Origin of the sequence: Chryseobacterium lathyri (assembly GCF_030812195.1) — a bacterium.
Lineage (GTDB): Bacteria > Bacteroidota > Bacteroidia > Flavobacteriales > Weeksellaceae > Chryseobacterium > Chryseobacterium lathyri_A.
In genome coordinates this window covers 2,018,499-2,236,889 of the sequence record NZ_JAUSSF010000001.1, presented here as the reverse complement: position 1 = coordinate 2,236,889, position 218,391 = coordinate 2,018,499, and the positions used below count along the sequence as shown (strand labels likewise).

196 protein-coding genes, 12 tRNA genes and 4 pseudogenes (1 of these 212 cut by a window edge) are annotated in these 218,391 nt (G+C 36.7%); 105 read left to right on the top strand and 107 right to left on the bottom strand.

Features of this window, described 5'->3' with window-relative positions; genetic code table 11:
• Window positions 1-309 precede the first annotated feature (309 nt).
• On the bottom strand, window positions 310-1,938 hold the full coding sequence (locus J2T03_RS10155) for an acyl-CoA carboxylase subunit beta (RefSeq protein ID WP_307211055.1): 1,629 nt from the start codon (window positions 1,936-1,938) through the stop codon (window positions 310-312).
• A 393-nt stretch (window positions 1,939-2,331) separates the two neighbouring features.
• Between J2T03_RS10155 and J2T03_RS10150 the strand changes: the two genes are divergently transcribed.
• Genes J2T03_RS10150 through J2T03_RS10140 form a run of 3 tightly spaced genes read left to right on the top strand, consistent with a single transcriptional unit; the run spans window position 2,332 to window position 5,083 of the window.
• On the top strand, window positions 2,332-3,210 hold the full coding sequence (locus J2T03_RS10150; RefSeq protein WP_307211054.1) for a DMT family transporter: 879 nt from the start codon (window positions 2,332-2,334) through the stop codon (window positions 3,208-3,210).
• A 13-nt stretch (window positions 3,211-3,223) separates the two neighbouring features.
• Window positions 3,224-4,306: a putative type IX sorting system protein PorV2 gene (locus tag J2T03_RS10145; protein WP_307211052.1), complete on the top strand. Its 1,083-nt coding sequence runs from the start codon at window positions 3,224-3,226 to the stop codon at window positions 4,304-4,306.
• A gap of 21 nt (window positions 4,307-4,327) precedes the next feature.
• A complete protein-coding gene (locus tag J2T03_RS10140; RefSeq protein ID WP_307211051.1) occupies window positions 4,328-5,083 on the top strand; it encodes a hypothetical protein in 756 nt (251 codons plus the stop codon).
• 66 nt (window positions 5,084-5,149) lie between these two features.
• Here J2T03_RS10140 and J2T03_RS10135 read toward each other — a convergent pair whose 3' ends face one another.
• From J2T03_RS10135 to J2T03_RS10125, 3 genes are all read right to left on the bottom strand, one after another.
• Complete coding sequence (locus tag J2T03_RS10135) at window positions 5,150-5,935, bottom strand: T9SS type A sorting domain-containing protein (RefSeq protein ID WP_307211049.1); 786 nt, start codon at window positions 5,933-5,935, stop codon at window positions 5,150-5,152.
• Window positions 5,936-6,057: 122 nt separating this feature from the next.
• On the bottom strand, window positions 6,058-7,857 hold the full coding sequence (gene uvrC, locus J2T03_RS10130) for an excinuclease ABC subunit UvrC (protein WP_307211046.1): 1,800 nt from the start codon (window positions 7,855-7,857) through the stop codon (window positions 6,058-6,060).
• 90 nt (window positions 7,858-7,947) lie between these two features.
• Window positions 7,948-8,709 (bottom strand): hypothetical protein, encoded by a 762-nt coding sequence (locus J2T03_RS10125; RefSeq protein WP_307211044.1) that lies wholly within the window; start codon window positions 8,707-8,709, stop codon window positions 7,948-7,950.
• Window positions 8,710-8,847: 138 nt separating this feature from the next.
• On the opposite strand from J2T03_RS10125, the gene hutH reads away from it, so the two are divergent.
• From hutH to J2T03_RS10110, 3 genes are all read left to right on the top strand, one after another.
• Window positions 8,848-10,335 (top strand): histidine ammonia-lyase, encoded by a 1,488-nt coding sequence (gene hutH / locus J2T03_RS10120; RefSeq protein ID WP_307211042.1) that lies wholly within the window; start codon window positions 8,848-8,850, stop codon window positions 10,333-10,335.
• 484 nt (window positions 10,336-10,819) lie between these two features.
• Complete coding sequence (locus J2T03_RS10115; RefSeq protein ID WP_307211040.1) at window positions 10,820-11,266, top strand: GNAT family N-acetyltransferase; 447 nt, start codon at window positions 10,820-10,822, stop codon at window positions 11,264-11,266.
• A gap of 117 nt (window positions 11,267-11,383) precedes the next feature.
• On the top strand, window positions 11,384-12,877 hold the full coding sequence (locus J2T03_RS10110; protein ID WP_307211038.1) for a S8 family peptidase: 1,494 nt from the start codon (window positions 11,384-11,386) through the stop codon (window positions 12,875-12,877).
• Between the two features lie 186 nt (window positions 12,878-13,063).
• On the opposite strand, the gene ygiD is transcribed toward J2T03_RS10110, so the two are convergent.
• The gene (ygiD, locus tag J2T03_RS10105; protein WP_307211037.1) at window positions 13,064-13,891 is read right to left on the bottom strand and encodes a 4,5-DOPA dioxygenase extradiol; all 828 of its coding nucleotides are present in this window, start codon (window positions 13,889-13,891) and stop codon (window positions 13,064-13,066) included.
• A 110-nt stretch (window positions 13,892-14,001) separates the two neighbouring features.
• On the bottom strand, window positions 14,002-14,514 hold the full coding sequence (locus tag J2T03_RS10100; RefSeq protein WP_307211035.1) for a YceI family protein: 513 nt from the start codon (window positions 14,512-14,514) through the stop codon (window positions 14,002-14,004).
• 277 nt (window positions 14,515-14,791) lie between these two features.
• Here J2T03_RS10100 and J2T03_RS10095 point away from each other — a divergent pair, with 277 nt between their 5' ends.
• A complete protein-coding gene (locus J2T03_RS10095; protein ID WP_307211033.1) occupies window positions 14,792-16,933 on the top strand; it encodes a S9 family peptidase in 2,142 nt (713 codons plus the stop codon).
• 72 nt (window positions 16,934-17,005) lie between these two features.
• On the opposite strand, the gene J2T03_RS10090 is transcribed toward J2T03_RS10095, so the two are convergent.
• On the bottom strand, window positions 17,006-17,461 hold the full coding sequence (locus J2T03_RS10090) for a hypothetical protein (protein WP_307211031.1): 456 nt from the start codon (window positions 17,459-17,461) through the stop codon (window positions 17,006-17,008).
• Window positions 17,458-17,796 (bottom strand): hypothetical protein, encoded by a 339-nt coding sequence (locus tag J2T03_RS10085; RefSeq protein ID WP_307211030.1) that lies wholly within the window; start codon window positions 17,794-17,796, stop codon window positions 17,458-17,460. Before J2T03_RS10085 ends, J2T03_RS10090 begins: the two co-directional genes overlap by 4 nt.
• Window positions 17,797-17,902: 106 nt before the next feature.
• Here J2T03_RS10085 and J2T03_RS10080 point away from each other — a divergent pair, with 106 nt between their 5' ends.
• The 3 genes from J2T03_RS10080 to J2T03_RS10070 all read left to right on the top strand — a co-directional run bounded on the left by J2T03_RS10080 (window position 17,903) and on the right by J2T03_RS10070 (window position 20,012).
• The gene (locus J2T03_RS10080) at window positions 17,903-18,928 is read left to right on the top strand and encodes an LLM class flavin-dependent oxidoreductase (RefSeq protein WP_307211028.1); all 1,026 of its coding nucleotides are present in this window, start codon (window positions 17,903-17,905) and stop codon (window positions 18,926-18,928) included.
• A gap of 217 nt (window positions 18,929-19,145) precedes the next feature.
• The gene (locus J2T03_RS10075; protein ID WP_306846504.1) at window positions 19,146-19,397 is read left to right on the top strand and encodes a VF530 family protein; all 252 of its coding nucleotides are present in this window, start codon (window positions 19,146-19,148) and stop codon (window positions 19,395-19,397) included.
• Window positions 19,398-19,511: 114 nt separating this feature from the next.
• Complete coding sequence (locus J2T03_RS10070; RefSeq protein ID WP_306846506.1) at window positions 19,512-20,012, top strand: FKBP-type peptidyl-prolyl cis-trans isomerase; 501 nt, start codon at window positions 19,512-19,514, stop codon at window positions 20,010-20,012.
• Window positions 20,013-20,053: 41 nt separating this feature from the next.
• Here J2T03_RS10070 and J2T03_RS10065 read toward each other — a convergent pair whose 3' ends face one another.
• Together J2T03_RS10065 and J2T03_RS10060 are read right to left on the bottom strand one after the other, a co-directional pair.
• Window positions 20,054-20,431, bottom strand: coding sequence for a YchJ family protein (locus tag J2T03_RS10065; protein ID WP_306846509.1), 378 nt, complete (start codon window positions 20,429-20,431; stop codon window positions 20,054-20,056).
• 201 nt (window positions 20,432-20,632) lie between these two features.
• On the bottom strand, window positions 20,633-22,774 hold the full coding sequence (locus J2T03_RS10060; protein WP_307211027.1) for a M3 family metallopeptidase: 2,142 nt from the start codon (window positions 22,772-22,774) through the stop codon (window positions 20,633-20,635).
• 59 nt (window positions 22,775-22,833) lie between these two features.
• Here J2T03_RS10060 and J2T03_RS10055 point away from each other — a divergent pair, with 59 nt between their 5' ends.
• A complete protein-coding gene (locus J2T03_RS10055) occupies window positions 22,834-23,667 on the top strand; it encodes a head GIN domain-containing protein (RefSeq protein ID WP_307211025.1) in 834 nt (277 codons plus the stop codon).
• A gap of 1 nt (window position 23,668) precedes the next feature.
• Here the strand turns inward: J2T03_RS10055 and J2T03_RS10050 are convergent, their stop codons facing one another.
• From J2T03_RS10050 to J2T03_RS10030, 5 genes are all read right to left on the bottom strand, one after another.
• Entirely contained in the window at window positions 23,669-25,549 is a 1,881-nt protein-coding gene (locus J2T03_RS10050; RefSeq protein ID WP_307211024.1) for a monovalent cation:proton antiporter-2 (CPA2) family protein, read from the bottom strand.
• A gap of 3 nt (window positions 25,550-25,552) precedes the next feature.
• Entirely contained in the window at window positions 25,553-26,074 is a 522-nt protein-coding gene (locus tag J2T03_RS10045) for an NAD(P)H-dependent oxidoreductase (protein ID WP_306846517.1), read from the bottom strand.
• Between the two features lie 191 nt (window positions 26,075-26,265).
• Window positions 26,266-27,078 (bottom strand): TPM domain-containing protein, encoded by an 813-nt coding sequence (locus J2T03_RS10040; protein ID WP_307211022.1) that lies wholly within the window; start codon window positions 27,076-27,078, stop codon window positions 26,266-26,268.
• Complete coding sequence (locus J2T03_RS10035) at window positions 27,059-27,487, bottom strand: TPM domain-containing protein (RefSeq protein WP_307211020.1); 429 nt, start codon at window positions 27,485-27,487, stop codon at window positions 27,059-27,061. The genes J2T03_RS10040 and J2T03_RS10035 overlap by 20 nt, the downstream gene beginning before the upstream one ends.
• The gene (locus tag J2T03_RS10030; RefSeq protein WP_034703627.1) at window positions 27,487-28,092 is read right to left on the bottom strand and encodes a LemA family protein; all 606 of its coding nucleotides are present in this window, start codon (window positions 28,090-28,092) and stop codon (window positions 27,487-27,489) included. Before J2T03_RS10030 ends, J2T03_RS10035 begins: the two co-directional genes overlap by 1 nt.
• 73 nt (window positions 28,093-28,165) lie before the next feature.
• Here J2T03_RS10030 and J2T03_RS10025 point away from each other — a divergent pair, with 73 nt between their 5' ends.
• Both J2T03_RS10025 and J2T03_RS10020 read left to right on the top strand, forming a co-directional pair.
• Window positions 28,166-28,660, top strand: coding sequence for a dihydrofolate reductase (locus J2T03_RS10025; RefSeq protein ID WP_306846524.1), 495 nt, complete (start codon window positions 28,166-28,168; stop codon window positions 28,658-28,660).
• 75 nt (window positions 28,661-28,735) lie between these two features.
• The gene (locus J2T03_RS10020; RefSeq protein ID WP_307211019.1) at window positions 28,736-29,305 is read left to right on the top strand and encodes a DUF2892 domain-containing protein; all 570 of its coding nucleotides are present in this window, start codon (window positions 28,736-28,738) and stop codon (window positions 29,303-29,305) included.
• A 71-nt stretch (window positions 29,306-29,376) separates the two neighbouring features.
• Here the strand turns inward: J2T03_RS10020 and J2T03_RS10015 are convergent, their stop codons facing one another.
• The 3 genes from J2T03_RS10015 to J2T03_RS10005 form a co-directional block, all read right to left on the bottom strand.
• Complete coding sequence (locus J2T03_RS10015; RefSeq protein ID WP_306846528.1) at window positions 29,377-30,009, bottom strand: trimeric intracellular cation channel family protein; 633 nt, start codon at window positions 30,007-30,009, stop codon at window positions 29,377-29,379.
• 264 nt (window positions 30,010-30,273) lie between these two features.
• Window positions 30,274-30,738, bottom strand: a complete 465-nt coding sequence (gene coaD / locus J2T03_RS10010; RefSeq protein ID WP_111959999.1) for a pantetheine-phosphate adenylyltransferase — start codon at window positions 30,736-30,738, stop codon at window positions 30,274-30,276.
• 137 nt (window positions 30,739-30,875) lie between these two features.
• Window positions 30,876-31,859, bottom strand: a complete 984-nt coding sequence (locus J2T03_RS10005) for a D-alanine--D-alanine ligase (RefSeq protein ID WP_307211017.1) — start codon at window positions 31,857-31,859, stop codon at window positions 30,876-30,878.
• A 154-nt stretch (window positions 31,860-32,013) separates the two neighbouring features.
• Here J2T03_RS10005 and J2T03_RS10000 point away from each other — a divergent pair, with 154 nt between their 5' ends.
• The 5 genes from J2T03_RS10000 (at window position 32,014) to murI (ending at window position 37,506) form a co-directional block, all read left to right on the top strand.
• Window positions 32,014-33,102 carry a PASTA domain-containing protein gene (locus tag J2T03_RS10000; RefSeq protein WP_307211015.1) on the top strand — a complete coding sequence of 363 codons (1,089 nt, stop codon included), beginning with the start codon at window positions 32,014-32,016 and terminating at the stop codon, window positions 33,100-33,102.
• 73 nt (window positions 33,103-33,175) lie between these two features.
• Window positions 33,176-34,249: an RluA family pseudouridine synthase gene (locus tag J2T03_RS09995; RefSeq protein ID WP_306846534.1), complete on the top strand. Its 1,074-nt coding sequence runs from the start codon at window positions 33,176-33,178 to the stop codon at window positions 34,247-34,249.
• Between the two features lie 51 nt (window positions 34,250-34,300).
• Window positions 34,301-35,251 (top strand): PorP/SprF family type IX secretion system membrane protein, encoded by a 951-nt coding sequence (locus J2T03_RS09990; RefSeq protein WP_307211013.1) that lies wholly within the window; start codon window positions 34,301-34,303, stop codon window positions 35,249-35,251.
• Between the two features lie 51 nt (window positions 35,252-35,302).
• The gene (gene hemW / locus J2T03_RS09985; RefSeq protein WP_307211011.1) at window positions 35,303-36,427 is read left to right on the top strand and encodes a radical SAM family heme chaperone HemW; all 1,125 of its coding nucleotides are present in this window, start codon (window positions 35,303-35,305) and stop codon (window positions 36,425-36,427) included.
• A 248-nt stretch (window positions 36,428-36,675) separates the two neighbouring features.
• Window positions 36,676-37,506 carry a glutamate racemase gene (murI, locus tag J2T03_RS09980; protein WP_306846539.1) on the top strand — a complete coding sequence of 277 codons (831 nt, stop codon included), beginning with the start codon at window positions 36,676-36,678 and terminating at the stop codon, window positions 37,504-37,506.
• Between the two features lie 52 nt (window positions 37,507-37,558).
• Here murI and J2T03_RS09975 read toward each other — a convergent pair whose 3' ends face one another.
• Complete coding sequence (locus tag J2T03_RS09975; RefSeq protein ID WP_306846541.1) at window positions 37,559-38,158, bottom strand: nitroreductase family protein; 600 nt, start codon at window positions 38,156-38,158, stop codon at window positions 37,559-37,561.
• 85 nt (window positions 38,159-38,243) lie between these two features.
• On the opposite strand from J2T03_RS09975, the gene J2T03_RS09970 reads away from it, so the two are divergent.
• On the top strand, window positions 38,244-38,594 hold the full coding sequence (locus tag J2T03_RS09970) for a winged helix-turn-helix transcriptional regulator (protein WP_306846542.1): 351 nt from the start codon (window positions 38,244-38,246) through the stop codon (window positions 38,592-38,594).
• Here J2T03_RS09970 and J2T03_RS09965 read toward each other — a convergent pair.
• The 4 genes from J2T03_RS09965 to J2T03_RS09950 all read right to left on the bottom strand — a co-directional run bounded on the left by J2T03_RS09965 (window position 38,591) and on the right by J2T03_RS09950 (window position 41,007).
• Window positions 38,591-39,163, bottom strand: coding sequence for an RsmD family RNA methyltransferase (locus J2T03_RS09965; protein WP_307211009.1), 573 nt, complete (start codon window positions 39,161-39,163; stop codon window positions 38,591-38,593). The two genes, J2T03_RS09970 and J2T03_RS09965, sit on opposite strands and share 4 nt — an antisense overlap.
• 84 nt (window positions 39,164-39,247) lie before the next feature.
• Window positions 39,248-39,964, bottom strand: coding sequence for a DUF3822 family protein (locus tag J2T03_RS09960; RefSeq protein ID WP_307211006.1), 717 nt, complete (start codon window positions 39,962-39,964; stop codon window positions 39,248-39,250).
• An 18-nt stretch (window positions 39,965-39,982) separates the two neighbouring features.
• Window positions 39,983-40,477, bottom strand: a complete 495-nt coding sequence (locus J2T03_RS09955; protein WP_306846633.1) for a Smr/MutS family protein — start codon at window positions 40,475-40,477, stop codon at window positions 39,983-39,985.
• A 32-nt stretch (window positions 40,478-40,509) separates the two neighbouring features.
• Window positions 40,510-41,007 carry a metallophosphoesterase family protein gene (locus J2T03_RS09950; protein WP_306846547.1) on the bottom strand — a complete coding sequence of 166 codons (498 nt, stop codon included), beginning with the start codon at window positions 41,005-41,007 and terminating at the stop codon, window positions 40,510-40,512.
• A 136-nt stretch (window positions 41,008-41,143) separates the two neighbouring features.
• Between J2T03_RS09950 and J2T03_RS09945 the strand changes: the two genes are divergently transcribed.
• On the top strand, window positions 41,144-42,688 hold the full coding sequence (locus J2T03_RS09945; RefSeq protein ID WP_307211004.1) for a serine hydrolase: 1,545 nt from the start codon (window positions 41,144-41,146) through the stop codon (window positions 42,686-42,688).
• A 180-nt stretch (window positions 42,689-42,868) separates the two neighbouring features.
• Here J2T03_RS09945 and J2T03_RS09940 read toward each other — a convergent pair whose 3' ends face one another.
• Window positions 42,869-43,345, bottom strand: coding sequence for a SixA phosphatase family protein (locus tag J2T03_RS09940; protein WP_307211002.1), 477 nt, complete (start codon window positions 43,343-43,345; stop codon window positions 42,869-42,871).
• A gap of 115 nt (window positions 43,346-43,460) precedes the next feature.
• On the opposite strand from J2T03_RS09940, the gene ruvX reads away from it, so the two are divergent.
• The 6 genes from ruvX to J2T03_RS09910 all read left to right on the top strand — a co-directional run bounded on the left by ruvX (window position 43,461) and on the right by J2T03_RS09910 (window position 47,947).
• Window positions 43,461-43,877: a Holliday junction resolvase RuvX gene (gene ruvX, locus J2T03_RS09935; protein ID WP_307211001.1), complete on the top strand. Its 417-nt coding sequence runs from the start codon at window positions 43,461-43,463 to the stop codon at window positions 43,875-43,877.
• Window positions 43,874-44,446 (top strand): peptide deformylase, encoded by a 573-nt coding sequence (gene def / locus J2T03_RS09930; protein WP_306846554.1) that lies wholly within the window; start codon window positions 43,874-43,876, stop codon window positions 44,444-44,446. Before ruvX ends, def begins: the two co-directional genes overlap by 4 nt.
• A 79-nt stretch (window positions 44,447-44,525) precedes the next feature.
• On the top strand, window positions 44,526-45,083 hold the full coding sequence (locus tag J2T03_RS09925; protein ID WP_306846556.1) for a DUF5606 family protein: 558 nt from the start codon (window positions 44,526-44,528) through the stop codon (window positions 45,081-45,083).
• A 125-nt stretch (window positions 45,084-45,208) separates the two neighbouring features.
• Window positions 45,209-45,976 carry a nucleoside triphosphate pyrophosphohydrolase gene (gene mazG, locus J2T03_RS09920; protein WP_307210999.1) on the top strand — a complete coding sequence of 256 codons (768 nt, stop codon included), beginning with the start codon at window positions 45,209-45,211 and terminating at the stop codon, window positions 45,974-45,976.
• A 1-nt stretch (window position 45,977) separates the two neighbouring features.
• Window positions 45,978-47,060: an FUSC family protein gene (locus J2T03_RS09915; protein ID WP_307210998.1), complete on the top strand. Its 1,083-nt coding sequence runs from the start codon at window positions 45,978-45,980 to the stop codon at window positions 47,058-47,060.
• 2 nt (window positions 47,061-47,062) lie between these two features.
• Window positions 47,063-47,947 carry a hypothetical protein gene (locus tag J2T03_RS09910; RefSeq protein WP_307210997.1) on the top strand — a complete coding sequence of 295 codons (885 nt, stop codon included), beginning with the start codon at window positions 47,063-47,065 and terminating at the stop codon, window positions 47,945-47,947.
• Between the two features lie 160 nt (window positions 47,948-48,107).
• On the opposite strand, the gene J2T03_RS09905 is transcribed toward J2T03_RS09910, so the two are convergent.
• Window positions 48,108-51,821 (bottom strand): metallophosphoesterase, encoded by a 3,714-nt coding sequence (locus J2T03_RS09905; RefSeq protein ID WP_307210996.1) that lies wholly within the window; start codon window positions 51,819-51,821, stop codon window positions 48,108-48,110.
• A 26-nt stretch (window positions 51,822-51,847) separates the two neighbouring features.
• Here J2T03_RS09905 and J2T03_RS09900 point away from each other — a divergent pair, with 26 nt between their 5' ends.
• Both J2T03_RS09900 and J2T03_RS09895 read left to right on the top strand, forming a co-directional pair.
• Window positions 51,848-53,020, top strand: a complete 1,173-nt coding sequence (locus J2T03_RS09900) for a Pycsar system effector family protein (RefSeq protein WP_307210995.1) — start codon at window positions 51,848-51,850, stop codon at window positions 53,018-53,020.
• Between the two features lie 13 nt (window positions 53,021-53,033).
• A complete protein-coding gene (locus tag J2T03_RS09895; RefSeq protein ID WP_307210994.1) occupies window positions 53,034-53,957 on the top strand; it encodes a bestrophin family protein in 924 nt (307 codons plus the stop codon).
• Here the strand turns inward: J2T03_RS09895 and J2T03_RS09890 are convergent.
• The 19 genes from J2T03_RS09890 to J2T03_RS09800 form a co-directional block, all read right to left on the bottom strand.
• On the bottom strand, window positions 53,942-56,260 hold the full coding sequence (locus tag J2T03_RS09890; RefSeq protein ID WP_307210993.1) for a GAF domain-containing protein: 2,319 nt from the start codon (window positions 56,258-56,260) through the stop codon (window positions 53,942-53,944). The two genes, J2T03_RS09895 and J2T03_RS09890, sit on opposite strands and share 16 nt — an antisense overlap.
• Before the next feature lie 403 nt (window positions 56,261-56,663).
• Complete coding sequence (locus tag J2T03_RS09885; protein ID WP_307210992.1) at window positions 56,664-59,135, bottom strand: TonB-dependent receptor plug domain-containing protein; 2,472 nt, start codon at window positions 59,133-59,135, stop codon at window positions 56,664-56,666.
• A 279-nt stretch (window positions 59,136-59,414) separates the two neighbouring features.
• Window positions 59,415-60,800 carry an NADH-quinone oxidoreductase subunit N gene (locus J2T03_RS09880; RefSeq protein WP_306846574.1) on the bottom strand — a complete coding sequence of 462 codons (1,386 nt, stop codon included), beginning with the start codon at window positions 60,798-60,800 and terminating at the stop codon, window positions 59,415-59,417.
• A 131-nt stretch (window positions 60,801-60,931) separates the two neighbouring features.
• Entirely contained in the window at window positions 60,932-62,425 is a 1,494-nt protein-coding gene (locus tag J2T03_RS09875; RefSeq protein WP_306846576.1) for a complex I subunit 4 family protein, read from the bottom strand.
• On the bottom strand, window positions 62,425-64,338 hold the full coding sequence (nuoL, locus tag J2T03_RS09870) for an NADH-quinone oxidoreductase subunit L (protein WP_306846577.1): 1,914 nt from the start codon (window positions 64,336-64,338) through the stop codon (window positions 62,425-62,427). The genes J2T03_RS09875 and nuoL overlap by 1 nt, the downstream gene beginning before the upstream one ends.
• Window positions 64,339-64,341: 3 nt before the next feature.
• Entirely contained in the window at window positions 64,342-64,671 is a 330-nt protein-coding gene (nuoK, locus tag J2T03_RS09865; RefSeq protein ID WP_099765818.1) for an NADH-quinone oxidoreductase subunit NuoK, read from the bottom strand.
• 4 nt (window positions 64,672-64,675) lie between these two features.
• Window positions 64,676-65,173, bottom strand: a complete 498-nt coding sequence (locus J2T03_RS09860) for an NADH-quinone oxidoreductase subunit J family protein (RefSeq protein WP_034703568.1) — start codon at window positions 65,171-65,173, stop codon at window positions 64,676-64,678.
• On the bottom strand, window positions 65,173-65,730 hold the full coding sequence (locus J2T03_RS09855; RefSeq protein ID WP_116012812.1) for a NuoI/complex I 23 kDa subunit family protein: 558 nt from the start codon (window positions 65,728-65,730) through the stop codon (window positions 65,173-65,175). The genes J2T03_RS09860 and J2T03_RS09855 overlap by 1 nt, the downstream gene beginning before the upstream one ends.
• A 112-nt stretch (window positions 65,731-65,842) precedes the next feature.
• Entirely contained in the window at window positions 65,843-66,907 is a 1,065-nt protein-coding gene (gene nuoH / locus J2T03_RS09850) for an NADH-quinone oxidoreductase subunit NuoH (RefSeq protein WP_306846581.1), read from the bottom strand.
• 91 nt (window positions 66,908-66,998) lie between these two features.
• On the bottom strand, window positions 66,999-67,997 hold the full coding sequence (locus J2T03_RS09845; RefSeq protein ID WP_169235198.1) for a 2Fe-2S iron-sulfur cluster-binding protein: 999 nt from the start codon (window positions 67,995-67,997) through the stop codon (window positions 66,999-67,001).
• A gap of 43 nt (window positions 67,998-68,040) precedes the next feature.
• Window positions 68,041-68,934 (bottom strand): hypothetical protein, encoded by an 894-nt coding sequence (locus tag J2T03_RS09840; protein WP_307210991.1) that lies wholly within the window; start codon window positions 68,932-68,934, stop codon window positions 68,041-68,043.
• An 11-nt stretch (window positions 68,935-68,945) separates the two neighbouring features.
• Window positions 68,946-70,304 carry an NADH-quinone oxidoreductase subunit NuoF gene (nuoF, locus tag J2T03_RS09835; RefSeq protein ID WP_307210989.1) on the bottom strand — a complete coding sequence of 453 codons (1,359 nt, stop codon included), beginning with the start codon at window positions 70,302-70,304 and terminating at the stop codon, window positions 68,946-68,948.
• Between the two features lie 12 nt (window positions 70,305-70,316).
• Entirely contained in the window at window positions 70,317-70,826 is a 510-nt protein-coding gene (locus tag J2T03_RS09830) for an NADH-quinone oxidoreductase subunit NuoE family protein (RefSeq protein ID WP_260540349.1), read from the bottom strand.
• A 104-nt stretch (window positions 70,827-70,930) separates the two neighbouring features.
• Window positions 70,931-72,154 (bottom strand): NADH-quinone oxidoreductase subunit D, encoded by a 1,224-nt coding sequence (locus J2T03_RS09825; RefSeq protein WP_306846590.1) that lies wholly within the window; start codon window positions 72,152-72,154, stop codon window positions 70,931-70,933.
• Between the two features lie 74 nt (window positions 72,155-72,228).
• On the bottom strand, window positions 72,229-72,723 hold the full coding sequence (locus tag J2T03_RS09820; RefSeq protein ID WP_306846592.1) for an NADH-quinone oxidoreductase subunit C: 495 nt from the start codon (window positions 72,721-72,723) through the stop codon (window positions 72,229-72,231).
• A gap of 6 nt (window positions 72,724-72,729) precedes the next feature.
• Window positions 72,730-73,290 (bottom strand): NADH-quinone oxidoreductase subunit B, encoded by a 561-nt coding sequence (locus J2T03_RS09815; RefSeq protein WP_047397471.1) that lies wholly within the window; start codon window positions 73,288-73,290, stop codon window positions 72,730-72,732.
• A gap of 99 nt (window positions 73,291-73,389) precedes the next feature.
• Window positions 73,390-73,761 (bottom strand): NADH-quinone oxidoreductase subunit A, encoded by a 372-nt coding sequence (locus J2T03_RS09810; protein WP_089754018.1) that lies wholly within the window; start codon window positions 73,759-73,761, stop codon window positions 73,390-73,392.
• Window positions 73,762-73,882: 121 nt separating this feature from the next.
• A complete protein-coding gene (locus J2T03_RS09805) occupies window positions 73,883-74,059 on the bottom strand; it encodes a hypothetical protein (RefSeq protein ID WP_306846607.1) in 177 nt (58 codons plus the stop codon).
• Between the two features lie 107 nt (window positions 74,060-74,166).
• Window positions 74,167-75,297, bottom strand: a complete 1,131-nt coding sequence (locus tag J2T03_RS09800; RefSeq protein ID WP_306846609.1) for a GTP cyclohydrolase — start codon at window positions 75,295-75,297, stop codon at window positions 74,167-74,169.
• A gap of 106 nt (window positions 75,298-75,403) precedes the next feature.
• On the opposite strand from J2T03_RS09800, the gene J2T03_RS09795 reads away from it, so the two are divergent.
• Window positions 75,404-76,114: a zinc metallopeptidase gene (locus J2T03_RS09795; RefSeq protein WP_307210986.1), complete on the top strand. Its 711-nt coding sequence runs from the start codon at window positions 75,404-75,406 to the stop codon at window positions 76,112-76,114.
• Here J2T03_RS09795 and J2T03_RS09790 read toward each other — a convergent pair.
• The 9 genes from J2T03_RS09790 to rbfA all read right to left on the bottom strand — a co-directional run bounded on the left by J2T03_RS09790 (window position 76,111) and on the right by rbfA (window position 84,812).
• Complete coding sequence (locus J2T03_RS09790) at window positions 76,111-76,716, bottom strand: IMPACT family protein (protein WP_307210984.1); 606 nt, start codon at window positions 76,714-76,716, stop codon at window positions 76,111-76,113. The two genes, J2T03_RS09795 and J2T03_RS09790, sit on opposite strands and share 4 nt — an antisense overlap.
• 145 nt (window positions 76,717-76,861) lie before the next feature.
• On the bottom strand, window positions 76,862-77,104 hold the full coding sequence (locus J2T03_RS20555; protein ID WP_444861416.1) for a bacteriocin-like protein: 243 nt from the start codon (window positions 77,102-77,104) through the stop codon (window positions 76,862-76,864).
• A 180-nt stretch (window positions 77,105-77,284) separates the two neighbouring features.
• Complete coding sequence (locus J2T03_RS09785) at window positions 77,285-77,461, bottom strand: bacteriocin-like protein (protein ID WP_306846613.1); 177 nt, start codon at window positions 77,459-77,461, stop codon at window positions 77,285-77,287.
• Between the two features lie 157 nt (window positions 77,462-77,618).
• A complete protein-coding gene (gene ribD, locus J2T03_RS09780; RefSeq protein ID WP_307210982.1) occupies window positions 77,619-78,647 on the bottom strand; it encodes a bifunctional diaminohydroxyphosphoribosylaminopyrimidine deaminase/5-amino-6-(5-phosphoribosylamino)uracil reductase RibD in 1,029 nt (342 codons plus the stop codon).
• Between the two features lie 62 nt (window positions 78,648-78,709).
• A complete protein-coding gene (locus J2T03_RS09775) occupies window positions 78,710-80,515 on the bottom strand; it encodes a DUF349 domain-containing protein (RefSeq protein WP_306846617.1) in 1,806 nt (601 codons plus the stop codon).
• Window positions 80,516-80,590: 75 nt separating this feature from the next.
• Complete coding sequence (locus J2T03_RS09770) at window positions 80,591-81,328, bottom strand: shikimate dehydrogenase family protein (RefSeq protein ID WP_307210980.1); 738 nt, start codon at window positions 81,326-81,328, stop codon at window positions 80,591-80,593.
• A gap of 61 nt (window positions 81,329-81,389) precedes the next feature.
• Window positions 81,390-83,174: an endonuclease gene (locus tag J2T03_RS09765; RefSeq protein ID WP_307210979.1), complete on the bottom strand. Its 1,785-nt coding sequence runs from the start codon at window positions 83,172-83,174 to the stop codon at window positions 81,390-81,392.
• Between the two features lie 69 nt (window positions 83,175-83,243).
• Complete coding sequence (locus J2T03_RS09760) at window positions 83,244-84,449, bottom strand: ABC transporter permease (protein WP_306846623.1); 1,206 nt, start codon at window positions 84,447-84,449, stop codon at window positions 83,244-83,246.
• Between the two features lie 3 nt (window positions 84,450-84,452).
• Window positions 84,453-84,812 carry a 30S ribosome-binding factor RbfA gene (rbfA, locus tag J2T03_RS09755; RefSeq protein ID WP_116012826.1) on the bottom strand — a complete coding sequence of 120 codons (360 nt, stop codon included), beginning with the start codon at window positions 84,810-84,812 and terminating at the stop codon, window positions 84,453-84,455.
• A gap of 94 nt (window positions 84,813-84,906) precedes the next feature.
• Between rbfA and mce the strand changes: the two genes are divergently transcribed.
• The 8 genes from mce (at window position 84,907) to J2T03_RS09715 (ending at window position 90,955) form a co-directional block, all read left to right on the top strand.
• Window positions 84,907-85,305: a methylmalonyl-CoA epimerase gene (mce, locus tag J2T03_RS09750; protein ID WP_306846625.1), complete on the top strand. Its 399-nt coding sequence runs from the start codon at window positions 84,907-84,909 to the stop codon at window positions 85,303-85,305.
• A 62-nt stretch (window positions 85,306-85,367) separates the two neighbouring features.
• Window positions 85,368-85,441 (top strand) — tRNA-Ile (locus J2T03_RS09745).
• Window positions 85,442-85,529: 88 nt separating this feature from the next.
• Window positions 85,530-86,399, top strand: a complete 870-nt coding sequence (locus J2T03_RS09740; RefSeq protein ID WP_307210978.1) for a hypothetical protein — start codon at window positions 85,530-85,532, stop codon at window positions 86,397-86,399.
• A gap of 142 nt (window positions 86,400-86,541) precedes the next feature.
• Complete coding sequence (locus J2T03_RS09735; RefSeq protein WP_307210976.1) at window positions 86,542-86,829, top strand: helix-turn-helix domain-containing protein; 288 nt, start codon at window positions 86,542-86,544, stop codon at window positions 86,827-86,829.
• Complete coding sequence (locus J2T03_RS09730) at window positions 86,822-87,229, top strand: hypothetical protein (protein WP_307210975.1); 408 nt, start codon at window positions 86,822-86,824, stop codon at window positions 87,227-87,229. The genes J2T03_RS09735 and J2T03_RS09730 overlap by 8 nt, the downstream gene beginning before the upstream one ends.
• A 4-nt stretch (window positions 87,230-87,233) precedes the next feature.
• A complete protein-coding gene (locus J2T03_RS09725; RefSeq protein ID WP_307210973.1) occupies window positions 87,234-88,550 on the top strand; it encodes a DUF3987 domain-containing protein in 1,317 nt (438 codons plus the stop codon).
• Between the two features lie 109 nt (window positions 88,551-88,659).
• A complete protein-coding gene (locus J2T03_RS09720) occupies window positions 88,660-89,868 on the top strand; it encodes a site-specific integrase (RefSeq protein ID WP_307210972.1) in 1,209 nt (402 codons plus the stop codon).
• A gap of 118 nt (window positions 89,869-89,986) precedes the next feature.
• A complete protein-coding gene (locus J2T03_RS09715; RefSeq protein ID WP_307210970.1) occupies window positions 89,987-90,955 on the top strand; it encodes an AAA family ATPase in 969 nt (322 codons plus the stop codon).
• Window positions 90,956-91,512: 557 nt separating this feature from the next.
• Here J2T03_RS09715 and J2T03_RS09710 read toward each other — a convergent pair.
• Genes J2T03_RS09710 through J2T03_RS09680 form a run of 7 tightly spaced genes read right to left on the bottom strand, consistent with a single transcriptional unit; the run spans window position 91,513 to window position 101,356 of the window.
• Window positions 91,513-93,834, bottom strand: coding sequence for an AIPR family protein (locus J2T03_RS09710; RefSeq protein WP_373426906.1), 2,322 nt, complete (start codon window positions 93,832-93,834; stop codon window positions 91,513-91,515).
• A 24-nt stretch (window positions 93,835-93,858) separates the two neighbouring features.
• On the bottom strand, window positions 93,859-94,857 hold the full coding sequence (locus tag J2T03_RS09705) for a PD-(D/E)XK motif protein (RefSeq protein WP_307210966.1): 999 nt from the start codon (window positions 94,855-94,857) through the stop codon (window positions 93,859-93,861).
• Window positions 94,844-97,684 carry a Z1 domain-containing protein gene (locus J2T03_RS09700; protein ID WP_307210964.1) on the bottom strand — a complete coding sequence of 947 codons (2,841 nt, stop codon included), beginning with the start codon at window positions 97,682-97,684 and terminating at the stop codon, window positions 94,844-94,846. Before J2T03_RS09700 ends, J2T03_RS09705 begins: the two co-directional genes overlap by 14 nt.
• A gap of 4 nt (window positions 97,685-97,688) precedes the next feature.
• Window positions 97,689-99,167, bottom strand: a complete 1,479-nt coding sequence (locus tag J2T03_RS09695) for an ATP-binding protein (RefSeq protein WP_307210962.1) — start codon at window positions 99,165-99,167, stop codon at window positions 97,689-97,691.
• The gene (locus J2T03_RS09690) at window positions 99,167-99,673 is read right to left on the bottom strand and encodes a hypothetical protein (RefSeq protein WP_307210960.1); all 507 of its coding nucleotides are present in this window, start codon (window positions 99,671-99,673) and stop codon (window positions 99,167-99,169) included. Before J2T03_RS09690 ends, J2T03_RS09695 begins: the two co-directional genes overlap by 1 nt.
• Window positions 99,670-100,926, bottom strand: coding sequence for a DNA cytosine methyltransferase (locus tag J2T03_RS09685; protein WP_307210959.1), 1,257 nt, complete (start codon window positions 100,924-100,926; stop codon window positions 99,670-99,672). The genes J2T03_RS09690 and J2T03_RS09685 overlap by 4 nt, the downstream gene beginning before the upstream one ends.
• A gap of 13 nt (window positions 100,927-100,939) precedes the next feature.
• Entirely contained in the window at window positions 100,940-101,356 is a 417-nt protein-coding gene (locus J2T03_RS09680) for a very short patch repair endonuclease (RefSeq protein ID WP_307210958.1), read from the bottom strand.
• A 613-nt stretch (window positions 101,357-101,969) separates the two neighbouring features.
• On the opposite strand from J2T03_RS09680, the gene J2T03_RS09675 reads away from it, so the two are divergent.
• Together J2T03_RS09675 and J2T03_RS09670 are read left to right on the top strand one after the other, a co-directional pair.
• Window positions 101,970-102,368: a hypothetical protein gene (locus J2T03_RS09675; RefSeq protein ID WP_307210957.1), complete on the top strand. Its 399-nt coding sequence runs from the start codon at window positions 101,970-101,972 to the stop codon at window positions 102,366-102,368.
• Window positions 102,369-102,533: 165 nt separating this feature from the next.
• Window positions 102,534-102,974, top strand: a complete 441-nt coding sequence (locus J2T03_RS09670) for a JAB domain-containing protein (protein ID WP_307210955.1) — start codon at window positions 102,534-102,536, stop codon at window positions 102,972-102,974.
• Window positions 102,975-103,081: 107 nt separating this feature from the next.
• Here the strand turns inward: J2T03_RS09670 and J2T03_RS09665 are convergent, their stop codons facing one another.
• Window positions 103,082-103,303 carry a helix-turn-helix domain-containing protein gene (locus J2T03_RS09665; RefSeq protein WP_307210953.1) on the bottom strand — a complete coding sequence of 74 codons (222 nt, stop codon included), beginning with the start codon at window positions 103,301-103,303 and terminating at the stop codon, window positions 103,082-103,084.
• A 97-nt stretch (window positions 103,304-103,400) separates the two neighbouring features.
• Between J2T03_RS09665 and J2T03_RS09660 the strand changes: the two genes are divergently transcribed.
• Window positions 103,401-103,805, top strand: coding sequence for a hypothetical protein (locus J2T03_RS09660; RefSeq protein ID WP_307210951.1), 405 nt, complete (start codon window positions 103,401-103,403; stop codon window positions 103,803-103,805).
• A gap of 639 nt (window positions 103,806-104,444) precedes the next feature.
• On the opposite strand, the gene J2T03_RS09655 is transcribed toward J2T03_RS09660, so the two are convergent.
• From J2T03_RS09655 to J2T03_RS09560, 20 genes and pseudogenes are all read right to left on the bottom strand, one after another.
• Window positions 104,445-105,122: an IS1 family transposase gene (locus J2T03_RS09655; protein ID WP_307210949.1), complete on the bottom strand. Its 678-nt coding sequence runs from the start codon at window positions 105,120-105,122 to the stop codon at window positions 104,445-104,447.
• A gap of 165 nt (window positions 105,123-105,287) precedes the next feature.
• The gene (locus J2T03_RS09650) at window positions 105,288-105,635 is read right to left on the bottom strand and encodes a hypothetical protein (protein WP_307210947.1); all 348 of its coding nucleotides are present in this window, start codon (window positions 105,633-105,635) and stop codon (window positions 105,288-105,290) included.
• An 844-nt stretch (window positions 105,636-106,479) separates the two neighbouring features.
• A pseudogene (locus J2T03_RS09645) lies at window positions 106,480-106,871 on the bottom strand (RHS repeat-associated core domain-containing protein); the annotation flags it as partial.
• 240 nt (window positions 106,872-107,111) lie between these two features.
• The gene (locus tag J2T03_RS09640) at window positions 107,112-107,558 is read right to left on the bottom strand and encodes a hypothetical protein (protein WP_307210945.1); all 447 of its coding nucleotides are present in this window, start codon (window positions 107,556-107,558) and stop codon (window positions 107,112-107,114) included.
• A complete protein-coding gene (locus J2T03_RS09635) occupies window positions 107,555-108,412 on the bottom strand; it encodes a hypothetical protein (RefSeq protein WP_307210943.1) in 858 nt (285 codons plus the stop codon). Before J2T03_RS09635 ends, J2T03_RS09640 begins: the two co-directional genes overlap by 4 nt.
• A 43-nt stretch (window positions 108,413-108,455) precedes the next feature.
• Window positions 108,456-108,725 (bottom strand): annotated as a pseudogene (locus tag J2T03_RS09630) (RHS repeat-associated core domain-containing protein); the annotation flags it as partial.
• A gap of 125 nt (window positions 108,726-108,850) precedes the next feature.
• Window positions 108,851-109,183 carry a hypothetical protein gene (locus J2T03_RS09625; RefSeq protein WP_307210937.1) on the bottom strand — a complete coding sequence of 111 codons (333 nt, stop codon included), beginning with the start codon at window positions 109,181-109,183 and terminating at the stop codon, window positions 108,851-108,853.
• Between the two features lie 887 nt (window positions 109,184-110,070).
• Window positions 110,071-110,343, bottom strand: a pseudogene (locus J2T03_RS20550) (RHS repeat-associated core domain-containing protein); the annotation flags it as partial.
• A 151-nt stretch (window positions 110,344-110,494) separates the two neighbouring features.
• Entirely contained in the window at window positions 110,495-111,010 is a 516-nt protein-coding gene (locus J2T03_RS09615) for a hypothetical protein (RefSeq protein WP_307210935.1), read from the bottom strand.
• A 7-nt stretch (window positions 111,011-111,017) separates the two neighbouring features.
• Window positions 111,018-111,461: a hypothetical protein gene (locus J2T03_RS09610; protein WP_307210933.1), complete on the bottom strand. Its 444-nt coding sequence runs from the start codon at window positions 111,459-111,461 to the stop codon at window positions 111,018-111,020.
• A gap of 312 nt (window positions 111,462-111,773) precedes the next feature.
• Window positions 111,774-112,164 (bottom strand): annotated as a pseudogene (locus tag J2T03_RS09605) (RHS repeat-associated core domain-containing protein); the annotation flags it as partial.
• A 702-nt stretch (window positions 112,165-112,866) separates the two neighbouring features.
• On the bottom strand, window positions 112,867-113,397 hold the full coding sequence (locus J2T03_RS09600; protein WP_307210931.1) for an STM3941 family protein: 531 nt from the start codon (window positions 113,395-113,397) through the stop codon (window positions 112,867-112,869).
• Window positions 113,398-113,937, bottom strand: coding sequence for a hypothetical protein (locus J2T03_RS09595; protein WP_307210930.1), 540 nt, complete (start codon window positions 113,935-113,937; stop codon window positions 113,398-113,400).
• Between the two features lie 38 nt (window positions 113,938-113,975).
• Entirely contained in the window at window positions 113,976-115,172 is a 1,197-nt protein-coding gene (locus tag J2T03_RS20495; RefSeq protein WP_373426897.1) for an RHS repeat protein, read from the bottom strand.
• Between the two features lie 427 nt (window positions 115,173-115,599).
• Window positions 115,600-116,130, bottom strand: coding sequence for an STM3941 family protein (locus J2T03_RS09585; RefSeq protein WP_307210929.1), 531 nt, complete (start codon window positions 116,128-116,130; stop codon window positions 115,600-115,602).
• A gap of 10 nt (window positions 116,131-116,140) precedes the next feature.
• Complete coding sequence (locus tag J2T03_RS09580; RefSeq protein WP_307210928.1) at window positions 116,141-117,850, bottom strand: RHS repeat-associated core domain-containing protein; 1,710 nt, start codon at window positions 117,848-117,850, stop codon at window positions 116,141-116,143.
• A gap of 576 nt (window positions 117,851-118,426) precedes the next feature.
• The gene (locus J2T03_RS09575) at window positions 118,427-118,888 is read right to left on the bottom strand and encodes a hypothetical protein (protein ID WP_307210927.1); all 462 of its coding nucleotides are present in this window, start codon (window positions 118,886-118,888) and stop codon (window positions 118,427-118,429) included.
• 6 nt (window positions 118,889-118,894) lie between these two features.
• On the bottom strand, window positions 118,895-122,410 hold the full coding sequence (locus J2T03_RS09570; protein WP_307210925.1) for a DUF6443 domain-containing protein: 3,516 nt from the start codon (window positions 122,408-122,410) through the stop codon (window positions 118,895-118,897).
• Between the two features lie 10 nt (window positions 122,411-122,420).
• A complete protein-coding gene (locus J2T03_RS09565; protein ID WP_307210923.1) occupies window positions 122,421-125,255 on the bottom strand; it encodes a hypothetical protein in 2,835 nt (944 codons plus the stop codon).
• Between the two features lie 6 nt (window positions 125,256-125,261).
• Entirely contained in the window at window positions 125,262-126,812 is a 1,551-nt protein-coding gene (locus J2T03_RS09560; RefSeq protein ID WP_307210921.1) for a T9SS type A sorting domain-containing protein, read from the bottom strand.
• Between the two features lie 365 nt (window positions 126,813-127,177).
• On the opposite strand from J2T03_RS09560, the gene J2T03_RS09555 reads away from it, so the two are divergent.
• A complete protein-coding gene (locus tag J2T03_RS09555) occupies window positions 127,178-127,432 on the top strand; it encodes a helix-turn-helix domain-containing protein (RefSeq protein WP_307210919.1) in 255 nt (84 codons plus the stop codon).
• 420 nt (window positions 127,433-127,852) lie between these two features.
• On the opposite strand, the gene J2T03_RS09550 is transcribed toward J2T03_RS09555, so the two are convergent.
• From J2T03_RS09550 to J2T03_RS09540, 3 genes are all read right to left on the bottom strand, one after another.
• The gene (locus J2T03_RS09550) at window positions 127,853-128,341 is read right to left on the bottom strand and encodes a hypothetical protein (RefSeq protein ID WP_307210917.1); all 489 of its coding nucleotides are present in this window, start codon (window positions 128,339-128,341) and stop codon (window positions 127,853-127,855) included.
• Window positions 128,342-128,964: 623 nt separating this feature from the next.
• Entirely contained in the window at window positions 128,965-129,288 is a 324-nt protein-coding gene (locus tag J2T03_RS09545) for a nuclear transport factor 2 family protein (protein WP_307210915.1), read from the bottom strand.
• Window positions 129,289-129,307: 19 nt separating this feature from the next.
• Window positions 129,308-130,099 (bottom strand): SDR family oxidoreductase, encoded by a 792-nt coding sequence (locus J2T03_RS09540; RefSeq protein ID WP_307210913.1) that lies wholly within the window; start codon window positions 130,097-130,099, stop codon window positions 129,308-129,310.
• 128 nt (window positions 130,100-130,227) lie between these two features.
• Between J2T03_RS09540 and J2T03_RS09535 the strand changes: the two genes are divergently transcribed.
• From J2T03_RS09535 to J2T03_RS09515, 5 genes are all read left to right on the top strand, one after another.
• Window positions 130,228-130,608, top strand: a complete 381-nt coding sequence (locus J2T03_RS09535; RefSeq protein WP_307210911.1) for a winged helix-turn-helix transcriptional regulator — start codon at window positions 130,228-130,230, stop codon at window positions 130,606-130,608.
• A 107-nt stretch (window positions 130,609-130,715) separates the two neighbouring features.
• Window positions 130,716-131,480, top strand: a complete 765-nt coding sequence (locus tag J2T03_RS09530) for a hypothetical protein (RefSeq protein WP_307210909.1) — start codon at window positions 130,716-130,718, stop codon at window positions 131,478-131,480.
• 298 nt (window positions 131,481-131,778) lie between these two features.
• On the top strand, window positions 131,779-132,705 hold the full coding sequence (locus J2T03_RS09525; RefSeq protein WP_307210907.1) for a hypothetical protein: 927 nt from the start codon (window positions 131,779-131,781) through the stop codon (window positions 132,703-132,705).
• A gap of 111 nt (window positions 132,706-132,816) precedes the next feature.
• On the top strand, window positions 132,817-133,170 hold the full coding sequence (locus J2T03_RS09520) for a hypothetical protein (protein WP_307210905.1): 354 nt from the start codon (window positions 132,817-132,819) through the stop codon (window positions 133,168-133,170).
• A gap of 68 nt (window positions 133,171-133,238) precedes the next feature.
• Complete coding sequence (locus J2T03_RS09515; RefSeq protein ID WP_307210904.1) at window positions 133,239-133,709, top strand: hypothetical protein; 471 nt, start codon at window positions 133,239-133,241, stop codon at window positions 133,707-133,709.
• A gap of 521 nt (window positions 133,710-134,230) precedes the next feature.
• Here the strand turns inward: J2T03_RS09515 and J2T03_RS09510 are convergent.
• Complete coding sequence (locus J2T03_RS09510; protein ID WP_306846127.1) at window positions 134,231-135,808, bottom strand: Na+/H+ antiporter; 1,578 nt, start codon at window positions 135,806-135,808, stop codon at window positions 134,231-134,233.
• A 226-nt stretch (window positions 135,809-136,034) separates the two neighbouring features.
• Here J2T03_RS09510 and map point away from each other — a divergent pair, with 226 nt between their 5' ends.
• The gene (map, locus tag J2T03_RS09505) at window positions 136,035-136,799 is read left to right on the top strand and encodes a type I methionyl aminopeptidase (RefSeq protein ID WP_307210901.1); all 765 of its coding nucleotides are present in this window, start codon (window positions 136,035-136,037) and stop codon (window positions 136,797-136,799) included.
• 81 nt (window positions 136,800-136,880) lie between these two features.
• On the opposite strand, the gene J2T03_RS09500 is transcribed toward map, so the two are convergent.
• Window positions 136,881-139,022, bottom strand: coding sequence for an outer membrane beta-barrel protein (locus J2T03_RS09500; RefSeq protein WP_306846129.1), 2,142 nt, complete (start codon window positions 139,020-139,022; stop codon window positions 136,881-136,883).
• A gap of 312 nt (window positions 139,023-139,334) precedes the next feature.
• On the opposite strand from J2T03_RS09500, the gene J2T03_RS09495 reads away from it, so the two are divergent.
• The 3 genes from J2T03_RS09495 (at window position 139,335) to J2T03_RS09485 (ending at window position 142,009) form a co-directional block, all read left to right on the top strand.
• A complete protein-coding gene (locus J2T03_RS09495) occupies window positions 139,335-140,381 on the top strand; it encodes an MBL fold metallo-hydrolase (protein WP_307210900.1) in 1,047 nt (348 codons plus the stop codon).
• Between the two features lie 57 nt (window positions 140,382-140,438).
• Window positions 140,439-141,089 carry a hypothetical protein gene (locus tag J2T03_RS09490; RefSeq protein WP_307210898.1) on the top strand — a complete coding sequence of 217 codons (651 nt, stop codon included), beginning with the start codon at window positions 140,439-140,441 and terminating at the stop codon, window positions 141,087-141,089.
• Window positions 141,090-141,223: 134 nt separating this feature from the next.
• Complete coding sequence (locus J2T03_RS09485) at window positions 141,224-142,009, top strand: TatD family hydrolase (RefSeq protein WP_307210895.1); 786 nt, start codon at window positions 141,224-141,226, stop codon at window positions 142,007-142,009.
• 71 nt (window positions 142,010-142,080) lie between these two features.
• On the opposite strand, the gene deoD is transcribed toward J2T03_RS09485, so the two are convergent.
• Window positions 142,081-142,791 carry a purine-nucleoside phosphorylase gene (deoD, locus tag J2T03_RS09480; protein WP_307210893.1) on the bottom strand — a complete coding sequence of 237 codons (711 nt, stop codon included), beginning with the start codon at window positions 142,789-142,791 and terminating at the stop codon, window positions 142,081-142,083.
• A 308-nt stretch (window positions 142,792-143,099) separates the two neighbouring features.
• Between deoD and J2T03_RS09475 the strand changes: the two genes are divergently transcribed.
• From J2T03_RS09475 to J2T03_RS09365, 23 genes are all read left to right on the top strand, one after another.
• Window positions 143,100-143,489 (top strand): VOC family protein, encoded by a 390-nt coding sequence (locus tag J2T03_RS09475; RefSeq protein ID WP_307210892.1) that lies wholly within the window; start codon window positions 143,100-143,102, stop codon window positions 143,487-143,489.
• Between the two features lie 197 nt (window positions 143,490-143,686).
• Window positions 143,687-144,334 carry a hypothetical protein gene (locus J2T03_RS09470; protein ID WP_307210890.1) on the top strand — a complete coding sequence of 216 codons (648 nt, stop codon included), beginning with the start codon at window positions 143,687-143,689 and terminating at the stop codon, window positions 144,332-144,334.
• A complete protein-coding gene (locus tag J2T03_RS09465) occupies window positions 144,334-145,467 on the top strand; it encodes an AAA family ATPase (protein ID WP_307210888.1) in 1,134 nt (377 codons plus the stop codon). The genes J2T03_RS09470 and J2T03_RS09465 overlap by 1 nt, the downstream gene beginning before the upstream one ends.
• Window positions 145,440-146,183: a hypothetical protein gene (locus J2T03_RS09460; RefSeq protein ID WP_307210886.1), complete on the top strand. Its 744-nt coding sequence runs from the start codon at window positions 145,440-145,442 to the stop codon at window positions 146,181-146,183. Before J2T03_RS09465 ends, J2T03_RS09460 begins: the two co-directional genes overlap by 28 nt.
• Window positions 146,174-148,558 carry a hypothetical protein gene (locus tag J2T03_RS09455; RefSeq protein ID WP_307210884.1) on the top strand — a complete coding sequence of 795 codons (2,385 nt, stop codon included), beginning with the start codon at window positions 146,174-146,176 and terminating at the stop codon, window positions 148,556-148,558. Before J2T03_RS09460 ends, J2T03_RS09455 begins: the two co-directional genes overlap by 10 nt.
• A complete protein-coding gene (locus tag J2T03_RS09450; RefSeq protein WP_307210883.1) occupies window positions 148,548-150,254 on the top strand; it encodes an APC family permease in 1,707 nt (568 codons plus the stop codon). The genes J2T03_RS09455 and J2T03_RS09450 overlap by 11 nt, the downstream gene beginning before the upstream one ends.
• Window positions 150,247-151,266: a hypothetical protein gene (locus tag J2T03_RS09445; protein ID WP_307210881.1), complete on the top strand. Its 1,020-nt coding sequence runs from the start codon at window positions 150,247-150,249 to the stop codon at window positions 151,264-151,266. The genes J2T03_RS09450 and J2T03_RS09445 overlap by 8 nt, the downstream gene beginning before the upstream one ends.
• Window positions 151,267-152,121: 855 nt before the next feature.
• A tRNA-His gene (locus J2T03_RS09440) sits at window positions 152,122-152,195 on the top strand.
• Window positions 152,196-152,282: 87 nt separating this feature from the next.
• Window positions 152,283-152,356 (top strand) — tRNA-Lys (locus tag J2T03_RS09435).
• Window positions 152,357-152,361: 5 nt separating this feature from the next.
• Window positions 152,362-152,435, top strand: a tRNA-Arg gene (locus tag J2T03_RS09430).
• A gap of 5 nt (window positions 152,436-152,440) precedes the next feature.
• Window positions 152,441-152,512 (top strand) — tRNA-Asp (locus J2T03_RS09425).
• Window positions 152,513-152,579: 67 nt separating this feature from the next.
• Window positions 152,580-152,651: transfer RNA gene (locus J2T03_RS09420), tRNA-Pro, on the top strand.
• Window positions 152,652-152,733: 82 nt separating this feature from the next.
• Window positions 152,734-152,805 (top strand) — tRNA-Asn (locus J2T03_RS09415).
• Between the two features lie 184 nt (window positions 152,806-152,989).
• Window positions 152,990-153,071: transfer RNA gene (locus J2T03_RS09410), tRNA-Cys, on the top strand.
• A 154-nt stretch (window positions 153,072-153,225) separates the two neighbouring features.
• Window positions 153,226-153,309: transfer RNA gene (locus J2T03_RS09405), tRNA-Tyr, on the top strand.
• Window positions 153,310-153,394: 85 nt separating this feature from the next.
• Window positions 153,395-153,466, top strand: a tRNA-Glu gene (locus J2T03_RS09400).
• Between the two features lie 276 nt (window positions 153,467-153,742).
• Window positions 153,743-153,816 (top strand) — tRNA-Leu (locus J2T03_RS09395).
• 160 nt (window positions 153,817-153,976) lie between these two features.
• Window positions 153,977-154,049: transfer RNA gene (locus tag J2T03_RS09390), tRNA-Phe, on the top strand.
• Window positions 154,050-154,197: 148 nt separating this feature from the next.
• Window positions 154,198-154,683, top strand: coding sequence for a ribonuclease H-like YkuK family protein (locus tag J2T03_RS09385; RefSeq protein WP_307210879.1), 486 nt, complete (start codon window positions 154,198-154,200; stop codon window positions 154,681-154,683).
• A 16-nt stretch (window positions 154,684-154,699) separates the two neighbouring features.
• On the top strand, window positions 154,700-155,512 hold the full coding sequence (locus tag J2T03_RS09380) for an ATP-grasp domain-containing protein (RefSeq protein ID WP_307210877.1): 813 nt from the start codon (window positions 154,700-154,702) through the stop codon (window positions 155,510-155,512).
• A 46-nt stretch (window positions 155,513-155,558) separates the two neighbouring features.
• A complete protein-coding gene (locus J2T03_RS09375) occupies window positions 155,559-155,837 on the top strand; it encodes a cyclic-phosphate processing receiver domain-containing protein (protein ID WP_307210875.1) in 279 nt (92 codons plus the stop codon).
• Between the two features lie 536 nt (window positions 155,838-156,373).
• Window positions 156,374-159,070, top strand: a complete 2,697-nt coding sequence (locus J2T03_RS09370) for a DUF6493 family protein (RefSeq protein WP_307210873.1) — start codon at window positions 156,374-156,376, stop codon at window positions 159,068-159,070.
• 3 nt (window positions 159,071-159,073) lie between these two features.
• The gene (locus tag J2T03_RS09365; RefSeq protein ID WP_307210871.1) at window positions 159,074-160,417 is read left to right on the top strand and encodes an SWIM zinc finger family protein; all 1,344 of its coding nucleotides are present in this window, start codon (window positions 159,074-159,076) and stop codon (window positions 160,415-160,417) included.
• 39 nt (window positions 160,418-160,456) lie between these two features.
• Here J2T03_RS09365 and J2T03_RS09360 read toward each other — a convergent pair whose 3' ends face one another.
• The 3 genes from J2T03_RS09360 to J2T03_RS09350 form a co-directional block, all read right to left on the bottom strand.
• Complete coding sequence (locus J2T03_RS09360; protein ID WP_307210869.1) at window positions 160,457-160,903, bottom strand: VOC family protein; 447 nt, start codon at window positions 160,901-160,903, stop codon at window positions 160,457-160,459.
• A 234-nt stretch (window positions 160,904-161,137) separates the two neighbouring features.
• A complete protein-coding gene (locus J2T03_RS09355) occupies window positions 161,138-161,485 on the bottom strand; it encodes a helix-turn-helix domain-containing protein (RefSeq protein ID WP_306846146.1) in 348 nt (115 codons plus the stop codon).
• A gap of 12 nt (window positions 161,486-161,497) precedes the next feature.
• Complete coding sequence (locus J2T03_RS09350; protein ID WP_306846147.1) at window positions 161,498-161,929, bottom strand: transposase; 432 nt, start codon at window positions 161,927-161,929, stop codon at window positions 161,498-161,500.
• 554 nt (window positions 161,930-162,483) lie between these two features.
• Between J2T03_RS09350 and J2T03_RS09345 the strand changes: the two genes are divergently transcribed.
• Window positions 162,484-164,022, top strand: a complete 1,539-nt coding sequence (locus tag J2T03_RS09345) for a SulP family inorganic anion transporter (protein WP_307210867.1) — start codon at window positions 162,484-162,486, stop codon at window positions 164,020-164,022.
• Between the two features lie 238 nt (window positions 164,023-164,260).
• On the opposite strand, the gene fusA is transcribed toward J2T03_RS09345, so the two are convergent.
• On the bottom strand, window positions 164,261-166,327 hold the full coding sequence (fusA, locus tag J2T03_RS09340) for an elongation factor G (protein ID WP_307210866.1): 2,067 nt from the start codon (window positions 166,325-166,327) through the stop codon (window positions 164,261-164,263).
• A 506-nt stretch (window positions 166,328-166,833) separates the two neighbouring features.
• On the opposite strand from fusA, the gene J2T03_RS09335 reads away from it, so the two are divergent.
• From J2T03_RS09335 to J2T03_RS09295, 9 genes are all read left to right on the top strand, one after another.
• Window positions 166,834-167,502, top strand: a complete 669-nt coding sequence (locus tag J2T03_RS09335; protein ID WP_307210864.1) for an HAD family hydrolase — start codon at window positions 166,834-166,836, stop codon at window positions 167,500-167,502.
• 6 nt (window positions 167,503-167,508) lie between these two features.
• Window positions 167,509-168,333, top strand: coding sequence for a phosphoribosyltransferase family protein (locus J2T03_RS09330; RefSeq protein ID WP_307210862.1), 825 nt, complete (start codon window positions 167,509-167,511; stop codon window positions 168,331-168,333).
• The gene (locus J2T03_RS09325; protein ID WP_073331796.1) at window positions 168,323-168,880 is read left to right on the top strand and encodes a TerD family protein; all 558 of its coding nucleotides are present in this window, start codon (window positions 168,323-168,325) and stop codon (window positions 168,878-168,880) included. The genes J2T03_RS09330 and J2T03_RS09325 overlap by 11 nt, the downstream gene beginning before the upstream one ends.
• Window positions 168,881-168,882: 2 nt before the next feature.
• Window positions 168,883-170,052, top strand: coding sequence for a toxic anion resistance protein (locus tag J2T03_RS09320; protein ID WP_307210860.1), 1,170 nt, complete (start codon window positions 168,883-168,885; stop codon window positions 170,050-170,052).
• A 40-nt stretch (window positions 170,053-170,092) separates the two neighbouring features.
• A complete protein-coding gene (locus tag J2T03_RS09315; protein ID WP_306846153.1) occupies window positions 170,093-171,016 on the top strand; it encodes a hypothetical protein in 924 nt (307 codons plus the stop codon).
• A gap of 62 nt (window positions 171,017-171,078) precedes the next feature.
• The gene (locus tag J2T03_RS09310) at window positions 171,079-171,687 is read left to right on the top strand and encodes a TerD family protein (RefSeq protein ID WP_276734628.1); all 609 of its coding nucleotides are present in this window, start codon (window positions 171,079-171,081) and stop codon (window positions 171,685-171,687) included.
• A 174-nt stretch (window positions 171,688-171,861) separates the two neighbouring features.
• Complete coding sequence (locus J2T03_RS09305; protein ID WP_307210858.1) at window positions 171,862-172,905, top strand: TerC/Alx family metal homeostasis membrane protein; 1,044 nt, start codon at window positions 171,862-171,864, stop codon at window positions 172,903-172,905.
• 271 nt (window positions 172,906-173,176) lie between these two features.
• Entirely contained in the window at window positions 173,177-173,704 is a 528-nt protein-coding gene (locus tag J2T03_RS09300) for a TetR/AcrR family transcriptional regulator (protein WP_307210856.1), read from the top strand.
• 3 nt (window positions 173,705-173,707) lie between these two features.
• Window positions 173,708-174,121 (top strand): nuclear transport factor 2 family protein, encoded by a 414-nt coding sequence (locus tag J2T03_RS09295; RefSeq protein WP_306846156.1) that lies wholly within the window; start codon window positions 173,708-173,710, stop codon window positions 174,119-174,121.
• Window positions 174,122-174,189: 68 nt separating this feature from the next.
• On the opposite strand, the gene J2T03_RS09290 is transcribed toward J2T03_RS09295, so the two are convergent.
• Window positions 174,190-175,194, bottom strand: a complete 1,005-nt coding sequence (locus tag J2T03_RS09290; protein WP_307210854.1) for a catalase — start codon at window positions 175,192-175,194, stop codon at window positions 174,190-174,192.
• A gap of 248 nt (window positions 175,195-175,442) precedes the next feature.
• Here J2T03_RS09290 and J2T03_RS09285 point away from each other — a divergent pair, with 248 nt between their 5' ends.
• From J2T03_RS09285 to J2T03_RS09265, 5 genes are all read left to right on the top strand, one after another.
• Entirely contained in the window at window positions 175,443-175,877 is a 435-nt protein-coding gene (locus J2T03_RS09285) for an FKBP-type peptidyl-prolyl cis-trans isomerase (RefSeq protein ID WP_306846158.1), read from the top strand.
• 136 nt (window positions 175,878-176,013) lie between these two features.
• Entirely contained in the window at window positions 176,014-176,964 is a 951-nt protein-coding gene (locus tag J2T03_RS09280; RefSeq protein WP_306846159.1) for a hypothetical protein, read from the top strand.
• Window positions 176,965-177,030: 66 nt separating this feature from the next.
• Entirely contained in the window at window positions 177,031-177,441 is a 411-nt protein-coding gene (locus J2T03_RS09275; RefSeq protein WP_306846160.1) for an Rrf2 family transcriptional regulator, read from the top strand.
• 60 nt (window positions 177,442-177,501) lie between these two features.
• The gene (locus J2T03_RS09270; RefSeq protein ID WP_306846161.1) at window positions 177,502-178,155 is read left to right on the top strand and encodes an NAD(P)-dependent oxidoreductase; all 654 of its coding nucleotides are present in this window, start codon (window positions 177,502-177,504) and stop codon (window positions 178,153-178,155) included.
• Window positions 178,156-178,175: 20 nt separating this feature from the next.
• Window positions 178,176-179,351 (top strand): MBL fold metallo-hydrolase, encoded by a 1,176-nt coding sequence (locus J2T03_RS09265; RefSeq protein WP_307210852.1) that lies wholly within the window; start codon window positions 178,176-178,178, stop codon window positions 179,349-179,351.
• Window positions 179,352-179,487: 136 nt separating this feature from the next.
• Here J2T03_RS09265 and J2T03_RS09260 read toward each other — a convergent pair whose 3' ends face one another.
• Complete coding sequence (locus J2T03_RS09260) at window positions 179,488-180,516, bottom strand: M23 family metallopeptidase (protein WP_307210851.1); 1,029 nt, start codon at window positions 180,514-180,516, stop codon at window positions 179,488-179,490.
• Window positions 180,517-180,743: 227 nt separating this feature from the next.
• Between J2T03_RS09260 and J2T03_RS09255 the strand changes: the two genes are divergently transcribed.
• The gene (locus J2T03_RS09255) at window positions 180,744-181,784 is read left to right on the top strand and encodes an NAD(P)H-dependent glycerol-3-phosphate dehydrogenase (RefSeq protein WP_306846164.1); all 1,041 of its coding nucleotides are present in this window, start codon (window positions 180,744-180,746) and stop codon (window positions 181,782-181,784) included.
• A 72-nt stretch (window positions 181,785-181,856) separates the two neighbouring features.
• Here the strand turns inward: J2T03_RS09255 and J2T03_RS09250 are convergent, their stop codons facing one another.
• Window positions 181,857-183,254, bottom strand: a complete 1,398-nt coding sequence (locus J2T03_RS09250; protein WP_307210850.1) for an aminopeptidase P family protein — start codon at window positions 183,252-183,254, stop codon at window positions 181,857-181,859.
• A gap of 354 nt (window positions 183,255-183,608) precedes the next feature.
• On the opposite strand from J2T03_RS09250, the gene mqo reads away from it, so the two are divergent.
• The 3 genes from mqo (at window position 183,609) to J2T03_RS09235 (ending at window position 186,613) form a co-directional block, all read left to right on the top strand.
• Entirely contained in the window at window positions 183,609-185,114 is a 1,506-nt protein-coding gene (gene mqo, locus J2T03_RS09245; protein WP_307210849.1) for a malate dehydrogenase (quinone), read from the top strand.
• Window positions 185,115-185,328: 214 nt separating this feature from the next.
• The gene (locus J2T03_RS09240; protein ID WP_307210848.1) at window positions 185,329-185,733 is read left to right on the top strand and encodes a hypothetical protein; all 405 of its coding nucleotides are present in this window, start codon (window positions 185,329-185,331) and stop codon (window positions 185,731-185,733) included.
• A gap of 13 nt (window positions 185,734-185,746) precedes the next feature.
• On the top strand, window positions 185,747-186,613 hold the full coding sequence (locus tag J2T03_RS09235) for an AadS family aminoglycoside 6-adenylyltransferase (protein WP_307210847.1): 867 nt from the start codon (window positions 185,747-185,749) through the stop codon (window positions 186,611-186,613).
• A 2-nt stretch (window positions 186,614-186,615) separates the two neighbouring features.
• Here J2T03_RS09235 and J2T03_RS09230 read toward each other — a convergent pair whose 3' ends face one another.
• The gene (locus J2T03_RS09230; protein WP_307210845.1) at window positions 186,616-188,199 is read right to left on the bottom strand and encodes a GMC family oxidoreductase N-terminal domain-containing protein; all 1,584 of its coding nucleotides are present in this window, start codon (window positions 188,197-188,199) and stop codon (window positions 186,616-186,618) included.
• Window positions 188,200-188,334: 135 nt separating this feature from the next.
• On the opposite strand from J2T03_RS09230, the gene J2T03_RS09225 reads away from it, so the two are divergent.
• From J2T03_RS09225 to J2T03_RS09210, 4 genes are all read left to right on the top strand, one after another.
• Window positions 188,335-188,952 carry a DUF1684 domain-containing protein gene (locus J2T03_RS09225; protein ID WP_306846170.1) on the top strand — a complete coding sequence of 206 codons (618 nt, stop codon included), beginning with the start codon at window positions 188,335-188,337 and terminating at the stop codon, window positions 188,950-188,952.
• 3 nt (window positions 188,953-188,955) lie between these two features.
• Entirely contained in the window at window positions 188,956-189,429 is a 474-nt protein-coding gene (locus tag J2T03_RS09220) for a GNAT family N-acetyltransferase (protein ID WP_306846171.1), read from the top strand.
• A 73-nt stretch (window positions 189,430-189,502) separates the two neighbouring features.
• Complete coding sequence (locus J2T03_RS09215) at window positions 189,503-190,312, top strand: glucose 1-dehydrogenase (protein WP_306846172.1); 810 nt, start codon at window positions 189,503-189,505, stop codon at window positions 190,310-190,312.
• Between the two features lie 153 nt (window positions 190,313-190,465).
• The gene (locus J2T03_RS09210; RefSeq protein WP_307210843.1) at window positions 190,466-193,123 is read left to right on the top strand and encodes an MGH1-like glycoside hydrolase domain-containing protein; all 2,658 of its coding nucleotides are present in this window, start codon (window positions 190,466-190,468) and stop codon (window positions 193,121-193,123) included.
• 114 nt (window positions 193,124-193,237) lie between these two features.
• Here the strand turns inward: J2T03_RS09210 and recO are convergent, their stop codons facing one another.
• Genes recO through J2T03_RS09190 form a run of 4 tightly spaced genes read right to left on the bottom strand, consistent with a single transcriptional unit; the run spans window position 193,238 to window position 197,892 of the window.
• Window positions 193,238-193,924, bottom strand: a complete 687-nt coding sequence (recO, locus tag J2T03_RS09205; RefSeq protein ID WP_307210841.1) for a DNA repair protein RecO — start codon at window positions 193,922-193,924, stop codon at window positions 193,238-193,240.
• Complete coding sequence (gene porZ / locus J2T03_RS09200) at window positions 193,924-196,182, bottom strand: type IX secretion system anionic LPS delivery protein PorZ (RefSeq protein ID WP_306846175.1); 2,259 nt, start codon at window positions 196,180-196,182, stop codon at window positions 193,924-193,926. The genes recO and porZ overlap by 1 nt, the downstream gene beginning before the upstream one ends.
• A 1-nt stretch (window position 196,183) precedes the next feature.
• Entirely contained in the window at window positions 196,184-197,134 is a 951-nt protein-coding gene (locus J2T03_RS09195; protein WP_307210839.1) for a bifunctional metallophosphatase/5'-nucleotidase, read from the bottom strand.
• Window positions 197,134-197,892, bottom strand: coding sequence for a 5'-nucleotidase C-terminal domain-containing protein (locus tag J2T03_RS09190; protein ID WP_306846177.1), 759 nt, complete (start codon window positions 197,890-197,892; stop codon window positions 197,134-197,136). Before J2T03_RS09190 ends, J2T03_RS09195 begins: the two co-directional genes overlap by 1 nt.
• Window positions 197,893-197,998: 106 nt before the next feature.
• Here J2T03_RS09190 and dapA point away from each other — a divergent pair, with 106 nt between their 5' ends.
• The 4 genes from dapA (at window position 197,999) to J2T03_RS09170 (ending at window position 200,837) form a co-directional block, all read left to right on the top strand.
• The gene (gene dapA / locus J2T03_RS09185; RefSeq protein ID WP_307210837.1) at window positions 197,999-198,871 is read left to right on the top strand and encodes a 4-hydroxy-tetrahydrodipicolinate synthase; all 873 of its coding nucleotides are present in this window, start codon (window positions 197,999-198,001) and stop codon (window positions 198,869-198,871) included.
• Window positions 198,872-199,020: 149 nt separating this feature from the next.
• Window positions 199,021-199,524 carry a GNAT family N-acetyltransferase gene (locus tag J2T03_RS09180; RefSeq protein WP_307210835.1) on the top strand — a complete coding sequence of 168 codons (504 nt, stop codon included), beginning with the start codon at window positions 199,021-199,023 and terminating at the stop codon, window positions 199,522-199,524.
• Between the two features lie 292 nt (window positions 199,525-199,816).
• Complete coding sequence (locus J2T03_RS09175) at window positions 199,817-200,398, top strand: helix-turn-helix domain-containing protein (protein WP_306846180.1); 582 nt, start codon at window positions 199,817-199,819, stop codon at window positions 200,396-200,398.
• Window positions 200,391-200,837 (top strand): response regulator, encoded by a 447-nt coding sequence (locus tag J2T03_RS09170; protein ID WP_307210833.1) that lies wholly within the window; start codon window positions 200,391-200,393, stop codon window positions 200,835-200,837. Before J2T03_RS09175 ends, J2T03_RS09170 begins: the two co-directional genes overlap by 8 nt.
• A gap of 598 nt (window positions 200,838-201,435) precedes the next feature.
• On the opposite strand, the gene recG is transcribed toward J2T03_RS09170, so the two are convergent.
• From recG to J2T03_RS09135, 7 genes are all read right to left on the bottom strand, one after another.
• The gene (gene recG, locus J2T03_RS09165) at window positions 201,436-203,520 is read right to left on the bottom strand and encodes an ATP-dependent DNA helicase RecG (protein WP_307210832.1); all 2,085 of its coding nucleotides are present in this window, start codon (window positions 203,518-203,520) and stop codon (window positions 201,436-201,438) included.
• Between the two features lie 118 nt (window positions 203,521-203,638).
• Window positions 203,639-204,172 carry a thioredoxin family protein gene (locus tag J2T03_RS09160; protein ID WP_307210830.1) on the bottom strand — a complete coding sequence of 178 codons (534 nt, stop codon included), beginning with the start codon at window positions 204,170-204,172 and terminating at the stop codon, window positions 203,639-203,641.
• 41 nt (window positions 204,173-204,213) lie between these two features.
• A complete protein-coding gene (locus J2T03_RS09155; RefSeq protein ID WP_307210829.1) occupies window positions 204,214-205,725 on the bottom strand; it encodes a peptide MFS transporter in 1,512 nt (503 codons plus the stop codon).
• Window positions 205,722-206,102: a DUF1016 N-terminal domain-containing protein gene (locus J2T03_RS09150; RefSeq protein WP_307210828.1), complete on the bottom strand. Its 381-nt coding sequence runs from the start codon at window positions 206,100-206,102 to the stop codon at window positions 205,722-205,724. The genes J2T03_RS09155 and J2T03_RS09150 overlap by 4 nt, the downstream gene beginning before the upstream one ends.
• 57 nt (window positions 206,103-206,159) lie before the next feature.
• Window positions 206,160-207,914 (bottom strand): peptide MFS transporter, encoded by a 1,755-nt coding sequence (locus J2T03_RS09145; protein ID WP_306846186.1) that lies wholly within the window; start codon window positions 207,912-207,914, stop codon window positions 206,160-206,162.
• Window positions 207,915-208,046: 132 nt separating this feature from the next.
• On the bottom strand, window positions 208,047-209,702 hold the full coding sequence (locus J2T03_RS09140) for a peptide MFS transporter (RefSeq protein ID WP_306846187.1): 1,656 nt from the start codon (window positions 209,700-209,702) through the stop codon (window positions 208,047-208,049).
• Window positions 209,703-209,844: 142 nt separating this feature from the next.
• Window positions 209,845-211,974: a S9 family peptidase gene (locus tag J2T03_RS09135; RefSeq protein WP_307210827.1), complete on the bottom strand. Its 2,130-nt coding sequence runs from the start codon at window positions 211,972-211,974 to the stop codon at window positions 209,845-209,847.
• A 120-nt stretch (window positions 211,975-212,094) separates the two neighbouring features.
• Here J2T03_RS09135 and J2T03_RS09130 point away from each other — a divergent pair, with 120 nt between their 5' ends.
• Window positions 212,095-212,568 (top strand): hypothetical protein, encoded by a 474-nt coding sequence (locus J2T03_RS09130; protein ID WP_306846189.1) that lies wholly within the window; start codon window positions 212,095-212,097, stop codon window positions 212,566-212,568.
• Window positions 212,569-212,579: 11 nt separating this feature from the next.
• Window positions 212,580-212,765 carry a DUF6496 domain-containing protein gene (locus tag J2T03_RS09125; RefSeq protein ID WP_080778153.1) on the top strand — a complete coding sequence of 62 codons (186 nt, stop codon included), beginning with the start codon at window positions 212,580-212,582 and terminating at the stop codon, window positions 212,763-212,765.
• 70 nt (window positions 212,766-212,835) lie between these two features.
• Here the strand turns inward: J2T03_RS09125 and glgP are convergent, their stop codons facing one another.
• The gene (gene glgP / locus J2T03_RS09120) at window positions 212,836-214,491 is read right to left on the bottom strand and encodes an alpha-glucan family phosphorylase (protein WP_307210826.1); all 1,656 of its coding nucleotides are present in this window, start codon (window positions 214,489-214,491) and stop codon (window positions 212,836-212,838) included.
• Between the two features lie 203 nt (window positions 214,492-214,694).
• Between glgP and J2T03_RS09115 the strand changes: the two genes are divergently transcribed.
• From J2T03_RS09115 to J2T03_RS09105, 3 genes are all read left to right on the top strand, one after another.
• Window positions 214,695-215,492 carry a hypothetical protein gene (locus J2T03_RS09115; protein ID WP_306846191.1) on the top strand — a complete coding sequence of 266 codons (798 nt, stop codon included), beginning with the start codon at window positions 214,695-214,697 and terminating at the stop codon, window positions 215,490-215,492.
• A 169-nt stretch (window positions 215,493-215,661) separates the two neighbouring features.
• Window positions 215,662-217,770 carry a T9SS type B sorting domain-containing protein gene (locus J2T03_RS09110; RefSeq protein WP_307210825.1) on the top strand — a complete coding sequence of 703 codons (2,109 nt, stop codon included), beginning with the start codon at window positions 215,662-215,664 and terminating at the stop codon, window positions 217,768-217,770.
• A 92-nt stretch (window positions 217,771-217,862) separates the two neighbouring features.
• On the top strand, window positions 217,863-218,391 hold the 5' portion of the coding sequence (locus J2T03_RS09105) for a DUF1572 family protein (protein WP_307210824.1). 59 nt of this gene lie beyond the right edge of the window; the window shows 529 of its 588 coding nt (coding positions 1-529); the start codon lies at window positions 217,863-217,865; the stop codon falls past the right edge of the window.

Below are 218,391 nucleotides of genomic sequence, written 5' to 3'. Positions count from 1 at the left end.
TGGTACTGCGAAAGCGGGAGAGTAGGCCGCCGCCAGTTTTTATTAAAAGTCTCATACAGTTATTGTATGAGACTTTTTTTGTTATATACCCCATCCATACATATACTTATATCCCATACATATACCATACCCCAAGGGACACAATCAGCAATATTGATAAGCTATGGGAATAGGGCGAGACACGACAGGAAAATGATCATTCATCACTCAAGCATTCATAATTTATAGCTTATAATTCTTAATTATCTTGAGGCTAAACAAAAAAAATCGTCTCTAGTGGACGATTTATTATTGATTATGGAAGATCAATTAAACCTGAATAACTCCCATATTAAATTTCTCTGTAATAGGAGAGTGATTAGCTGCTTCAATACCCATAGAAATCCATTTTCTTGTATCTGTAGGACTGATAATAGCATCCGTCCAAAGCCTAGCAGCAGCATAAGTAGCTTCTGTCTGCTTTTGGTATCTTTTAGTAATAGTATTCAGAATTTCATTATGTTCTTCTTCAGAGATTTGCTTGCCTTGCTTTTTTAAAGTTGATTCCTGAATTTGCACCAAAACTTTTGCTGCCTGCGATCCACCCATTACAGCAAGATCTGCCCAAGGCCATGCTACAATTAATCTGGGATCGTAAGCTTTACCACACATTGCATAATTTCCTGCCCCATAAGAATTTCCTGTAATAATTGTAAATTTTGGAACCACTGAATTAGAAACGGCATTCACCATTTTAGCGCCATCTTTAATGATCCCTCCATGTTCAGATTTTGAACCCACCATAAATCCTGTAACATCCTGAAGGAAAATTAAAGGAATCTTTCTTTGGTTACAATTGGCAATAAATCTAGTTGATTTATCGGCAGAATCCGAATAAATAACACCACCAAACTGCATTTCACCTTTACCGCTTTTTACAAGCTTTCTCTGGTTAGCAACAATTCCTACAGACCATCCATCAATTCTGGCTGTGGCACAAATGATACTTTTTCCATAGTCTGGCTTATATTCATCATATTCAGAATTATCAACCAAACATTTAATGATCTCGTATGTATCATACTGTTCGGTTCTTGAAACAGGAACAATTCCAAAAATATTATCAGGATTTTCTTTTGGAGGAAAACTTTCTATTCTGTCGAATCCTGCTTTTTCATTAGTTCCAATAGATTTCATGATCGTTTTGATCCTGTCTAAAGCATCTTTATCATCTTTAGCCTTATAATCTGTAACTCCCGAAATTGAACAGTGTGTAGTAGCTCCTCCCAGGGTTTCATTATCAATGCTTTCCCCGATAGCAGCCTTAACAAGATAACTTCCGGCAAGGAAAATAGAGCCGGTTTTATCAACAATCATTGCTTCATCGCTCATAATAGGAAGATAGGCTCCTCCAGCTACGCAGCTGCCCATAACGGCTGAGATCTGAATAATTCCCATAGAGCTCATTTTAGCATTATTTCTAAAAATTCGTCCGAAATGTTCTTTATCAGGGAAAATCTCATCCTGCATAGGAAGGTAAACACCTGCAGAGTCTACCAGATAAATGATAGGAATTTTATTTTCCATAGCAATCTCCTGTGCTCTGAGATTCTTTTTTCCGGTGATAGGAAACCAGGCACCGGCTTTTACTGAAGCATCATTAGCAACAACAAGACATTGTCTGCCGGAAACATATCCCATTACTATGACAACTCCTCCGGAAGGACATCCGCCATGCTCTTCATACATTTCATAACCAGCAAATGCACCGATCTCTATGGAGTTTGAACCTTTGTCGAGAAGATATTCAATTCTTTCTCTTGCTGTCATTTTTCCCTCATCACGAAGCTTTTGTAGCCTTTTTTCACCGCCACCTTTTTTTATTTCAGCGAGTAATTGATTGATACCAGATAATTTTAATCTATTTTGATCTTCCCGTTTGTTAAATTCAAGGTCCATAAAATTTCAATTTTTTACGGCTAAAGATACTATTTTTATAATGAATAGCGTTTGTAGTAAAACAAGTGTTTAATATATTGGTTCTCAGAAAATTGTGAAATTTTTAACAAAAAAATATTTTTAAATTACTGATAATTTTTCTAACTTTACTTCAGAGTAAAAGGAATAATATTCCTTGTTAATTACTCTAAGTTCCTAGTTTATTTTTTTAATAGTTTATTATTTGAAGGCCCTGAACGTTGAACAAATTTTCAGGGTTTTTTTATGTCATATTATTAAAAGACGAACCCGTTTTACGCTTTTTACTTTTTTATTGACTAAATTTATCTTTTTATCAATAATTCTAAATGCTATTTGTAAATTTGCCTGTTAAAAATTTACAGAAGTTAGAATATGCAAAAATTAGCACTTTTCAGGCTGCATTTAATTGTTTTTTTATGGGGGTTTACCGCAATTTTAGGAAAACTGATTCATGCCAACGCACAGATCCTTGTATTTTATAGAATGCTGTTTGCTGCTGTATTTTTATTTGCATTTATCAGGATTTACAAAAAAGAGAGTATTAAAATATCAAAAAAAATATTTTTTCAGCTTGCCGGAATAGGCTGTGCCATGGCACTTCACTGGTATTGTTTTTTTTATTCCATTAAAGTATCCAATGTTTCCATAGCATTAAGCTGCCTGTCTCTTTCTACCTTATTTGCTTCCATATTGGAGCCTGTTATTTTTAAAAGAAAAATTGATATATCGGAAGTTGTGATGGGAGTAGTGATCGTTGCCTGTATATTATTAATTTTTAAAACCGAATTTCATTTTAAGGAAGGTATCATCTATGGGATTCTCTGCGCAGTATTCGGAACTATCTTCTCTGTTTTTAACGGTAAAATGTTTGGAAAAACCAGTTCAGGAAATATTATATTCTATGAAATTTTTTGTGGGTGGTTTGTTCTGGCAATATTTTATATGTTTACAGGACAGATTTTTCAAATGAATGAAATAAACTACAGAGATCTGGCGTTAATATGCTTACTGGCAAGTGTTTTTACAGCTTTTCCGATGCTGGAATCGGTGAAGCTTATGAAGTATATTTCGCCTTTTACTCTAATTTTAACAGTTAATTTAGAACCTGTCTACGGAATTATACTAGCTTTTTTTATCTTTGGAGAATCAGAAGAAATGAGCCATATATTTTATGTAGCTTCAGGCGTTATGATATTGGCTATTATTGTAAATGGATTAATAAAAGCCAGAAAACAAAAAAACTTTAACTAAGCATCAAATTTATATGATGAAGAAATATTTTTTACTTGTATTTTCACTGCTGTTTGGGCTGTCTCAATCTCAGATTATAAGAAAATATTCCAATGAATTTTTAAATATCGGGGCCGGAGCAAGAGGACTGGCGATGGGTGGAGCTGTAATTTCCAACCAGGACGATGTATATTCTCCCATGTGGAACCCGGCAGGTTTAATGGCTATTGAACGGGACTGGCAAGGCGCAGCAATGCACGCAGAATATTTTGAATCTATTGCAAAGTATGATTATCTGGCGTACGCAAAAGTCCTGGAAGAAGGAGTATTTGGAGTTTCTATAGTAAGATTAGGAGTAGATAATATCCTGAACACGACACAAATGATCGATGCTGAAGGTAATATTGACTATGATAAAATCACAAAATTTTCCCAGTCTGATTATGCTGCTATTCTTTCCTATGCCTTCAATCCAGCAGGCAATCCTAAACTGGATGTAGGGGTAAATGCTAAAATTGTTTATAGAAATGTAGGGAAATTTGCAAGCGGCTACGGTTTTGGTTTTGATATAGGAGCCATTTATAAGGCTGATAATGGATGGAAATTTGGAGGGATGCTACGTGATGCAACCACTACGGTGAACTTCTGGAGCATCAATCAGGGTGAGCTCTCAACTGTAGTAAATGGTGAAGAGTTCAACCCGGCACCAAAAGATAAAATGGAACTTACCATGCCTAAGCTGAATGTAGGAGCGAGTAAAATATTCAATATCAACAGCAGCGTTTATGTATTGCCTGAAGCTGGGATTAATGTTGACTTTGCTAAAACTGCAGCTTTGATATCTACAGATTTTGCAAGTATAACACCTTATGCGGGTGCTGAACTTGGGTATCAGAAAATGATCTTTGTAAGACTTGGGATTAACAGATTCCAGTCTATTACAGATATTGAAGATTTGAAAAGAAAAGTTTCCTTCCAGCCGAGTGCCGGTCTTGGTATAAGATACAGAGGGCTTACACTGGATTATGCGATCACCAATTCAGGGATCGGAGGATCTAACTTCTATTCTAATTTTTTCTCCCTTAAATTAGATATGGGAGCATTCAGAAATGACTAACTTTGAATTAATTTAAAAGCAATGAAAAAGATTTCGGTACTTACATTTATGTTGGCAGTAACTGCTGTTTTCGGGCAAAAGGTTTCTGATTATAAATATATTTCTATTCCTCAGAACTTTAAAGATTTCGAAAAAGAATCATATGGTCTTGATGATTCCTTAGCCAAGGCTTTAAAATCAAAAGGATACGTAGTTGTCCGGGAAGGTAAAGATCAGTGGCCTTCGGGAATTGAGAAGAACTCTTGCAGCTTTGCTGTGGGCAATGTGCTTAATAAAAGCAGTTTTCTAAGAAATAAACTAGAGCTTGAGTTTAAAGACTGTAATGGGAATGTGGTGTTTTCATCAAAAGGAAGTTCGAACATTAAAGAATATAAAGAAGGCTATCAGGATGCTCTTAAGCAGTCTCTGGTTTCACTTCCAGCTTCAAATCCGGTGGCAAATCTTCAGGCTATGAAAACTGAGAGTTCAAATACAGGGCCTGTTAAAAATAATGATGAACCTTCATCTGCGCCTGTTACAGAAAATACATCCGGTAAATATACCAACGGTAGGCTTAACCTTCAGAAAATACAGGTGGATACAAATCAATTTATCCTGACAGACAATGGAAGTTCTGTACCATTTGCAGTTTTTAAAACTTCTTCCAAAAAAGATGTTTTTAGGGTAAAACTTTCAGATGGAACTTATACTATCGGATATTACGAGAATGGAAATATTGTGATTGATATGCCACAATCTAATGGAGAATATTCTAAGGAAATATTTCTGCAAAAATAAATATTGATTAAATTGAATAACAAAAAGTCCTCAATACGAGGACTTTTTGCTATATATGAAGAAATTTTATTTCTTGATAAACTTTAAAGTTTGATTTTCTTTTTTACCGTTAATCTTTGCTGTATACGTTCCGGGAACCAGTTCGGATAATGGAATTGATGTATTGCTTTTTTGTGATGAAACAGTTTTTACTAATTTTCCGTTCGCATCATAAATTTCTATAGATTCAATTGTGTTTTTACCTTCTATATTTAAAACATCAGAAACAGGATTAGGATATACTTTAGCAGAAGCTTTTGTAACTTCAGAAGTGGACAAAGCACTTACAATATTAGCGGTATAATCTGTCCAGGTTCCGTATGCATAAGTTCCACATGGCGATTGTGCTGGAGTTCCGTCACCTGAATTTGCCAGACGGTTCCAAATTCTCATTCTGTACGCTCCGGCTGTCACGGAATTAGGAATTGTAAATGTTCCGGTGTAAACTTGTGTTGAGTTGGCGATATAGCCTGGTAAAAATAAAGCTTCTCCTGCATCATCAAAATCACCGTCTTTATTGAAGTCAATAGCCATTCCGCAGGATATCCATCCCGTTGTTGTTATGTTAATGTCATAATTGACACCAGTCGTCAGATTCATGCTTACTGAAGTTCTGTCTCTTCCGCTGGTGCAGGTTCCTGCTGCAAAAGTATTGTTGAAACTAGCCTGCGGAATGGCAACTTGGGTAATTCTCCAGCTGGAGCATCCACTAGGATATGACGGATTGCAATAGGTCTGTGAGTAAAAAAGATTAGCAAATGCAGACACGAAGAATAGGGCAAAGAATTTTGCGAAAATGTAGTTATTTTTCATATGGTTAGGGTTTATAACACTAAAATATGAAAAAAACATTAAAAATAAAAATTTATAATAGATTAAATAAGTATAAGGCAGTTAATTTGAATATTAATAATTAAAACTACAAATAAATAGTTCTAATTGTTAGTGTTATTAAAGAAATCATGAACAATTTTCGCCTTACTTTTCCCTAAAATCTCTTCCAGTGTTTCCAAACTCGATTCTTTGATCCTTTTAACAGATTTTAATTTAGATAAAAGCAATTCAATCGTTTTCCCTCCGACACCCGGAATTTCTTCCAGTTCAGACTTAATGGTAGAATTTTTTCTTCTGGTTCTGTGATGCTTTACCCCAAAACGGTGAGCTTCGTCCCTTACCCGTTGCAAAATCTTTAATGTTTCCGATTTTTTATCAAGATATAAAGGAATAGAATCTTCAGGAAAGAAAATCTCTTCGAGCCTTTTTGCAATCCCTACAATCGTGATTTTGCCATAAAGACCCAATAATTTTAAACTCTTCACAGCAGACGAAAGCTGACCTTTTCCTCCATCTATAAGAATCAGTTGGGGCAGGTTTTCACCTTCATCCAGCATTCTTTTATACCGGCGATAAATTACCTCTTCCATTGTAGCGAAATCATTGGCGCCTTCCACTGTTTTCGGGTGGAAAATTCTGTAGTCGGCTTTGCTTGGTTTTCCGTCTTTAAAAACGACACATGCAGAAACAGGGTTCGTTCCCTGGATATTCGAGTTATCAAAACCTTCAATATGTCTTGGCTCCACGGGCATTCGAAGCAGTTTCTGCATTTCGGACATGATTCTGTTTGTATGTCTTTCCGGATCTACAATCTGTACCTGCTTTAATTTTTCTAAACGATATTCCTTCGCATTTTTCTCGGAAAGTTCCACAATCCTTTTTTTATCACCGACTTTCGGAACGATCAGTTTTACATTCGGGATTTCTACAGAAAGATGAAATGGTAATAATACTTCTTTAGAATCAGAACTAAATTTCTGCCGGATCTCAATCAAAGCTTCTTCCATGATATCTTCATCCGTTTCTTCAAGGATCTTTTTGATCTCCGTGGTGAAACTCTGAATGATATTTCCGTTTCTTATCTTGAAAAAATTCACATAAGCTGCCGCTTCATCACTGGTCATTCCAAAAACATCTACATCATCGATATTTGGATTTACGACTGTATTTTTAGCCTGATAATCTTCCAGGATATCCAGTCTTTCCTTAATGATCTGAGCTTCTTCAAACTTAAGATTGGAAGCCATTTTCATCATCTGATTCACCAGATACTCTTTTGCTTTCCGGAAATCACCTTTGATAATTCCGCGGATGGCATCGATTTTTTCATCATAATCCTCCTTACTTTCCAGATCCTCGCAAGGCCCCTCGCAGTTTTTAATATGGTATTCCAGGCATACTTTGTATTTTCCCTCCGCAATTTTAGCAGGCGAAAGATTAAGATTACAGGTCCTTAGCTTATAAATATGTTTGATGGTATCCAGCAAAATCTTTGCAGGGCGAACTTTAGCATAAGGTCCATAATATTCTGATCCGTCTTTGATTACATTTCTGGTGAGGAATATCCTTGGAAAACTTTCATTTTTGATACAGATCCATGGATACGTTTTATCATCCTTTAAGAGTACATTATAAAAAGGACGGTGTTCCTTGATCAGATTGTTTTCAAGCAAAAGCGCATCGTATTCGCTGTTAACGATGGTTGTTTCAAGACGTACAATCTTTCCTACCATTATTTTGATACGGTATCCCGGAAGATTTTTGTTGAAGTAGGAGAGAACCCTTTTCTTTAAATTTTTGGCCTTTCCTACATACAGCAATTGGTCGTTTTTATCATAATAACGATAAACGCCTGGTTCTGATGGTAAAGTTTTGAGCTGTAATTCTAAAGAAGGATTCATATAACAAAATTACGGAATCCATCCGGGATTTAAAAGAACAAAAAAACTGCAAAATTTTTCTGCAGTTTTAGTGATATGATTTAAAATATTCTATCCGTTATTCATCGAAGTGTATTCATTTACCAGGAAGCTGAAATAATCCCATTCAACTGAATTTTTAGGATATTTTTTCATGAATTCTGAATTGTCGCCAAACAGGAATTCATAATTACCTTCAAAGTCATCTTTGTGAAGCCACATTACCTTATCGCCTTTCTTTACATAATAAGATTTAATAACGCCGCCGCCAAGCTGAGGAGAACCCATCATAGAAAAACCGGCAGTTTCTTTAGCTCTGGGATCGTGATATACAGAAATAATATCACTGAAGTCAGGATTGATCAGCTGCATCAGGAATTCTTTGTCATCTTTTTTATTTTTCAGGGAAACGGTTTGATTTACAAAATGTATTCTTCCACCAGCTGTATTCTTGGTAAGCTTTTTGGTGCCGAAGTTTCTGATGTTGCTCATATATTTCCCGACTTTTGCAATTTTTTCTGCATTGCTGGGATATACATACATTTCATTAATCTGTTCGGCATTAAATACTTCATTTTTTTTAGTGATGCTGTCTTTCAAAGCAACTTCATAGATTTGTCCTTTTTTAGTTTCAATCTTACCGCAGAAACCTTTATGGGTTGTTCCGTCTTTTAAAATAATAGTTGATGTCTTTTTGGGAGAAGGTGAATTAAAACCCTCGTTGAAAAGATATGTTTCCATTTTTTTTATCTCTTCTTTGGAATATTTTACCTTCTGGGCAAAAGTTGCAGTGCCTGCAAGACACAGGGTAAGCAGTAAAATTTTAAGTTTCATAAGTTATTGTTAATTGTTCTATTATTTTGTTGGTAAAAATACTAAATAAAATCACTTATTATTACAAAAATACAATACTGTCAAATTTAGCTTTTACAATAATCGCTAAATGCGTAATTTTAAGGAAATTTTTTAGAAATGATATACGGTGTAGATGTTTTTACTTTCCATGATGTTCTGGAAATCTGTAAAAAGCCAGGTAAAGCTAAACTTAACAAAGCAGCTAAAGAACAGATCCTGAAATCTCAGAAAAATGTTCAGAAAATAGTAGAGTCCGATAGATGCGTGTATGGGATCAACACGGGTTTCGGACCGCTTTGCGATACTAAGATATCGGCTGACGAAACAGCTCAGCTGCAGTATAACCTTATCATTTCTCATGCAGTAGGTGTAGGAAAGCCTATCGACAAGGAATTTTCCAAAATCATGATCATTGCGAAAGTGCATGCATTGTCCAAAGGATTTTCAGGAGTCTCTCTGGAAGTGATTGAAAGATTGATCCTGATGCTTGAAAAAGATATCATTCCTGTGGTGCCGGAACAGGGATCTGTAGGGGCTTCAGGAGATTTAGCTCCTCTTGCGCATCTTGTACTTCCGTTACTCGGATTGGGACAGGTTTGGGAAGGTGATCAGATTTTCGAAACTATGGAAGTTTTGGACAGGCACGGCCTTGAGCCGTTGGCTTTAGGTCCGAAAGAAGGGTTGGGACTGATTAACGGAACCCAGTTTATTCTGGCTCACGCTATTAAAGGATTAGAAAAATTCGAATACTTATTAAACTTAGCGGATATGACTGCTGCAATGAGTATTGAGGCCTATAGAGGCTCTGAAAGCCCGTTCAAAAAGGAACTTCACGACATCAGACCTTTTGAAGGCAGCAAAAAAGTAGCAGCCAGAATGGTTAAATTTTTAAAAGGTTCAGAAAATATGAAAGCCCATGAGGACTGTGAAAGAGTTCAGGACCCTTATTCCATGAGATGTGTTCCTCAGGTACACGGTGCCAGCAGAAATGCTTTTGAACATCTTAAACTAATGGCTGAAACAGAGTTGAATTCGGTAACGGATAACCCAATTGTGCTAAGTGCTGAAGAATCTATTTCCGGAGGAAACTTCCACGGGCAATTGATGGCTCTTCCTCTTGATTATGCAACACTTGCAGCAGCTGAATTAGGAAATATTTCAGACAGAAGAAGCTATTTATTATTAGAAGGAAAATACGGATTACCGAGATTACTAACGGAAAGCTCAGGACTGAATTCAGGATTTATGATTCCTCAGTATACTTCAGCGGCTTTGGTCACGGAAAATAAAACATTGTGTTTCCCGGCATCGGCAGACTCTATTCCGACAAGCTTAGGGCAGGAAGACCACGTTTCTATGGGAAGTATTTCCGGTAGAAAATTCAATCAGGTTTTAGGAAATCTGGTTAATATTTTATCTGTGGAATTAATGTTTGCAGCGCAGGGATTAGAATTCAGAAGACCTGCCAAATGTTCGAAGATCATTGAGGAAAACTATGCGATTATCCGTTATAAAGTTAAAAAACTGGAAGATGACAGACTGATAGGAAAAGATATGCTGGCAATTGCAGAGCTGATCAATAACAGAGAATTTAAAGTAGATTAATTCAATTAAGAAATATAAAGCTTCCAGAAATGGGAGCTTTTTTTGTTCCATAAAGTGCATATAATTTTTCCATATACCAATTTTGAAGTAAAATACTGCAGGAAATAGATTTTTGGTATTGGCGAGGATAATGAAGTCTACGCGGGAATATTATCTATGCTGAACTGAAAATAGTAAGGGTGCACATGGAAGAATCCATATTGATGGACGGTTTTTCCAACTGGGTTGACCCGGACAAATGACGCCCGTTTATAATGAGCTCTCAACAGTTTTATGGACTTGGTATGAAACTTTATGAATCTACATTGGCACAGGTTCCTGAAGAACTTTATCGTACTGCTGAATTTGATTCTATCCAGCACAATAAATAACAGAGGAGATATTTTAATAATATAATCATTTATTAAATTTGCTTGTCTGTAAAAGTTTAAAAAACAACAGAAACAATAATTTCAAAATATTTATTTAATTCAAAAACAAAAAGATGAATACCAAAAGAACCGATTCATCCAATAGAGATTTCCAGAGTTTAGTTAAGCTCCTCGATGCTGATCTTGCTGTACGGGATGGAGAAGATCATGAATTTTATCATCAGTTCAATTCAATTGACATGCTTAAAAATTGTGTGGTAGCTTACTCTGATGATACGGCGGTGGCCTGTGGTGCTTTCAAGCCTTTTTCTGAAGATACCGTGGAAATAAAAAGGATGTATACGGATATAGAAAAGAGAGGAAAAGGTTTTGCTTCCAAAATATTGAATGAATTGGAAACCTGGGCCAAAGAAGAAGGATATAAAAAATGTGTTTTGGAAACAGGAATCAAACAGCCTGAGGCTATTGCATTGTATGAAAAATGTGGCTACATAAGAATTCCCAATTATGGGCAATATATTGGTATTGACAATAGTGTATGTTTCGAAAAAAGAGTATAAGGTTTTCGAAATGTAAGGCATAAGATTCATATTCACATAATACTAAATTCATTTTTTCTAAGCTTTTAAATCACATCAAAGTGTTATATTGTGGTTCCAAACCATACAATTAAAACTATGAAAAAAAGAGTATTTTACCTCTTAGCATTATTTTTTGTTTTGAATTCATGTACCAGAGATGAACTACAGAACGAAAATCCTGTAATTGAAGCTGTTCAGAAAGATCCTTTGACGGGAAAGCAGATCAATGCAGAAATTAACAGCACGATCAAAAACACCGGATCTTTCAACTGGAAAAATGCTTCAGACCATCTGCTTTGGAGTGCAATTTTCAGAGGAAACAGAATGGTATCCATCGGATTTGGGGTTTCAAAGGATGATTTTGACAGAAGTCTCTCTCCTGAAAACAAAACAATGGAAGCCGAAATTTTAGGCCTGATCCAGCAATATGAAGGGATTGAACAGACAAGGTTTCTGATTTCTTCAGACCAGTATCTTAATCAATTAGATGTCATTATTGAAAAGGAAGAAACCATTAAGGTATTGAGAAAAATGAAAACCATCCGCTATGTAGAGCCGGGAGACTATCATTATTTTGAGATAGAAAAAAGCCTTAGTCCCAATGCAAAGTCCAGCGGTTCTTCATCAGGATGCGGATTTGAATCCACCGTTTTAAATACTGCAGATTATACCACTACCGCTCCCAATGCCAAGGTGCCATGGGCATTTACGAAGCATAATATTCCAAATGCATGGAGCTACAGCACCGGAGCAGGAGTCACCATAGGGCTTATTGATACCGGAGTTTCACCTGAGCAGACATTGCTGGGAAGCAGTTTCAATACCGGAGCGTCATCAGGAAGAACAATCAGCAAATTTGGATCATATGTCAACGGATCCACTACAGATGGCCCAGCTGATCAATGTGGACACGGAACAAAAATGGCTTCTGTAATGGCAGCCCCGAAAAATAATGCAGGACTTCCTGTAGGAGTTGCCTACAATGCCAATCTGATTACCTACCGTGCGGCTTCCAATGTTGTTTTGGAAACTTCCAGTGAGCAGAACGGTGTAAAAACAGCATTTACTGATCTGGCCAATAATACCAGTGTAAAGATTATTTCCATGTCGATGGGACATATTTTCTCAGTAGGGAAAATTGAGGATGGGGTGAAATACGCATATTCTAAAGGAAAGCTGATCTTTTGTGCAGGAGGCACTTCTACCAGTTTTACCAATTTTGTTGGCGTTATTTTCCCGGCAAGTATGTCTGAAACACAGGCTGTAACCGGAGTAAAAGAAGGAACGTCCAACCAGAAATGTGATGTCTGCCATTCCGGAAGCCAGATCGATTTTACCTTCCAGATGGAAAGAGCCAATGGAAATACAGTTCCTGTTTTAAGTTATTATAACAATCAGGCGGATTATGTAGGCGGTTCATCCGTGGCTACGGCAGCTACAGCTGGAATTGCTGCTCTTGTTTGGGCTAAAAATCCTTCGTGGACAAGAGACCAGGTACTCAATAAAATGAGACAGTCTGCTACCTATTATCCTACAGTGAATTCAAGCTACGGCTATGGAAACATCAATGTTCTGGCAGCTGTACAATAAATTATATTAAGTAAAAATACCAGGGAATATCATTGTCTTCCAGCTGATCATCAAGTGGAATTATATTTCAATTCTTTGAAAGATACCTTCGTTGATGAGCTGTACGGATAGGTGATATTCCCTTCTTTTAAACCCAATAAGTGGGTAGAAGAAGTTCTTAGTAATGAAATAATAGATAAATACAGATTATCCTATCCTTACACTGGTCATACTCAGAGATCCGCCGATCAGTTCGTCATTAAATAAGGACAGACTTTCAGATTGATCTTTTAAACCTAGTGTGTAGATCAACGGAAGATAATGATCCGGCGTAGGAACTGCATATTGCAGAAATGTTCCCTGCTTCTGATAATCTATGATATTCTGAAAATTTCCATCAAGAAGCCAGCTATTTGTCTTTTCTCTGGCTTCCACAGCCCAATCCCATCCTGCGCCAACAGTATCAATATTTTTCCAGTCGATCAGGCGGAGATTATGCACAATATTTCCGCTTCCGATAATGAGGATTCCTTTTTCACGGAGTTCATTCAGCCTTTTAGCAAGATCAAAATGATACTGCGCAGGTTTTGTATAGTCTATGCTCAGCTGGATCACGGGAATATCAGCTTCCGGATACATATGTTTAATGACCGACCATGCACCATGGTCAAGTCCCCAGTTATGATCTTCATCCACCAAAACAGGAGCCAGAAGTTCAGCTGCTTCTCTCGCCAGTTCCGGATTTCCCGGGGCAGGATACTGTACATCAAACAAAGCTTTCGGAAAACCTCCGAAATCGTGGATTGTTCTCGGCATATCCATTGCAGTGACAAAAGTTCCCTTCGTATACCAGTGTGCAGAAATACAGAGGATGGCATTAGGTTTAGGAATCTCATGCGCTGCTTTTCTAAATCCTTGTACAAACTGGTTTTCTTCAATAGCATTCATCGGTGAGCCATGCCCGAGAAATAAAACGGGCATTCTTTGGGTATTTCCAAAATTGTTGCTGATATTCTGCAGATCGTTAAGGTTCATAATAAGGAGGTAATTAGAAAAAAGGTCCAAGGCTTTTAGAAAATCCTTGAACCTTTTGTATACTTTAATGGGTACATATTTGGAGAGAATGTTCCAAACTCGATTTTGTATTATGCCTGTTTTACAAACTGTAATTCCCCGGCAATTTTTACTTCGTCACTTACCATTACGCCTCCAGCTTCAAGAGCTGCATTCCAGTTCAGTCTGAAATCTTTTCTGTTGATCTTTCCTTCAAAGGAAAAACCTGCTTTCGTATTTCCCCAAGGATCCACATTGATCCCTCCGAAGTCCACATCTAAAGTAATAGGTTTTGTAATACCGTTTACTGTAAGATTTCCGGTTACTTTATCATTTAAAGCCTGAGATTCAAATGTAATGGAAGGATATTCTTCTGCGTTGAAAAACTCTCCGGATTTTAAATGATTGTCTCTGTCTGTGTTATTGGTAAATACAGAATCAGTCTGGATAGTAGCTGTAGTTTTAGCATTTGCAAAGCTATCGTCTTCAGCTTCAATTTCTGCGTTGAAAGTTCTGAAGCTTCCTTTCACATTAGAAATCATCATGTGTTTTACTTTGAAAGTAATTTCACTATGTGTTGGGTCTAGGTTCCATTTTGTTGCCATTGTATTGTATTTTTTGTTTGTTATTGATACTGCAAATGTAGGGCGGAGATCATATACAAATCATTGACTTAGGTTAAGAAATGAAATAACTCCAATTTTATGTGAGTCATCAATTGCTTTGCAAGTGAATAGTGAATTATGACGGACTATAAAATTTACTATTGACCTTCACTATTTGCCCTATTAAGTTAATAAATCCTGTTTTATGAATGTTTTATTTAACATTTATTAACGGATGATTTTTATTTCTTATTTTTGATGGATTCAATTTTATACAATGAAATTACATAGATTTTCTTTATTGATGCTAGTTTTGGGTAGTTCTGTAATCGCACAGACCCAAAAATTTACAATGGCGGAGGCAGTAAATGGATTGAGAACAAATCTTGCCGTGAAAAATATATCCCAATTCTCATGGACCTCAGACGGTAAATCATATATTCAGGCTGTAAAAGGCGGTTATCTGATTACTGATATTAAGACCAATAAGCAGGATACTTTAGTGTCTCTGACCCAACTGAACAGATCATTTTCAGATACTAAACTAAAAGCAGTCCCTCAAATCAAATTTATCGGAAGTTCAAGTGGTTATTTCAGTGCGAACGATAAAATGTTCTGGATCGAAAAATCAGGAAACGACTGGAGAGTAAAAACGACTGCTATAGTTGATGAAAATGCGTCCAATATGAAAATGTTCGGAGATAACCAGACTTTTGCCTTTACGGTAAAGAATAATCTATATGTCAGCAAAAACGGAAAAACAATTGCTGTAACCAATGATTCTGATGAAAATATCATCAACGGAGGTGCAGCAGTTCACAGAAACGAATTCGGAATTGATACGGGAATTTTTCCTGCCCCTAATTCTGATGCTGTAGCATTTTACAGAATGGATCAGACGATGGTAGCCGATTATCCTGTTATTGACTGGTCAGTAACGCCGGCTGTAAATCACAACATCAAGTATCCGATGGCAGGACAAAAGTCCCACGAAGTTACTTTAGGGGTCTATAATATTAAAAATCAGTCAACCACTTTCCTGAAAATTGAAGGCGAAAAAGATCAGTATCTGACAGCCGTTACCTGGAGCCCGGATTCAAAATATATCTTTGTAGGCGTTCTTAACCGTGAACAGAATCATTTAAAGATGAACCAGTACGATGCTGCTACAGGAAACCTGGTAAAAACCTTATTTGAAGAAACCAGCGATAAATATGTAGAGCCTCAGCATCCACTTACTTTCTTCCCGAACTCCAATACAGATTTCATCTGGCAAAGCCAGAGAACAGGATATAATCACCTGTTCCACTACAGTCTTGAAAAAGGACTTGTTGCCCAGATCACCAAAGGAGACTGGCTGGTAACTGACATTCTGGGCTTTAATGAAAAGAAAAAGGAGATCTACTTCACATCTACTAAAGAAACACCGCTTGAAAAGCATTTATATAAGATCAACTGGACAAACTTTAAAATACAGCGAATGGATGATGCATCCGGTGTACATACAGGAATCCTGAGCAGTGACGGAACTTATCTTTATGATACCTACAGTAATGCCGGTACACCAAGGTCTGTGAATATCATCAATACCAATACTGCTAAATCCATCAACATTCTTACGGCAGAAAATACACTGAAAAATTATCAGAGACCTGAAATTAAAAATGTAGAATTAAAAGCTGACGACGGAACACCTCTTTACGGAAAGATTATTCTTCCTACAGATTTTGACGCCAATAAAAAATATCCGGTGATTGTTTATCTGTACAACGGGCCGCATCTTCAGCTGGTGACCAATACGTTTCCGGCATCAGGAAATCTCTGGTATGAATACATGGCTCAAAACGGATACATCATTTTCACTATGGATGGGAGAGGTTCTGCCAACCGTGGAATGAAATTTGAGCAGGCTGTTTTCAGAAACCTGGGAACAACGGAAATGAATGACCAGATGAAAGGAGTGGACTATTTAAAATCTCTTCCTTATGTAGACTCCCAAAGAATGGGGATCCACGGATGGAGCTTTGGTGGATTTATGACGACAAGCTTCATGCTTCGCCAACCTGATGTCTTCAAAGTGGGCGTTGCCGGAGGACCGGTAATCGATTGGAGAATGTATGAGATAATGTATGGGGAAAGATATATGGACACACCGCAGGAAAATCCTCAGGGATATGCCACTGCCAATCTTTTGGATAAAGTGCAGAACTTAAAAGGGAAATTACTGATGATCCACGGGGCTCAGGACGATGTGGTGGTATGGCAGCATTCCATTAAATTTATAAAGTCTGCGGTAGATAGTGGCGTTCAGCTTGATTACTTTGCTTATCCGGGACATCCGCATAATGTGATCGGGAAAGACAGGGTTCACCTGATGCAGAAAGTGACAGACTACTTTGATCAGTATCTTAAGAAATAATAGTGAAAAATCCAGCCGAAGGCTGGATTTTTTGTTTTAAGATTGATTTTTTTTATCTGGAGATTGAACTGATTATTCATAAAATTCTTTAATGATATGCTTGTTGTTGATTCTCTTCAGTTCTTTTAATATATAATATCTATGCAGGAAACCTGTAAGCACAACGATCTTTTTACCGGGATAGGTTTCTGCAGTCTTGTAAATGTTTTTAGCCATGGTCTGGTTTCTGAGATCCCAGAATCCAGACATTAATTTAAAACCGTCTTTGTAGCTGATCTTTTCTCCGTTAGGCTTTACGACAAACCTTCTCGTAAATTCAGGTCTTACTTCAGTGATCTTTAAAAGCTCAGAATACTGGGCATTTTGTCTTTTTTCTGAGATTTGGTCTGTTGTGGCATTATTAAAATTTTCAGGTGATAATTCTGCAATCTTCATCAGTTCTTTTGTGAGATTGGTAAAATTTTCATAGATCTTCACTTCAGAAGGTGCTAATTTTTTTGCTTTATAAAGACTGTCGATTAACTTCACCGATAAATTATCAGTAGGAACCATTCCTCTGTCCTTCCTGTACTGATTTCTGCCTTCAAAATTAATGTATTAGGATATTTTTTCAGGTAAGAATTGCTTGCCTTGATCTCGTTTTCAGTAATCCTAATACCGTTTTCGTAGTCTTTCATTCCTTGGCCATCTACTTCATGAAGGATGATATCCGGTTTTACTTTATCAAGGATATCGAAAAGTATTTTAGGATGATAATTGGATACACTGTCATGGATATTGCCGATGACGTAGATTTCGCTTTTGCCTTGTGAAAAACAAAATCCGGTTAAGAAAAGTAAGAAAGCTGTTAAGGTATGTTTCATTTTATAATTATAGAAATAACCAAATATAGGTAAAATCTGTTCTTAACAAACATCAATGTTTTTGATCTTATTCATCCGTAATTTTGTTTATCTAAAATCTAAAAATATGGAATTAGGAATAGGAATGTTTGGTGATCTGGCTTTTGATCCGGCTACCGGAAAATATAGAAATGCAGGAGTGAAGATCCGTGAAATACTGGATCAGATAAAATTGATGGATGAGGTGGGCATTGATGTTTTTGCGATGGGAGAGCATCACCGTCCGGATTATGCGGTTTCGTCTCCGGAAATGGTGCTGGCTGCAGCGGCAAGTATCACCCAAAATATAAAGCTGGCAAGTGGTGTTACGGTTTTAAGTTCTTCAGAACCGGTAAAAGTTTATGAAGATTTTTCAACATTAGATTTAATATCAGACGGAAGAGCTGAAATATTCGTAGGACGGGGAAGCTTTATTGAATCTTTTCCGCTGTATGGCTATTCACTGAATGATTACGAAGAGCTTTTTGATGAAAAGCTGGAATTGCTGTTAAAGATCAATTCAGAGGAAAATGTAACCTGGTCAGGAAAACTCCGTGCGCCGATGCAGAACCAAACTGTTTATCCGAGAGCAAAAAATGGCGGAAAGCTGTCGATCTGGAGAGCAGTAGGCGGAACTCCACAATCTGTTTTAAGTGCAGCAAAACTGGGTATGCCTTTGGTGGTAGCTATCATCGGAGGAATGCCAATACAGTTTAAGAATCTGGTGGAATTTTACAAGCAGGAATATCAAAAAGCAGGACATGATATATCCAAAATGCAGATTGCAATTCATTCGCATACCTTTGTAAGTCATGATCAGGCTGTTGTAGACGGGTATTTCAACAACTATAAATCTCAGATGGACAGAGTAGGGGCAACCAGAGGCTGGGCTCCTTACACAAAAATGCAGTATGACGGAGGAAGAGCAAAAGATGGTGCTTTATTCATCGGAAGTCCGGCTGAAGTTGCCGATAAAATTGCTTACATGAAAGAAATTTTTGGAATCACAAGATTCATTGGACATATGGATATTGGTGATCCTGCTCACGATATCATGATGAAATCCATTGAGTTGTTTGGGGAAAAAGTAAAACCGGTTATTCAGAATCTATAAATTATAAAAAAGACCTCCGCTGATTGTTTGGCGGAGGCTTTATTTACAACTGACAAGGATTATTCATTGAAAATCTTTTTTTGTTATTAAGAGAATAAGACAGGAATATTTGAATAATTTCAATTGAATTTCACTGTTTTCCAATCAACAGCTTCCGGGATGTAAGGTGGGATTTCCATATCAGCTTATAATATTCTACTTTTACAAAAAAATAACAATGCAGGAACCTTCCAAAGATCCGCTACATGGAAAAAGACTTGATGCCATTCTTGAAGAACTGGTAGAATTTTACGGAGGCTTCGAGAAACTTGGCGAGCAGATCAATATCAAATGCTTTACAGATAATCCGAGCATCAATTCTTCCCTGAAATTTTTAAGAAAAACAGATTGGGCCAGAACGAAAGTAGAAAGCTTGTACCTCTTTGTATTGAGACAGAAAAAACGGGATGAAACAAAGAAAGGGAAGTGAGAAAAAATGCTGTTTGAGATTTTTGTTTTAACATCTTTTTCACAATCAATCATTTCAGAAATAGTATATTTGTGCCGTTAATCGTGAAAAACATCACGAAAAAAAAGATATAATATGACAATTGAAAACAACCATGTTGTAGCAGTAAGCTACGTACTTCACACGATAGAAGAAGATGGAAGTAAGATTCTTGTAGAAGAAACAACAGCAGAAAACCCACTTACATTTTTATATGGTGTAGGAATGATGATTCCAAAGTTTGAGCAAAATATCCTGGGTTTGAAAGCCGGTGATAAAGCTGCTTTCATTATTCAGGCAGAAGAAGCTTACGGAGAAAAAGATCCGAATTCGATCGTGCAGTTGCCAATCGACATGTTCCAGGAATCTGGAACTCCGCCTTTGGGAGCTATTTTGCCTTTATCTGATGGTCAGGGAAATAATTTTCAGGCATTTGTATTAGAGGTAACACCTGAAGCAGTAGTGGCAGACCTTAACCATCCAATGGCTGGGAAAGTGCTAGATTTCCAGGTAGAAATTATAAATACGCGTCCTGCGACAGAAGAAGAACTGGCACATGGCCACGCTCATGGCGCTGACGGAACAGAAGCTCACTAAACTATAATAAATGTCCGGATTTTTTTCGGACATTTTATTTCTTATTCTAAAAATTCTCCACTCACATAAAACCAACGGTTTTGAATCATTTTGAATTTTGATAATTCATGATGGATTTGCTTGTGACCGTCTTCATCAGTATAAAAGGCTTTAAATTCAACTTTGCTGACAGAAGGTTTACCTATAATTTCCAGTTTTGTCCATTCGTTAATTTCTCCCCATTCCTGCAGATCTTCTATGTTGTGCAATTTTCTTTTTGCCGGATATGTAGTTTCCATCAGGTATTTTCCATTTGGAATGGCAAATGCAGAAAATCTGGAACGCATCAATGCTTCTGCAGTAGGAGCATGTTTTTCTCCACTGTGGTAAGGCTGGCAACATTCTTCGTATGATTTTCCTGAACAGCAGGGACAATCCATATTTTAATTTTTTTGAATCACAAAAATAAAGATTTTAACGATAAAAACGGCTTCAGCCCGTGATTATAACGAACGTATCAAAACATATTTTTATTCAATAGAAATGGGTTTTAACTCATTTAATAAAGTCTACAATTATTCCACGGCTTCAGCCAAAACCTATAAAAAAGAAGCACCCAATCGGATGCTTCTCTATATAATTTATTTAATAAAACCTCTGTTTCTTAATAAAGGCTTGATATCCGGATCATGACCTGTGAAATCTCTGAATGCCTGATTAAGATCTACAGAATTACCTACAGAAAGAATATATTTTCTGAAACGGTCACCGTTTTCTCTTGTCAGGCCTCCGTTGTTTTTAATCCATTCCCATGCATCATTATCGAGGGTTTCAGACCACAGGTAAGCATAATATCCTGCCGAATATCCTCCGCCCCAGATATGGGCAAAATAAGGAGTATGATATCTAGGTGGTACGGTAGCTAAAGTGAATCCGTGGCTGGCTAATGATTGTTTTTCAAAATCAAGAACCGGGATTAGCTGACTTTCATTGGTTACAGTATGCCAGTCCATATCCAGAGCTGCTGCAGAAACAAGTTCTGTCGTCATATATCCCTGGTTGAAAGTAGCTGCTTTTTTTATTTTTTCAACTAAATCCTGAGGAATCGGCTGCTTTGTTTCATAGTGGATCGCATAATTTTTTAGAACAACAGGATCTAAAGCCCAATGCTCATTGATCTGTGAAGGGAATTCCACAAAATCTCTCGGAACACTTGTTCCTGAAAGCGACGGGTATTTCTGGCTTGCAAACATACCGTGAATCGAATGCCCAAACTCGTGGAACATTGTAGAAACATCATCATAACTAATCAGTGATGCCTTTCCAGGAGCCGGCTTCTGATAATTATAACAGTTTACGATGACAGGTTTTGTTCCTAGAAGATAAGACTGTTCAACAAAATTACTCATCCATGCACCCCCGTTTTTAGAATCCCTGGTATAGAAATCAAGATAATAGATTGCGATAGATTTTCCGTCGTGGTCAAAAACCTCATACGTTACCACATCCGGATGATAAACCGGAAGATCAGTTCTTTTTTTGAACGTAAGTCCGTAAAACTTTTCAGCAGCATAGAAAACTCCTTTTTCCAGAACCGTAGTCACTTCAAAATAAGGCTTGATCTGGTTTTCATCAAGGTCATATTTGGCTTTTCTTACCTGCTCAGCATAGAAATTCCAGTCCCATGGCTCCACTTTGAAACCGTCTTTCTGCTGATCAATCAGATCCTGAATATCTTTTGCTTCACGTTTTGCCGTTTCTACTGCAGGAGTGGCAATCTGGTTCATAAGCTTGGTAGCTGCCTCGGGTGTTTTAGCCATCTGGTCCTGAAGTTTCCATTCAGCGAAGCTTTTCTTACCTAAGATCTGAGCTTTTTTAAGCCTCAGTTTAGCCAGTTTTTCAATAGTCTCACGGGTGTCGTTTCCATTGCCTTTTTCAGCTCTTAGCCATGATGCTTTGAACAGTTTTTCTCTTGTGGCTCTGTTTCTCAGATTCTGAAGAAGAGGCTGCTGAGTTGTATTCTGAAGGGCAAGAAGATATTTTCCCGGTTGTCCGGCAGTTTTAGCATCAGTTGCTGCCGCTTCAATCTCGTCGGCAGAAAGCCCTTCAAGTTCTTTGGCATCAGAGAAAAATACACCTCCCTGCTTTCTTGCTTCCAATAGTTTATTGGCATATTGGGTAGAAAGAGAAGCCAGTTCCTGATTAATCTGTTTTAGTTTTTCTTTATCAGCAGAAGAAAGATTTGCTCCTGCAATTTCAAAATTCTGTTTGTAAAACTGTACAAGTCTTTTTCCCTCTGCATCTAAACCGTCTTCTTTAATCGACTTGATTCTTTTATATAAATTTTCATTCAGGTACATTTTATCGGAATGGGCTGCAAAAATTGGAGCATATTCCTCATCCAAAGCCTGAAGGGTAGGGTTTGTATTGGCGCTTGTAAGGTTGGAAAATACTATAGTGGCTCTTTTTAATACTTCGCCACTTTTTTCCAGGGCTACAATAGTGTTTTCAAAAGTAGGGGCTTCCGGATTATTGGCAATTTTTAGAATCTCAGCATCATGCTGTTGAAGTCCAAAATCGAAAGCAGGTTTGAAATGTTCATTTTTAATTTTATCGAATTCCGGAGCTTCATACTGAAGCTTGCTTTTCTTCATAAAAGGATTTGAAGATAAAGATGGATCGGTAACAGGAATCTCCTGTTGAGTATCGGTTTTCTTCATTGTAGTACAAGATTGGTTAAGTGCCAGCGCAGAAATTAACAATACCGATGAAATATTTTTCATAAATTAGTTGTTATTAAAGTATAAAGATATTAAAAACTTAATTTATAAAAGCAGTAAACATGAAATCGACAAGTCTTTTTATATTGTCAGCCTTCGCGCTGATAACCTCATGCAATGAAAAACATGATAGAAGAAATAATGAAAATAGTGACCGTAATAATGATAACGGCTGGGTAGACAAAGTGATCGACAAAGATAGTGGTCCGGTCAAAGAGAAAGTATTTAACGGAGATTTTGACGAAATAGAAGTTTCCCAGGCTATTGATGCTGAGGTAATCAAATCTGACGCAGAGAAAGTGGTTATTTCTGCGCCGGAAAATATCCTCAATGAAATTCTTGTAGAGAACAGTGGCGGAAAACTTCATATCCATTATAAGCGTGGCATCAGAGTTATGAACAGCCATAATGTAAAGGCTAAGATCTATACCAAAGATTTTTCTAAGCTCGTTGCCAATTCTGCAGCAAGTGTTACCATAAAAGATAAATTCACACAGGAAAAAATGGATGTTGAAATATCCAGTGCAGCAAGCGTTTCCGGAGATCTGGAAGCTAATGATTTGGATATTTCGGCAGACAGCAGCAGCAGTTTCAGCGGAAAAGTATGGGCGGTAGACCTTGATGTTGATGCTTCATCAACAGCAAGCATTGATATTTCAGGAAAAAGCAAAAATGCAGATATTACTTCTTCATCAGGCAGCAGTATTTCAGGAAAAGAAGTTGTTGCCGATCATGTGAAAGCTGAAGCCTCCAGCGGTGCAAGCGTTGAGATCAGCGCTGTTTCATCACTGCATGCGGAAGCTTCTTCAGGTGGAAGTGTAAATGTTTCTAAAAGAGGTGAACTTAAAAATGTTACCAAGGAGGAAAGTAGTGGCGGAAGCGTCAATATTCAATAAATCAATTAGGAGTTTCCTCGTCTTCATCTACTGACGAGGAACCTTCCCAATTCCTGTTATCAAAGTTAAGATTGTCATAAGCCAGTAATTCCTCCTCACGCTGAAGGATTTCTTTTGTGGTGAACAATAAGATCTCGTCATCATCCTTTGCCTTGGCCAGCCTTCTGATAGAAGCTTTGTCTATAGCCATAAACCGTTGGCCGAGACGCCTTGCCGCATATTTTCTCATGCCGGTTTCATGAAGGACATCCACAGCCATATCTACAGCGGTTCCTAATGTTTCCCGGTAAATATTTTCAATACCATTGTTGAGATAATTATAGGCGTCAATCCTGTTTTTTGCCCTTACAAAAATCCGTACTTTCGGATAATGTTCCCGAACCAGATCTGCAATGAATTTATTATCATCAGGATCATCAAGACAGAGAACCAGGATTTCTGCATCTTCAATTCCTGCAGCTCTTAATATAGGAATTCTTGTTGCATCCCCGTAATAAACCTTAAAACCATAGCTTCTCAACAGCTTTACACGGTCGGAATCCCTGTCCAGAACCGTTGCCGAAATTTTATTGGCTTTTAACAGACGTCCTACCGTACTTCCGAAATGCCCGAAACCAACGATGATAATCTTCTTCTGGGTTATATTGTTGTCCAGAATGTTAAAATCATTTTCTTCATCAGGAATCTCTTTAATGAATTTGGGAGTAATGAACCGGTCGTTAATGATCAGTAGGATAGGAGTGATACACATCGTGATTGCAGTAACAGCCATCATTTGTGCATTGAGTTCTGGACTTAACAGATAAAGATCTGAAGCATAATTGATCAGGACAAAAGCAAATTCTCCTACCTGGGAAAGAGCAAATGCATAAAATAAACTCTGCGGAGTATCAATTTTAAAAAACTTTCCGATGGCGTACAACACCACAAGTTTTACAGCCAATACAGCAAAAACAGTAGAAAAAATAAACAGTGGATCCTGTTGAATAATATTAAAATTGATCGTAGAACCTACGCTTACAAAAAATACAGCTAAAAGCAATCCTTTAAACGGATTAATCTGTGCTTCCAGCTCATGCCGGAATTCACTGTTGGCAAGCATTACTCCGGCCAGGAAAGCTCCCAGAGCCGGCGAAAGCCCTATTGCGACCATAAGCTCTGAAACTCCAATAACTAGAAACAATGACGAGGCAGTAAGCAGTTCCGTCATTCCCGATTTTGAAACATACCGTAAGAAAGGAACAAATACATATCTTCCCAAAAGAATTAAGATAGCAACTCCTAAAATCACGGTTCCGGCCTGCAGCCATTCCGGGAGTTTCTGGATCAGAATCTGTATTTCATTATCATGGTGGCTGGCTTTATAATTGGCGATAATCGGGAGAATAGCCAGAATAGGGATCACGGCAATATCCTGAAACAGAAGGGTAGAGAAAGAAGCTTCTCCAGCCATAGTTTTAAAATTATTTTTTTCCTGAAGTGTTTGCAGCACAATTGCGGTAGAAGAAAGGGCAAAACACATCGCAATGGCAATAGCTTTATCTATCCTCCATCCGGCACTGATGAAAACCAGAAAAAGAAGGGAGATGGAAAGCAGCATTTGAGTAAGGCCAAGTCCCATGATCTTCTTCCGCATTTCCCAGAATTTGCGGGGTTCCAGTTCCAGCCCGACTAAGAAAAGAAGCATAATCACTCCAAACTCACTGGCATGCATAATGTCGTTAACATCTTTTCCGGTAAGCCTTAGAACATATGGGCCAATGATAATACCTCCTAAAATATACCCAATCACAGAACTCAGTCCGAATTTCCTCGCCAGCGGAACCATAATAATGGCTACACCTAAGAAAATTAATGTATTCATTGCTAAGCTGGACTCCATATATTATTGATTGAGTAGTTCTGCAAATTCTTTTTTATGTAAAATAATGTCTTTTTTGCTCAGTTTATTGGCCTCATAAACAATCTTAATGTGTTTGATGTCGGCTTTGAAAACCTTTAAGGATACAATCAACCCGCTGACCAGTTCTTCCACGGTATACTGATACGTTCCATTTTTACTGAATGATCTTTCCTTTCCTCCGGTCGTTATCAGAATGTAGATCTCTTTGCCTTCCAACGGATTGGTTTCTCCTTCCTTGAGCCAATCCCTGTCAAAAACTTCATCAATCCATAATCTTAATAAAGGAGGCATTCCGAACCATATCAGCGGGAACTGGAAAATAAAACGGTCATAGTTTTTTAATCTTTTCCTCTCCCTGAATGCTGCAATATGAAAATCCGGATATTCTTCGTAAAGGTCTCTGAGGGTAAAGTGCTGGTGGCGGACATAGAAATTGATAAGCTCCACATTGGAATTGGAGTGCTCTAAATAGGGATGTGCAAAAACTACCAGCGTCTTTTTCATAAACCTGTTTTCAGTAAATATAATGAAAAAATATTGAATAAAAAACGAGTTTTGGATGGTTTTGTTAATTTTTTAATACGAAAATTTGAATTTAGCATTAAAATAAAACAAAGAAATGACTTGTTTTTGAATTATTAAATAAAAAATCGGGCGCTCGGCCCGATTATATTGAATTTTGCTATCTTTTAAAATTACCATCCGCCTGAAGCACCGCCTCCGCCGAAGCTTCCTCCGCCACCAAAGCCGCCGAATCCTCCTCCTCCTCCGGAACTTCCACCGCCAAAACCGCCTCCTCCGAAGCTGCCAGGGAATGGGAAGAATCCACCGGGATAGTTTCTGCGTCCTCTTCTGGTAATGATTACATCATCGTCATCATTATTGCCGCCACCACGTCCGCCGCCCCTACCTCCGAAGATAAAAGCGAGAATGATAAAGATGACAAATGCAATAATAAGGATTTTAAAAGCACTCCCATTACCTGAAGGCGCTGAGGTTTCCATAGGCTTGAACTTTCCCTGAACAGCCTCCATGATTGCTGAGGTTCCACGGTTGATGCCGTCATACCATTGTCCCTGTCTGAAATTGGGAGTGACAATATAATCAAGGATCTGTCCTGCAACAGAAGCGGTAAGGTACTGTTCTACAGCTCTGCCCTGTTGGATGGACATGGTTCTGTCTTCTGTAGCGATCAGGAAAACAACGCCGTTATCTACGCCTTTTTTTCCGATTCCCCATTTTTCTCCGAACATGGTTGCCAGAAAGTTCACGTCTTCTCCTTTAGTAGAAGGGATAATGACCACTTCGATTTCCGTGGAAGTAGAATCTGCAAATTTGATCAGCTTATTGTTCAGTTCGTCTTTTTGCTGCTGTGTGAGCAGGCCTGCCTCGTCAAACACAGGGTACAGAACCGCCGGTTTTGGTGGAATCGTGTATTGTGCTGATACAACAGTGTAAAAGCAGAAGAGTATGAATGAAAATACCAGTTTAAGAGAACGTAATTTCATTAGACAGCTGATTGGGGTTTTTTCCTTCCACAGGAAAATATTTTTTTAATTCAAGACCGGTTTCCAGGATGGCGCTTTTTAAAGCTTTATAATAATTTCTTTTGGCAAATTCAGCAGTGATATAGTCGTGCAGGTGATCCCAATATGACTGATGCACTTTAGCATGGATTCCGATGTCACCAATGATGGTCAGATATTTCTGTTCGAAATTGACATGAAAAAGCACAGCGTTTCTATCAGCAGTTTTATTCATACAGAGTTCTTTGAAAACCTCAAATGCGGTCTGTGCATTTTCAGTTTCCGTGTTCGAGTCAATGTGTACCCTGATCTCGCCTGTAGAATGATCTTCTGCTGACTGTATCGCTTCCACAAGGGAAGTAATTTGCTGATTTGTCAGAAAACGGCTCATTATTTAAATACTTCTGGTGCTTTTTCTGCACCGGCTTCAGCCTTGAAGAAAGGTTTTTCTTTAAAGTTTGTAAAATTCGCCAGAATATTATTCGGGAACGTTTTGATTGTTGTGTTGTAATCTTTGGCTGCATCATTATAATAAACCGTTTCGGTTCTGATGCTGTTTTCTATCGCCGTAAATTCTCTCTGGAAATTGATGTACTGCTGGTCCGCTTTTAAATTCGGATAAGATTCAACTACAGCCATTAATCTGCTTAATGCTCCGGATAATTCTCCCTGCGCTGCCTGGAATTTTGCCATATCAGCTTCTGTCATATTCGTAGGATCGATGTTGATGGAAGTTGCTTTGGAGCGTGCTTCAACCACTTTGGTCAATGTTTCCTGCTCAAATTTCGAATACGATTTAACAGTTCTTTCCAGATTTGGAATAAGATTGGCCCTTTTCTGATAGACAGTTTCTATATTAGACCATTTGGAATTCACGTTCTGTTCTTTTGAAACAAAATTATTATATCCGTTTTTCCCCCAGAAGAATATTACACCTACAATGATAAGCAGTGCAATACCGATAGTTCCTGCGCTAAGGCAGCCTTTATTTTTCATAGTTTATTTTTTTTAATTTTTTGTGCTAATCAAATATACAAATTATGTGCTAATTTTGTAAAAAATTATTAGAATGACAACAATAGTGGTGGCCATGGGAGAGAAAAACGAGATCGGTTTTGAAAATAAACTGCTGTGGCATCTTCCTAAAGACCTGAAACACTTTAAAGATATAACTTCCGGACATCCGGTTATCATGGGAAGAAAAACCTTTGAAAGTATAGGAAAACCCCTGCCTAACCGTACCAATATTGTAATTTCGAGAAAGAAAAACTGGTTTGAAGAAGGAATCCTGATTGTAGGAAGCATTAAAGAAGCGGTAAAATTCGCCAAAAAGATTGATGAAGACATTTTCATTATTGGTGGTGGAAATATTTATGAGCAAACGATGGAAGTGGTTGATAAACTGGAGGTCACTTTGGTGAAGGCTGATCTTGAGGCTGATACATTCTTTCCAAAGATCAATCCGAAAATCTGGAAAAAAACTGAGGAAATCTGTCATGAAAAGGATGAAAAGAATCAATATGATTTTTGCTTTCAAACCTTTGAACGGATCAAGAGTGAATAGTTATGAAAATTCTAACTTTTTACCTCTAGCTTCTAACCTGTAAATTTTCTATCTTTGCACTTCTAAAATTGAACAATGAATAAGTACATAAAAATTGTAATTGCAGCAGTTCTTATCCTTTTAGGACTTTATATGATGATTTTCACAAGAAGTCTGGGCTGGGGGATTGTAGTATTCCTTCTTGCAGCACTGCCTATTATACTTTTCATCAAGAATGAATATATTCTCCTTGCTTTCTGGCAGCTGAGAAAACAGAATATGGAAAAAGCCGCGCAATGGTTAAATGGCATCACGAATTATCAGGCGCAGCTTCATAAATCCCAATATGGATATTTTCACTATTTACAGGGACTTACCCAGGCTCAGGAGCATCCTGCAAAGGTTGAGCCTTTAATGAAAAAAGCTTTGGAATATGGTCTGAATATGAAACACGACAGAGCGATGGCAACATTGAACCTTGCAGCTGCAGCTATTTCTAAAGGAAGAAAACAGGAAGGGCAGAAGCTTCTGGATGAGGCTAAAAGGTTAGACACTGCAGGAATGATGACGGATCAGATTAAGATGATGAAAGACCAGCTTAAAATGCCTTCTATGCAGAAACACATGCACAACCCAAATATGAGACAGAGAGGAAAATTCTTCTAAGGACAATATACAAAACTAAAAAAGCACCGGAACTCAGGTGCTTTTTTTATGGTATTCTGTTAAAAAGAACATCACATCTCAGAATTCTGATCATAGCCATAAAACTTAGGAATCTGCCATTGGTATTTGACGGCAAGTGTTCTGATCGCAACAATGAGGATAATGGTGAATATCTGTATAAATGTATAGGAAAGCGGGACAAACTTGGTCAGCAGCAGAAATGCAGACCCTCCGACGATACATGCTGTAGCATAGATCTCTTTCCTGAAGATCAGTGGAATCCTGTTGAGGAGAATATCCCGTATGATCCCTCCGAAGCAGCCGGTTATGGTCCCAAGCGCAATACATATTAAGGGATGTATGTTTGCATTTAATCCTTTCTGAACTCCGATAATGGTAAATAATCCCAGCCCGAAGCTGTCAAAAATAAATAAGGTTACTTTGAAATTCTTTTCAATAGATTTGAAGATCATGGCAAAAATACTTGTTCCCAAAATCAGCGCGCACGTTAAAAGATCATGCATCCAGAAAACAGGAATATCCAGCAGGAGGTCTCTTACAGTTCCTCCGCCCACAGAAGTGACGAATGCAATAATCAGTACCCCGAACGGATCAAGGCGTTTCTGCATCGCTGCAAAACTTCCCGACATCGCAAAGGAAATAGTTCCGAGCACCTCTATGGCAAAATTGAACTGTTCGTGCATAATTTATAGAGTAATAGGTAATGGGCAATGAATAATAAAAATTATGCCATTTAAGGCTGCGATAATCTAAACTTTTCCTTTTCAGATCTTGCTCTTGAAACAGCTCTGTAATTTGCTGCTGAAGTAGAAGACCTTATAATTTGCTTTCTTATGACCAAAACATCATCTGAATAAGGTAATAATGAAAGAGATCTAATCACAAGAATGGAAAAATTTGACTGTAATCTATATTTCCCCAATTACTCATCACCTATTATTCCTTACTTATCGTTGTACCCTAACGGCTTCCGGAACCAATAACTCATATTCTCCGTTATGGTTGATGATCTCCCTTACGATGCTGCTGCTGATGAAAGACTTTCCTGATGAGGTTAGTAAAAATACGGTTTCCAGCTTTTTATGGGCTAAGGTTCTGTTCGTATGAGCAATGGCTTTCTCAAATTCAAAATCGGCGGGATTTCTTAAGCCTCTGAGAATGTATTGTGCATCCTTTTCAAAGCAGTAGTCTACCGTTAAGCCTTCAAAAAAGTCAACTTCCACATTGGGAAATTCGGCGACGGAATTTTGAATAAATTCCATTCTTTTTTCCAGGGGAAACATGTATTTTTTCTGGGAATTCTGTCCGATTGCAATAATCAGTTTGTCAAAAAGCGGAGCCGCTCTTTCAATAATATCATAATGTCCCAGGGTAATAGGATCAAAGGATCCGGGGAAAACAGCAATTTTCATGTTTTACGTGTTATGATGAGTTACGTGTTGCGAGTTACTGGGAGGTTGTGAGTTTCGGGTTTTAGTGTACTGTTACCCATATTTCCTGTCTTCAAACTTCCATTCACTAACATGTAACCTCTAGTTTATAACTTCTATTATTTATTCAATGCTTTTTCTACTTCGTTTCCACAAAGATCTGCGATGGATATTCCATAGATTTTTGCCTGTTGCGGAAGAATGCTGGCAGGGGAGAATCCCGGATTGGTATTCATTTCAAGCATATAAGGAATACCGTCCATAAGGATGAATTCACTTCTTGAAAAACCGCTCATGCCAAGGGAATTGTAAGCTCTTTTTGAAATTTCCTCCACTCTGATTTTGGTTGCATCGTCAATTCTTGCCGGGGTAATTTCTTCTGAAGCTCCTTCATATTTAGCTTCATAATCAAAAAATTCATTGGTAGGTACAATTTCGGTGATCCCTAAAACAATGGTTTCACCTTTGAAATCTATGACGCCTACAGAAACTTCCATTCCGTCGAGGAAGCTTTCAATAAGAATTTCATCATCCTCTTTGAACGCAATTTCTGTCGCAGCAATTAATTCTGACTTTTCCTTTACTTTTGAAATTCCCAGAGATGATCCGGACTGGTTGGGCTTAACGAAAACCGGAAGACCAAGACTTTCAACGATTTCGTCTGTATTGATGTCTTCTCCTTTTCTTAAGTAAATGCTTTTGGCAGAAGGAATGCCATATTTTGACAATACAGCTAATGTATCTTTTTTATTGAAGGTCAAAGCGCTTTGATAGAAATCACAACCGGTGTATTTCTGTCCGATGGCATCCCAATAAGCCTGAAGAATTCCGTTTTCGCCCGGAGTTCCGTGGATAATGTTGAAACAGACATCGAATTTCAGCTTTTCATTGTTATCTAATGTGACTGAAAAATCTCCGCGATTGATTTCATATTTTTGATCATTTTCCCCTAAAAAATACCATTCATCTTTAAGGATAACCACTTTATATACATCATATAGATTTCTGTCCAGAGAATCATAGATCAACTGACCGCTTTTTAAGGAAACCACATATTCATCTGAATAGCCTCCCATGACAACGGCAACACTTTTTTTGCTCATAACCATTATAGTATCAATTAAGGCAAATTTAATCATTTTATGTAATGCAATAAGGGAAATTCAGAAATTTTAAAATTGAAATGAATTGTGTTAAATAAAAGCAGATTTAAAATTATTAGCTATATTTGCCGTTATAATTAAAGTATTTTTAAGTATGCTTAAATCACTTTTCAATTGGAAAGTTTTACTGAATTTAGTAGTCGCCATCGGTGTTTTTGTGGGGTTGGTGTGGCTTACTTTCCGCTGGCTGGAATACCATACCAATCACGGTCAGGAAATTCCTGTACCCAATGTTATAAATAAATCGGTTTATGATGCCGTAAAAATATTAGAGGATACCGGACTGGAATATGAAGTAGACAGTGCCGAGTACAATCCCAAATATAAGCCTTTCCAGGTTTTAAAAATGCATCCTCTATCAAGTTCTCGTGTAAAACCGGGATCGCTGGTAAGAATTGTAGTTAATCCCAGAACATGGGCTCCTATTACCATTCCGGATGTGATCAATAAATATTCAGGACTGGCTTTCCAGAGACTGGATCAGGTGGGTCTTAAGATCGGCGATACCATCTATGAACCAAGTATTCAGAAAGATGCTCTTTTAAGAGTATTATATAAAGGTAATGCAGTCAATCCGGGATCACGTCTTCCGAGATTCTCCGTGATTGATGTTGTAGTAGGCTCCGGCCCTATGAGAAATATCTCAATTCCTAGTGTGGTAGGTCTTTCCGTAAAAGAAGCCAAAGCTGTTATTGCAAAAAGTTTATTTGAAGTAGGTCTTGTGGAGCACGAAGATGGAAGTAAGGATGAGTCTGACATTATCTATTATCAGGACCCTGCTTCCGGAGATGTAAGAGATCAAGGAATGCAGATTGACCTTTGGGCAAGTAAGCGAACGCCAGCCGAGCTTAGAGCTAAAGTAGAGCAGCTGAACTCTATTTACCGTATGAAGGTAGATACATCGCTGCCTCCGGTACATTATGATGAAGTTCCAAGTTATCCGGAACCACGCTATGATCCACCTGCAGCAGTGCCTGTACCCAAAAAAGAAACTCCTAAACCTGAACCGGTAAAGACAGAACCTGCCAAAACCGGTACAACTACCGGAACCAAGACATCAGGAACGGTAACAGAAAAACCTAAATCCACTGCAAATACTTCAGGGAATAAGTCGACAACGGGTGCAAATACCACACAGCAGCCGGCCCAAAAACCAAAGGCTAAAAAAGTGGTGGTAGAATAATCAAGGTTTATGATATAAAATATAGGCTTCAACTGCAAAATGTTGAGGCCTTTTGCGTAAAAAAATAAAAATAATGGCAGAAGATAACGAAGACTTTTTAGATGAAGAATTATTAGATTCAGACAGTTTGGAGAACATCGATATTGATGAGGAAAATAAAGGACTGTATGAGCATCTTAATATCAAAGTCGATAAAAACCAGGAGCCGTTAAGAATTGATAAGTTCTTATTAATATACAGACAAAACTCTTCACGGAATAAAATTTCACAGACCTGCAGGGCCGGAAATGTGGTAGTAAACGGAGTTCCTGTAAAACAAAATTACCGTGTGAAGCCCGGCGACCAGATTTCGGTGCTTCTTGCTCACCCGCCAAGGGAAAATGTGATCATTCCTCAGGATATTCCTGTAAATATCATCTACGAAGATGATGATCTGGTAGTGGTAGATAAGGAACCGGGAATGGTTGTGCATCCTGGCCATGGAAACTGGGACAAAACATTGGTCAATGCACTGGCCTTCCATTTTGAAAAGAGCGGTGAGAAATCTGACCTTGACAGAGTAGGGCTTGTTCACAGGATTGATAAAGATACCTCCGGCCTTCTTGTGATTGCCAAAAACGAATATGCATTGAGCTTTTTAGCCAAACAGTTTTTCAATAGAACCACAAAAAGATTATACTGGGCTTTTGTATGGGGAAATCCTCAGGAAGATGAAGGGACAATAAGGGGGCATATCGGCAGGCATCCTAAAAACCGGATGCAGATGTCCGTTTATGAGGACGGGAGCCATGGAAAGCACGCAGTGACGCATTATAAGGTGTTAGAGCGCTTTAAATATATGACTTGGGTGGAATGTAAACTTGAAACGGGAAGAACGCATCAGATCCGGGCCCATTTCAAGCATATCGGTCATACTTTGTTTAATGATGAAAGATATGAAGGGCATACCCCTCTCAGAGGAGTGAATCTACCTAAGTACAAGCAGTTTATAAAAAATGTTTTTGAAATTCTTCCAAGACATGCACTCCATGCCCATACTTTAGGGTTTATACATCCAACTACTAAAAAGGAATTATATTTTGAGAGCCCAATGCCGAAAGATATGGCGGATGCCGTAAAAAAATGGAGAAATTATTTAGAAAACTAAAAATATATTGAGAATTTTTTTATATTTGTTGAATTGAAATCAAGATTTGTTATGAGAAAACTATATGCTATCGTATGTTTAGCTCTTTTGTCAAATGCATACAAAGCACAAGAATCACTACCATACTATCAGCAATATCTTTTGGATGGTGAATTCCTGTTCAACCCAGCTCAGTACGGAAAGACCGATTACGTGCAGCTTAATGCTAATTACCACAAACAATTTGACAAGTTCAGCGATTCTCCAAATACGCAGTCTATAGGAATCAACGGGAACATTTTCGACAGAGTGGGAGCAGGGCTCTCTATTTTCAGAGACAGCAATGGCCCTATTTCTGCAGGCGGTATTACAGCGGGAGCTTCATACTTTATTCCACTAAGTAGTGAGGGAGACAGAAAAGATCAGTTCTCTTTCGGTACCAGTGTTTCATTTTATAATATGAACTTCGACTATACTTCAGTGAACGTTGAAGATGGTTACGATCCATTGTTGATCGGACAGGAAGGAAATATTTTTATGGCTTACGCCAACTTCGGTGCAGCGGCTACCTACAGAAACATTTTCGCAGGGGTATCTGTAAACGATATCGCACTAAGCAATGATAAGGCGATCGTAAACGGAATTGAGCCTTCACCAATTAAATTCTTCTTAAACTTAGGATATGACTGGCATTTTGCTGACAATATCTTCGTAACGCCGTCGGCGTTGATCAACCTGAATACCAATTCAACAAGAATGATCGACTATAACTTAATGGCGACTTTCTTTAATGATATTAACTCTTTCTCTGCCGGAGTAAGCTACAGAACGGTACAGAACAGATTTGACAGCCAGCAGCTTCAGGTGGCACCGGTTGTTAAAGTAAGATTTAATAAATTCATGATCGGAGCAACGTACAACATCGGAATGTCTGATATCCAGACGTATGGTGGAAACAGCTTCATGATCAGCTTAGGTTATAACTTTGATAACTTTATTAATCATAGAGGATATAGATACTAATATGATTTAATTTAAATAAATTTGAGCTCTGAAATTTTCAGGGCTTTTTTTATGATATATATTCACATACCCTTCTGCAAACAGAAATGCAGCTACTGTAATTTTCACTTTTCTACCTCTTTAAATTTTAAAGATGAAATGATCCGTGCGATGAAAACCGAGATCAGACTTAGAAAAGATGAACTGCAGAGTAAAAGTTTAAAATCCCTGTATTTTGGAGGCGGAACACCGTCTATTCTTTCAGCAGATGAAATCAAATCGCTCATTGATGAAGTTTTGAAATACTTCAGTTTTGACCGTGATATTGAAGTAACTCTGGAAGCCAATCCCGATGATCTGGACAAAAGCTTTTTACAACAGCTGGCCCAATCCTCTGTAAACAGGCTTTCCATTGGTACCCAGAGCTTTTTCGAGGAAGATCTGAAACTGATGAACCGGGCACACAATGCTTCCGAAGCAGAAAGTTCCATCAAAAGAGCACAGGATTTCGGCTTTGAAAACCTAAGCATTGATCTGATTTATGGTTCGCCAACCTCTAATTTGGAGATATGGAAAGATAATTTAAATAAAACAATTGCTCTTGAAGTGCCTCATATTTCTTCCTATGCCCTCACTGTAGAACCAAAAACTGCTTTAGAAAACTGGATTTCGAAAGGAAAAGTGGCCGGTCCTAGAGAAGAAGAACAGAATAAAGAGTTCTATTATCTGTCAGATTTCTTAAAAGACAATGGCTTTGAACATTATGAAGTTTCTAATTTTGCAAAACCTGGCTTTTATTCAAGTCACAATTCTGCTTATTGGAAGTACAATGAGTATCTTGGAATAGGTCCTTCCGCACATTCGTACAACGGATTTGATGTCAGAAGTTGGAATGTTGCCAATAATCAGCAGTATATTAAAAAACTCCATGCCGGAATTCTGGCTAAAGAAGAAGAGATTCTTTCACAATATGATCAGTTCAATGAAATGATTATGATTGGCTTGAGGACAATTTGGGGAGTAAATCTTGAAAGCCTGAACAATAAATTCAATGATCAGATTCTTGAATATTTCCAACATGAGATAAAATCTAGAATAGAAGAAGGTATTTTAATCAAAGAGAATAATCATCTGAAAATACCGGAAAAGCACTGGTTTATGGCAGATGGAATTGCTTCGGATTTATTCATTGTATAGGTAAAACAGTCATAAAATATTTTGACTATGTTCAACATGTTAAGCTGACTTTAAATTAAGTTAGTATTAGAGATGTCATGCTGAGCGTAGTAGAAGCATAATTATGAAATTTCTATCTGAAGCTAAATTATAATTGAATCAGCTACAGGTCTAAGAATTTAACACAATTAGTATTTCAATAATAAAGTATAAGATCTGGAATACGGAATCTAAAAATCTTCGTATTTTTGTATAAAATTTCAGCTCACTTGAAAACTAAAAAGCAAGATTATTCACATCTTTCACCAAGCCAGCCTATCGGTATTTTCGATAGCGGGGTGGGAGGGCTCACCGTAGCTAAAGAGATCAAAAGGCTTCTTCCCCACGAAGATCTGATCTACTTTGGAGATACCAAACACCTTCCGTACGGTGAAAAGTCGAAGGATGCGATTATAGAATATTCTACAAAGATCACCAATTTTCTGCTTCAGCAGAACTGTAAAGCCATTGTTATTGCCTGTAATACGGCTACAGCAAATGCTTTGAACGAGGTCATGCAGTCTGTGAACGGAAAAGTTCCTGTCATAGATGTTATTAATCCGGTTGCCGAAAAAGTGGCGTATGAGATCCATAATAATGTTGGAGTAATTGCCACAAAAGCAACTGTCAATTCCGGGCTTTATAAGAAAAGCATAAGGAAGCAGAATAAATGGATCAAGGTTGATGAGCTGGCTACTCCGTTATTGGTTCCAGCTATTGAAGAAGGGTTTAAGAATCATCCGATCACGCATGCCATCATTTATAATTATTTAAGCAATAATAAGCTTAAAAATATTGAAACCCTTATTCTGGGGTGTACACACTATCCTTTGCTGATCGATGAGATCAAGCAGTATTACGGAAACAGGGTCCGTGTGATTGATTCTCCGAATATTGTTGCCAGTCACCTGAAGATCATTCTGGATAAATACCATCTTCTGAATGACAATAATCCAAAGCCGAGCTATCATTTCTACCTTTCGGATCTGACGAAAAACTTTGAAAAGATCTCTAAGAAATTCTTTGGAAAGACCATAGATCTGGAACTTAAAGTATTATAATACAAAGCTGTTTCTCCTGAAACAGCTTTTATTTTTAAGAAAGCCTGAAATATTAGGGCTCTAAGATAACCATTTCATGCGTAAGCCTTCTTTTTGGAGTCGTTTCAGGATGATTGCTGTCATTCTCATCTCTTTTTCCGATGGCTACGGCAAAAAGTGTTTCATAAGAATCATTTTTCAGGATTCTGTCATACTTCTCAGTTTCAATACCTTCCATTGGGGTGGAATCTATTCCCATAGAAGCACAAGCAGAAAGAAGAACGCCCAGCGAAAGATAAACCTGATGGCCCATCCATGCCCGGATGGAAGCTTCACCATGCGGTTTTACCATAGTTCTGTAATAATCTACCGAACCTTCAGGGAGATTTTCTTCGATCTGTTTTTCAAAATCTTCCGGGTTTTTTATCACCTGGAATACAATGATATGGCTGCTGTCCAATATTTTGCCCTTGTTAAAATAAGATGCTTCTGCCAGCTGTTCCCTGAGTTCAGGTTTATTGATAAAAATAAAATTCCATGGCTGGCTGTTGATCGAAGAAGGACTCAGAGTAAGGATTTCTTTCAATTCTGCAATCTGTTCTGCACTGATTTTTTCCTGTGGGTTATACTTTTTTACAGTATACCTTTTTTTCATTTGTTCTAAAAAGTTCATAAATTATTGTACTATCAATTTTATAGTTACAAAAGTAATTTAAGTTTATTACCTTTGCAATAACGGTAAAAAAGGATAGTATAAAATGTATACAATAGATAACAAAGAATATCCGTGCTGCACCAGTGTAACGATGAAATTTATAGGTGGAAAATGGAAGGCTGTCATTTTATTTCATCTTACAGACGGAGCCAAAAGATATAATGAGCTTAGGAAATTAATTCCTACCATCACAGAAAGAACGTTAAGTCTGCAGCTGAAACAGCTCGAGGAAGACCACATCATCAACAGAAAGGTGTATACTGAAAAACCACCATTAATGGTAGAATATACACTGACGGATTTCGGAAAGACACTCCAGCCCGTTATAGAAGCTATTACCAATTGGGGAATGGCTGCACCGGATCTTTCCGTAAAAAAAATAATCAGGAATTAAATTTCCTGACTATCTTCTTTATTCGCTTCGAAAAAACTGAAACTTACATTTCCGTATTTCCGGGTGTCTATTAAGTTGGGATGTTCCAGCTTCATTCTGCTCTGATGTTCTACGATTAAAACTCCGTTGGGCTTAACGAATTTATTGTTTAAAACCAGAGAAAGCAGCTCATAATATTTCTTCTCTTCCATTTCAAAAGGAGCATCGGAAAATACAATTTCAAAGCTTTTCTTATTTCTGAATTTTTTGAGCCAGTCAAAAACATCACCCCTCTGAACGTTGACCTGCAGCGACATATCAAGCTCTGAAGCCGTAGCATTGATGAAGCTGGTATGCTTCGGATTCAGCTCAACCGAAGTCACATCCTGGCATCCTCTGGATGCAAATTCAAAGGTGATGGAACCGATGCCGGCAAAAAGATCCAGCACGGAAATCGACTGCATATCATATTTGTTTTCCAGGATACTGAAAAGCGCTTCCTTCGCAAAATCCGTGGTCGGTCTTACATCAAAATTTTTGGGAGCGGCTATTTTTTTGGCTTTCCACTTGCCTGAGATTATTCTGAACATATTTGTTTAGGGTTTAGGTAATAGGATTTAGGGATTGGGGAAGACATAGTAAGGCTAGGCCCTGTTCCCTTATTCCTAATCCCTTTAATTAAGTATAAAATTCTTATTGGGAACGTTGTCAAAAACAATTCTCATATTTTTAACGAATTTCTGAAGTTCGGAAATGAAGGTTTCATTTTCCGTGGTTTCGCCATATGCGTAAAAGTTGGTTTCATTAATTCCAAAGCCTATTTTACTCAGCGTAAACATCACGAAATACAGGAAATCTACTTCAGAATTTACATCCAGGTTATTGTATAAAATGACCTTCTTGTTATCAATAGCAAAAAATTCGCACTGGTTATGGTATAAATTGATATGAATCTCCTTACTGTTCTTATTGTTGAGTGAATTCAAAAACTTTTCTCCCGAAAAATTAAAATGAACCGGAACTGCCAGCTCTTTTATTTTTTTGTAAAAGCTTTTAGGGAACGTATAATAAAACTGTACCCCGAATTTTTTGTTGACAGAAAGCATGAGCTCTTCCTTTTCCTTATTTGCCGGGGCATTGAACGCAATCAGTTCAAATCCTGTTTCATGCTCAGAAAATCCTTCAGGCATCAGGGTAAAATGGTTCAGTGCCGAGATCACATGGATTTCGTCAAACCTTTGCTTAAGAAGAACTTCATCCAGCTTATCTTCAATAAGAGTTACCGGAGTTTCTTCAGTAACGAAATAAGACTTTTCTTCCTGAATGCTTTTATTTTTTGCAATCTGGTAGATTAATCCGTCTTTGGTAAAAAGTAAATTAAGTACGTTCATATTTCAATTGCTGCAAATTTAGTGAAATTCTATCATAACGGCACCCGATTGATGATGAAGTATTTCCTTATTATAAAAATCGATATCTGTTTGGCTTTCCAAAACATCCATGACCATTTTCTGCAGCGTTCCGTCACCGATCCCGTGAACGATCTCCAGCCTCTTCAGGTGATGCTTTCTGCAGAACTCAAGAACTTCTATTAATTTCGCTTTTTGAATAAATAACCTCTCAAAACTGTCATAATCACTGGGGTTTTTAACCAGATGATGAAAGTGCAGATCCAGGACCATATGATTTTTCTGGTGTTTTTTGGAAGTTACTTTCTTCGGTTCTGCTTTTCTTACTACCCGGATATTTTCATAAAGCTCTGCGTTTTTCGGAACCAGTTTCTCTTTCGGATATTGGTAGGTAAAGCCATATTCATCTTTGAAAACAACAATATTCCCGTTCACGGAAGTTATGATCCCGCTCAAATCCTCATCTACTACAGAAACTTTGTCTCCGATCTTCATGTATTGTGCTCCTTCTTTTATTGTTTTCAAAATTAAATTTTAGGACCCAGTTCAATGATTTCCAAATCTTTGATCTCTTCTCCTTCCACTACGAAACGCATCATGGTCCTCGTCTTATGCCATCCCTGTTTTCCGCAGGCCCCGGGATTCAGATGCAGCAGGTTGTTCTTTTGGTCAAACATAGCCTTTAAAATATGAGAATGTCCTGAAATAAACAACTTAGGAGCCTTAGCAGAAATTTCTCTGTTCGTAAGCGGTGTATATTTTCCGGGGTATCCGCCGATATGGATCATCAGAACTTCAAGATCTTCGCAGAAAAAACGGTTTACTTCAGGAAACTCAGCGCGGATCTTCGCGTTGTCGATATTTCCGTAAACTCCCTTTAAAGGTTTTATTTTTTCCAGCTCTTCAATTACCTCCATACTTCCGAAATCCCCGCAATGCCAGACTTCATCGGCTTGAGACGCATATTCTAAAATACGGTCGTCTATATAGGAATGGGAATCGGAGAGAAGAAGGATTTTTGTCATTAAGATCTGAAATTTTTTTGCAAAGTTAGGAAAGATTTATTTTCTTTTAAGGATCAGATTATTTTTAAATACACAAAATTTTACAGGAGAAGCCGGCATCATCGAATATTTACTAAATTTGAGAAAATTAAAAAAAATGAAGCAGAAACTTTCTCTTTTACTTTTTCTTTTAGCAGTAGGGCTTTTCAATGCCCAGGTTAAAGAAAAGAAATTGGATGAACTGATCCAGAATACTTTAAAAACCTTCGATGTTCCGGGAATGTCAGTGGGGATCATAAAAGACGGAAAAGTAATTTATTCCAAAGGGTTCGGACAGCGTTCTTTAACCACCAAACAGCCGATGGATGATAATACATTGGTAGGAATAGCATCTAATTCAAAGGGATTTACCTGCACTGCACTGGCTATTTTAGCCGATGAAGTAAAACTGGACTGGGACGATAAAGTTTCAAAATACATTCCCGAATTTCAGATGTATGATCCCTATGTTTCCCAAAATGTAACCATTAAAGATCTTGTGACACACAGAGCCGGATTAGGTTTGGGACAGGGTGATCTGATGTTCTTCCCCGAAGGTGGAAGCCTGACGGTTAATGATATTGTTCACAATGTAAGATATCTGAAACCGGAAAACCCCTTCAGAACGACGCTGGACTATAACAACATTATGTTCATCGTAGCAGGAGAAGTGATCCATAGGATTTCCGGACTGAGCTGGGCCGAATTTATTGAGCAGAGAATTATGAAACCTGTCGGAATGACCTCCAGCTTCGGAAGCTACAGCAGAGCTAAAGCAGTATCAAACAAAATCGATGCCCATGCTCCTGTAGACGGGAAAGCTATTGCTGTTCCACACGACTGGAATGAAACAGGTAATGCAGCAGGAGGAATTATGAGTAATATTAAGGATATGACTATTTGGGCTGATTTTCTTTTAAATAATTTCACAACCAAAGACGGTAAAAAACTGGTTTCAGATAAAAATGTACAGCAGCTATGGAGCCTACAGATCCCGGATAGAGTGGCTTTAAAAAATCCTTATGATACAAGCTTTTACGGATATGGACTAGGATGGTTTCTGAGTGATGTTAAAGGACACAAGCAGATTCAGCATACGGGAGGATTAATAGGTACCGTTACTCAGTTTACACTGATTCCGGATCTGAAACTGGGAATTGTAGTATTAACTAACCAACAATCCGGAGCCGCTTTTAATACAATTACCAACACAGTAAAAGATTCTTACCTGGGAGTAGCAGACAGAAACTGGCTGAAAACCTATGGAGAAAGAATGGCCAAAGTAAATGCTGAATACGATAAGCAGAAAAAAGAAGCTTTTGCCAAATCAGAAGCCTTTAAAAAAGAAAGAAATCTTCAGCCGAAAGCTGAACAGTTTGTTGGAAAATATAATGACCAATGGTTTGGCGATATAGAAATTTCTCAACAGGGAAATATATACAGAATCTCCTGTCAGAACTCTCCACGGCTGAAAGGCGAACTGCTTCCCTATTCCGGTAATTCTTTCATTATAAAATGGGATGACAGAAGTTATGATGCCGATGCCTACATTATTTTCAATTATAATGAAAATGGAAAAGCAGAGTCTGCAAAACTAAAAGCAATATCAGATATTACAGATTTCAGCTTTGATTTTGATGACCTGGATCTTAAGAGAAAGTAGACTGATGAGGCGAAATTAGTGAAAGCAAAATTATAAATTTAAAAATTAGATAATTCAATAGGAGCGGGCTTTAGCCCGCTTTTTTATGAATAAATTTGGCTTTAGCCAAAACATATATCCAATATAGTCTTCTCCTTTTTAACACATAAAAAGGAATAGAACAGACAAAGAAGATTATGATTATATTTTTCCCGGCTCATAAAAGAAAAGAAGTTTCTTCTTGGCGCCATCAAATTCAGACCATGAATTACAGTCTATTTCAAAACCGGCAACCCCACAGGTTGGAAAATGGAAAATATCTTCTGAGATGGAATTTGCAAAATTGGAAATTCCGTTGTTATGGGAGAAAAGGGCTACAGAGCTCACATTGTCATCCAGGTCGTAGATCACAGATTCAAAATTTCTTTCCGAGGGATTATAAAGCTTATCTTCTGTGGAAACATTCAGCTGATAGGCTTGGTTAAATATTTTACACGTATTCAGGGCACGCACAGCCGGGCTGGAAACAAACTGATCAATAGAAATATTATTACTTTTCATGAATCTGGACATGTTCATAGCATCTTTCAGTCCTTTGTCTGCCAAAGGTCTGTCGAAGTCCTCCGTTTCTTCCGGCCAGTCGCTCTTTGCATGTCTTACGAGGATGAGTTTCTTCATATTTTCGTTTTTTGGAAGATTAAAATTATAAAAAAAATAACGGAATAAAACATGATTTTTATAAAAAAACTGCGTTATGAATAAAATCATTAAATTTTACTAAATTTGCACACTTATGGGACAGATCCTTGCAATAGACTATGGAAAGGCACGCTGCGGTATCGCTGCAACAGATGATATGCAGATTATTGCAAGCAGCTTAGATACCGTTGAGACCCGGTTTTTGATGGAATTCCTGAAAAAATATTTCACCGAAAATAAAGTGGATGATGTGGTAGTTGGCCTTCCTACAGATTTGAAAGGAAATGTTTCCGAAGTGGAGACGGATATTTTAAAATTCGTTGAAGAATTTCAGAAAGAATTTTCTGATATCACAGTTCACCGCTTAGATGAAAGATTCACCTCTAAAATGGCTTCTTTTTTTATCTCCCAAAGTGGAAAGAGCAAAAAAAAGAGACAGGAAAAAGGATTAATAGATAAAGTAAGCGCAACGATTATATTGCAGAATTTTTTAGAACAAAGAATAAGATGATTTTACCAATAAGAGCTTTTGGGGATCCTGTTTTAAGAAAAGTGGGAAAAGATATAGACAAAGATTATCCCGGTTTACAGGAACTTATAGATAATATGTTCGAAACGATGTACAGTGCGAATGGCATAGGACTTGCAGCACCGCAAATCGGGTTGGATTTACGCCTGTTCGTGATTGATGTGACGCCACTTGCAGATGACGAGGATTATGAGGATATCAAAGACGAACTGGCTGAGTTTAAAAAAGTTTTCATTAATGCAAGGATTCTTGAGGAATCCGGAGAAGAATGGAAATTCAATGAAGGATGCCTTTCCATTCCTGATGTAAGAGAAGATGTGAAGAGAAAAGGAACGATCGTTATTGAATATTATGACGAAAATTTTGTGAAACATACAGAAACTTTTTCCGATATTAGAGCCCGCGTAATTCAGCATGAATATGATCATATTGAAGGCGTGCTGTTTACCGATCATCTGAGCGTACTGAAAAAGAAACTCGTAAAAGGTAAACTGGCAAAAATCTCACAGGGTGATGTAAGCATCAGCTATAAAATGAGATTTCCAAAGTAATTTAAACAAGGATTAAAAAACAAAATAATAAACAGCAAAAAGCCCCGTGCTGATTGCAGAATTTACAAAAAATAAAATTATGCTGTTAGAAAAAATAATTTCAATTTCTGGAAAGCCAGGACTTTTCAAATTAGTTTCTCAATTAAGAAACGGTTTTATCATTGAAGATGTTACGACTAAGAAAAAAGTAAGCATTGGGAATTCAAGTCAGGTAAGCTTATTGGATAATATCGCAATGTTTACATTTGATAAAGAAGTTCCTTTGTTTGAGGTTTTTGAAAATATTGCTAAAAACTACGATTATAAAGAAACGATTTCTCACAAATCTTCTGACGAGGTTCTAAAAGATTTCATGACGGCTTCTCTTCCTAACTATGATACAGAAAGAGTATATGCTTCAGATATCAAGAAACTGGCTCAGTGGTATAACCTTCTTCAGAAAGCTGGATATATTACTCCGGAGAGCTTCGTAAAAGCAGAACCTGAAACATTGGATGGTGCCCAGGAAGAAGTAAGCATTGAAAAAGAGGCTCCTAAAAAAGCAGCTCCAAAAGCAGAAAAGCCTGCAACTCCAAAAGTAAAAGCTACTTCTGCAGCCAAAGCAGCTCCAAAAAGCACACATACTAAGAAAGGATAATCTATCCTGAATTGTAAAATATAAAGCCCTGCCAATTTTTTTGGCAGGGCTTTTTTGTTATTGTCAAATTAAAACTGCTTAATTAAAGATTTCCCCTAAATTTGCATCACTTTGAATTTCGATTTATGAATACCAGACAAGAAAAACTAGAAGCCTTCGGAAGATTGTTAGACATCATGGACGATTTGCGTGAAAAATGTCCGTGGGATCAGAAGCAGACCCTTCAGACCCTCCGCCATTTGACCCTTGAAGAAACATACGAGCTTTCAGATGCAATCCTGCAGGAAGATTTACAGGAAATCAAAAAAGAGTTGGGGGATGTTTTGCTGCATCTTGTTTTTTATTCTAAAATAGGATCGGAGAAAGAAAGTTTCGATATTGCAGATGTCATCAATTCTTTGAATGAAAAACTGATCTTCCGTCATCCCCATATTTATGGCGATACAGAGGTGAAAGATGAAGAAGAAGTAAAGCAGAACTGGGAAAAGCTAAAGCTGAAAGAAGGGAATAAATCTATTTTGGGCGGTGTTCCAAAGAGCCTTCCAAGCTTGGTAAAAGCCTACAGGATTCAGGATAAGGTAAAAGGAATCGGGTTTGAATTTCACGATGCGGAAGATGCCTGGAAAAAAGTAGATGAAGAGATTCAGGAATTTCATGCTGAGACTGATTTAGATAAAAAAGAATTGGAATTAGGAGATGTATTTTTCTCACTGATCAACTATGCAAGAATTTCAGGACTGAACCCGGATTCTGCTCTGGAAAAGACCAATATAAAATTTATCTCAAGGTTCCAGAAAATGGAAGTGCTGGCAGAAGAGTCTGATCTAAAACTTGCGGACCTCTCTTTGGAGGAAATGGATGTGTTGTGGGAGAAAGCGAAACAGATGTCATAAGATGAAGGTACCGCGTTCCGTACACCATAGATTCCAGTATCTGATGGAGTTCAAAAAAACAGAAAGGAAATGGCATTTCCCATTCCTTGCGGCGCTTTGTATAGGAAGCTGCCTTTTTATCGGTTATTTTTCAGGAAAACCCAATTACGGCAGTTTGTCGAGCTTGGGAGCCCTCACGATTTTATATTTCACTTCAGCGCCAATCACACAACGGATGGTGCATCTGGCGGTTTGTGCATTCGGGATGGTTTTTTCCTTTACCATAAGCTTGTTTTTCAGCTTTAATGCTTATACAGCGGGTTTGTCTTTGGGGATTGTATCTTTTCTGGCACACTTTATAACTTCTTATTTTAAAGTGCCTCCGCCGGGAAATTTTTTCTTTATCATGATGGCTGCCATGGCAAGTACGTATCAGTTTGATCTGGAAATGATTCCAACAAGAGTAGGGCTGGTGGCTATGGGTGCAATTTTATCATGCACATTTGCTTTTCTGTACTCTGTTTTTATAGAGAAAGGAGATGTTTTAGCCATTCCAAGGAGGAGAAGGTTTAATAAAAGAAGGTATACCAAATTTGTAGAAAGCAGTATTATCGGTTTCTTTATGATGTTGACCCTGATGATCGGACATCTCCTTAAATTTGAAAATACCTATTGGATTTCCATTGCTGCTGTAGCTATTATACAGGGACGGAATTTTGAACATGTCCGTCAACGGAATATGCACCGGATTCTGGGAACCTTTATTGGAATAGGTTTTGCATGGCTTATCCTGCTGTTTGATCCTGCCAAAATAGAGATGATCATCATTATTACAGTACTCCAGTTTATTATAGAGCTGCTTATTGTAAGGAATTATGGTTTTGCGGTGATATTTATAACACCATTGACGATCCTTTTGACGGAAACCGGAAGTCTGGTGCATCATAATGTAGAAAATCTGATGCATGCAAGACTGCTGGATACCATCATCGGAAGTCTGATCGGTTTGGCAGCCGGTTTTTTTCTTTATCATCAGCAGATTATTAATAACTTAGAGAAAAATATACGGTACTCGTATTTTCAGTTTAAAAAATTAAAAAAATAACTATGCTGCGTATTCTTACCTTATCCGCTTTTTTATTATGGAGCTGTAATCCGAAAGCTCAGGATACTCCTAAAACCGATGAATTGGCAGTGGAATTTTCCTTGCCTAAAAAATTAAAAGAAGTTTCAGGAATCGTTCTGTCTCAGGATAAAAATACCATTTGGGCTATAGAAGACCAAGGCAATAAAAATGTAGTTTACGGTCTGGATAAGCAGGGTAAACTGATAGCTGATGTTCTGGTAGAAAATGCTGAAAACAATGACTGGGAAGATATTACCAAAGATACTCAGGGAAATATTTACCTTGGGGATTTTGGAAATAATGACAATAACAGGCAGAATCTGGCAATTTTAAAACTGGACTTGAAGGATGCCTCCCAAAAAACAACAAAAGCTGTTCAGACAACAAAATTTCATTACGAAGGGCAAACCGAATTTCCACCCAAGAAATCAAACTGGCTGTATGACTGTGAAGCTTTCGTAGAGATGAATGGAAATTTCTACCTTTTCACTAAAAACAGAAGCAAAGGTTTTGACGGAACTTTCCTTGTATTCCAGGTTCCCAATAAAGAAGGTAATTTTGAAGCCAAGTTAATAGGAAAACTTAAACTTGCAGGGAAGTATAGTGACGCTGCCATTACCTCGGCGGCTGTGAACAGTACCCAAGATAAGGTTGTTCTGCTTACTCACAAAAATATTCATGCACTTGCCGGGTTTACAGCGGATAATTTCAATACTTCAACAATTGAAAAGATCCCGTTAAATCACAATTCTCAGAAAGAGGCTGTTGTTTTCTTGGATGATAAAACCCTTCTGATTGCCGACGAAAAAGATAAAGATATGGGCGGAAATGTTTTCAGGTTTGAATTTAATTCCAAAGCTAAATAACTATAACTGCAACAGGTTTAAAAATTTTAGTTTTAAACTTAAATACATTAACTATAAAATAAAGAGGGACAAAGAACTGTCCCTCTTTTACGTTTTAATAAAATCTTTTTCTATCTGGTTAAATGTAGTATTTAAAGGATCAATGAGAAAGTGGAAAATTTTAAAAAGTCATTCCTACACCGGCAGATATCCTTCCTCCGTCAGAACCATGGAAATAATTCAGCCTTGCGGAAAACATTTCTACAACGCTAATCCAGAATCCTGCTCCTACAGACTGATGCCACTTCTTGGAATCCTCATTATCATTCCACACACGTCCCAGGTCATACCCAATCAGAACTCCCATATTGGCCGGAACGATATTGTTTCTTACCCTTCCGAAGTCCCAGCGGATCTCAGAATTATTGGTAAAATAAGATTTCCCTGAAAATCTGTTATTCCGGAAAGCCCTCATTCCATTATTGCCACCAATACTCGCGGCCTGATAGAATTCAAAGTTATTATTGCTGATCCACATGGCATTGCTGGAATTTGCAAAAACAAAATGTCCTTTTTTGTCAAGCCTGTGGTCTATTGCCAACGTTCCGTTCAGAGTGAAGAAATTTTTGTCAGTATTGGATAAATTGGTTCTCCAGTCTGCATTCATTAATAATTCAAGTCCTAAAGTAGGAAAGGCATTATTATCTAAATTTTTGAAGCTGAATGTATAATTGGCCCCTGCAAACTGCTGGCTTTTGAAAACTTCAGGTCTCACATCGGACGACTGGTCTACAAAACGGTCACCGTTTTTCTGCACCTTATTATCCTCAAAGGTCAGCTGGAACTGATGCTGAAGATTCATCCAGCTTTTCTTAGAGATAGATGGGGCAAAATTGAGCTTGGAAATTCTTGCTCTGTTGTATTCCCTTTCCGTATTTTCCTTATCATATTTACTTTCGTTGGAAAGCCCGAAGAAATTTTCGGAAAAGCGGGGAGTGGTATAGGCTGCATCAAGATTGAAATCCCATCCGGATATTGCTTTTTTGAAAATTCCTTTATAAACTGCGTTAAAACCTCCGGTTGCTGTATAAAAATTAACTTTAAGGCTATGCTTTTGAGTGTAAGGAGCACGGATGAAATTATTAACCGTATAATTAGCCAGAACACCTAAGATCACGCCGTCATCCGGGTTGTAATCTGCATTCGGGTATCCGGCAAAGAAATTATATTTCGGATGCTTATAATTGTAGGTGTTGATATCGTAATCATCAGATATATTTTTGGTTGCGGAGCCGTTGTATGTGTTTTTCTGACTTTTAAAATCATAAATCCTTACACCTTTTCCGTCAGCAATATTATAGATATCATGGTTGTAACCACCAATCAGCCTGATGTTCGTCTTAGGCCTTCCATCCCCTGATACTTCATAAATATCATCATCTTCAAGACCATAGATCCAGAGTTCTTTTGTTTTAGAATCTTCGTATGTTTTTTCAAAAACCAATTCAGGATTTTCTTTGTTTTTGTCTAATTTATACTGCTTTACGTTGATGGAATTGGCTGTTTTTGTAATAACGAATTTATCAGGATTCACTGTTCCGGCAAGAGAAACTTTTTCCTGAAGCACATCATAATATTGGGCAGCATAATCCTGAAGTTTTGTTTTTCTGATTTTTAATTTACGTTGGATATCGGCAATGGTCTCATCTTTTACTTCTTTAGGAAGATTAACGAATGCATCGTCAATATCAGCATCCGTAAGATGTTCCTGGATATACTTTGCCTGTGCGGTCCATTCTTCCTGGGTTGCCCCTTTCAAGAAAATAAGATCCAGCGGATACGGCTCCATATTCATCCATTTTACATTTTTGATCTCTTCTTTAAAAGTCTTCATATGACGGATAGCCGGAACATTCATAATAAGCTTGAAAGCAGCGCCGTCATACCGGCTGAAGGCTTGGTCTCTGTCCTTCGGGATAGGTTTGTAAACAACTTTATCGCCATCCTGGTATTCTGCCCATTTCCATTGATCTGAATGCCTGTCCCAATCTCCGATCAGCATATCAAAAATCCTTGCTCGTATATATGATTCGCGGTCTACGGAATATTTATAATTTTTAGTGAAATTTTTCAGAACATCATCCGTAGAAACAATGTCTTTAGCGTTCTCCAGCGAAGCCAGCGTTTTAGGATCAGCAGAAAATCGCTCCTCGATCATGTACATTTCATCGCCATAATTTTTATTATACTCACCTAAAGTATATTGCTTGGGAATGTAGTATAATTTCGGATTGCTATGAAAAATACCCAGTTTATCAGCCATATTTCCTACCGAAAAAGGGGTAAACGGATGGCTGGTGGTGTAAAAATCTAGCAGGAACTTTTCAGGAAATGTGTTATTCAGCTCATTCCCGAAAGTGCTTTTTTTGAAGGCCATATTATTCAGAAAACGTACTGCGCTCTTTTTCACACCTCGCATGACAAATTCCTGTCCGTCTGCTGCTTTCAGCCTCAAACTGTTCGACTGGTTTCCTCCGCCTTCTCTGAAAGGAATAAAACCGCCATTCAGTGAAGCGAGATCTGCTGTAGGCGCTTCAATTGGAATTCCGTAATATTTCCTGTAATGCTCGCCCCAGAGCCAACGGTAAACCGGTCCTTTTCTGGTAAGCTTTACGGGATAGATACTTGAAGTAGCTGTAGACGGAAAATCTTTTGGATAATTATTCACAAAAACATCCGGTTTCGAGATTACAGAAATATGGGCAAGCTTTTTAATGCTGTTATCTTTTGTTGAAAAATATTCGACATCTGTGCTCTGGTCTTTTCTGATATTCAGAACGGCAAACCCACTTCCTCCGTAAGAGAAATCGGTTTTTTCAGCAATAGTAGAGGGATCTGTTTTGGATCCTGCACCGCTGATGATCTGTCTGATATTCCTTTCTTCATGGTATTGCAGATTATGATCATGCCCCGATACAAAAATAATATTTTCCTTATCCTGAACAATGCTTTTTAGCCTGTTGGCCAGATCTGCATAATGTTGATTGTTGATGTCCTCCAGACTTGCTCCGGAAGAACTCCTCAGAATATTGATCAAACTTGAAACAACCGGTACGGGAACCTTACTTTTCAGTGGATAAAGATGTGATTTTGCAGAATTGAATCCTGCATGTGTTCCGCTGCTGATCACAGGATGGTGCAAGGCTACAATGATCTTTTTATCCTGATTTTTGGTAACGAGATCTTTAAATTCTATAAAAAAATCTTCGCGGGTTTTGATCGTACAGTTTTTATTGATCCCGGGATATTGATCCCAGTTTACCAGTGCCCACTTGGTGTCTATGACAATGAGCTTTATATCTTTTGATAGATTAATATCATCAATACCGCATGAATTTTTAGGGAGAAAAGCTTTTTTGTCGTTGAAATAGGCTTTCACAAGATCTTCCTGTGCTTTTAATCCATCCATACCACTTTTCCAGTCATGGTTTCCGGGAATAACAAGCGTTTTTCCTTTGAAATTTTTGGTAATGGCAAGCTGATTTTCCAGTTTTTGTTTTGCCAGTGCATAATCTTTGTCAGATTCTTTCGGCAATCCGTTGGGATAGATATTATCCCCCAGGAAGATCAGCATAGAATTGCTGTCTGCCGAGTCCAGTTTGCTTTTAAGTAAATTTAAGGTGTGCTGCGCCTGGGGCTCATCTGCATTTCCTGCATCTCCGATCAGGAAAATTTTAAAATCATTCTCAGATTTTACATCAGAATTGTTGACTTCAAATAAGTTTTTACCCTTTTTTACGTTATATGTAGCGCACGAATAGAGAACTCCTGCAGACAATACAGCTCTAAAGGCAATAGAAGTTTTTTTTAAATGAGTTTTAAAGGATAAATTCATAAATTTACATTAACAAAAATTCAGGGATGAATATTTTACACAAAGCTAAAGATTATGTAGAAATCTTATTCAAAGATAAGTTATCTTCTGTATACTTTTATCATAATTTTATTCACACGACCTATACGGTAAACAAGGCCGAAGAGATCATGCGAAATACACCTGTTTCCAAAGAGGATCAGGAAAAGGTACTTTTGGCACTGTGGTTTCATGATACGGGCTATATAGAATGTGCCCAGAATCATGAAGAAAAAGGAGTAGCCATCCTCACTGATTTCCTGAAGCAGGAAAATTATTCTGAAAGCTTTATTGAGGATGTTTCTCAATTGATTCTGGCCACTAAAATTACGCATGAACCGCAGAACCTTCTGGAGAAGATTGTAAAAGATGCAGACTGCAGTCATTTTGCCAGCTATGATTATAGTGATATTTCCGATGCGCTCAGAAAAGAATGGGAACTTACTAACGTAAGATGTTTTTCCAATGACGAATGGAACGCCGGGAATCTTGAAATGCTTAAAGATAAGCACCATTATTACACAGAATATGCAAAGGAAAACTGGGAACCTCTGAAAAAGAAAAACATCAGGAAAATAGAAAAGAAGCTTGAAAAGGAAGAGGATAAAAAAGAAAACACAGATAATAATAAGAAAGAGCCCAAAGAGCCCAAATCTGACCGCAGTGTAGACACGCTATTCAGAGTAACGCTGAACAATCATACAAGACTGAGTGATATTGCTGACAGTAAAGCGAATATTCTTCTTTCGGTTAATGCCATCATTATTTCAGTCTGTCTTTCCGTATTGGTTCCCAAACTGGATACTCCAAAGAATGCACACCTTATCATTCCGAGTTTTATCCTGCTTACTTCAAGTGTTCTGACCATTATATTTGCGATCCTGTCTACAAAACCGAATGTGACCAAAACGAATTTTACAGCTCAGGATATTGCGGACAGAAAAGTAAACCTGCTCTTTTTTGGAAACTTTCATCAAATGCTGTTTAATGACTATCATGATGCCATGAAGGATCTCATTAAGGACAGAGATTATATCTATGATTCTATGGTGAAGGACCTGTATTTCCTGGGGAAAGTTCTTGACAGAAAATACAAGCTTTTATCTGTAACCTATAAAATATTTATGGCAGGAATTATTATTTCCGTACTTTCTTTTGCGTATGCTTTTCTTTCACTTTAATAAATAGATAAAAATGATTGTAAGGCAACGTACCAATTGGCTGAAAATGCTGTTTATATGGAGAGGATCCGTATTGAAGAAAATTGTTGTCCAGCTGGGTGTTATTTTAATATTTTCACTGCTAATTTATTCTTTTAAAGGAAAAATTTTCGATTATAAAGTACATCTTAATCCTACTATTTTTACGCTGATCGGTCTTGCATTGGCTATTTTCATGGGATTCTGCAATTCCGCAAGCTATGACCGCTTCTGGGAAGGCCGCAAGCTGTGGGGTCTATTGGTGATTGAAACAAGATCTTTTACAAGACAGATTCTTTCATTGGTAAATGATCCTTCACCCGAGGCTAAGGAGGAAAAAGAAAAGATCATCAAAATGGTTTCGGCATTCTGCTGGTCCCTGAATGATCAGCTGAGAGACAAATCGGGCACAGAACATTTAACGAGACTTCTTTCTCCGGAACATACAAGGCTGCTAAAAGATAAAAAATTTATCCCCGGCATTATCCTGGGTTTTATTGCAGACTGGCTGAATGAACAGCGGCAGAAAGGAAATATTGATACGATCGTTATGACCTCTATGGATCACCAGCTGAACCAGTTTTCCAATATTTCAGGAGGATGTGAGAGAATTTACAATACGCCTTTACCTTTTGCTTACAGTGTGCTGCTTCACCGTACGGTTTATCTGTATTGTTTCTGGTTGCCTTTCGGGTTGGTGGACAGTCTGGGCTGGATGATGCCTTTAATTGTTTTGCTGATCAGCTATACATTCATTGCGCTGGATGCTATTATCCAGGAAATCGGTGAGCCGTTTGGAGAGGAGGAAAACGATCTTGCCCTGAACAGCATGTGCAGAACAATTGAGTATTCTATTTTCGAGCAGGCAGGAATACCACAGGGTGAACTGAAAAAGCCGGATTCTTATTTTATTGATTGATCTTGGGTCAAAGAAACCCTCAATGCCAGCAATCCCGTAATTCCCTGCAAATCCTCTACTTTTAAAAACTCTATATCATTCTGCAGAATTTCTTTTTTCTGAAGCTTATTGATGTATTCCAGGTATTCTTTCTGGTTTTCCATACCGAAATAAACGATGGTAATTTTTCCCGGACAGGTAATTCTTTCTGAAGAGTCTTTGACATGGGCTTTATCCAGACGTTTTTTTACAATTTCATAATACGAATTGTAGGCGCCGTCTACATCAAAACGCTTTTCATCCATCCTGAAGCGGATATCTATCTTTTCGTTATAGACAAAAAGCAATGAGGCAATATCAAGCTGTATCGGCAGGCTTTTTTTAAAAGTCTGGAATTCGCGTTCCATATTGCAGATTGTCTTCAGCTGCCAGTACCTTAATTTGTGGACCACTTTGGAGGTATAGCTGAGATCCGGAGCAATATTATGCCCGATATACAGATTGTGTTCTACACCATCGGATTTAAACCTCTCATAATAGTGCGGAAAGATCTGCTGGGCTTTCACCTGGCTTTCATCCAGCATATCGGCAAGCTTCCTGTTGACCAGCGTTATAGAATCATCTAAATTTTTTCTGTTGGCATAAAATAGATCGGTCTGAGTAAAAACCTGTACAAAATAGTCTTTGATTTTATTTTTTATTTCCCTGTCCGTTTTCAGCTCAAGTTTCCCCTGAAGATAAGGATGGATTTCCTCTCTCAAAAATCTTTGAAGGCGCTGTTCCGTATCAGCTTTGATCTCGTTGTTTAGCTCATTTTCAAAAACATCAAGAGCCAGAAGGTATTTTTCTGAATCAGAATTGATGAGTGTGAAAATATCATGAAGACTTTCAAGCTGCTGGTTGAGGTCTTCAAGCATCAGATTAAAGCGCTTCTCTGAAGAGGAACGGATATCCGAGAACCCGAACAGTGGGGTCAGGTTTTTGAAGGAGATCTGTTTCAGCGTGTACATTTTTTTCCCCAGCGAAGCATTGAAATATTTTTCGGCTTCGTTCCTGAATTTCCATACCACACTGTCGTGGATGGAGGTGTATTCACGCTGGATGATGGCTTCTATCTGGTAGTTTTTTTCAAAGCTGAATCTGTTCAGGGAAAACAGGATCATATCGGTGAAAAATTCCATTTTTTTCAGCTTTAAACCGTTGAAACTGTTGGCTTGCGGAGATGTAAATTCCATAATGGCCAAAAGCTCGTTATCTTTCATGATTGGAATCACCATGAAGCTGTTGATATTGTTGTTCCTTAAAATACTGAAAGAAGGAAGTTCCTTGATGTTGTCATCCAGTTTGTCGACATTCGAGATGACAATCGGTTTGGAATTATGATTTAAATTGGTAAATGTACTTTTCCGGGTTTCCTCGTCAAATGCATTGATCCAGAAATCCAGGACATGATGTGTGAAAACATTTTCGTAGATCGGAAGCCTGCCGAGTTTCTGATCTTTCTTATCGAAAAGCATGAGCCCGAAATTAAGCTCCGGGACATCGAAATAAGATTTGAAAATTTCAACAAGATTTTCATCCGGGCTCAAATCCTCCGGATCAATTTCTATCATGCTCGATTTAAGGTCGGACAGGGCCACTTCAGAAGTACAGTCTACTAGGGAAACAATAGTAAAGCCTTTTAAAACCCATGATTTTGGAGGGAAATATTTTTTCCAAAGCTTAAAATCGTCCAGGTTTTCCAACAGCATATCCAGCACATCATCCGTTGGAATTTTTGCGTCTTCAGTAGGATAAACCTCTGTAAAATCTGAATTGACTGTGATCTTATAATGTTTCATGATTCCCAGCCTGTTCGGGATATCATAATAAAGAGGCATGGTGCTTTTGATGTCTCTTTTGAAATAGCTCTGCAGGATGAGACAGCAGCAGAATACATAGAATTCATCGTCACCGATATTCCTCAGCTCTATTTCAAAGTCCTTTCCGGCATCTTTAAGTATACCTTTAAATCTTTCGGTATAGTTGAACGTAGTTTTGGAAAGCGGAACACTTGCTGCTTTGATTTCATTGCGTGTAAGACCGGTAGGAAATAGGTCTGCAAGCAGCTGTCTGATGAGGTCTTCATGTTTTTCGAGAAGGCTTTCATCCTGGAATCCGTCTCTTAGCTCCGGAAATTTTCTTGTCCTTTCGATTAAAGATTCAGCATAATTGACACGGTATTCCAGACGGTCATTATAACGGATATGTTCCAGAACATCCAAATATTTTTTGAATGATATAAGAACCTGAAAGGGAGCGTCTTTTTTGTAAAGGTTGGCCAAGGGCTGAAATTTAAAGTAAAGTTATGAAAAAAAGATAACTTCCAACTGTATTGCAAATTGGTGAAAGCTATGTTTATAAGAGCTTTTGTTATTTTCTTGGACTGAATTCGGGATAAAATATTTCTGTTTTGGTAAAGTAAAGTAGCTTGAGCAAGAGAAAAGTTATTGAAATCTGAAAAGCAGTTACAACCGGATTTAATTAGTGTTTAAGGGTTAGTTAATCCAATTCTATGATAACTGTAAGAATTATCCAATTTAATAATAATTTCCAGCCTCTTAATCTTAGTTTCTTAATCTGAATTCAGGTTAATATAAATTTATTTTTAAAAGATTAACAACAAAGAGACTCCTTCCAATGATGGAAGAAGCCTTTTGTTCTTTAAAGATAAGTGGTTTGCAGTAATTAGAATTTAAGGGAATATCCTAAAACAAATTGAGTCCCGAATATGCTGAAATGTTGGGCATCGTAGCTGGATTGGGGATATCTTCCATTGAAGGTTACCGTATTGTAAATTTCGTCATATGTTTTGTCTGCCGGCATTCTTAATAATTTCCATTTGGGTAAAATATTAAATACGTTCAGTACCCCGAAATTGACGGTATTTTTATCATTGATCATATAGCTGAACATAATATCTGTGGTAATTCTGGGATCAAATCTTAAATAAGATTGTTGGTCGGCTATAGGATCATTCCACGCCAGATTGGCTCCCGGCATACCGCTGTTGGCAAATATAGCTTTGCCAAATAAGGTATTGTTAAGAGAAATATTCCAGTTCTTGATAGTGTAATCTATCCCTAAGACAGTTTTTAAAGCAGGTCTTGAAGTGGTAGCTAAAGCTTCTTCAGTTCTGTTAAATGGTGCTACCAGATTAAGGCCGTTCAGTTTATCCGAACTCTTTGTAATGCGGGAATGGTTCATATTCATAGCCAGGTTAAGACCGAATTTACCGGATAACCAGTGGATATTTTTGTAATTGGCAACAATATCAAGCCCTATAGTTCTTGTATCTACACCATTGATGAAGAAACTTGCAGAAGTGATATTGTTGACTCCAATTTTGGCTAGAGGGTCTAAAATTGTAGCTTTATCATTCATTCTTGAGCTCAATAGTATTCTGTCATACACATTGATAAGATATCCGTCTACCGTTATTAAGAAATTTTTGTTAGGTTGAATACCTAAGCCCAGAGTAAAATTCAAAGATTTTTCAGCATCAAGTTTAGGAATACCTATAGCTTTTGCTTCTTTACCAACGTTATTAAACAGTCCTTCTGCGACTACTTTACCATTTGAAAAAACGTTCTGTACAGTAGAAAGATAAACCTGCTGAAGGGTAGGAGCTTTGAATCCTGTAGAAACAGATCCTCTTAGTACTAGTTTTTTTCCTATAATATTCTGTCTGGCACTTATTTTCCAGATCAATGCATTTCCAAAATCGCTATAGTTTTCGAAACGGGCTGTAGCGTTAAAAGAGGTGGCATCAGAAATATCGAATGCTGCATCCACATAGGCTCCTATATTATATCTTGAAAACGTTCCTGAGTTTTCCGGTAGGGATCCCGGGAAAGAGATGGCACCGGTCTGGAAGTAGGAAGCGGGATCTCCTGCATAGATCTCATACTCTTCTCTCCTGGCTTCAGATCCGAATGCCAAAGCAAAATGCTCTGAGAATCTTCTAGAAACATCCAAGTTACCCACAATATTGTTAAACCTGAAACCTCCCGGTTTGAAATTGATCGGACTGGAAGTTCCCAGCGCTGCATTAAACGTATTTCCTACTGTGTACAGGATTTTGTTTCCGCCAAAAGTGGCACTGAGATCTACTATCCATTCGCTAGCTGTTTTGGTTTTATAGCCAAATGTTCCTCCATAATCAGTAAGGTCTCCTATAAATGAAGGGGTAAAACCGGCCGGAGCATTTAAGACATTGGCAGGATCGACCCAGTAGGGAGCTCTGTGATTGGCAAAACTATTCACCTTTTTAGTAGCAAAGGAAGCATTTGCGTAAATATTGGTGCTCTCAGAGAGGGGGATGGATGTATTGATGAGAAAACTGATACTGCTTTTTTTAGGGGAGGCATTTTTATTTTGGGCATCCGGATATTCAGTCAGATAGGCATCAACCACACTTTGGTCGGCTCCGAAGGTCTGTGCTTCCCAATAGGCATTTACCTTTCCGCTTCTGTAGGCATAATCGTTGTTTTGCAGATTGGTGGAGAAGGTTATAAAGCCGCCATTTTTGAATGTGGAACCGGTAATAACGCTGAGATTTTGCGAAAAGCCATCACCTTTGGAATATAATCCAAGGTTGGTATTGATTTCTGTAAAGTTGATTTTATCCTTTAATATAACATTGATTACACCGGCTATTGCATCAGAGCCATATTGTGCGGAAGCCCCGTCTCTCAGGATTTCTATTTTCTTGATGGCAATAGGTGGAATTGAAGAAAGATCGGCACCTGTTTCTCCTTTTCCAATTGTATTCTGCGTGAAAATCAGGGAAGATTGATTTTTTCTTTTTCCATTAATTAGAATCAGGGTCCGGGATGATCCTAAATTTCGTATTTCAAAGGGATCCAATAGTGAGGTTGCATCCTGAACTGCCGCACTGGTAGAATTAAAAGAAGGAATTCTATATTGTAGCGCCTGGCCAACGGAATTATGTCCTGAAGACTGAATAACAGAAGCATCTATGTTGTCAATTGGAAGAGGTGTGGAGACGCTGGATCTTGGAGCTGCTCTGGTTCCTACCATGACAACTTCATCTATCTTTTTTTCTGTGGTTGAGGTGATAGAATCTTGTTCCTGTGCCTGAAATAAGGTTGTTGAACATAGAAAAAACGTGGCAGCAATGCAGATATGGGTCTTCATTATAATATCAATTTTGTTTATTTAAAACAAATGTATTATTTTAAATTTTTCATGCATTTATGTGTAATATTCTCATTTTTTAGTGTTATTTGATGATAATGTACTTACTTATTGCTTATGTGTTTGATGAAAGTTTGTTTTATTTTAAATTGATTTAATTTTTTCAACTTAAAATTGTTAAACTATCAATATGCACTTTTTTTAATTATTGATATTTTCATTATAGCATAAAAAAGCACAACTGAAAAGTTGTGCTTCTATATATTTTATATTGAGATTTTATAATCCGAACTGTCTTGCAAATAGATCTGGGAAGATACCCAACAGAATAATTGATGCAATGACAAATACCGCTACAATATTGTAAGTAAGCGTTACTTTTTCTGAAGATTTGAATGTTGTTTCTTTGAAGAAAAACATTGAGATAATTAATCTTAAATAGTATGCAATAGATACTGCAGAACCCAGCACAGCGACTAATACTAAGAAAACTCCGTGCGTTGAATTCATTGCCTGAGAGAATAAAGCAAATTTCCCCATGAAACCGGCTGTTAGTGGAACTCCTGCCATTGAAAGCATGGAGATCGCTGCAACTGTTGCCAGCAGAGGTTCAGATTTTGCCAATCCTTTGAAAGCTCCGAAAGAAGTTTCTCTTTTTAACTTTTCAACATAAATCAAGCACATGAAAACTCCTACCGTTGATAAAGCATAAGCAAATAAATAAAATGCCAAATTATAAGTAGAAAGGCTAGTCATTCCGAAGAAAACCAATCCGATGTATCCTGCATGGGAAACCGAAGAGTAGGCCAGCATCCTTTTTGCATTGGTCTGAGCAAGCCCCATAACGTTGGCTAAAAGCAATGTAATAATCAGGAATACGCCAAATACATTGATCCATTCTTCAGTAACGCCTCCAAATCCGATGGTCATTAATCTGAATAAAGCAAAGAACCCTGAGATCTTTACCACACTCGCCATAAATGCAGTGATCAGTGAAGGGGCTCCATAATATACATCAGGACTCCACATGTGGAAAGGTGCCAATGCTACTTTGAAAGCCAGTGCGCAAAGAATGAGAAGAACTCCTAAAATGAACATAACGTCTTTAGGATTTTTAACTCCGAAATCCTGGATCTTATATAAATCAAAACTTCCGGTACTTCCGTAAATAAATGCAATCCCGAACAGTAAGAAACCTGTTGCAAATGCACCCATCAGGAAATACTTGATTGAAGCTTCGTTTGATCTTAAATCAGTTTTGTTGGCACCAGCCATTACATACAGCGGGATGGAAAGAATTTCTACTCCCAAGAAAAGGGTTACCATATTCTGGAATCCAAAAAGAATAATTCCTCCGCATAATGCAAAAAGCATCAGTGCATATAATTCCGACTGGTGGCTTCTGTGGTTACTGAACGCAAAACCTCCCAGAAAGAATAACAATAAGGTTGTTACAATAGATATTTTGGTAAATAACGCTGTATTTGCAGTATATTCATACATGTGTCTGTACTTTTCGAAAAAAGCACATTCAGGTAAGAAGCTTACATATAAAGCAACGATCAATCCTAAAATCCCAATGTATCTTGCGAATTTTCCCTGTTCAAAAACTCCTGAAAATAACGCAATAACTGCCGTTAGGAAAACAATAATTAAAACACTCATAATATAGATTTGAGATTTTAAGTTTAAAATTCAAAGTTTAAAGTTTGTGTCATGGCCGAAACCGTTTTTCAATCTTTATTCTTTTTCTCTTCTAATCTCTTAATTTTTTAATTTTTAAATCTTTTAATTTTTTAGCTGGCCATTGCTGTATAAATAAACGTCAGCGAGCTATTCACCATATCGATTATCGGTTGTGGGAAGATACCAAATACAATCACAAAAACCGCTATACTTGCCAATACGGAAAACTCTACTGCAGATAAGTCTTTTACGGTACTCAATACTGCATCATTTCCCTGGCCAAACATTGCTTTTCCGTAGAATCTCAATAGATATACAGCAGCAAAAATTACCGTAAGACCTGCGATTATTGCGGCCAAACCGTTGAAGTCATAAACTGATTTCAACAGGATAAATTCTCCGATAAATCCATTAGTCAATGGAACTCCCATTGAACCTAATATAATAATAAGAAACAACACGGCAAATTTCGGCGCTACTTTCGCTAAACCTCCCATTTGTCTGATATCTCTTGATTTAAATCTCTTGTATAAAATATCACAGCAGTAGAATAATCCCACTACGTTGATACCATGGGCAAAAGTCTGTACCAATGCTCCTTCAGCCCCTTCAATATTGAATGTTCCTCTTAAAGTGATTACTGCAGAAGAGAAAATCCCTGCCACCATTAATCCTACGTGAGAGAAAGAAGAATATGCAATGATTCTCTTCATATCGCTCTGGATAATCGCGATGAGTGCACCGTGAACAATCCCTACGATAGCCAGGATAATGACGATCTGTCCTGAGATTCCTGCAATAGGAAGCGGAGTGATCGGAAGTAAATAACGGATAACACCATACACCGCCATTTTCAGCATGATCCCTGATAAAAGCATGGATCCCTGGGTAGGAGAGTAGGTATATGTATCCGGCTGCCATGTATGAAAAGGGAATACTGGTAATTTCACTGCGAATGCAAAGAAAATAAACCAGAATACCACTGTTTGCTGTACTTCGTTAAGTTGAGCATTATAAAGATCTGTTAAAGCAAATGATGCAGAGTGGTTGTACACATAGATCAATCCGGCTAACATAAACAGGGATCCAACGAATGTATAGACGAAGAATTTCGTAGTGAATTCGAACCTTTTATTCTCTTGTCCCCAAAGTCCGGCAATGAACCAGATCGGAATCAGGGTTACTTCCCAGAAAATGTAGAATAATAATCCGTCAAGCGATGTGAATACTCCTACAAGACCGAATTGCATCAGTAGAATCAGGCCGTAGAATGTATTTCTGTAGCTTACATTTTCGTTGAAAGAAGATAAAATAATAATCGGCGTCAAAATATTGGTCAACAGTAAAAGCAGCAGGCTCATCCCGTCAATCCCGAAATGAAGTGAGCTTTTAATAAATTGTGACCACGGATAATTGATTTCGTGCTGCAATACACTGTCCACCGTTGGATTAAAATTAAAATCCGCTGTGATGTAGAAAGTAATAAGCATCTGAATCAATGCAATTCCTAACGCCAAATATTTGCTGGATTTATTTTTCCATGCAAAAACTAATCCCGAACCTACTAGAGGTAATAGTAATAATGTTAATAATAAACCAGACATTATTGTAATATAAAGTTAACAATCAGTATAATTCCCACTGCTAAAGACATGATAAGAATATAAGTCTCTACATTTCCGTTTTGGATACGCTTCATCGCTTTTCCGCTGTCTTCAGCGCCATCGCCCACGAAGTCTACAAAACGGTCTAAGATCCCTTTATCAAACATCTTTCCTCCGCGTCCTAATCCTTCAACAGTTTTTACAATCAATGCATTGTAAAGTTCGTCTACATATAATTTCTTAGCAGAAAGTTTCTCCCATCCGGTATAGCTTTCTTCTGCAAGAGCCATTTTTTTCTTTTTTACGTAGGTATTTTTTACGATAAACCATACGGAGAAGAACATCAATACTGTAGCTCCCAGTAATATCATTTCAGTTCCAAACGGGACTCCCGAAAGAGTAGTTTCCATTTGCTTATAGCTTTGCTCGGTAAGAACAGGCTTCAGCCATTCCATCAATTTGGCATAATGGCCGTGTCCGATGAAGTGAGGAAGGTTAATGAAACCTCCAAGCACCGAAAGGATAGCCAGAACGATCAACGGAAGAGTCATATTAGATGGGCTTTCGTGTAAATGATGTTTCTGATCTTCCGTACCTCTGAATTCTCCGTGGAACGTCAGGTAGTACAGTCTGAACATATAGGTTGCAGTCATTGCCGCTAAAACAAATAAGATCACCCAGTAAACAGGGTTTTTAGCGAATGCTGCTACTAAAATTTCGTCTTTTGAGATCATCCCTGATAATAAAGGGAAACCTGAGATCGCTAATGTTCCGATCAGGAAAGTAGCATGTGTAATAGGGATGTATTTTTTCAGACCTCCCATGAAGCGCATATCCTGCTCGTTGCTCATTGCATGGATTACAGAACCTGCTCCTAAGAATAATAATGCTTTGAAGAATGCGTGCGTCATTACGTGGAACATCGCTGTAGTATAAGCTCCCAATCCTAAAGCAATGAACATGAATCCAAGCTGTGAAACGGTAGAGTAGGCCAATACTTTTTTGATGTCATTCTGACGAAGTGCATAGAATCCAGCTAAAGCAGCTGTTAAGAACCCGATGAATAAAATTCCTCCCTGAACCGTAGGCGCCAGAGTAAATAAGAAGTTTGATCTTACCACTAAGTAGATACCTGCCGTTACCATCGTTGCCGCGTGGATCAACGCTGATACAGGAGTAGGACCGGCCATCGCATCCGGTAACCATGTATATAAAGGAACCTGAGCCGATTTACCGGTAGCTCCGATAAATAAACTGGCGGTAATAAAGATAATTACTGTTCCGTCTAATTCAAATTTTGAAGAGTTCTGTGCTACGGTAAGATAATCCACCGCATTGGTCTGAGCAGCGATCATGAAGATCCCGATCAGTAAGGCAAGGTCACCAATTCTGTTCATGATGAACGCTTTTCTTGCTGCTTTACCGTATTCTTCATTGGTATACCAGAATCCGATCAACAGATAAGAGCACAATCCTACGCCTTCCCATCCGATGAACAGGATCAGGTAGTTGCTTCCCATCACTAAAAGTAACATGGAGAAGATGAAAAGATTCAGATAAGTAAAGAACTTATAGAAACCTTTGTCGTGGCTCATATATCCGATGGAATATAAATGGATCAGGGAACCGATTCCTGTGATGATCATCACCATCATTAAAGAAAGCTGATCGATCTGGAATCCGAAATTGATCTGAACCCCGTTTACTGTAAACCACTCAAAAGCTTTTACGATAATCGGCTGGCTTTCAGAATCAAATTTCATGAAAAGGCTTACTGCAATACAGAATGATCCGAAAACCATAGCTGTAGCCAGAGAGCCTACAAATATTTTTGGAAGATTTTTCCCGAATAAACCGTTAATAAGAAACCCTAAAAGTGGTAAAAGTACTATTGCATACACTAAATTTTCCATTCCTTATCCTCTTAATTTATTAAATATACTTACATCTACAGAACGGGTATTTCTATACAGCATAGCAATGATTGCCAGACCTACCGCTACTTCAGCGGCAGCTACCACCATAATGAAGAAAACTAAAAGCTGTCCGTCTCCGTTTCCCTTATAGGCTGAAAAAGCAGCCAATAAAAGGTTTACAGAATTCAGCATAAGCTCTACACAGCCCAAAATAACAATAGCGTTTTTTCTCAACAATACTCCCAATACTCCCAAAGAAAACAATACTGAGGAAAGAATGATGAAATAGTTAAGAGGGACACTTTGTATAAATGTATTTACTTCTCCCATAATTTTATAAATCTTTTTTACCGATTAATACCGCACCTACAATACCTGCCAGAATTAGGATGGATGCAAGCTCAAACGGTAAAACATATTGATTAAACAAAAGTCTGCCCAGATTTTTTGTAAGACCCACACCCTTGTCTACATTCTCAACAACAATGTGATTGTCCTGAACGCCTCTGAATACGCCTAAAACTCCAATTAATAAAAGTCCGGCTGTAAAAACTCCAACAAATTTTAAAGTATTGTTCTTCTTACTTTCGTCTTGTTTATTAAGGTTAAGCATCATCAGGATATAGAGGAACAATACCATGATGGCCCCGGCATATACTATAATCTGAATGATCGCAAGGAACTGAGCATTCAGAAGAATGTACATTCCGGCAATTGAAAACATCGTAACAATTAATGACAAAATAGCATAGAGCGGATTTCTTGCAAATACAAAATATACTGCACTGGCTACTGCTAAAAACGCCACCAAGAAAAATAAAAACTGATCCATTATTTTACCGCATTTTTTTGTTTCTCGGACTGTCTTGTCGTAATATCAATCCTTTCATTTATTTTTTCAACCAATTTATCTTTTCCATAGATGAAAGAACCTCTGTTGGTTTCTACATCCACCAATCTGTCTGTAAGATAAATAGCAGATTTCGGACAAGCTTCTTCACACATTCCGCAGAAAATACATCTCAGCATATTGATTTCATATACAGAAGCATATTTTTCTTCTCTGTAAAGACCTTTTTCTTCTTTAGTTCTTTCCGCAGCCGTCATGGTAATGGCTTCTGCAGGACAGGCTACAGCACAAAGTCCGCAAGCCGTACATCTTTCTCTGCCTTCTTCGTCTCTTTTCAGAACGTGCTGACCTCTCCAGATGGTAGTTCTCGGTTTCTGTACTTCCGGATATGAATATACTGCGGGAGCACCTTTTATCACGGTTCTTACAGCATGCTTAAATGTAATCCCCATTCCTGTAAAAATAGCAGGAAGGTAGATTTTTTCAGCAAGGGTCATTTCTTTTTTGGAAACAACTTTTGATCTGTTTGTAAGTTTCATTTAATTATAGATGTTAGATGTTAGACGTTAGATGTTAGAAGATGGAAGTGGGTATTTATTTCCCGCATCACCATGTTATCACATCATCACATCATCTCATTTTCAAATTATTCTAGTTGGCAAATGCTAAAATTACAGCACCTGTAATCAATAGGTTTACTAATGCCATTGGGATCAGAGTTTTCCATCCTAAGTGCATCAATTGGTCATATCTGAATCTTGGAAGCGTCCATCTGATCCACATAAAGATCAGAATTCCGATTACCGTTTTCGTTAAAAATGCTACGATACTCAGGATTCCCGCAATGTTTTCGCCCCAGTTCTGAGTTACCCATTCAATTCCAGGATAGTTGTACCCACCGAAGAAAAGAACAACCATGAAAGCATTGGAGATAAACATGTTCACATATTCACCGAACATATATAATCCCAGTTTCATGGAAGAATATTCTGTAGAATATCCTGTTACCAATTCAGATTCACATTCCGGTAAATCGAACGGGTGTCTGTTGGTTTCTGCCAAAGCAGCTACAAAGAATACAAGGAAAGCTATCGGCTGGTAGAAAATATTCCAGTTCATACCTGAACCCCAGGGAATAACGCCCCAAAGTTTTCCTGTAGTCTGGCTTTCCGTAATTTCTTTTAAATCTAAACTTCCCGTCATCATGATAATAGAAAGTAATGCTAGTCCCATTGCCAATTCGTAAGAAATCATCTGTGAAGAAGCACGGATAGCACCCAATAATGAATATTTGTTATTCGAAGCCCAACCTCCGATCATGATTCCATATACACCAATTGAGGCCATTCCGATGATGAAAAGTACCCCGACGTCGATGTTGGCAACCTGTAAATCAAAAGAAGTACCTGCAATATTTAAACTTTTACCCCAAGGAATAACCGCTCCTGTGATCAATGAAATAAACATAACCAAAGCCGGTCCCAATACGAAAAGAAACTTTTCAGCATTGGCTGGGGTAAAATCTTCCTTAAAGAAAAACTTTCCACCGTCAGCAAGTGGCTGCAGCAATCCGAAAGGCCCGGCTCTGTTGGGACCAATTCTATCCTGCATGATAGAGGCAACTTTTCTTTCTGCCCAGGTAGAGTAGGCGGCTATCGTAAGAGACAGCAGGAAAAGTGCTAGTACAAGTATAAGTTTAAATGTTAGTAAATCCATTTTATTTTTATAGATGTTAGATATGAGATGTCAGATGCTAGATGTTCAGATAGGTCTGAAGTCTTTTGTCTGAGATCTGATGCCTTATTAATTATTTTTCGTCTTTTTCACTGATTTCTTTCGCCATAGGATTGTCCAAGACTCTTAGTTCATCCTTAGGTTTTTCGTAGTGGTTCAATGAAATTACCGAGTGTCTGTCGATATGTCTAGGACCTTCAATATTCCAGTCAGACAGTTCTTTTCTTTCAAAACGGCAGGTATCGCAGATAAATTCTTCTACTTCTCCCCACTGGTCTTTTCTTGCAGTGACTCTTACAATTTCATCACCCTTCATCCAAACTACGGCTTTTCCTGAACATTTACCGCATTTACAAGAAGCATTCATTGGTTTTGTGAACCAAACTCTGCTTGCAAAACGGGAAGTTCTGTCTGTTAGGGCTCCAACCGGGCAAACATCAATAATGTTTCCGATGAAGTCATTATCCAAAGCTTTGTTTAAATAAGTGGAAATTTCAGCGTGATCTCCTCTGAAAAGAATTCCGTGTTCTCTTGAGTCGGTAAGCTGATTGGCTGTCAGTACGCATCTTGCACAAAGAATACAACGGTTCATATTCAGCTTGATATTCGGACCAAGATCATCGGCTTCGTAAGTATTTCTTTCAAATTCGGTTCTGGTCTCAAGGTTTCCATGCTCATACCCAAGATCCTGAAGGTGGCATTCACCGGCCTGGTCGCAAACAGGGCAGTCCAGAGGGTGGTTTACCAGTAGGAATTCGGTTACAGCTTTTCTACCTTCCTGAGCTTTTTCGGAAGAAAGATTCTTCACCTCCATGCCGTCCATCACGTTAGTTCTGCAACTCGCAACTAATTTTGGCATAGGGCGCGGATCTGCTTCGGATCCTTTTGAAACTTCAACCAAGCAAGTTCTACATCTCCCTCCGCTGGTTTCCAATTTGCTGTAATAGCACATTGCAGGAGGTACAGATTTTCCACCGATTTGTCTGGCAGCTTCCAAAATAGAAGTTCCAGGCAAAACTTCAGTAGTCTGTCCGTCTATAGTTATTTTGAATTTTTTAACCTCTTCGCTCATATTCTATGCTTTCGCTTATGCTTTTAAGGCGTTAAGCTATATTTTAATTATACTTCTTTGTGTTAAATGTATACCCGACTCCTGCAACGACCTGCCCGAAAACAAAATCCTGACGGGCTTTATCCGGCTTGTTATTTAATGTAGTTTTAATATCCCACATATTGATATATCCTGCTTTTGCCTCTGCTCTGATCATCCAGTTTTTCCAGAAAACCAGGTTAAGACTAGATCTAAGATCGGTTCCCATCCCAGCAACATGAAAGCGGTCACTTCTTTCATTCCCAAAAAGCCTTACATTACTTTTAGGAAACATTACCCCGATTCCCGCTCCATAAGACCATACCAAATCTATATTTTTCTTATGAATAAGATTTTTATATTTCTCAAGACCTAAATTTTCATAATTAAGCCCGTCTGTATGCTCGAAAGTAAGGAACTTTGTATCTGCCAGATTTACCTGTCCGTTCTGTACCATCGCTGCATATTTAGGATCTGAAATGGTTCCTGAAAAATCAACGGTCTGATTCTGCTTCATTACATATTTCATATGGTCGATCCCTAAAACAAGAGCAAGGTTATCTTTTATGAAATATCCTATTCTGAAATTGTACTGCGTTACGGTAAACCAGCTTGGATCAATATAAACGATTCCGAACTTGGTAGGTTTATCTCTTGCCTGTACATTATTCAACTGAAAATCATATCCGTTTCCGGTAAAATGGATATCAGAATTGCTGAAAGCACCTCTGTTCCACCCGTAAAAAACGAAGACCTGGCCTTTTTTACTTAACGGATTCGGTTTCTGTTTTTTTTCAGTTTTATTATCTTTATAAGGAGCTATCTCCAGTTTATATTCTTTGTTTAATGTATCTTTTTTTACTTGCCCAAAAGCAACAAACCCCGACATCATTAAGCCGACAACCAATAACTTCTTCATTATTTTTTTAGCTACGCATTTTTTTCAACAGCCGGGATTGGGTCTGCATAATTTGCCAATCCATAATTTTGTGTTTGAGACAGTTCCGGGTTTTTAATATGCCATTCAAATTCATCTCTGAAATGGCGGATCGCTGCTGCAACTGGCCAAGCTGCTGCATCACCCAATGGACAAATAGTATTTCCTTCTATTTTTCTCTGTATATCCCAAAGAAGGTCAATGTCTTCCATTTTCCCTTCTCCTTTTTCAATTTTTTTCAAGATTTTGTACATCCATCCCGTTCCTTCACGACAAGGTGTACATTGTCCACAACTTTCATGATTATAGAATCTTGCTAAAGTCATGGTGTGCTCCACGATACACTGGTCTTCATCCAAAACGATGAAACCTCCTGAACCCATCATGGTTCCGGTAGCAAAACCACCGTCTGCCAATGATTCATAGTTCATGTATCTTGGTTCTCCGTTCACGGTTCTCAGTAATAAATTAGCTGGAACAATCGGAACAGAGCTTCCTCCAGGAATACAAGCCTTCAGCTTCTTTCCGTTAGCAATACCACCGCAGTATTCATCAGAATAGATGAATTCTTCAACAGTAATTGTCATATCGATTTCGTAAACTCCGGGTTTGTTAATGTTTCCGCAGGCAGAAATTAATTTCGTTCCTGTAGATCTTCCTACCCCGATTTTAGCATATTCAGCTCCTGTAATATCAATGATCGGAACGATAGCTGCGATAGATTCCACATTATTTACCACTGTTGGTCTTTCCCAAAGTCCTTTTACAGCCGGGAATGGTGGTTTTAATCTTGGATTTCCTCTTTTACCTTCAAGGGATTCAAGCAATGCTGTTTCTTCCCCACAGATATAAGCTCCGCCTCCTCTCTGAACATAAATTTCACAGTCGAAACCGGTTCCCATGATATTTTTACCTAAAAATCCTGCTGCTTTGGCTTCTTCAATGGCTTCTTCCAAAATATCAGGAATCCATGAGTATTCTCCACGGATGTAGATATAAGAAACATTTGAACCTAAACAGTAAGAGGATATAAGCATTCCTTCGATCAGTAAATGAGGAAGAAACTCCATCAGATATCTGTCTTTGAAAGTTCCCGGTTCAGATTCATCAGCATTCACGACCAGGTGTCTTGGCACGCCTTCCGGTTTTGCCAGAAAGCTCCATTTCATTCCTGTTGGAAATCCTGCTCCACCACGTCCACGAAGTCCTGAAGCTTTTACTTCTTCAAGAATTTCGTCAGGGGTCATTTTCAAGGCTTTTTCTGCAGCTGTGTAACCTCCCTGTTTGCGGTAAGTTTCAAAGTAGCGAATACCTTCTATATGTGCATCTTTAAGTAAAAGTTTTTTACTCATCGTATATTTTAATTAATCTAAAGCAACCTGTCCCTGTCTGCAAAGATCAAGGATTTCGTCTACTTTTTCTATCGTTAAATTTTCATGAAAGAATTTCCCCAACTGCATCATTGGTGCGTATCCGCAGGCTCCAAGGCATTCAGCAGGCTTTAAGGTAAACATACCGTCTTCGGTAGTCTCTCCGTCTTTAATATTCAGTTTGGTTCTGATATGGTCAAGGATTTTTTCACTTCCGCACACCATGCAAGGTCCTGTTCTGCATACTTCCAAAACATATTTACCAACCGGCTTCATATTGAACATGGTATAAAAAGTAGCTACTTCATATACTTCAATTGGCTTAATACTTAATAATTCAGCAACATAATCCATTACAGGAACGTCTAACCATCCTCCGAACTCTTTCTGTGCTAAGTGAAGTACAGGAAGAAGAGCAGACTTTTGTCTTCCCTCAGGATATCTTGTGATAATTTTGTGTACCTGTTCTAAACTTTCCGGTTTAAAAGCTATTGTTTCGCTCATTTTATTTAATGTATTATTGTACAGTGTACAATGTACTAATGACTTTATTTATTTAATCATTGTAAAATCATGAATACATTTTACAATGATACTTTTTACAATTTTTATGCGTCTAATTCTCCCGCAATAATATTCATACTACACATCGTAACAATCGCATCTGAAATTACAGAGCCTGTAATCATTTCAGGGTATGCCTGGTAATAGATGAAGCATGGTCTTCTGAAGTGAAGTCTATAGGGGCTTCTCCCTCCATCGCTCACTAAATAGAACCCTAACTCTCCGTTTCCACCTTCTACAGCATGATAAACTTCACCTTTCGGCACATCGGTTTCTCCCATAACGATTTTGAAATGGTAGATCAGAGCTTCCATTTTCTGATAAACATCCGCCTTTTCAGGAAGATAAAAATCAGGAACATCCGCATGGAATGGTCCCTCAGGAAGATTGTCGTATGCTTGATTGATAATTTTAAGGGATTCCCAGATTTCCTGCTGACGAACCATGAAACGGTCGTAAGTATCACCTGCAGTTCCTACAGGAATGATGAAATCGAAATCTTCGTAAGAAGAATAAGGCTGCGCAACTCTTACATCGTAATCCACGCCTGCTGCACGTAAGTTTGGACCTGTAAAACCATAGCTTAAAGCTCTTTCCGCAGAAATTGCTCCTGCTCCGATAGTTCTGTCCATAAAAATTCTGTTTCTTTCCAATAAAGTACAGAATTCTTTAAATCTTGGTGGGAATGTTTTCAGGAAGTCTTTTAATAGTTCATGGAATCTTGGAGTGAAATCTCTTTCAAAACCTCCTATTCTTCCCATATTTGTCGTCATTCTTGCGCCACAAATCTGCTCATACATATCATAAATACGTTCTCTTTCGATGAACATATAGGTAAGACCTGTAATCGCCCCTGAGTCCATTCCGGTTACCCCGTTACAGATCAAGTGATCACCGATTCTGGCTAATTCCATTAAAATAACACGCATATAATCTACACGTTTCGGAACTTTTACGCCGATCAGCTTTTCTACTGTCATGTGCCAGCCAAGGTTATTGATAGGCGCTGAACAGTAATTCATCCGGTCAGTAAGGGTCGTGATCTGAGAATAATTTCTTCTTTCGGAAATTTTTTCAAATGCTCTGTGGATATAGCCTACCGTTTGTTCTGCGTGAAGGATTCTTTCTCCGTCCATCGTTAAGATATTCTGGAAGATCCCATGGGTGGCAGGGTGGGTAGGTCCTAAATTGAGGGTGTAAAGCTGCCCGTCAATCTGCTCCTTACTTTCGTATTGGTTAAGTATATTAGATAATGAGTTATCTTTCATAATTTAAATGCTTTAGGCTCTAGGCTCTAGGCTTTAAGCTTATTGCTTATTGCTTATCGCTTATTGCATTATTTTTATCTTCCGAACATATTATCGTCCTTATCTGTTCTGGTCCCATCTTCAAGACGGTATTCCTTCAGCATCGGGTGGTATCCGAGATCTTCCATATTCAGGATAGGCCTCAGGTCAGGATGTCCTTTGAATTTAATTCCGTAGAAATCAAACGTTTCTCTTTCCATCCAGTTTGCTCCGGCAAATAAATCTACAAGAGAATCCACTTCGATATTTTCCCTGGACATGAAGATCTTCAGACGTAATCTGACATTAGCCATCATATTGTGCAGGTGATATACGACTCCAATTTCCTTGTCCGGAAATTCAGGGTAATGGATCCCGCAGATATCGGTAAGGAAATTGAATTCCAATGATGAATCTTTCAGATAATGAATAATCTTTTTGATGTCATCTTTTTTTACTTCAACAGTTAACATTCCATAAGGCTCTGAACTAGAGATTACAGACTCCGGAAATTCTCTTGTGATTGCTTCTAATACAAATTCGTTCGTCATTTCCGTTTAGTTGCTAATGTTGTAAGAATCTAACAATTTTTGGTATTCAGGCATATCTCTTCTTCTGATGCTTTCGCTTTCTGCCAAAGCCTGAACCTGCATTACGCCTTCAATGATCTGCTCCGGTCTTGGAGGGCATCCCGGAACATAAACGTCAACCGGAATAATTTTATCAATTCCCTGTAAAACAGAGTAGGTGTCAAAAATACCACCGCTGGACGCACAGGCTCCAACAGCAACCACCCATTTTGGCTCGGCCATCTGAGTGTACACTTCTTTTAGGACAGGTCCTAATTTTTTAGATATAGTCCCGCAAACCATCAGCATATCTGCCTGTCTTGGTGAGAAAGAGTTTCTTTCCATACCAAATCTTGAAGCGTCATATGTAGGGTTCAGGGTAGCCATAAACTCGATACCACAACAAGAGGTTGCAAATGGTAACGGCCAAAGAGAGAATTTTCTGGCCATCCCGATTACACTGCTCAGTTTCGTTGCGAAAAAACCTTCTCCTTCAAATCCTTCGGGAGCAGGTGCATCTGTTCTTATTACTGGTTTGTTATCTGACATTTGATTGATTTAAGATTTTAATTTAGATTCTGAATTGGTGTTAATGTTAATTTAACTCTAATTTTCCGATCTAAAATTGTCATTTAAAATTTCTATTCTTTATTTATCCCAATCTAATGCGCCACGTTTCCATACATAGAAAAACGCCATGAAGAAAATTGCCACGAATGTAAGTACAGCAAGAAAGCCTTCCATCCCGAATTCTCTGAAGTTTACAGCATATGGGTAAAAAAATACGATTTCAATATCGAAAAGCACGAATAATACCGCTGTCAGGAAATATTTGATGGAAAACGGTGTCCTTGCATTTCCTTCCACAGGAACCCCACATTCCCAGCTTTGGTTTTTTACAGAATTTCCTTTTTTCTGTTTTGGTCCCAGAAAATGGGCTCCAAGCAAAGAAACGGCTACGAATGCGATAGCTACACCTGCTTGAAGAAGGATTGGAATATAACTTTCAGGTAAATTCATTTTTGCATTATTATCTCAATTTGCAAATTTAGCGAATAAACAAGAAAGCATGAAATTAATAAGCTTAAAAGTGGGATTAAAATGGGGAAAAGTGGTAATTTAGAATCAATAAAAATAGTGCTTATTTCTTCATTTTTTTGAGGAGAGAATAAGCCATGAACGAAATATATCCAAAAAGAATGCTGGCAAGTGTTATATTGACCACCGTGTTCATTCGGTCGTCTTCGATCTGAAAAAAGAAGTTATAGGCGATAAATGCTGCAATCAGAACAGCAAAAACAATAAGATGTGGTTTCATGTGATGAATTTACAGGAAAAATTAGTTTTTCAGGTACATTTTTTGAAGTGGAAAGTATGAGTTATCAGCTTCCGGTTTTAAATAAGTCACTAATAACTCATCATTTATCATTCATTAATCGTTAATGAATAAGTTCTCCTTCTTTTGTGATTGACTGGGTTGTAATCCTGCCAAAGCACCTGCACACTTTTATTTTCTTCCAATTCAGGATTGGTTTCTGCAAAATCAATTCCCATGCTGGTAAAACGTACAAAAATTTCTTTAAATATAATGGCTGTAACACCCCGTCTCTGATATTCGGGATGAATTCCGATCAGGTAAAAATTGGCACGGTCATTTTTCTTTCCTGCCTGTAAAAAATGCCACCATCCGAAAGGAAACAGTTTACCTTTTGATTTTTGTAAAGCCTTTGAATAAGACGGCATTGTAATAGCAAATGATATCAGTTCGTTATTTTCATCCACCACACAGATCACATAGTTTTTGTCTATAAAAGGGAAGTATTTTTCCCTGTAAGTCTGTATTTGTTCGTCCGAAATAGGAGTATAGGTTGAAAGATGTTTATAGGTTTCATCAAGCAGTTTAAACATAGGCTCTACAAACGGCAGGATTTCCTGCTTTGATTTGAAATTGAGAACTTTAAGCTTGTATTTCTGTGCAATCAACCCACTGAATTTTTCTACTTTTTCCGGCAAAACCTTTGGGAAGTTCATTTCGTATTCCACCCATTCTTTTTCTTTGATCAATCCAAGATCTTCCAGGTGTTTCGGATAATATTCATGATTGTAGATTCCGATCATGGTGGCCAGCTTATCAAAACCCATGGTAAGCATTCCTGCTTTATCAAGATTGGTAAAGCCCATTGGCCCTTCAATCTTATCAATGTTGTTTTCCTTGGCGTAATCTATTGCTTTTTGGATCAGTGCCTGAGAAACTTCTTTATCATCAATAAAGTCAATCCACCCGAAGCGCACTTTTCTGATGCCCAATTCCTTTTCTTCCTTGTGATTGATAATCACTGCTATCCTACCAGCCACTTTATTGTCTTTCAGGGCAAGGAACTGCTTGGATTTTGAATAATTTAAAGCCGGATTTTCTTTTGCGTCCCAAATTTTAAATTCATCTTTGATGAAGGAAGGGACATAATAAGGGTTGTTTTTATAAAGATCCATTGGAAATCTTACGAATTTTTTTAATTCGTTTTGATTTTTCACTTCAATAACTGAAACTTTAGACATAGATAAAAGGATAATTAGAGAACAAATATAGATAATAAAATGTAATACTTTGGCACAGTTTTTACATCATTATGGTTAAAATTTAAACACAAAAAATCTATATAAAATGATGGGTTATTATATTATTATCGGTGTTTCAATGCTGATAAGCTGGTGGGTTTCGTCCAGATTAAAATCGAAATTTGAATACTATTCCAATGTGCATCTTAGAAATGGGCTTTCAGGAAAAGAAGTTGCAGAAAAAATGCTTAGAGATAACGGAATCACTGATGTACAGGTAATTTCTGTTCCCGGCCAGCTGACGGATCACTATAACCCGGCAGATAAAACAGTTAATCTTTCTGAAGGAGTCTATATGCAGAGAAATGCAGCAGCAGCGGCAGTGGCAGCACACGAATGCGGACATGCCGTACAGCATGCTGTAGGATATTCGATGCTGAACCTGCGTTCCAAGCTGGTTCCTGTAGTTAATATAAGTTCTAATCTTATGCAGTTTGTCCTTCTTGCAGGTATTGGTATCATGGCAGCAACAAGATCAATCGATGATCCAAACGGTAATACGACAGTTCTGGCGATAGGAGTAGCCATGTTTGCGATGACTACACTTTTTGCTTTTGTGACCCTTCCGGTGGAATATGATGCCAGCAATAGAGCAATGAAATGGATTAAAGATACAGGAACGGTTACCCAGGAAGAATTTGTCGGAGTACAGGACAGTTTGAAATGGGCAGCAAGAACGTATGTGGTGGCAGCTCTTGGATCACTTGCCCAGCTTCTTTATTGGGGTTCCTTACTGCTTGGTAGCAGAAGAAATTAATCTTTAAATTCAAATGAAACATACTGCATCTCGGATAATTTGTCTGAGATGCTTTCTTTTTGGGCTAATTTTAAAGAAGCGGTGAGAATGCAGTTTTCATGGGCATCAAAACTCAATACCTTAGCATCAAATTTGGAAAGCAAAGTAAAAATAGTATTCTGCTGATTGAAGTTGAACTGGATTTCAATTTCTGTTTCAAGTTCTTTTGTAATGATATTTGCTTCTTCCAGGGTGATCTTTGCACATTCCTTATAAGCTTTCACAAGTCCTGAAACGCCGAGCTTTGTTCCTCCATAATAGCGGACTGATATAACCAGGACATTCGTAATCTCATGTGCTAAAAGCTGATTGTATATCGGAAGACCTGCGCTTCCTGATGGTTCTCCGTCATCGTTTGCCCGGTAGTTTTCACCTTCCAAACCCATTCTGAAAGCATAACAATGATGGGTAGCCTTAGGATGCTCTGCCCTGATTTTCTCCAGTGCATCTTTCAGTTCCTTTTCGTTATTCACCGGAAAGGCAAATCCAATGAATTTACTTCCTTTTTCTTTTAATAAAGTGTTTTCTATGGGTTTTTCTATGGTTTTATATTCGAACGTCATTATAGCCGGCTTTATAAATGCAAAAATATAAAATGTAGTGATCTGTTTGCATTTTCAGGAAACAAAGTATTTATTATTTGAAGAGAAATAAATAAAAAATCCTCAATGCTATGAGGATTTTTTTGCCCGGAGTGGTTTGGAGAGATTAAAATACGAGATCTCCACCAGGCCAGTTATTAAACTGATCGCAGGTGTTTGCTAGTGCCAGAATCGTTCTTTCCCGTGCATCAGTAATGCACCGATCACATGCCCAGATACCTCCCATATTTATACATGTACATCTAGGACCCGCATCTACAGACCACGACCCTCCACATGGTTCTGGACCAAATTCTCCTCCTAATACTTGCTTTAAATCATTTCTCGAAATCTTCTTTAAATTTTTCATGTTAATTTATTTTTAGTTACTAAAAATAAATAATTGACGATAATAATTGTAATTTTTTTTATAAAATGTTTTTATGTTAAATTGAATCTGAATCCCTTTAATTATAACATTATAAACAATGAAGCCGTCAATATTTTGACGGCTTGCTTTATCTTTGATGTGATACGCTGAATCCTTCTTCTATGATCCGCAATAATCTAAGGGAAGTAAACACATATAACTGACAGGAGTACAGAAATCCTGAGGACACTTGTCTCTACATCTTGTAGATTCCCCGGTAGGTAACGTACAGTTTACAAATTCTCCACCTGTAATACTTTTTAAACCAATTCTGGAAATTTTCTTTAGATTTTTCATTTAATTATAATTTGAAGTTCAAAGCTTTAATTCACTATGAAGTTAATTATTTATTTTAAATTAAAATGTGATTTTCTGAAAATTTTATTATGTTAAATTGATGTTGTTAAACTAGAGAATAGAAGAAAGGGTATGTCATTTTGGCATAAAAACTAACTTATATGTTTGGACGGTAAAAAGAAATTGTATTGTCTCTAACTGTTTTAACCTCGCGAGGTTTTAAATCCAGCTTAGGTGCCTTAGTCCCATTTTCCATTTTCAGTTCTTCATTTCTGATTACAATAGCTTCATCCCAAAGTCCTTCATTGATAAACTGTAGTAGAGTATAGCTGCCTCCTTCTATGATGACAGATTGGATCTGCTCCTTATAAAGAGCATTCATCAGATCCTGCAGGAAGTTTTCTTTTCCGGTTTTTATAAATTTAATATTATTTTCAGTTCCTTCTTTTTTGCTGTTGATTACCAAAGTTGGTGCTTCGTTATTATAAATTCTGAAATTTCTCGGTACTTTCAGATCAAAATCAATCAGAATTCTGACAGGGTTTACTCCTTCAGCATTTCTTACCGTTAGGCTCGGATTATCATTTAAAGCAGTTTGCGTTCCCACTAAGATAGCATGTTCGTCAGCTCTTAGCTGATGTACAAATTGGTTGACCAAAGAATTTGAAATGGCTGTTGGTTTAAAGTCTTTATCTAAAAATCCGTCTCCTGATTCTGCCCATTTCAAAATGATGTAGGGCCGTTTCTTTTCATGATAGGTGAAAAATCTTTTATTGAGTTCAATACATTCCCTTTCCAGTATTCCTGAAACCGCTTCAATACCTGCATCCTGAATGATCTTTTTTCCTTTCCCGTTTACTTTATCATGAGAATCCATAGCCCCAATAACTACTTTCCTGAAGCCAAGTTCTTTAATTTTTAAAGCACATGGCGGTGTTTTTCCGTAATGGGCGCACGGCTCCAGTGAAACATAGATCGTAGATTCTGGTATAAGATCTTTATTTTCTACAGAATTAATAGCATTAATCTCAGCGTGGTTTTCTCCGGCTTTATGATGGTATCCTTCACCAATGATCTTTCCGTTATGAATGATCACGCTACCTACAAGAGGGTTGGGGTAGGTTTTACCCAGCGCTTTTTGAGCGAGCTCAATGCATCTTTTTATATATAATTCGTCGTTGTTCATACAGTAAAAGAAAAAGCGAAGACAAATTTCTTTGCTCCGCCTTTTTTATATTATTTAATAGATTAATCTCCGGTAATGATATTGTGAAGATTCTGCCTTAAAGTTTCCAGATGAGCCTTCTTCTCGTCTATTGTATTGAACGTATCCTTAAGAAGAGGATTTTCTCTTGACGGCTTGTTGAAGAATGCCAGGTTGTTTTCCAGTTTTACAATTTCGCCTTCAAGATCAGAAATCTGGCTCTTGATTTTTCTGGCTTTATCTGTAAGCTGGTTTTCCGTTAAGCCTTCTTCTTTCAGCTCAAGTTCGTTGATTTTATTAAGCTTCAGCTTTTCTCTTAATGTTCTGTTGAACTCGGTATTGATTGAGATTTTATCTCTCGGTACTTTCCCGATGTTATTCCAGGCGGTTTTTATAGCTTCTATCCTTTCAATGCTGCCTTCGTCATTGGAAACAGTTTTCAGATCTTCCAGAATTTCTTTTTTCTGCTTATAATTCTCTTTCCAGTTATCGTTGGAGGCATTGTTTTTCTCTCTGTAATTGTTGAAGAACGTATTACAGGCATCACGGAATTCGTCCCAGATTTTATTGGTCATGCTCTTTGGAACGTGCCCGATTTTTTTCCAGTCTTCCTGTAGCTTTTTGAAAAGAGGAACGGCGATATCCCATTCTTCATTGTTCATATTGTCCTGAGCAGTCTGGATGAGTTTTAATTTCTCTTCCAGATTGGTTTGCTGAGAGCCTTTGAGAGATTTATAATAATTATTTTTTGTTGTATTGAAAGCTCTTAGTGTCGTTTTAAAATCATTCCAGTTCTGATTGGACAGTTTTCGGGGAACACTTCCTGTTTTTAAGAATTCAGTACGAAGGTCTTCAACTCTTTTGATCGAATTCTGCCAGTAGCTGTGGTTAGGCGTTTCGGAAGGTTCAGATAACTTTTTGATCTCTGCGATGATCTGGTTTTTCTTTTCCAGGTTATCATTTTGTTCGCCTTCAATAGCTGCAGAAAGTTCAGATTTTCTTTCGTGGATCTTGTTGGAGATCTCTTTGAATTCTTCCCATGTTTTTTCACGGAATTCTTCTGCTACAGGTTCAGCTTCTTCTTTCCAAAGTTTGTGAAGATACTGGAGCTCGTTCAGGGCTTTCTGAATTACAGGTTCACTTTCCAGTTCTTTAGCGCGTGCAATAATATGCTGTCTTTTCTCTAAATTATGGCTGAATTCCTGCTCGAGAAATTCTTTATTTAGGTCCAGCATCTGGTAAAACTGGTTCAGATGGTGGAAATAGTTATTATTAAGAATCTTGAATTCAGATTTTGCAACCTGACCGGCTTTTGACCATTCTTCTTTGATCTCGCGGATGGATTTGAAAAGATTGGTTCCCGGTTCAGAATTGGTATAAAGATTTTTAAGCCTTTCTATAATATTCTGGCGGTGATCAAGGTTCTTTTTCTGCTCTTCATCCTGAGATCTCTGATAGCTGTCATGTTTTTCCCTGAAAATATTAACCAAAGCGGAGAGTTTGGACTGTAAGGGGTGTTCATAACTGAAATTTTCAGGAGCATTCCCGCCTTCTACATACTCATGCTTTTTGTCTTCCACTTCATCATGAATATAATGACTTGCTTTTTCTTTTAACTGATTGAATCTTTTGAAATTTTCACCGGCATTGGCCGAATTGATAATAGCTTCCATTTCTTTCAAAGCATCAGCCAGGGAAATATCATCAGTATGCTCCTCTTCCAGATGCTCTGCATCGTCATCCTGAGCATTTTCGTTGTGAGATGCGGAGTTTTTTTGGGGCTCCTCTTGAGATACTTCGTTAGAATTTTTATTTTCTTCGTTTTCAGAAAGATTGTTTTCTGTAATCATAGCAAATCTTTTATGTGAGTGGCGTTAATATCCTTTTATATATAGCAGTAAAGCCAATTAAGGTACTAATTTAGGTTATTTTTTTTGAAAATTCCAAATTTCCCAAGCTTTTTCTGCTTGCTGCTCAAGCATATAATAACCATTGACTGTTTTGGCTCCTTTTTCGGAGGCTTTAAGGATGAATTGGGTGTAGTTCGGGTTGTAGATCAGATCAATAATCAGGTGTTCCGGGGTGATTCCTTCGAAAGGAAATTCCAGGCAGTCTTCCACATTTGGAAATGTACCTACAGGAGTGCACTGGATGATGATCTTATGGCCGCGGACTGTCTCGCTGTCAATATTTTTGAAATTGATTTCGGTATTTCTGGAAATGGTAATTGATGGAATTCCATGTTTTTCCATGATATATTTCACGGCTTTTGCAGCACCTCCGTTCCCCAGAATCAACGCTTTATTCTGATGGGCTTTTTTGTGAAGCAGGAGTGTTTTTTCAAAACCGAAAGCATCAGTATTATAGCCTGTTTTTTTACCGTCTCTGATCAGAACACAATTGACGGCGCCAATCTTTTTTGCTTCGTCGCTGAGCTCGTCAAGATAGTCAGCAATCTTTTCTTTGTAAGGAATGGTAACATTGAATCCTAAAATTTCAGGATCATTCATGAGGAGTTCTACTTCGTCAATTTCATTCAGGTCAAAAATATCGTAAGTAAAGTCTTTCAGCATCAGCTTCTGGAACTTGTCTTCAAAGAATTTTTTAGAAAAGGAATAGGAAATATTCTTTCCTATCAGTCCTAGCTTTTTATTGGAATCCATATATCAAAAATAAAAAAAAGACCGAATAAATCGGTCTTTGTGATCAAATATTTTTTACAGTTTAGTCTACGATGAATTTTGTAGAGAAATGGTCTGTTTTTAAGATGTAATTTCCTTTTGTTAGTCCTTTAATATTGATCTTATCAGAGTTTTTAAACGGATTTGAAATTACTTCAATCAGTTTTCCTGAAAGGTCATAGATCTCAGCTTTCGATATTTTGCTTAGATTTTCACCTTTTACGAATAATTCGTTATTTTTTACCGGGTTAGGGTAGATGGTGAATTCAGACTTGTTCTTTTTCACATCTGAAGTTCCTAATGAACCAAAGCATGTCCATGTAAGGTCATCTATGGCAACTCTATTCGAACCCGGATTAGTGATCTTAATAATTGCATTTCCACTGATATTCGCGTTAACTGTTGTCGTAGTTACTGTTGTACTGTATGGAACAGTTCCTATCACAGTTCCATTAACTTCAATATTTAAATTACCATTTGAACCATTAGTAAATTTTCGTTGAGTGGTTATTGTTATAGCTTGTACTCCTCCTGAAATTGTAGAACTTGTCAAATTTCCACCTTGAATAGTAATTGCCCTTCCGTTAATGGTCTGGTCTGTTCTTGCAAAGTTAGCTGTCCATGTAATATTATTATTGGTCCAAGTTCTGGTTTCGTAGCCAGAGCTATTAGCAGGAATTGTTTCAAAGTTTTCTGTTCCACAGCTTGTATTTCCGCCAGGCTGTCCTGCCAGTGTTGTTCCATCTGCGTTGTTACTCGGTGAAGAAGAGTTTCCTGAAGCATCTTTAGCAATCACATAGAAAGTATAAGTAGTAGACGGAGATAATCCCTGAACAGTTGCTGTAGTTCCTGAAACTGTAGTTTTCAGTGTTCCGTTCATATATACATCATAAGCTGTAACACCAATATTATCCGTAGCAGCTGTCCAGCTTAAAGAAATGGTATTGGAAGTTGGATTCTGAGTAATAAGATTGGTAGCAGCAGTTGGAGCCTGTGTATCTATAACCGGTGCTCCCCAGATCTGTTCAGCATAAGCCGGATTGTCTATAAATGGATTTCTGTTTCCCTGATAAGTATAAGATGCGTTGTTTCTGGAAATCTCTTCAGGAGAAACGGGATCTACTGCATGCCATACTAAAAGCTGGTTCAGCTCCCATGGCTGAAGCCCCGGATAAGCGGATCCGCCCAGCATATTTCCGGTACTGAAAACTGAAAGCCCAGCTTCATATCTCGTTACAAAATAAAAGATCATTCTGGCTACATCACCTTTAAAAGCATCGATGGGCTCAAATACAGTCCCTCCATATCCAGGTGATGCTGAATTTCCAAGTTTAGATCCGTTTTCTGATGTAAAAGAAGCAATTTGTACTTTACCAAAAGGGTAATTAGATCTTATACCATTCACTTTTCCGTCGGTTGCCCGGATGAAATGAATATCTGATACCATTGGACTGGCTTCATTGAATAAGCTTTGAGGTACAATATGTTCTCTGTTGTAGCAGTCTCCTTCGCCGTTATATCCACTACTGCCACACTGGTTTGTACCTAGCGTGTATGTGTAAGGATCCTGACTGTTTGGTTTTTCAGAATAAATATCCAGAATCGTTCCGTCATTTTCGTAAAAAAAGTCACGGTCAGTCGTTGCATAGCCTGTCCATAGGCCACCGTAACCATGGTCCTGATGACCTTGTTCAATTATGCCTTTAAGTGCAGTTTTAAGTGGAGCACCCGTAAACCCGGCAGCTGCATTATAATAACCGGCAGGAGCCTGTGCTGAAGCAAACATAAATGTAATACTCAGCAGAAAAAAAGATAAAATTCGTTTCATTTAAAAAAAATTGGGCCGTAAAGGTACAAAAAATTGAAAATGGACTGATTTTATTTCAAAACGGATATGTTAACTTTTAGTAATATAGTCTTTGCTGATTTTGGAAAAGAACCAAGAAATGATGATTCCGAAAAGGGAGGCGGTGAACGCCACGATAAGATAATTTTTCCCAACAATTTTTACGGGGAAGGGAAGTATCTCATTAGCTCTGAAGAATTCTGTATAAAGTTGGAAATAGCAGAGTAGGGTTCCTGCGATCAGCCCAGAGATCACTCCGGAAATCACAATAAGAAGTCCGGTATAGAAATAGGTCATTCTCAGATGACTGATCGGAAAACCGAGTGAAATAAGGGATCTTGACTGTTCTCTTTTGTCAAGCTGTAGAATAATAATAGCTCCTGCCAGATTGAAAGTCGTAATGAAAATTACCAGGGCAAAAATGAGATAGATGAACATTTTTTCTGTATTGATCATCTTCCAGAATGCTGCATTTTCTTCTTCCTTGGTTTTTATTTCAATATTTTTACCCAATGAAGTAAGAAGGCTCTGCTTTACAGCATCAGCATTTTCAGGATTTCTTAATTTAATTACAATCTGGTACGCTGATTTTTTTGGAAGGCTGAGTAATTCCTCCGTCAGTTCTATTGGGGCAATGATGTAACTATCCAGCTGCTCTTTTCCCGGAAAAACCCCTGTCACAAGAAAATCCTTTTTATTATAGATATCGTCCTCTTTGTTAATGATGCCGGTTCCAGGCTTAGGCATAAAGATTGTAGCATAATTGCTTGTTGAATCTATGGGAATAGAAAGCCTGTTGTGCAGGTTTGTTTCCATCAACACTTCATTAGAGAACTCAAAACTTGGATAAGTTCCATAGAATACATCCTTATCAATAGGATTGACCTTTGTATAAGCGGAATCAACTCCTCTTAAGTAAGCAATGTCGCCTTTGCCTTTATAATTGACATACACCTTTTCCTCAATGACCCGGGAAAAATTGCTGATTGCTTTATTGTTTTTTAAAACTGTAGTGACTTTATCCAGATCTTTCACTGTTTTTCCTGAAACACTTTTCAGGGTGAGATCTGCATGAAGGTTGGAAATCAGGTCTTTGTTCAGAGTTTCAAGGCCTGAGAATACTGAAATAATCACAAACATTGCAGTCACAGCAACCGTCATGGCACCTACCGAAAGCCACGTTATGAACGTCACGGCGGTACTTCCCTTTTTAGCCAAAAGGTATCTGGATGCTATGTAAAATGCAATATTTTTCAAGATTTATAAAACCGGATTGTCGCCTTCGCCTCTTAATTCTCTTTCCAATTTTTCAACATCATCAAGAGCAGTGTCCAGATAAAAGTTAAGCTGCGGAATTATACGTACCTGTTTTGCCATTTTCTGGCCGATAAAATTTCTGTATTGAGGTTTGTTTTCTTCAATTTCTTTCATCACCGCAGAACGGAATTCCTGCGGGAAAATGCTCAAATAAATTTTAGCGATACCCAGATCTGCCGATATTTTTACATCCGAAACAGATACCAATATGCTCTGCTTGCTTTCTGAAGCCTGTTTGCGGAAAAGCTCTGCGAAGTCTTCCTGAATGATCTGTGCTACTTTTCTTTGTCTGTTACTTTCCATAAGTTATGCAAATTTAGTACTTTTGTTTGAATTGATACCTTTGAAATTCAGCTCCGGTATCAAATTTACGATTTAATTATATTTATTACTACTTATGAAGCTAGAACATATCGGTATTGCCGTAAAATCTTTAGGGGTCTCAGATGACCTTTTCTCCAGGTTATTAGGAAAAGAATCTTACAAAAAAGAAAGTGTGGAAAGGGAAGGGGTAGTTACTTCTTTTTACGGAACCGGGGAAAGCAAAATTGAGCTGTTAGAAGCCAGTAATCCGGAAAGCCCGATCTCAAAATTTATCGATAAAAAGGGTGAAGGTATCCATCATCTTGCATTTGGTGTAGAAAATATCCTTGAAGAGATTGAAAGATTAAAAAAAGAAGGTTTCCAGTTTATCTCTGAAGAACCGAAAGAAGGTGCTGATAACAAATTAGTTGTCTTCCTGCACCCAAAATCGACAAATGGAGTGTTGGTAGAACTTTGTCAAGAAAAGCAATAAAAAGTTTTGTGGTGAAGGAAATTTTACTATTTTTGCAATCACAAAATTTAACCAAGTTTTGAGGTCCTATAGCTCAGTTGGTTAGAGCACCTGACTCATAATCAGGTGGTCCCTGGTTCGAGCCCAGGTGGGACCACTTTTTAAATCAAGCACTTACAGAAATGTAGGTGCTTTTTTTATTTTTTGACTGCAACAATACTGCAACATTTTATTATTTTTGAGTTGTGAACAATGAACTACTATATCCATTCAAAAACCTTGAGATTTATCTTAAAACGATAGATGCTAACTTAAATAGTTTTTATAATTCATTTAAACTTGATGCTTTTGCCCGAAGAATTGTACCTAATGGCATTGATAAAGAAAACATGCAGGTTTCTATGCTGAAAGACTACTATAAAGACGATGAAAATCCTGTACAAATATTTACTTTTAGTGAAGAAGCCGGAAATATGATTCTCAATCTGCTGACTAAGGGATTTGCTAATGTGGATAAAGCTCTTGAACTTCAACGAAAGCTAAGCAAAAATAGAGTTCTGGTTTATTTAGATACCCTTAATACCCAGTTAACAGAAGTCTTCACAAAAGACTTGATTGATAAGTACACATTTCTGGAACAATACAGAACAATGGCTTTTCAAAACATAGAAGAACTTGTTTTTCAGGAAAAGGAACAATTTCCTAGCTTCCCACCTCTTAATTTTATTGTAAGAGAAGGAGAAAACGTAATCTCTAAACTAGAAACGCTATATTCACTATTAATCAGTTATTCTCTTATCTCTTGTACTAAAGAAGATTTTATCAAAGCATTTACAGGTCATAAAATAGATAAAGGAATCAACTGGATCGCAAAAAGCCCTAAGAATAATACAACCAATAAGCCTTTACTGGTATACTTTTTCAGGCAATTAATGAATAACAGGTATATTAAAGCTTCTTTTCGTAATGATGAGAATCATTATCTAACTACTCTATTCAGAAATAGAGACGGATCAGAATTTACTTCAAGGCAGCTTTCTTCAGCAAAGTATGATATGTCTGATAATAAATCTGCACAACAAGAACTTATAGACGATATTATTTCTCAATTATAATTTTACAACACATAATAATATACCCTGATATACCCTGATATCAGGGTAATTCTATTGATTATAAGAGTATTCCTTGCTTTTCTTTGCCATCGAATTTGAAGTCCAAATTGAATGACGTCAAGACTTCATAAAATTTAATATCATGACAAAAGATAAGTTTAATCAAAATGAAAATTTCCTTAGTAAACAAGCACTTGTTGAAAAGGAAATCTTAAGCTTTAAAGAAGCACTAGTGTACTTAGATGTATCACCAAGTTTACTTTACAAACTAACATCCCAGCGAACAATCACGTATTTTAAGCCCAATGGTGGTAAAATCTATTTCAAGAAAACAGACTTGGATAGCTGGATGCTTCAAAATGAGAATAAAAGCAAGGAGCTTTTAGAAGAAGAATTATTGAATAAATTAAAAGTGAGAAAAGATGTATAAGAAATTAGAAAATTATAGAATAAAACATGAAAATGAAGTAAATTTTCATGAATTTAATAAAAGGATTTTGAGAACTGTTGAAAAAATTTCAATTACGGAGGTTGCTGCTAATAGTTTTCATTATGAAGTAGATCAAAAAACTAATAGAGGTATTCGTATTTCTTATTTTCCAGAAAAAACTGAAATTTCAATTTTTCCTTCAAGTAGTAAATATGACTATAAATTAGCTGACGTGTTGGTCAATTACTTAGTTTTTTATTCGAATGGTTTTTTCCTGGATACTTCACCAAAAAGTAAAAATAATCCTCCTTATGATGATAGGATGAAGAATGATAATCGTGGGTATTTTATTATTCCAGAGGTCATTAAAAATACCAGTACTAAAATATTAAAAGGATAAGATTATGGAAGAGATAAAAATAAATGGCGGCGTGACCAATGAACTTATAGAAGAAGGAGTATATCGTAGGCTGCCTAAAATACTGCAAAATATTACCAATCCATTTACAGGACGTGAAAGAGATATAATATTAACATCAGCTATTGGAGTATTAAGTGCTTGTTTACCCAATCTGTATGGGGTTTATGATGGAGATAAAATTTATTCCAATCTGTATGTAATGATTACTGCTCCGGCAGCATCAGGTAAAGGAGTTATGAATAAATCAAGGATTTTAATTGATAAAATTCATGATAAAGTTCTAAAAGATAGCATCAATATTCAGAAAAACTGTAAAGAAGAAAAAAAGAAGTCAAAAGAAAAAGACTCTGATAATTGTCCATCATTAGAAATCAAAATATTGCCAGCCAATATTTCCACAGCAGAAATGTATACCTATATGGGAGCATCTAATCATGGATTACTGATTATGGAATCAGAAGCAGATACTATGAGTAATATGCTCAATAATGACTGGAGTAATTATTCTGATATACTGAGAAAATGTTTTCACCATGAGCCAATTTCGATCAGTAGAAAAATGGAGAAAATATTTGAAGATATTAAAGAACCAAAGCTGTCTTTGGTAATGAGCGGAACACCGGAACAATTAAAGACGTTGATTAAATCAAAAGAAAATGGATTGTATTCACGGTTTATTGTATACACATTTGATGAAATCAATCAATTCAAAAATGTATTTTCGATCAATACCAGGAGCTATAATGCTATATTTGAAGAAGAAGCAAAAAAAATATTTAATCTTTATGAAGTACTAGCAAGTTTAAAACAAGAGATAGAGTTTAAGTTTACTAAAAATCAGGTAGAAAAATTTCTGAAAGAACTTATCGCAATACATAAGATAATATTAGACGATCATCCGCAATCTTTTATATCTAATCTCAATAGGCATGGGCTTATTTTATTCAGAATAGCCATGATATTAACAGCTTTACGCAATATAGATAATATTTCTGGTACTGGTAAAGAATTAGTCTGTTCTAATGTGGATTTTATATTGGCACTAGAAATAACAAAAGCTTTTCTGAAGCATTCATTGGTTACTTATAATACATTCGATGATGGTATATTGTCAGAAAATGATGAAAAATTACTGTTTGGATTACCTTTTAAGTTTACTAGAGCCGAAGCAATTGAATTGGCAGAAGAGCATAATATACCTAAAAGAACAATGGATGATAAGCTTAAGCAGTGGAAGAAAAAGAACATCATTAGTCCTATAAAACAAGGACTTTACAGACGAAATAAAAATTTCATGTAAAGGATGTAAAAGTTGCAATTTTTGCAATTTCAAAAGACTACACTAATACTGCCCAATTTATCAAATACCACATTGGGCAGTTATTTCTTCAATTTTAACATTTATAAATATGAACACAAGTATAAAAATTGTACTTGACAGTAGACCTGTGTCTAATAATTTGTACACGGTCTACCTTAGGATTATCAAGGATAGGAAAAGAAAAAACATAGCCTTGGGCTTAAAATGTAGGAAAGAACATTTTGAAAATGAACAGTTCCTTAAAGGTCATCCGGACTATAAAGTCGAAAATAGTCTGCTTATCAGCTTCAAGGCAAGAGCCAATAAGATTATAAGAGACTTTCAGAATGAAGGAAAAAACTTCGGCCTTGATGAGTTTGAATATAAGTTCAAGAATAAAACAACGGAACAGAATGTCCTTGTAGCTGGGTTCTTTGATGAAATCATTGATGAACTAACCCGGTCAGGAAGGATTGGAAATGCGAAGGCATATAAAGATACCAAAGATTCATTTGTGAGTTTTGGCGGTAAAAAATTACGACTTCGAGATATTACTCCTGTTTTGCTGGAAAAGTACGAAGTCAGTTTAAGGGAAAGAGGAAACGGTAATGGTGGAATAAGCTTTAAGATGAGACATTTAAGGGCATTGGTCAATAAAGCCATAAAACGTAAGCTTATCACGAAAGAAAATTATCCATTTGAGACTTATAAAGTTTCAAAGCTTAAATCGGTAAACAATAAGAAGGCACTTAGTATAGAGGAGTTTAAAAAGTTGAAAGATGTTGATTTATCCAAGTCGCCACATCTTCATGAAGCATACAACTATTTTATGTTTTCCATCTATGCAAGGGGAATGAACTTTATTGATATGATGAAGCTTAAATGGTCAGATATTCAGGACGGTAGGATTTATTACGTAAGGTCTAAAACGAAAGCCAGTTTTAATATCGAGATTAACCCTGCTATGCAGGAGATAATAGATCTATACAAAGCTCAGGGAAGAAAAAGTCAATATGTATTTCCGATTCTACTGAAAGATGATTTGACACCTGTTCAGATTGCCAATAGAAAACATAAGGTATTAAGCAGGTACAATTCCAAATTAAAAGAAATTGGAAAATTGGCAGGTATTGATAAATCTGTTACCTCTTACGTTGCAAGACACAGTTTTGCTACCATACTGAAATATTTAGGAACAAGTGTATCAAAGATTTCAGAGATGATGGGCCATAGTGACGTTCAGATTACCATGACTTATCTTAAAGATTTTGAAAATGAAGATTTGGATCAGGAAATAAACAAACTAATAGAATTATAAGAGTAGATACAAAAGAATCAATAATAGCCGAGGGTTAATTGCAATATGTGATTAACCTTTTTTCATTTAAAAAATTAACATTTAAACAAAGAATATTAACCATTAAATTTTAAAACGTATGCAATTAAAACAATCACAGAGGCAACAGGTAAAGCTCAGATTAGGACTATCAGGAGCATCAGGCTTTGGAAAGACTAAATCAGCCCTATTATTAGCTTATGGAATGACACAAGATTGGAGTAAGATTGCTGTCATTGACACAGAAAACTCCTCTGCTTCTCTTTATTCAGACTTAGGAAATTACAATGTACTTGACTTGCAATCTCCCTATTCTCCTGAAAGGTATATACAGGCTATAGAACTATGTGAGAAATCAGGAATTGAGGTCATTATTATTGATAGCGCATCTCATGAATGGAATGGTACTGGTGGATGTCTCGATATTCATGAGAAACTAGGTGGCAGATTTCAAGACTGGTCTAATCTCACACCAAGGCATCAGGCATTTATCAATAAAATTCTACAATCAAGTTGTCATATCATTACTACTACCAGGAGAAAAATAGATTACTCTTTAGATGTTGGAAGCAATGGCAAAACCCAAGTAGTGAAGCATGGAACCAAAGAAATCACCAGAGAAGGCTTTGAATATGAATTGACGATTAATTTCGAGTTAGTTAATGAGAATCACTTAGCTAAAGCAAGTAAAGATAGAACAGGGCTATTTATGAACAGACCTGAATTTATTATCACTTCTGAAATAGGCAGAATAATTTTAGAGTGGTGTAATTCCGGTATTGCAGAAACTGCAAGTTTTGCAACCTCTTCTGAATTCTCTGTGACTTCTGCGAACTCAACAGATTATTTTGGTCCTGGTGATGCGCGCTTCTCCAACGGTAACAATAATATAAGTAAAGATAGTATTTTAAATAGAATTAGTACCAGCAATACCATTGCAGAACTTTTGGCTATTTACAAACAGTACCCGGAATTTCAACAGGAATTGAAGTCTGCGTACGAAACAAGAAAATCATTTTTAATCAAATTATCCAATCCTCAAAACTTTTCAACTAATGGACACCATTAATAAAATAAGACCTGCTTCCTTAGAAAAAATCTTTAAATAAGAAGTATTTGAGCTTCGACCAGCTCAAACAACCAATGATATCTTCTGCTATTGCTATTGTTTCAACCGAGATAAAACGAAAATCAGAGACAGAATCAGAACAAGAGAAACAATACAAACCTCTGGAAATGACTACCTTCTTCTAAGAACTGAAGTTTACCAGGAGCAAAAGCAATCAGAAGAGAGACAATACGAGAATAAACCGTTCATTGAAGCAAATACGCAAGGGGTTAAAAAGACTTGCTGGGCCACCAAAAAACTATCTATTACGAAAGAATGGCATTTATAATAAGATTTGAATGTGTTTGAGTTTTCAAAAGGTATTCAGAAAATACTTAATGGTAATTAAGATTACTGTTGGTTTTCGAGTTAGAGACTGCCCCATTAATTTGGGGTGGTTTTATTTTATACTTATTTTTGGAATAAGATTCAGATTATTCATCCAAGTCTTAGCTTTTTAACTTACACACTTCTTGAGAATAGTATCTTTAATTTATATAGTTATATAATAGTATCAATTATTCTTTAAAACCTCCTTTTTTAGCCTTGTTTAAATTCAGGAGAGCAATTATTTTGTTTCTTTCAGTTAAAGTCTTTTTACCTTCTGCAAGATCATTCATGAAGACATATTCAAAACTCCTTAAATATCTGTTTTTCTTATCCCAGTTTACAATTTTTTGAATTAGTTCAAGTGTAATTTCCGACTGTTTTTCTTTTACCGGAACTATATCTTCAGAGAGATTATCAACTTCTGCTAAAATTTCCGGAGCTATTTCAAGGACTCTATCTATTATTATCAGTCCGTTTGCAATTTCTCTGTCTGGTAACTGTGAATTACTTTTTAAACGTTTGGAAATAGAATTAGCTATGTTCTGTAAGTTAAGAGACATATTGTCAGTTTCTCGTCCCCAGTTTTCAATTTTTCTCCAAATTATAGACGGAACAGATTTAATGACCTCTATTTTCTGAATTTTTTCATTTTCTATTACTTCATCCTCAGACATTTGTTTTCTGTTACTGACAATTTTTTCATTGATAAAATCATCCTTAATGGAATGATAATCTAAATCAAAATCTTGTTGTTTTACCAGCTCCCAGCAAGCTTCTTTTCTTGCCCACATTTCAATTAATGATTCAGGACTGTTAGCTTTTAAAAAAACATCCATTTTAACCATTAAATTATATAAAAAGTTTCTCAGATTATCTGATATATCCTGATTTTTCCAAATTTTATATAGGTCAAGTTTATAATTGGTTTTATATCCAAAATATGTAATGGAGTAAGGTACTGTGATAAATCTTAAGTCACCAATAGCATTAGGCTTTATACCATATAGTTTTTCACAGGCTTTATAGAGTATAGATTTTGCAATAGTATCTTCGTAATAGATATTGTCATGCTCTATTTTTATATTTGTATTATAGAGGATAAACTGATTGTAGTTCTTGACATTTTTAATAACAAAGTGAGGGGCAATAACCAGCTTTTTACCTTCATATACTTCTTGGTAAGAATTAATATATTTCGCCAGCTGCTCTTTTGTGAACATTTGACTTCTGGGATGCTTCAGGTCGAACGCTTTTTGTCTGGAACGAGTAAAACCCTCTTTTAATCTCGCATTTTTATATTGTCCTCTTGCTCTTTCATAGAACCATTTTGTTTGGGTTGGATTTTTTTCTGAATGAGGTGTTACAATTGCTCTTGAAAGCTTTTCAAAATGGATGTGGTAAGGTCTGTTACTACTTAAATCTGCAATCGAAATCTTATTTTGAGTATTTGCGTATTCAGCAATTCGGGATACAATTTCACCAAAGTTCTCACTGTTTTTGACAACAGATAATTTAACTTGTACAAAAATATTGGAAACATCAGCTTTATCTTTTTTAAAAGTATGATAAATAGAAGCCGTTGTTTGTCCACCATTTACAATCTGTAAATCATTTACTTTAGAAATTATAAGACCTTTTCCCTTACTGTCTCTTTCAAGTTCAATATGATTTGCTGTTGCTGCAATTCCATTATTAAAAGCCAAAAACATTTGTGGTTCTTTTAAAATTGTATTTCTGATCCCTTTATTAATTTTTCCCGTAAACTGTAAAAATGAGCGGACATTTTGCTCTAATAAACGTGAACCAAAACGTTCATATATGTTTGCGAGAGCTGTTCCCGGAATTATTGCAAGATAAGATTTATAATTATCGTTTTCAGAAGGAGATTCTATACACGGAATTTCAAAACCATCTGCTTTGAAATCGAGTTCTATTGGAATATGCGATTTTTCAGTAATATTGTAAAGATAGTTTAAATCCACAATTCTGGTATACACAGAAAATCCACTTATAGAGTCAGATTTTGGAAGCTCATTTGAAAAAATTCCATCCGTAAGAATTATTGCATTTACTCTTATAAGATTTTCTCTCAACTCTTGACTTGATGCCAATTCATTAGCTAGCTGAAAAATATCTGAAGATTCCTCAATTTCATTTACGTAATCTTTGTAAACAGCTTTTCTGAAAAAGTTTAAGATTCTCTTTTGTGCTGTCTCTGTTTCTGCTGAGGTGGTTCTTGCAGGTTCATCAGTTCCTTTTAAAATAGTAATAAAAAGATCCAACGTTTCATAATTGTCAGAAATAGAATATGCATTGATCTGATGTTGGTTTTTTGTGCCAACACCTTTTTTATCATATGCCAATCTAACATTTTCAGTTTCTCCTGCTGATACCAGAAGGTCAACAGCAATTTGGGTGAAAATCTGTTCAGTATTTCCTCCCTCTTCTTCGCTTAGTTGTGTTGCTCTTATATCCTGAAGAAGATTTTGATAAAACCGTAAAAGTTCCATGCCTTCTTGAACTGTACTCATATTTTAAGGTTTTACAATGTTAAATACGGTAATTTCATCTTTTATAAAAGAAGTACATTGTGATGCAATAATTGAGTATTTTACATCCCCTACGCCGGGACGTACATCATTCTCTTCTATTCTCGGAAAATCATTCTCCACTTTATAAAAAGTATTTTCTCTAACAAAATATCCTATCTCTTCATATAGGTTTCTTTGCCGATCAAAATATCCGACTTCATAAATTTTATTTTTAAACCTGTTTAGAGCAATTGTTTCTGACTGCAGAATTTCAGAAACAGAATCAATAATGTCATTTAATGTTTCACCGGAGCTTTGCATTTTTTCCAATGATATATGGTAGAGAAAAAGATTTTCTAGGTGACTTGTGTCTAATTGTCTCTCATTGCTGATATGAACTTTCTGATGATTGTTTCCGTGTGTGGTTTTTACTTCAACTGCCCAATTCTGATTTTGAAAATCTCTTACCTGCATTTCTGTACCTACCCAGGTATTCAGAACGGCCAGATGATTGCTTTTTGACTGCAAAAATTTTTTCAAAAAATAAAGTTCTCCGTATAACCCACGTTGTTCCTCTGCCGTTAATCCTTGTAATCCAATTTTGTTGAACAATGACTTCCATTTCTCAAACCTGTTCAGTATTTCTTTGACTAGCTTTCTTTCATTGGTCTCACTGGCAATACTGTTAATCAGATCTTCGCATAAAACTGTAAAGATGTCCTTATGCTGAAAGTTAAGTAACTTAAACAACAAAGCATTTTTTCCTGTTTCGGTAGGCGAGGGGTATAAATCAACTTCGATTTCCTGCAAGTTTGAGAAATTAGAAATATTAACTTCAATAGTATCACTTATCGAAACACAAATACACAATAATTTTTCGGGATGTTGCATAGCAACATATATATCGGGCAATACCGAACCTGAATATCTGCGAAGCAATAAACCTTTAATGAAAGATTTGTCATTCGCTAATTCGTCCCATATCTGATTAATCTTCGTCATCTTCAATATCATCTAAATTGTCATCAATATCAAATAATGGCAATAACTGCTGATGTACCGCATACGAAACAGAATGGCTGTACCGGCTTTTCGGAAAACTAACAGCAAAACCAACAATCGGTTCACTTCCAGCTGGCATTCCTGCATTTTCCGCATCAATTAAATACAAAAGTAATAATGGATTTTCAGGGCTTCTGAACTCATTTCTCACAATTTCTCCTTTCGGAAAATCATTTTTGTATTCACTGTTTTGATTTCTGAAATAGGCTTTTGTTCTTTCCAATGCTCTGTTGTAATCTTCTTTACTCAAATCAAAAAATTCATCTTTAGGTCTGATGATATGATTCTTTATAATGTGTAAATTGTGGTCATCATTTTTATTTTTGTCGTTAGAACGAATTACACAACCAATCTGGTTAATTCCATTTGAAGCATTGAGATTATAAGAAGAATCTGCATTACTTTTGGTTACCAGTGCTACGCTCCAATTTGTCAGTTCATTGCTTTTTACTGAAATATCAATATAATCCAATAATTTGGACGGCTCTACTTTTTTCAGGTTCTCAGAAACTTTGAATCGCTGGAAAAATGGTCGTACCAAATCCACAGGGACATTTCTCCATAAAAAATGATTGTGTCTTGTTTCAAAAGATTCTGAAAGTGAATTGATAAGGTTCTTTGTTACCTTCAAATTAGCATTAATTGTAATTGGACTTTTCTGTAACTGATAAGATTCTACCAACCTGCCAGACCAGGAAACGTCAATATTTACGGCTCTTCGGATTTTATTTGAAGCCGAAATTTGCAAAACGCCCGGATGTGTCCTTACTCTTAAAGCATATTGTTCGGGTGTACTTCCAGCCACTTCTGACATATAATCAAATTCGCTTCTTAATTCTTCGGAAGCCAACGTTATATGACAAAACCATTCGTTCAGTTCTCGGCTTGTAAACAATCTGCATAAATCAACATATCCCGGTCTGTAACCAAACCAGCGACCCATTTGCATCAAAGTATCGTACATTCTTGAAGCTCGTAAATAATAACTAACGGATAAGCCTTCCAAAGTCAAACCTCTTGAAAGTTTATCTCCTCCGATTGCAATTACAGAAAGTCCGTTTTTATGGTCAAAATAGTTTAACGCATCGCCTGAACCTCCGTTAATTTCTTTCACTTCAATTTTTGCAACAGCACTACGCAAATGAGGCAAAACATCTTCCCAATTGTGAACACTTACCAAAGTATCAACATCGGGCATTGTATCAGAAATCGTTTGTGAAACTGTTTTGAAACTTTTATAAGTTTCGGTAATTGTTTCTCCTTTGTATTCATAAGAGTATTCTTTGTCCTCTTCAAATGTTTTACGGATTTCGTCCAATACTGACGGAATTTTCATCTCAATTCCTCTACGATAAAAATCAAAAGTATTTTCGACAAGTGTTTTAATATGAGCTTGCCAAACAGTGTATCTGCTAATATGAATAAGCATTGAATTATGTACATGAATTTGGCCTCTTAACCGTCTAATAGTACAAGTAAGTATAAAGCATTTAATTGCTGTTCGTAAAGATTCTGGGAGTTCGTCAGGAAGTTTTACTAATCTTTTGTTTTCGTCTGACAATTGCTCATATTTCTCATTCTTCCTTAAAGCTCTGTGTCTATTTGGTATCAGCTCTTTATAATCATCCACACGGTTTACAATTGGTAAAACATTTTCAGAGTCATCTTCATCTTCCAAAACTTTTATGCCAAATACTTTTTCAGGACCAATATAATTCGTTGGTGCAGGAATATTGATGATAAAATCTCTTGGGAATAAATCATCCTCCACAATTGGAATGAAAATGTTAGCAAACGGGGTTGCTGTATAACCTACATAACCACTACGGTCAAAAAGATTCAGTATGTTTCTGATATGCTCATTGATTCTTGTAGCCCTGTCATTTTCTTTGTTTGTGTTGATAGAAGCATTATCTGCTTCATCGTCAATAAGTAATAAAGATTTGTTTCTGATAGCTTTTCTTCCATCAGGTAGCTCTTCTGTTTGTGCATTTAGCCATAGATAGAGTCTTTCCAAAACCCTGGAATTTTTTTTAACTACAGCAATTATTGGTTCTGAAGTATTGAAGTTGATACCCATTGAGTTTGCAGCCCCTGCTGTAAAGTCTCCTTTTTCCAGACTTGAGGTTAGGGAATGGGCAATACCAATCTGATCTAATTTTCCAACCCCAATTGTTACTCCGTTTTTATCAAATGCTCTCTGATGTTGTGTATCGAAGCCCAAAAAACCTTCGTCCAAACGTAATTGTGTTTGACTTCTTAAATTATTATGTATACCCGCTAAAACAATTATAAGCCTAAAACCAGCATCTGCTGCTTTAGATATCAGTCCAGTATAGTTTGAAGTTTTTCCTGACTGAACTTGTCCAACAACCAATCCTCTCTTACTTACAATAATGTTTTCACTTGGATTGAATAGTCCATCCAAAGTTCTGTCTGTCAGTTTGTCTATTTGGTTTAATACAATGTCAGAATAGTTTTTCTCTATTTGTAGATAGTCTCTGTATCTGTTCCAGAAATTCCATTTAATATCAGCTTTTACATCTCCAATCCATGGTCTGCGTCTTTCTTCTGCTTCAATTATACGGAAGTCATCCATTCTGATATTATATAATGACTCGATCTCACGAATTAAAAAATTCCTGTCAATTTCTTTATATATAGGAATAATTAGAACATTATCGACAGCTTCTTCTATTTGCTCTTTGGTTATAGAGCCTGTTGAAGGTAATAAGGTTCTGATTGTTTTTATTACTTGTTGTATCATGGTGTTAGTTTAAAAATTCAAGAAAATGGGCAAAATTGTTGAATGGTTCTATATTTATGATGATTGCTTTTGCTTGTTCACTGGATTTACCTTGATCAGTAAGATTTGTATACATTGACTGCATTGTATTTTTTATTATCTCATGATCTATCCCTTCAAAAGGCTTTCCCTGTAATTCTGGGACTTCACTTTCTTTAATGAAAATTGATTTTGTAGGTATTGTTTCCTCTATGAATCTGATCAGTACCTCAATTGCTTTTTCGGGTTCATTTTTAGCCTGTCCTTTTATTTTTTCCAGAATAGGGTGTTCACGGTTGATTTTATAAAACCACTTGTCTCCACGTTTATGGTCAATCCATAGCGGTATAAATTTTTGTCCGATAATAGGTTTTACGCTTTTTCCCTTGTGTCTGTAAACTTCTACAGCTTGTGCTCTTACTTTCATTGCATAGGCTTTAATTTGTTCTCTGAAAGCAAGTGGTGGACGAGCAACAGATTTTTTTATATCAATCTGCCACTCAGTATCCAATGTATTGGGTAGTTCTATTTGTATTCTTGTAAGTTTGTAATGTTCCTCTTTTCTAAAAAGTCCCAACCAATCACCAGCTAAAAGTAGACGATCATTTCTATATATATAAAAGCCCTGCTGCTCATTCCATCCTTTTAATCCCTCTGCCGTTTTATATTTTTCTTCAGAAATTTTCGACTTGTGAGGTAAAACATAACCTTCAATTTTTACAATTCCTTGTTGAACTTTTTCCTCCGGGAAAATTTGTGTTGATGGCTCATCAAGTAAAAAAGGGTTCCACGGAGTAATTTCTTCGTTCTGAAAATATATTTTAATCTTCCCCTGCTCTATGAATTTATGAAAAACCATACATAGATGTCTTTTAACCTGCTCCATGATAAGTAAAAATTTATCAAGAGCTTTTTGATCATCCTGTCTGAAATTTTTCACCAGTCTGTCAATATCATTCCATATTACAATAGTGCCTGAATGAAGATCAGAAAGTTCCTTTTCAAATCTCTCATCAGGAAGATATTTTATTAAATTCCATTTTCCTGTACTGTTAACAAAATCTAAATCCCATGTCCAGTAAACTGAATTATAATTAGCTTTTTTACTGATAACAGTTAGTTTTCTTGCCTGTGAGAAAGAGGCTGTTTTAAGACCTAATCCAAACCTGCCCAAATCTTTATCATCTCTATCATGCAAAGGATTTTTACTGCCAGGTTTCATTGCCTGAATAAGCTCAGTGCCATTCATGCCGGAACCATCATCTTTAACTGAAAGCCATGTTGCAGAACCTAACCACTCAAAATTTATCCAGATATGTTTGGCATTAGCTGAAACTGAGTTGTCTATAATATCTGCAACAGCGGTTTCTATATTATACCCAATTGCACGTAAAGTTTCAATCATTGAAGATGCTTCAGGTATGGCAGAAACTGTTTCTAATAGTGAGTAGTCAATAGCTTTCATTAATATCCAATTATTAAAATTCCTTTTAATGGTAGTTTCAGTCTTCCAGAAGTAAAAAGTGTATCAAAAAAGGTAACTACATTTTGAAAATCTGGGTTTTTTCTATAAATTTTTCTGACAGCAATAACCAAATAATCTACATCAGTCATCATACATGCCTGAAATAAATCTTTTAAAAACTGATAGTTTGCAACAGCCCTGCCTGCTTCTATTTCTATCACAGTTTTCGTTATAGAATTAAAACCATCTGCATCAAAATACTTTTCTAACTTACCATTAATTCCAAACAGAACTGGTATTTTAATCTTATCGTTGCTTTTTTTACTTTTTTCTATAACAAACCCCAAAGTTTCCAGTCCTGATGAAACTTCACGAAGTATGTTGTTGCTGGGATGTAAAAATTTATCAGAACTAATTTTATCTGAATTTTCAGAAAATACACCAACAATATTGTTCAGATGTTCCGGTATAACTCTACTTTTAGGAAAATATTGAAATTTTATCATAGTGCTGCCAGCATACTTTTAATCTTCTCAGCGATTTTTTGAGCCATTAAAGGAGGGACTGCATTACCAATCTGTTTTAAAGCTGCTGTCCGGCTTCCTTCAAAGAAATAGTCATCAGGGAATGATTGTATTCTGGCTGCTTCCCTCACTGTTATTGAACGGTTCTGAGTTTTATCAGGATGGATATAATAGTGCCCATCCATTGCAATGTGGGCAACAACAGTGTGTGCAACACCATTTCCATTTACAACTTGAAATCTGTTTGTAAACGATTTTACATTATTATGTTTTATTAGTCTTGGAGGAAGATTTGAATAGTTTAAACGTCTGCCTTCATTCCATTCATCAACAGCAATGCGATAAATTTCCAAATCATTTTCATTATTTGGTCTTGCAATATGTTGCGTGACAAAATCTAAACCGTTTCTTATTCCAGTAGATTTAAGGTATTCAGTTGGACGTTTATAATAACCAACAGCATTTAAGGTTCCTTGTCCATTTTTAAGAGGCTTCAGATCAGAGAATAAATCTTTTAAAACCTCAAAACGAGGCTCGACTTCATCAAATTCTGGATAAACAAAATCCAATTCTTTTTTCCAACCAATAATTATAACACGTTTTCTATCTTGTAATACATTAAAATTCTTAGCATTGAGTACTTTGTATTTATTTGGAGGTAAACTTAAATTGTACCCTGCACTTTTTATTGCTTTGAATATTTTATCCAAATATTCTCCATTATTAGCTGAGAATATGCCAGGGACATTTTCAAAAACAAACATATTAGGTCTATACCTTTCAAGAAATTCTACATAATATTTATACAGAAAATTTCTTGGATCCTCTTTCATTCCTTTAGGGTCTCTTGCTCTCCCCGCAACTGAATATGCCTGACATGGAGGTCCTCCAATAATTAAATCAACATTTCTATTTTCTAACTCATTGTCAATCAATTTAAAAATGTCAGGTAATGTTTCTTTTGAAATTTCTTTATTGATAACTGATTTTATTAAATTGGAAGGGACTTTTGCCCAAAAATCTTCTTTGACTTTTATATCATTTTTCAAATAATCATAATAGATATTTGTTTTATTATTCTCTTTTAACCAATGATAACAGGTTCTTGTTCTGAGTGTATCACAAGCATCTTTATTCATTTCCACATGAGCAATCGGCATGAACCCAGCCTTAATAAATCCTTCTGAAAGGCCGCCAGCACCTGCAAATAAATCTATGTAGTTAAGTTTTTTCATAATTAATCAGTTCTTAATTATTTTTTATCTTACTTAATATGTTGTTTAATGTTGTTAATTGTTCGTTTTTCTTTAATTCACATTCATAAACAACCAAAACATTCCATCCCATCATTTTAAGTAAGTTAATATTTTCAGTATCTCTTTTTTTATTTCCTTGAATCTTATCTGTCCAAAACTCAGTACGGGTTTTAGGAATTACATAATATTTACAATTATCATGTCCATGCCAAAAACATCCATTAACAAAAATTACCGTTTTAAATTTAGGTAGTATTATGTCTGGTTTTCCGGGTAATTTTTTATCATGTAATCTAAACCTCAATCCATTTGCAAACAAAAATTTTCTTACCATAATTTCAGGCTTAGTATTTTTTCCTTTAATCTGGCTCATATTATAGCTTCTTGTCTGTTTGCTGTGTCTGTCCATTTTGCAAAAATACGAAAAGGCTATGATTTGGTTTTCATTTGATTTTTTTCAAAATTGAATACAATCAAGTATAAATTATTACTTTGCTTATTGGACTTTTACTGATCTATACTGGAATACTTGCCTAATATATTTATTTGTGGCTTAGAAATGTCAAATAGATTTGAAACTTATGAAAATCCTAACAGGCCTATATAGCGGATAATTTTTTGCATATCAGTGTTTTTTTATATAGTAAAAATAAAAATTTCTCTCCATATTTTGAAATATTTTTTCTCATTGCAAATCTAATTGATTTCTTTTCATTAGCGGATTAGAGTTGAAACTTAAAATATTGGTATATAAGTTATTTACAAATATAATATCTTCTTTTAAATCGTTTTTGTGGTTTCCCGTAAACTGTCTAATTGATTTAATTTTTTTGAAAAAATTTTTATATGTGCATCCCCCTTGTAAAATCCCCCACCCATCATTGGGAATGGAAAACATCCCCCACCAGTAAATATGAAAGAAAAACTTAAAGGTCAGTAATACAATCAAGGTGATAGCTGATGTACTATTGTTGACAGTTCTTTTGTTCCTGGTGTTTTATCTAACTCAAAAATCAAAAAAAATGGTAACAATTATCAACTACAAACAAAGACAAAAGGAAGACGGTTCTACATTTTATGTACTAGAAGTTCAGGGAGGTATTGAAATGGTTATGAGCCAAGCTACGGGGCAATTCTATGCTACATCTAAGAAAGCTTCAATAACATCAACATTTGATGAGCTTACTTGTCAAGCTCTTATCGGAACTCAAATGCAGGGAAGTATCAGTAAACAAGAATGTGAACCGTACGAATATACCGTTAAAGATACCGGAGAAGTGATTATTCTTCATCACAGGTTTGTGTATTCACCAAAGGAACCAGGAAAAGAAAATACCGTTAAGCAACAGGTAAGCAGTAGCTTTGCTAGTGACATTGAATCCTTTTCAAGAAATGGAAAACATTTATTGACAGAAGCATAGCAGCTTCACTCAACAGACAAACTGCCAAAGTGCCGAATTTTTGCAAAACTTCAAATCTTAGAACTTAGAATCTACTTACTTCAAATAAAGTGGATCAGGAGTAAAAAGAAATAGTTTTCAAATATTCCGGCCCTTTAGCATTTTTAACCTTAGCATTATAAATATATGAATCAATTAATGGAAATATCAGTCAGTTACAACACAACTAATCAACAAAGAATAAGAATAACTAGCCATAAGGAGGCTTATGAATTAATTATTAAGAATTGGAATCTTAATATCATTGAATTTCAAGAAGAGTGTAAAGTAATTTTAATGAATAAAGGAAATTTCGTTTTGGGTATTTTCGATGTTTCCAAAGGCGGTATAGATAGTTCTGTAGTAGATATACGGATTATTTTGAGTGTTGCTCTTAAATGTCATGCTACGCAACTCATACTTGTACACAATCACCCAAGTGGAAGCCTCACGCCAAGTAATTCAGACAAAAACATAACTGAGAAGTTAAGCAAGGCTTGTGATTTACTGAATTTAACACTTTTAGATCATTTGATTATTTCAAAAAATAATTATTATAGCCTTAATAAAGAAGATAATTTTTTATAACTCCAAGATTAGTAATGTATTTATGTAATCTTATTTATATAAGTATAAATTCTATTGCATTTCTAGAACTTGAAATACTTTCAGATAGTATTAATAGCCAGAATTTATTATTTATCGAACTTAAATAGTTCATAGAATTCTATATTAAGAGCTTTTGAAATTTTGTATAAAGTAATAAGGCTTGGTGAAATTCTACCCGACTCTATTCTGCTCATATTTGATTTTTCAAAATTACACATAGCACCTAAATCAGATTGAGAAATATTTTTTTCTTCTCTGATCTGTTTTATTCTTTTGCTAATAAGTATTTGAAGAGATTTTTTATCCAAACTTTGATGAAATAATTATCAAAGTTGATAACATTCTGATTTGATATGGTTATCAATAGTGATAACTTTGTATTTTTGTAATTAAATAATAACTCAAATGAATAATTTAAAAAAACTTGGAAAATTGTCAGCAACAATAGGAAAGTCAATTTTTCGCTTACTAGTATTTACAATAGTGATAATAGCATTTGTTATGCAATTAGAAAAAAATAGAAATATATCATTGTCTGGAAGAGTAGGGGTAATCATTGGAACTATCGTTGCCATTTTTCTTTTTTACTTTATTCTTAGAGCATTGTTCAGACCAATATATAATCTGGATAATAATATTCAACTACGACTAACAAACCAATTCACAGTACAACAATATAAAAGTAAATGGATAATGAGCCTAATTTGTAGTGTAATTATTAGTTTGCTGTTTATTATTCCTTCTTTTGGAATTTCAGTTTTATTGATGCTCCCTCAATTTATTTTATTGTATAAATCCAAAGATATATGAAAATTTTACTATTGGTAATTGCAGTACCAGTACTGCTAATTATTTCTATTTTCCTAAGTCTCGTTTTAGGCAGTCTGATTCGTTTTATTAATGAAGGTGATCGTTTTAAAAGTCCATTGGATGATTATAGACCAATACCTGTAGTTCTTAAAGACAAGGAGTTTTGGAAGACCTTATTAACAGGTTTTTTCGTCTATTTAAGTTTGTTGATTTTTGTGAAATGCTTGTCCGATTATTGATCGAATATTTAATACCAAATTACAGGAATTGCAATAATTACATTCTTACATTCTAAAAATAAGATTAAGTTTCTGCTGCAACAATACTGCAACATTTTGTATAAAAGGATGAAAATGATTGAAATTGAATAAAAATTAGAATTTGATTAAATTATTGGAAATCAATTAAATGAAAAGAAATGAACGTAATTGATAAATATACTAGACTGACTCATAATCAGGTGGTCCCTGGTTCGAGCCCAGGTGGGACCACAACAATAAACCGTAATACTCTATAATAGAAAGTATTACGGTTTTTTATTTATTATTTTTCCCAACATATTCCCAACCACATAAAATTTCAGTTACAATTTTCCCATCTGTTATACAAGACAAGGAAAAAAATATTCACTCTTATATTCTAACTGTCGCTCCAAAAATATATTTTCAAAATGGCGTTTAGAATAACTGCACTTCTGCTGAAGCAAATTGTTTTTCTATTTAATCTTTTTACATGAGTTCTAATACTAAGGTTTTTCCTTTCTATTCTGTTGATTCCATGTCTTTTGGTACTATGAATCTCTTTGAGAATCAAATATTGATAATTTCTGAGTTTATCGGTATAAATTTTTTTAGCTTTGGAATTGATCAAAGTTTTAATAACAGCATTCAGCGTTTTGTTATTTCTCCTGCCAATATAAAACCCGGCAATTTCTTTGGTGCTTTTATTAATGGCATATACCAGCCACATCACATTAGATTTTTTTCTGATGAAAAACCTCATCTCATCTAATTCATAGGTTTGATAATATGGAATGAGAGGTTGACCAATATTATCTGCAATTGCAACAATTCTTTTAAGTAAAGTAGTTGTTGAAATTTTTAATATTCTCGCAATACTTCTTATCCCCATGCTTTCTTTAGTTAGCTGAATAACCTTTGTATTGATGTCTTTTTTATAAGCATTATAAGAATATTGTAAAACACTTATGGCTTTGCAGAACTTACATTGATAGCGTTGCTTTCCATAATTAGTTTTGCCATATTTTATAAAATCATCACCAACACATTTGACACATGAGTAAACTTTTACCTGCATAAGGACTCCATTTTCTATTAAAAAACAAATAGAGTGACCAAACGATCACTCTATTTCTATAAAATTAATACTTATTATTTCTCGTTAAGTTCAATTAATAAAGAAAACCAACATATTTGAAACGTTGCCAACTGTCTTGGAGCCATTCCATCCGGATCTGAAATGTTACCATTCGGGGGTCCTAGTAAAAATAACTCCTAATATTATTGAATAATCGTCATTACTAAAAATTGTACAACTTGATTCTAAGCCCTCAATAGATGAAACCTTAATTTTATCCAATTTAGTATTTTGAAGCGCATAAACTGCTGAACTTAATCCAACATAATTTTCTCTTGTCATTTCACTAAATTCTAATCTATCTCTGTAAATTTCAAAAATGTGTTTAGTATCTTGTATAAATGAAGTGAAAATTATATCAATTATTTTATTTTTCAAAAAATATTCTTGAACTAATATTAGATTATCTTTTTTAAGATATATTTCATATATTTTTTTGTCAATATTATTCATATTTTAGTTTCTATTGTTAACATTATTTTACATAAGGGGTCCAAGTTCCTGTTTTCCCCCAAGGCTTTATTACTTGAGCTCCATATACCGGACCAAATACTTGCATCTCTTGTTCTCCAGGGTAATTATTAAAATTGGTTAATCTCCATAACGGAAAAGATTGCTTTAAGATAACTCCACCAGGTCCACGTCTAGAAGCGGTCCAATTAGCAACATCAATACTTTTCGACCATGAAGTATATACGCTATTATTGTCACCCATATTATGTTGGTAGGCTGTGGCACTTCCGCCCCAAGGAATTGCAGTTCCTAAATAAGCATTATCCAACTCGGGATGTTCAGCATGTACTCCTCTAAATAAGGTTATAGTTTGTTCTGGTCTATCATCTACCTCTGTAGCAGGTACATCTACAATTCCTTTTGAATTAGCTGCAAATTGAGTATCTCCATTTAACATTAATGGCAATCCCCAAAGACTACGGGTTACTAAAGTACCGGCAGCACCATAAAATGCCTGTGCATTTACCTCAATAATCTCTCCAATCTGAACAATTCTACCAAGTCTGCTAACCTGTGCCCCAGCTGCAATACTTGTAATACCAGCACCTTTTTCATTGCCTCCAAAGATACCTTTAAAAAAGTTTTTCACAGATTGCCAAGCACCTGGTTTAGGATTATTATCAGACCCTTCTCCATAATAAGTCGTTCCCGGAGCAAAACCTCCACCATCTGTATTACTTCCAAAATAGTTACCATGAGAACCACCCATACCATTGTATCCTGATAACGAAGAATTTGGATTAAAATCTCCATTGAAAGCAGAATGTTCCCCATACGTATCCCTAGGACTATTCCCATCAGGATCTGTAAATCTGATTGGGTTATTAAAGGCATAATTATAAGGAGAATGTCTTCTCATCTGTTCTGCCAATGCATCTACAACACCCCATCTGCCAATATCTGACATGTACATTCTGGCTCCAAAATCACTGTAACCAGTTTTCCTTTTGAAGTTCTTTGCCATTGTAACCGTAATTGTAAGCAGGATTTCCTGTTAATACATTATAACCTTCATGCTTTAATCCAAACGGGTAATAATTGTTTTCTTCAATGATCGCAGCTCCGGAACCGTTATTCGTGTAGCTCACACGCACAGAACTACGTTCGTAGCCTTCATAAAAGATTCTCTTTTATTCGTCTATCTAAATGGTCTGTATAACTGTAAATATACTTATTATTTTCAAAATTTGCTCATCACTAACTCTGATACACGAGGAATGATTCTCAATCATTTAAATATTTTTTTTTTGGCAAAAAATAAAACCAGAGTAGGGAATTTCTACTCTGGTTTTTGAATTTAATGTTTTGAATTTTATTTGAATTTCAAATGGTTAGTGTGGGAAATTGTTCGCATCACTAACTTTGGAACATGACCAATATTGAATACCAACACATCTGGAACATTACCACATTATCTTATTGTTCATTTATTTTTATAAACTCATATTTCATCATTTCATCAGGATCACCTTCCCATATAAAAATATTCCAAGGTGGATTATTTCCATTGATACCTTGCCCCGAGATATAAAATACAATTTCCCCTTTTGCTCCCTCGGGCAAATTATATGTTATAGTAATTCCATTGTCTATATTATCAACAATGCCACTTTCTATATTTTCTGTAAACTGCCAAGTTCCTTCAGCATTTAATTCCCTATTTTTATTTTTTGGAAAGCTACTGATTTTATAATGATCAACCCCTTTCAAAATACAAGTTCCATTTTTATTTAGTTTGATAGATGCATTATCAGAAGATTTCCAATTACCTATAAAATCTGATTGTTTTGGCTTAGTTTCCTCACAACTATATAACATAATTGTTAACAGTGTGATTAATAAATATTTTAATTTTGTTTTCATTTTAGATATAATACTTCTGTCCAGTGAAATGATTGAGTAGTTTTAGATCCCCAACCTGTTTTAAATTTTTCATTAATAAGTTTTCCCGCTGTCTGTTGCCAAATTGGAAGATAGCCAAGCACAGGAGGACGGGATGCAGATTGCATTGTAGAGGAATTTTCAACATTAAATGAAACAACTACACTCTTATTGTATGCTGCTGCCGTGTATTCTAAATTATAAGATCCTAAATATGTTACTGCTAAATTCCCTGTTAACCCGCCTGTTAATAACGTTGAATAATCTTTAAGATAAAGCCCAACTCCTTTAATACCACCTAGCTTATAAGAATTTGAACCCTCTAAACTACTTTGTCTTAAAGTCATTTTAGATAGGATAATGTCTCTTGTGGCTTGTACATGACTATGTTGTCTTAGCATTTCTGTCATTAAGTCTCCATTAGTAAAATCTCGATGTCTTGGACCTGATCCTGAAAGCCATTCTACACCTAATTGCCAAGGAGTTATTTCTTTATTAGAAGGAAATTTTTCACTCCTTAACTTCAACATATTCAGTGTTCCCACCCCTGTAACATCCGAATCAAGATCAGTATAATCTGTCCACCATCTAAGCGTTCCTCCTTTATTTATCAATCCTCCAGTGCCTCCATTATGTGCTGCATTCATTATATCTCTATAAGCCTGTGTTTGGACGAACAGCCCTCCACTACCTGGAACTCCTCCCATGTCCCCCGAACCATCTCCTCCGCCTCCGGTTAGGCCTTGAGAAAGGAAAGAAGATCCTCCAAATCCACCATAGCTTAATGCTGGTCCTTCAAACCATGCGGTACCATTAATAGTAGTTAATGGGGTCAAATTCCCAACGCATCACACCTCCTGCATTATAAATCATTGGCTTTCGGCCATCCGGATCTGTAAAACTTACGGGATTATTAAAGGCATAGTTGTATGGGGAATGTCTTCTCATCTGTTCTGCCAGAGGATCTACAACGCCCCATCTGCCAATATCCGCCATATACATTCTCGCTCCATAATCGCTCCAGCCTGTTTCTTTCTGCAGCTCTTTGCCATTATATCCATAAGTATATGAAGTATTTCCGGGTAAAACATTATAACCTTCATGCTTTAAACCAAATGCATAATAATTATTTTCTTCAAGAGCTTCTGCGCTGTTTTTTAGCAAAACTTATTTTAATTTAAATTAGGGTATTGATTTCAATACCCTAATTATTTATAAAATCCTCTCAAATTAGAGAGTATAAAAAGTATAAATTTTTTGTCCTAAATAAGGTATCAACTCCAATTACTTTCAGAATCTTCTTTAGGAAAAGTAAAATCTGAAAAAATCTCTGAATAATCCTCGTTGAAAAAGAATAATCGACGAGCTTCGTCTTTTTTGACAGTCACAAATTTTATAAATTCAATAGATTTCTTTTTAATTAATAATAAATCATTTAAAATTTGTAATGTTATTTTTTTAATACTTTCGTCTTTAGCTAATTTATTTCTTCCTTTATATAAAGTAATTAAATCATCAAGGATTAGTGGATGATTTGAATATGAGATTTCAAAATCTTTCAAATTTGAATCGTACTCTTGTATTTTGGTATATATTAATTTTTCCATTTTATTTAATAAGTATTATTATTTTAATAACCAGGTCTTGGTAAAACGTATTGTACTTTAGCACCATAAACGACTCCCGGTACAAGCCATTCACTTTCTCCTAAAGTAAAAGGATTGGGTATAGCATTACCTACTTTAAAATTCTTAGACATTATAATTCCTGGAACTGCTTTTCCAAATGCTATCCCATTAGCAAAGTTTCTAGCCACTTCTTTATCAGAGCTCCAACTTGTCCAAATACTATAATTATCACCACCTGCATGAGATTCCATATCTCTATGAGGTCCAAAAAGTGTACTGACCTGATAATATCCCTTAGGAATTGCTATTCCTAAGTGTGCATTCATATACTGAGTATTGTCATTATGGAATATTCTTGATGAAACCCCTCTATACAATGTAATCATTTGTTCAGGTTCATCTACTGGTACATCTGTTGCCCCCGTAAGAGGTATGTCAACAATTCCTTTTGAATTAGCTGCAAATTGAGTATCTCCATTTAACATTAATGGCAATCCCCAAAGACTACGGGTTACTAAAGTACCGGCAGCACCATAAAATGCCTGTGCATTTACCTCAATAATCTCTCCAACCTGAACTGCTCTGCTAACCGTGGCTCCAGCTGCAAAACTTGTAATTCCGGCGCCTTTTTCATTGCCTCCGAAGATACCCTTAAAAAAGTTTTTCACAGATTGCCAAGCACCTGGTTTAGGATTATTATCAGACCCTTCTCCATAATAAGTCGTTCCCGGAGCAAAACCTCCACCATCTGTATTACTTCCAAAATAGTTACCATGAGAACCACCCATACCATTGTAGCCTGATAATGAAGAATTCGGGTCAAAGTCTACATTAAAAGCAGAATGTTCCCCATACGTATCCCTAGGACTGTTCCCATCAGGATCTGTAAATCTGATTGGGTTATTAAAGGCATAATTATAAGGAGAATGTCTTCTCATCTGTTCTGCCAATGCATCTACAACACCCCATCTGCCAATATCTGACATGTACATTCTGGCTCCAAAATCACTGTAACCAGTTTCCTTTTGAAGTTCTTTGCCATTGTAACCGTAATTGTAAACAGGATTTCCTGTTAATATATTGTATCCCTCATGCTTTAAGCCAAATGGGTAATAATTGTTTTCTTCAAGAACTTCTGCTCTGTCGCCTGAGTTTTAGAATACTGATTTAATTTAAAATAGGGTACTGATTTCAATACCCTAATTATTTATAAAATCCTCTTAAATTAGAGAGAATAATTATAACCTTTTTGTCCTAAATAAGGTAGAAATTGCAATATGTTAATTCTATTTAATCTGTACAATAAACTGAGCTTGATTTTGGTATTTTTTTACCTTTATCTGTGTAAATGTAGTTTACAGATTGTTTTGCTCCTATATCTCCCATTTCATAAGATTTTAATAAACAGTAAGATGCATATTGACTTGTAAATGAATTATGAGGTTCCGAAGTCAAAATGGTTGAAACATCCCAGTATGCCTCCTTATAATTATTTTTTTCTGCCATAAGTATTGCATAATATAAAAATTCTTTATAGTGACCATTAATTATATATTGTTTACTAGCAGATTTATAAGCTTGTATATCACCTTCATATATTGCTTTTCTTAAATTATTTTGCAATTTTTTATCATTAAAGTTAAATTTATTATCTTTATTAGGACTATACTCATCTCTTATCAAGAGGTTTTCTGATACAGATTCAAGTTTTATATCTTCTTTCTTTCTCTCATTATTCTTTTGTTCGTTTACTTTATTACAGTTACTTAAGAATATTAATAGCATACTTATTAGTAATTTTTTCATATAATATTTATTTAAAGTTCGGATATTTTTGAAGAAATTGGTTATATCTATAACCTGTCAAATATTCTCCATTTTTATAAAATACAATAACACCATTTCCATCTCTTTTATCCTGACCAATGTTAATGTTTTTAATACCATTTGCTGTTGTATCATAGGTCACGAAGCCATTAAATGATATAACAGTTAAGTTGGGATGAGCTTTGGATATTTGCTTACCTATAGCTTCATTTGCTGTTGTACTTACCCCAGATAAACACGCATACAAAATTAAAATTGGATCTTTCATTTTATCTACATTCTTCCAATTACTATTTTTAGAATTCATTACAGTATCAAAAGTTTTAGCATCTCTTATTCTTTCCTCACCATTAAATAGTGTTCCAAAATTGCCGTGTGAATAGACTCTGAAAACTCCATCCCCTTTTGTATCTTTAAAAAGATTATTCATCTGCTTAAAAACCTTATGAAAAACAGCATTATCTTCTTTTCCAAAGAAGCTTACAGGTTCCTACGGATTAAAATCATTTAGCTTAAACTGTATAGAATCAAACGGATCAAAATTATATTTCGGGGTTAAATAACTCTGCAATACATCATAAGCTTCTTGACCATAATAAGTCGTTCCCGGAGCAAAACCTCCACCATCTGTATTACTTCCAAAATAGTTACCATGAGAACCACCCATACCATTGTATCCTGATAACGAAGAATTTGGATTAAAATCTCCATTGAAAGCAGAATGTTCCCCATACGTATCCCTAGGACTATTCCCATCAGGATCAGTAAATCTGATTGGGTTATTAAAGGCATAATTATAAGGAGAATGTCTTCTCATCTGTTCTGCCAATGCATCTACAACACCCCATCTGCCAATATCTGACATGTACATTCTGGCTCCAAAATCACTCCAGCCGGTTTCTTTTTGAAGTTCTTTACCATTATAACCATAATTGTAAGCAGGATTTCCTGTTAATACATTATAACCTTCATGCTTTAAGCCAAACGGGTAATAATTGTTTTCTTCAATGATCGCAGCTCCGGAACCGTTATTCGTGTAGCTCACACGCACAGAACTACGTTCGTAGCCTTCATAAAAGATTCTCTTTTATTCGTCTATCTAAATGGTCTGTATAGCTGTAAATATACTTATTATTTTCAAAATTTATTCATCACTAATTCTGATACACGAGGAATAATTTTCAGTCATTTAAATATATTTTTTTGGCAAAAATAAACCAGAGTAGGGAATTTCTACTCTGGTTTTTGAATTTAATATTAGAATATTACTCTTTATTTAGTTTTTATTAGCTCTACACTATTTACAAATAGACCAAAACTTATTAAAATATAAAGTATTAAATATATGTACCCAAAAAAAGACGAGTAAAAATTATAATTCTCATGTTTTCTTTTTCTAATATAACTATTGATTATCCAAAATAATCCTATACAAAATAATGTAACAGGAATAACATAATTTGTAGTTGGATAATAATTTTTCATGGTAATATAGTTTACGATCGTTAAAATATTCATCCATATCATTATTGTGAAAAAGACAGATGTTGTAAATATTGATACATCGTTATTTCCAACTTTTCTTTGAAATTCAATAAAGTGAAAAATAATATAATTTATAAATCTTATCATTTTTGATTGGGTTTTTCAAATAAATTTTCTCCTGTAGAGTTATTGCTTTGCCTCCAAAATAAAATAGCGAAATACCTGCTCCAACCGAACCAAAACAAATAGAGTGACTAAATGATCACTCTATTCTATAAAATTAATACTTATTATTTCTCGTTAAGTTCTATTAATAAAGAAAACCAACATTTTTGAAACATTACCAAAAATTAATGGCTTTTATATTCATTATAAAATTTTGAAATAACTTTTTCAAGCTCATCAAAATTATAAGCTAATGTATTTGAAGAAATCGAAATGGGTGTATCATATGTTTTATAGGTTCTCTCTAATAATTTTTTCTTTATACCACTTTCGTTATTTAAGTATTTAGTAGGATCTTTTACATTAATAATTAAAAATTTTGTTGACATAACATTAATACTTTTTATTGAAGTAATATCACTCCAAAAAATCATTCCTACACTTACATAACTAGAATTATCAATAATTCCTTTTTCATTTATGATAAGATTAAATTTCTTTGTGAAAAAGCTTTTTATTAAAATAATTAAGCATAATCCAAAAAACAACATTGCTGCAATTCCTGCAATACGTATAAATATTACATTTCTAAATATAGCAGAAGTAAATTTGTCAGGATTAACTGTTAAAAAGATACCTAATAGTATAAATATTAGTGAACCTGATAGCAGTAATATTAATTTTGTTCTACTACTTTTGATTTCAATTGTATTCATTTAATATGTTTTTGACAATGGAATAAAGCTTAATATAAAAAATCCTAAAATCCCTAGTATTATTCCAAAACTAATCCAAGCCCATTTACGTCTTACTTCTTTAGGTTCTTTATCAAACTCGTCAAAATATTTTAAATATTTATCATTTTTAAATAGTAATTTTTCATTTATAATCCAAGGTAAAATTAACAATCCTATTATAAAAATCCATTTATATGAATTACCGGGTTCCCAAACATATTGAATTAGTGATTTTCCTAATATTGTCTGAAAAATATTGAAGATCCCATATTCTATAAGAATTATTAAACCTCCCATATGAACACCCGCCCAAATGCTATGTAGCCCAGATACTTTATTATTAAAAATAACTTCATCTGTAAATTGATTCATATCCTCAATTCCTCCTTTAGCATAAAATTTTCTTATGGCAGGTATTTTATAAATGAGCTTAAAAGGATCTATATATGATAATAGTTTATATACTCTTCTATAAAAATTGAAAATTGCATAATGTATATAATTCCAGATTCTTTCCATATATTCTACTATTTTATTTTTACTGCTTTCATTTCGATTTAATAGTCAGGTTTGTTTAAAATTCCGCTAGCGACCTCTTCAGCATAGTCCCCACCATATATACCTCCTAATATACCTCCTGCAATACCACCAATTGCACCCCCAATAGCAGCTCCTGGAGCAGCTCCTACTCCAAAAAAAGCAACACCAATTGCACCTCCAATAGGTGTTAATATTTTAGCTCCTAACCATGCACCTGCTGCGGCTCCAGCCATTCCTCCGGCTACATTCGCTGTTGCTACTTGAGCCCTAACACCGAATTTTCCATCATCTTGATAAACTCCATAAGTGATTTGTGCAGCACTAATTGCATAACCCACGTATCCTGCTCTTTTTGCATATTTTCCATACATTGCTGTAGTTCTTAAATAGCTACTTCGCAAACCTATTTGTGAATCTACAGCTCTACCCGCGTAAGCAGTACTTCTTACATTTCCTAAATTATCTACCCAATTTCCACGGTTGTAAAAAGAGGTACGTTGATCAGCAAGATATTTAAATCCGCCTCCCATCGCAGTTGAGCCCCAGTCTGCCCAATTTTTATAAGCATCCAATGGTAAATCTCCTAGTGGAATTCTATTAAATACTCCTAATTCATATTCTACATTCATTTCATCACCTATTTGAGATCCGCTTGAGCTCATTGCTCCAGTCCAATATGTAAAATAACCATTACTGTTTGTTATACTGCTTGTATTCCCTGCCATTAAATCTCTAAAGGCTTGGGTTTCTCCAAAAGTTTTCGTATCATATCCCCAGGCACTTCCTCCACCACCTCCGGTATTCGAAGCAAAATAGTTCCCGTGAGAACCACCCATTCCGTTGTAGCCTGATAACGAAGAATTCGGATCAAAATCTCCATTGAAAGCAGAATGTTCTCCATAGGTATCTTGCGGACTGTTTCCATCAGGGTCTATAAATCTTAACGGGTTATTAAAGGCATAATTATAAGGAGAATGTCTTCTCATCTGTTCTGCCAATGCATCTACGACACCCCATCTGCCAATATCTGACATGTACATTCTGGCTCCAAAATCACTGTAACCAGTTTCCTTTTGAAGTTCTTTGCCATTGTAACCGTAATTGTAAGCAGGATTTCCTATTAATGTATTGTATCCCTCATGCTTTAAGCCAAACGGGTAATAATTGTTTTCTTCAATGATCGCAGCTCCGGAACCGTTATTCGTGTAGCTCACACGTACAGAACTACGTTCGTAGCCTTCATAAAAGATTCTCTTTTATTCGTCTATCCAAATGGTCTGTATAGCTGTAAATATACTTATTATTTTCAAAATTTACTCATCACTAACTCTGATGCATCAGGAATGATTCTCAATCATTTAAATATGTTTTTTCGGCAAAAATAAACCAGAGTAGGGAATTTCTACTCTGGTTTTTGAATTTAATGTTTTGGATTTTATTTGAATTTCAAATAGTTAGTGTGGGAAATTGTTCGCATCACTAACTTTGGAACATTACCCATTTTTGAAACATTGCCCAAAACTTATTTTAATTTAAATTAGGGTATTGATTTCAATACCCTAATTATTTATAAAATCCTCTCAAATTAGAGTATAAGAAGTATAAACTTTTTGTCCTAAAAAAGGTAGCAACTCCACAAATTTAATCATCACTATTATGATACTCTTTATATGAATCTAAAATACTTTTTTTAAAATCATTAAATGAGCAAGATAAATAAGTACTATTTAATAATATTGGAGTATGATATTTTTTATAATTAAAATTTAAAACCCATTTTTTAAACCCCTTTTTTTGATTTATATATTGTTGTGGATTATCAACGAAAACTTTAAGATGAGGAACATTATTAATATTATATTCTTCAATTTTAATAATATCTTTCCAACTGATATTAGGATAATCCAACATGTTAATTTTATCACTTATACCTTTGCTATTAATGGAAAATATAGCATTTCGGTCAAATAATTTACTTCCAAATTGATAAAGAAAGTATGTTGAAACAATAGTACTAATTATTCCGACTGCAAATATAATCATCCCATTGCGATAAATGAAACTGGTATATTTAGTTGGATTTATAACGGCTATTGTTCCCAATATTAATATCAAACTCATAACAGCAACAATAAGAGTAAGCTTTGTATTGTTTTTTTTTATATTTTTCATAATTAATCTATTATTTGTACATTTTTTCTACAGTCTGTGTGGCAATTTCACCATAGATATATCCTACACCAGCTCCTATAGCAAGTCCTAAAATTGTTCCTGCACCAGGCACCGGAATAAAGCTTCCTATATATGCTCCAATTAGGGCACCTTCTGCTGCACCAACAAGTCCACCGATCGCTCCTGCAGTTGCAACCTGTGCTTTCTTACCAAATTTCCAGCCGTCTTCATATATACCATAAGAAACTTCTCCAGCTGAAATTATATTTCCTACCATCCCTGCTCTTTCTGCATACTTTGTAAATTTTGCAGTTGTTCTAAGATAATCACTTCTTAAACCTATTTGTGAATCTATAGCCCTCCCAGCATAACGAGTACTTCGTTGATTCCCTAAATTATCTATCCAATATCCACTATCATAAAGTGCTGTTCTTTGGTTAGCAATATATCCAAATCCACCCTCTGCTACTATTGAACTCCAATCAGCCATATTTTTATATGCTTCCCATGCTGGTCCATCTCCTACATATTGTCTATGAGCTACTCCTAACTCCAGTTCTACATTTGCTTCGCCATTTATTAAAGATCCGCTTGAGCTCATTGCTCCGGTCCAATATGTAAAATAACCATTACTGTTTGTTATACTGCTAGTTCGTCCTGACATTAAATCTCTATAAGCCTGTGTATCTCCAAAAGTTTTAGTACTATTCCCCGCAGCAAAGCCTCCACCATCTGTATTACTTCCAAAATAGTTACCATGAGAACCACCCATTCCGTTGTATCCTGATAACGAAGAATTCGGGTCAAAGTCTCCATTGAAAGCAGAATGTTCTCCATAGGTATCTCGCGGACTGTTTCCATCAGGGTCTATAAATCTTAACGGGTTATTAAAGGCATAATTATATGGAGAATGCCTTCTCATCTGTTCTGCCAATGCATCTACTACACCCCATCTACCAAGATCAGGCATATAGAATCGCGCTCCATAGTCATACATTCCTGTTTCCTGAAGCTCTTTTCCATTGTACTTGTAACTGTAATAGTTTCCAAAATTAGAATAAGAAGAACCCCCAATATGGTTTAACCCAAACGGATAAAAATTATTGGTATCAATCGCCTGAAGAACGCCTGCGCTGTTTTTGGCAAAACTTACCCTTACATTCCCTAAATGGTCTTTGTACTGGTAAATATAGCGGTTTTCGGTGAAACTGTAAAACCCTTCTGAAGTGGGTATAAAACTAAGTTTCCATTCCGGGGTTGCAGGAAATATAGGACCGCCTATCATTGCTTTTGTATAGGCTTGTTCTTCATAGGCAACTTCTGTTTTGCAGGTTAAACAACCTGCACCCGTACCGTTATCATCATAGGAATATTGAAATCCATCCAGATAATCTGTCATACGGGTAATCATCGCCCCCATGTCTCCTGAATTATTATAGGTTTTACGAAGCTTTGTTCCATCCGCACGGTATAAGTGACTGATATTTGTATTGGAAACCTTACGCAACGGATTTATCTGAGTAATGCTAAGCTGATCGGATAAGCTCAAATAATTGTAAGCAATAGACTGAATACCTTTATCCTTCATATCAGTCATGTTTCCGTTCAGATCATAGGCTATTAAATTGTTTCCTCCTTCGTATCCGGTGTTATTCAATGCAGTTTCACGAACTTTTGTTAAGCGGTTTCCTGTGTATTCGTAAATCAGATCATCTACCAATGTTGCTGTATTTCCTGAAATTGGGAAAGCATTTCTTTTTAGAGTTGCAATATTTCCGTTGAGATCATATGAGAGACTCTCATTGAAATAATTATTAAACGGTGTGGTAGAATTAGGTTCAGAATAAACAGCATCTCTTAATCTGTTGAGATTATCATAGGAGTAAGTATATCTTTTTAATACATTCTCTGATGCATTTTTCCAGTCTACTTCAGCAATGCTTCCATTATATTTCCCTCCTCCAATATTAGCATAGGCAGGATTGTTGTATTTTATCTCATACCCGAAAAGCTTTCCGTTGAGGTTCGCAGGATCATTAATCCTAGTCAGCCTTTGATATTATAAGAATAATCAATGGTTTGAAGGGGGGAGGCAATGGTTATTCCGCCTACTTTTTTGTTCACCAACACATCTGGAACGAATAAATTTTTAACTTTATAAAGGTGAATTTTTCCCTTAAAAACAAAAAGAGTAACCATTTAGATTACTCTTTCTTTAATGTTTTTTATTAAAATTTTAATTATTAATGTCGATGGATATTGAATACCAACACATCTGGAACATTACCCCAATTAATTATTTGTTATTTTCTAAAATTGATATGGATGTAGGAATTTTTTTATTTTCATCAATATACTTCCATTTAACTCTTTCTTTTGCCATTTCATTTCCTAATTCATAAGCTCTTAGTAAGTAATATTCACCGATTTTACTTTTTTTATCATATCCTTTTTCATCACTTACTGTTGATAAAATTGTATATACATTTTCATAGGCAAAAGGATAATTATGTTCTTCAGCCATTTTAATGGCATAATATAAAAACTCTTCATCATGACCTTTTATAGAATAGGCTTTATAAGCTCTTATATATGCTATAGTATCACCTTTTAAAATTGCCTTATTTAGATACTCTTTAATATCGGTATCATTATCAGTATTTTTGATATTCGATTGTAATTTTATTTCTTTAGTTTCTTCTTTTTTGTTGCAACCTAAGAGTAATAAAAGCACATTTAATATTATTATTTTTTTCATAATAAATTATTTAATAAAATCTCTATATAATTGTTTAGAAATTAATTTTCCTCCTAAAAAAACACTAACGTACCCCCAATTATCATTAGAATTTTTGAACCTATTTACAGTTGGAAATCCTGAAACACTAGCATCATATGGAATCCATTTTTCAAATCCCACAACGGTGGTATTAGGATGTTTTTGTGATATTTTTCTTGCTATTGATTCTTTTACATCCTCACTTTCATATCCTGATAAGCAAGAGTATAGAAGAAGTATTGACTTTTCCATCTTATCTACGTTTTTCCAACGAGAATTTTTACTACTCATGATTTTATCAAATGAATCAGCATCTTTCATCAAATTATCTCCATCCCATATTCCTCCTTCATAGCCATGTCCAAAAACTCTAAAAATTCCATCGCCTTTTGTATCTTTAAACAAATTATACATTTCTTTAAACTTTTCATGGAAAACGTTATCATCACTTTTTCCAAAGAAGCTCACAGGTTCCTCCGGATTGAAATCATTCAGCTTAAACTGTATAGAATCAAACGGATCAAAATTATATTTCGGGGTTAAATAACTCTGCAATACATCATAAGCTTCTTGACCATAATAAGTCGTTCCCGGAGCAAAACTTCCACCATCTGTATTACTTCCAAAATAGTTACCATGAGAACCACCCATTCCGTTATATCCTGATAACGAAGAATTCGGATCAAAATCTCCGTTGAAAGCAGAATGTTCCCCATACGTATCCCTAGGACTGTTCCCATCAGGATCAGTAAATCTGATTGGGTTATTAAAGGCATAATTATAAGGAGAATGTCTTCTCATCTGTTCTGCCAATGCATCTACAACACCCCATCTGCCAATATCTGACATGTACATTCTGGCTCCAAAATCACTGTAACCAGTTTCCTTTTGAAGTTCTTTACCATTATAACCATAATTGTAAGCAGGATTTCCTATTAATGTATTGTATCCCTCATGCTTTAAGCCAAACGGGTAATAATTGTTTTCTTCAAGAGCTTCTGCGCTGCCAGATAAATTTTTGGAGTAGCTTAAACGTACATTTCCTAAATGGTCTGTATAGCTGTAAATATACTTATTATTTTCAAAATTGTAATAGCCTTCGGCTGTTGGTACAAATTTCAATACCTGTGTAGGATCAAAAAGTACTCCTATAGCTGATGCCTCATACTGGAACCCATCCAAATATTCTGTAACTTTTTTTGATACTGTATATACCTCTCCTCCCTTCAATGGATTGCCTTTGGAGTTATAGGTTTTTTTGAGTTTTGTTCCATCCGCCCTATACAGGTAAGAATTGTTTATATTATAAGCCACTACAGATCCTTCACGATCTCTCATAAAAAAATTTTCATTAAATGTAGTTGCATTGGGAAGGTTCAGAAAATTATACCCAATCTCCAAAACTCCTTTGTCAATATGATCTTTCATATTCCCGTTATCATCATAAGAAATAGTATTCCCGGAAGTATCAGGATAGCCACTGTAGTTTCCTGAAGTATCAGTAACCGTATTAAGCTTATTTCCTGTATAATTATAGGTAAGATTGTCAATAAGCTGCGCTGTTCCTGATGCACTTTTTCCATTTCTCTGCAAAGAGGTAATATTTCCGTTCAGATCATAGGCTAACGTTTCATTAAAGAAGCCATTCTGCGGAACAGAAGACCCAGGTTCAGAATACACTCCCTTTTTAAGTCTGCTGAGTGCATCATATTGGTAGTTGTACTGTCTTAAAATCTGGTCTGAAGCCGTTTTCCAGTTAACTTCTGTAATACTCCTGTTATATTTTCCAGAAGCAATACCTGAGGACTGTGGATTATTGTATTTTATTTCATACCCGAAAAGCTTTCCGTTGAGGTTCGCAGGATCATTGATCTTAGTCAGCCACCCTTTGATATTATAAGAATAATCAATGGTTTGAAGTGGGGAGGAAATGGTTGTTCCGCCTACTTTCTTAGTCTTGAGCTGGGAAAGTTCGTTGTATTCGTTCTGGGCAAGGATCTCTTCTGGATTACTATCCACTTTATGCTTGTGTACCAATAACCTGTTTTGGCTGTCATAAGAAAAAGTTTGTGTGATTACTTTTTCCGTATCAGTATCCAGCCTTTTGTGATATACCTTGGTCTGCTTTGCCAGACCGGCAAAATCCAGCTCACTTTCTGTTTTGGTATATCCACCCAGGTGATTGATAGAATAGGTGCCAATAGATCTGCCATTGGTATCATACCAAATAAAGTTTTTCGTCCAGTTATCATCTTCTATGTTTTTCACAAAAGAAGCTACAGGCATACTTTTCGTATTTCTGGATGTTGTACTTTGGCCGGAAGGCTTCAATACATTCTGTCCTATAATCTGAGAAGGAACAGCAGGGGAGCCTGCAGGATAGGTATCGTAATAGTTAACAGCAAGAATCGCATTGAGATCTGATGTAAAATAATTATTGGTATAATAAACCTGCATTCCGTTTAGATTAAAACCTGTAGCATCTCGCGATTCTGTGATCACAAGGCCATTGACAAGGTTTTGTAATGCTGTTCTGCTTCCTCCCGAAATGATTCCTGTATAAACAATTCTTCCCTGTTTATCAGACTTATTGAGCATCCATTTTCCGGTCTGTCTCAGGTTAGCATCCTGGCTTAAGATCAATTGGTCAGCTTTATCATACACCATATATTCCCATCCCTTTCCGGGAACTTTCTTTTCGACCTGCCTGTTCCAGCCGTCGTACCGGTATTGGTAGCAGAGGTCATTCAGCAATTGGTCTGTAATGGGTTTGTTGATGGCATTGGGCGGAAGTACAAACGCGAGCTGGTTGTATTCGTTGTATACATAATAGGTATCCACCGGGGTGCTTCCGTCCAACTTTCTGATGAGAACAGCCTGCCCTTTTGCGTTTTTAAATTCTACAGTCTTATTTCCGTCTTCGTCGATGACAGAATTTTTAGACAGCTTTTCGGCAGCATAGGTCCCTGAATTGGAAAGGACGCTTTTAGTAGCTCCGTTTTCCCAGGTGGTAGTTGTGGTGTATCTAGATACATCTCCGGCAGCATTGGCTTCATAGATAAAGTTTACCGGCTTGGAGCTCCAGTCTGTTCCTGCCTGTACTTGCTGCAATACCTTATTTAAAGGGGAACTTTCTAAAATGCTTTCCGAGTAGATCTTTTCAGAACCATAGACTGCGGGAGCATTGGAAAGCGGAGACGTATAAAGAAGTCCATTCTGGGTTCCTGCCTGGGGAACAGGAAGGTAATTCTTCACCTTTCTTCCGAAAGCATCATATTCTATATGCTCCACCACATCTTTTCCTGTGGGAGATCCTTTAATATCAATGACCTGAATGGGTTTTCCCCAGCTGTCGAAATACTGTACGTTTTCAGACTTTTTTGAGCAGTCACCATCCAAGCATGTTTTACTGTATATATAGTTTTCGGTATTGGTGAGATTGGTCTGTGCAGAAGAGAATGTCACAAACAATATCCCTAATATATTTAGAATTTTTTTCATTTGTTTTGTATTATTGTTTGTAGTTATACTGATACTCTTTTACTTTTTTCGATACTGAAGTTCCACTGTTATCTTCATCCACTCTCTTTGTAATTTTCAGTCTTCCTGCATCGTCATACTCATATATTTCTCTCATGCCTGATGGTGAGGTCATGCTTGTAAGTCCAATTAAGGGATCATACGTGTAAGTGGTAACCAAATAATCAGCTAATGCCGGATTCTTTTTAAAATTATCCAGTGCCAGCAGTAATGCAGGCTCAGCACTGCCATTGAGATTATCATTATCCGAAGCAGTGACAATGGCAGCAGTAAGTGATGATACTTGAGCATAGGTTGCTCCTTCTACTTTGGCAATAACCTGCGTTTTATTGTAACCAAATATGAATGCAGTAGAAAGACCTGCGCTGTTTGTATACTGCAGCAAATTACCTTTATCGTCATACAGGTCCATTTTCATATGTTCTTTTACGCTTCCGTCATTGATATTGGTTGATACTATTGAGGACGGGAGCAGAGAGGAAGCGTTGTATTTCGTTGTTGCCTTTGAAAGTGTTTTGCCACCCTGCTTTTCTTCAACAATTACCGGGCTGCCTGTCATATATGCTGTTTCCAGCTGATTGTACCCCGGTAGATTCACCGGATAGGTCATAAATCTTTCACTTACCTCACCATCTACTACGGATTTTGTGTAAACCGGTTTAAACTGGTTTCCTTCAATTTGAGTTTCAGAAACATTTTCAAGTCTTTTTCCGTCGTTATAATAGATGGTGCTTTTATTTATCGATTTTTTCACGTAGGCAGGTTTAGAAGAAAACTGTCCTTTAGCTGTGTTGATCTGATACTCGTCTGTTGAATAATAGTCCAGCTCAAACTCACTTTCTTCAGAAGCCAGCAGCTTATTCTGCTCATCATAAATTTCCTTTTTAAAAGGCAGTCCCTGTTTGGTTACTCTGTAATATGGCCAGAAATAAACAGGATACAGCGATGTCCCGCCGGTCTGATATTTAGGGTAATCATTGGCTGTTTTGAACCTGTTCTTAATATATCCTTTTCCGGTTTCCGAAACTTTCACATTTTTATAGAGGATATATGAAGAATTGCTATACTCTTCAGCGTCACCTTCATTATAAAACAGGTATCCGCTGGTACTGTTTGCCTGATCGAATGAATCATACCCGTAATTGATTGTTCTTTCAGGAGTAGCATCGGCTGCATTTTTGTAGAATTTAGTATTTTTTATCCTGTGTCCAATAGCTGGCGATGCATTTCTATAAGGACCGGGACGAAGATTCACTCCGAATATTTTTAGACTTCCCGTTCCTTTTACGCCACCATTAGAAGTGATTTCCACAGTATAACTGCCGGCTTTATTAGAAAAACTAAGGTTTTTGGAAATATCCTCACTCAGGATCATAGGGCCTGCTACTGTTTCACTTCCTCTTTTAATGGTAAGTCTGAGATTTTTAGGTATTGTTGTCGTATAAGCGGTAACAGCATTAGGATCAGGCAGTCCTGTATCTCCTCCTTCAGGTTCAGGAAATTCAAGCTCCATCATAAGCTCATACTGGAAATACTTATTTTTATTGGGATCTCCGGGAATCGTAAAATTATAGGTAAGGTTTTGAGCTGTGTTTATTAAAGTTGTGTTTAATAATTCAGTGGTCTGCAAATCGGGATTATATCCATATTCTTCAAGATCTGCCAGATAAACGGGATCATTAAAATCAAAAAACTGTTCGTTTTTCTCATAAGTATATTCTGTAGTTCCCCCTGTAGGAGATATTATTCTTCTCAGCATTTGAGCATCTGAGTAAACAAATGAAGTCTGTTCTGTTTTCTGGCCATTTTTGTCATTTTTCCGGATAAAATTCAGCATTCTTTTTCTTTCAGAAACCTTGAGGGGCTGGGAAGCTATACTGTAATTAAGATCATAAGAATAAATGGTCAGACCTGCCGGATTTTTTACCGTTATTTTCTGTAAACTGTAAGGGTCATTTACGGTCTCTTTTAAGGCATCATCGTATACATAATCCAGCAGAACCTTTCCTGCGTCCGTAGTTATAGATTTTAGTTTACAGTATTGATACACTATTATACCATTATTGATCTCGTTTTTCTTTTCATACTCCATATTGGCAAGCTCTATTCCCAACGGACTGATAATTTTAGTTAAAAAATAAGCAGATTTAAATAAAAGTGTCATGTCCTCATAATAATTGGAACATCCGAACTGGCCGTAATCAAATTCATTAAAAATATATTTATATCCATTATCTGTAGTGACAGAAAAACTTTCTGCCTTGAAAGTGGAAGTATTGGTGTTATTTCTTACATACTCGATTTTTGTATGATCTGGTGTAAGGTTGATGAGTGAAAATGTATTGTTGGCTACATCTCTTTTCATTCTAAACTTTCCAGATCCACCGGGAAAATTATAATAATAAATATCATCAAATTCATTATTATAATGGTTAGGCCACGCGGGTCTGTCATAGCACTCATCTAACTGATCAACAATTTTCTTGTAGATAACGCCTGTCCCAAAAAATGCCCATCCTGCACCTACATCACCCGTTGTTTGCGATTCAATAAGGTTATTTAGATTATAGCTTATACTTAAAGGATACCCTATTGATTTATCTGCGAGTGGAACATTAAGCAAAGGAATATTAATTTCCGGAAGCCCGCTTGCTAAAGATACCGGAATGTCAGAATAGGTAGACATAGAGGACATCGAGGGTGAAGCAATCGGCGTAGTAACCATTCCACTGCCTACTCCCTGCTGTGAATAGTAATTATTGACGGATATCAATAACAACGAGAATATTAAAATATGTTTTTTCATCTTGGTTTATTTCTTGATTAGTTTTGCAGTCGCTGTTTTATTGGTATCTGTTTTTATCGTCACCAAATAAGCTCCCTGGATCAAATTCTGGGTATTAATCTTTGTCACTTTATTCTTCGTCTTCAAGCTCTGAAGCTGTCTTCCACCCATATCATATAATAAAATATTCGCTTCCTTGAATTCAAAGCCTATTTCAACGTAAGCATAATCTGACACTGGATTCGGATAGATCTTAATGTCCTGCTTTTCAATCAACTGATCAAGCTGCTTATCTCCCAGTTTTACAATTTTCCAATTTTCTTTTCCAAGCTCTTCAGCACTGGTTCCCGCTAAAATGATTGAGCCGTCTCTGTTCAGTTTTATATCGGAGAGTCTTTCTTCACGTTTTCGGGATTCACCTTTTACATGTTTTCTCCACTGCTCATTGCCATCAGCATTGAGATAGAGCATCCAAAAAGTTTCATCGTCCGATTCTATTCTTCCTTCTGCCTGAGTATAACCACCTAGAAGGATTCCTTTGGAAGACTTATCATCTGCTGAGTGAAGAACACTTGTTCCCATCAAAATATCCCTGTTTCCGAAACTATAAGACTTCTGCCAGATTTCTTCGCCTCTTTCATTAAGAGAGAGCAGCCATAGATCTGTACCTTCCTCAATTCCAGCAGCTTTATTTCCTGATCGCTCGGATCTGGATTCTCCACCAACTAAATAGCCGGAAGAGGTTAAAGCCAGTGTTCTCAGATGATCATCTGCTTTACCACCAAAATTCTTTTCCCATTCTGTTTTTCCGATTTTATCCAGCTTGATCACCCAGTAATCTCCTTCGCCAAAGTTTTCGGTTTTCTTTGAACCGCCTGTAGTACTTCTGGAATAGATTCCTAGTAATGCTCCGCCGTCTTTGGTAGGAATCATTTTCTCCACTTCATCCAGACCTTTTCCTCCTAAAATTGATTGAGACAATTCTTTTCCGTCTTTGTCCAATTTTACAACCCAAACGTCTTTGGAGCCATAACCTTTAGCTGAATTCTGAACATTACCAGCCACAAAGAATCCGAGATCTGTCGTCTGAATAACTGATCTTGCTTCTTCATCAGATGCTGATCCTAAGGTTTTCTGCCAGAGTTCATCCCCAAATTCATTAAGCCTTATCAGCCAAATGTCAGATCCGCCTTTGGAGTCGTCTTTCTTATCCAGACCTTTTGAGGAAAAAGTGGTGCCGGAGAGCAAAAAACCTCCGTCTTGCGTAGAAACAGTTGCGGAAAGATAGTCATGGTTATTTCCTGAGATGTATTTCTCCCAGATTTCTTCGCCTTGTTGGTTAAGCTTTACCAGATGGAAATCGTAGCCGTTGTTCTGCTTACTGCCTTCAGCTTGAAGCTTGCTGCTTTGAATACTGCTTCCCGTTATCAGATATTGCTGATCGATTGTTGTAGTCACCTGGCTTAAGAAATCCTGAGTGGAAGATTTAATGTCCCGTTGCCATGCTACCTCCGTTTTCTGAGCCGAAAAATTTAGAAATGCACACAGGGCGAGTGCGAGTGCGTAATTTTTTTTCATATTTGTTTTATTATGCGCGAATTTAAAAATTATATTTTAATTCTAAACATAGGGAAAACCCCATATTTTAACCGTGAGTTTTAGGGTAGTTTTTAACCCGATGAACAAAGTGTTTTCATAAGTGTTGTTTTTTTTTAATATTTATATTCTGTTTTGTTTCTACACCAAAGATATAATCACAAGACGACAAAGCGTGTCGCATTATATAAGTGCATAAATTAATTTAATTTGCTATAACAAAAATAAAAATGAGTCTCCAATAATTATTGTGGATTACCATAAGTAAATATTATTTTTTACAAATATATAAATTGTAGTAATATAAGGTTACAAAAATGTAGTATTTTATATTTCACTTTGTATAAGTGAAAATAATAGACGAAAATAAAATTACTGAATTAAAAGCCAGAATTCCTGTTGATGTAGGCAATCAGATTAGAAAGTTCCGTGAAAAAAAGAAACTTTCCCAGACTGAGCTAGCTGAGCTGATAGGGAAAGATAGACAATATCTCTATAAAATTGAAAAAGGAAAAGTAACCTCAAATGTTTTCACAATTGCTCTTATAGCTTCTGCCCTAGACATTTCATTGTCTGATTTAGTGGAAGAAATAAAACTTTAGATGGGAAATGATAAGTGAGATCTAAATTGTCAAAGAAATTTAATTTTAGTAAGAATTTTATAATTCATAAGAATATTTTTTGCCAAAGGATCCATATCTGTTCAGAACTATTCTCTTTCATAATCCAAGAGTAGGTTGATAACACTATCTTAAACTGTCAAATAGATATTAATTGCATTTTAATTTTTTGTAAAGGCTTGGGTGGGGAGTAATGTAAAATACTAAGATTTATATCTAAATAGCCTTATATATTATAATGTGTGCCATAGTAGGAGTTTAAGTATGTTAAGTAAGAGGTGAAAAAAAATAAACACTATGGAAACTGTAAAAAGATTCCACCCCTATACCTTCATACAACATCTTTGAAATTTAAAAGTCGATTTTAAATTTGACTATAGGGAAATTTCCTATTCCGCAACATTAATTTTTCTTTTCAATTTCTTTCTCTTCAATTGTTTTTAAGATCCCTTCAATGGTATTAAGTTGATCCGGGTTGAGGTTCTTAACAGTTTCCTGGCTTAGTACTTTTCCGTTAATTTGTATATAGTTATTCTGGTTTTGGATCAGAGTATTGTTGTTTAGATTATTTACGGGCGAGCCATTTTTCAAAACTCCAATATATTCCAGATATAATTTAGCAGCTCTCATATCACCACCCATACCATATTGAAAAACGGCAGTCATTAATTTGAACTGCATGATGTGAAACTGTTCGAGATACTCCGCATGATAGGGACTGTTTTTATAATCCTTCAGATGTTTGTGAACGGTCTGCCTGCTCAGCTCTGTTTTACTGGCTATTTCTGCCTTTGTAGGCATTCTGCTATTCTCTTTAATAGGGCTTGATATAGCCCACATAATATTAATATGGTTATTCTGAAGGGTCACTAATATTAGCACAAACCGCATTAGAATTACTTTACAATTGGCTAGTTATTGAAAACAAGAAATTAATCATTGGAAAAGATTCGGAAAATATTAGTGCAGCAAATAAAATTCGGTTATTAATCTCTCAATTATCAATATCTTACGAAGTTCCAGCAAAATTCGTAAGACTTGAAAAATATAGAAAATATAGAAAATTACCCGATGGAATTGAGGCAATCGTACAGATAAGAAACGTTATAGTACATTCACAAGAAGAAAAAAGAAAAAAATTAAGTGAAATAGACAATATGGCAATTTACGAAGCTCTTCAGCTAAGTTTATGGTATATTGAATTAAGTTTACTCAATATTTTGAAATTTGATGCCAAATATTCAAATCGATGTTCAGTTGAATTAGTATCGTCTTACAAATTAGAATTACCGCCTTGGAGCAAATAAGATCTTGTACCAACAAGAATTTGAAGTAAATGGCATATGCTTCCATTGGTGTAAGTTGAAAATTTGTGCTTTCATTTCGGCACTATCGCCAAACCGTAGAACGTTATCTATTGGTCAAAAATAATCTCAAGAAACGATAAAAATTGCTTTAAAGAAATGTTTTGCAATTCTTAAAATAAAAACGGCTAATTTTTAGCCGTTTTTATTTTATCCAGTAATTTTCAATGATTGTATTAATTCATCATCAATTTGTAATTGATAACTCAATACAATTGGGCTTCCGGGAAAAGTTCCTGAAACTTCTGCTTTTAAAATGCTTTCCGTTCCATTTTCTTCATAACCGACAGGCTTCATAACTGATTTGTAACGCTCGTTGGCATCTGCGATCCAATGTTCTATTTCTTTTCTTCCATTGTACCTTTTTCCTTCATCAAAAACTACGGCTGTATCAGAAAAACAATTTGCATAGGCAACGCTATCAAAATCATCTTGGGCTTTTATTAAATCTGTGATTATTTTAGGTAAATTCATTTTTTATTTTTTAAAATTATTAAACTGTTGGTACGGTTCCTCCATCTATTACAAATTCAGTTCCTGTTAAATAGGCGGCTCTTGGTGATACAAGAAAACCAACTAATTCAGCTACTTCTTTCGTTTCTGCAGGTCTTCCGAAAGGTATTCCACCCAATGCATCCATTACACCTTGTTGTGCTTGTTCTACTGTACTATTAGCGTTTCTTGCAATTTCACCCAGCCAAGCTTCCGATGCTGTCGTATTGATCCATCCCGGCGAAACAGTCAGCACTCTAACACCTTTAGGGGTAACTTCGTTCGATAAACTTTTACTGTAGTTTCTTAAACCTGCTTTTGAAGCTGCATAAGGTAAAGTAGAATCGTACAAAGGCAATTTACCCTGAATGGAAGCTATGTGAATGATAACACCACTTTTTCTCTCTATCATTTGGGGTAAAAACCCTCTGTCCAATCGGATAGGAGCAAGTAAATTAGCCTGTAAGGTTGATTCCCAGTCTTCATCACTTAAAGCGTTAAAACCTCCTGCGGGTGTTGATGAAGAACCGAGATTGTTGACAAGAATATCCAACCTTCCATAAGTAGACAATACTTCGTTGATTACTTTTTGTGTTCCTTCAGCTTTACTCAAATCGGAGGCAATGAAATGCAGATTACTGTTTTCTTCTTCTGGCGCATTTCTAGCCGAAATGATAACTGTTGCGCCGGCTTGTAGCAACCTTTCTGCAATTGCTTTTCCGGCACCTTTTGTACCTCCTGTTACCAATGCAATCTTGCCAGATAATTCATTGTTGAAATTAAATTGTTCCATTTTTTAGAATTGTTTATAGGACAAAATTGGAGTATAAAAACAGTTTGCACAAGTACGGAATTACGATTCATATAGGGATAAATTATTCCCCTATTGTACAAATCGGAACATAGGATTAATTTTACAATATGTATGAGAGAAAAATAATACCGAATTTAAATTGCGGTCTTGATCTGATCGGTGAAGTACTTTATGGCAAATGGAAGATACGTTTGCTTTGGTTTATTCATCAGGGACATAAAAGACCAAGTGAATTGCAGCGAAAGATACCGGATGCATCACGAAGGGTTTTAAATATTCAGCTGAAAGAAATGGAGGAGCATGAGCTTGTTTCAAAGATTATTTATCCGGTTGTTCCGCCAAAAGTAGAATATTCGCTAACTGAGTTTGGTGAAAGTTTAATTCCCTTAGTAGGTGCTTTAGGACAATGGGCGGATCAACATGAGGACCGATTGAGAATGTTGATTATGAAGAGAATTCAAGGATCTGGTGATATAGGAAAATTTTAGCTAAATTAATCTTAAAAAACGATTGAATTAATCAGTTCATATAAATGTAATGCTATTTACTGTATTCTTATAAATTTAAATATTGTATCAAATCTTCACAAACAACAATGGAGCAAACATTAGACATTCAAACATCAACTCAAAAAATTTACAAAGACAAAGCAATTTGGGTCGGGACATTTCTTGGGGGGCCATTGGCTGCTGGTTATTTAATTGCTGAAAATTTCAAAGCATTTAATGACACTGCCAAAGTAAAAAAGACATGGATTTATGCAATTTTCGCCACAATTGTTGTATTTGGCGGTGTTTTTCTGATTCCAGACAATGTTAAAATCCCTAATCAAATCATTCCATTAATTTATACTGGAATTGCTTCTTATCTAGTTCAACATTTTCAAGGGCAAAACATTTCAAAACATATAAGTTCAGGTGGGCAATTACATAGTTGGTGGCGGACAATTGCAGTAGGTATTATTGGACTCTCAATTACTATAATACCAATTTTTGGTTTTGCGTTATTGGCAGATTCTACAACAAATGCTGGTGTTGACATAAAAAAATATGGTATAATGAAACACGAAATTGCATTTGACAAAAATAATATTTCAGAATCCGAAGTAAATAAAATTGCTGACGGCCTTACAAGGACAACATTCTTTGACGAAGCTGTTACAAAATATGTTTATACAAAAAAAGTAAATGGCGATTTTGAAATATCAATCTCTTGCGATAAATCGGTAACTAGCAATGCTGAAGCATTACAACCTTTTGTTCAGTTAAGAGCTGAATTACAGAGTTTATTTCCTAACAACAAAATAGTTTTTAATCTTGTGGTTGACAAACTTGATAATATTGTGAAGCGAATCGAATGAAAGCTTATAACAGGGCATTTGCAATAGGCAGGGTTTAGTGCTTCGCAGACAGCTTTATTGTACTCGAAAGTTCAGTTTTCTGCTCAATATTAGGGGTAGCTTGGCTATTACATATTTGCCAAAATATTAACATTTGAAAGTCTCAAAAAACGATTAAATGGAAGCACCTATACGAAGAAAATAAAAAATAGATTGTTAGAAACTTCAAAAAATACTAATTTCTGGTTAGCTCTAAATTACTATTTAAAAAGCAGAAAATGAGGGATTAGTAAGATCAATAATAAAATTAAAATAACAAATGATTTTTCCAAAAGCAAAAAAAATAGCCAAAGACCTTGGCTGGCATAAAACAAACGACAGCGTATTTGGACTTTACAAAGGGTATTTTTTCAAAGTTTCAGACGCAAGTTTAATCACCACTCCTCAATTCAAATTGGTAACGGCGACCACCGGCAATATAACAGAAGAACAAAAGCTACAAATCAAAACAGAATTAAACCTAAACAAAAGAAAATTAAAGTTTACCCTCTTTGAAATTAGCGACAATGGGATTTTTTTTAAATTCACTGAAAATGTAACTCTTACTCAACTTAAGACTGTTTATTCTTTGTTCGACTTTTTGGTTGACCTATTCAAAAAACTAAACATATCAGAGCAAAACAAATGTCATAACTGTGGGAGAGATCAAAGAATCAACTATTACGATCTTAACGATACAGGTATCATACTTTGTGATACCTGTTTCAGCCAGGAGGATCATAGATTCTATGAAATTGAAAAAGAAAGAATTTCAAAAGAAAAAAATTATTTAACAGGATTTTTAGGCGCATTTATTTTTTCAGTTCCGGGAATTATACTTTGGGTTTTGTGTGCTGTATATTTTGAAAGACTTGCCTCTGGAATGGCATTTGTTATCGCATTCCTCGGAATTTTAGGTTATGATTATTTCAAAGGATGGCATGGAAAACTGACAAAGTATATTATTGTTCTTACAAACATTGTAAGCATCATTATTGCCAATATTATGACTGTAATTACTTTATTGGTAAAACAGGGTTTGACTATAAATCATGCAATTCAGGAGTTTCAAACCAATGAAGCAGCAAAAGACTTCTTTTATCAGAGTATTATTATTTCTTTTCTATTGGCATTACTTGTATGGATTTGGGTATTGTTTATAATGAAAGATAAAAAATTAAATATAAAACTTGCAGATAAATTTTAGAAGTAAAAGCATTAGCTATAATAGCTCTAAAAAAGGTGAAAAATACATTATTATGGAATTTAGAAAACAAGAAACTTTAGATTTTAATTAATCTCAAAAAATGATAAAACTATGGCAGAAATCCAGAGAAATAGTACTGGTCTTTCTGGAGAGTATTTTGTTGCAGCTGAACTTCTTAGAAGAGGATTCAGCGTAGGAATTACTATGGGAAATGCTAAATCAATTGATATTCTTGCAGAAAAGTATGACAAACAATTTATTATTCAAGTTAAAGCAATTTACAAAAGGAAGAATGTAGGATGGCCAATAATGAAGGATAAAATTAATCTGAATCACTATTATATATTTGTAAATCTTAATGGAGATCAAATGTCAGCCCCTAATTTTTATATTGCTACAGGTAAAGAAACTTATGATAAATGCAAACAATATTCAACCAGGGGTATTGTAGATCTATCTACCTAAATAATGATGAATTTCTTGGAAATTGGGGAAAGCTCAACAAGGATTCTTTTTAGAAATCTCAAAAAACTATGCGAATACAATCAATATTTATTCTAAGTTGTTTGCTTTCATGCGCAAAGCAACCTGAAAAAAAAATAGAGAATGACACTTGGGAAAAATTACAGGTTATCACGCTTTTTCAGAAAATTACAATTGAAAAAAATTCCGACAGTTCAGAAGTTGAAAATATTATCTGGAATAAACAGATTTATGATATTCCCCCAAAATATATTATTGAAGACACTATAAAAACAAAAATTTATCTTAGCAAAAATGAAAAAGACAGCTTAAAAAATTGGATTAAATCTTCTATTCTTAAACCCAAATTTACTGCTTTAAATGCTTCTGATTATGTAGGAAATGTAGAGCTAAACTACATTGACAGAAACACCACATTAAGTTGTAAATATTATTCTGTTGGGGAATGGGACAATGTATCAGAAAATACAAAAAAGATTTACAACTTATTGAATAGTAAAACGAAGTTATCTAAACAGTAAAACGTTAGTTCAGAAGTATAAACTAAAACCTAAGAACTTTAAAAAAGATAACGTAAATCTCACCAAACGGTAATTTTAGTCAAAACAAGCTTTCTCGTATATGTTCCTTGATTTTTCTAACATACATAAGAAAAAGCTTAAATAAGATATTATTGCTTGGACAAAGCTCCATTTTTAATACTGTATTTCGTTATATACAAAACTGTATTTCTTTCTGGTAAGAAAGCCCAGCTATTCATTTTTCCGAACACAGTTGTAAGATAACGGCTTTCATTCCGAAACGAGTGAGGATGAGGTCCAGTTCTTCTTTATCCTGAATATTTTTGATAGGGTATTTTAGTGAATTTTTATCTTTTGCAAACTGGCTGCTTTGATTCCGTGCTGTAATAGGTTCTTTGGTTAAGAGTTCAAAGAATTTTGCCAGCTGATTATCTGTAATCTTAGGATATTGGGACCGAAGGAAATAACATTAACTATTTTAAATAGACTAATAATTACTGTTTTTATTTATCAATAAGTCTCTAACTTTTTATATTCAATCTTTCCTCCTGAAGATCGAGTAAACGAAGATGTTTTCTGATGATTTCTTCATCTAATAAAAGTTCTTCGCGGTTTTTATTAATAAGCCAGATTCTTTGAGTTTCGAGAATGTCAATATAAATATTTCGATATTCTGTGTAATTAATGATGATTTCAGAGCTGCTCAATTGTTTCTCGTATTTTTGTAATTGATCTTTCAATGCAGGGAAGCTTTCTATTTTATGAGCATAATCTTTACGAATTTTATCAACTGCGACTTGAGCAAGGCTGTTCTGAATTTCATAATCGATTTCCTTTTCGCTTCTCACAAAATCCCGGTCTATTGGAGGAAACTTTTTTAATAGAAAAGGAAGCGTAAGTCCTTGAACAAGTAATGTTAAAAGAATCACAACAAATGTGATAAATAGAATCAGATTTCTTTGTGGAAAAGGAGTACCGTCTTCTAAGGTCAGGGGAATTGAAAGTGCTGCAGCTAAAGAGACAACGCCTCTCATTCCGGTCCAGCCAATGATCATGGGTGTTTTCCAGCCAGGAGATTGTGAATCTGCAACCGTGATAAAATTTCTCATAATCAAGGTCGTAATCACTGCTGCATAGCCTGCGAAAATTCTTACAATAACCAGCACTGCAGTAACCGCAATTCCATAACCGATTGCCGTATAAATATCGGTGTTACCTAAACCGGAAACAATCTCGGGCAAGTCCAGCCCGATAAGCATGAAAACAATACCATTTAGCAGAAAACAAAAACTTTCCCAAACTGTTACAGTACGTATTCTGGATGCGCTGCTCAAAAAATCATGACTGCGATAAGAAAGAAATAGGCCACCACTTACCACCGCCAAAACTCCGGAAGCATGAAGCTGTTCTGCAGCTAAATACATTGAAAAAGGTCCGATAAAAGTTAGTAAAATATCGGTGTTTGGATCGGTGGGCAAAATCTTGTGCATTTTCAGAAAAATATATGCGATTGCAAGTCCGATTCCTACGCCACCAATGCACATCCACACAAAACTTCCCGCTGCTTCGTGCCATACAAATTGTCCGGTTGCTGCTGCAATCATCGCGAACCGGAAAATAATTAAAGAAGAAGCATCATTCAGCAAGCTTTCGCCTTCGAGAATTGAAGCCAGTCTTTTTGGTACTTTTACAAATTTTAAAATCGCTCCAGCACTTACAGCGTCGGGTGGAGAAACAATTCCACCCAATAAAAAACCTAAAGCTAAAGAAAATCCCGGGATGAAATAATTGGTGAAAACGGCAACCGATAACGCTGTGAAAAAAACGACTACAAAAGCAAAGCTGAAAATAATCCTGCGCCATCGCCAAAGCTCTTTCCAAGAAGTTGACCAAGCTGCTTCATACAATAAAGGTGGCAGAAAAATGATAAATATTAATTCGGGTTCTATTTTTATAGGAGGTACTCCCGGAATAAAACTTATTAAAAGTCCTGCCAGCACGAGCAAAACAGGATATGCAACCTTAATTTTTTTCGCCAGCATAATAAGCATGGTGATGAGCAGAACCAAAAAAAGATAAAATTCGAAATTTTTTAACATGTATAAATTTTGATAGATAAATATATATATTAAATTTTAGAACCTTTACCGTTCCGGTTTATCAGTTCTATAGTGGAAGTGAAAGAGATCACGATTATTCTTTACAGGAAGCCGTCTCACCATCAAAGGTGAGACGGTTTTTTATAAGGAACAACCCAATAATATTTCAAATCCATAACTTTGTAGTTTTCAAAGGATATTAAACATATAACCAAAAGAAATAACGATGTCAATAACAAATGAACATGAGTTGGCAGGAATGCAGAAAGTGAGTGAAGCTGTTGCCTATACCTTAAAAGAGATGATTAACTATGCCCAAGCTGGTATGACGACAAAAGAAATTGATGAATACGGAGCTAAGATCCTTTCAGGTTTTGGTGCAAAATCAGCACCATATTTAACGTATGGTTTTCCCGGATGGACCTGTATCAGTGTGGATAATGAATTTTGTCACGGTATTCCAACTGATCAACGGATTTTAAAAGAAGGGGACCTTATTAATATTGATGTTTCTGCAGAACTGAACGGATATTGGGCAGATAACGGAGGCTCTTTTATCATCGGAAAAGATATCAATTCCCACCAAAAACTGGTAGATGCTTCCAAAGATATTTTACAGAAAGCCATCAATTCTATAAAAGGAGGCGTAAAAATAGCCGATATTGGTTTTCTTATGGAAGCTGAAGCTAAAAAAAGAGGTTTTAAAGTTATTAAGAATCTTGCCGGACATGGTGTGGGGAAAAGCCTCCATGAGCAGCCTGATGAACTGTTTAATTATAAAAATCGCTTCGATTCCAGGCGGTTCAAAAAGAATTCTGTGGTAGCCATCGAAACATTTATTTCAACGTCTTCAAATCTTGCTGTAGAGCTCAATGACGGTTGGACCATGGTAGGGAACAAAGGCGGTTATATGACACAGCACGAACATACCATTGTGGTGACGGATGGAAAACCCATTATTTTAACACAGATGAATGAAATCCTGAATTAAGGATTCACTCTTCATATATAATAAAAAGACACTTACATGATGCAGGTGTCTTTTTTAGTTATTATTCTTTTTGTCTTACTTTTATTTTCCTCCGCCGCTGTTTTTCTCTACATCTGTTTTCGTATTTCCCTTCACCTGCTGATTTCCGAAACGTTTTACAAAAGAAAGTGAAAAGCCATACCAGTCCGATCTTGTAGAACTTCTGGCAGTTCCGACCTGGCTGAAGCTGGTGGAATCAAAATTGGGTCTGCTGAAAATATTCATCAGCTGAAGACTTACCTCCATCTGTGTTTTAGGGAATATCTTGGTCGCAGAAATATTGTGGAAAATATTCGTTTTATTCGCATAGGAATTTCCGTTGTTCTGATTGGAAAGCTCTACCCATGCACTCAGATTAATATTTTTGTTAAAGAGATTGGTGTACGACAGATTAGCCGAAGCGCCCAGATAGCTGATATAATTTTTACCCTTCAGATCATTGACCTCGTTGAAATCATGATTATCAATATAGTACCATCCAACTCCCACATTCACATTCATTTTATTTTTCAGGAAGGTCTGGTTAGTATTCGCAAACAGATAATACTTCTGCACCTTTCCGTTGAAATTGGCAGGTAAGCTGACTGTTCTGCCGTTTTCCTCTGCGATGGATGTCCAGTAATCCCTGTCAGTATACATATACCTGGCTGAAAGAAAATACTTTTTCAGGATTCCGAATTTCATATAGAGCCTGTGGCTTGGGTTGGGCTCCAGGTCCATATTTCCACGCGAGTATGTTCCGTCATTGGTAGGGACAAGAAAAGGATTAAACTCCGAATACCACGGGCGCCATAGATTACGGTTATAAGTCAGACTCAGATCGTATTTATCCGAAAAAGAATATTTCACCAATAGATTGGGAAGTAGGGTACTGTAAGAATCCTTTCTTTCCGTACCGGCTACATCCTGTCTCATTTTATAATCGATATGTTCATAACGGACTCCCACTCTTGTTTCCAGCTTCTCAAAGAAAGTTTTGCTGTAGTTCACATACAGGGAATTGATATTATCCTCATAGTGGAAAACATCATTCGGACGGAGGTTATCTGCGTTGTTCCCGGATAGATTATTAGGAATCACATTGTTATTGAAATCCATTTTTCCACCCACTTCAAAACTTCCACCCTTTCCAAGCGGTTGGGTATAGTCTACTTTTAAATAGTAGTTTCGGGTCTGTTCGTGGGAATTCAGGCCTAACAGGCTCACAGCCGGTGATATGTTGGATGTTTTTAAAAACTCATTTGTATTTTCCTGGGAATTGTAATTGGCTACTAAATTGACATCCAATATCCTGTTTTTCTCTTTATCGTAATATTTATAAAAGACATTCGTTCCCAGCGTCCTGTTGCGTCCTGTTGCATCCTGATCCTGATGATAAGAATCGAACAGCAGATCATTCTTCGTCCTTATGAAGTCAGAATCTGAGGTTGTAGAATTTTTGCTTTGATAATATTCAAGGATAAGTCCTATATTATTTTTATCATTCAGCTCATATTCAGATGTTGAGGAAAGGGAAGGACTTTTATTTCTGCTTATGTTTTCATTATTGGTTTGGGTAACATCATTATCCTTATATAAAGAGTTGATGTATAGGCTTTTCTGTGCCCAGGTATTGTCGCTGTAGCTTCCGACAAGCGTTTGTGTGAAATTTTTCTTATGATAATTAAGATTAAGGTTGGTATACTGTGAATTCTTAGTATTCTGTCTGTTATTGAGGGTGATACTGCCTTTCATTCCTTCATCATCTCTCTTTTTGAGTACGATATTAATGACCGATCCGGCTGTTTCGTAACGGGATGACGGGCTTGTGATCACCTCAATTTTCATCAGGTTATCTGCAGGAATGGTTTTCAGGTATTCCTTTAGTTCCTTCCCGGTAAAAACAGATTTTCTATCGTTGATGTAAACCGTCACCGATTCACCTTCCGCTTTTATGGCGTCATTATTATCAATACTCACCAAAGGCGTCATTCTAAGGACATCCCAGGTTGTATTTCCTGCAAGGATAGAACTGTTGGAAACATTAAACACCGTTCTGTCCACCTTAGATTCTACAGTAGGTTTTCTTGCCGTTAATGTAACCCCTTCAATCTGATTTTCTTTCTCCTTTATAGTATCATTTTTTACTTGTGCAAATGTTAAAGAACCGATTAATAAAGCAGCGGAAGATATAATTATTTTCATTCAAAGTGATATTTCATCAATAAGACAGTTATTGAAGAAGGTTTGTTACATTACATCGGGAAATAAATAAAAAAATCACAGATACCGTTATATTTATTGAAAATATTACTATATAAAAAGGTATCAGGTTAATTAACTTTACTGTTTCATGCAAAGTTAGTTACAGGCTTATTGTACAGAAGATCTTTGACTATATAAAGTAAAATACGTCCTCTATTCGTTGATTCATATAAATAAGAAATCTATTCTTATATTTATTCATCCGAGTAAATCTTTTAATTACTGGGATTCAGAGCATAAAAAAACAATGGAATGAATTTAAAGAAACAAATGGGACAGTTTCCCAACGAGAAAAGAAAAACTTATTTCAGTACGCTGACCAACTATATCAACGGGAAATTTCAGAATATACTTCCCACACCCGCATTACTGGAAGGAGAAAGTATGACCAAATTACTCCTGCAGGCATTATGTAAAATAGAAAATACAACGCCAAAAGCGCCCATTCCATTTGTAATCACAGATCTGAAAAACCTTAAACCGGAAGAAAATGTTCTCGTATGGTTCGGGCACAGCTCTTACTTTATTCAGACCGATGGCAAAAAATTCCTTATAGATCCTGTTTTCAGTGGTAATGCTTCACCAATGCCCGGTTCCATAAAGGCTTTCTCCGGATCAGATCATTATAAGCCGGAAGATATGCCGGATATTGACTTTCTCCTGATTTCTCATGATCATTGGGATCATCTGGATTATTCCACTGTTCAGGCGCTCAAAGACAAAGTAGATCAGGTTATATGCGGATTGGGGACTGGGCAGCATTTCGAATACTGGGGCTGGGATACAGAGAAAATTATTGAAAAAAATTGGTGGGACAGTATTCATCTGGCAGATGGCTTCACTATTACACTGACTCCTGCAAGACATTTCTCCGGGAGACTCCTGAACCGGAATATCTCATTGTGGACATCCTTTGTATTACAGACCCCTTCTAAAAAATTGTTTCTAGGTGGTGACAGTGGTTATGGAGATCACTTTTCAGAGATTGGCGAGAAATACGGGCCGTTTGATCTTGCGGTGATGGAATGCGGTCAATATAATGAAAAATGGCCTTACATCCACAGCCTTCCGGAACAGATCGTCAAAGAAGTGAAGGAACTTAAAGCTCAAAATTTTATTCCGGTCCATAATTCAAAATTTAAATTAGCCCAGCATCCTTGGTTTGAACCTCTGGAACTTGTTTCAAAATATGCAGAAGAAAACAACATACCCATTACCCATCCGATGATCGGAGAAAAAGTGGATTTGGATGGGCTGGGAGAAGTGATATGGAAAAAATGGTGGGAGGAACTGATGTAAATCAGAGCTTTGTAGAAAATCCTGATTCTGTATATCAATCTTATAAAATATCATTAAATGGATGTGTTTAAATCCTATGTTCCACTAATGTCAGGTTCCTGGAAAGAAAAGTATCAGTCTGTTCTTGCCGGAGAGCATCTGCAAACTATGGAAGATAATATTCTGAAATTTCAGAACAACAGCCTGGAATGGAAGCTTCCGTATTTTAATGAAGAAATCAAAACGGACAGAAAAGAAAGCTTTAATCTCTTTATCACTGTATTTCAAAGTAATGTCGCGGATGAGGTTAAAGCATTACAATTGGAGGAAATTCCCTTTGTACACTGGCTGAATATTTTGGGACAGCGTCTGACTTCTGCCAGCATCCGGGATGAAAATGCTGTTCCGCCTTTGAAAGATACTTTGCTTGAAGCCTGCCGGAAACCTTTTAACAGTGAAATTACCATTGCGCAGAGAGCCTGGGAAAAACATGTCGGAAGAATAGATGATGAATTTTGGGGCGAGATCAAAGGAAATAATCTGCAGAAACAGGATAAAGTCATGGAAAAAATCAGCTATATTCTGAACAACAGAACCTGGTGGAACGTTTTCTATCATTACAAACATAAAATTGTTTTTGAGGTCAGGGAAAAAGAAGGTCACGGAATACGTTGGAGTCAAGGAGGGAAACAGTTAATAGGCTTTCTTGAAAAATTTATCAATGAATAGCAATAGCATATAAAATTTTACTTGCGTAAAAAGATTGCGTACTGTGCGGGTAATTTTGCAGAGATAAAGTTTCAGATCAAAAATTTAACAAGACAAATCAATCCTATCTGTCCTTTATACAAAACAAAAAACAAATGAATACATACATTGATATTGGCATTAATCTGACCAATAAACAGTTCTATAATGAACACGAAGAAATTATCAACCGTGCCCTGGATAATGGAGTGGAACAAATGATCCTCACCGGGACCGGCGTACGCGGAAGTAAAGAATCCGCAGAGATTGCAGAAGACTATCCTGAAATTTTATTTTCTACAGCGGGAATTCATCCTCACGATGCCAAATCCTTTAATCAGGAAAGTATCCGGGAACTTCGAAATCTTTTGAAATTGGATCATGTGGTATCGGTAGGAGAGTGCGGACTGGATTTTGACCGGGATTTTTCTCCAAGGCCTATTCAGGAAAAATGCTACAGAGCCCAGCTGGAATTGGCTGTTGAAGTTCGTAAGCCTCTCTTTCTTCATGAAAGATCAGCGTTTAAAAGATTTAATGACATCACAGATGAATACCTTTCCAGGTTGCCGGAAGCGGTTGTCCATTGTTTCACAGGAACATTGGAGGAAGCTAAGATTTATCTGGACAAGGGGTTCTATTTAGGATTTACAGGTGCTATAAGTGATGATAAAAGATTTAAGCAGCTGGAAGACGTGATCAAATATACGCCGCTGGACCGCATGATGATAGAAACCGATGCCCCTTTCATGCTTCCGAAAAATATGGCGAGAATGCAAAACCGGCGCAATGAACCTTCTTTCCTGCCGTATGTGGCACAAACCATTGCCTATTGGAAGAAAATCAGTATTTCCGAAGTTGCAGATGAAACCACGGAAACCGCCAGGAATTTTTTCAAACTATGAAAAAGAGCTCTACTTATCAAGTAAAGCTCTTTTTTTATGGTGAAACTGTATAACTGCAGTTTGGCTTTTTTTTAAAGACTTTTTATCGCTGATTCCAAAGCCAGCTCCATCATTGGTTTAAGGGCTTTTTCTCTTTCGTCAGCAGAAATCTTTTCGTGGGTAGGAATAATATCGGTTACCGTAAGGATCGTCGCTGCGTTTTTCCCTAAATGTTGTGCATTTGCAAATAATCCGAAAGCTTCCATTTCTACAGCCGGACAGTTGTATTTTGTAGCAATAGCAGGAATATTCGGATCTTTTCTGTAGAAAATATCGCTGCTGTGTACATTGATCGCTTTAGTTGCTAAAGAAAGCTCCTGAGCGGTTTCATTGATCGTTCCAAAGATATTTCCCTGGTGAGGAAGAATCTCATCTTCAATTTCCCATGCATATTTTGCATACGTACTTTCGCTCGCTGCATTTTCAATATTTAAAATATCAAAAAGCTTCAGGTCTGTTGTATAGGCTCCGCACGTTCCGATTCTGATGATAGTATCTACTTCATACTCTGTAAATAATTCAAAAGAATAGATCCCGATGCTCGGAAAGCCCATTCCGCTGGCTCCTACAGTAATTTCCTTACCTTTATAAAGACCGGTATAATAAAAGATTCCTCTTGTTTTGCTGACCAGCTTAGCATTTTCCAAATAATTTTCAGCAATATATTGTGCACGAAGCGGATCTCCCGGCTGCAATACTACTTTGGCAATTTCTCCTTTTTTTGCACTGATGTGAATACTCATAATGTTATTTTGAAGCGACAAAGATAACAACTTTTAGATTGTAATATCCTAACGTTTGTATTTCAAGATCTAAGTTTTCTAAGTGCAATTCCCCCTCCGGAGGAGGGGTGTCAGATCAAAGATCTGACGGGGTGGTTAAAAAAGAAAAAAACTTCTCCGAACAAACCTCATAGGTTTCCAAAACCTATGAGGTTTAATCAGAAGCTTAATATTTATTATTGCCAATACAGTTTCAAAAGAGAATAATACAGAAGAAGTATTTGTGGAATCTCCTTCTTACTTTAGCAGGAGTAAAATGATTAAGCATAATGAAAATTGAACATATCGCTTTGTGGGTAAGGGATTTGGAAAAGACCAGAAAATTCTATCAGAAATATTTTGGAGCTGTTTCCAATGAAAAATACCATAATTCTGTAAAACAGTTTCAGTCTTATTTTTTAAGCTTTGGCCATGGTTGCCGTCTCGAAATCATGAACAGGCCGGATATTCAGGAAAGCGACAATTCTTATGATGCCCAACAATACGGAATCATTCATTTGGCATTCTCTACAGGCAGCAAAGAAAAAGTGGATGAACTGACAGAAATTTTAAGAAAAGACGGTTACACCATAGCCGGAGAACCGCGTACAACAGGCGACGGCTATTATGAAAGCGTTATTCTGGATCCTGAAGGCAATATTATCGAAATAACAGATTGATCTTTAATCTAAAATAATTTTTCATAAGATTAAAATAATACGATAATCAGTGCAGGGTACTAAATCTGCTAGGCATAAAAACATCCAAGTCTTAATCAATAGGCATTTTGTGAATTATTTATCATAAAGATTATTTAACTGCCAAATCACTCGTATAAAAAATTTTATTCTCTGCAAAATAGTTTTATTTTTGTTAGATGATGGAAACCAGATCACCATTTTTAGACACTATTTTTCTGCTTCGGAAAAGCGGTTGCATGACTGTTTTTTCACATTTGCATGAGGTCTCAAAAAAAGAAGAACAGGAAGCCGGTGATTATTTTGAAGCAGAATTGGAAAAAGAAAGACTGGAATTTTTATCTCCGGAAGTTCCTTGTGATAAAGACGCCGCGGTTTGGGCCGCGAAAGTTCTGTACTACAGTGCACAGCTTTATCTTATCCGGGAAAATACAGCAAAAGATTTGGATAAGCTGATCCCGAAACTGAAAATAACACCTGATACTTCCTCTGTTTTATCTGCAGATCTGTCATTAAGATTCCTTCCACAGATAACATCTTTGCTGCATACTGCAGATCCTCATGATCCGTTGGTGAAGATTCTGGAAGATATTCTTATACAGTTTCATTATTCCGGGATTGGATATCCGCTTAATCTGGAAAAAGTGAACTGGGAAAAAGAACTGAAAGATAAAACATACCGGAAATTATATCTCGAAAGAATCGTAGAAAAAAAGGCCTATGAACTGGCTGAAATTCCTTATATTAATCACCTGCTTATGGCAGAATTCGGGCTGTATAAAGAGACATTTTGGCGAGAGTTAAAAATAATAACCGAAGAAAATTAATGATACAAAATATTACAAAACTGAATACCGTTCTCAACTACGTAAAAGATACCTTCGTAGGAAAAAATGATGTCGTAGATTTGCTGGGAATATGTCTTCTGGCTAAAGAAAATGCATTCTTGTACGGACCTCCGGGTACCGCAAAATCAGCCATCGTAAGAACACTTTCGAAAACAGTAAAGGATGGAAGAAACTTTGAATATTTATTAACCAGATTTACAGAACCGAACGAAATTTTCGGTCCTTTTGATATCCGTAAATTAAAAGAAGGAGAACTTCTCACCAACACCGAAGGCATGATGCCTGAAGCTTCACTGGTGTTCCTGGATGAGATCTTCAATGCTAACTCTGCGATCCTGAATTCATTGCTGACTGCCCTTAACGAAAAAATCTTCAAAAGAGGAAAAGAAACAAAACATCTGCCGGCTTTGATGTTCGTTGGCGCCAGTAATGTTCTTCCGGAAGATGAATCCCTGAACGCATTATTTGACCGTTTTCTGGTTAGAATTAATGTCGATTATGTAAATCCTGAACTGCTTCAGCAGGTACTTCTGGCCGGAAGAAAGCTGGAAACCGAAACCGAGACCAATATTCCCGAAATTCATGCAGAAGAGATCAGGGAACTTCAGAACCTGTGTAAAACCATAGATTTAAGGCCTATCTACGAAGTTTATTTAAACACAATTATCAGTCTGAGAAATACAGGAATTACTATTTCGGACCGTAGAGCTGTAAAACTGCAGAACCTGATTGCGGCAAGTGCCCTGATTTGCGGAAGAGATGAAGCTGTGCTCTCCGACCTTTGGGTACTGAAGCATATCTGGGATACAGAAGAGCAGATTGAAATTCTGGAAGGCATCATCAACAGAACCATTGAAAAAGATGATAATCCAAAATCCCATCCACAGGCCATGCAGAACAAAACTCCAAATCCGGAGGAAGTCATGAAAGATATAAAGATCCTTGTGGAAAAATGGAACAGCGGAATACTGAGTTTTGAAGAACAGAATGTAATCAAAGATAAATTGAGATATCTGCAGACCCGTTGCGACTGGATCAGAAATCCGGAGCAGAAGCAATATATCCAGCAAGAAATTGAAAGCTTATGGCAGAAAATTCTTCAAACTGTATAAAAGAATTCTGGGCAGAACTTCCCCGGGCCAATGAAGATTTTCTGGGTGCTATCCGGGACTGGAAAAATGTACAGATTGCAGTAGACGACGAAACAGTTTGGCTGAAAGGCTTCACTGAGGAACAGGCTATATCTGCAGAGATCCAGCAGCTGCCTGATTTTATCCTGTATGAATTACGTGAAGGACTTTTGTTCAGAAAAAATGCGCTTGTGCCAAGCAGAAAAATGAGAACGGCCTTACTTTGGTCACCGATAGATAAAGCACTGCGTCTTACTTTTCCGGCTTCCAACAATAATTATTTCGGGATCAGCGAAAAAGTACAAGTAAGATTAACACCGGGCAATGAAGAACATCCTGTCGTGGCATTACTAAGTGCCATTACAGAAATTAAAGAAAATATTCCGGGACAACCGAAATTTAAGCTGGAAAAGCTCGAATGGACAGTCATTAATGATAAAGCATTGTTTGTGGGAACACCGTTGCTGAGTCTGCCCGGGAAAACATACTGGACCAAAGACGGCCACCTTTTACCTGCAGGCTTTGATTTTGAATTTAAAAATTTAAGTTTCCTTTTACAGCAGCAATATAACAAAGAGTCAGACAAATGGCTATTGTGGAATGAAGACGGTACTTATCTTCCCATTAAAAAAGGAGATTTCCGGCCATTGTCCATAAGTTCATTCCGTCTTACTGAAAAAACGAAAGAATGGATTTAACCGAATATTTCCAGTCATACGAAAATTACTTTTGGGAGTGGGAAACCGACGAGGATGTCGCCGGAGATTCCGGATACCATGATCATAACCTCATCTCCATTCCCGGTGTTGGGGCTATAGCCTACAGACCTTACGTCATGGAGATCCTCAAAGAACTTCAGCCACAGGGCTGGCCTCCGTTTGGTGCATTGCTGATGGTTTTGTATGCGATGCAGGATGGCTACACCGATTTTTCAGGCCCTTTGAAACATACTGCCAATTTTCACAGCATCGGAAATTTTGATTTTACAGCAGAAAAGAGCATCGAGTTCCTTGAAAAACTGAAATCATTAAATAAGACCTATAAACAGGGGCAGAACAGAATTGTACTGCTTCAGACACTCTTCCAGGATTCTCACAACAGAATGGTTCCCGGAAGAGCAGAAATGATTCTGACCACCTACTACAGAAGGCCCCATATGCTGGCATCGAGCGCCGTGAAAAAATATGCCGGACCTTCAGCCATTAACAGGGACTTGAATACACTTAATCTGTTGAATGAAAAGTTTCCAACAGCCCAGTCTATTGTTGATGCCATGCGGGATCACATGGATGAACCTGAGCTGGATGATGAAGTTGTGGAGGAAGAAACCACCGTAGAAACTGATAAAGATTTTATTCAGCAGTTAATTGAAGAGCCCAAAACGTTTCAGGTAGGAAGCCTGATCAAAAGAATCTGGAGCGGACTGAGAATTCCTATGCGGCATCTTTCTCCCGGAGAACAGCCTATCGGGGGGATTTCCGATATGGCTAATAAAGGCGATTTCCATAGAATGCTTCTTTCTGAATTTGCCAATGATGATGAGGTTTTCATGAACCGCGTAGCCAATAATGAAGCGTTGTATATCCAAAGAGAGATTCCGCCGGAGGAAAATGCTTTTGAACGAATCATTTTAATTGATACTTCCCTGAAAAACTGGGGAACCCCTAAAGTATTGGCCTTTGCATCGGCTATTGCAGTGATCAGACATCCGAAAGCTCATTCCGAATGTAAAGTTTTTGCGTTGGGACAGGCTGGTATACCTGTTTCTCTTGACAAACCGGAAGATGTTATCGAAACCCTAAATTTGGTTAGTCCGGTTCTGGATGTTTCAGAAGCACTTGGGAAATTTTTTAATGAAGAACATACCGAAAAAGATATTGAAGTTTTCTTCATAACCCATCAGGAAAACCTGGCTGACGAAAAAACCAGAAAAGTGATCCACGAAAACAGGGACCGGTTAAAATTCCTGATCACAACAGCTTCAGACGGCGAACTGAACTTTTATAAACATCATAAAGGAGCGCGTAAGCATATTCAGAAGATAAGGCTTCCGCTTCAGGAATTATGGGCCAATCCGCCACAACGCAAACAAAAGGTCCATAATGTTAACGGTAAAAAAACAGATTTACCACAGAATTATCCGATCCTGTTTCCGACTCCATCCAATCAAATTGCCCGGTTTCTCTATGAAGGCGAATTTTATATTCTGAGTTCAAAAAAACAGCTGTTGAAAACTTATCTTTCCGATAATTATTACGACCGGAACTCTTATGATTACTATAAAACCTATCATGGATGTGAAGTTTTAACAGAAGATATTTCTGTGAAACCAAGAGGACAGTTTGCACTTGCCAAAAACAAGCAGCAGCATTTTATTTTATGCCAGTATCAGCCGGATAAAAAGCTTATTTCAAAACTCAATTTGAATACAAAAGAATATTCCGAACAGAATATTACCGGGTTCAATATCCCTAATTCATACCATCTGATCTATTTTGGAAAGAATTTTTATCTGCATCAGCCTATGAATTCTTCCCGCTATAAAATCAATTTAGAAGGAAATGTCTCTGTGGAATCCATCTCTAATGATGATGATGATGAAATAGATAAAAATATAGCAAAAGCGGAAACAGAAGTTGCTAAACTGAATCGCAGCGGTATGAAAATAATCAGGAACTTCAATAAAATAGGAATTAATGAGAATAATAATTTAGTCATTTCAGGAAATGAATTGTCCAGGCTGTATGACAACTCACTGAACCTTTATAAGAACAGATTTACCGTGAAGATCCCTGCGGAACAGAACAAAAACAAGTTTACATTCCAGGATGGCAGCGAGATCATTACGGATTCCCGGGGAATGCTTACTTTTAAAAGCAGCAATACCGGTATTCCTACCTTTTATATTCCCTCTACAGAGTATGGATTTTTGGCCCTGGCGACGAACACAGAATATGGAGGTTCGGAATATTATCTTCCGAAACAGACCCTGCTGAAAGTGAAGACCATGGAAGAAATGTATTCTCAATATTTAACAGCATTTATTGATCAGATCCTGGATTATGGAGCTTAGAATAAAACCTTTTCCGAAAAACACCTACCCCAAAAAAGGGCTTTTGATCAAAGACCCGTCGCCTGGCGTATGGCTTTATGAAATGGAAGTATTGGGGATAGATCTCAATAAAGTAAAATCCTATGCTGTGCCAGCGGATCTGCCTAATGTTCTGTACGGATGTTTGCTTGTATTTTATGATGTAGCTCCACAGGAAATAGGGAAAAATGCTTATTTCCAATGTGTAGACGACAGACTTTTTATTCCTGAAAATACCATATTCTACCCAAGGATCAACCCGGAAGATTGGCAGTCTGTTGGTTCACGGTATGTCGTTATGCATCCTGATTTTGGCCTGGTGAAGCTCTCAGAAGAAATAGACTGGCTCTCTGTGCTGCAGGAACCTGAAATAGCAAAAGATAAGGTCAGAAAACCATCGAATGGTGTGAAAACACTACAGTATATAGAAAGCTTTGCTGTAGAGATGGATGATGAAAAAGTTCTGGCAACCCTTCAGCAGCCGAGAAATGAAGAAGAGTGGATGAAAAACCTACCTTTTGACCTCAAAAAAGTGATGGCAGGGAATAAAAAAGAAATTGAAAAGTATTTAAAGTATATTGAAAAATATCCTGACAGAGCTGTAGAATTGGGCGTGCCTTTAGATATTATGGGAACTTCCCGTGGGGACGGCTTTGGAAAATTTACTTTTGGAGACAGCTGGCTGAGTGCCTTGTTTGGAAGTTCGGGCGACAAAAAAGAAACAGCAGGGAGCCGGAATTTCCGCTGGATATTCTGGGGTGTTGTCGTAATGGCAATACTCTTCAGAATTTTTATGCCTTCAGATAAAGACAGAGCTCAGAAAGAGGATTTTCTGGTTTCTTCCGGAAAAATTATGAACGGAAAGGAAAAAACGCAGGCAGACATGATCGCCTATCAGTCCGGAGTAACAGATATTGACATGAAAATTGACTCTATTTACGGAAAGACCAGGAAAAAACTTTCCAGTGAATATGTTGCGGCAGGCGCTGCCATGTCAAAAGACAAAAACGAAAGAGAACAGTATAAAAAATCAGGTGGCAGAAACCTTGGCGAGGTTGGAAATGATATTGAGAAGCTCAACGCCAGAGAGCAGAACAGTAGAGACTCACTGAAAATTGTGTATTCAAAAAAAATTACGAAACACCTTGTTCAGCAGGAAACGGCTATGAAACGCCGGATTTCGGATTCACTCAAACAGTACAGCAAAGGAAGACCGGTCAACGGTGAAGTTGTAAAATTTGTTTTAAAGAAAAAGCAGGTGCTTATGGCGGATTCTCTTGGAAAGCTTTACGGAACACTTGATATATCGGAACTTCCTCCGCCCCCGGTTAAAGATTCCAAAATAGGAACGTTGGAGAAAGGTTCCGGTTCGTCAGAAAATAAAACTTCCATTTCAGATGTCCTGTATCTTGTGATTTTTATGTTTGGAGCTGTAGGGATCTATTCTTTCATCTTCAGAAGAAAGTCACTGAATCTTGGCGGAGATAATGTGCCTTTATGGATAAAGCTGGTTCTATCTGTTCTCCTTGTTTCCATGTTGGTCTATCTGTTTTATCCTTTAATAAAAATGTTCGGGTACAACTGGTTTGTATGGATTCTGGTGATCTGTGTTGTCCTGCTTCTTTACCGACTGTTCAGCGAAGACAAAACAATTTTAAATCCTGAAGACGATGAATAAGCAGAAATTTATAGATAAATTCCTGATTGCATTTATGATCCTGGCGGTGTTTAAGATCATTGGCATCGCGGCACAGCTGTTTCACGAAAGCTTTTGGAGCGTGGTGGGAACGCTGGTGATTTTTCTTGTCGTGGCTTTTATTATTATGATTGTGATTACAGCTTTAAAGGATAAAGAACAAAACCGTAAAAACTCTGGACGAAAAGGTTCCGGAAGCGGAAATTTTTATCTTGAAACCTCTTTATTCGATAGAATCAGAAATAAATACGAAGAGCTTGCCGAAAAATATATTGCAGAAAAGGACTATAAAAAAGCAGCAAAAGTGTACATGAATCTTCTTCAGGATAATTTCCGGGGAGCTAAAACACTGGAAAATGGAGGTTTTTACAATGAGGCGGCAGCGGTTTATCTTAAAAAGCTAAATAATAAATCGGAAGCAGCATCGTGTTACGAAAAAGCAAAACAGTACAAAAAAGCCATCGATCTGTATAAAGAAATGCAACAGAAAGAGAAAGTAGGAGACCTTTACAAAGAACTTAATGATCTTAAAAATGCCCACAACTATTATCAGATGGTGGCAGATGACTATACGGGCAACAGCCAGATGGTAAAAGCTTCTTTGGTATACAGCAAAAAAATGGAGCTGCCGGAAGAAGCACAAAAAATACTGTTGAAGGGCTGGAACGAAGATAAAGATGCATTCAACTGCCTGAATAATTACTTTGCCAATGTTTTTGATGTTAAAAAACTGGAAACTGAAATTCAGAACCTTTATCAGAAAACACCTTCCTACAAAAAGACCATCTACCTTGAAGCAATGAAACATGAATTTAAAAAAGACCCGAAATTGCAGACTGTAATCCGTAGTATTGCTTATGAAATCATTGCAGAAAAAGTAGGTACCCGTTCAGAGATTATTAATGAACTGAAACACTTCAATCCTGATGACAACATAATCCTGAAAGATATTTCGAGGTTTAAAACAGGAAGGAACAAAATGTTGAGGAATTAACATTAAAGCATTTAAAGATTTAATGATTAAATGAAATCATTCCACAAAAACAAAGTAGCTGAGGTAGCAAAACCCACTTTGTTTTTATCTCTCTTTTAAGTGAGTAGAAGCAGTAATTTCATTGCTGAAAAACAATTTTTCATATCTTTGCGCCAGAAAATTATGACAATACAAAGAGCACATATCAATGTAAATCTATGCGATAGCCCTTCAATAAAAGGATTATTCGGATACGAATGGATGATATGGAATGAGGCGAAATGTGCTTGCTTTGAAAATTATTTACAATAAACCCGTAAAAATTTAAACAAAATACCGCAGAAACGCCTCGATAACTCGAGGCGTTTCTTGTGTTTTAGGCCATAAATTATTTAGAATGAAAAAAAATAACCATAAAAACAAAAATTTTTTAATTAACAATGAACATTTAATACAATAAATAAGAGTGATAAGTAACCCGATGAGAGACAGTCATTTAGGTATTTAAGAGATCTGCAGGATATTGCGGACAGGTATTTCTTATGCTAAAAACCATATTTAATACATTGATTTTCAACGACTTAAATAAAAAATAAATTTGTGAGTTAAAAAAAATCATACTTACTTTGCAACCGAAAATTGAAAGCAACAGGTTTTCAGGATTCAAAAACTTTTTAAACAACAGGAATATAATGAAACAATTACATAACATATCTAATCAGTATTCGAGATTACCCGGACAGGAGCCGAAAGGATATGCATGTATCATTCTCGATAGTGAATTTATAGTTAAAAGGTGCTTATATACGTGGGTCAGCTAATGATCTCTTACGTCAGAATATACAGCACCTCCCGAAAAGAGGTGCTTTTTTTATGGTTTCTTTAGCTTATTTGGTAAAGCGCCGGTCTGTGGAGCCGGAGAACAGGGTTCGATTCCCGAAGATACCCCAAATAAATATGAATGGTCAATGGTGAATTGTGAATTTAAAAATTGATAAACAAAGCGAATTGACAGTTGGCCACTCACATTAAAAAACAATCTCATAGCTCAATTGGTCAGAGCACCGGTCTTTTAAACCGGGGGTTGAAAGTTCAAGTCTTTCTGGGATTACAAACGGTTTCGTAACTCAATTGGATAGAGTATCGGTTTTCTAAACCGGAGGTTACAGGTTCAAATCCTGTCGAGGTCACAAAAGGTCTATTGAGGTAAAGGCTAACCTGCCCGACTGTCTCTTGGGTACTGCGGGTTCGATTCCCGCATAGACCGCAAGGTTCATGGAAAATTTTAATTTCGGCTGTCTCCCGGAAGGAAAATGGAAACTGAACCTGAAAAACTGGAAAGATAACGGTGGTTGTTTACCCGTCTTGGACACGGGAGGTCGCAAGTTCGAATCTTGCTTTCCAGACTAAAAAAGTGAATGGTGAAAAGTGAATTCTGCTTCGCAGGTGAAAAAAATTATAGTAAAACGAATTGACAATTCAAAAAGAGATTTTGTAGCTCAATGGTAGAGCACCGGTCTGTTAAGCCGAAAGTTGAAAGTTCGAGCCTTTCCAAAATCGCAGAAAACTAAATGTTAATTGTTTCAAAAAGAGAAGAAGAAAGGTGTGTCAAGAGCAGAAGATCTTTACGCCAAATATGGAAAATACCGACAGCCTTTTTCTTTTTTTGTGAGATGCTAGAGATGAGAAGTGGTAGAAATTACCGGTAAAAATGATCTATCATTCATATCATTTATAAAAATCTGATGGTTCGCCGAAGTGGAAGAGTCGGGACGGTCTGCAAAACCGTTGCATAAGCTGAGTGGGTTTGAATCCCATAACCATCTCAAATAACTAAAATGAGATTAGTTCCGGAGAAAAAGTAAAAGTTTGTCGAGCGCAGAAGTTCTTATATCAAACAAAAAATACAGACAGGCTTTTGTTTTTCTTCAAAAGGGATTAGAAAATTACCGATTACTAATTACCGATTACTCATTATATGGAAGTACACCGGAGTTGGAGAGCCGGGGCAGACTGTAAATCTGTTGCTTCATTGCTGAGCAGGTTCGAATCCTGCTACTTCCACAAAAACCGCTGATAATGTAACGGCAGCATGCAGGAAAAGTACTCTTGTTGTTCAGGTTCGATTCCTGGTCAGTCGGTTTAAAAAGCTCTATTAGCATAGCGGCAAGTGCATCCGGCTTTCTACCGGACGACAAGGGTTCGATTCCCTTATGGAGTACAGATGTGAATGGTCCGAAGTCAGTTATGAATTATTAATACCATGAAAGTTCAGATTGAGAAAATTGATAAATGACCATTCACAGAAATAGGAAAGAGAAAGTTTGTCCAGCGCAGAAGATCTTACAAACACTAACAGGCATAGTTTTAAAGACAGGCTTTCTCTGACCTTAATAATAAGCAATAGGTAATTGAGGAATCATGAGAGATCATGAATTATCAATAAGTTAATTTTTTAATTCATAATTACCAACTTACTCATTACTAATAAAAGCCCGCGGGAATGGTGGAAATGGTAGACACACTTGATTTAGGCTCAAGGTTTTGGGGGTTCGAGTCCCTTTTCCCGTACAAAATGCCTCTCTATTCCAACTGGCAGAGAAAACGGCTTTAAACCCCGTAAAGTCCCGGTTCGAATCAGGGGAGAGATACAAAAAATGAAAAATAATATGAATTGTCAATAGTTAATTAACTAATGAATGTATTTTTATTACTAATTCTTATAAAATCCGGAAGAGTGGTGTAGCTGGTCTGCACGTTAGTCTGAAAAACTAAAGGTACAGGTTCAATTCCTGTCTGTTCCGCAAACCATAAATGATGATTGATCAATGATGAGTAATGAATTTGTGCTATGGCATCATTTATCTCTTATCAATTATCAGCAAAGCGAATTGGCATTTCACAATTCACAAATTAATATATAAACAAAACAAATTTAAAACATGTAAAAAAATGGAAACGCAACAAGAAGTATGGCAGAATATGAAAGGAAATTTTTTCCGGAAGCCTATCACACAGCTGGTAGAAGAAGCCATTATCCGCGAACAGGCTAACGGTCACCGCTTGAAAGTATGTGTGGGCTCAGATTCCCATGTTTACGGCGAAGCGATCAGCTATGCTACGGCAGTAGTATTTGTACGTGAAGGAAAAGGAGCGTTTACCTTTATCAGAAAAGAAAGACAAATACAGAAGATCAGCATCAAAGAAAGAATGCTGAATGAGGTCAACAGATCCGTAGAAATTGCTTATGCTATCTGTGCCGTTCTGGATGCTTATGGTGTGGAAATGGAGGTACACGCAGACATTAATACCGACCCGGATTTCAAGTCAAATACCGCATTGAAAGATGCTATGGGCTATATTCTGGGAATGGGATATGTGTTTAAAGCAAAGCCTCACGCGTTTGCAAGTTCCAATTGTGCTGATATGATGGTTTAATCTTTAATTATAAAAAATGAAAACAATTTTAATCATCAATGGAGAAAAATACTGGAAAGATTATTTTGCCGGATTTGATGTAGTTCAAAAGAAAATTCAGACAGCAGAATTTATAGTAAAAGATTCTTCTCTTTATGTTGTTGATGCAGAAGGTGTTTGTAAGCCGGATGTTATATTTTGGAGGCTGGGAGCTGTAAATCCAGAGCCTAAGCATAGAAATATTTTAGAATTGATCAGATATTCAGAAATTCCATGTGTGAATTCAGCGGAAACTTTATTAAGGGGATATGACAGATTATCTATGCTGAATACCCTTAAAAAACTAGGACTACCGATTATCAATTTTGATGTAGCAACCCAAACAAGTCAATTGAAAAATTTGCAGATGTCCTTTCCTTTCGTAGTGAAAGTTGGAAATCATCATGGAGGATTCGGGAAAAGTTTGGTGACCTCTGAAGAACAGTGGGAAGAACTCAAAGATCTGTTATTCATCCATCAGGATTATGTAACCGTTGAAAAATTCATCGATTATAAATATGATATCCGTTATCTCGCCATCAATGATAAGGTTTGGGCTATGAAAAGAAAAGGGAAATATTGGAAGGCTAATGCTCTTACCCAGGAATACCAAATCATTGAACCTGAAAAAGAATGGACAAAAAATGTGAAACTGTTACAGGAAAATAGTAAAGCAGATATCATTGCTATTGACGTTCTGGAAACAGAAAATGGAGAAAAAACAATTTTAGAATATAATGATATTCCCGGTCTTTCCGGATTTCCTGAAGACACCAAACTGGAGTTATCCAAGATGGTAAAAAATAAATAAAAAGAACTTAAAAAACTAATAACTATATATTTTCTAGTTCAGGATAATGTGTAAAGGACTTCCGGAGATGATCTCTTTTGACCGCGATCTTGCAGATATACATTATCTGAAACCGGATTCTGATGAATATGCTGAAAAGACGGGCTATGAATGTGCCAAATGGCTGATAGAATATTGCATGGATCATTATTTAGATCTGCCGAAATTCTACTGTCATTCAATGAACCCGGTAGGAAAGGAGAATATTCTTAGCCTTTTAAAAAATTGTAATGGATATTTTCAGATTAATTCAGGATATAAAAACGCATTTGAAACTCAATTTTGATTCAAATTAAAATCTTATTACTCTCTTTTTTAAGGGAGTTTTTTTATGTAAATAGGATTCAAAATACTACTAATTTTCCATTACCAACTATATACAGCGGGCATAAAAAGCCCTGGAAAGTATAAGGTAAATTTTTAACTTTTATTCAGAAAAACCGCTTAAATAGTTCTTGAAAGCATAATTTTTTGTTAAAAAAATCACTTTAAAGGCATAGTTTCATGTCTATCAGTCATTTTTTATTATTTTAGTCCCTAAGATTGGAATTATGCTTATTGAAGATGAATTAAAGGCGATTTATTTAAACTATAAAATCAGGAAAATTATCCCTTTTCTTATAATGTGAACTCCAAAAGAAAAAAGAAACCTCAATCATTCTAAAGAAATTCTTAAAGATTGGGGGATAACAGTATTTCTATGCTTGCCGCAGTACCAAAAGACCTTATGATGAACTATATGATCATGCTGTAGCCGGACGGCTAACCGAATGATAAAAACGAAAATAACCTGAAAAAAAATTATTATCAAATTAAAAACAAATGAAAGAAAGACTTTATGAGATCCTTAATGAGGAGAGAATACATGAGATTATTCCATTTCTGAAACAGCTTACAACAGAAGAAAAGAAAGCGCTGGTCCCAACCATAAAAAAGCTGGACCGGGAGATCAGCAAGATTGTAATGACGAAAAACTCTTACCATACTGCCGGTTCTGCAGATCAGCATTCTATTATTGATATAGCATCTTTTGTCTGTATGGATCAGAAGCATTATGGGAAAAATTACTGGAGCCTTTTCAGAAATAAAGAACAGACCGAAATAATACTGGAGTGGGGATGTCCGCACTGGTTCTCCGATTTTATCAATGATTCCATAGATGCAGAATTTACAGCATTTAATTACCAGGATATCTTAAGGTGGACAGAAAAAGGCTATGTACAGCCCAGACCTGAACTTCTTGGGTATCACTTAAGCCTTCATCCATATGATCTGGAAAAATATCCGGAAACACTGAAAACCCACTTCTGGTATCTGTGTGAATTTCCTTCAAAATCACTGCCTTTTAAAAGAGAATGGCTTCCATTGGTTCAAAAACTGGTTGCCGAAAATAAAATTGAAAGAAAAAGATTCCTCAGAGAATGCCTTCTGGCTGCAAACAGGAATTTTAATAAAAATGTGACAGGATGGTTCATGGATACATTCAATATCCTCAAACCTTCTGACGATGAACTGATCATGCTTCAGGATGAACTGATGGCAGGGCTGGCTTCCGTACAGTCAAAGGCGGTCAACACCATACTTGCCCATTTAAAAAAAATAGTTCAGGATCCGGCATTCAGAACCAGTGAATTTTCATATTTTCTACCCAATCTGTTAAGTTCAGAAGTTAAAACAGTTGTCGCAGCCAGCTTGGCTGTTACTGAAAAAATATTTCAGAAAAAGAAAATTAACACAGAAAATCTGGCAACGGCTTTAAGTGCGGCATTTGTAAACAAAGATGAAAGTATACAAACCAAAACTGCAAAAATCATTCTTAAATATATCCCTGTTTCAGAAGGAATAAAAGAAGCTTTATCTCATTATGCAGATAATATATTGGCTAATGTAAGGCCGGGGCTGGTTCAATACATAGAGAGCAGGCAGCTGGAGCTGGATGCCGTTGAGACAGAAACGCTGGAACTCATTAATGAAGAATGTAAAGTTCAAGAACCGGAAAGCTTTGAAGACCTTATGTTTCTTCTTCCGCAAGCCATAGAAAATCCTGGAACTTATTATTATGATCTGGCGTTGGCAGGACTTTTACGTTTTGCTGATGAAGCTGATGAAGATTCCATAAAACTGTTTGAACCCGTATTTCAAAAAGCATGTAAAACCATTGCTAAATGGGAAGTACACCATTTTAATGTATTGCTGTGTAATCTCATCATTAATTATGGACTTTTATTAATAGAAAGATTTCCACTTCAGCTTAAAAATCTGGAGAAAATATATAAAAGAACGACTGAGGACGAAGCCACAAGAGAAGCTTATTCTTCTTACCATAAAAAGCTGAAGCCGCTTAAAGACATCTATGCCGGAGGTTTGGCTATGGAGCCGTTTAAACATATCGCAGTACATATTTTTAATAAAATAACATCAGAAGACCGAACTCCGCTGCTGTCTACGGTAACCCATGAACCATGCTGGATAAATCCTGAAGCATTAGTAGAAAGATTTGAGATCTGTCAGAATAAAAATATAAAACCCGATGATCTGGATGTACAGCTTGCATTGCAGAGATGTTCACTGGAAAAAACCTCAGTTGCATTACAGCAGGTTGAAGAAAAATTAAAAGGAGAATATAAAGAACTTCTGCTTTTCTTCTTTAACGAAAACTCTGCTCCTAAAGGGAAATTTGAACATCCGTCATGGTGGATGACTGCAGGAATTACGCGTTCCCCGGAAGACGTTTTTGAAGAATTCAAAGACTTTGGATACGATGATATTCCTGAGGAATTCCTTACCGGTAATTATAAATGGAAAACCATTGACAGCAAAAAGAATTCCTATTATCCGGTTGAGCTTAATATCACAGTTCCGAAATACCATCTCAAAAAAAGAGACCATCAGCTTTTCTTAGAATACTTTATTGCAGAACAAAAAGATATTTCTGAAACACCTTCATTCATATGGAGCTTCCCGAATACGCCAGGGAATATTTTTGCCAAGATCATTAAAAACTGCCTGTTTTATTCCGGGATTGCAGAAGTCTACGAAAGAGGTCTTGTTGTGAGTACGGCACAGGCACTGCATCAGATGAAAAAACCTCTGGATGCAATGGGATACCTGTTTCTGGGAACTGTTTTTCTGGACGGAGACAAAGTGATCCGTGGAACCGCTGCTGAGATCTGGCTGGAACATGTTTCCCATAAAGTAATGGATAGTGCCCGTTTGGGGCAGGTGATCGGGCTTCATGAAAAACTGGAATGGGCTCCTGTAAAAAGATTCACAGATCTTGTACAGCACCAGATGCTTAACGTGAGTAAAGATCATAATCTGGCGCTTGAACAGCTTCTTACCCATGTTTTACTTCAGATGGAAACACCAGTTACCAATCTTAAAAAAATATTGGATATATACTACGAGGTTTTGGCTTTGAATCAGTCAGAACCTGATAAAAACTTAAAAGAAAAACTGAATAGCTGGAAGGATAATTCCAGCCTGAAAAAAATCTGCAATCTTCTTCTAAAAAAATAGATTATGGAAGATATGCTAATTTACAACTATCAGAGACCATCAGCTCTGATAAAAAAAGACGTATCTGAAGAATTATTTCTGTCGAAGTACAGTGAAATTCAAAAGAATACAGATGCTCCCTGCTTTTTCTGGGGAGATGTGAGCCAGCCCTTTATACTGGCAAGATGCCTGATTACACTTTCCAATATTGTGAAATCAAGCTTTAACATGTCACCATTTCAGATGGCTTTGCTTAAAGATCCTATCATTACTGCCGGAAACAGCAGACTGCGCTTTGAAGGATTTTCACATTGTGCAGGAGTCTACGCCAGGATTGATGTGCTGCCGGATGGCCTGCATGGCGAGTTTCTGGAAAACGGAACCACCAATGTAGATTTTAACCAGCCGATGATTACTGCGCTGGGAAGTATCCGCCCCAATGAAAAAATAATGCTTTCCATAGGGGGAAAAGAAGTGGGGCTTTACAAAGAAGAAGAAAAAATGATCGAACGAAAAGTTCCGTTGCCTGTAAAATGGATCAAAGGATTGAGCACCGTTCAGATCTATCTGTCCGAATCGGAAAAGCTTCACTGTTTTAATAAAATCCAGACCCAGCAGCTCTTCAGAGGAATACCTAAAGGATCTGTAAAATCAGATTATTACCTGATCATCAGGGGAAATAAGCCCATGTTTTCACCGGTAAAATCAGCCGATGCTGTTTGTGTCGGCGGGCTTCACAGATTACGCCTGCTGGAACCTCTTCTTCCTTATATCGATCAGATGCAGGTATTTCCACATGCTGATATGCAGTCTACCACATGGCAGCTTTATATGGGAAATATAAGGTTCAGCCTTTCATTGTCCAGAGAAACCTGGCGTGGATTTTCTGGGGAAGGAGCAGTATTGGACAGCCTGATCGGTGATATTTCTGATGAATGGATTGATGCGATGGATAAATACGCCTATGCCAATCAGTTTTTTAATCCTTCAGCATTTGCTTTGGATGAAAATATAAGTCTGAAGAAAACAGACAATCTTACAGGAAGGTTGGCTGCTATGGGACTTCTGGGTTATGATCTGGATGATAACGGATTTTTTTATCGAAGGCTGCCATTTAAGCCCAGCAGGATCATAGGCTTAAATCCACGGATGAAAAATGCAGAAAAGCTCATTGCAGAAGGAAAAGTGGAGATTTTAAATAAAAATTCGGCCAGAACCGAGGCCAGAGTGGAAGGAACGGGCGTACATCATACTGTGATCATAGACCATGATAAAGAACGGTGTACCTGCGAATGGTTCAGTAAATATCAGGGCGAAAGAGGACCATGTAAACACGTTCTTGCCGTGAAGAAATTAATATGCAATTAACTAAAAGGACAGCTTCGGAAAACAAGTCTGTCCTTTTTATTAATGAATTTTCATCCATTCTTCATAGGAAAGAACACCCAATTCCGGCCTTCCCTCACCTTCAAGAACCGAGATAAATTCAAGCTGATTACCGTCCGGATCATTAAAATAAATTGCAAGTGCAGGCATCCATGCGAAGACCATAGGTTCATCTTTGCCATCTCTTAGAAAATTATAAGGCTTCAGATCCTTTTTCTTCAGAAAATCTGCAGAATGATTTAAAATATCTTCCTTACTGCTGGAAAAGGCAAAATGTCTTGGCTGAAGGTTTTCTTTCTGCTCCCACAATCCCAGCATGAATTCTTTACCCTCACCGATCCACAAAAATGCAATGGGACGTGTTTCATCCCTATGTGCCAGTTTTAATCCTAAAACTTCAGTATAAAATGTGATGGAATTTTCTAAATTGCTTACCTGAATATGGGTTTCATATAATCCTTTGATCATGATCTGCTTTATTATTTCACAAAGCTAGAGAATGCGCCTCCAACAATGTAAGTTTTGTGATGCCTTTATTTGAATTGAGTGATAGAAAAATTTTATTTAAAAGAAAGGATATTGTTAAAGCTCGATAGGGTGTTGCTTAGCCTGTTTCTAAATTAAAAAATAAGCAAGTGCCGTAACTTCGCTCATCACATATAAAAGTGTCGTAAAGGAACCTTTTACAAAAATGCCGGTGGATTATTTGCCGGCATTAATTTTTTCTTCTATTTCTTCTTCGAAAGCTTTCTTCCAGTTCATGATTGTTGTTCTGCTGATCTTATATTTCCGGGACATATAGCTGGTAGAAAAACCATGCTTATTCTGATATTGTAAAAGCTTAAACATCGTTTCTTTATCATAGGTTTTAAGCTTTTGATTGTTGATCTGGCTCTCTTTCGACTGTTCAAAAATCTTTTCGTTGAATTTTAATACATCTTCCGTGGTATTCAGTTTTCCCAGGAGTTCTTTGATCTTTGGGTCTTTCAGCTTTTCCGGATGTTCCAGCCTCAGCATATCATAATATATCTTTTTGTAATTAGGGCGCATAAAGAATTCTGTTTATCCGTTAGTATTGTCATTATTCTTTTGAAGCCATCGGTGAAGTGTGCTTTTAGGAATAGAATATTCTTTGATGACTTCACCATAAGTCATTTCACCGGATAAAATCCTTTTCATAATAAAATCTTTGATCTCTTGGGTATAAATATTTTTCCTGAAATAAGGAATCTTGTCAGATTTCTTATGATTCTTGTTCACCGCAGATGGAGGTGCATAAAGGATAAGATGGGAACTGTAAAGTCTGAAAAAATCATATTCCAGAAGCTTGCTCCATCTCAAAAGTAAATCCGTATCTATGGATCTGCTTTGGTATACATTTTCAATAAATTGAACATCCTTATTGAGAAAATTGCAGATCCTTTCCAGGGATACCTCATTTTCATCAACCATCTCCTTGATAAACTTTCCTATATGAATCTCTTTATATAACATTTATTACGTATTGTTTTTTGTTAAATTCATGAGTTAAAGGAAATAGAAATATATTACATTCTGATGAATGGCTGCAGCAGGTACGCCGAGAAAATCTCAGCGGTAACAAAAAGAAATTTAAGCTCAGTACCATACCATGGTTATGTGCAGTCGGCAGTCCGAGGGATGACCAGTTGATATTGTTTTCAGGCTATCTGTACCTTAAGAATGTTTTTATTCCTAATTAATTGATTTACAATGCCTTTTCCATGGTTCTGTAGGAATACGCCATTATAACTTTTCATACAGTTTCGTAATATTTTTAACTATTGACCTTAGTGTCGGCAGATCATACTCTCTGTAAAATGTTATTTATAGTGAATGATTTGCCTGTTAGTTTTCAAATTTAAAGAAAAAATAGAACCTAATTCTCAAAAATGCATAAAAAATCTCTTTCAGAATGAATTTTAAATAAAATTAACAAATTAACTATATGAGTATGTGAATTATTTTAATTAAAAAGATCAAACATAGTAATTGCATCCCATCTTTCAAGTATATACCTTTGCAGTTCAATGAAAAATACAATAAGCTTATTCGATTTCTCAAAAAAGATAAATTACAAAAACGAGCTTCTGGCTGGTTTTACAGTGGCTATGACTATGATTCCCGAATCGCTTTCATTTGCGATCCTGGCAGGATTGTCTCCGCTTACCGGGCTTTATGCTGCCTTTATGATGGGACTCATCACCGCAATTTTAGGAGGCCGTCCCGGAATGGTTTCGGGGGGTGCCGGAGCTACTATTGTTGTATTGATTGCTCTGATAAAATCTCATGGAATAGAATATCTTTTTGCCGCTGTTGCCCTTGCAGGAATTTTCCAGATGCTTGTCGGAGTTTTTAAGCTTGGGAAATTTGTAAGACTTATTCCGCAGCCTGTTATGTATGGCTTTTTGAATGGTCTTGCGGTCATTATTTTTATGGCTCAGATAGAACAGTTTAAAATAACGGACAGCACAGGAGCTTCCGGCTGGCTTCAGGGAATGCCTTTATATATTATGGCAGGGCTGACAGCCCTTACAATCGCTATTGTATACTTTTTTCCTAAGGTCACAAAAGCTGTTCCTGCATCTTTAGTGGCAATTATTGTAGTTTTTGCGGTGGTTTTAAGTTTTGATATTCCTACAAAAACAGTGGAAGACATTGCCCACATCAGCGGAAATCTTCCAAGCTTCCAGATTCCTCAGATTCCTTTTACTTTAGAAACGCTGCAGATTATATTTCCGTATGCTTTGGTGATGGCAGGAGTAGGTCTTATCGAATCTCTTTTGACACTTTCCATGGTAGATGAAATCACCAACTCAAAAGGAAATGCCAATAAAGAATCAATAGCGCAGGGAATTGCCAATATCACGAATGGTTTTTTCGGAGGAATGGGAGGCTGTGCCATGGTAGCACAGACGTTGGTGAATCTCAATGCCGGTTCAAGGGCCAGATTATCAGGGATTATTGCGTCTGTTATGATTCTTATTATTATCTTATTCGGAGCGCCATTTATTGAAAAAATTCCAATGGCTGCGCTGGTTGGCGTTATGATGATGGTCGCTATAAGTACATTTCAGTGGGTGTCCATCCGTATAGTCAACAAAATGCCGAAGTCTGATATTTTTGTCGGAATTACAGTAGCCCTAATTACCATTATCCTTCATAACCTTGCCCTCGCTGTTCTGGTAGGTGTTGTGATAGCAGCTCTGGTTTTTGCATGGGATAATGCAAAAAGGATCCGTGCAAGAAAATCCATCGATGAAAATGGCGTGAAACATTATGAAATATATGGGCCTTTATTTTTCGGATCAGTAACGGCGTTCATGGATAAATTTGATCTGATGGATGATCCTGACGAAGTTGTAGTAGACTTCAAGGAAAGCCGCATCGTTGATATGAGTGCCATTGATGCTTTGGATAAGCTGTCTAAACGCTATAGCCAGCAAAACAAAAAACTCTGTCTGCGCCACCTCAGTGAGGACTGCCATAAAATGCTGAAAAATGCCGAAGCAGTAATTGAAGTTAATATCCAGGAAGATCCAACGTATAAAGTAATGCCAGAGAAGTAGGAGATTGGAAATTGAAAGATTTTCATATTAAAAGATTTAAAAATCTGTGAAAGTTGCGCAATTTGTGAGAAATTAAAAAACGATTTTTTAGAATAAAAATTTTAAAATAGGGCAGAATCAAAAATTCGTATAATCTGAGAAATCTGCTGGAACACAAAAATTTAACAATTAACTATTCACATTTCACACAATAATAACCAAACAAGGACTGTAAAATTACTTTACAGCCCTCGTTTTTTTAGGTTATTAATATATTCGCAATGAAATCAGGCACCAAAGCGTAGTGCGACAATTTCATGCTGATTGCAGCTCTTCCGCTCGTCAACGTTCTCAGATCGGAAATATATCCAAAAGTGGAAGCCAACGGAACTTCCGCTGTAAAAATTTTTCTTCCTGACCTTTCATCAATGGACGAAATAATTCCCCTTCTCCGGTTGATATCTGCAGTTACAGCACCCGTGTATTCCTCGATACTTTGGATCTCAACTTGCATGACAGGTTCCAGAAGTTTTGGACTGCATGATAAGGCAGCTGCTCTGAATCCGTCTCTCGCAGCATTTTCAAAATCAAATGCGGCAGAATCCTGAGCATGGAAAGAACCGTCCAGAAGTCTGATCTTCATACTTTCCAAAGGATAACCTTTCAATGGTCCGTTTTCCATGGCTTCCCTGAAACCTTTTTCTACGGAAGGAATAAATTCACCAGGAATAACACCTCCTTTGATCATATTGATGAACTCCAATCCAGGTTCATTATTTTCTCTTGGTCCGATTTCAAAAGTGATATCAGCGAACTGTCCGCTTCCGCCATTCTGCTTCGAAAGCTTTTCCCTGTGCGTTCTGGTTTCCGTTAAAATCTCACGGTAAGACACTTTAGGTTTCCCCTGATTGACTTCTATACCATGATTCAGACGGATTTTCTCCAGAGTGACCTCAAGGTGAAGTTCGCCCAGGCCACTCAATAAAGTTTCCCCGGTCTGCCGGTCTCTTTCCACTACTAATGAAGGATCCTCTTCCTGGATCTTAGCCAGAACCAAACCGAAAGATTTCTCATCACTATTCGTTTTAGGTTCTATGGAAACCCGGATTACAGGAGCAGGAATTGTGATGGCTTCTAGAAGTACAGATTTTTCAACTGCTGATAAAGAATCTCCGGTTTTGGCATCCTTTATTCCCGTTAAAGCTACAATATCACCTGCTTTTCCTTCCTCTATTGATAATGTTTTGTCAGACTGCATCTTTAGAATCCTCGATATCCTGAAACTTTCACCTGTTCTTACATTCAGAACCGTATCACCGGATTTTATCTTTCCAGAATACAAGCGGAGCATCGCAAGTCTACCCATATGTTTATCGATCACAACTTTAAAGACAAGACCCGAAAACGATTCTGCTTCATGTCTTACCAATTCTATAGCATCTTCTGTTTTAGGATCTTTTCCCAGAACGGCAGGAAGCTGATCCGGTGCCGGAAAATAAGTGACTATCGCATCCAAAAGAGGTTGTACTCCTTTATTTTTAAAGGCAGAACCACATAAAACCGGAACAGCAACACCTGATCTGCAAATTTTCTGTAAAGCTTCAGTAATCATTACCTCGGTAATTCTGTTGTCAGGATCCATGAAAATCTCAAAGAATATTTCATCATATTCGGCGAGCGTTTCCATTAATTTCATCCTGTATTGGTCAGCATCTTCTCTGTAATCCTCAGGAATTTCCTTCTCGATAATGGTTTCCCCATTTTCATCCATCCAGTATAAAGCTTTCTGTCTTATTAAATCAATCACTCCTTCGAATTGGTCCTCAGCCCCCATTGGGATCTGAAGTGCCATAGGAACTGCATTAAGTTTCGTTTCAATTTCCTTAAGAACGGCAAAGAAATCGGCTCCAATCCTGTCCATTTTATTGATGAAGCATATCTTTGAAATTCCATGTTTCTCAGCCTGGAACCATACATTTTCAGTTTGTGGCTGGACACCTGAAGAGGCACAGAAAACAGCAACAACGCTATCCAGAACTCTCAAAGAACGTTCTACTTCTACTGCGAAATCGATGTGTCCGGGCGTATCAATGATATTGATGTTATAAACCGTTTCTCTTTTTTTCCACTGTGTTGAAACTGCTGCGGATGAAATGGTGATTCCTCTGTTTTTTTCCTGGATGTCTTTATCCATGGTTGTATTCCCATCGTCTACGTTTCCGATCTTATGAATGAGGCCGGTGTAATAAAGAAGCCTTTCTGTTAAAGTGGTTTTTCCTGCATCTACGTGTGCTATGATTCCTATATTTCTTGTGTTATATTTCATTTTGCTGAATTTAAATTGTTGATTTTGAGAATACAGGTAAGTATTCTCCTCATTTGAGTCTGAAAATAAGGCAGCAAAAAAGACCCATCTGAATAGAGAGGTCTTCAATATATTTTGAGTAATAAAAGATCTAGGAACTATTCAGATAAATATTTAGTGCTGCCAGAGTACACAGCTCTCACAGGGTTACTTAAAGTTATTATATTTATCATTTTTGTTGACATTTTTGATTTTTAATCGGTTGCGAAATTAGATAATTTTTTTTATTGTCCAAAATTTTTTAGAAAAATCTTTGCTAAATGAATTTAAACAAATTGTTAAGCCAAACTGTAATCAGTAGAAAATTAGGCAAAAATTCATAAAAATTTCTTAAAACAGAGAAGTACGTCATGCTTTTATGATAAAAATTTTATCTTTGGAAAGAATACCAGTTAAACACTTGTTGATGATTAAACAATTATAAATCTTTTTCAAGAGAGCTAAATAAAACTTTTAACTTAAAACTATTGAAAACGGATATCGACATACACAACCACTGTCATTTTTCTTTTGACCTGTGGCTCACTTTAATCAAATCTCACCCTGAATTTAAAACAAAAAGAGTTGAGCTGTTCACCTCGTTTTTTGACATTGACAAACCTGTTGAGAAAGTTGCGAAAACAGTAAAATATTATGATGACCTGTGCAATACGATTAATGAGGTGACAGGTGGGAATATTGATACTTTTGAAATGTATTTACTCATTCTGGGTTCACTGGATGTAGATGTAAAACAATTAGATAACGAAATATTGAACAGCTTTTATCTGAAGAGTGAAGAGCTTTTTCTGGAATATAAGCCTGTTGTTATTTTCGAAAATATAAAAGATTTTTTTGATCAGATAAAAAATCAAGGAAAAACTGTAAATATTCTGAGCAATACAGGATTTATCAAAGGAAGAACAATGAGAAAATTTTTGATTCAAGAAGAGCTGGACCAGTATATAGACTTTCACATTTATTCAGATGAGATCAATATTTCCAAACCGAACCCTCTTATTTTTCAGGAAGTGAGAAACAATATTAAAAACCGGGCCCTTCCTATGCATCGTATCTTGCATATAGGAGACAATCCGGTAGCCGATTTTAAAGGGGCAAAAGACTTTGGTTTCAGTGCACACCTACTTAAATACTAAATTAATATGAATAAAAGATACAGCTTACACCACATTCATTCGGCGGATGAATTCACTTTTTCACCCGCAGAATACAGCTATTTCAAGTATGGCGATAAGTCGTATGCTGAAAAGTTTGCTAAAGAATTATTCAACGGATTTATCGCAGAGCATGCGGAACTTTTAAACACAGAAAAAGAGATCGTGGTTCTTCCAAGTCCGTATATGGCTATTCCTACGGCCTCTAATTTTTTATGTTTTTTCTTTAAAAAGCATCTGGATCTGTACCTGTTTCAGAAAGGAATGAAATCCAGTATTTTATCAAAGATCAACCGCAACCACACTTATATTACGGATTATGGGAACCTTAATTTTGAGGACCGGAAAAATCTGATTGCCAATGATACTTATTATATTGATAAAGATTTTTTACGTGGAAAACTTTGTATTTTTATAGACGATATAAAAATTACGGGAAGCCATGAATATACGGTGAACAGGATTTTGAATGAATATAATGTGGAAGCAGATTTTATGTTCCTCTATTATGCGGAACTGATGAATTTTGACGTTGATCCGACCATTGAGAACTTCTTTAATTATTATGCAGTGAAAAATGTAAAACACGTTGCAGAAGTAATGGCAAAGCCAAGTTTTGAATTTAATACAAGGATCGTAAAATATATTTTAGGCTTGGATTCAAGTAATTTTGACTATCTTACGTCTAAAGTAAAAAAGAAGCAGATAGACCTGCTTCTGGAGCTGGCCATCAGCAATAATTATCATTTAATAAAAGAATACGAAAATAATATCAATACTTTAACACAAACGGAACTATATTATGGCTATTAACTTACAAAAAGGACAGAGAGAAAACATTAACGCACCTAAATTCACTGTAGGTTTAGGATGGGATATCAATAATACTTCTACAGGGACAGGTTTTGACCTTGATGCCTCTTTATTTTTATTGGGCGAGGACAAAAAATTAGTATCAGATAATCACTTTATTTTCTATAATAATTTAGAATCTCCGGACAAATCTGTAATCCACACAGGAGATAACCTTACAGGAGAAGGTTCAGGAGATGATGAGCAGATCAAAATAGATCTTACAAAAATAGATTCAGCAATTCAGGAAATTACAGTAGTGGTTACGATCCATGATGCTGATGCAAGAAAGCAGAACTTCGGACAGGTAAGAAATTCCTTCATCAGAATTTTCAATACAGATACGAACGAAGAAATTCTGAAATATGAATTAGATGAAGATTTCTCTATTGAAACTGCGGTAGAATTCGGAAGAATCTACAACAGAAACGGAGAATGGAAATTTGAAGCTGTTGGGGCAGGTCAGAGAGACGGCCTTGACAAATTCGTATCAATTTATCAAAAGTAATTATGGACAATCAGGACAATCAGCCAATAGATCCAATGGGGTCTATTGAGCCTCTTAAAACATTTGAACCTACACCGATGGCTCCACCGAGCCAGCCTGCACAAAATAATGCACCGGCGGTTCTTGTGGACAAAGAAGGAAATGTAAATCTGAATCAGCTGCAGGTAGAAGAACGTCAGAAATATGAGGTTCTTGCCAATTCCATCGATGAGACCAATCCAAGTTCCATCGTGAATTATGGAGCAGAGCTTCAGAAAACGTTATCCAACCAGAGTGACAGCTTCTTGGGAAATGTAAGAAGATCCAACTCAGGAGAAGTGGGGGTGCTTATCAATGATCTATTGGTGGAACTTAACTACGTGGATGTTGATGAACTTCAGCAGAATAAGGTGAAAAGCTTCCTAAGTAAGATCCCTTTCATGAAAAAGGTTATTTCTCAGGTAGAAAATTTGTTTGCGAAATATGACAAGATCATCAACAATATTGAACAGATTGCTCATAAAGTAAACGCAGGAATTATCACATCTACCAAAGACAATGCTGTACTTCAGACGATCTTTGAGAGCAATGTAAATTCCATCAAGCAGATCGAAGAACTTGTGATCGCAGGAAATGTAAGAATGGAAAGAGCTGCAGGAGAACTGGCCCAAATGGAAGCCGACCCGCAAAGTTACCAGGATTACCAGATCGCTGACAAGAGAGATTTTATTGCGAGATTAGACAGGAGAATGGCTGATCTTAAAGTGGTGCGTATTATCATGATGCAGTCACTTCCACAGATCAGACTGGTACAGAATAACAATGTGTCTATTGCTGAAAAGGCACAGACGATTCTTACTACAACCCTTCCGGTTTGGAAAAACCAGCTTTCACTGGCTGTAGCGATGTACAGACAGCAGCAGAATATCGAAATCCAGCAGAAAGTATCTTCCACTACGGAAGCGATCCTGAAGAAAAATGCAGAACGTCTCGGTCAGAATTCAGTGAATGTAGCGAGAGCCAATGAGCAGACCATTGTATCTGTAGAAACATTGAGAGAAACAACATCAATGTTGATCAACACATTGAATGAAGTGAAACAGATCCAAAAACAGGGTGCTGAAGGCAGAAGAAAACTGGATCAGGATCTTCAGACACTGGAACATGAATTAAAAGCAAACGTAAGAGGTTAATAACTAGGATACCAAGGTGGGGGATGATGCAGCAACCATAATGTCTCAGAGTAAAAGAAGATTAACAAAGCTTAAACTTCTTGCTAATTTTTTTGAACATATTGATATCATATCTATTTACATCAAAACAGATATTATACACAATTTATTTCAGGAAAATAAGACCTTAGACTATAAGAAGCTGGAACTTTTTCACTTGCAGTATACCGACAGTCTCATAGAACTTCTCACCAAGATCAAAAGGCAGAAGGAAAATGATATGCTGGCCGTGATTAATGAAATTGACGTCAATAATAAATATATTGAAAGTTTTGAAGAAAGGCGTGGAGACAGTTTTCAGACCGAGCGGAAAATATACAGCGGTGTATTTTCCCAGCATCTGAAAACGCTCTATAAAGATCTTACCGAAAATATCTTTACGGCAGACTGGAACAAGGTTCTGTATTTCCATAAAAGATACGGGCAAGAGTTCTACAGGGCTAATGCAGATGAAAAACAGCTGAAATCCCTGCCTTTTCCTGCTTATCAGTATAAAGATTATACGATAGAAAGGAAACTTTTGGGAAGACTGAATATCCAGGGCTTTAAGGTGCGCTTTGTCTGCGGTTATCTGATCGGGACTTATGAGTATGAGCTCTTCAGGATATTTCAGTCAGATGATTATTTTATTTTTGGCATTGATGAAAAAAAACTCTACCTGTTTGACGGTGATCTGGAAAAACTTGATATTTCCGAGAACCAGTCAAACCAGACTACGATCATCAATCAGCTGAAAAATAAAAATGAACTATTGGAAAATTCCATTAATGAAAGAAAGCGAATGCTTCCTGCAGAAGTGGAAAATGTGCTGAGGGATTATCTCAAAAACCTGGAAAATATAGATATTATGAGTAAAATATTTGATTTTGATGAAGAAACGAATATTCTCCGTGCAATGCTTAATCTGAATTTGAATAATAATTAAAGCGAAAAGAAAAATTTCTTATTTCGCCCAACAATAAAATAACAATACTAAACCATAAAAAAATGGCTATTAACTTACAAAAAGGTCAAAGAATCAACCTAAAAAAGGAAAACGGTGCCGAGCTTACCCAAGCCTGCGTGGGAATCAACTGGGGAGCAATTGAGAAAAAAGGACTTTTCGGAACAAAAAAGGAAGCAGTAGACTTAGACGGAAGCTGTATTTTATTTGATTCAAACAAAACGCTTACAGAAGTAATCTATTTCGGAAACCTGAAATCAAGAAACGGTTCCGTAAAACATAGTGGGGACGACCTTACCGGTGACGTAAACGGAGATGATGGGCTGGACAATGAAGTGATTACGATAGACTTCAGCCAGCTGGAGCCGAATGTAGAACACGTTGCACTGGTACTGAACAGCTACCAGGGACAGGATTTCGGAACGATTCCTTTTGCTTCTATCCGTATCTATGAAGGAACTCCTACCAATGTAAGAGAGGTGTTTGCTAAATATGATATCGCCAATGATGCGTCATTCAAAGGGCATGTTGCCATGGTAATGGGTGTTTTCTACAAAAGAAACGGTGAATGGAAGTTCAATGCGATTGGAGATCCTACCTCGGACAGAAAACTGGAGCAGACGATTCAGACGGTTCAGGCCAATTATTTGTAACGAATAGATATTCAATAAGAATGGACTGAGGTACATTCAAAAAAATGAATAATTTTACAGGCTTTAGCCCAAACTTATTTTATCTATCGATATCAAAATAAAAACTTTAAAAATTAGCAATATTTGTGCATACTGTACATCTATTGCTTTTATCATATAATAACATAAACTGAAGTGGAACAACAAAGTATTTTAGAATTGCACCCGGGCTTGGTGTGGGGATTTGCGGTAACGGTCGTTATCATGCTGCTCCTGGATTTAGGAGTATTCAACAAAAAAAGCCATGAAGTATCATCCAAAGAAGCTACCATCTGGTCTATCGTATGGATTTCATTATCCATGATATTTTCCGGAGTAGTGTATTGGGTTTTCAATACAGACGGAACTCCTGAAAGCCATGCCGTGGCCGTAGAGAAATTTACACAGTATCAGGCCGCCTACTGGATTGAAAAGGCTCTTTCTGTGGATAATTTATTCGTATTCATCCTTGTTTTCGGATTCTTTAAAGTCCCGAAATACCTCCATCACAAAGTTCTCTTCTGGGGAATTATTGGAGCATTGATATTCAGAGCGATATTTATCTTTGCAGGAGTAGGACTTATTAACCTGACGTATCTTCCTGAAATGAATATTTTCGGAGAAGCGGTGAAAATCAATATAGTAATGACCCTCTTCGGTCTTTTCCTTGTGTATGCCGGGATCAAATCCTGGGGTGAAGGAGATGGTGAAGATGATGAAGATTACAGCAATACAGCTGGTGCAAGACTGATCAAAAGTTTCTGGAAGGTTTCCGATAATTATGATGGAGATAAATTCTTCACCATTCAGAACGGAATCAAGATGGCAACACCGCTTTTAGTAGTGGTGGGAGTAATTGAATTTACTGACGTTCTTTTCGCGGTAGACTCTATTCCGGCAATCTTTGCGATCTCAAATGACCCTTTCATCCTGTATACATCCAATATTTTCGCAATCTTAGGATTGAGATCCCTATATTTCCTGTTGGCGAACTTTATCTATATGTTCAGCAAGCTTCCGTACGGGCTGGCCATTATCCTGGCATTTATCGGGGTAAAAATGCTGATTGCTCCTTGGATTCATATTCCGTCTCCAATTTCATTGGGAATTGTTGGAGGAGTATTGGTACTTTCCGTTCTTATTTCTGTTCTTTTCCCTGAAAAGAAAGAAGATGAAAAAGAAAAACTGGAAGAAGAATAAACAATAGAAATTCCTTATCATATAAAAGCTCCTGAAAGTCTACCTTCAGGAGCTTTTTTTATACTTCCTTATATATTCCCTTCTGAGTGAGATGCCCTTATTTATTTCTAAAAATCAGCTAAATATTTTAAAAAATCTTTGTTCATCCTTGTATTTAATTTTAATCACAACGCAAATTCAATTTATAAAGTTTCTTTTCATAAAAAACAAACAGACCAGTCTGTCTTTTTTGTAATTTTTATTGTATATTTGTTTTATAAAATTGTAATCTATGGCATCTGCAAAAGAAAGGATTCTCGAAACAGCTTCTACCTTATTTGGTAAACAGGGATATAATTCTACAGGCATTAATCAGATTATTTCCGAAGCTAAAGTAGCCAAAGCAAGTTTTTACCAGTATTTCAAGTCTAAAGATGACCTGTGCATCGAATATCTTAATGTACGACACCAATACTGGTTTAATAAATTGAATCATTTTTGTGAACAGGAAGAAAATTTGAAAGTGAAAATCCTGAGTTCTTTTGATTTCCTGATCCATATGAATCAGGAAGAAAACTTCCAGGGCTGTAGTTTCCTGAACATTCTGTCAGAAATTCCTATGGATAATGCTAAAATTTTAAATGTCATCCAGCATCATAAAACAGAACTTAGAAAATATTTCACAGAATTGTTGAAGAATGATACTCTTTCAGACCATATCTATTTACTGTTTGAAAGTTGCATTATAGAAAGTCAGCTTTTTAAATCCAATGAATTAATAGAAAAAACAAAAAAAATAGTCAACAACTTAATTTCTTAAAATATGGAACAGAAACACCCGCTTCCGCCTTTTACCCTTGAAACGGCAATAGAAAAAATACAGATGGCAGAAGATGCCTGGAACAGCCAGAACCCGGAAAAAGTATCTAAAGCTTATACTCCAGACAGTGAATGGAGAAATAGGGACACTTTCATTAACGGAAGGGAGGAAATCGTTGCTTTTCTACAGAAAAAATGGGAAAGAGAACTTAACTACAGGCTTAAGAAAGAATATTGGGCTCATACAGACAACCGTATTGCCGTCCGTTTCGAATATGAATACCAAAACCAAGAGGGAAGCTGGTTCAGAGCATACGGAAATGAAAACTGGGAGTTTGATGAAAATGGCCTTATGCAGAAAAGATATGCAAGCATTAATGATGTAATCATCAAAGAAGAAGACCGGAAGTTTAAATAAGATGTAGAGACTGCTCAGAAGAGCAGTCTTTTATTGAAAATATCAAAATCAGTTAAAATTAATCATGATTATTGATGTTTATTCAGCAACTTATTAATCTTTCTTCTGGTCTGTAAAGAAACCTTGTATGCCTCATCACGAAGTTTCTGTATTTTTCCGACAGGCTGGAAAATGGGTTTGCTTTCAAATGGATTGAAGGAAAGCAGCTCATTGGTACAGTCACGGGGATCAAGCAGTGCTCTCCGGTTAATGATCACTTCCCCGACCTTAATATAAGGAGAATTTTTCCATTCTACATTCAGTCGGTTGATCGGCTGGTCTTTCAGATCATAACAAAACTGTATAAAAACCTCTGCTGTGTAACTGTTATCCTGGAAATAACTTTTCAAAGCATCTTGCATTTTTAGATTCCGGCCGAATTTTTTATTGACGGACCCCGGAACCAGTTTTATCTTAATCATATTCTCACCGAGACGGTAAGCACCTACAGAATGATAATCGAAAGACAGGATAAAATCATTCCTTTTACTCAGAAGTTTGAAACTATTTTTAACAAAAGAAAGAGTGAAAAAATAAGGAATCATTTTAACAGCCTGGGTGGCCAGCGAAAACACACCTCTCCATTTTTTTATATACAACCGGTTCACCGCAGTAAACAGTTTCAGAAAATGAGAAACCGAATTGGTAGGAAATAAAGGAAAATTAACCAGAGGAAAATTAGCAATTAGCCCACCATTTTCATCCTTTACTTTCACTGCGAATCCGTAAGCAGGAATATCTTTTTCTGTCGAATTGATTTTCAGATTGGCATTCGAAATTCTTATGGTCAGGTCAAATTTTTCCCCGTCGAAAAACGGAAGAAGCTCTTCAGGAATACTTTTATCAATAATAAATGTGCCATCAGCTGCGGCGTAAGTTTTTGCATGAGCATTTCTGGTGGCATAGTTGACATCGCTTATAGAAGAAGACTGTTCAACAAAGTCTGCAATCGACTTTTTATTGATTTCAAGAAGTTTTTTCTCCTCTTCATTAAGCTCATCGAATTTCTTATTATATTTTAGTGGTTGTGGCATTTAGTTTTTAAATCCAATTATAACGCCAAGTTTTGGAATCTGTGTTAACATAATATTAAAATTGTTTGAATTTTGAGGGAAAGGCCTTTGGTTAGCATTTGCCGGTTGCTGATTACCATTTTTTTGTGCGAACCTGGAGAGGAAAATTTGTTTTTAAACTTGTTTTTTATGTTAAGCTATCAACCAGCAACGCTCAGCTAAGAATTCTCAACCAATAAAAACCCCTATCTTTGTAAAAAATATCAATAATGGGAGTAGCAGACATCTTATTTAAAAAGAAAAAAGAACTGGCAGAAAAAAACCTTAATGACGGTAAGGAATACATGGAGGAGTATGGTAAGAGAGAAAGTGTTGTACAGTTGCCAAGCGGGTTACAGTATGAAATCATTACTGAAGGGAATGGCGCAAAACCGGGACCTAAATCCACAGTGAAATGCCATTACCACGGAACTACCATTTCCGGTAAAGTTTTTGATAGCTCTGTAAAAAGAGGCACGCCGGCATCTTTTCCTTTAAACAAGGTCATTAAAGGATGGACGGAAGCCCTTCAGTTAATGCCTGTCGGAAGTAAATGGAGACTGATTCTTCCTCCACATTTGGCCTATGGAGATCAGCAGATCAGCAAGGAAATTGGACCGAATTCTACGCTGGTATTCGAAGTGGAGCTATTGGATATTAAATAATTCTGCTTAAAAATAGCTTAAAAAATTACCTGCATTCGGGTAATTTTTTTATTTATACTATATTCGTGTTAATAAAATTAAAGCATAAGACAGAGTAAATTGATAAAATAATTTACCCAAAGCAAAATATAACTGAATGAAAAAACTCTTTTATCTTTTGGCAGTATTCAGTCTGTTGACTTCCTGTGTTTCAAAAAAGAATCAGGTGATTAAACAAAATATCCTTACGCTGAAGGACAGTTATTGCAAAGCACCTTTTAAATATAATTATAGCAACAGAATCCCTTCCTATAATGCGGATTCTATTATTACAGCCAATAAAGAGCTGCAGGGTCTGTTTTCTGATCAGAGCATCCTTATTTTGAATGCCCTGGATAATCTTGATGAAGTTCATGAAATTATTGACCTTAAAAAAGATTCATCCATTGCTTCCCAGGTTAAAGTATTACAGCTTAAAACCAAGATCAACAGCAAAATCACAATTGCCCTGACAGAGCTTGATGCTGTAGCTGCAGAATTTGACTGCGAAGGGGAAAGAGTGGCACAAATTGGAAATTATGTGGATAACCTCAATGATTCCAAAAATAATAAGCTGATTCTGCTTTCTATTGTAACAGGAGCGGCTGCATCTGTGGCCGGCGGAATAATCAGTGATGGAGGTTGGAGTAATGCCATCGATATCAGTGGGGGAGTTTTAGGAGCAGGTTTTGGACTTGCTACCCTTAATCCGAAAGGGAAAAAAGTGGAATTTATCCATCAGAGAAACCTGTTGAGAGATATCTGGCGGGAAAAACTGGAATCCCCGAATTTTCCACCATTCATCTGGTATATGTATACGGAGAAAAAGTTTTCAAATAAAGAAGAACATTCCATTATCAGCAGTATGAAAGAAAGATGGCTTCATTACCAGTTTGATGATATTAAAGCAGCGGCCGACCAGTCGGTGATTTTCAGTGACGGAGGATTCTACAGGGCAGATGATCTTCATAACCGTGCTGCTATGCTCAACCAGATGCAGTCTGCAACAAGAACCATTAACCAGAATATCAATTATCTGCTGTTGGATCTGGACAAATTAATCCTTTAAGAAAAATTTAACTGTAATAAAATTTGTTACATTTTAAATTTTGCTTATCTTTGCCCTGTAATTACAATGAACAATACAAGATTTGCTACGGCAATACATATCATGACCTTATTGGCGAAAAGTCCTCAGGAGTGGCTCACTTCTGACTGGATTGCCGGCAGTATTAACGTTAACCCAGTGATTATCCGAAAGGAGATCAGTGTGTTGAGAGAAGCAGGTCTGATCGCCAGCAGACAGGGAAAAGATGGTGGGAGCCAGCTTGCTAAAAATGCAGAACAAATCAGCATTTCGGAGATTTACAGAGCTGTGAAGAATACCGAGGTTTTAGGTAAGAAAAATCAAAATCCTAATCCTGCATGCAGTGTTGGAAAAGAGATTAATACCCATTTAAATACATTATTTGAAGAAACTGATCAGTTGGTTACTCAATTTTTAGGTAATAAATCTCTGAAAGAATTTTCGGAACAGTTCGGATAAAATTTTTTTTAACCCAAAATGTAACAAATTTTATTACAATTTAATTTTAAAATAAATATTATGAAAAAAGTAGCAGTAATCGGTGCAACCGGTTTTGTAGGAAAAACAGTAGTGAATGAATTAGCATCAAGAGGATATGCGGTAGAAGCTTTGGTAAGAGACGCTTCAAAAGTAGAATCAAAAGAAAACGTGACGGCAAAAAGTGTAGATGTAAACAATACGGAAGAACTTGCAGCAGCTTTGAAAGGGAGTGATGCTGTAATCAGTGCCTTCAACGCAGGTTGGACCAACCCGAATCTATATAACGATTTCCTGAACGGTTCCATCAATATTGAAAAAGCAGTGGAGCAGTCAGGCGTAAAAAGACTTATTGTAGTTGGAGGGGCAGGGAGCCTTTACACTCCGGACAACGTACAGATCGTGGATACTCCGGATTTCCCTGAAGCTTATAAACCAGGTGCAACCGCAGCAAGAGATTATTTGAACAAGATCAAAGAAAATAATACCCTGGACTGGACTTTCTTCAGCCCTGCTATTGAAATGAATCAGGCAAATGTAGGAGAGAGAACAGGGAAGTACAGAACCTCTTTAGAAACCCCTGTCTTTGACGAAAACGGAAGAAGCCGTCTTTCCGTAGAAGATGTAGCAGCTGTTTTGGTAGACGAGCTGGAGCAGAACAACCATATCCGCGAGCGTTTTACAGCAGCTTATTAAATTCATTAAAAAAATATACAATGTTAAAAAAGAAATTATTATCACTGGCAGCAGTGCTGGGATTCGTCAGTATCCTGTTCGCAGGGAACCTGAAAATCAAAGTATACAATCCCGGCCCTAAAGCTATCTTTCCTATTACTTCCACTATCATTTACGGAGATAAAGATGCTGTGCTCATTGACGCCCAGTTTCAGAAACAGTACGCAGAACAGCTGGTAAAGGAAATCAAGGCAACAGGAAAAAACCTGAAAACGGTTTTCATCTCCCACAGCGACCCGGATTTTTATTTTGGCCTTGATGTCATCAAAAAGGCATTTCCCAATGTAAAGATCATTTCAACGGCACAAACGGCTTATTTGATATCTGCTTCAAAAGATGATAAAATGGCGGTATGGAAACCGCAGCTGAAAGAAGATGCTCCGTCAGAGATCATTATTCCCGAAGCAGCCAATACAATTCCGGATCTGGAAGGAAATAAGATCGAGATAAAACAAAATGCAGAAGATCCTGCCCACAGTTTTGTGTGGATTCCATCTCTAAAAACAGTGGCAGGCGGGATTTCTGTTTCCGTAGATTCCCATATCTGGATGGCAGATACGCAGAATATCCAAGCCATTGATCAGTGGATCAGGCAGATTGATGCCATGAAAGCCCTAAAGCCTGCGCAGGTTGTCCCTTCTCATTTCGCAAAAGAGTCTTTATCTCCACAATCTCTGGATTTTGTTAAAAATTATCTGGAAAATTATAAAAAAGCAGCCACTGACAATAAAACGTCTTCTGCTCTTGTAGATTTTATGATTCAAAAATATCCTGATCTTCATGGAACGGATGAACTGGGAATGGGAGCAAAAGTTTTCTTTGGCGAAATGGACTGGGATCTGAAGTCTCCTTATCCGGCGATCGGAAATAAAATAGAAGCTGATTTCGGGATATTTAAATTCATTCTGGATTTCAAGAACAACAAAGAAATGTCCTTCACTGGAGTTTCAGGAGATGTAAAAGGGAATACAGATACTGTACAGTACACCGCGGTAGAGGTGGCAAAGAATGTCTTTTTAGTATACTGGCATGAGCCAAAATTAGGTTCTAATATTACCCATATTCAGGATTATAATCAGAATATAATCTACACCAATATTGCAGAACCCAACGGATCATTCACCCACCGGAAAGGAACCTTGAAAATTCTGAAATAAATAGAAAAGAAAACTGCTGTCATTAGATGGCAGTTTTTTAATAAATACAGGATATTTTTATCCCACGCAGATTAAACGGATTCCACAGAATTTTAAACGATCAAGAAAAAAGGCTGTCAAACAGACAGCCATTTTTTTATAAATTCATAAACAGTTTCGGATTCACCGGTGTGTTGTTTTTATGTACTTCGTAGTGAAGGTGAGGTCCAGTGGAACGCCCTGAATTTCCGGATTTGGCAATAACCTGTCCTACTTTTACCTTATCATTTACTTTCGAAACCAACTGGGATAAGTGGCCGTAAAGCGTAGCAAGCCCATTTCCATGAGAAACGATAACACAGTTTCCATAGCCGCCTTTCTGGCCGGAGAAAATAACGGTTCCTGCAGCGGCAGCCCTTACATCTGAACCGAATGCAACTGCAATATCCAATCCTTTGTGAAACTGCATCTGATCAGCTTCTGCAGGAGGATTATTCTTTTCCATAGGTGCCTTCGTTGAGGCATTGCCGGCAACAGCTTTTGTTGATGCAGCAGCGGGAGATGGTACCGGAGCAGCAGGTGCCGCTTTTGGAGTTACCATTACTTTTACTTCCCTTTTATTGCCATAGCTGTCCGTTAATTCGATAATTTTTTCAACAGGTTCAGCTTTTACTTCCGGTTTGGGAGCTGCGGCGATCGGTTTAGATTCTGAAGCAGCACTTGATTTTACAGAAGCAAATACGGTTTTAAAAGGAATAGGATTCTTTCTGATGCCAAAATTGGAGGAGATGTATCCGTCGGTAGGCATTCCAAGAGGAACTTCCATCAGCTTTTTTTGAAGATTCATCAAATACTGGCTGTAGCGGTTGGCCTGTTTTGCCAGGTATACAGAATTCGAGATGCTGTCTTTACTAAGGATCATCACTTTTTCGTTGGTGATGTCTTTGGACTTCAGGAATGAATTAAGTTCGGCTACAGTCTGATCTACCAAAGTGAGATCTGTTTTCATTTTTAAATAATCCACACTGTCTTTTTCAGTGTTTATTTTAACAAGGTTCACTTCATACATCTTGTCATCCTTTTCGGAAAATAACCTGGCGATAAAGATAGCCTGTGCAAAAACTACTAGCAAAAGTCCTCCCAGGAGAATGTTCACGTTCTTCTTGCTGTTTAGAAATTTCTTCATATTTCTTCTCTTAGTATATTTACAAAACGGTTTTAAGCGTGCAAATTTAATTAAAAATACTCTTTAACTGATATTTTTAAAGAAAATTTAGTTTTTTCTGTATTTAACGTCTAATTAGATATTTAATTGTGTTCAAGTGTTGATTTTTTCAGAAAGTGGCTTTTATCATAGCCCCAAAGTCTGCATTCCGCCTTTGTTTTAATATATTTGCAGTTCACATTCCAATTATGGCTAAAAAGAAAATAATTTCAGAATCTTCTAATCCAAAAAAGAATAAGAAAGACATTTCTGTAGGAGTAGTAGGAAGCGGAAGTTTTGCAACCGCTATCGTAAAAATGCTTGTTGAAAACTGTAAAACAGTACACTGGTGTGTAAGAAGTGAATTTGTAAAAGGGGCTATTGAACTTCGCGGACACAATCCATCTTATCTTACAGCAGTTAATTTTAATCTTAAAAGTTTAAAACTTACAACAGACATCAACGAACTGGTAAGTGCCTGCGATGTGATCGTATTGGCAACCCCTTCTATTTACCTGTCGGATACCATGGATAAAATGACCTGTGAATACGGTGATAAGATCTTTGTTTCCGCTATTAAAGGGATCATCCCTAAAGTAAATGATGTGGTAGCCCATTATTTAAGAGATGAATTTAAAATCGGTTTCAGAAACCAGGCGGTTATTGCAGGACCATGCCATGCTGAAGAAGTTGCTATGGAAAGGCTTTCTTACCTTACCGTTGCTGCTGTAGAAGATGAAACAGCTGAGAAACTGGAAGGGATTTTCAGTTCAGATTTTATTAAAGTACATTCCAGCAAAGATATTTTAGGAAATGAATACAGTGCGATTCTTAAGAATATTTTTGCGATCGGGGCAGGCATAGCAAGCGGGCTGGGGTATGGAGATAACTTCACCGCCGTTTTTGTTTCCAATGCCATCCGTGAAATGGAAATCTTCCTCGAATCCGTATACGAAGCACCAAGAGATGTTAATGAAAGTGCTTATCTGGGCGACCTTCTGGTAACAGCATACTCTCTTTTCTCAAGAAACCGAAGCTTAGGAAATCTTATCGGAAAAGGATATACCGTAAAATCTGCGATCCAGTCTATGAACATGGTGGCAGAAGGATATTATGCAGCAGATTCAATCTATAAAACTGCTAAGCAGAAACATCTTAAACTTCCGATCATCGATACAGTCTACGCCATTCTTTATGAAGGTAAAAACGCAGAAAAGCAGTTTAAAAAATTAACAGGAAAACTGAATTAAACCATCCGGCTTAATGCTTAAAAAATAATTAACCGTCATTTACTCTTTGAATGGAATGACGGTTTTAATTTTTTAATAAGCCTCATTCCTGATCGATTCGATTTCTTCAGTAGTTAAGGCCAAATGTTTCCCCAGCATCCTGCTTCCGTTTTCTGTAATCAAAAAATCATCTTCTATTCTGATGCCACTGAAATTTCTGAATGTTTCCAGTTTATCATAATTGATATATTCTGCAAACAGACTGGATGCTTTCCAACGGTCGATGAGTTCAGGGATAATGTAAATACCAGGCTCAACCGTTAGTACATAGCCTGCTTCCAGTGCTTTGCCCAGCCTTAAAGATTTTAAACCAAACTGTGTTGTATTTTTAATCAGATCATCGGTATAGCCTACATATTGTTCGCCTAAATCTTCCATGTCATGTACATCAAGCCCCATCATGTGACCTGTACCGCATTGAAAAAACATGGTATGGGCACCAGCCTGTACAGCATCTTCAACATTACCTTTCATCAGACCAATATCTTTTAAGCCCTGTGCCAGTATTTTACACGACTCCAAATGCACATCCAGATACCTTACCCCAGGTGCCAAAAGATCTTTTGCGCGATGATAGGCACGAAGTATAATATCATAAACGTCCTTTTGCTCCGCACTGAATGTTTTACCTACAGGGAAAGTACGGGTAAGATCACCGGCATACCCTAAAGCGGTTTCCACCCCCGAATCGTTTAAAACCAACTGACCTTCCTTAAGCTGATTACCATAATAGTGGTTATGAAGAATTTCACCCTGAACCGTTAAAATAACCGGATAAGCCAGATTACCTCCTGAAGCCAATGCTTCACTTTGTATTTTAGCAGCAAGTTCACGCTCGTACATTCCGGGCCTGGCCTGTTGCATTACCATTAAGTGGATGTCAGCCGATATTGATGCTGCCCGATCAAGCTCTGCAATTTCCTCAGCTGATTTGATTGATCGTTGCGCAATCACGGCTTTTATAAAACTTAGTGATGCACGTTTTTTAAGTAAATCTACAGGAATGTTAAACCAATTCGACAGTTTAATTTTGTTTTCCGGGCGGTAAGGCGGTAAAAAATGAACGAAACGGTTTTTCTCCTGATATTTTTTGATGTAGGTATCAAGTTGATCAAGCGGAAGGACTTTTGATAAGCCGGAATCAGTGCTTTTTTCGGCTAATGTTTTCTGCCTGCCCATCCATACAATATCATCAATACTCATTTCATTTCCGAAGAGAATGGTTTCATCTTCGTCAAGATCGATAATGGCCGCCAATAAAGGTTCATTAATTCCAAAATAATACAAAAAAGTACTGTCCTGCCTGAAATGATAGATATTGTCTTTAAAATTCATAGGGCTGTCTTCATTACCCAAAAAGAGCAATATCCCGGAATTGAATTTTGATTTTAACGCAGAACGTCTTTGGAGGTACACTCTCTTTTCAAACATATCATTAAGTATTAAGCAAATATCCCCAAAAGTGATTATTTTGAATCAAATGAGACTAAATGGCTGAAAATATGGGGCGATAAATGCAATTATAAGCTAAGATATAAAAGTTAGAACATATTTCGGCTTATGAATCTTTGATTTTATAAAATTTCAGGATTATCTGTAAACGGGCTTTTTCGTGAACAGCAAATGGATTGATCACTTATTTCAATAGGAAAGGATTGACAGTATCCATAGAAATTTTTTGCCTGTTTAAAAACTGTTTTTATTATAAAAATTAACGTGTTAAAATCGTTAAACGCGTTCTTACTTATAAAACTTTTCCCGAAATTTGAGTAAAATTTTAGAATTATGCCACACTCGCTTATAAGCAGAACACCGAAACCAAAATATGACGTTGTACTGATAGGCGGCGGAATCATGAGCGCCACTTTAGCAACGCTGCTTCACGAATTTGATCCAAATCTTGAGATCGCCATATTTGAAAGGCTTGGAAGGTTTGCAAAGGAAAGTACTGCAGCGTGGAACAACGCAGGAACAGGGCATTCTGCTTTTTGTGAACTAAATTATACTCCAGAAAAGCAGGATGGAAGTATTGATATCACCAAGGCAGAAACTATTGCGGAACAGTTTGAAATGTCAAAACAGTTCTGGGCATATCTGGTTACCAAAGGATACGTGCAGGATCCCAAAGATTTTATCAATTCATGTCCGCATATGAGCCTGGTATTTGGAGAAAAAGATGCTGAATATCTTAGAAAACGTCATGAGAAAATGGCAGATTCCGTTCTGTTTTCCGGTATGGAATATTCTACGGATCATGAACAGCTCAGAAAATGGCTTCCATTGGTGATGAGTAAAAGAAATCAGTCTGAAGTGATGGCTGCGACCAAAATGGATATGGGTACAGATGTCAATTTTGGAACATTAACCAGAAAAATGGGAAGGCATTTGTTGGAAGACTCCAATGTTGAGGTATTCCTGTACCATGAAGTAAAAGATGTTGATCCGAGAGAAGACGGAAAGTGGGAAATGAAGGTGAAGGACAGAATCCACAATCATAAACAGGAAGTAGTCGCTGATTTCGTATTTATTGGTGCCGGAGGTTATGCGCTTCCGTTGCTGGACAGTTCAGATATTAAAGAAAGCGAGGGATATGGAGGTTTCCCTGTTTCCGGGCAGTGGTTAATGAGCCATAATCAGGAACTGGTAGAAAAGCATCATGCAAAAGTGTACACACAGGCAACAGTAGATGCTCCGCCGATGTCGGTTCCTCACCTGGATCTTAGAATTATTGATGGTAAAAAAGCGCTTCTTTTCGGACCTTTTGCTGGATTTTCGACGAAATTCCTGAAAGAGGGAAGTTATCTGGACCTGCCTGAAAGTGTTAATACAAAAAATTTAAGATCATTATTTGGTGCCTGGTGGCATAATCTTCCTCTGACCAAATACCTTATTCAGCAGGTGGCGATGACGAAATCCCAGAGAATGCAGCATCTGAGAGAATTCATCAAGGATGCCAAAGAAGAGGACTGGGAACTGAAAGTTGCCGGCCAGAGGGTACAGATCATTAAAAAAGATGAAAAAGAAGGCGGAAAGTTGGAATTCGGAACTGAAGTGGTTGTAAATAAAAGCGGAACCATTGCTTCATTGCTTGGTGCTTCTCCGGGAGCCTCCACAGCAGTCTATGCCATGCTGAATGTTCTCGAGAAATGTTTCCCTGAAAAATTACAAGGCGAATGGAAAGATAAGTTGCTGGAAATGGTCCCTTCATACGGACAAAAGCTAGCCCACAATCCTGAGCTTATAGAGAAAGTAAGAAACTATACGAAAGAAAAACTGGAATTAGAATATTAAAAAAGTGAATGGTTAATAGTCAATTGTGAATTTTGCTTCGCAAGTGAAATGTGAATCAGGATTTAGACTTCAGACTATTGAGGTTTTTGATTCATTATTATTTTGCCTAATAAATGAAAAGTAAATATTTAAGCAGAATTAGAAATTCACAATTGGCTATTAACCATTCACCATTCACTATTACTCATCACTCATTACCTATTACTCATTATTTATGGAGGTGGAAGAAATACTTGTAAAACCTATTATCGCCAAAGAACTCCTGGAATCTCTTCAAACCAAAATAGAAGAGGAGAAGCAGGTTATTGTACACTGCTGTTTTCCGGCATCACCATTTTTGGGGAACCTGATCAGGATATGGAATTCCACTTATCTTATTGATAACCAGTCTGATCATAAAAGTAAGCTGATTCATGCCGAGAATATTACGATTTATCCTAACTGGACGTCTGTGCCGTTTATGCGGGATTTCTGGTTTACTTTAGTATTCTCCGGCTTGCCGAGAGACTGTAAAAGTTTCGACCTGAAAGAAGTTATCCCGGAAGAAGGAGGTTTTTTTGTGGAGTCCATTAAAAGAAATTCTTTGGACATATACCGTGTGAAAATCTCAGAATCCTAATTAACAGAAAAACATGAAAGCGCGGGGAGAAAAATTGAAGCAGATCATTAGTTGGGCTGAAGATAATCCCGATGTCCGCGCTGTACTGCTGACCAGTTCACTGGTGAATCCATATGCGCCTGTAGATGATTTCAGTGACCTCGATATAGAGCTGGTTTTTGAAAACATGAAAGAATACGAGGCTGATAAAAAATGGATTTATCTTTTTGGTAAGCCCATTTCCATGGTGGAGGAAGATGAGACTTGTTTTGATGGAAAGCACGCCATGAAAATGGTACTGTACATTGATCATGTGAAGGTTGATTTTAAACTGTATCAGAAATCAGAATTTATAAAAGAGGTTCAGGAGGAAAGTCTTTCCGAAGATTGGGATGTGGGTTATAAAGTTTTGGTTGATAAAGACAACCTTACTAAAGATCTGAAAATGCCGACCTATCAGTCCATTATGATCCTGAAGCCTACAGAAAAGAGATTTCAGCAATTAATGAACGATTTCTGGTGGGATACAACCTATGTTGCAAAATGTCTTAAACGCGGTGACCTTTTTTATGCTAAATTCATGTCCGAAGATGTGATAAGAACAGATTATCTCGTTCCTCTTATCGAATGGTATATTGCCAGCGGTCATGAATGGAAAAATATAACAACCAATAAACACGGCCGCCTTTTCAGAAAATATCTTTCTGCAGAACTCTGGACGCGGGTAGAAGCTACATTTTCAGGAAGCAATATTAATGAGAACTGGCGTGCCCTCTATGCTGCTGCGGATCTTGTACACGATCTGGGAATAGCTTTGGCCCAGAAGCTTGATTTTGAATATCCTCAAAAGCATGAAGATGATATCAGGAAATACCTGGATGAGGTGAAATCCATGTCTTGATCTCAGGCAAATTCATTCTGTATAATCAGGTTTTCAATACAATATTCTGCAATGGCAGTGATCGTAACAAAGGGATTGACACCAATGGTTCCCGGAATCAAAGATCCATCCAGAACATAAAGATTTTCATGATCTTTTAATTTTCCATATTCATTAGTAGCCTTACCCAAAACACAGCCGCCCAGTGGATGATAGCATACATCTGCACCGAAACCGTTATTAAATAAGAAGTGGCTTCTCGTTCCGCCATTGGCTCTGTTCATCTTTTTTATGAAATAATCAGCATTTTCCCTCATTTTAGCTGTGTGGGTCTCATTCCAGTCCAGGCTGAGTTTTTTGTTTGTGCTGTCATAAGAAATTTCTCCCTTTTTATCCACCCGGTTGATCAGCAGATATAATGCTGTTGCCACGTCCATTCCCATCGGAAGCGGAGCGATTTCTGTGAAAAAAGGATGTTCCTTATCATCCCAATTGTCTATACCACCCACCGGAATAGTGGATTGTTTGGATCCTGTTCCGCCTGAAAGCGGTTTTACCCAGTTTCTGCCGGTCATAAAATTACCATTGTTTCCCCAGTTTTTTCCAATCTGTTCATGAATCGGGAGATTATTGACTGCATTAGACTGTAACAGCAGTTTTAAAGTTCCCATTGTTCCTGCGGCCAGAATCAGCTTCTTACAGTTGAATACTTTCTCAGAAACTACGGCGCCTGAAGTATCGGTTTGCTGAACTTGTAGAGTATAGGTTTTATCATCATTAAGCTTAATATTTTCAACACAGTGAAGGTCCATGATCTCAAGATTCCCGGTTTCCAGGGCTTTTTTAAGATATGTTTTATCCAGGCTGTTCTTACCGTGATTGTTTCCGTAGATCACTTCCGTGTTAAAAGCAGAGCGGGGAACTTCATTTCTATATTCCTTTTCCATATATTGAAAGTCGTATACATTCGGAACCCGTATGGTTTTAAAGCCTGCTTTATGAGCTTCTGCTTCACCCACTCTCGTAAATTTATAGTAAGGGCAATCCTTTAAAAACTGCTCTCCGATAACATTTACCTTTAGTTCTTTGTGTACCAAGGGGAAATAGTGATTATAGAACTTTTCAGCGTCCAGATCAGGAAATACCTCCTTAAAATAGCTTTCCTTCGGAGTCACTGCCATTCCACCGTTAACCAGAGAACCGCCGCCAACGCCTCTGCCTATCCAGATATTAATATTTTCGAAATCCAATCTGTCCAGAGTTCCGGTAAAAGGAGTTAGAGAAAAAATATTCATAAACGGAGCTATGGTCTTTTTTTTCAGCCATGCGGCACTTTTCCCGGGCTTGAGCATATTAGAGAATGGAACTCCCGATTTTTCCCAATTGAGGCCCATTTCAAGCATAACAACCTTTTTTCCGGCTTCACAGAGCCGAAGGGCAGATACAGCTCCTCCGTATCCGCTTCCAATGATAAGTATGGGAGCTTCTACAGTCTCTTTTTCCGGTTTCTCTGATTTGGGCTGTACGGCCTGAAACAAATTAGCGTTGAGGAAATAAAAACCTGATACTGCAAGAATACCTGTCTTAATGAATTTCTTTCTGTCCATGTGCTCTGAAGGTCAAAAAATATGCTAAAGAAATTGTAGTGCGGATTATTTAAAAGAGATTGTGTATTTTTATTACAATTTTAACTTTTCATGCCATGAAAAATTCATAGTTTTACTCATAATTTTCAAAGGATCATGAAAAAATATATTTTAGTATTTCTGTTTTTTCCGCTTTTTATGTTTTCTCAAAAAATGGTTTCAAAAGAGATCATGGAGATCCGGAAATTTCAGGAAGAACTCAATGCAGAATATCTTAATCCAAAGGAAACGCCTTTGCGTGGAGATAATTTTACGAATTTTAAGGAACATCCATTCTTTCCGGTAGACTTCAAATATATGGTCACTGCTAAATTCAGTAAAACAAAAAATGCCAGGCCTTTTGAGCTCCCAACCTCTTCCGGTAAAACGAAACCTTATAAGGAATACGGAAAAGCAAGATTTCAACTGGACGGAAAATCCTATACGCTAACTTTATACCAAAGCCTTGATCTGATTAAACAGAAAAAATATAAAGACTATTTATTTCTTCCCTTCCGGGATGCGACCAATGAAAAAGAAACTTACGGCGGCGGAAAATATATGGATCTGAAGATTCCAAAAGGAAATACCATTATCCTGGATTTCAATCAATCCTATCAGCCTTACTGTGCATACAATGCCTACGATTACAACTGTCCGATTGTTCCTGAAGAAAATAAACTTCCGATAGAGATCAGAGCGGGTGTGATGTACCAGGATATTTATCATCATTAGAAGATGGTCAGATTAGCATTTTTTAAAGAATCCGATTTCACGGAACTTAATTATGCTCTGGATGAAAATCAGCGGCAGTATACTTCAACAGTAGAAAAAGCTCTGGATAGAATCAAAGAAAGGAATGATGGTAAAGCATTTACTGTTACCATTTTTGAAGATGAAAGGCCTGCAGGCTTTTTTGTACTGGATTTTGGAGAAGATAAACTGGATCTTACAGACAATGAAAAATCAGTTCTGTTGAGATCTTTATCCATAAATCCAAGCTTACAGGGAAAGGGAATCGGAAAAACAGCGATGTATAAAGTGGATGGTTTTGTCAAAGAAAATTTCCCGTATTGCAGTGAAATCGTTCTTGCGGTTAACCAGAAGAATGTTTCAGCATATCATATCTACCTGAAAGCTGGTTATCTGTATGACGGTAAAACCAGAATAGGAAGAAGCGGTCCCCAATATCTGATGTATAAAAAAATTTAAGAAAATTTTAAATTCAAAAGTTCCATCCTGCTGAATTGTTTCCATAACTTTGAGTAACATCAAATCATAAAATATGGAAATATCACTTCGAAATCAGGTGGCCGTCGTTACGGGAGCCTCCAGCGGAATAGGTTCAGGAATTGCAAAATCTCTGGCCTCTGCAGGGGCTGCGGTAATTGTCAATCATTCTTCAGAAAGATCTTTAGATGAAGCACAGGCTGTCTTAAAGGAAATTACAGATGCAGGCGGAAATGGGATTACGTATCAATGTGATGTCTCCAGAGAAGATCAGGTCATCAAAATGTTTCAGGATACCGTTTCACAATTCGGAACAGTAGATATCCTGATCAATAATGCAGGAATTCAAAAAGACTCGAAATTTACTGAAATGACCCTCGACCAATGGAATGCGGTGATAGGAGTGAATCTTACCGGACAGTTTCTCTGTGCAAGAGAAGCCATAAAAGAATTTTTACGTCGTGGTATAGACCCGTCCCGTTCCATAGCCTGTGGAAAAATTATTCATATAAGTTCAGTTCACGAAATTATCCCTTGGGCAGGCCATGCCAATTATGCAGCGAGTAAAGGAGCTGTCAGAATGCTGATGCAGACGCTGGCACAGGAATATGGAGCTGATAAAATCCGTGTTAATTCTATCTGTCCCGGTGCTATCCAAACACCGATCAATAAAGATGCATGGAGTACTCAGGAAGCTTTGAGTTCATTGCTTAGTCTTATTCCCTACAATAGAATTGGTCAGCCACAGGATATTGGTAATTTAGCTGCTTTTTTAGCAAGTGACCTGGCAGACTACATCACCGGAACCAGCATTTTTGTAGATGGGGCAATGACCACTTTTGAGAGCTTTTCTACGGGAGGATAATTAGGATCTTGAAGTTTGAGAGTATTAGAGTCTCGGAAAGAATTACCGCTAATAGAAGATAACAGTCTCATATTTCAATAATCTGATATCTGACATCTTATGTCTAAAATCTTATTTCATAAACATATTTCACATCATACAAAAAATTAGTACATGTCAGAAAAACAGCGGCTTTCAGATATTTCATGGAAAAAGTGGGGACCTTATGTCAGCAATCGTGAATGGGGGCTGGTCCGTGAAGATTACAGCGAAAGCGGAGATGCATGGAATTATACCACTCATGATACTGCGGAATCCAAAAGTTACCGATGGGGCGAAGAAGGTATTTGTGGGATCTGTGATGATCTTCAGCAACTGGTTTTTTCTATAGGATTCTGGAATAAGAAAGATAAAATGGTAAAAGAGCGTTTCTTTGGTCTTACCAACGGGCAGGGAAACCACGGGGAAGATGTAAAGGAATATTTTTACTATCTGGATTCCACACCCAGCCATTCTTATATGAAAATGCTGTACAAGTATCCGCAGAATGCTTTTCCTTATGAAGACCTTTTAAAGACCAATGCAGAAAGAAATAAAAAAGAACCTGAATATGAACTGATTGATACAGGAATCTTTGACCGGAATGAATATTTTGATTTTTTTATTGAATACGCCAAAGAAAGCGCACATGATATTCTGATTAAGCTTACAATAAGCAATAAATCTAAAAATGAAGCTCCCATTGTCATTCTGCCGACAGTTTGGTTCAGGAATACATGGAAATGGGGCTCCGATAATTATAAGCCGCAACTGGATAGCGAAGATGCACAGCATATTGCCATCAACCACAAAAATATTGAAATCAAAAATGTGTATGCCAGGAAGTCTCTGAAGACCTTGTTTTGTGATAATGAAACCAATACCGAGAAACTTTATCAGTCGCCCAACGAATCAAAATACTGCAAAGACGGAATCAATGAATTTGTTATTAACGGAAACTCCCAGGTTGTAAATCCACAATGCACCGGAACTAAGGCTTCTTTTCTTCTTGATGAAATGCTGCAAGCCGGAGAGTCAAAAATTTTTGAATTCAGAATGACGGATAAGGACCTGAAAGATCCATTTGCAGATTTTAATGATGTTTTTGATCTTAGGAAAAAAGAAGCGGATGAATTTTATGCTGAAATTCAGAAAGGGATAGAGTCGGAGGACGAAAGATTGGTACAGAGGCAGGCGTTTGCAGGAATGCTCTGGAACAAAATGTTTTATCATTACAATGTCGAAAAATGGCTGAAAGGAGATCCTGCAGAAATGCCACCACCCAGATCCCGGGAAAAGATCAGGAATTACGACTGGAAGCACCTCAATAATGAACATATTATTTCTATGCCCGATAAATGGGAGTATCCCTGGTATGCGACATGGGATCTGGCATTTCATACCATTAGTTTTTCATTAATTGATCCGGAATTTGCAAAGCATCAGCTGAAACTTTTTCTGTTCGAATGGTATATGCATCCCAACGGGCAGCTTCCTGCTTATGAATGGAATTTCAGTGATGTGAACCCTCCGGTTCATGCATGGGCTGTATTCAGGGTTTTTAAAATTGATGAATACATCAAAGGAAAGCCTGATATTGAATTCCTGGAAAGCGCATTTCAGAAGCTGCTGATGAATTTTACATGGTGGGTCAATAAAAAAGACAATAATGGCAATAATATTTTTGAGGGAGGTTTTTTAGGTCTTGATAATATTGGTGTTTTTGACCGGAACACAACACTTCCGAACGGAGAACAGCTGGAACAGTCAGACGGGACAAGCTGGATGGCCATGTTTGCCTTGAATATGATGAGAATTGCTCTTGAGCTGGCTCTGTACAACAAAGTATATGAAGAAATGGCGATGAAGTTTTTTGAACATTTTCTTTCCATTGCCAACTCACTGGATAATATGGGAGATGAGAATTTCAGTCTTTGGGATCAGGAAGATGAATTTTTTTATGATGCTATTTCTTCCAACGATGGAAATCATATGTATTTGAGGCTAAGAACTATCGTAGGACTGATACCTATGTTTGCCGTTGAGGTAATTGATGATGAAATGATCGAAAATCTGCCCAATTTCAAAAAAAGAATGAAATGGATTCTCGAAAATAAGCCCGAACTGGCTTCACTGGTATCAAGATGGGAAGTGAAGGGACAGGACTCCAAGCACCTTCTGTCGCTTTTGCGAGGCCACCGGTTAAAAAGGTTACTGAAAAGAATGCTTAATCCCGAAGAATTCCTAAGCGAGTATGGAGTGCGGGCATTATCAAAAGAATATGAACAGAATCCTTATACATTGAACTTGAACGGAGCAGATTATTGTGTACAATATACTCCTGCAGAAAGTGACAGCAGCCTTTTTGGCGGAAACAGCAACTGGCGCGGACCAATCTGGTTTCCAATTAATTTTCTGATTATTGAAAGCTTACAGCGGTTTTTCTTCTACTATAGTCCTGATTTTCTGGTGGAATATCCTACCGGAAGTGGAAATTATTCCAATCTGGACCAGATTGCAGATGCTTTAAGTAAAAGGCTGTCCAAAATATTTTTAATGGATGAAAATGGAAAACGTCCGGTGAATGGCCAGTACGAAAGATTTCAGACTGATCCGGATTTTAAAGACTATATTTTATTCTACGAGTATTTTCATGGCGATAATGGAAGAGGAGTAGGAGCTTCCCATCAAACAGGATGGACAGGTCTTATTGCCAAGATTCTACAACCAAGATTCTCTAAAAAAGAAATAGCAGAATCTGAAACGGAAATGCCTGGGGAAGTGAAAAGATAATGCTTGTAGCTGAAAGTGTTTTTTTCTTGTAATTATCATACAACTTGATGAGTGGCTTAAAAAAATGAAAGCTGAGCTGTATTCCAATAACGATCTTCTTTCAGCCTCGTATTTTTATTCAAAGATCTGCTGGATAACCTCCAGTGATGCCGGTATTTTAAAGTCCGTAATATGATAATGGTAATAGACCAGAAGGCTATCTAAAAAATCTTTTCTCAATGAAGAATGTATCTTTGTTGTATAGAGATTTTCTGAGCGGATGGCTGTTTTCCAGATGGTCGATATTTCTTCGGTGAACAGTTGGTGAGACGGATGTACAGAGAATGTTCCGGTTTCGGGGTCTAAATATTGCCCGTCATTGATCAAAGGAGCAACTCCCTGAATTTTTAATACCATAATTAAAAAAAGCAGATGACACTGATAGTTTTTGCCCGCCAGTTCATTGACAAATTCATCGATACTGAAAAAGAGATTCGGATTTTTATTTTCATGCCTTAAAACCTGATTCAGAAAGTCTGAGATGAAGAATATAACTGTATTGGCCTTGATATCCATATACATATCGTGGTTCTTTACCAGCTCAAATCTTGATACTGAAGGAATTCCATTACCTCTTACTGGATTAATGGTAAAGCTGAGCATACTTAAAGGCTGAAGCAGGGCTTTCTTTTTATTTCTTTTGGAATAGATCCCCTTGACGAAATAGGTCTGAAAGCCTTCATCTTCTGTAAAACAATGCAGAACTGCATCATTTTCGCCGTATTTTATGAATGATAATAAAAATCCGTTTTGTGAATTCATTAATTAACCACAGCTATTTTTGCAGTAGCTTTATCCGAACCGTCTTCATTGGTCATCAGTACAAAATAAATACCTGAAGCTACCCTGTTTCCTTTCATATTGTTAAGGTCCCATTCATAATAACCTCCTCTGGCTACAGCAGAATGTATTACGTTTCCTGCTGCATCAGCAATTCTGATATTTGCTTTTTCTGCAAGCCCTTTAATCGTGACTTTCCCTTTAAAGTTTGAATATACTACAGGATTAGGATAAACCACTACATTCCCAAAATTGGCAGTTACATCTGCTACATCCCCCTGATAAGCTACGATACCGTTAAATGTTACAAAATATACTTTTCCTGTTTTTCTATCCACCTTTATATCGGTAACGGAATTGGTGGGAAGAGGAGAATTTTCCTTTGTAAAATGCTTTATGGTTTGCTGTCCGTCGGAAGATAGATAATATACACCACCTCCGTCTACAGAAATCCATTTATAATCTCCTGCATCTACTTCTATCTGCAGTATTTGGGCATCTCTGAAAAGCTCTTCTCCAAGTCCGCCCTGTTCTATAATAATAGGTTCTACTTTTGGATCCGGATTTTTTATTTCTGCAGCAGCATTGGGCAATATTCTTAGACCGCTGTCGGTACCTATCCAGGCATCTCCTGATTTACTGAAAGCTACAGACAAGGTTCCTCTTGAGTTCCCTGCAAATCCATTGGTATCTTGTAATATATAATCACTGTCATCAGAAAGATTCACAGCATTTTTATAGTCGTAAACTACAAAGTTATTGCTTCTGGGGGTTGGGATCCACAGCATATTTTCATAGTAGACAGGACTTTGTACACCATCACTTGTTATTCCGAATTTTTTTATGACAAAATCATCAGTTCCTCTATCATAAATTCCAATAGACGGACTTCCATAGTTGAAACCAAAAGAAACAAAAAGATTATTTTGTGGGTCACTTGTAAAACCTACCGGACGGTGCGAATAATCTCCCGGAGATCCTAGGTCATAACGTTTTACAAAATCAAAATCTTTACTGCTGGCATTGTATTTCATTTTATAAACTCCCTGAGCGGTAGTCGTATAGTTTGTGAAAAATACCTCATTGTTATCAGCCGGATTGAATACAGCATCCAATACATTGATTGGAGCGGAAGTTGTTGAGAAAAAAGAAGATCGAAGCCACTCTGATCCGTTAAAATAATAAAAACCAGGTTTCTTCGGATTATCTCCAGGCTGGTTATATCTGTTCACTCTGGATCCGGATGATATTAGCATTTGATTATTGTCATACAGATTGATCTTGTATGAAGAGTTTGAATACGGACCTGATGGTTTATAAGTAGTACCACTTTCTTCCTTTATTCCGGAGAGTATTGTTCCACCGTATACCTTTCCGTTGGCTGTTATGGCTGTATTACACTCTTCTCCCATACTTACGGCACTTAAAGATACTCCGTTTAGCCCGAATGTGTATATTCTGCTGTCTGTTACTATAATATTGGTTGAATTGATAACAATATCCTGAATGTTTCCAAAACTTGCCGGAAGCGGAGTGCCCGTACCGTTATTGTAAATAAAAGCAGATGTAGCAGATGAAAATATAAGTGAAGACTCTGCGTCAATATGTTTATAAGATCCCGGTATTTCTGTCGACCAGGTAGAGAATACCGGAAATGTAGTGTTCATTTCGTGGCTTTTAAGACCGGTATTAGTTACAGAATATACCTTGTTTCCAAATATGGTTGCCTCATTACTGGCTTCGTATATACCACCGGTTACAAAGAATGCAGAATCTCCGAATTCTTTTTTGTTAATGTTAAATATAGAAACTCCATATCCTACAGAAACTACAGCCTGATCCCCTGTAATCGAAATATGATTAATCTTTTTGCTTCCGTTATAGCCGGTTGCAATAGGAATATCCACAATATATTTGATTTCCTGCGGGGTAATCACATCCATAGAACCGTTTGAATATCCTATTACACCTATTTTAGTTTGTGGATTATAGTCGAAGGCGGATATATTAACGTCATGGAGGCCGTTAGCTTTTGACAGCTTTGTAATCTCTCCGGTTGAAATGGTATAGTAGAATATCCCGTTTTCAGTAGCGGCAATTATTTTTCCATTGTCTTCCTTCATAGCCAAGACATTGTTGTAGGAAAAAAGATCTGTCCATTTTTTTGATGAAATCACCTGCGCATTCACGAATTGCAAGGATGCTAAAATACCAAGAGAGATTAAAGAGAGTTTTTTCATATTATACGGTTATGCTGCTGTCTATTGTCTGGTTGTTCCAGGAGATATGCTTTACGTTTTTATTTGCATCAAAGTAAAAATCTATTCTGCCAAGAAGAAGGCCTGCCCATCCTACCTGATTCACCAAAACATTTTTACCCTGTCTGTTGGTAAACGTCTGCGGTTCAGGCAAAAAAGTATGGGTATGTCCGCCCAGTATGATATCAATATTCTCTGTTTTGGCAGCCAGAATTTTATCGCTTATTTTATTAGGTTCATCTTTATAATCATAACCGATATGAGAAAGGCAGATCACAAGATCACACTTTTGTTCGTTTTTCAGGAGATTGGAATAATGCTGGGCTACATCTACAGGATCTGAGTATATGGTTTCGCCATACTGCTTCTTTCCTACAAGGCCATCCAGCTGGATACCTACTCCGAAAATCCCAACTTTTATTCCGTTTTTATTAAAGATCTTATACGGTGATGTCTTTCCATCCAGAACAGTATTTTTAAAATCATAGTTTGAACATATGAACGGAAATTTCGCATTAGGAAGGACTTTTAAAAATCCATCTAAACTATTGTCAAAATCATGATTTCCCATTGTTGAAGCATCATACTTCATCATTGACATCAGCTTAAATTCCAGCTCGCCTCCAAAGAAATTGAAATAAGGAGTTCCCTGAAAAATATCGCCGGAATCCAGAAGAAGAACATTGCTTTCCTGGCTCCTGATCTGCTGTATCAGGCTTGCCCTTCTTGCAAATCCGCCCTGATTAGGATTCTTCGTATAGCTTGCATCAAAAGGTTCTATTCTGCTGTGCTGGTCATTGGTATGAAGAATGGTGAGTTTGTTTTCAGATTTAAAAGGATTGAATTTCAATTCTTCTGCCATCATCATATTGGGAGCTAAAGCTGCTGCTAAAGATCCGCTACCTATTACTTTTAAAAAACTTTTTCTATCCATTATTTCTTACCGATAAAATTTAAACGAACATCTGTATTGGGAACCACTTCAGAAGACTTCCTGAAATATTCAATGAAAAGATCCCTTAACCTGATCCCTGTAGAAATGGATTCCCCTTTGGAAAAGAATTTCATGTTGTCTCCGCCAAGCGCCAGATAATCAGAAGTAGCGATGTAATAATCCTGGTCAGGATTTACTGGTTTTCCATTAATTTTCGATTGAGTAAGCTGTCCGTTATTGGTTTCAATATATAAGTGAGAAACAGGATTATTCACCTGAGTTTTTGCATAATAATCAAAAAGCCCTTGAAGATCCGACCCTTTCATTTTTACAATGATCACTTCATTTTCGAAAGGCATTACTTCAAAAACACTTTTCAGAAGGATATCCCCTTTACCAATTGTAGTGCGTATTCCTCCGATGTTGATCAGGGCAGCATCTACGTTTTTATTAAGATTCTTTTTCGTCCATGCATCGGCACCTTCAAAGGTATAGTCGGCCAAAAGATTACCCAGATTGCTGTTATCACCCTGCTTTGTAAGATCTACGCTGGTGTGGGAGATCTTTTGGTTCATCTCTTTGTCCAGTTTCTGCTTATAAGGTTCAATAACTTTTACAAATTCCTCATCATTCTTTAGCTCATTATTAATAGAAATATTTTTCTGTGGCTGAACTTGTGCCAATTGCAGCGTAGAAGCTGTTTTGCAGGCAGTAAGTGCGGCCAGAGCAATTCCTAGTAACAAGAATTTATTTTTCATATATCTTTTAGTATATGCAAATATAATTATATGTATAATAAAACATTATTATTTATTACAAATTCTTATCGTAAATTATTAAATTTGAAAAAAATAATTCTAACAGATGAGCATTTTAAAAGGAGTAGGTGTTGCGTTGGTAACACCCTTTAATGAAGATTTATCCGTTGATTTCGATAGCTTAACAAAACTTGTTGAGTATAATATTGAAAACGGAACCAATTATTTAGTTGTTTTGGGAACTACAGCAGAAGCTGCAACGCTTTCTGATGAGGAGAAGAAACAGGTGATTGAGCATGTCATTAAGGTTAATAATAAACGCATTCCTTTGGTTTTGGGAATTGGCGGAAATAATACTCTGGAAGTAAAGAAACAGATTGAAAAAACAGATCTTTCTGCATTTGATGCAGTACTTTCTGTATCCCCATATTACAATAAACCTAATCAGGAAGGTCTTTACCAGCACTATAAAATGTTGGCATCTACCGGTAAGAATATCATTATTTACAATGTTCCGTCAAGAACAGGACAGAATGTAGAGGCAGATACCACTATTCGTCTTGCTAATGAGTTCCCGAATCTATTTATGATCAAAGAAGCTGCACCTAATATTCTTCAGTATTTTGATATTTTAAGAAAGAAACCTGAAGGGTTTTCATTGGTTTCCGGAGACGATGAATACACACTTCCTGTAACCTTAGCAGGTGGGGATGGAGTGATCTCTGTAATAGGACAGGGGTATCCGAAAGAATTTTCTACCATGGTTCAGCTGGCTTTTGAAGGAAAAGTGAAAGAAGCTTATGAAATTCACAATAAACTGGTAGAGATCACACGACTGATTTTTGCAGAAGGAAACCCTTGCGGAATCAAAGTAATCCTTACAGAAAAAGGAATTATTAAAAATTATTTAAGACTTCCTTTGGTGCCTGCTTCAGAAGGACTTTATGCAAAGATCAAAACTGAAATGGCGAAAATTTAAAAATGTAAATAGTGAGTTGTCAATTGTGAATTTTTAAATATACGGTGACCTTGATTATTCATTTGCGTAGCAACATTAACCATTGACCATTTATATTAAATAATAAGGTGAAAAGTTCCGGCTTTTCACTTTTTTTAATCAGAAAAATTATGAAATTAACAGCAGTAACGGAAAAAGATATTCCCCTTATTCAGGATCTGGCGAGAAGATCTTGGAAAAACGCTTATGCAGAGATTCTGTCGGATGAGCAAATGGAATATATGCTTTCAGAGATGTACTCTGAGGCTGAGATCGGAAGTCATTTACAGAATCCGGATTATCACTATTACCTGATTCAGGATGAAAATAGTAACTCTTACGAGGGGTTTATCGGGTACCAGCATCATTATGAAGAGGGAACTACAAAACTACACAGGATTTATTTGGTTCCTGAGAGCAAAGGAAAAGGTTTTGGTAAAAAAGTGCTTCAGTTTTTAAACAGCAAGGTAAGTGAGAACGGAGATAGGAGAATTGTTTTGAATGTCAATAAACATAATGCTGCCCGAAACTTCTATGAATCCCAAGGATACAAGGTTTATGATGAAGGTGTCTTTGATATTGGAGGCGGGTATGTTATGGACGATTATCTGATGGAGTTTCTAATTCACAAATAATTGACTTAAAATTCTGTAACATTTAATTTTAATTCTATAACAAGTGATGTTTTTTTTTATTTCATCTTTGTAACAGAACCAAATCACTTTCAATAATACATTCATATGCTTGGTTTTGAGCTTTGCAGCTTTTTATCAGTATATTTTTTTCATCCTTAGTGTTTAATTCCTGTATTCAATATGCAGGAGTTTTTTGCTTTTTATATATTATGTTAAAAATTTCATGGCTATTTCACTTTTTAATGAAATAAATTATTATATTTACTTTTGAAATTTGACACACTTATATAGGATGAAAATGTATGTAAAATTTGATTTCAATGCTCTTTGTAAGAAGGTATTGGATGAAAAGCTAAAGGAGCACGGGCTGAAATACCGCCTGCTGAACTTTGGGGAAGTGGAGTTCTATGAACCCATTACCCAGGAGCAGCATAATCTTTTTAAGAAGAATCTTAAAGATTACGGCATAGAGATTATTGAAAGCCAGAAGACGGCTTTAGTACAGAAAATAAAAGATGCAATTGTAGAACTCGTTTTCTCTGAAAATGCTGTTCCTGTTAAAGCATCTATTTATATTGCTGAAAAACTGAACCACAGTTATGGGTATCTTTCCAACCTTTTTTCCGAGGTTGCCTTTACCTCTATAGAAAACTTCATTATTCTTCAGAAAATAGAGTATGCCAAGGAACTTATTCTGAATAATAAGGAGAGCCTGACAGAGATTGCCCATAAGCTGAACTATTCCAGTGTGGCTCATTTGAGCACTCAGTTCAAAAATACAACCGGTATCACACCTTCGCAATTTCATAAAACCATTACAAAAAGAAGAAAAAACCAGAGTATTAGTATCAATTCAAAAATGCTGTATGAATAAAGAATATCTGAATGTAATAACAGTAGATGATGATGAGGGTAACATTGTATTCTTTAAAAATATTTTCAAAGATTTAAGGATAGGAGTAAAATCACAATGTTTCTCTGACGGAGATGATCTTATGACCTATATAAGCAGCAGTGGTGCAATTATTCCGGAAATAGTTTTCATTAAGCTCGATATTCCGGGGAAAAGCTGCATGGAATGTGTGAGAGAAATTAAAATAAATCCCAGATTCAGTAACACCGTAATTGTGGTGTATGCCGGCCTGATTCCTGAAAGCGAAATAGAAGAGATTTTCATTAATGGTGCCAATATTTTCATGAGGAAGCCTGAAACCTATGACGGCCTGAAAAAGTCACTTACAGAAATTATCACCATAAACTGGCAGTATCATTCTTCAGGATTGAACATAGATAATTTTATTATGAAAGTATGATGAATAAAGGTTTTATGTATTTATATTTTAAACAGAAAGGTGATATTTGACACATAGTATTCACATAAAAGTGAAAATTGTATAATTAATAATTAAAATAATATAAGAAGAAATCCACGTAATATCATCAATTTTGTAAACATAAACATTGCAACACAGATTAAATATATACAAAAGCAATGAATGGTAGAGAATAGATTATTTCATTTAGAAATCAAGATATAAGTCACAATGTTAGTTTAACAAAATGAATTATGTTTATTTCCAGCTATAAAGCATAGAAGATCTTTAAACAAAACGGTACAATCATGAAAACTTAAGAGAGTTGAAGGGTATTTATTCGTTTCATTCCCACTCCTTCAACTTGAAACAGTTAGTTTTTATAATAAGCAAGTTGGAAAAATAATTCATTTTGTTTTTTTTAATTTATTTTAATAGTTAAGACTGAGAATTTAATAGATATAAATATTTTCATACCAAACCACAAGATATTAGTTCTTGCTATTAAAATAAATTTTTTTAAACAGACCAAAAGTAATTTCTTCTAAATAACAGTTTTATAAGGGGGCCGCGGAAAAATTTTCTTTTCGCGGTTTTTTTATGAAATCTTACTCCATTTATTTTTTCCTTTGTAGTACTTCAAATAATAGCTTTTGATGATCAGGTTGTCAGGTTTTGTCAGATGTGGATCTGCTTCTAAGATTTTATCAACCGTATTTTTTGTTGTTTTAATAATTGCAGAATCATTCACAAGATCAAGTCTTTTAAAATCCACCACACCACTTTGCTGTGTTCCCAGGATATCTCCTGGACCTCTCAACTGCATATCCACCTCAGAAATTTTGAATCCGTCATTGGTTTCCGTCATTGTCTTGATACGGGTCCTGCTTTCCTTCGATAATTTATCTGAAGTCATAAGGATACAGTAGCTCTGTTCTGCACCTCTTCCAACACGTCCCCGAAGCTGGTGAAGCTGCGAAAGCCCAAATCTTTCTGAGCTTTCTATCACCATTACAGAAGCATTCGGGACATTCACACCGACCTCGATGACAGTGGTAGCTACCATAATTTCGGCTTTTCCTGAGGCAAAATAATTCATGGCAATATCTTTTTCGGCAGGTTTCATTTTTCCGTGAAGCATCGTGACATTATAATCAGAGAATGCATTCATTACATGATCAAGCCCTTCCATCAGATTTTTATAATCTAAAGTTTCTGACTCTTCGATCAGCGGATACACGAAATAGACCTGTCTTCCTTTTTTAATCTCATCTCTGCAGAAATTATATACATACGTCCTGTCTTTTTCCCTTCTGTGTGCAGTAATGATAGGTTTTCTTCCTACCGGCATTTCATCGATCACAGAGACATCCAGATCAGAATAAAAACTCATTGCCAGTGTCCTTGGAATAGGGGTTGCGGTCATTACAAGAATATGCGGGGGAATTTTATTTTTAGCCCATAATTTTGCCCTTTGCGCCACACCAAATCTATGTTGTTCATCAATGATAGCCAGCCCAAGATTTTTAAATTTTACCTTATCTTCCAGAACCGCGTGCGTTCCTACCAATATAGACAGTGTTCCGTTTTCAAGTTCTTCGTGAATGATTTTTCTTTCCGAGGTTTTGCTGGAACCCGTCAGCAGACGGACGTTGATATCCGTAGCTTCCAAAAGATCTTTGATGCCGTTATAATGCTGCTGTGCCAGGATTTCTGTAGGAGCCATCATACAGCTCTGAAAACCATTATCCATAGCGATCAGCATAGTAAGCAATGCAACCATAGTTTTTCCGGATCCTACATCTCCCTGAAGAAGCCTGTTCATCTGAATAGGTCTTTTCATATCCAGTCGGATTTCCTTTAAAACCTTTTTCTGTGCATTGGTAAGATCAAAAGGAATATGATGATTATAAAAACTATTAAAATGATCACCCACAACAGGAAACGGATTTCCCGGTGAGTGGCTCTTATGATGAATCTTTTTAAGGGCATATCCTAACTGAAAAAAGAAGGATTCTTCAAACTTCAGCCTGTTATCAGCTTTTTCAAAATGCTGCATATCCTTTGGAAAATGAATATTTAAAAAAGTATGCTGTCTTGATAAAAACTTAAATGCTTTCATCATATAATCAGGGAGGTTTTCTTCAATAAGATTGGGGATCTCTTTGCAGATATTCCTTAAAACCACCTGGAAAAATCTTTGGTTCAAACCTCTTTTAGTCAGCTTTTCAGAGCTTGGATAAATAGGTTTCAGGCGGGTGTCGCTTTCTTTATTTTCCTCGGCTTCAATTTCAGGGTGAGGCATGGAGAACTGACGGTTAAAAACATTGATCTTTCCGAAAATATAAACTTCACGGTTGATCGGAATCTGTTCTTTCAGCCATTTTGAATACTGAAACCATACCAGATCCATGGTTCCGGTATCATCATTGAATTTTGCAGAAAGTCTTTTTACCTTTCCGGTCTGAATTTCCTGTACCTGTGTGATTCTCCCTTTAAGCTGTACCTCAATGCTGCTTTCCTCGAGCTGAGAAATCTTGAATACTTTACTTTTATCCAGATAACGGATAGGGTAGAAGTTCAAAAGGTCATCAACGGTTGACAGGCCCAACACATTCTTGATGAGTTTGGCTCTATCGGGACCTATGCCTTTTACATATTCTATAGAAGTATCTAAAGTCATTTTAAAAATGAGCCCTAATTTCGGGAAAATAGGATTAAGATTAAAATTTTTTTTGAAAATATTAGCCGTTAAGATCAAAAAAAAGCAGCTTCCAATATCTGAAAGCTGCTGTATGGTTTTAATCTTTGATTTTAGATTTGAACTTTTTCTGATAATCTTCCCATTGTTCTCTGGTACGGATCTTTTTGAAAAGATCGTTGGAGATGAATTCTAAATAGGGTTCCAGTTCTTTGGCGGACAGCTCTCCCTGAAGAATTGTGATAGGCCCGCCCTTCTCATCAACGAATACAGTACTTGGAACAGCTCCAACATTCATATACTGAGTGAATTCATGCAAAGAATTTCTTCCTTTTTTATGTTCAGTATTATCATTGGAAAATGTTCTTCCAAAAACATCAATAGACTGTTTTTCTTCAGCGTTAAATTTTACTGGATAGTAATTTTCATTTAAGATTTGAGCGATAACATTGTGACCATATGTTTTTTTGTCCATGATTTTACATGGTCCACACCAGTCTGCATAAAAATCAATCAGGATTTTTTTTGGATTTTCTTTCTGGGCCTTTAAAGCTTCTTCAATAGTCATCCACTTTACCTGGGCAAAGCTGAAACTTACTAAAAATAGGAATATTATGCTTATAATTTTCTTCATAATTTGATATTTATGTAAAAATAAGCATAATCTCGCTTACTTTATTTTACATCCTGCATTAATTTTTTTACGAACGGAGATATCAAAATTAATACCACACCGGCAATTACCGCATATAATCCCAATTGTTTATATCCATCAGTATAAGTGATCAAAGCATCATAGTTTGTAGACCCCTCTTTTGCTGTAGCAAGTCCTGCACCGATAATCCCGGCAACGTACTGCCCGTAAGCAGAGGCCAGAAACCACATTCCCATCATCATTCCCTGAAGGTTTTTAGTGGAAAGTTTGGTCATAATGGACAGTCCTATCGGTGATAGACACAATTCCCCGAGTGTAATGATTAATAATGCCAATGTGAAAAAATTCAGTGACGTTATCCCCTGAAGGTCAGCAAAAAGTCTTGTTGCAAATAAAACATAATAACCAGCACCCAGGAAAATAAATCCTAAACCGAATTTAACAATGGTATTGGGCTCAATTTTTCTTTTATTCAACCATATCCAGAGAAGACCAATAAGTGGAGCAAGGAAAATGATGAAAAAGGCTCCTCCTGAGTTATTTACACCGTTCGGGTCTAATCCAAGAAGATCTTTATTCAGGTTCTTGGCAGCGAAAATACTTAACGAACCGCCACTTTGCTCATAAATCCCCCAGAATAGGATCGAGAAAATGATAAAAACTAAGGCTGCCCAAAGTTTTTTGCGCTCTGAAACAGTTACTTTAGACATTTCATAGAAAAGGTATATCAGTGTCAAAGGGCCTATGGTCCACATAAAATAATCTGTGTATTCTGTTTTGGCTACCATCTTCATGATAATTGGGACGAAAATAAGTGATAAAACGTATACTCCGTATTCTTTCCATTTTGGAATCGGGGCAGCTTTTACTTCTGCCAAAGGATGTCCTGGCTGAAGACCTATTGTGCCCATTCTTTTTTGGGTAAAAATAAAATTAATAAGACTTATGACCATCACTATTGAGGCCAGGCCGAAGGCTACATTCCATCTCATAGCTTCTGAAATGGTGTTGCTTAGAATTTCTCCTTTTCCGATAGCAATACATAGATAACCACCGAGTAAAGCACCCAGGTTGATTCCTGCATAAAAAAGAGAAAAGCCTGCATCAGCCCTTGAATCATTTGGCTTATAAAGCTGACCAACCATGGATGAAATATTCGGTTTGAAGAAACCTGTTCCTACTACGGTAAATGCGATGCCTAAGAAAAAGAATTTATGTGGGTCAGTTGCCAGAATCAAACTTCCAACGATCATCAGAAGTCCGCCCCAGAATAGCGATTTTCTGAATCCAAGGATTTTATCTGCAAAAAGACCGCCCACAAAGGTAAAGGCATACACGAATGCCTGGGTAGCACCGTATTGAAGATTAGCTTCTTTTTCATGGAAATTAAGCTGCGAGATCATAAAGAAAACCAGCATTCCACGCATTCCGTAGAAACAAAAACGTTCCCACATTTCAGAGAAAAACAGACTCCAGATCTGTCTGGGGTATTTTCCTTTGAAATTTTGTATTTCATCTAGAGTTAAGCTCATAATTGTATATGATTGATTTTAATTAGGTTCGATTTATCATATTGTCCGGAAAGTAATCTGTAATGGGACCAACTCAATTGTAGAGACAATGTGTCAACAATTGGGAAAGCCGTGTAGAATTTGCGCATATTGGAAAGGTTAGTATAATCAAAGCCTTTTCCAAACTCTAAAATTAGCTTTTTAGAAAGATTTTTTAATGTTTGCTTTCCGTATTCAGCGCGTTCCTTTCCCTGCTGTTCATCTTCTATAATCAGTTTTCCGATCTGCCAGTAAGTGAGCAATAAAGTAAAATTCGCGATCCGAAACACTTTTTCGCGCGACTGCTTAATAATTTCCTTTACGGATTGAAATAAAGAATCTTCGGAAATTTCCATCATACGAAAATAAAAAAAACCTCTGACTTTGCAGAGGTTTTGTCGTATTTATTGATGTGGTTATTTTACACCGTGCATCATTTTCTTTAAGATTGGAGAGATCAGTCCCAAAATAACAGCTGCGATACCACAAAGTACTACGAATACCATAAAGAATTCGAATAGGTTATGGATCTCAAAGCCTGCAAATGTAGGATTGTGTAATGGTAACTGAGCTTTCTCGAATGCTGCAGTCTGTTCAGCAGTCAGCGTTATTTTTTTATCTAAAACATCCTGAAGGTTTACGCCTATTTCCTGTGCTTTTGTGAATTTATCACCTGTAGCAGGGATAAGAGCTCCCAATGATCCTGCTAAGGCATACCCTGCAGCATTGGAGATAAAGAATACTCCGTATAATAATGATGCAAATCTTTTTGGAGCAAGTTTACCCACGAGTGAAAGGCCAATAGGAGATAAACAAAGTTCACCACAAGTCTGGATGAAATAAAGAAGCATTAACCATTTGATGGCTAATAATCCTGAATTTCCAAGATCTTTTACATTGTGTGCGATGATGAAGTAAGAAAGAGCGATCAATGCTAATCCCATTGCCTGCTTGAAAGGTGAAACGGGTTCTCTTCCTTTTGTTCTTAATTTATCCCATGTTAAACTGAATGGAACCGCTAGCAGAACTACGAAAATACCGTTGAAGATCTGCACCATTGAAGGAGGCATATTCCACCCGAAAATATTTCTGTCTGTCTGGTTGTCAGCAATAAAGGTTAATGAAGATCCTGCCTGCTCGAAAGCTGCCCAGAAGAAGATAATAAAGAAGGATACAATATAGATTACCCAGATTCTTTGTCTTTCAATCTTGTTTTCTGCAGAACTCATGATAAGGAATGCCAGGGAAATACCGGCTGCATAGATGAAAGGATAAATAATTCCTTTGATCAGCTGACCCATCTCTACAGCTTTAAATCCGAATTCTCCCACCAATAAATATCGGAAAGCGAAGAATAAAACGATAAATAAAAATCCGGTAATACCTAAAGATGTTCCTGAGAATTTTGCAGTTTGGGTCTCCCCTTCTTCAAAGTCAGCACTTGTATTATTCTTTGGTAATCCGCCGATAGGTCTTCCTTCCGGATTTACCACATATTTATTTTTAAGGATAAAGAAGGTTACAGTTCCGATTATCATTGCAATTGAAGCAGCTAAGAATCCCCATTTAAAAGCAAAAACATCTCTTACTCCAGTGGTTGCATCTTTCACATCTCCTAGATATGGACAGATAAATTGCCCCAGGAACGCTCCGATGTTGATCCCCATATAGAAAATGGTAAAAGCAGAATCTAGTTTGGATTTCTCTTGCTTAGGATAAAGACTTCCCACCATTGAGGAAATGTTAGGCTTGAAAAATCCATTACCGAAAATGATAACGAATAATGCTAACCACATAATCATTTTAGAACTGCCCAAATCAGCAGAGAAGGTAGAGGCACTGATAAATAATAGAAACTGCCCGATAGCCATTAGAGATCCACCGATTAAGATGGCATTTCTGTTTCCGATATATTTATCTGCAATAAATCCTCCCAAAAGAGGCGTTAAATAACATAAAGCTAAAAATCCACCGTAGATAATTGCTGCATCAGCTTCTTTTATTAATAAGGAATTTACCATGAAGAGCGTCAAAAGGGCTCTCATCCCATAAAAGTTAAAACGCTCCCACATTTCTGTTCCGAAAAGAACCCACAACCCTTTTGGATGCCTTGAATTCTTATTCTCTACAAATTCATCCGGTTTCGGACTTAATGCTTCAATATTATCCATTCTATTGTTAATTTTTGTTAAGACTGACAAATATAGTTTTTTTTGAGTTTTTGACAAGGTTTTAATTTTATATTTAAATAAAAAAGCTGCAGAGCGGTTCTGCAGCTTGATATTCTTTATGATAAATGAGGATTAGTGACCTTTTTCCTTCATGATCTTATTCAATCTTTTTAACATTGACAGGCCTAAAAGTGTCGCAAATATTAACAAGGCAAAGTTAACGAGGAAGTAATTCATCTTATTGTCATAGCTGTACCAGGTACTCGCCAGGATTCCAGAAAGCTTGTTACCAACTGAGTTGGCTAAGAAGAAACCTCCCATCATTAATGCGGTAATTCTTGCTGGTGAAAGTTTGGAAACAAAAGAAAGTCCCATGGGAGAAAGACATAATTCTCCGATTGTAATGACTCCGTAACCGGCAACAAGCCACAACGGAGAAACCTTTACAGCACCGTTGTCTCCGGCCATAACGGCAAGAACCATTACCAGGCATGATAATCCTGAGATAAATAATCCCAGTACAATTTTTGTAGGAGTCATCGGTTCTTTTCCTTTTCTTCTCAGTAAGGCCCAGAATCCTACGACAACCGGAGTGAGCGCAATCACCCAGAATGGATTGATAGACTGGAATAATTCCGTATTGTATAAATAGACCTTAGTTTCCGGATTTTTTTCTAAGGCTGCGCGTTGTTCAGGGGTAACATTTTTGAAATAGATATCTTTTCCGGTTTCTTTGATGCTTTTTCCGTTTTTGTCTTTTTGAGACTGGAACTGGTTATCATATACAGGAACTTCCTTGTCTTCATAACCTTTTCCTTCCACCATATAAATGTCCTCAAGGGGTTTTTCCAAAGAAGCAGGAACACTTCTATCTGTATAATAGTTCGCCCATCTTGTAAGAGCCGTACCGTTCTGTTTGAAAACCGCCCAGAAAAACATACTGATCAGAAATACTGAAAGAAGGGCTCCGATCGAAGGTTTTTCTTCCGGTTTAGCTTTAAAGTACAGCGATGCATAGAAGTAAATTACAGGAATGCATGCGAAAATAAAGGCGTCTGTACTGTCGCTTCCGAAAATATTTCCTGGAATAAACCATCCTATAGCTCCTACGGCAATTGCAGGTACAAAAACTTTAATTAAAATTTCTGAAAGTTTGGTATCTCCTTCTTCTACAGGCTTCATCTGTGCTGCATGGATGTAATGTTTCCTTCCAATTGTAAAGATCACAAGACCAATAAGCATTCCTACTCCCGCAGTGATGAAAGCTTCACCCCAACCGAATTTATTACGCATGAAAGCTGCAATAATATTACATATAAATGCTCCGATATTGATCCCCATATAAAAAATATTATATCCGGAATCTTTATTGGCTTTGTAAGGCTCTTCAGAATAAAGGTTTCCTAACAGTGTGGAAATGGTAGGTTTGAAGAAACCGTTTCCAATAATAATTAATGCCAGAGAACCGTAAAAAAGAGGAAGCTCTTTGAAAACTCCCATTCCGATATATCCGGCGGCCATCAGAATCCCGCCCAGATAGATAGATTTGATATATCCTAAAACCCTGTCAGCCAAAAATCCTCCGAGGAAAGGGGTAAGGTAAGTTAAAGCTATATAGGTCCCGAAAATATCATCAGCCGTTTTGTCCGGGAGCCCAAGTCCTCCTTTCATTCCGGTAGGCTCGATGACATAAAGAACAAAGATTCCAAGAATCAGATAATACCCGAACCGTTCCCACATTTCTGTGAAAAAGAGGAAAGGCAGGCCTTTAGGATGTTTAGTCTTCATATAATCAATTTTCAAATTTCCCAAAAATAAGTTTTTAATTTCAATTGATAAAATAAATAATATTTTCCAAAAATGATTAATAAAATAAATATAAAAACCTCTTATTTACTTAAGAGGTTTTTATATTTATTAAAAAAAGGAATTATAAATTATTCAAAATAAAATCCGTCATTTTCTGATACAGCTGTGGTCTTGTCTGGCCACCATAAATTCCGTGGTTTTTATCCGGATAGGCCATAAACTCAAACTGTTTTTTGTTTTGGATCAAAGCTTCAGAGAATTCCATAGAATTCTGGAAATGTACGTTGTCATCAGCTGTTCCGTGAATCAATAAAAATTTACCTTTTAATAGGTTGGCGTATTCCGTTGGAGAATTTTTATCATATCCGTCAGGGTTTTCCTGAGGAGTTCTCATAAATCTTTCTGTATATACGGAATCATAATACCTCCAGTTCGTTACCGGTGCTACAGCAATTCCTGCTTTGAAAACATCAGCTCCTTTGGTCATTGCCAAGCTTGTCATATAACCTCCGTAGCTCCATCCGAACATTCCGATTCTGCTTTTATCAATATAAGACTGGTTTCCGAACCATTTTGCCGCAGTGATTTGATCTTCAATTTCATATTTACCCATATTCATATAGGTAACTTTCTTAAATTTTGCACCTTTATAGCCGGTTCCACGACCGTCTACACAGGCAACGATGTAGCCTTTCTGTACCAAATGGTTAAACCATAAAGCATTTCCATTGTCCCATGAATTGGCAACCTGCTGTGATCCCGGACCGGAATACTGATACATGAATAGCGGATATTTTTTGTTAGGATCAAAGTTTTTAGGCTTCATAATCCATGCATTCATCTGATCGCCTGCACCGTTTGGAATCGTGATGAATTCTTTATCCACAAAATTGTCTGTCTTTAATTTCTGCAGCTGTTCGTTATTGTTCTGCAGCTCTTTTACTGTTTTACCGTTTCCGTCTTTTAGAACATAAGTATAAGGTTTTGATGCAGTAGAAGACGTTTCAATGAAATAACTGTAGTTTTTGCTGAAATTGGCAGAATTGTTTCCTTCCGTATTAGAAATCAGTTGGGATTTTCCGTTTTCAATATTAACTTTTGAAACTACCTTATTAATACTTCCTTTTTCAGTGGTCTGAACATAAATTTCCTTAGACTTTGGATTGAATCCGTAGTAGTCAGTTACTTCCCAGTTTCCTTTTGTGATCTGTTTTTTTAACTTCCCATCCTTGTCATACCAGTACAGATGGCGGTTTCCGTCTCTTTCAGACGCCCAAAGGAAAGAATCATCCTCAAGGAATTCCAGAGTAGGACTGTCCGTATCGATCCATTTATCATCTGTTTCTGTGAATAGCTTTTGAACGGCCCCAGTTTTAGTGTTGACTTTTAAAACATCCGAAGCATTTTGAATTCTTTCAGAAGTTACCAGAACGATCTCGTCAGGTTTTGCTGTCTGGATAACGTTCGGGATGTAATAATTTTTGAAAGAATTTAAATTGATGGGCATCGTCTTTCCTGTGTCAAGACGGTACAGCTGCGCTGAAACGATGGAGTTTTTTTCTCCTGCTTTAGGATATTTGTAACGCATTTCCTCCGGATAAAGTTTTTTTCCATAGATCGGAATATAGATCTCCGGAACCTGGCTTTCATCAGATTTTACAAATACAATGGCATCTGAATTTTTTGTCCACTCATACTGTCTTGCATGCCCGAATTCCTCTTCATACACCCAGTCTGCCAATCCGTTGATAATGGAATTTTTCTTGCCGTCATTCGTAATCTGAGTGATTTTTCCTGAACTCAGATCCTGATAAAATAAATTATTTTCTGCAATAAATGCTACTTTAGTGGCGTCAGGAGAAAATCTGGGCTCCTGAACTGTTTTACCGTCATTTAAGCTGATGGTTTTCCCCGATTTCAGATCTTTCACCTCAAACTTTCCAAGAAATGAATGTCTGTAGATCGGCTGGCTTTCAGTTAAAAGAAGGATTTTTGACTCATCATCAGAAAATTCATAGCTTTCAAATTTACCATCAACGAGATTTCCTTCTTTTTGTGAAGTTTTGTAAGAATATTTGGCAATTCCCGTCGGTTCAATGACCAGATAATTTTCTCCGTTCTTCATGGATGCTATACCGGCAATGCCTTTTCCACGGTAATAGCCCGAATATATTTTATCTAAAGTGATTTCCTGTGCCGATACATTATGGAATGCTACAGCCACAGTAAGAGTTAAGAGTATTTTTTTCATTTCTAATTTTAATGGATCTCAAAGATAATAATTTTATTAAATGCATAAAAAAGCTTTTTTCATACAGGTTTTGGCAAAAAAATTGAATGTATTATTATACAATCAAATTAAATAATAATTATGGAAACGAATGCATACAACCAAAAACTGAACCGCTATGTTTTGGACGATCAGATTGTTTATACAGGATTTTCAAGCTTTAAAGATGCAGAAGATTGTGCAAACAAAAAAGGTGGGACTCTGGTAGAAGTTGGTTTTAAGGATGGGAATGATAATCCGCAGATTACACATGAAGCAGGTCTTATTGAGAAAAAACTTCATTACTACGTTTATGCTGGCAATGAATATAAATTTATTCATTCATCTGATCCCGGATTCAGAAAATACGCAGATGAATTACAGAAAATAAAATCAGAAATGCGTCAGGACGCACCGGACGAAAGATACCTGGCTAATTTTGAAATTGAAAATGCAGAAGATCCGATCATCGTGATCAAGAATGACCATTTTGAATCGGTGACTTCCAGAGAGCGCTCAAAATATTTGAAGCATGCTGAAGTTTATGAACTAGGGGTATCCCTGCCCAAATCTTAAAAATTTTTATCATGAGCAAAACAAAATATTCAGAAAAAGCTCAAGACAAAGTAGGAAAAGTCATGCACGAATTCAAGGAGGGGAAATTGAAGTCCTCTTCAGGAGAAAAGGTAACCAGCAGAAAACAGGCTGTGGCCATAGGAATTTCAGAAGCCAGAGAAAAAGGTTTAAAAGTTCCGAAAAAGAAAAAAGAATAATACAAAATCCCGTGAAAATACTTTCACGGGATTTTGTATTATACGTCAGTTTGATTGAAATCTTTATCTTTTATTTGTAAAGCACTTTGTAATATTCGTCTGCCATTCTATCACTGTTAAATTGGTCCTGAACATCATTCATAGCATTATACTGAATTTTTCTCCAATGGTCCGGATTGTCGTAATATGTAGGCAGGATTTCGTTTTCAAGAATATCATACAGCTTATTCAGATCATAAGTATCCTGTTCGTAAATACTCATATTTGAATAATCAGCTTTCGGAACAACAAATGAATTTTCTCCTGGCTGGGCAAATTCAGGAATCCATCCGTCATCAGTAGAAAGATTTACAGATCCGTTCATGGCAGCGGTCATTCCTGATGTCCCCGAAGCTTCTCTCGGTACCCTTGGATTGTTGAGCCACAGATCTGAACCTTGCTTCAGAGACTTGCTTAAGGAAAGCTCATATCCTGTAAGAACAGCCATATTCTTGTGATCCTTACTTTCCTCTACCAGGGTATTAAAGGTGGAAATCGCAGAATAATCCATTGGATAAGGTTTTCCTGACCAGATGATCTGTACCGGATATTTCTCATTATTCAGCAATTTGTAAAATCTTTCCTTATCATGCAGCAGTAAGTCTGCGCGTTTGTAACCTGCAAATCTTCTGGCCCAGACAATAGTGAAAACATTAGGATTGAAGAGATTTCCAGTCTGGTCTGCAACAATTGTAAATAATCTTTTCTTTAAATGCTTTTTACGGTAATCAAAAACAGTGGCATCATTCTCGTCTTTGGCATTATAAAGAGGCTTATCCGCCCAGTATTTAAATTCTTGTGCATTGGTAATGGAAGTAATTTCACAGATTCCAGGATATTTACTCCACATAGCTCTGGAAACCACACCATGCAGTTTGGATACACCGTTCGCCATTCTTGCCATTTTTAAAGCACACAGAGAGTGATTGAAACGGTCATCACTTGCTCCTTCGATACTTTTTACATCTTCCATGCTGAACCCTGAAAAATAGGACATATCATAGCACAGTTTCAGGTTATGCTTTTCATTTCCGGCTTCTTCAGGAGTGTGGGTGGTGAAAACCAGTTTTTCCTTCACCCGGTTCAGATCTCCGTTATACTTTTTCAAAAGATAAAATGCAGCGGGAAGTCCATGGGCCTCATTCAGATGATAGATATCTCTTTCAGCGTTCATTTCATCCAGTAATTTAGCACCTCCTTTTCCCAGTAAAATATACTGAGCCAGTTTTGTAGATTCATTGGCGTCATATAATTTGTGGCAGATCGTTTTAGAAACATGATCGTTTTCCGGAACATCCGTAGAAAGGAAAAACATGGGTGCTGTATTGAAAATTTCAGGATCAAGATACCATACTTTTACCCAAACCGGCGCGCTGTGGATCTCAATCTGAAATTTTATGCCAGTATCTTCAAGGAAGCTGTACATTTTTCTGGTCCATACCGGCTGAAGGGTCTGGTCATGGTTTCTGGCCTGATCGTAATAACCGAATTTCCAGAGAATTCCGATCCCGATAAGGTCCTGTTTCAGGTTGTATGCACTTCTCATATGGGATCCTGCAAGGAATCCTAAGCCTCCCGAATATATTTTTAAAACCTGTTCAATGGCAAATTCCATCGAAAAATAAACGGCTTTTTTAGAATATTGTGGATTGATGCTGTAAGGTATTTTAAAATTTTTAAAATCCATATAAATCACAGTTTTATAATTTGAACGCTAAAGGTATTGATTATGAAAATAAACTTTACATTAATTATTTGATAAATTAATTTAAAAGTATCCTGTGAATAGTTTTTTTACTTACCTTTATTATGTAAATTTTTGAAAATCAAAAACTTCTAACGGTGAAAACCAATATGGCGTGTGTTCTTGGTCACATAAAAAAATCACCTATGAAAAAGACATTTTCTGATGAAGATTTAATAAAGAATCTAAGCCTATACTATATGAACCGGCATTTGAAAAAAAAGCCGATGGAAAAGTATCACCGTAAAATAGATGAATCTCTGCTTCATGATCGCGAAAAGTATAGAAAGAAATCTGAGATTCTACTGCTTAATTCGTTTATGCATCACTTCCCCGATGTCAAATTTGAAGATCTTACCTGCGAGAGTCCGGACTTTATCGCCAAACTCAACGACAAAAAGATCGGGATAGAACTGACTGAAGTGATCAATCATCTGGAAATGAAAAAAGTAGAAAGCACTTTAAATAAGATGTTCCGCCAGGCAGAAATACTATTAGAACAGGAAGACACCGCGAAATATCGTGGTGTTTATTTTTTAGAATTTCACCCCAATATCAAGTTTGATAATATCGAGCAGCAGGAGGAAAATATTCTCAGTATTTACAGAAGCATCAAAAAGAACAAACCTTTAGGCTGTGTGAAAGGGATGAGGAAATCTTTTCACCGCAGAAATGTTTTTATTACCCATGAATACAGCATGAACCTTTTTGATGAGCTTTGTTCTGAAAAGATCCTTGAGCTTATTGATAAGAAAAATGAAAAATTCCCATATTACGATACTTCCGTAGACGAATGCTGGCTGGTAATTGTTTCGGACATGAACTCCATTGCCTCAAGGTATACGTTTATTCAGGACAAAGAACATTTGCAGGAAGTAAAGAGTCCGTTTCATAAAATTTTCCATCTCGAAAATCTCTGTGGAAATATTACAAGCATAAAATAGTTGGTGTTTATCGTGTTATATCGTAATTATTTAATGTTTTTATTTAAAATAATTCAAGATTTTTAAAAATCCATTGTTTGTGATTAAAATATAGGTATATTTGATGTATGTGTTGTAAATCAATGGATACCATTTGGTTTTCAAATCATTAACTAAAAACTATATATCTATGAAAAAACTTTTACTCCTTATTTTTTTAGGTATTTCTCAGGTATTCTTTGCGCAGGCAGACTGTTCAACAGCGCTTGCCGTCTGCGGAAATTCCAATATTACTTATAGTCCTACCGGATATGGCAACATTAAAGAATTGGTCAATTCGGGAAGTTGTATAGACGGAACGGGTGAACATAATTCGATCTGGTATAAAATAACGATTGCTACAGGAGGAACGCTTACCTTCGATCTGGTCCCAAACAATCCGGATGCCGACTATGACTGGGCCATCTTCGGTCCTAATGTAAACTGTGGAACTTTAGGAGCACCCATACGCTGCAATGCTGCAACGGTTATTGGGCCCGGGCCAGCTACAGGCTTAAATATGACAAGTACTCTTACCAATGCGGTCGGAGGTTCACTTACACCTTATTGTAAATATTTAGATGTTTTACCAGGACAAACTTATTATTTATTTATTGACAACTGGGTAAGCAGTACAAGTACTACAACAGCTCCGTTTTCTTTAACATGGGGTGGAACCGCAACATTGGCATCTCCGTTTACAGATCCTGCCTTACAGCCGTATCCGTTTATCCCTCCGGGAGTTCCTGCTGCTAATCCGGCAGATCCAAAAGAGGTAATTATCTGTGTAAACCCTGCTGTATTTGACTTCTCTACACTTTCTGCAGGTATTTTAAACGGAAACCCTAATTTTAGCGTAAGTTATCATACCAGTCAGAATGATGCATTAACCGGGAATAATGCCATTACGGTTCCTACAACTGTAAATACAACTTCTGTTTACTATTACAGCATAGGCTATACGGACCCAGTCAACCCAAACAGTCCGCTCAATAAATGTAAACAGATCGGAACTTTTAAATTTAAGGACGGTAAAATCACGGCAAAAAATGCAACACTCACCCAATGCAACAACAATAATGCAGGAACAGCAGTATTTGATCTTACAACAGCAGATGTTATTGCAGACCCAACCGTGACCAAGAAATATTACAACACGCTCTCAGATCTGAATGCAGGCATTAATGAAATTACCAATCCATCAGCATTTACTTCTGCAGAAGGAACCATTTTTGTTAAAGTGATTTCATCCTTCGGGTGTACTGCTGTTGCCCAGATAACATTGAAATTCTATCCAATTGTTGTGGTAAATGATACTACATTAAGATCCTGTTCTATTGAGAGTGCTCCTTCCACGGCATCTTTTAACCTTACGGCAGCATCAGTAACCTCTCAGACCGGAACCAATAAAAAATATTATCCCTCAGCAGCAGATGCAGTGAATCAGACTAATGAAATTTTAACACCTGCGGCATATATTGCTCCCAACGGTGTGGTTTATGTACGGGTTTCCAATGCGCAGGGTTGCTATAGCATAGCTAAAATTACATTAGTGGTTATTCCACCGGTTTATTCTACCATTCTTAAAGATAAAATTATTTGTGTGGAAGACAGAACAACTTTGGATGCAGGCTCGGGATTTAACGGCTATGAGTGGAGTACGGGAGCAACTACCCAGACAATTACGAATGTTGGAGTAGGTACTTATTGGGTAAAGCTTAAAACAGGAGATTGTACCGTTGTACAAAACGTAAAAGTATATCCTTCTGAGCAGCCCGTTGTTTCAGGTATAGAAATTTCAAACACTACCGTTACGGTATTTGTGATAGGAGGAACGGCCCCTTACAAATATTCCATGGATAATATAAACTGGCAGGATTCCAATGAATTCAGCCATGTTAAAAGAGGCGATGCCACTATATTTGTCAAAGATTCTTACGACTGTGATCCGATAGATATCAGTATCGTTGTCCCTAATCTTGTCAATGTGATCACACCAAATGGGGATGGCTACAATGATTTTATTGATTATTCTGCACTGTCCAATAAGAAAAACTTAGTGATGAATATTTTCGATCGTTATGGAAATATGATCTATCAGATCGATAAATTTACCGGCTATAAATGGGATGGAACCAGCAAAGGAGGAGTAAAAGTACCTACCGGAAACTATTGGTATTCTGTGGGCTGGAATGAAAATGATAAAATGAATACCCCAATAAAATATTCAGGATGGATTGTAGTTAAGAACAGGGATTAGGCTTTTTAATAATAAACTATTGATAAAACCATTTCGAAAGAGATGGTTTTGTCGTTAAATAATTTTAAATTAGATTCATCAACAACAGAAAAATGAAGGATCTTTTTGTAAAACGTTTTCAATATTATAAATCTCTCGGTGACAAATCATTCGGACAACTTGCTGATGAGCAGATTTTCTGGCAGTACAATGATGAAAGCAATTCTATCGCAGTAATTGTAAAACATATTGCCGGAAATATGCTTTCAAGATGGACAAATTTTTTAACGGAAGACGGAGAAAAGCCATGGCGCAACCGTGACGATGAATTTGTTAATACCTTTAAAACCAAGCAGGAGGTCATTGAGTATTGGGAAACAGGCTGGAAGTGCCTTTTCGACGGTCTTGATCAGATTAATGATGAAAATCTATACAATACTGTTTACTTAAGGGGCGAAGCACATTTGGTTATTGATGCCGTTTTTCGCCAGCTGGCCCATTATCCATATCATATCGGGCAGATCGTTTATATTGCGAAAATGATCAAGAATGATAATTGGAAAACACTTTCCATTGAAAGAAATAAGTCGCAGGAATTTAATGCCGAAATGAAAGACAAGTTCTCTAAAGAAGAAGATGCTT

Coding starts and splice junctions, on each gene's coding strand:
- ribD (WP_307210982.1), bottom strand. CDS start 78,647: ATGAACAACGACGAATTATATATAAAAAGATGCATTGAGCTCGCTCAA.
- J2T03_RS09585 (WP_307210929.1), bottom strand. CDS start 116,130: ATGAAAAATATAAAAAAAAACAATACAAAGCTTACTCTTATTGTTGCT.
- J2T03_RS10135 (WP_307211049.1), bottom strand. CDS start 5,935: ATGAAAAATAACTACATTTTCGCAAAATTCTTTGCCCTATTCTTCGTG.
- J2T03_RS09515 (WP_307210904.1), top strand. CDS start 133,239: ATGCGAATACAATCAATATTTATTCTAAGTTGTTTGCTTTCATGCGCA.
- J2T03_RS09990 (WP_307211013.1), top strand. CDS start 34,301: ATGAGAAAACTATATGCTATCGTATGTTTAGCTCTTTTGTCAAATGCA.
- J2T03_RS10000 (WP_307211015.1), top strand. CDS start 32,014: ATGCTTAAATCACTTTTCAATTGGAAAGTTTTACTGAATTTAGTAGTC.
- J2T03_RS09730 (WP_307210975.1), top strand. CDS start 86,822: ATGTATAAGAAATTAGAAAATTATAGAATAAAACATGAAAATGAAGTA.
- J2T03_RS10045 (WP_306846517.1), bottom strand. CDS start 26,074: ATGAAAAAGACGCTGGTAGTTTTTGCACATCCCTATTTAGAGCACTCC.
- J2T03_RS09885 (WP_307210992.1), bottom strand. CDS start 59,135: ATGAAGACCCATATCTGCATTGCTGCCACGTTTTTTCTATGTTCAACA.
- J2T03_RS09640 (WP_307210945.1), bottom strand. CDS start 107,558: ATGAAAACAAAATTAAAATATTTATTAATCACACTGTTAACAATTATG.
- J2T03_RS09510 (WP_306846127.1), bottom strand. CDS start 135,808: ATGTTAAAAAATTTCGAATTTTATCTTTTTTTGGTTCTGCTCATCACC.
- J2T03_RS09610 (WP_307210933.1), bottom strand. CDS start 111,461: ATGAATAATCTTTTTAAAGATACAAAAGGGGATGGAGTTTTCAGAGTC.
- J2T03_RS09225 (WP_306846170.1), top strand. CDS start 188,335: ATGAAAAAATATATTTTAGTATTTCTGTTTTTTCCGCTTTTTATGTTT.
- J2T03_RS09235 (WP_307210847.1), top strand. CDS start 185,747: ATGAAAGCGCGGGGAGAAAAATTGAAGCAGATCATTAGTTGGGCTGAA.
- J2T03_RS10055 (WP_307211025.1), top strand. CDS start 22,834: ATGAAATCGACAAGTCTTTTTATATTGTCAGCCTTCGCGCTGATAACC.
- J2T03_RS09910 (WP_307210997.1), top strand. CDS start 47,063: ATGCTGCGTATTCTTACCTTATCCGCTTTTTTATTATGGAGCTGTAAT.
- J2T03_RS09960 (WP_307211006.1), bottom strand. CDS start 39,964: ATGAACGTACTTAATTTACTTTTTACCAAAGACGGATTAATCTACCAG.
- J2T03_RS10115 (WP_307211040.1), top strand. CDS start 10,820: ATGAATACCAAAAGAACCGATTCATCCAATAGAGATTTCCAGAGTTTA.
- hutH (WP_307211042.1), top strand. CDS start 8,848: ATGATATACGGTGTAGATGTTTTTACTTTCCATGATGTTCTGGAAATC.
- J2T03_RS09735 (WP_307210976.1), top strand. CDS start 86,542: ATGACAAAAGATAAGTTTAATCAAAATGAAAATTTCCTTAGTAAACAA.
- J2T03_RS10080 (WP_307211028.1), top strand. CDS start 17,903: ATGGAATTAGGAATAGGAATGTTTGGTGATCTGGCTTTTGATCCGGCT.
- J2T03_RS10040 (WP_307211022.1), bottom strand. CDS start 27,078: ATGAAATTACGTTCTCTTAAACTGGTATTTTCATTCATACTCTTCTGC.
- J2T03_RS09315 (WP_306846153.1), top strand. CDS start 170,093: ATGTCTCAGAGTAAAAGAAGATTAACAAAGCTTAAACTTCTTGCTAAT.
- J2T03_RS09275 (WP_306846160.1), top strand. CDS start 177,031: ATGAACAATACAAGATTTGCTACGGCAATACATATCATGACCTTATTG.
- J2T03_RS09955 (WP_306846633.1), bottom strand. CDS start 40,477: ATGAAGATCGGAGACAAAGTTTCTGTAGTAGATGAGGATTTGAGCGGG.
- J2T03_RS09285 (WP_306846158.1), top strand. CDS start 175,443: ATGGGAGTAGCAGACATCTTATTTAAAAAGAAAAAAGAACTGGCAGAA.
- J2T03_RS09300 (WP_307210856.1), top strand. CDS start 173,177: ATGGCATCTGCAAAAGAAAGGATTCTCGAAACAGCTTCTACCTTATTT.
- J2T03_RS09690 (WP_307210960.1), bottom strand. CDS start 99,673: ATGATAAAATTTCAATATTTTCCTAAAAGTAGAGTTATACCGGAACAT.
- J2T03_RS09215 (WP_306846172.1), top strand. CDS start 189,503: ATGGAAATATCACTTCGAAATCAGGTGGCCGTCGTTACGGGAGCCTCC.
- dapA (WP_307210837.1), top strand. CDS start 197,999: ATGAGCATTTTAAAAGGAGTAGGTGTTGCGTTGGTAACACCCTTTAAT.
- J2T03_RS09660 (WP_307210951.1), top strand. CDS start 103,401: ATGAATAATTTAAAAAAACTTGGAAAATTGTCAGCAACAATAGGAAAG.
- J2T03_RS09875 (WP_306846576.1), bottom strand. CDS start 62,425: ATGTCTGGTTTATTATTAACATTATTACTATTACCTCTAGTAGGTTCG.
- J2T03_RS09240 (WP_307210848.1), top strand. CDS start 185,329: ATGGAGGTGGAAGAAATACTTGTAAAACCTATTATCGCCAAAGAACTC.
- J2T03_RS09325 (WP_073331796.1), top strand. CDS start 168,323: ATGGCTATTAACTTACAAAAAGGACAGAGAGAAAACATTAACGCACCT.
- J2T03_RS09145 (WP_306846186.1), bottom strand. CDS start 207,914: ATGGATAATATTGAAGCATTAAGTCCGAAACCGGATGAATTTGTAGAG.
- J2T03_RS09545 (WP_307210915.1), bottom strand. CDS start 129,288: ATGAATTTACCTAAAATAATCACAGATTTAATAAAAGCCCAAGATGAT.
- J2T03_RS09265 (WP_307210852.1), top strand. CDS start 178,176: ATGTTAAAAAAGAAATTATTATCACTGGCAGCAGTGCTGGGATTCGTC.
- J2T03_RS09280 (WP_306846159.1), top strand. CDS start 176,014: ATGAAAAAACTCTTTTATCTTTTGGCAGTATTCAGTCTGTTGACTTCC.
- J2T03_RS09455 (WP_307210884.1), top strand. CDS start 146,174: ATGGATTTAACCGAATATTTCCAGTCATACGAAAATTACTTTTGGGAG.
- J2T03_RS20555 (WP_444861416.1), bottom strand. CDS start 77,104: ATGAAAAATTTAAAGAAGATTTCGAGAAATGATTTAAAGCAAGTATTA.
- J2T03_RS09140 (WP_306846187.1), bottom strand. CDS start 209,702: ATGAAGACTAAACATCCTAAAGGCCTGCCTTTCCTCTTTTTCACAGAA.
- J2T03_RS09710 (WP_373426906.1), bottom strand. CDS start 93,834: ATGGAACTTTTACGGTTTTATCAAAATCTTCTTCAGGATATAAGAGCA.
- J2T03_RS09855 (WP_116012812.1), bottom strand. CDS start 65,730: ATGAAACTTACAAACAGATCAAAAGTTGTTTCCAAAAAAGAAATGACC.
- J2T03_RS09365 (WP_307210871.1), top strand. CDS start 159,074: ATGGAAGATATGCTAATTTACAACTATCAGAGACCATCAGCTCTGATA.
- J2T03_RS09385 (WP_307210879.1), top strand. CDS start 154,198: ATGGAAACGCAACAAGAAGTATGGCAGAATATGAAAGGAAATTTTTTC.
- porZ (WP_306846175.1), bottom strand. CDS start 196,182: ATGAAAAAACTCTCTTTAATCTCTCTTGGTATTTTAGCATCCTTGCAA.
- J2T03_RS09320 (WP_307210860.1), top strand. CDS start 168,883: ATGGACAATCAGGACAATCAGCCAATAGATCCAATGGGGTCTATTGAG.
- J2T03_RS09765 (WP_307210979.1), bottom strand. CDS start 83,174: ATGAAACGAATTTTATCTTTTTTTCTGCTGAGTATTACATTTATGTTT.
- J2T03_RS09790 (WP_307210984.1), bottom strand. CDS start 76,716: ATGACGTTCGAATATAAAACCATAGAAAAACCCATAGAAAACACTTTA.
- J2T03_RS09825 (WP_306846590.1), bottom strand. CDS start 72,154: ATGAAAGATAACTCATTATCTAATATACTTAACCAATACGAAAGTAAG.
- J2T03_RS09350 (WP_306846147.1), bottom strand. CDS start 161,929: ATGTTATATAAAGAGATTCATATAGGAAAGTTTATCAAGGAGATGGTT.
- J2T03_RS09535 (WP_307210911.1), top strand. CDS start 130,228: ATGTATGAGAGAAAAATAATACCGAATTTAAATTGCGGTCTTGATCTG.
- J2T03_RS09310 (WP_276734628.1), top strand. CDS start 171,079: ATGGCTATTAACTTACAAAAAGGTCAAAGAATCAACCTAAAAAAGGAA.
- J2T03_RS09520 (WP_307210905.1), top strand. CDS start 132,817: ATGGCAGAAATCCAGAGAAATAGTACTGGTCTTTCTGGAGAGTATTTT.
- J2T03_RS09970 (WP_306846542.1), top strand. CDS start 38,244: ATGTATACAATAGATAACAAAGAATATCCGTGCTGCACCAGTGTAACG.
- J2T03_RS09975 (WP_306846541.1), bottom strand. CDS start 38,158: ATGAACTTTTTAGAACAAATGAAAAAAAGGTATACTGTAAAAAAGTAT.
- glgP (WP_307210826.1), bottom strand. CDS start 214,491: ATGGATTTTAAAAATTTTAAAATACCTTACAGCATCAATCCACAATAT.
- J2T03_RS09380 (WP_307210877.1), top strand. CDS start 154,700: ATGAAAACAATTTTAATCATCAATGGAGAAAAATACTGGAAAGATTAT.
- J2T03_RS09795 (WP_307210986.1), top strand. CDS start 75,404: ATGATGGGTTATTATATTATTATCGGTGTTTCAATGCTGATAAGCTGG.
- J2T03_RS09770 (WP_307210980.1), bottom strand. CDS start 81,328: ATGGATTCCAATAAAAAGCTAGGACTGATAGGAAAGAATATTTCCTAT.
- J2T03_RS09600 (WP_307210931.1), bottom strand. CDS start 113,397: ATGAATACAATTGAAATCAAAAGTAGTAGAACAAAATTAATATTACTG.
- J2T03_RS09700 (WP_307210964.1), bottom strand. CDS start 97,684: ATGATACAACAAGTAATAAAAACAATCAGAACCTTATTACCTTCAACA.
- hemW (WP_307211011.1), top strand. CDS start 35,303: ATGATATATATTCACATACCCTTCTGCAAACAGAAATGCAGCTACTGT.
- J2T03_RS09450 (WP_307210883.1), top strand. CDS start 148,548: ATGGAGCTTAGAATAAAACCTTTTCCGAAAAACACCTACCCCAAAAAA.
- nuoF (WP_307210989.1), bottom strand. CDS start 70,304: ATGAGTAAAAAACTTTTACTTAAAGATGCACATATAGAAGGTATTCGC.
- J2T03_RS09250 (WP_307210850.1), bottom strand. CDS start 183,254: ATGTTTGAAAAGAGAGTGTACCTCCAAAGACGTTCTGCGTTAAAATCA.
- J2T03_RS10150 (WP_307211054.1), top strand. CDS start 2,332: ATGCAAAAATTAGCACTTTTCAGGCTGCATTTAATTGTTTTTTTATGG.
- J2T03_RS09260 (WP_307210851.1), bottom strand. CDS start 180,516: ATGAAGAAATTTCTAAACAGCAAGAAGAACGTGAACATTCTCCTGGGA.
- J2T03_RS09915 (WP_307210998.1), top strand. CDS start 45,978: ATGAAGGTACCGCGTTCCGTACACCATAGATTCCAGTATCTGATGGAG.
- recG (WP_307210832.1), bottom strand. CDS start 203,520: ATGACTTTAGATACTTCTATAGAATATGTAAAAGGCATAGGTCCCGAT.
- deoD (WP_307210893.1), bottom strand. CDS start 142,791: ATGAGTATTCACATCAGTGCAAAAAAAGGAGAAATTGCCAAAGTAGTA.
- J2T03_RS09895 (WP_307210994.1), top strand. CDS start 53,034: ATGATTGTAAGGCAACGTACCAATTGGCTGAAAATGCTGTTTATATGG.
- J2T03_RS09170 (WP_307210833.1), top strand. CDS start 200,391: ATGAATAAAGAATATCTGAATGTAATAACAGTAGATGATGATGAGGGT.
- mce (WP_306846625.1), top strand. CDS start 84,907: ATGAAGCTAGAACATATCGGTATTGCCGTAAAATCTTTAGGGGTCTCA.
- J2T03_RS09720 (WP_307210972.1), top strand. CDS start 88,660: ATGAACACAAGTATAAAAATTGTACTTGACAGTAGACCTGTGTCTAAT.
- J2T03_RS09950 (WP_306846547.1), bottom strand. CDS start 41,007: ATGACAAAAATCCTTCTTCTCTCCGATTCCCATTCCTATATAGACGAC.
- J2T03_RS10060 (WP_307211027.1), bottom strand. CDS start 22,774: ATGAAAAATATTTCATCGGTATTGTTAATTTCTGCGCTGGCACTTAAC.
- rbfA (WP_116012826.1), bottom strand. CDS start 84,812: ATGGAAAGTAACAGACAAAGAAAAGTAGCACAGATCATTCAGGAAGAC.
- J2T03_RS09230 (WP_307210845.1), bottom strand. CDS start 188,199: ATGGACAGAAAGAAATTCATTAAGACAGGTATTCTTGCAGTATCAGGT.
- J2T03_RS09615 (WP_307210935.1), bottom strand. CDS start 111,010: ATGAAAAAATTACTAATAAGTATGCTATTAATATTCTTAAGTAACTGT.
- J2T03_RS10110 (WP_307211038.1), top strand. CDS start 11,384: ATGAAAAAAAGAGTATTTTACCTCTTAGCATTATTTTTTGTTTTGAAT.
- J2T03_RS09705 (WP_307210966.1), bottom strand. CDS start 94,857: ATGACGAAGATTAATCAGATATGGGACGAATTAGCGAATGACAAATCT.
- J2T03_RS09110 (WP_307210825.1), top strand. CDS start 215,662: ATGAAAAAACTTTTACTCCTTATTTTTTTAGGTATTTCTCAGGTATTC.
- J2T03_RS09190 (WP_306846177.1), bottom strand. CDS start 197,892: ATGAAAAATAAATTCTTGTTACTAGGAATTGCTCTGGCCGCACTTACT.
- J2T03_RS10100 (WP_307211035.1), bottom strand. CDS start 14,514: ATGGCAACAAAATGGAACCTAGACCCAACACATAGTGAAATTACTTTC.
- J2T03_RS10095 (WP_307211033.1), top strand. CDS start 14,792: ATGAAATTACATAGATTTTCTTTATTGATGCTAGTTTTGGGTAGTTCT.
- J2T03_RS09945 (WP_307211004.1), top strand. CDS start 41,144: ATGAAGCAGAAACTTTCTCTTTTACTTTTTCTTTTAGCAGTAGGGCTT.
- J2T03_RS09460 (WP_307210886.1), top strand. CDS start 145,440: ATGGCAGAAAATTCTTCAAACTGTATAAAAGAATTCTGGGCAGAACTT.
- J2T03_RS09470 (WP_307210890.1), top strand. CDS start 143,687: ATGATGGAAACCAGATCACCATTTTTAGACACTATTTTTCTGCTTCGG.
- J2T03_RS10140 (WP_307211051.1), top strand. CDS start 4,328: ATGAAAAAGATTTCGGTACTTACATTTATGTTGGCAGTAACTGCTGTT.
- J2T03_RS09595 (WP_307210930.1), bottom strand. CDS start 113,937: ATGGAAAGAATCTGGAATTATATACATTATGCAATTTTCAATTTTTAT.
- J2T03_RS09330 (WP_307210862.1), top strand. CDS start 167,509: ATGAATAAAAGATACAGCTTACACCACATTCATTCGGCGGATGAATTC.
- J2T03_RS09445 (WP_307210881.1), top strand. CDS start 150,247: ATGAATAAGCAGAAATTTATAGATAAATTCCTGATTGCATTTATGATC.
- J2T03_RS09175 (WP_306846180.1), top strand. CDS start 199,817: ATGAAAATGTATGTAAAATTTGATTTCAATGCTCTTTGTAAGAAGGTA.
- J2T03_RS09800 (WP_306846609.1), bottom strand. CDS start 75,297: ATGTCTAAAGTTTCAGTTATTGAAGTGAAAAATCAAAACGAATTAAAA.
- J2T03_RS09115 (WP_306846191.1), top strand. CDS start 214,695: ATGAAAAAGACATTTTCTGATGAAGATTTAATAAAGAATCTAAGCCTA.
- fusA (WP_307210866.1), bottom strand. CDS start 166,327: ATGAAATATAACACAAGAAATATAGGAATCATAGCACACGTAGATGCA.
- J2T03_RS09775 (WP_306846617.1), bottom strand. CDS start 80,515: ATGATTACAGAAAACAATCTTTCTGAAAACGAAGAAAATAAAAATTCT.
- J2T03_RS09815 (WP_047397471.1), bottom strand. CDS start 73,290: ATGTCAGATAACAAACCAGTAATAAGAACAGATGCACCTGCTCCCGAA.
- coaD (WP_111959999.1), bottom strand. CDS start 30,738: ATGAAAATTGCTGTTTTCCCCGGATCCTTTGATCCTATTACCCTGGGA.
- J2T03_RS09840 (WP_307210991.1), bottom strand. CDS start 68,934: ATGAAGAAGTTATTGGTTGTCGGCTTAATGATGTCGGGGTTTGTTGCT.
- J2T03_RS09685 (WP_307210959.1), bottom strand. CDS start 100,926: ATGAAAAAACTTAACTACATAGATTTATTTGCAGGTGCTGGCGGCCTT.
- J2T03_RS09255 (WP_306846164.1), top strand. CDS start 180,744: ATGGCTAAAAAGAAAATAATTTCAGAATCTTCTAATCCAAAAAAGAAT.
- J2T03_RS09375 (WP_307210875.1), top strand. CDS start 155,559: ATGTGTAAAGGACTTCCGGAGATGATCTCTTTTGACCGCGATCTTGCA.
- J2T03_RS09160 (WP_307210830.1), bottom strand. CDS start 204,172: ATGAAGAAAATTATAAGCATAATATTCCTATTTTTAGTAAGTTTCAGC.
- J2T03_RS09715 (WP_307210970.1), top strand. CDS start 89,987: ATGCAATTAAAACAATCACAGAGGCAACAGGTAAAGCTCAGATTAGGA.
- J2T03_RS10155 (WP_307211055.1), bottom strand. CDS start 1,938: ATGGACCTTGAATTTAACAAACGGGAAGATCAAAATAGATTAAAATTA.
- map (WP_307210901.1), top strand. CDS start 136,035: ATGTCAATAACAAATGAACATGAGTTGGCAGGAATGCAGAAAGTGAGT.
- J2T03_RS09210 (WP_307210843.1), top strand. CDS start 190,466: ATGTCAGAAAAACAGCGGCTTTCAGATATTTCATGGAAAAAGTGGGGA.
- J2T03_RS09810 (WP_089754018.1), bottom strand. CDS start 73,761: ATGAATTTACCTGAAAGTTATATTCCAATCCTTCTTCAAGCAGGTGTA.
- J2T03_RS09845 (WP_169235198.1), bottom strand. CDS start 67,997: ATGAGCGAAGAGGTTAAAAAATTCAAAATAACTATAGACGGACAGACT.
- J2T03_RS09655 (WP_307210949.1), bottom strand. CDS start 105,122: ATGCAGGTAAAAGTTTACTCATGTGTCAAATGTGTTGGTGATGATTTT.
- J2T03_RS09540 (WP_307210913.1), bottom strand. CDS start 130,099: ATGGAACAATTTAATTTCAACAATGAATTATCTGGCAAGATTGCATTG.
- J2T03_RS09675 (WP_307210957.1), top strand. CDS start 101,970: ATGGTAACAATTATCAACTACAAACAAAGACAAAAGGAAGACGGTTCT.
- J2T03_RS09130 (WP_306846189.1), top strand. CDS start 212,095: ATGGAAACGAATGCATACAACCAAAAACTGAACCGCTATGTTTTGGAC.
- J2T03_RS10005 (WP_307211017.1), bottom strand. CDS start 31,859: ATGAGCAAAAAAAGTGTTGCCGTTGTCATGGGAGGCTATTCAGATGAA.
- J2T03_RS09475 (WP_307210892.1), top strand. CDS start 143,100: ATGAAAATTGAACATATCGCTTTGTGGGTAAGGGATTTGGAAAAGACC.
- nuoK (WP_099765818.1), bottom strand. CDS start 64,671: ATGGGAGAAGTAAATACATTTATACAAAGTGTCCCTCTTAACTATTTC.
- J2T03_RS09180 (WP_307210835.1), top strand. CDS start 199,021: ATGAAATTAACAGCAGTAACGGAAAAAGATATTCCCCTTATTCAGGAT.
- J2T03_RS10015 (WP_306846528.1), bottom strand. CDS start 30,009: ATGCACGAACAGTTCAATTTTGCCATAGAGGTGCTCGGAACTATTTCC.
- J2T03_RS09290 (WP_307210854.1), bottom strand. CDS start 175,194: ATGCCACAACCACTAAAATATAATAAGAAATTCGATGAGCTTAATGAA.
- J2T03_RS10020 (WP_307211019.1), top strand. CDS start 28,736: ATGAATAAGTACATAAAAATTGTAATTGCAGCAGTTCTTATCCTTTTA.
- J2T03_RS10070 (WP_306846506.1), top strand. CDS start 19,512: ATGACAATTGAAAACAACCATGTTGTAGCAGTAAGCTACGTACTTCAC.
- uvrC (WP_307211046.1), bottom strand. CDS start 7,857: ATGAATCCTTCTTTAGAATTACAGCTCAAAACTTTACCATCAGAACCA.
- J2T03_RS09650 (WP_307210947.1), bottom strand. CDS start 105,635: ATGAATAATATTGACAAAAAAATATATGAAATATATCTTAAAAAAGAT.
- J2T03_RS09565 (WP_307210923.1), bottom strand. CDS start 125,255: ATGAAAAAACATATTTTAATATTCTCGTTGTTATTGATATCCGTCAAT.
- J2T03_RS09150 (WP_307210828.1), bottom strand. CDS start 206,102: ATGATGGAAATTTCCGAAGATTCTTTATTTCAATCCGTAAAGGAAATT.
- J2T03_RS09370 (WP_307210873.1), top strand. CDS start 156,374: ATGAAAGAAAGACTTTATGAGATCCTTAATGAGGAGAGAATACATGAG.
- J2T03_RS09880 (WP_306846574.1), bottom strand. CDS start 60,800: ATGAGTGTTTTAATTATTGTTTTCCTAACGGCAGTTATTGCGTTATTT.
- J2T03_RS10125 (WP_307211044.1), bottom strand. CDS start 8,709: ATGAAACTTAAAATTTTACTGCTTACCCTGTGTCTTGCAGGCACTGCA.
- mqo (WP_307210849.1), top strand. CDS start 183,609: ATGCCACACTCGCTTATAAGCAGAACACCGAAACCAAAATATGACGTT.
- J2T03_RS09295 (WP_306846156.1), top strand. CDS start 173,708: ATGGAACAGAAACACCCGCTTCCGCCTTTTACCCTTGAAACGGCAATA.
- J2T03_RS09625 (WP_307210937.1), bottom strand. CDS start 109,183: ATGGAAAAATTAATATATACCAAAATACAAGAGTACGATTCAAATTTG.
- J2T03_RS09785 (WP_306846613.1), bottom strand. CDS start 77,461: ATGAAAAATCTAAAGAAAATTTCCAGAATTGGTTTAAAAAGTATTACA.
- J2T03_RS09135 (WP_307210827.1), bottom strand. CDS start 211,974: ATGAAAAAAATACTCTTAACTCTTACTGTGGCTGTAGCATTCCATAAT.
- nuoH (WP_306846581.1), bottom strand. CDS start 66,907: ATGGATTTACTAACATTTAAACTTATACTTGTACTAGCACTTTTCCTG.
- J2T03_RS09220 (WP_306846171.1), top strand. CDS start 188,956: ATGGTCAGATTAGCATTTTTTAAAGAATCCGATTTCACGGAACTTAAT.
- J2T03_RS09725 (WP_307210973.1), top strand. CDS start 87,234: ATGGAAGAGATAAAAATAAATGGCGGCGTGACCAATGAACTTATAGAA.
- J2T03_RS10075 (WP_306846504.1), top strand. CDS start 19,146: ATGCAGGAACCTTCCAAAGATCCGCTACATGGAAAAAGACTTGATGCC.
- J2T03_RS09355 (WP_306846146.1), bottom strand. CDS start 161,485: ATGCGCCCTAATTACAAAAAGATATATTATGATATGCTGAGGCTGGAA.
- J2T03_RS09495 (WP_307210900.1), top strand. CDS start 139,335: ATGAATTTAAAGAAACAAATGGGACAGTTTCCCAACGAGAAAAGAAAA.
- J2T03_RS10145 (WP_307211052.1), top strand. CDS start 3,224: ATGATGAAGAAATATTTTTTACTTGTATTTTCACTGCTGTTTGGGCTG.
- J2T03_RS10025 (WP_306846524.1), top strand. CDS start 28,166: ATGACAACAATAGTGGTGGCCATGGGAGAGAAAAACGAGATCGGTTTT.
- J2T03_RS09550 (WP_307210917.1), bottom strand. CDS start 128,341: ATGCGGTTTGTGCTAATATTAGTGACCCTTCAGAATAACCATATTAAT.
- J2T03_RS10035 (WP_307211020.1), bottom strand. CDS start 27,487: ATGAGCCGTTTTCTGACAAATCAGCAAATTACTTCCCTTGTGGAAGCG.
- def (WP_306846554.1), top strand. CDS start 43,874: ATGATTTTACCAATAAGAGCTTTTGGGGATCCTGTTTTAAGAAAAGTG.
- J2T03_RS09670 (WP_307210955.1), top strand. CDS start 102,534: ATGAATCAATTAATGGAAATATCAGTCAGTTACAACACAACTAATCAA.
- J2T03_RS09820 (WP_306846592.1), bottom strand. CDS start 72,723: ATGACGAACGAATTTGTATTAGAAGCAATCACAAGAGAATTTCCGGAG.
- J2T03_RS09525 (WP_307210907.1), top strand. CDS start 131,779: ATGATTTTTCCAAAAGCAAAAAAAATAGCCAAAGACCTTGGCTGGCAT.
- J2T03_RS09575 (WP_307210927.1), bottom strand. CDS start 118,888: ATGAAAAAAATAATAATATTAAATGTGCTTTTATTACTCTTAGGTTGC.
- J2T03_RS10065 (WP_306846509.1), bottom strand. CDS start 20,431: ATGGATTGTCCCTGCTGTTCAGGAAAATCATACGAAGAATGTTGCCAG.
- J2T03_RS09485 (WP_307210895.1), top strand. CDS start 141,224: ATGAATACATACATTGATATTGGCATTAATCTGACCAATAAACAGTTC.
- J2T03_RS09900 (WP_307210995.1), top strand. CDS start 51,848: ATGAATATTTTACACAAAGCTAAAGATTATGTAGAAATCTTATTCAAA.
- J2T03_RS09345 (WP_307210867.1), top strand. CDS start 162,484: ATGAAAAATACAATAAGCTTATTCGATTTCTCAAAAAAGATAAATTAC.
- J2T03_RS09195 (WP_307210839.1), bottom strand. CDS start 197,134: ATGGATAGAAAAAGTTTTTTAAAAGTAATAGGTAGCGGATCTTTAGCA.
- J2T03_RS09925 (WP_306846556.1), top strand. CDS start 44,526: ATGCTGTTAGAAAAAATAATTTCAATTTCTGGAAAGCCAGGACTTTTC.
- J2T03_RS09500 (WP_306846129.1), bottom strand. CDS start 139,022: ATGAAAATAATTATATCTTCCGCTGCTTTATTAATCGGTTCTTTAACA.
- J2T03_RS09155 (WP_307210829.1), bottom strand. CDS start 205,725: ATGAGCTTAACTCTAGATGAAATACAAAATTTCAAAGGAAAATACCCC.
- J2T03_RS09905 (WP_307210996.1), bottom strand. CDS start 51,821: ATGAATTTATCCTTTAAAACTCATTTAAAAAAAACTTCTATTGCCTTT.
- ygiD (WP_307211037.1), bottom strand. CDS start 13,891: ATGAACCTTAACGATCTGCAGAATATCAGCAACAATTTTGGAAATACC.
- recO (WP_307210841.1), bottom strand. CDS start 193,924: ATGAATTCACAAAACGGATTTTTATTATCATTCATAAAATACGGCGAA.
- J2T03_RS09965 (WP_307211009.1), bottom strand. CDS start 39,163: ATGTTCAGAATAATCTCAGGCAAGTGGAAAGCCAAAAAAATAGCCGCT.
- J2T03_RS09560 (WP_307210921.1), bottom strand. CDS start 126,812: ATGAAAAAAAATTACGCACTCGCACTCGCCCTGTGTGCATTTCTAAAT.
- J2T03_RS09125 (WP_080778153.1), top strand. CDS start 212,580: ATGAGCAAAACAAAATATTCAGAAAAAGCTCAAGACAAAGTAGGAAAA.
- J2T03_RS09995 (WP_306846534.1), top strand. CDS start 33,176: ATGGCAGAAGATAACGAAGACTTTTTAGATGAAGAATTATTAGATTCA.
- J2T03_RS09530 (WP_307210909.1), top strand. CDS start 130,716: ATGGAGCAAACATTAGACATTCAAACATCAACTCAAAAAATTTACAAA.
- J2T03_RS09940 (WP_307211002.1), bottom strand. CDS start 43,345: ATGAAGAAACTCATCCTCGTAAGACATGCAAAGAGCGACTGGCCGGAA.
- J2T03_RS10050 (WP_307211024.1), bottom strand. CDS start 25,549: ATGGAGTCCAGCTTAGCAATGAATACATTAATTTTCTTAGGTGTAGCC.
- nuoL (WP_306846577.1), bottom strand. CDS start 64,338: ATGGAAAATTTAGTGTATGCAATAGTACTTTTACCACTTTTAGGGTTT.
- J2T03_RS10085 (WP_307211030.1), bottom strand. CDS start 17,796: ATGAAACATACCTTAACAGCTTTCTTACTTTTCTTAACCGGATTTTGT.
- J2T03_RS10030 (WP_034703627.1), bottom strand. CDS start 28,092: ATGAAAAATAAAGGCTGCCTTAGCGCAGGAACTATCGGTATTGCACTG.
- J2T03_RS09695 (WP_307210962.1), bottom strand. CDS start 99,167: ATGAAAGCTATTGACTACTCACTATTAGAAACAGTTTCTGCCATACCT.
- J2T03_RS09360 (WP_307210869.1), bottom strand. CDS start 160,903: ATGATCAAAGGATTATATGAAACCCATATTCAGGTAAGCAATTTAGAA.
- J2T03_RS09270 (WP_306846161.1), top strand. CDS start 177,502: ATGAAAAAAGTAGCAGTAATCGGTGCAACCGGTTTTGTAGGAAAAACA.
- J2T03_RS09805 (WP_306846607.1), bottom strand. CDS start 74,059: ATGAAACCACATCTTATTGTTTTTGCTGTTCTGATTGCAGCATTTATC.
- ruvX (WP_307211001.1), top strand. CDS start 43,461: ATGGGACAGATCCTTGCAATAGACTATGGAAAGGCACGCTGCGGTATC.
- J2T03_RS09490 (WP_307210898.1), top strand. CDS start 140,439: ATGGATGTGTTTAAATCCTATGTTCCACTAATGTCAGGTTCCTGGAAA.
- mazG (WP_307210999.1), top strand. CDS start 45,209: ATGAATACCAGACAAGAAAAACTAGAAGCCTTCGGAAGATTGTTAGAC.
- J2T03_RS09465 (WP_307210888.1), top strand. CDS start 144,334: ATGATACAAAATATTACAAAACTGAATACCGTTCTCAACTACGTAAAA.
- J2T03_RS09680 (WP_307210958.1), bottom strand. CDS start 101,356: ATGGACAGACACAGCAAACAGACAAGAAGCTATAATATGAGCCAGATT.
- J2T03_RS09830 (WP_260540349.1), bottom strand. CDS start 70,826: ATGAGCGAAACAATAGCTTTTAAACCGGAAAGTTTAGAACAGGTACAC.
- J2T03_RS09570 (WP_307210925.1), bottom strand. CDS start 122,410: ATGAAAAAAATTCTAAATATATTAGGGATATTGTTTGTGACATTCTCT.
- J2T03_RS09860 (WP_034703568.1), bottom strand. CDS start 65,173: ATGGATCAGTTTTTATTTTTCTTGGTGGCGTTTTTAGCAGTAGCCAGT.